This is a genomic window from Bradyrhizobium sp. 190 (genome assembly GCF_023073415.1).
Lineage (GTDB): Bacteria > Pseudomonadota > Alphaproteobacteria > Rhizobiales > Xanthobacteraceae > Bradyrhizobium.
Map to the genome: position 1 here is coordinate 1 of NZ_JADPJL010000065.1, position 224,541 is coordinate 224,541.

At 62.5% G+C, this 224,541-nt stretch carries 220 protein-coding genes, 3 tRNA genes and 4 pseudogenes (1 of these 227 only partly in view); 121 read left to right on the plus strand and 106 right to left on the minus strand.

Translation table 11 applies throughout. From position 1 onward, the window contains the following. Positions 1-108, minus strand: a pseudogene (locus IVB22_RS42130) (DUF4118 domain-containing protein); the annotation flags it as partial. A gap of 401 nt (positions 109-509) precedes the next feature. On the opposite strand from IVB22_RS42130, the gene IVB22_RS31855 reads away from it, so the two are divergent. From IVB22_RS31855 to IVB22_RS31865, 3 genes are all read left to right on the plus strand, one after another. After that, a complete protein-coding gene (locus tag IVB22_RS31855) occupies positions 510-920 on the plus strand; it encodes an NADH:ubiquinone oxidoreductase subunit NDUFA12 (protein ID WP_247521126.1) in 411 nt (136 codons plus the stop codon). Between the two features lie 72 nt (positions 921-992). Continuing rightward, a complete protein-coding gene (locus IVB22_RS31860; protein WP_247521127.1) occupies positions 993-1,433 on the plus strand; it encodes a MarR family winged helix-turn-helix transcriptional regulator in 441 nt (146 codons plus the stop codon). Positions 1,434-1,500: 67 nt separating this feature from the next. Next, the gene (locus tag IVB22_RS31865) at positions 1,501-2,196 is read left to right on the plus strand and encodes a hypothetical protein (protein WP_247521128.1); all 696 of its coding nucleotides are present in this window, start codon (positions 1,501-1,503) and stop codon (positions 2,194-2,196) included. A 465-nt stretch (positions 2,197-2,661) separates the two neighbouring features. Here the strand turns inward: IVB22_RS31865 and IVB22_RS31870 are convergent, their stop codons facing one another. Then, positions 2,662-3,366, minus strand: a complete 705-nt coding sequence (locus IVB22_RS31870) for a DJ-1/PfpI family protein (RefSeq protein WP_247521129.1) — start codon at positions 3,364-3,366, stop codon at positions 2,662-2,664. Positions 3,367-3,495: 129 nt separating this feature from the next. Between IVB22_RS31870 and IVB22_RS31875 the strand changes: the two genes are divergently transcribed. Beyond that, positions 3,496-4,434 carry a GlxA family transcriptional regulator gene (locus IVB22_RS31875; protein WP_247521130.1) on the plus strand — a complete coding sequence of 313 codons (939 nt, stop codon included), beginning with the start codon at positions 3,496-3,498 and terminating at the stop codon, positions 4,432-4,434. A gap of 16 nt (positions 4,435-4,450) precedes the next feature. Here the strand turns inward: IVB22_RS31875 and IVB22_RS31880 are convergent, their stop codons facing one another. The 8 genes and pseudogenes from IVB22_RS31880 to IVB22_RS31910 all read right to left on the minus strand — a co-directional run bounded on the left by IVB22_RS31880 (position 4,451) and on the right by IVB22_RS31910 (position 10,163). Further along, positions 4,451-4,963: a hypothetical protein gene (locus tag IVB22_RS31880; protein WP_247521131.1), complete on the minus strand. Its 513-nt coding sequence runs from the start codon at positions 4,961-4,963 to the stop codon at positions 4,451-4,453. A 172-nt stretch (positions 4,964-5,135) separates the two neighbouring features. Continuing rightward, positions 5,136-5,270 (minus strand): hypothetical protein, encoded by a 135-nt coding sequence (locus tag IVB22_RS41455; RefSeq protein WP_256467485.1) that lies wholly within the window; start codon positions 5,268-5,270, stop codon positions 5,136-5,138. 67 nt (positions 5,271-5,337) lie between these two features. After that, positions 5,338-6,261 carry a hypothetical protein gene (locus IVB22_RS31885; RefSeq protein ID WP_247521132.1) on the minus strand — a complete coding sequence of 308 codons (924 nt, stop codon included), beginning with the start codon at positions 6,259-6,261 and terminating at the stop codon, positions 5,338-5,340. Positions 6,262-6,398: 137 nt separating this feature from the next. Further along, positions 6,399-7,600: pseudogene (locus IVB22_RS31890) on the minus strand (citrate transporter). Between the two features lie 80 nt (positions 7,601-7,680). Further along, the gene (locus tag IVB22_RS31895) at positions 7,681-8,001 is read right to left on the minus strand and encodes a helix-turn-helix domain-containing protein (RefSeq protein WP_247521133.1); all 321 of its coding nucleotides are present in this window, start codon (positions 7,999-8,001) and stop codon (positions 7,681-7,683) included. Continuing rightward, the gene (locus IVB22_RS31900) at positions 8,001-8,228 is read right to left on the minus strand and encodes a type II toxin-antitoxin system RelE/ParE family toxin (RefSeq protein WP_247521134.1); all 228 of its coding nucleotides are present in this window, start codon (positions 8,226-8,228) and stop codon (positions 8,001-8,003) included. The genes IVB22_RS31895 and IVB22_RS31900 overlap by 1 nt, the downstream gene beginning before the upstream one ends. Before the next feature lie 176 nt (positions 8,229-8,404). Continuing rightward, entirely contained in the window at positions 8,405-9,352 is a 948-nt protein-coding gene (locus IVB22_RS31905; RefSeq protein WP_247521135.1) for an alpha/beta hydrolase, read from the minus strand. A gap of 31 nt (positions 9,353-9,383) precedes the next feature. Beyond that, on the minus strand, positions 9,384-10,163 hold the full coding sequence (locus tag IVB22_RS31910; RefSeq protein WP_247521136.1) for an SDR family NAD(P)-dependent oxidoreductase: 780 nt from the start codon (positions 10,161-10,163) through the stop codon (positions 9,384-9,386). Between the two features lie 366 nt (positions 10,164-10,529). Here IVB22_RS31910 and IVB22_RS31915 point away from each other — a divergent pair, with 366 nt between their 5' ends. Beyond that, a complete protein-coding gene (locus tag IVB22_RS31915) occupies positions 10,530-11,513 on the plus strand; it encodes a DUF2155 domain-containing protein (protein ID WP_247521137.1) in 984 nt (327 codons plus the stop codon). A 95-nt stretch (positions 11,514-11,608) separates the two neighbouring features. On the opposite strand, the gene aat is transcribed toward IVB22_RS31915, so the two are convergent. Then, a complete protein-coding gene (gene aat, locus IVB22_RS31920) occupies positions 11,609-12,283 on the minus strand; it encodes a leucyl/phenylalanyl-tRNA--protein transferase (RefSeq protein WP_247521138.1) in 675 nt (224 codons plus the stop codon). Between the two features lie 134 nt (positions 12,284-12,417). Here aat and IVB22_RS31925 point away from each other — a divergent pair, with 134 nt between their 5' ends. Next, positions 12,418-13,359 (plus strand): AEC family transporter, encoded by a 942-nt coding sequence (locus IVB22_RS31925; protein WP_247521139.1) that lies wholly within the window; start codon positions 12,418-12,420, stop codon positions 13,357-13,359. Positions 13,360-13,381: 22 nt separating this feature from the next. On the opposite strand, the gene IVB22_RS31930 is transcribed toward IVB22_RS31925, so the two are convergent. Genes IVB22_RS31930 through IVB22_RS31955 form a run of 6 tightly spaced genes read right to left on the minus strand, consistent with a single transcriptional unit; the run spans position 13,382 to position 18,020 of the window. Continuing rightward, a complete protein-coding gene (locus IVB22_RS31930) occupies positions 13,382-14,257 on the minus strand; it encodes an amidohydrolase (RefSeq protein ID WP_247521140.1) in 876 nt (291 codons plus the stop codon). 24 nt (positions 14,258-14,281) lie between these two features. Continuing rightward, complete coding sequence (locus IVB22_RS31935) at positions 14,282-14,665, minus strand: RidA family protein (RefSeq protein WP_247521141.1); 384 nt, start codon at positions 14,663-14,665, stop codon at positions 14,282-14,284. Positions 14,666-14,685: 20 nt separating this feature from the next. Beyond that, positions 14,686-15,489: a 2-oxo-hept-4-ene-1,7-dioate hydratase gene (gene hpaH, locus IVB22_RS31940; RefSeq protein ID WP_247521142.1), complete on the minus strand. Its 804-nt coding sequence runs from the start codon at positions 15,487-15,489 to the stop codon at positions 14,686-14,688. A 4-nt stretch (positions 15,490-15,493) separates the two neighbouring features. Then, on the minus strand, positions 15,494-16,354 hold the full coding sequence (locus IVB22_RS31945) for a fumarylacetoacetate hydrolase family protein (RefSeq protein WP_247521143.1): 861 nt from the start codon (positions 16,352-16,354) through the stop codon (positions 15,494-15,496). A gap of 59 nt (positions 16,355-16,413) precedes the next feature. Then, positions 16,414-17,031, minus strand: coding sequence for a flavin reductase family protein (locus IVB22_RS31950; protein WP_247521144.1), 618 nt, complete (start codon positions 17,029-17,031; stop codon positions 16,414-16,416). Between the two features lie 11 nt (positions 17,032-17,042). Continuing rightward, entirely contained in the window at positions 17,043-18,020 is a 978-nt protein-coding gene (locus IVB22_RS31955) for a tripartite tricarboxylate transporter substrate binding protein (RefSeq protein ID WP_247521145.1), read from the minus strand. Positions 18,021-18,189: 169 nt separating this feature from the next. On the opposite strand from IVB22_RS31955, the gene IVB22_RS31960 reads away from it, so the two are divergent. Next, positions 18,190-18,981 carry an IclR family transcriptional regulator gene (locus IVB22_RS31960; protein ID WP_247521146.1) on the plus strand — a complete coding sequence of 264 codons (792 nt, stop codon included), beginning with the start codon at positions 18,190-18,192 and terminating at the stop codon, positions 18,979-18,981. A 1-nt stretch (position 18,982) separates the two neighbouring features. Here IVB22_RS31960 and IVB22_RS31965 read toward each other — a convergent pair whose 3' ends face one another. The 8 genes from IVB22_RS31965 to IVB22_RS32000 all read right to left on the minus strand — a co-directional run bounded on the left by IVB22_RS31965 (position 18,983) and on the right by IVB22_RS32000 (position 26,797). After that, positions 18,983-20,074 (minus strand): sensor histidine kinase, encoded by a 1,092-nt coding sequence (locus IVB22_RS31965; RefSeq protein WP_247521147.1) that lies wholly within the window; start codon positions 20,072-20,074, stop codon positions 18,983-18,985. Next, a complete protein-coding gene (locus IVB22_RS31970; protein ID WP_247521148.1) occupies positions 20,071-20,511 on the minus strand; it encodes a response regulator in 441 nt (146 codons plus the stop codon). The genes IVB22_RS31965 and IVB22_RS31970 overlap by 4 nt, the downstream gene beginning before the upstream one ends. Further along, complete coding sequence (locus IVB22_RS31975) at positions 20,508-22,037, minus strand: CHASE3 domain-containing protein (protein WP_247521149.1); 1,530 nt, start codon at positions 22,035-22,037, stop codon at positions 20,508-20,510. Before IVB22_RS31975 ends, IVB22_RS31970 begins: the two co-directional genes overlap by 4 nt. 117 nt (positions 22,038-22,154) lie before the next feature. Further along, positions 22,155-23,513 carry an acetyl-CoA carboxylase biotin carboxylase subunit gene (accC, locus tag IVB22_RS31980; protein ID WP_247521150.1) on the minus strand — a complete coding sequence of 453 codons (1,359 nt, stop codon included), beginning with the start codon at positions 23,511-23,513 and terminating at the stop codon, positions 22,155-22,157. Positions 23,514-23,536: 23 nt separating this feature from the next. After that, positions 23,537-24,025 carry an acetyl-CoA carboxylase biotin carboxyl carrier protein gene (accB, locus tag IVB22_RS31985; RefSeq protein ID WP_247521151.1) on the minus strand — a complete coding sequence of 163 codons (489 nt, stop codon included), beginning with the start codon at positions 24,023-24,025 and terminating at the stop codon, positions 23,537-23,539. 74 nt (positions 24,026-24,099) lie between these two features. Next, entirely contained in the window at positions 24,100-24,567 is a 468-nt protein-coding gene (gene aroQ, locus IVB22_RS31990) for a type II 3-dehydroquinate dehydratase (RefSeq protein WP_247521152.1), read from the minus strand. Positions 24,568-24,869: 302 nt separating this feature from the next. After that, positions 24,870-25,463 (minus strand): hypothetical protein, encoded by a 594-nt coding sequence (locus IVB22_RS31995; RefSeq protein ID WP_374207760.1) that lies wholly within the window; start codon positions 25,461-25,463, stop codon positions 24,870-24,872. A gap of 47 nt (positions 25,464-25,510) precedes the next feature. Beyond that, positions 25,511-26,797 (minus strand): YadA-like family protein, encoded by a 1,287-nt coding sequence (locus IVB22_RS32000; protein WP_247521153.1) that lies wholly within the window; start codon positions 26,795-26,797, stop codon positions 25,511-25,513. Positions 26,798-27,175: 378 nt separating this feature from the next. Here IVB22_RS32000 and IVB22_RS32005 point away from each other — a divergent pair, with 378 nt between their 5' ends. Next, a complete protein-coding gene (locus tag IVB22_RS32005; RefSeq protein WP_247521154.1) occupies positions 27,176-28,183 on the plus strand; it encodes a helix-turn-helix transcriptional regulator in 1,008 nt (335 codons plus the stop codon). A gap of 93 nt (positions 28,184-28,276) precedes the next feature. On the opposite strand, the gene IVB22_RS32010 is transcribed toward IVB22_RS32005, so the two are convergent. The 3 genes from IVB22_RS32010 to IVB22_RS32020 all read right to left on the minus strand — a co-directional run bounded on the left by IVB22_RS32010 (position 28,277) and on the right by IVB22_RS32020 (position 31,530). After that, a complete protein-coding gene (locus IVB22_RS32010; RefSeq protein ID WP_247521155.1) occupies positions 28,277-29,044 on the minus strand; it encodes a DUF1236 domain-containing protein in 768 nt (255 codons plus the stop codon). A gap of 204 nt (positions 29,045-29,248) precedes the next feature. Continuing rightward, positions 29,249-30,016, minus strand: coding sequence for a DsbA family protein (locus tag IVB22_RS32015; protein ID WP_247521156.1), 768 nt, complete (start codon positions 30,014-30,016; stop codon positions 29,249-29,251). Positions 30,017-30,126: 110 nt separating this feature from the next. After that, positions 30,127-31,530, minus strand: coding sequence for a M48 family metalloprotease (locus IVB22_RS32020; RefSeq protein ID WP_247521157.1), 1,404 nt, complete (start codon positions 31,528-31,530; stop codon positions 30,127-30,129). 250 nt (positions 31,531-31,780) lie between these two features. On the opposite strand from IVB22_RS32020, the gene IVB22_RS32025 reads away from it, so the two are divergent. Then, the gene (locus IVB22_RS32025; RefSeq protein WP_247521158.1) at positions 31,781-32,968 is read left to right on the plus strand and encodes a pyridoxal phosphate-dependent aminotransferase; all 1,188 of its coding nucleotides are present in this window, start codon (positions 31,781-31,783) and stop codon (positions 32,966-32,968) included. Between the two features lie 101 nt (positions 32,969-33,069). On the opposite strand, the gene IVB22_RS32030 is transcribed toward IVB22_RS32025, so the two are convergent. Continuing rightward, the gene (locus tag IVB22_RS32030) at positions 33,070-33,963 is read right to left on the minus strand and encodes a ferritin-like domain-containing protein (protein ID WP_256467486.1); all 894 of its coding nucleotides are present in this window, start codon (positions 33,961-33,963) and stop codon (positions 33,070-33,072) included. Between the two features lie 794 nt (positions 33,964-34,757). Beyond that, a complete protein-coding gene (locus tag IVB22_RS32035) occupies positions 34,758-36,137 on the minus strand; it encodes a hypothetical protein (protein ID WP_247521160.1) in 1,380 nt (459 codons plus the stop codon). Positions 36,138-36,437: 300 nt separating this feature from the next. Here IVB22_RS32035 and IVB22_RS32040 point away from each other — a divergent pair, with 300 nt between their 5' ends. Continuing rightward, on the plus strand, positions 36,438-37,766 hold the full coding sequence (locus IVB22_RS32040) for a dicarboxylate/amino acid:cation symporter (protein ID WP_247521161.1): 1,329 nt from the start codon (positions 36,438-36,440) through the stop codon (positions 37,764-37,766). A gap of 69 nt (positions 37,767-37,835) precedes the next feature. Here the strand turns inward: IVB22_RS32040 and IVB22_RS32045 are convergent, their stop codons facing one another. Further along, the gene (locus tag IVB22_RS32045; RefSeq protein ID WP_247521162.1) at positions 37,836-41,033 is read right to left on the minus strand and encodes a ribonuclease E/G; all 3,198 of its coding nucleotides are present in this window, start codon (positions 41,031-41,033) and stop codon (positions 37,836-37,838) included. Positions 41,034-41,757: 724 nt separating this feature from the next. On the opposite strand from IVB22_RS32045, the gene IVB22_RS32050 reads away from it, so the two are divergent. The 10 genes and pseudogenes from IVB22_RS32050 to IVB22_RS32090 all read left to right on the plus strand — a co-directional run bounded on the left by IVB22_RS32050 (position 41,758) and on the right by IVB22_RS32090 (position 53,850). After that, entirely contained in the window at positions 41,758-43,119 is a 1,362-nt protein-coding gene (locus IVB22_RS32050) for an N-acetylmuramoyl-L-alanine amidase (RefSeq protein WP_247521163.1), read from the plus strand. Between the two features lie 237 nt (positions 43,120-43,356). Continuing rightward, entirely contained in the window at positions 43,357-45,882 is a 2,526-nt protein-coding gene (locus IVB22_RS32055; RefSeq protein WP_247521164.1) for a penicillin-binding protein 1A, read from the plus strand. 167 nt (positions 45,883-46,049) lie between these two features. Then, entirely contained in the window at positions 46,050-48,548 is a 2,499-nt protein-coding gene (locus IVB22_RS32060; protein ID WP_247521165.1) for a penicillin-binding protein 1A, read from the plus strand. 80 nt (positions 48,549-48,628) lie between these two features. After that, positions 48,629-49,760, plus strand: a protein-coding gene (gene prfB, locus IVB22_RS32065; protein ID WP_247521166.1) for a peptide chain release factor 2 whose coding sequence is annotated in 2 segments (ribosomal slippage) — positions 48,629-48,697 and positions 48,699-49,760 — 1,131 coding nt in all. Because the reading frame shifts where the segments join, the coding sequence is not laid out codon by codon here. Positions 49,761-49,763: 3 nt separating this feature from the next. Beyond that, complete coding sequence (locus IVB22_RS32070) at positions 49,764-50,636, plus strand: NAD(P)-dependent oxidoreductase (protein WP_247521167.1); 873 nt, start codon at positions 49,764-49,766, stop codon at positions 50,634-50,636. A 95-nt stretch (positions 50,637-50,731) separates the two neighbouring features. Further along, positions 50,732-51,445 carry a hypothetical protein gene (locus IVB22_RS32075; protein ID WP_247521168.1) on the plus strand — a complete coding sequence of 238 codons (714 nt, stop codon included), beginning with the start codon at positions 50,732-50,734 and terminating at the stop codon, positions 51,443-51,445. Positions 51,446-51,679: 234 nt separating this feature from the next. Further along, positions 51,680-52,588, plus strand: a complete 909-nt coding sequence (locus tag IVB22_RS32080) for a DMT family transporter (RefSeq protein WP_247521169.1) — start codon at positions 51,680-51,682, stop codon at positions 52,586-52,588. A gap of 84 nt (positions 52,589-52,672) precedes the next feature. Next, positions 52,673-52,900 (plus strand): annotated as a pseudogene (locus IVB22_RS42135) (helix-turn-helix domain-containing protein); the annotation flags it as partial. Further along, positions 52,901-53,356 (plus strand): cupin domain-containing protein, encoded by a 456-nt coding sequence (locus IVB22_RS32085; protein WP_247521170.1) that lies wholly within the window; start codon positions 52,901-52,903, stop codon positions 53,354-53,356. Continuing rightward, the gene (locus tag IVB22_RS32090) at positions 53,353-53,850 is read left to right on the plus strand and encodes a cupin domain-containing protein (protein WP_247521171.1); all 498 of its coding nucleotides are present in this window, start codon (positions 53,353-53,355) and stop codon (positions 53,848-53,850) included. The genes IVB22_RS32085 and IVB22_RS32090 overlap by 4 nt, the downstream gene beginning before the upstream one ends. Positions 53,851-53,885: 35 nt before the next feature. On the opposite strand, the gene IVB22_RS32095 is transcribed toward IVB22_RS32090, so the two are convergent. From IVB22_RS32095 to IVB22_RS32110, 4 genes are all read right to left on the minus strand, one after another. After that, entirely contained in the window at positions 53,886-56,054 is a 2,169-nt protein-coding gene (locus tag IVB22_RS32095; RefSeq protein ID WP_247521172.1) for a carbamoyltransferase C-terminal domain-containing protein, read from the minus strand. A 166-nt stretch (positions 56,055-56,220) separates the two neighbouring features. Next, entirely contained in the window at positions 56,221-56,670 is a 450-nt protein-coding gene (locus IVB22_RS32100) for an SRPBCC family protein (protein WP_247521173.1), read from the minus strand. A 213-nt stretch (positions 56,671-56,883) separates the two neighbouring features. Continuing rightward, positions 56,884-58,239 carry a M23 family metallopeptidase gene (locus IVB22_RS32105; RefSeq protein WP_247521174.1) on the minus strand — a complete coding sequence of 452 codons (1,356 nt, stop codon included), beginning with the start codon at positions 58,237-58,239 and terminating at the stop codon, positions 56,884-56,886. 111 nt (positions 58,240-58,350) lie between these two features. Next, on the minus strand, positions 58,351-59,112 hold the full coding sequence (locus IVB22_RS32110) for a peroxiredoxin (protein ID WP_247521175.1): 762 nt from the start codon (positions 59,110-59,112) through the stop codon (positions 58,351-58,353). A gap of 216 nt (positions 59,113-59,328) precedes the next feature. On the opposite strand from IVB22_RS32110, the gene IVB22_RS32115 reads away from it, so the two are divergent. Beyond that, a complete protein-coding gene (locus tag IVB22_RS32115) occupies positions 59,329-63,006 on the plus strand; it encodes a DUF3971 domain-containing protein (protein ID WP_247521176.1) in 3,678 nt (1,225 codons plus the stop codon). Here IVB22_RS32115 and IVB22_RS32120 read toward each other — a convergent pair. Next, positions 63,003-64,247 (minus strand): MFS transporter, encoded by a 1,245-nt coding sequence (locus tag IVB22_RS32120; RefSeq protein WP_247521177.1) that lies wholly within the window; start codon positions 64,245-64,247, stop codon positions 63,003-63,005. The two genes, IVB22_RS32115 and IVB22_RS32120, sit on opposite strands and share 4 nt — an antisense overlap. Before the next feature lie 69 nt (positions 64,248-64,316). After that, on the minus strand, positions 64,317-65,570 hold the full coding sequence (gene tyrS / locus IVB22_RS32125) for a tyrosine--tRNA ligase (protein ID WP_247521178.1): 1,254 nt from the start codon (positions 65,568-65,570) through the stop codon (positions 64,317-64,319). A 176-nt stretch (positions 65,571-65,746) separates the two neighbouring features. Between tyrS and IVB22_RS32130 the strand changes: the two genes are divergently transcribed. Next, the gene (locus tag IVB22_RS32130; RefSeq protein WP_247521179.1) at positions 65,747-66,847 is read left to right on the plus strand and encodes an anhydro-N-acetylmuramic acid kinase; all 1,101 of its coding nucleotides are present in this window, start codon (positions 65,747-65,749) and stop codon (positions 66,845-66,847) included. 156 nt (positions 66,848-67,003) lie between these two features. Further along, positions 67,004-67,681, plus strand: a complete 678-nt coding sequence (locus IVB22_RS32135) for a glutathione S-transferase family protein (RefSeq protein ID WP_247521180.1) — start codon at positions 67,004-67,006, stop codon at positions 67,679-67,681. Between the two features lie 124 nt (positions 67,682-67,805). Here the strand turns inward: IVB22_RS32135 and IVB22_RS32140 are convergent, their stop codons facing one another. Further along, positions 67,806-68,453: an alpha/beta hydrolase gene (locus IVB22_RS32140; protein WP_025589847.1), complete on the minus strand. Its 648-nt coding sequence runs from the start codon at positions 68,451-68,453 to the stop codon at positions 67,806-67,808. A gap of 291 nt (positions 68,454-68,744) precedes the next feature. On the opposite strand from IVB22_RS32140, the gene IVB22_RS32145 reads away from it, so the two are divergent. From IVB22_RS32145 to IVB22_RS32190, 10 genes are all read left to right on the plus strand, one after another. After that, positions 68,745-69,899 carry a cysteine desulfurase family protein gene (locus IVB22_RS32145; protein WP_247521181.1) on the plus strand — a complete coding sequence of 385 codons (1,155 nt, stop codon included), beginning with the start codon at positions 68,745-68,747 and terminating at the stop codon, positions 69,897-69,899. Positions 69,900-69,987: 88 nt separating this feature from the next. Next, positions 69,988-71,469, plus strand: coding sequence for a Fe-S cluster assembly protein SufB (sufB, locus tag IVB22_RS32150; RefSeq protein ID WP_247521182.1), 1,482 nt, complete (start codon positions 69,988-69,990; stop codon positions 71,467-71,469). Next, entirely contained in the window at positions 71,466-71,795 is a 330-nt protein-coding gene (locus tag IVB22_RS32155) for a hypothetical protein (RefSeq protein WP_247521183.1), read from the plus strand. The genes sufB and IVB22_RS32155 overlap by 4 nt, the downstream gene beginning before the upstream one ends. Positions 71,796-71,816: 21 nt before the next feature. After that, on the plus strand, positions 71,817-72,569 hold the full coding sequence (gene sufC / locus IVB22_RS32160; protein ID WP_247521184.1) for a Fe-S cluster assembly ATPase SufC: 753 nt from the start codon (positions 71,817-71,819) through the stop codon (positions 72,567-72,569). Positions 72,570-72,580: 11 nt separating this feature from the next. Next, positions 72,581-73,906, plus strand: coding sequence for a Fe-S cluster assembly protein SufD (gene sufD / locus IVB22_RS32165; RefSeq protein ID WP_247521185.1), 1,326 nt, complete (start codon positions 72,581-72,583; stop codon positions 73,904-73,906). Then, a complete protein-coding gene (locus tag IVB22_RS32170; RefSeq protein WP_247521186.1) occupies positions 73,903-75,150 on the plus strand; it encodes a cysteine desulfurase in 1,248 nt (415 codons plus the stop codon). The genes sufD and IVB22_RS32170 overlap by 4 nt, the downstream gene beginning before the upstream one ends. Further along, positions 75,147-75,518 (plus strand): SUF system Fe-S cluster assembly protein, encoded by a 372-nt coding sequence (locus tag IVB22_RS32175; protein WP_247521187.1) that lies wholly within the window; start codon positions 75,147-75,149, stop codon positions 75,516-75,518. Before IVB22_RS32170 ends, IVB22_RS32175 begins: the two co-directional genes overlap by 4 nt. Positions 75,519-75,527: 9 nt before the next feature. Continuing rightward, entirely contained in the window at positions 75,528-75,941 is a 414-nt protein-coding gene (locus IVB22_RS32180) for a VOC family protein (RefSeq protein ID WP_247521188.1), read from the plus strand. Positions 75,942-76,070: 129 nt separating this feature from the next. Then, the gene (locus tag IVB22_RS32185) at positions 76,071-76,460 is read left to right on the plus strand and encodes an iron-sulfur cluster assembly accessory protein (RefSeq protein WP_214491417.1); all 390 of its coding nucleotides are present in this window, start codon (positions 76,071-76,073) and stop codon (positions 76,458-76,460) included. Between the two features lie 26 nt (positions 76,461-76,486). After that, the gene (locus IVB22_RS32190; protein WP_247521189.1) at positions 76,487-76,897 is read left to right on the plus strand and encodes a TfoX/Sxy family protein; all 411 of its coding nucleotides are present in this window, start codon (positions 76,487-76,489) and stop codon (positions 76,895-76,897) included. Here the strand turns inward: IVB22_RS32190 and IVB22_RS32195 are convergent. Then, positions 76,894-77,961: a GGDEF domain-containing protein gene (locus IVB22_RS32195; protein WP_247521190.1), complete on the minus strand. Its 1,068-nt coding sequence runs from the start codon at positions 77,959-77,961 to the stop codon at positions 76,894-76,896. The genes IVB22_RS32190 and IVB22_RS32195 overlap by 4 nt on opposite strands. Before the next feature lie 130 nt (positions 77,962-78,091). Further along, a complete protein-coding gene (locus IVB22_RS32200) occupies positions 78,092-79,600 on the minus strand; it encodes a DEAD/DEAH box helicase (protein ID WP_247521191.1) in 1,509 nt (502 codons plus the stop codon). A 435-nt stretch (positions 79,601-80,035) separates the two neighbouring features. Here IVB22_RS32200 and IVB22_RS32205 point away from each other — a divergent pair, with 435 nt between their 5' ends. Then, a complete protein-coding gene (locus IVB22_RS32205) occupies positions 80,036-81,487 on the plus strand; it encodes a caspase family protein (protein WP_247521573.1) in 1,452 nt (483 codons plus the stop codon). Between the two features lie 784 nt (positions 81,488-82,271). Here IVB22_RS32205 and IVB22_RS32210 read toward each other — a convergent pair. Together IVB22_RS32210 and IVB22_RS32215 are read right to left on the minus strand one after the other, a co-directional pair. Beyond that, complete coding sequence (locus IVB22_RS32210; RefSeq protein ID WP_247521192.1) at positions 82,272-83,297, minus strand: ATP-grasp domain-containing protein; 1,026 nt, start codon at positions 83,295-83,297, stop codon at positions 82,272-82,274. Further along, a complete protein-coding gene (locus tag IVB22_RS32215) occupies positions 83,294-84,277 on the minus strand; it encodes a putative zinc-binding metallopeptidase (RefSeq protein WP_247521193.1) in 984 nt (327 codons plus the stop codon). The genes IVB22_RS32210 and IVB22_RS32215 overlap by 4 nt, the downstream gene beginning before the upstream one ends. A 284-nt stretch (positions 84,278-84,561) precedes the next feature. On the opposite strand from IVB22_RS32215, the gene IVB22_RS32220 reads away from it, so the two are divergent. Next, a complete protein-coding gene (locus IVB22_RS32220; protein ID WP_247521194.1) occupies positions 84,562-84,960 on the plus strand; it encodes a nuclear transport factor 2 family protein in 399 nt (132 codons plus the stop codon). 156 nt (positions 84,961-85,116) lie between these two features. Here the strand turns inward: IVB22_RS32220 and IVB22_RS32225 are convergent, their stop codons facing one another. After that, complete coding sequence (locus IVB22_RS32225; RefSeq protein WP_247521195.1) at positions 85,117-86,811, minus strand: sulfatase-like hydrolase/transferase; 1,695 nt, start codon at positions 86,809-86,811, stop codon at positions 85,117-85,119. A 142-nt stretch (positions 86,812-86,953) separates the two neighbouring features. On the opposite strand from IVB22_RS32225, the gene IVB22_RS32230 reads away from it, so the two are divergent. Both IVB22_RS32230 and IVB22_RS32235 read left to right on the plus strand, forming a co-directional pair. Then, positions 86,954-87,175, plus strand: coding sequence for a hypothetical protein (locus IVB22_RS32230; protein ID WP_247521196.1), 222 nt, complete (start codon positions 86,954-86,956; stop codon positions 87,173-87,175). Positions 87,176-87,223: 48 nt separating this feature from the next. Beyond that, the gene (locus IVB22_RS32235; protein WP_247521197.1) at positions 87,224-88,435 is read left to right on the plus strand and encodes an FAD-dependent oxidoreductase; all 1,212 of its coding nucleotides are present in this window, start codon (positions 87,224-87,226) and stop codon (positions 88,433-88,435) included. A gap of 95 nt (positions 88,436-88,530) precedes the next feature. On the opposite strand, the gene IVB22_RS32240 is transcribed toward IVB22_RS32235, so the two are convergent. The 5 genes from IVB22_RS32240 to parE all read right to left on the minus strand — a co-directional run bounded on the left by IVB22_RS32240 (position 88,531) and on the right by parE (position 93,979). Then, complete coding sequence (locus tag IVB22_RS32240; RefSeq protein WP_247521198.1) at positions 88,531-89,271, minus strand: outer membrane protein; 741 nt, start codon at positions 89,269-89,271, stop codon at positions 88,531-88,533. Between the two features lie 270 nt (positions 89,272-89,541). Further along, on the minus strand, positions 89,542-90,312 hold the full coding sequence (locus IVB22_RS32245) for an SDR family NAD(P)-dependent oxidoreductase (protein WP_247521199.1): 771 nt from the start codon (positions 90,310-90,312) through the stop codon (positions 89,542-89,544). A gap of 137 nt (positions 90,313-90,449) precedes the next feature. Further along, complete coding sequence (locus tag IVB22_RS32250) at positions 90,450-90,635, minus strand: hypothetical protein (RefSeq protein WP_247521200.1); 186 nt, start codon at positions 90,633-90,635, stop codon at positions 90,450-90,452. A gap of 253 nt (positions 90,636-90,888) precedes the next feature. Next, entirely contained in the window at positions 90,889-91,689 is an 801-nt protein-coding gene (locus tag IVB22_RS32255; protein ID WP_247521201.1) for an outer membrane protein, read from the minus strand. 235 nt (positions 91,690-91,924) lie between these two features. Further along, entirely contained in the window at positions 91,925-93,979 is a 2,055-nt protein-coding gene (gene parE, locus IVB22_RS32260; protein ID WP_247521202.1) for a DNA topoisomerase IV subunit B, read from the minus strand. 252 nt (positions 93,980-94,231) lie between these two features. Between parE and IVB22_RS32265 the strand changes: the two genes are divergently transcribed. The 7 genes from IVB22_RS32265 (at position 94,232) to IVB22_RS32295 (ending at position 101,177) form a co-directional block, all read left to right on the plus strand. Further along, positions 94,232-94,762: a DedA family protein gene (locus tag IVB22_RS32265; protein WP_247521203.1), complete on the plus strand. Its 531-nt coding sequence runs from the start codon at positions 94,232-94,234 to the stop codon at positions 94,760-94,762. Positions 94,763-94,939: 177 nt separating this feature from the next. After that, positions 94,940-95,929 carry an MBL fold metallo-hydrolase gene (locus IVB22_RS32270; protein ID WP_247521204.1) on the plus strand — a complete coding sequence of 330 codons (990 nt, stop codon included), beginning with the start codon at positions 94,940-94,942 and terminating at the stop codon, positions 95,927-95,929. A 240-nt stretch (positions 95,930-96,169) separates the two neighbouring features. Further along, on the plus strand, positions 96,170-96,856 hold the full coding sequence (locus IVB22_RS32275; protein WP_247521205.1) for an FMN-binding negative transcriptional regulator: 687 nt from the start codon (positions 96,170-96,172) through the stop codon (positions 96,854-96,856). Further along, positions 96,853-97,833: an N-acetyl-gamma-glutamyl-phosphate reductase gene (argC, locus tag IVB22_RS32280; RefSeq protein WP_247521206.1), complete on the plus strand. Its 981-nt coding sequence runs from the start codon at positions 96,853-96,855 to the stop codon at positions 97,831-97,833. Before IVB22_RS32275 ends, argC (IVB22_RS32280) begins: the two co-directional genes overlap by 4 nt. A gap of 98 nt (positions 97,834-97,931) precedes the next feature. Then, on the plus strand, positions 97,932-98,978 hold the full coding sequence (gene argC, locus IVB22_RS32285) for an N-acetyl-gamma-glutamyl-phosphate reductase (RefSeq protein WP_247521207.1): 1,047 nt from the start codon (positions 97,932-97,934) through the stop codon (positions 98,976-98,978). A 14-nt stretch (positions 98,979-98,992) separates the two neighbouring features. Then, a complete protein-coding gene (locus IVB22_RS32290) occupies positions 98,993-99,586 on the plus strand; it encodes a bifunctional 2-polyprenyl-6-hydroxyphenol methylase/3-demethylubiquinol 3-O-methyltransferase UbiG (RefSeq protein ID WP_247521208.1) in 594 nt (197 codons plus the stop codon). A gap of 217 nt (positions 99,587-99,803) precedes the next feature. Then, on the plus strand, positions 99,804-101,177 hold the full coding sequence (locus IVB22_RS32295; protein WP_247521209.1) for an outer membrane protein: 1,374 nt from the start codon (positions 99,804-99,806) through the stop codon (positions 101,175-101,177). An 82-nt stretch (positions 101,178-101,259) separates the two neighbouring features. On the opposite strand, the gene IVB22_RS32300 is transcribed toward IVB22_RS32295, so the two are convergent. Continuing rightward, complete coding sequence (locus IVB22_RS32300) at positions 101,260-101,658, minus strand: MAPEG family protein (RefSeq protein ID WP_247521210.1); 399 nt, start codon at positions 101,656-101,658, stop codon at positions 101,260-101,262. A gap of 70 nt (positions 101,659-101,728) precedes the next feature. After that, the gene (locus tag IVB22_RS32305; RefSeq protein WP_247521211.1) at positions 101,729-103,531 is read right to left on the minus strand and encodes an alpha/beta hydrolase; all 1,803 of its coding nucleotides are present in this window, start codon (positions 103,529-103,531) and stop codon (positions 101,729-101,731) included. 297 nt (positions 103,532-103,828) lie between these two features. Between IVB22_RS32305 and IVB22_RS32310 the strand changes: the two genes are divergently transcribed. The 5 genes from IVB22_RS32310 (at position 103,829) to IVB22_RS32330 (ending at position 108,892) form a co-directional block, all read left to right on the plus strand. After that, positions 103,829-104,122 carry a hypothetical protein gene (locus IVB22_RS32310; RefSeq protein ID WP_247521212.1) on the plus strand — a complete coding sequence of 98 codons (294 nt, stop codon included), beginning with the start codon at positions 103,829-103,831 and terminating at the stop codon, positions 104,120-104,122. 259 nt (positions 104,123-104,381) lie between these two features. Then, entirely contained in the window at positions 104,382-105,602 is a 1,221-nt protein-coding gene (locus tag IVB22_RS32315; RefSeq protein ID WP_247521213.1) for an LL-diaminopimelate aminotransferase, read from the plus strand. Positions 105,603-105,629: 27 nt separating this feature from the next. Next, positions 105,630-106,949 carry a homoserine dehydrogenase gene (locus IVB22_RS32320; RefSeq protein ID WP_247521214.1) on the plus strand — a complete coding sequence of 440 codons (1,320 nt, stop codon included), beginning with the start codon at positions 105,630-105,632 and terminating at the stop codon, positions 106,947-106,949. A gap of 81 nt (positions 106,950-107,030) precedes the next feature. Further along, the gene (gene glpX, locus IVB22_RS32325) at positions 107,031-108,029 is read left to right on the plus strand and encodes a class II fructose-bisphosphatase (RefSeq protein ID WP_247521215.1); all 999 of its coding nucleotides are present in this window, start codon (positions 107,031-107,033) and stop codon (positions 108,027-108,029) included. A 143-nt stretch (positions 108,030-108,172) separates the two neighbouring features. Next, complete coding sequence (locus IVB22_RS32330; RefSeq protein ID WP_247521216.1) at positions 108,173-108,892, plus strand: haloacid dehalogenase type II; 720 nt, start codon at positions 108,173-108,175, stop codon at positions 108,890-108,892. A 102-nt stretch (positions 108,893-108,994) separates the two neighbouring features. Here the strand turns inward: IVB22_RS32330 and IVB22_RS32335 are convergent, their stop codons facing one another. Next, positions 108,995-110,089 carry a methyl-accepting chemotaxis protein gene (locus tag IVB22_RS32335; RefSeq protein WP_247521217.1) on the minus strand — a complete coding sequence of 365 codons (1,095 nt, stop codon included), beginning with the start codon at positions 110,087-110,089 and terminating at the stop codon, positions 108,995-108,997. Between the two features lie 309 nt (positions 110,090-110,398). On the opposite strand from IVB22_RS32335, the gene recJ reads away from it, so the two are divergent. Together recJ and IVB22_RS32345 are read left to right on the plus strand one after the other, a co-directional pair. Beyond that, on the plus strand, positions 110,399-112,240 hold the full coding sequence (gene recJ, locus IVB22_RS32340; RefSeq protein ID WP_247521218.1) for a single-stranded-DNA-specific exonuclease RecJ: 1,842 nt from the start codon (positions 110,399-110,401) through the stop codon (positions 112,238-112,240). Between the two features lie 33 nt (positions 112,241-112,273). After that, positions 112,274-113,083 (plus strand): SDR family NAD(P)-dependent oxidoreductase, encoded by an 810-nt coding sequence (locus IVB22_RS32345; protein WP_247521219.1) that lies wholly within the window; start codon positions 112,274-112,276, stop codon positions 113,081-113,083. Positions 113,084-113,134: 51 nt separating this feature from the next. Here IVB22_RS32345 and IVB22_RS32350 read toward each other — a convergent pair whose 3' ends face one another. Next, on the minus strand, positions 113,135-114,058 hold the full coding sequence (locus IVB22_RS32350; RefSeq protein WP_247521220.1) for a LysR substrate-binding domain-containing protein: 924 nt from the start codon (positions 114,056-114,058) through the stop codon (positions 113,135-113,137). 74 nt (positions 114,059-114,132) lie between these two features. Between IVB22_RS32350 and IVB22_RS32355 the strand changes: the two genes are divergently transcribed. After that, the gene (locus IVB22_RS32355; RefSeq protein ID WP_247521221.1) at positions 114,133-114,813 is read left to right on the plus strand and encodes an FMN-dependent NADH-azoreductase; all 681 of its coding nucleotides are present in this window, start codon (positions 114,133-114,135) and stop codon (positions 114,811-114,813) included. 51 nt (positions 114,814-114,864) lie between these two features. Here IVB22_RS32355 and IVB22_RS32360 read toward each other — a convergent pair whose 3' ends face one another. Next, the gene (locus IVB22_RS32360) at positions 114,865-116,097 is read right to left on the minus strand and encodes a lytic murein transglycosylase (protein ID WP_247521222.1); all 1,233 of its coding nucleotides are present in this window, start codon (positions 116,095-116,097) and stop codon (positions 114,865-114,867) included. Between the two features lie 67 nt (positions 116,098-116,164). Then, positions 116,165-116,614 (minus strand): MarR family winged helix-turn-helix transcriptional regulator, encoded by a 450-nt coding sequence (locus IVB22_RS32365; RefSeq protein ID WP_374207765.1) that lies wholly within the window; start codon positions 116,612-116,614, stop codon positions 116,165-116,167. A 197-nt stretch (positions 116,615-116,811) separates the two neighbouring features. Here IVB22_RS32365 and IVB22_RS32370 point away from each other — a divergent pair, with 197 nt between their 5' ends. The 4 genes from IVB22_RS32370 to IVB22_RS32385 all read left to right on the plus strand — a co-directional run bounded on the left by IVB22_RS32370 (position 116,812) and on the right by IVB22_RS32385 (position 123,267). Next, entirely contained in the window at positions 116,812-117,291 is a 480-nt protein-coding gene (locus IVB22_RS32370) for a carboxymuconolactone decarboxylase family protein (RefSeq protein WP_247521224.1), read from the plus strand. 203 nt (positions 117,292-117,494) lie between these two features. Further along, positions 117,495-118,094 (plus strand): L,D-transpeptidase, encoded by a 600-nt coding sequence (locus IVB22_RS32375; RefSeq protein ID WP_249805537.1) that lies wholly within the window; start codon positions 117,495-117,497, stop codon positions 118,092-118,094. A 22-nt stretch (positions 118,095-118,116) separates the two neighbouring features. Further along, a complete protein-coding gene (locus IVB22_RS32380; protein ID WP_247521226.1) occupies positions 118,117-119,619 on the plus strand; it encodes a L,D-transpeptidase family protein in 1,503 nt (500 codons plus the stop codon). A gap of 288 nt (positions 119,620-119,907) precedes the next feature. After that, a complete protein-coding gene (locus IVB22_RS32385) occupies positions 119,908-123,267 on the plus strand; it encodes a peroxidase family protein (protein WP_276576929.1) in 3,360 nt (1,119 codons plus the stop codon). A 63-nt stretch (positions 123,268-123,330) separates the two neighbouring features. On the opposite strand, the gene IVB22_RS32395 is transcribed toward IVB22_RS32385, so the two are convergent. Both IVB22_RS32395 and efp read right to left on the minus strand, forming a co-directional pair. Next, positions 123,331-124,908, minus strand: a complete 1,578-nt coding sequence (locus tag IVB22_RS32395; protein WP_247521227.1) for a M23 family metallopeptidase — start codon at positions 124,906-124,908, stop codon at positions 123,331-123,333. A 53-nt stretch (positions 124,909-124,961) separates the two neighbouring features. Further along, positions 124,962-125,528: an elongation factor P gene (efp, locus tag IVB22_RS32400; protein ID WP_247521228.1), complete on the minus strand. Its 567-nt coding sequence runs from the start codon at positions 125,526-125,528 to the stop codon at positions 124,962-124,964. A 542-nt stretch (positions 125,529-126,070) separates the two neighbouring features. On the opposite strand from efp, the gene epmA reads away from it, so the two are divergent. Genes epmA through IVB22_RS32420 form a run of 4 tightly spaced genes read left to right on the plus strand, consistent with a single transcriptional unit; the run spans position 126,071 to position 128,711 of the window. Beyond that, on the plus strand, positions 126,071-127,123 hold the full coding sequence (gene epmA, locus IVB22_RS32405; protein ID WP_247521229.1) for an EF-P lysine aminoacylase EpmA: 1,053 nt from the start codon (positions 126,071-126,073) through the stop codon (positions 127,121-127,123). Further along, positions 127,120-128,211 (plus strand): lysine-2,3-aminomutase-like protein, encoded by a 1,092-nt coding sequence (locus IVB22_RS32410; RefSeq protein ID WP_247521230.1) that lies wholly within the window; start codon positions 127,120-127,122, stop codon positions 128,209-128,211. The genes epmA and IVB22_RS32410 overlap by 4 nt, the downstream gene beginning before the upstream one ends. 6 nt (positions 128,212-128,217) lie before the next feature. Further along, entirely contained in the window at positions 128,218-128,433 is a 216-nt protein-coding gene (locus tag IVB22_RS32415; protein WP_247521231.1) for a hypothetical protein, read from the plus strand. A 23-nt stretch (positions 128,434-128,456) separates the two neighbouring features. After that, positions 128,457-128,711, plus strand: a complete 255-nt coding sequence (locus IVB22_RS32420) for a hypothetical protein (protein ID WP_247521232.1) — start codon at positions 128,457-128,459, stop codon at positions 128,709-128,711. A gap of 265 nt (positions 128,712-128,976) precedes the next feature. Here the strand turns inward: IVB22_RS32420 and IVB22_RS32425 are convergent, their stop codons facing one another. The 5 genes from IVB22_RS32425 to IVB22_RS32445 form a co-directional block, all read right to left on the minus strand. Continuing rightward, positions 128,977-129,285 carry a hypothetical protein gene (locus IVB22_RS32425; protein ID WP_247521233.1) on the minus strand — a complete coding sequence of 103 codons (309 nt, stop codon included), beginning with the start codon at positions 129,283-129,285 and terminating at the stop codon, positions 128,977-128,979. Positions 129,286-129,582: 297 nt separating this feature from the next. Further along, the gene (locus tag IVB22_RS32430) at positions 129,583-130,668 is read right to left on the minus strand and encodes a 3-deoxy-7-phosphoheptulonate synthase (protein WP_308200484.1); all 1,086 of its coding nucleotides are present in this window, start codon (positions 130,666-130,668) and stop codon (positions 129,583-129,585) included. A 287-nt stretch (positions 130,669-130,955) separates the two neighbouring features. Then, positions 130,956-131,993, minus strand: coding sequence for a PrsW family glutamic-type intramembrane protease (locus IVB22_RS32435; RefSeq protein WP_247521234.1), 1,038 nt, complete (start codon positions 131,991-131,993; stop codon positions 130,956-130,958). A 215-nt stretch (positions 131,994-132,208) separates the two neighbouring features. Then, the gene (locus IVB22_RS32440; protein WP_247521235.1) at positions 132,209-132,997 is read right to left on the minus strand and encodes an IclR family transcriptional regulator C-terminal domain-containing protein; all 789 of its coding nucleotides are present in this window, start codon (positions 132,995-132,997) and stop codon (positions 132,209-132,211) included. After that, a complete protein-coding gene (locus tag IVB22_RS32445; RefSeq protein WP_247521236.1) occupies positions 132,994-133,833 on the minus strand; it encodes a shikimate dehydrogenase in 840 nt (279 codons plus the stop codon). Before IVB22_RS32445 ends, IVB22_RS32440 begins: the two co-directional genes overlap by 4 nt. A gap of 141 nt (positions 133,834-133,974) precedes the next feature. On the opposite strand from IVB22_RS32445, the gene IVB22_RS32450 reads away from it, so the two are divergent. Together IVB22_RS32450 and IVB22_RS32455 are read left to right on the plus strand one after the other, a co-directional pair. Next, entirely contained in the window at positions 133,975-135,621 is a 1,647-nt protein-coding gene (locus IVB22_RS32450) for an FAD-dependent oxidoreductase (protein WP_247521237.1), read from the plus strand. A gap of 3 nt (positions 135,622-135,624) precedes the next feature. Next, on the plus strand, positions 135,625-136,614 hold the full coding sequence (locus tag IVB22_RS32455) for a tripartite tricarboxylate transporter substrate binding protein (RefSeq protein WP_247521238.1): 990 nt from the start codon (positions 135,625-135,627) through the stop codon (positions 136,612-136,614). 126 nt (positions 136,615-136,740) lie between these two features. Here IVB22_RS32455 and IVB22_RS32460 read toward each other — a convergent pair whose 3' ends face one another. The 7 genes from IVB22_RS32460 to IVB22_RS32490 all read right to left on the minus strand — a co-directional run bounded on the left by IVB22_RS32460 (position 136,741) and on the right by IVB22_RS32490 (position 141,107). Continuing rightward, positions 136,741-137,961 carry an MFS transporter gene (locus tag IVB22_RS32460; protein ID WP_247521239.1) on the minus strand — a complete coding sequence of 407 codons (1,221 nt, stop codon included), beginning with the start codon at positions 137,959-137,961 and terminating at the stop codon, positions 136,741-136,743. A 17-nt stretch (positions 137,962-137,978) separates the two neighbouring features. After that, complete coding sequence (locus tag IVB22_RS32465) at positions 137,979-139,211, minus strand: Zn-dependent hydrolase (RefSeq protein WP_247521240.1); 1,233 nt, start codon at positions 139,209-139,211, stop codon at positions 137,979-137,981. A 115-nt stretch (positions 139,212-139,326) separates the two neighbouring features. Beyond that, complete coding sequence (locus IVB22_RS32470) at positions 139,327-139,566, minus strand: hypothetical protein (RefSeq protein ID WP_247521241.1); 240 nt, start codon at positions 139,564-139,566, stop codon at positions 139,327-139,329. A gap of 96 nt (positions 139,567-139,662) precedes the next feature. Further along, positions 139,663-139,848, minus strand: a complete 186-nt coding sequence (locus IVB22_RS32475; protein ID WP_247521242.1) for a hypothetical protein — start codon at positions 139,846-139,848, stop codon at positions 139,663-139,665. 368 nt (positions 139,849-140,216) lie between these two features. Next, the gene (locus tag IVB22_RS32480; RefSeq protein WP_247521243.1) at positions 140,217-140,621 is read right to left on the minus strand and encodes a hypothetical protein; all 405 of its coding nucleotides are present in this window, start codon (positions 140,619-140,621) and stop codon (positions 140,217-140,219) included. After that, positions 140,618-140,863: a hypothetical protein gene (locus IVB22_RS32485; RefSeq protein WP_247521244.1), complete on the minus strand. Its 246-nt coding sequence runs from the start codon at positions 140,861-140,863 to the stop codon at positions 140,618-140,620. Before IVB22_RS32485 ends, IVB22_RS32480 begins: the two co-directional genes overlap by 4 nt. A gap of 169 nt (positions 140,864-141,032) precedes the next feature. Then, positions 141,033-141,107 (minus strand) — tRNA-Glu (locus IVB22_RS32490). Positions 141,108-141,354: 247 nt separating this feature from the next. On the opposite strand from IVB22_RS32490, the gene IVB22_RS32495 reads away from it, so the two are divergent. Together IVB22_RS32495 and IVB22_RS32500 are read left to right on the plus strand one after the other, a co-directional pair. After that, positions 141,355-141,615: a PilZ domain-containing protein gene (locus IVB22_RS32495; RefSeq protein WP_374207767.1), complete on the plus strand. Its 261-nt coding sequence runs from the start codon at positions 141,355-141,357 to the stop codon at positions 141,613-141,615. Positions 141,616-141,651: 36 nt separating this feature from the next. Then, positions 141,652-141,903 carry a porin gene (locus IVB22_RS32500; protein WP_247521245.1) on the plus strand — a complete coding sequence of 84 codons (252 nt, stop codon included), beginning with the start codon at positions 141,652-141,654 and terminating at the stop codon, positions 141,901-141,903. 1 nt (position 141,904) lies between these two features. Here IVB22_RS32500 and IVB22_RS32505 read toward each other — a convergent pair whose 3' ends face one another. The 4 genes from IVB22_RS32505 to IVB22_RS32520 all read right to left on the minus strand — a co-directional run bounded on the left by IVB22_RS32505 (position 141,905) and on the right by IVB22_RS32520 (position 144,357). Next, on the minus strand, positions 141,905-142,552 hold the full coding sequence (locus IVB22_RS32505; protein WP_247521246.1) for a glutathione S-transferase family protein: 648 nt from the start codon (positions 142,550-142,552) through the stop codon (positions 141,905-141,907). A 341-nt stretch (positions 142,553-142,893) separates the two neighbouring features. Next, positions 142,894-143,067 (minus strand): hypothetical protein, encoded by a 174-nt coding sequence (locus IVB22_RS32510; RefSeq protein ID WP_247521247.1) that lies wholly within the window; start codon positions 143,065-143,067, stop codon positions 142,894-142,896. 45 nt (positions 143,068-143,112) lie between these two features. Beyond that, positions 143,113-143,565, minus strand: a complete 453-nt coding sequence (locus tag IVB22_RS32515) for a VOC family protein (RefSeq protein WP_247521248.1) — start codon at positions 143,563-143,565, stop codon at positions 143,113-143,115. 633 nt (positions 143,566-144,198) lie between these two features. Continuing rightward, positions 144,199-144,357 carry a Flp family type IVb pilin gene (locus IVB22_RS32520; protein ID WP_247521249.1) on the minus strand — a complete coding sequence of 53 codons (159 nt, stop codon included), beginning with the start codon at positions 144,355-144,357 and terminating at the stop codon, positions 144,199-144,201. Between the two features lie 252 nt (positions 144,358-144,609). Between IVB22_RS32520 and IVB22_RS32525 the strand changes: the two genes are divergently transcribed. The 3 genes from IVB22_RS32525 (at position 144,610) to IVB22_RS32530 (ending at position 145,343) form a co-directional block, all read left to right on the plus strand. Beyond that, positions 144,610-144,765 carry a hypothetical protein gene (locus IVB22_RS32525; RefSeq protein ID WP_247521250.1) on the plus strand — a complete coding sequence of 52 codons (156 nt, stop codon included), beginning with the start codon at positions 144,610-144,612 and terminating at the stop codon, positions 144,763-144,765. Between the two features lie 62 nt (positions 144,766-144,827). Further along, complete coding sequence (locus tag IVB22_RS42140; protein ID WP_374207768.1) at positions 144,828-145,019, plus strand: transposase; 192 nt, start codon at positions 144,828-144,830, stop codon at positions 145,017-145,019. A 138-nt stretch (positions 145,020-145,157) separates the two neighbouring features. Next, positions 145,158-145,343 (plus strand): hypothetical protein, encoded by a 186-nt coding sequence (locus IVB22_RS32530; protein WP_247521251.1) that lies wholly within the window; start codon positions 145,158-145,160, stop codon positions 145,341-145,343. Positions 145,344-145,399: 56 nt separating this feature from the next. Here IVB22_RS32530 and IVB22_RS32535 read toward each other — a convergent pair whose 3' ends face one another. Then, positions 145,400-145,594, minus strand: a complete 195-nt coding sequence (locus IVB22_RS32535) for a hypothetical protein (RefSeq protein ID WP_247521252.1) — start codon at positions 145,592-145,594, stop codon at positions 145,400-145,402. Positions 145,595-146,290: 696 nt separating this feature from the next. On the opposite strand from IVB22_RS32535, the gene IVB22_RS32540 reads away from it, so the two are divergent. After that, positions 146,291-146,476 (plus strand): hypothetical protein, encoded by a 186-nt coding sequence (locus IVB22_RS32540; RefSeq protein ID WP_247521253.1) that lies wholly within the window; start codon positions 146,291-146,293, stop codon positions 146,474-146,476. Positions 146,477-146,902: 426 nt separating this feature from the next. Here the strand turns inward: IVB22_RS32540 and IVB22_RS32545 are convergent, their stop codons facing one another. Beyond that, positions 146,903-147,070, minus strand: coding sequence for a hypothetical protein (locus IVB22_RS32545; protein WP_247521254.1), 168 nt, complete (start codon positions 147,068-147,070; stop codon positions 146,903-146,905). Positions 147,071-147,259: 189 nt separating this feature from the next. Between IVB22_RS32545 and IVB22_RS32550 the strand changes: the two genes are divergently transcribed. From IVB22_RS32550 to IVB22_RS32630, 17 genes are all read left to right on the plus strand, one after another. Next, entirely contained in the window at positions 147,260-147,499 is a 240-nt protein-coding gene (locus IVB22_RS32550) for a hypothetical protein (RefSeq protein WP_247521255.1), read from the plus strand. A gap of 119 nt (positions 147,500-147,618) precedes the next feature. Then, on the plus strand, positions 147,619-148,380 hold the full coding sequence (locus IVB22_RS32555) for a Sir2 family NAD-dependent protein deacetylase (protein WP_247521256.1): 762 nt from the start codon (positions 147,619-147,621) through the stop codon (positions 148,378-148,380). Between the two features lie 200 nt (positions 148,381-148,580). Further along, positions 148,581-149,246, plus strand: a complete 666-nt coding sequence (locus IVB22_RS32560) for a cold-shock protein (protein WP_247521257.1) — start codon at positions 148,581-148,583, stop codon at positions 149,244-149,246. A gap of 169 nt (positions 149,247-149,415) precedes the next feature. Then, positions 149,416-149,862: a DUF192 domain-containing protein gene (locus IVB22_RS32565; RefSeq protein WP_247521576.1), complete on the plus strand. Its 447-nt coding sequence runs from the start codon at positions 149,416-149,418 to the stop codon at positions 149,860-149,862. A gap of 63 nt (positions 149,863-149,925) precedes the next feature. Further along, a tRNA-Pro gene (locus IVB22_RS32570) sits at positions 149,926-150,002 on the plus strand. 252 nt (positions 150,003-150,254) lie between these two features. Further along, positions 150,255-150,470: an AlpA family transcriptional regulator gene (locus IVB22_RS32575; protein ID WP_247521258.1), complete on the plus strand. Its 216-nt coding sequence runs from the start codon at positions 150,255-150,257 to the stop codon at positions 150,468-150,470. A 300-nt stretch (positions 150,471-150,770) separates the two neighbouring features. Beyond that, positions 150,771-150,956 (plus strand): hypothetical protein, encoded by a 186-nt coding sequence (locus IVB22_RS32580; protein WP_247521259.1) that lies wholly within the window; start codon positions 150,771-150,773, stop codon positions 150,954-150,956. A 650-nt stretch (positions 150,957-151,606) separates the two neighbouring features. Continuing rightward, complete coding sequence (locus tag IVB22_RS32585; RefSeq protein WP_247521260.1) at positions 151,607-152,527, plus strand: hypothetical protein; 921 nt, start codon at positions 151,607-151,609, stop codon at positions 152,525-152,527. A gap of 265 nt (positions 152,528-152,792) precedes the next feature. Then, the gene (locus IVB22_RS32590) at positions 152,793-153,638 is read left to right on the plus strand and encodes a hypothetical protein (protein ID WP_247521261.1); all 846 of its coding nucleotides are present in this window, start codon (positions 152,793-152,795) and stop codon (positions 153,636-153,638) included. A 176-nt stretch (positions 153,639-153,814) separates the two neighbouring features. Further along, a complete protein-coding gene (locus tag IVB22_RS32595) occupies positions 153,815-154,348 on the plus strand; it encodes a hypothetical protein (protein WP_247521262.1) in 534 nt (177 codons plus the stop codon). Beyond that, positions 154,348-154,932, plus strand: coding sequence for a hypothetical protein (locus IVB22_RS32600; RefSeq protein WP_247521263.1), 585 nt, complete (start codon positions 154,348-154,350; stop codon positions 154,930-154,932). Before IVB22_RS32595 ends, IVB22_RS32600 begins: the two co-directional genes overlap by 1 nt. A 161-nt stretch (positions 154,933-155,093) precedes the next feature. Continuing rightward, complete coding sequence (locus IVB22_RS32605; RefSeq protein ID WP_247521264.1) at positions 155,094-155,651, plus strand: HK97 family phage prohead protease; 558 nt, start codon at positions 155,094-155,096, stop codon at positions 155,649-155,651. Positions 155,652-155,885: 234 nt separating this feature from the next. Then, the gene (locus IVB22_RS32610) at positions 155,886-156,113 is read left to right on the plus strand and encodes a hypothetical protein (RefSeq protein WP_247521265.1); all 228 of its coding nucleotides are present in this window, start codon (positions 155,886-155,888) and stop codon (positions 156,111-156,113) included. 75 nt (positions 156,114-156,188) lie between these two features. Then, entirely contained in the window at positions 156,189-156,479 is a 291-nt protein-coding gene (locus IVB22_RS32615) for a hypothetical protein (RefSeq protein ID WP_247521266.1), read from the plus strand. A 185-nt stretch (positions 156,480-156,664) separates the two neighbouring features. Beyond that, positions 156,665-156,844, plus strand: coding sequence for a hypothetical protein (locus IVB22_RS32620; protein WP_247521267.1), 180 nt, complete (start codon positions 156,665-156,667; stop codon positions 156,842-156,844). 984 nt (positions 156,845-157,828) lie between these two features. Continuing rightward, positions 157,829-157,990: a hypothetical protein gene (locus IVB22_RS32625; RefSeq protein WP_247521268.1), complete on the plus strand. Its 162-nt coding sequence runs from the start codon at positions 157,829-157,831 to the stop codon at positions 157,988-157,990. Between the two features lie 236 nt (positions 157,991-158,226). Continuing rightward, positions 158,227-158,427 (plus strand): cold-shock protein, encoded by a 201-nt coding sequence (locus IVB22_RS32630; RefSeq protein WP_247521269.1) that lies wholly within the window; start codon positions 158,227-158,229, stop codon positions 158,425-158,427. A 34-nt stretch (positions 158,428-158,461) separates the two neighbouring features. Here the strand turns inward: IVB22_RS32630 and IVB22_RS32635 are convergent, their stop codons facing one another. Next, positions 158,462-158,608, minus strand: coding sequence for a hypothetical protein (locus tag IVB22_RS32635; protein WP_247521270.1), 147 nt, complete (start codon positions 158,606-158,608; stop codon positions 158,462-158,464). After that, on the minus strand, positions 158,605-158,898 hold the full coding sequence (locus IVB22_RS32640; RefSeq protein WP_247521271.1) for a hypothetical protein: 294 nt from the start codon (positions 158,896-158,898) through the stop codon (positions 158,605-158,607). Before IVB22_RS32640 ends, IVB22_RS32635 begins: the two co-directional genes overlap by 4 nt. Before the next feature lie 927 nt (positions 158,899-159,825). Between IVB22_RS32640 and IVB22_RS32645 the strand changes: the two genes are divergently transcribed. The 5 genes from IVB22_RS32645 to IVB22_RS32665 all read left to right on the plus strand — a co-directional run bounded on the left by IVB22_RS32645 (position 159,826) and on the right by IVB22_RS32665 (position 163,214). Beyond that, positions 159,826-160,029, plus strand: a complete 204-nt coding sequence (locus tag IVB22_RS32645) for a hypothetical protein (protein ID WP_247521577.1) — start codon at positions 159,826-159,828, stop codon at positions 160,027-160,029. 226 nt (positions 160,030-160,255) lie between these two features. Next, the gene (locus IVB22_RS32650) at positions 160,256-161,089 is read left to right on the plus strand and encodes a TIGR04255 family protein (protein WP_247521272.1); all 834 of its coding nucleotides are present in this window, start codon (positions 160,256-160,258) and stop codon (positions 161,087-161,089) included. Next, the gene (locus IVB22_RS32655) at positions 161,089-162,069 is read left to right on the plus strand and encodes a hypothetical protein (protein WP_247521273.1); all 981 of its coding nucleotides are present in this window, start codon (positions 161,089-161,091) and stop codon (positions 162,067-162,069) included. Before IVB22_RS32650 ends, IVB22_RS32655 begins: the two co-directional genes overlap by 1 nt. Further along, positions 162,066-162,581: a hypothetical protein gene (locus IVB22_RS32660; protein WP_247521274.1), complete on the plus strand. Its 516-nt coding sequence runs from the start codon at positions 162,066-162,068 to the stop codon at positions 162,579-162,581. Before IVB22_RS32655 ends, IVB22_RS32660 begins: the two co-directional genes overlap by 4 nt. A gap of 408 nt (positions 162,582-162,989) precedes the next feature. Continuing rightward, positions 162,990-163,214 carry a hypothetical protein gene (locus IVB22_RS32665; RefSeq protein ID WP_247521275.1) on the plus strand — a complete coding sequence of 75 codons (225 nt, stop codon included), beginning with the start codon at positions 162,990-162,992 and terminating at the stop codon, positions 163,212-163,214. Between the two features lie 330 nt (positions 163,215-163,544). Here the strand turns inward: IVB22_RS32665 and IVB22_RS32670 are convergent, their stop codons facing one another. Together IVB22_RS32670 and IVB22_RS32675 are read right to left on the minus strand one after the other, a co-directional pair. Continuing rightward, positions 163,545-163,904, minus strand: coding sequence for a Rap1a/Tai family immunity protein (locus IVB22_RS32670; protein WP_247521276.1), 360 nt, complete (start codon positions 163,902-163,904; stop codon positions 163,545-163,547). Positions 163,905-164,238: 334 nt separating this feature from the next. Then, positions 164,239-164,502 (minus strand): hypothetical protein, encoded by a 264-nt coding sequence (locus IVB22_RS32675; protein ID WP_247521277.1) that lies wholly within the window; start codon positions 164,500-164,502, stop codon positions 164,239-164,241. Between IVB22_RS32675 and IVB22_RS32680 the strand changes: the two genes are divergently transcribed. Next, positions 164,495-164,770, plus strand: a complete 276-nt coding sequence (locus IVB22_RS32680) for a hypothetical protein (RefSeq protein WP_247521278.1) — start codon at positions 164,495-164,497, stop codon at positions 164,768-164,770. The two genes, IVB22_RS32675 and IVB22_RS32680, sit on opposite strands and share 8 nt — an antisense overlap. Before the next feature lie 559 nt (positions 164,771-165,329). Here the strand turns inward: IVB22_RS32680 and IVB22_RS32685 are convergent. Continuing rightward, positions 165,330-166,040, minus strand: coding sequence for a toll/interleukin-1 receptor domain-containing protein (locus IVB22_RS32685; RefSeq protein WP_247521279.1), 711 nt, complete (start codon positions 166,038-166,040; stop codon positions 165,330-165,332). 129 nt (positions 166,041-166,169) lie between these two features. Further along, positions 166,170-167,429 carry a site-specific integrase gene (locus IVB22_RS32690; RefSeq protein WP_247521280.1) on the minus strand — a complete coding sequence of 420 codons (1,260 nt, stop codon included), beginning with the start codon at positions 167,427-167,429 and terminating at the stop codon, positions 166,170-166,172. 224 nt (positions 167,430-167,653) lie between these two features. On the opposite strand from IVB22_RS32690, the gene IVB22_RS32695 reads away from it, so the two are divergent. Then, the gene (locus IVB22_RS32695; RefSeq protein WP_247521281.1) at positions 167,654-168,313 is read left to right on the plus strand and encodes a CAP domain-containing protein; all 660 of its coding nucleotides are present in this window, start codon (positions 167,654-167,656) and stop codon (positions 168,311-168,313) included. A 73-nt stretch (positions 168,314-168,386) separates the two neighbouring features. Further along, positions 168,387-168,611 carry a hypothetical protein gene (locus tag IVB22_RS32700; RefSeq protein WP_247521593.1) on the plus strand — a complete coding sequence of 75 codons (225 nt, stop codon included), beginning with the start codon at positions 168,387-168,389 and terminating at the stop codon, positions 168,609-168,611. A gap of 343 nt (positions 168,612-168,954) precedes the next feature. Here the strand turns inward: IVB22_RS32700 and IVB22_RS32705 are convergent, their stop codons facing one another. The 5 genes from IVB22_RS32705 to IVB22_RS32725 are packed head-to-tail and all read right to left on the minus strand — an operon-like array spanning position 168,955 to position 172,921. Continuing rightward, complete coding sequence (locus IVB22_RS32705; RefSeq protein ID WP_247521282.1) at positions 168,955-169,722, minus strand: ABC transporter permease; 768 nt, start codon at positions 169,720-169,722, stop codon at positions 168,955-168,957. Further along, positions 169,719-170,483 carry an ABC transporter permease gene (locus IVB22_RS32710; protein WP_247521283.1) on the minus strand — a complete coding sequence of 255 codons (765 nt, stop codon included), beginning with the start codon at positions 170,481-170,483 and terminating at the stop codon, positions 169,719-169,721. Before IVB22_RS32710 ends, IVB22_RS32705 begins: the two co-directional genes overlap by 4 nt. Next, on the minus strand, positions 170,480-171,283 hold the full coding sequence (locus tag IVB22_RS32715) for an ABC transporter ATP-binding protein (protein ID WP_247521284.1): 804 nt from the start codon (positions 171,281-171,283) through the stop codon (positions 170,480-170,482). The genes IVB22_RS32710 and IVB22_RS32715 overlap by 4 nt, the downstream gene beginning before the upstream one ends. 4 nt (positions 171,284-171,287) lie before the next feature. After that, positions 171,288-171,986, minus strand: coding sequence for a GntR family transcriptional regulator (locus IVB22_RS32720; RefSeq protein WP_247521285.1), 699 nt, complete (start codon positions 171,984-171,986; stop codon positions 171,288-171,290). Positions 171,987-171,997: 11 nt separating this feature from the next. Next, on the minus strand, positions 171,998-172,921 hold the full coding sequence (locus IVB22_RS32725) for an ABC transporter substrate-binding protein (protein WP_247521286.1): 924 nt from the start codon (positions 172,919-172,921) through the stop codon (positions 171,998-172,000). A gap of 87 nt (positions 172,922-173,008) precedes the next feature. Here IVB22_RS32725 and IVB22_RS32730 point away from each other — a divergent pair, with 87 nt between their 5' ends. From IVB22_RS32730 to IVB22_RS32745, 4 genes are all read left to right on the plus strand, one after another. After that, on the plus strand, positions 173,009-173,992 hold the full coding sequence (locus IVB22_RS32730) for a fumarylacetoacetate hydrolase family protein (protein WP_247521287.1): 984 nt from the start codon (positions 173,009-173,011) through the stop codon (positions 173,990-173,992). 48 nt (positions 173,993-174,040) lie between these two features. Further along, entirely contained in the window at positions 174,041-174,817 is a 777-nt protein-coding gene (locus IVB22_RS32735) for a cyclase family protein (RefSeq protein WP_247521288.1), read from the plus strand. Positions 174,818-174,857: 40 nt separating this feature from the next. After that, on the plus strand, positions 174,858-175,955 hold the full coding sequence (locus IVB22_RS32740) for an amidohydrolase family protein (protein WP_247521289.1): 1,098 nt from the start codon (positions 174,858-174,860) through the stop codon (positions 175,953-175,955). A gap of 766 nt (positions 175,956-176,721) precedes the next feature. Beyond that, the gene (locus IVB22_RS32745) at positions 176,722-178,530 is read left to right on the plus strand and encodes a carbamoyltransferase C-terminal domain-containing protein (protein WP_247521290.1); all 1,809 of its coding nucleotides are present in this window, start codon (positions 176,722-176,724) and stop codon (positions 178,528-178,530) included. A gap of 131 nt (positions 178,531-178,661) precedes the next feature. Here the strand turns inward: IVB22_RS32745 and IVB22_RS32750 are convergent, their stop codons facing one another. After that, positions 178,662-179,807: an OpgC domain-containing protein gene (locus tag IVB22_RS32750; protein ID WP_247521291.1), complete on the minus strand. Its 1,146-nt coding sequence runs from the start codon at positions 179,805-179,807 to the stop codon at positions 178,662-178,664. A 232-nt stretch (positions 179,808-180,039) separates the two neighbouring features. On the opposite strand from IVB22_RS32750, the gene IVB22_RS32755 reads away from it, so the two are divergent. Continuing rightward, the gene (locus tag IVB22_RS32755; protein ID WP_247521292.1) at positions 180,040-180,345 is read left to right on the plus strand and encodes an ETC complex I subunit; all 306 of its coding nucleotides are present in this window, start codon (positions 180,040-180,042) and stop codon (positions 180,343-180,345) included. A gap of 52 nt (positions 180,346-180,397) precedes the next feature. Here the strand turns inward: IVB22_RS32755 and IVB22_RS32760 are convergent, their stop codons facing one another. After that, positions 180,398-180,895 carry an Lrp/AsnC family transcriptional regulator gene (locus tag IVB22_RS32760; RefSeq protein ID WP_247521293.1) on the minus strand — a complete coding sequence of 166 codons (498 nt, stop codon included), beginning with the start codon at positions 180,893-180,895 and terminating at the stop codon, positions 180,398-180,400. Positions 180,896-180,914: 19 nt separating this feature from the next. Continuing rightward, positions 180,915-181,580, minus strand: a complete 666-nt coding sequence (locus IVB22_RS32765; RefSeq protein ID WP_247521294.1) for a TetR/AcrR family transcriptional regulator — start codon at positions 181,578-181,580, stop codon at positions 180,915-180,917. A 177-nt stretch (positions 181,581-181,757) separates the two neighbouring features. On the opposite strand from IVB22_RS32765, the gene IVB22_RS32770 reads away from it, so the two are divergent. From IVB22_RS32770 to IVB22_RS32785, 4 genes are all read left to right on the plus strand, one after another. Beyond that, positions 181,758-182,930, plus strand: a complete 1,173-nt coding sequence (locus IVB22_RS32770; RefSeq protein WP_214489492.1) for an isovaleryl-CoA dehydrogenase — start codon at positions 181,758-181,760, stop codon at positions 182,928-182,930. Between the two features lie 113 nt (positions 182,931-183,043). Then, entirely contained in the window at positions 183,044-184,648 is a 1,605-nt protein-coding gene (locus IVB22_RS32775) for a carboxyl transferase domain-containing protein (protein WP_247521296.1), read from the plus strand. Between the two features lie 2 nt (positions 184,649-184,650). Next, on the plus strand, positions 184,651-186,657 hold the full coding sequence (locus IVB22_RS32780; RefSeq protein ID WP_247521297.1) for an acetyl/propionyl/methylcrotonyl-CoA carboxylase subunit alpha: 2,007 nt from the start codon (positions 184,651-184,653) through the stop codon (positions 186,655-186,657). Further along, positions 186,654-187,562 carry a hydroxymethylglutaryl-CoA lyase gene (locus tag IVB22_RS32785; RefSeq protein WP_247521298.1) on the plus strand — a complete coding sequence of 303 codons (909 nt, stop codon included), beginning with the start codon at positions 186,654-186,656 and terminating at the stop codon, positions 187,560-187,562. The genes IVB22_RS32780 and IVB22_RS32785 overlap by 4 nt, the downstream gene beginning before the upstream one ends. A gap of 5 nt (positions 187,563-187,567) precedes the next feature. On the opposite strand, the gene IVB22_RS32790 is transcribed toward IVB22_RS32785, so the two are convergent. From IVB22_RS32790 to IVB22_RS32805, 4 genes and pseudogenes are all read right to left on the minus strand, one after another. Next, on the minus strand, positions 187,568-188,494 hold the full coding sequence (locus tag IVB22_RS32790) for a dihydrodipicolinate synthase family protein (protein WP_247521299.1): 927 nt from the start codon (positions 188,492-188,494) through the stop codon (positions 187,568-187,570). Positions 188,495-188,567: 73 nt separating this feature from the next. Beyond that, a pseudogene (locus tag IVB22_RS32795) lies at positions 188,568-189,551 on the minus strand (TRAP transporter substrate-binding protein). Between the two features lie 26 nt (positions 189,552-189,577). Then, on the minus strand, positions 189,578-190,843 hold the full coding sequence (locus tag IVB22_RS32800; protein ID WP_247521300.1) for a TRAP transporter large permease: 1,266 nt from the start codon (positions 190,841-190,843) through the stop codon (positions 189,578-189,580). Next, on the minus strand, positions 190,843-191,466 hold the full coding sequence (locus IVB22_RS32805; RefSeq protein WP_247521301.1) for a TRAP transporter small permease: 624 nt from the start codon (positions 191,464-191,466) through the stop codon (positions 190,843-190,845). The genes IVB22_RS32800 and IVB22_RS32805 overlap by 1 nt, the downstream gene beginning before the upstream one ends. A gap of 177 nt (positions 191,467-191,643) precedes the next feature. Between IVB22_RS32805 and IVB22_RS32810 the strand changes: the two genes are divergently transcribed. Both IVB22_RS32810 and IVB22_RS32815 read left to right on the plus strand, forming a co-directional pair. Beyond that, positions 191,644-192,330 carry a GntR family transcriptional regulator gene (locus IVB22_RS32810; protein ID WP_247521302.1) on the plus strand — a complete coding sequence of 229 codons (687 nt, stop codon included), beginning with the start codon at positions 191,644-191,646 and terminating at the stop codon, positions 192,328-192,330. 352 nt (positions 192,331-192,682) lie between these two features. Beyond that, on the plus strand, positions 192,683-192,922 hold the full coding sequence (locus tag IVB22_RS32815) for a pentapeptide MXKDX repeat protein (RefSeq protein WP_247521578.1): 240 nt from the start codon (positions 192,683-192,685) through the stop codon (positions 192,920-192,922). Between the two features lie 163 nt (positions 192,923-193,085). Here IVB22_RS32815 and IVB22_RS32820 read toward each other — a convergent pair whose 3' ends face one another. Then, positions 193,086-193,439, minus strand: a complete 354-nt coding sequence (locus tag IVB22_RS32820) for a DUF6481 family protein (protein ID WP_247521303.1) — start codon at positions 193,437-193,439, stop codon at positions 193,086-193,088. Positions 193,440-193,562: 123 nt separating this feature from the next. Here IVB22_RS32820 and IVB22_RS32825 point away from each other — a divergent pair, with 123 nt between their 5' ends. Then, a complete protein-coding gene (locus tag IVB22_RS32825) occupies positions 193,563-193,742 on the plus strand; it encodes a hypothetical protein (RefSeq protein ID WP_247521304.1) in 180 nt (59 codons plus the stop codon). A gap of 10 nt (positions 193,743-193,752) precedes the next feature. On the opposite strand, the gene IVB22_RS32830 is transcribed toward IVB22_RS32825, so the two are convergent. Next, positions 193,753-193,968 (minus strand): hypothetical protein, encoded by a 216-nt coding sequence (locus tag IVB22_RS32830; RefSeq protein ID WP_247521305.1) that lies wholly within the window; start codon positions 193,966-193,968, stop codon positions 193,753-193,755. Positions 193,969-194,164: 196 nt separating this feature from the next. On the opposite strand from IVB22_RS32830, the gene IVB22_RS32835 reads away from it, so the two are divergent. The 3 genes from IVB22_RS32835 (at position 194,165) to IVB22_RS32845 (ending at position 196,849) form a co-directional block, all read left to right on the plus strand. Next, on the plus strand, positions 194,165-194,404 hold the full coding sequence (locus IVB22_RS32835) for a hypothetical protein (RefSeq protein WP_247521306.1): 240 nt from the start codon (positions 194,165-194,167) through the stop codon (positions 194,402-194,404). A gap of 43 nt (positions 194,405-194,447) precedes the next feature. Continuing rightward, the gene (locus IVB22_RS32840; protein WP_247521307.1) at positions 194,448-194,750 is read left to right on the plus strand and encodes a hypothetical protein; all 303 of its coding nucleotides are present in this window, start codon (positions 194,448-194,450) and stop codon (positions 194,748-194,750) included. 1,775 nt (positions 194,751-196,525) lie between these two features. Next, entirely contained in the window at positions 196,526-196,849 is a 324-nt protein-coding gene (locus IVB22_RS32845; protein ID WP_247521308.1) for an H-NS family nucleoid-associated regulatory protein, read from the plus strand. A 199-nt stretch (positions 196,850-197,048) separates the two neighbouring features. On the opposite strand, the gene IVB22_RS32850 is transcribed toward IVB22_RS32845, so the two are convergent. The 4 genes from IVB22_RS32850 to IVB22_RS32870 all read right to left on the minus strand — a co-directional run bounded on the left by IVB22_RS32850 (position 197,049) and on the right by IVB22_RS32870 (position 199,039). Then, positions 197,049-197,351 (minus strand): hypothetical protein, encoded by a 303-nt coding sequence (locus IVB22_RS32850; RefSeq protein ID WP_247521309.1) that lies wholly within the window; start codon positions 197,349-197,351, stop codon positions 197,049-197,051. A 157-nt stretch (positions 197,352-197,508) separates the two neighbouring features. Beyond that, on the minus strand, positions 197,509-197,760 hold the full coding sequence (locus tag IVB22_RS32855) for a PilZ domain-containing protein (protein ID WP_247521310.1): 252 nt from the start codon (positions 197,758-197,760) through the stop codon (positions 197,509-197,511). Positions 197,761-198,358: 598 nt separating this feature from the next. Next, positions 198,359-198,643 (minus strand): DUF3551 domain-containing protein, encoded by a 285-nt coding sequence (locus IVB22_RS32865; RefSeq protein ID WP_247521312.1) that lies wholly within the window; start codon positions 198,641-198,643, stop codon positions 198,359-198,361. Between the two features lie 138 nt (positions 198,644-198,781). Continuing rightward, complete coding sequence (locus IVB22_RS32870) at positions 198,782-199,039, minus strand: hypothetical protein (RefSeq protein WP_214489513.1); 258 nt, start codon at positions 199,037-199,039, stop codon at positions 198,782-198,784. Between the two features lie 382 nt (positions 199,040-199,421). On the opposite strand from IVB22_RS32870, the gene IVB22_RS32875 reads away from it, so the two are divergent. Further along, the gene (locus IVB22_RS32875; RefSeq protein WP_247521313.1) at positions 199,422-199,787 is read left to right on the plus strand and encodes an H-NS family nucleoid-associated regulatory protein; all 366 of its coding nucleotides are present in this window, start codon (positions 199,422-199,424) and stop codon (positions 199,785-199,787) included. 512 nt (positions 199,788-200,299) lie between these two features. Here IVB22_RS32875 and IVB22_RS32880 read toward each other — a convergent pair. Beyond that, on the minus strand, positions 200,300-200,551 hold the full coding sequence (locus tag IVB22_RS32880; RefSeq protein ID WP_247521314.1) for a PepSY domain-containing protein: 252 nt from the start codon (positions 200,549-200,551) through the stop codon (positions 200,300-200,302). 201 nt (positions 200,552-200,752) lie between these two features. Further along, a tRNA-Arg gene (locus IVB22_RS32885) sits at positions 200,753-200,829 on the minus strand. 326 nt (positions 200,830-201,155) lie between these two features. Here IVB22_RS32885 and IVB22_RS32890 point away from each other — a divergent pair. From IVB22_RS32890 to IVB22_RS32915, 6 genes are all read left to right on the plus strand, one after another. Continuing rightward, complete coding sequence (locus IVB22_RS32890; protein WP_247521315.1) at positions 201,156-206,366, plus strand: alpha-2-macroglobulin; 5,211 nt, start codon at positions 201,156-201,158, stop codon at positions 206,364-206,366. Next, a complete protein-coding gene (gene pbpC / locus IVB22_RS32895) occupies positions 206,363-208,531 on the plus strand; it encodes a penicillin-binding protein 1C (RefSeq protein WP_247521316.1) in 2,169 nt (722 codons plus the stop codon). Before IVB22_RS32890 ends, pbpC begins: the two co-directional genes overlap by 4 nt. 78 nt (positions 208,532-208,609) lie before the next feature. Then, positions 208,610-210,352 (plus strand): glycosyltransferase family 39 protein, encoded by a 1,743-nt coding sequence (locus tag IVB22_RS32900; RefSeq protein WP_247521317.1) that lies wholly within the window; start codon positions 208,610-208,612, stop codon positions 210,350-210,352. Position 210,353: 1 nt separating this feature from the next. Next, positions 210,354-211,199 (plus strand): phosphatase PAP2 family protein, encoded by an 846-nt coding sequence (locus IVB22_RS32905; protein ID WP_247521318.1) that lies wholly within the window; start codon positions 210,354-210,356, stop codon positions 211,197-211,199. A gap of 71 nt (positions 211,200-211,270) precedes the next feature. Next, positions 211,271-212,014 carry a glycosyltransferase family 2 protein gene (locus IVB22_RS32910; RefSeq protein WP_247521319.1) on the plus strand — a complete coding sequence of 248 codons (744 nt, stop codon included), beginning with the start codon at positions 211,271-211,273 and terminating at the stop codon, positions 212,012-212,014. Continuing rightward, positions 212,014-212,352, plus strand: a complete 339-nt coding sequence (locus IVB22_RS32915) for a lipid-A-disaccharide synthase N-terminal domain-containing protein (protein ID WP_247521320.1) — start codon at positions 212,014-212,016, stop codon at positions 212,350-212,352. Before IVB22_RS32910 ends, IVB22_RS32915 begins: the two co-directional genes overlap by 1 nt. A 3-nt stretch (positions 212,353-212,355) precedes the next feature. Here IVB22_RS32915 and IVB22_RS32920 read toward each other — a convergent pair whose 3' ends face one another. After that, positions 212,356-214,041, minus strand: coding sequence for a Na/Pi cotransporter family protein (locus IVB22_RS32920; protein ID WP_247521321.1), 1,686 nt, complete (start codon positions 214,039-214,041; stop codon positions 212,356-212,358). Between the two features lie 273 nt (positions 214,042-214,314). Between IVB22_RS32920 and IVB22_RS41725 the strand changes: the two genes are divergently transcribed. After that, positions 214,315-214,560, plus strand: a complete 246-nt coding sequence (locus IVB22_RS41725; RefSeq protein WP_108519442.1) for a PilZ domain-containing protein — start codon at positions 214,315-214,317, stop codon at positions 214,558-214,560. Between the two features lie 167 nt (positions 214,561-214,727). After that, the gene (locus IVB22_RS32925; protein WP_247521322.1) at positions 214,728-215,555 is read left to right on the plus strand and encodes a tetratricopeptide repeat protein; all 828 of its coding nucleotides are present in this window, start codon (positions 214,728-214,730) and stop codon (positions 215,553-215,555) included. 38 nt (positions 215,556-215,593) lie between these two features. Here the strand turns inward: IVB22_RS32925 and IVB22_RS32930 are convergent, their stop codons facing one another. From IVB22_RS32930 to IVB22_RS32950, 5 genes are all read right to left on the minus strand, one after another. Further along, on the minus strand, positions 215,594-216,877 hold the full coding sequence (locus IVB22_RS32930; RefSeq protein WP_247521323.1) for an AAA family ATPase: 1,284 nt from the start codon (positions 216,875-216,877) through the stop codon (positions 215,594-215,596). Next, the gene (locus IVB22_RS32935) at positions 216,874-217,614 is read right to left on the minus strand and encodes a CpaD family pilus assembly protein (protein WP_247521324.1); all 741 of its coding nucleotides are present in this window, start codon (positions 217,612-217,614) and stop codon (positions 216,874-216,876) included. The genes IVB22_RS32930 and IVB22_RS32935 overlap by 4 nt, the downstream gene beginning before the upstream one ends. A gap of 40 nt (positions 217,615-217,654) precedes the next feature. Further along, positions 217,655-219,115, minus strand: coding sequence for a type II and III secretion system protein family protein (locus IVB22_RS32940; RefSeq protein WP_247521325.1), 1,461 nt, complete (start codon positions 219,113-219,115; stop codon positions 217,655-217,657). A gap of 17 nt (positions 219,116-219,132) precedes the next feature. Continuing rightward, positions 219,133-219,924: a Flp pilus assembly protein CpaB gene (gene cpaB, locus IVB22_RS32945; protein ID WP_247521326.1), complete on the minus strand. Its 792-nt coding sequence runs from the start codon at positions 219,922-219,924 to the stop codon at positions 219,133-219,135. A 276-nt stretch (positions 219,925-220,200) separates the two neighbouring features. Then, entirely contained in the window at positions 220,201-220,863 is a 663-nt protein-coding gene (locus tag IVB22_RS32950) for a GntR family transcriptional regulator (RefSeq protein ID WP_256467487.1), read from the minus strand. Between the two features lie 125 nt (positions 220,864-220,988). Between IVB22_RS32950 and IVB22_RS32955 the strand changes: the two genes are divergently transcribed. The 4 genes in view from IVB22_RS32955 to IVB22_RS32970 are tightly spaced (at most 51 nt apart) and all read left to right on the plus strand, a layout consistent with a single transcriptional unit that may run on beyond the window. Further along, complete coding sequence (locus IVB22_RS32955; protein WP_247521328.1) at positions 220,989-221,789, plus strand: enoyl-CoA hydratase/isomerase family protein; 801 nt, start codon at positions 220,989-220,991, stop codon at positions 221,787-221,789. Positions 221,790-221,802: 13 nt separating this feature from the next. Next, positions 221,803-223,056, plus strand: coding sequence for a CaiB/BaiF CoA-transferase family protein (locus IVB22_RS32960; RefSeq protein ID WP_247521329.1), 1,254 nt, complete (start codon positions 221,803-221,805; stop codon positions 223,054-223,056). 51 nt (positions 223,057-223,107) lie between these two features. Continuing rightward, entirely contained in the window at positions 223,108-224,100 is a 993-nt protein-coding gene (locus IVB22_RS32965) for a tripartite tricarboxylate transporter substrate binding protein (RefSeq protein WP_247521330.1), read from the plus strand. 10 nt (positions 224,101-224,110) lie between these two features. Further along, positions 224,111-224,541 carry the 5' portion of a tripartite tricarboxylate transporter TctB family protein gene (locus IVB22_RS32970; RefSeq protein ID WP_247521331.1) on the plus strand. 52 nt of this gene lie beyond the right edge of the window, so the window shows 431 of its 483 coding nt (coding positions 1-431); the start codon lies at positions 224,111-224,113; its stop codon lies off the right edge, out of view.

A 224,541-nucleotide genomic window follows, 5' to 3' on the forward strand; every position in this document is an offset into this window, starting at 1 on the left:
CAGGGTGTAGACCGGCGGCAGGAAGAAGAAGTTGTAGGCGAGCGAGGCCGCCACGACCGCCGCGAGCGAGGGGGCGAGGCCGAAGCGCGCCGCCACCGCCACCACCGCCGCCTCGGACACCGCCGCCACCGGCCGCCCCGCCGCCTCTATCCTGCGCCTGGACGGCGCTAATACCCGGCGCGACCATCGGCAACACAAGCGCGATCGCAGCCGCTGTGCTCAAAACTTTTAGATTGATCATTGTCGACTCCATTTACGGGATATAGGCCCTAACCCGTTCAGCGGGCGGACGTTCCCGGGCCCGCGTATTGATTGCGCGCAAACTCAGCCTGTCAGGTCGGAACTGTACGCGGAATGAACGGATTGCGCCGATTCCGCGACCATGCGCGGGCGCGATCGGGCCGTGCAAAGGACCGGTCCGGCAGGGCTGCGATATCAGCCTTTGTCTGGACAAGCCGGCGCTCCGGTGGCATCAGAACGACACGACATCTCGAACCGGCCGAGCCCTCATGAAGCTGTTTCTGCTGAAATTTTTCACCTGGTGGAGCGGTCAGACGTTCGGCACGCAATTGTGGACATGGCGATTCGGCGAACTGGTCGGCCAGGATGAGCAGGGCAACCGCTACTATCGCACGAAGGGCCGCAAGATCGATCCGACGCTCGGCTTCGAGCGGCGCTGGGTGATCTATAACGGCTATGCCGAGGCGAGCCGCGTGCCGCCATCATGGCATGGCTGGCTGCATCACACCGTCGACATCGCCCCGACCGAGGAGAGCTACACGCCGCGGGAATGGGAAAAGGCGCATGTTCCCAACATGACCGGCACGCCCGCGGCCTATCGTCCCTCCGGCTCGACGCTCGCCAGCGGCCGCCGCCCCAAGGCGACCGGCGACTACCAGGCCTGGACGCCGGGAAGCTGAACTCTCGATAAGTTTATCCCCTTTCGCTGCCGACATCTTGTCGGGTATTATAGGTGTATATACACTAATGACATGAAACAACCGTCCGATCACGATCCCGACTACATGGCCGCAGCCGGCTGTTTCTGCCTCGCGTCGCGGCAGGCCGCGCGGAAGATTACCCGGCTCTACGATTCCTATATGCAGGGTTCAGGCGTGCGCGCCACGCAGTTCACGATCCTGTCGCAACTGATGCTCCGCGGTGAAATGCCGATTGGCAAGCTGGCGAGCCTGCTTGGGATGGAGCGCACCACATTGAGCCGCAACCTGACGCTCTTGGAAGGCAAGGGCTGGATTTCGATCAACGCCGGTGAGGATCCGCGCGCGCGCATGATCGCGATCACCACACAGGGGCGCGGTCTCGTTCGCCGTGGATTTCCCTATTGGTCGAAGGCGCAGGCGCATATCGGCAAACTGCTCGGCGCTGACGGCCAGGCCGCGTTGAAGCTTTTGAGCTCCCGAAATTTGGGATGAGACGAGCCGGCGAGTGCCCGGCACTTCCTTTACTCCAATAAGTGTAACTACACATAAAGGAGACGTCGTGCTCGACTTCATTGGAATCATCGTTCTCGTTGCCGCGATCATCGTCAGCATAAATGCGCTCACCGGCGCGATGCCGATCAGCAGGTCACAACGCCTCGCCCTTTCGGTCGGTGCCGGCCTGTGGACCGGTCTTGCTGCGGCGCTCGCCGGCGCGAAGCTGTTCCTCGGAACGAACCCGGTGGGGCCGCCGATGATCGGTTCAATGATTGCGCTCCCGCTGGTCGCGACTGCCGTTGCGGCGTCGATCTCGCCGTCCGTGCGCGCTTCGCTGCTCGGGATGCCGATGCCCTTCCTGATCGGCCTGAACGTCTGGCGTGTGGCGGGAGGATTTTTCCTCCTGCTTGCGGCCGAAGGCCGGCTTGCCGGGCCATTTCCAACCTCGGCGGGCTGGGGCGATATCATAACCGGCGTGCTGGCTTTGCCCGTGGCGTGGCTCGCGCTGCGCGGGCAAGGCAGGGCGCTGGTCTGGACGTGGAATGCATTCGGTATGCTCGACCTTGTGGCCGCGCTTGCATTCGGAATTCTCTCCGCGAATGGTTCGCCGCTGCAGATCATTCACGCCGGGGAAGGCTCGGAAGCGGTGCAGCTACTGCCATGGTCGCTGATTCCGACCGTGCTGGTACCGATGTATCTGATTGTACACGGCATTATCTTTGCGAAGCTGGCGCAGACCAGCCAGCGCGCGCCGGGCTGAAGCCTGGTTGCGCTGCACATACGTTCCGGCTTTGCACGGGCTTCTCCTGTGGATAGCGGGATCAGCGGGTACAACCATCGCCGCCGCCTTGTGCTCTCCGCGAGGCTGCGGCTCAATAGGGACATCTTACGGAGATGGGAAACCATCGCGTCGGTGCCGGGCTCCAGTTCGCGACTGTCCCGGCGAGCAGCGGCCACCGAGTAGGACACCGGCCGGGAGATAGGCCCCCGGTGCAGACGTCCTGAAATCGCCCGCTAATGTGTGGCTGCCGTAGGAAAGGAAAGGCCGTCTGGGAAACCAGGCGGCCTTTTTCTGTGTGGCGACGCTCACGTGTCCCGGACGCGGTGCAGCGTGCAACGGTGCACCGCAGAGCCGGGACCTACGCGCATCCAAATGGGTCCCGGCTCTGCGTCGCGTCACTATCGTGCCGCGCCGCGTCCGGGACATGACGATTTCTGAACAGCGTCACCCCATCCGCGCGGCGGCGCGGTCGATCATTTCGCCGCGGCGGATTTGCGCCGGTGCAATCCTGTCTTTCATGGAGGCGAGCACTTCCGGCGGCGCGGTGTCCGGCGAGCCGGAATTGAACGGGGGTGCCGGGTTGTATTCGAGCCGGAGCTGAATGGCCTCCGCGGTCCTCTGGTCGTGCAGCAGCGAAACCAGCGTCAGCGCGAAATCGATGCCTGCGGTGACGCCGCCGCCGGTGACGCGGTTGCGGTCGACGCAGACGCGCGTCTTGGTCGGGATCGCACCAAAGGCTTTCAGGAAATCCATCGCCGTCCAATGCGTCGCCGCCCGGTACCCTTTGAGCAGGCCGGCCGCGCCGAGCACCAGCGAACCCGTGCAGACCGAGGTGATGTATTTGGCGCCCGGCGCCTGCTTGCGCAGGAAGGCCAGCATCTCCTCGTCGTTGATCATGTCGTCGGTGCCGAACCCGCCGGGCACGCAGATGACGTCGAGCTGCGGGCAGTCCGCAAAGGTCGTGGTCGGCGTCAGCACCAGTACGGAATCGCTCGTGACCGGTTCGATCCGCTTCCAGATCAAATGCACCTTCGCGCCGGGCAGGCTGGAGAACACCTGCAACGGACCGGTGAAATCAAGCTGGGTGACTTTTGGGAACAGCACGAGGCCGATCTGAAGCGGCGTGGAAGTTTGAGACGGCGCGGACATCGTGACCTCCGGAAAATTTGGCTTGACGGGAGGCATCCTGACATGGTCGCTTCGTGTCCGAAACGGCATATTTCCCTCATTTCAGGACATAGGCCAAATTAGGACATCAGCCAAAAAGCGAGCTGCATGATGATCGGCGTTCTCGTGTTTCCGGATTTCCAGTTACTTGATGCCGCCGGCCCGATTTCGGTGTTCGAGATCGGGGCGCGCTTCGCTGAAAATGCACCCTCAATCAGGGTTGTGGCGGTGACGCCGGGGCCGGCGCGCTCATCCTCGGGCGTCGAGATGCTTGCACACGGGCTAAAGTCCTCGGGCGCCATCACCACCCTGATCGTGGCGGGGGGCGAGGGCGTACGGCAGGCGGCGACCTGCGAGAAAACACTCGACTTCGTGCGCGCCATGGCGAGGCGTGGCGTCCGCATCGCCAGCGTCTGCTCCGGTGCCTACATCCTCGCGGAGGCCGGCCTGCTCGACGGCCGCCGCGCCACCACGCATTGGCAACGCACGCGGCATTTTCTCAAAGCCTATCCGCAGGTGAAGCTCGAGCCGGATCGCATCTTCGTGCGCGATGGCGACATCTGGACGTCCGCCGGCATATCGGCCGGCATCGATCTGTCGCTGGCGATGATCGCGGAGGATTACGGCGACGAGATCGCGCAGAAAACCGCCAAGCAATTGGTGCTCTATCACCGCCGCAGCGGCGGCCAGTCGCAGTTCTCTTCGTTGTTGGAATTGAAGGCACCGAACGGCCGCTTTGGACCACTGCTGGCCTGGGCGCGCGAGAATCTCGATGCGCCGCTCACGGTCGAGGATCTCGCCGAACAGGCCGGCATGAGTTCGCGGCATTTCACCCGCGCTTTCATGGCGGAGACCGGCACCACGCCGTCAAAGGCGGTAGAGCGGTTGCGCATCGAGGTGGCGCGGCAGCGCGTGCAGTCCTCGAGCGAGGCGATCGAGCGTGTCGCGCAAACCACGGGCTTCCGCGATCCGGAGCGGATGCGCCGCGCTTTCATCCGTGCCTTCGGCCAGCCGCCGCAATCGCTGCGCCGCGCGGCGCGGGCGGGGTAGCGGCATTGGAAATCCGCTATCTCCGGAAATCCACCCGGCCTTGCGTGAAGTAACCGTCTATTCTCTGATCGCTCCCCACCAGGCCAACCCAGGGGACTGTGATCTCCGGGTTGTTCAGGTTGATATACTTACCCACCAGCCGGCGCGGACCTTCGCGCCGTGCGTCGATGAGGCCCCTGCGCTTGCCGGAATCCCAATCGAATAACAAGTACACGCGGTCTCCGACGATTCTTGCTTCGCCCTGGCCCTGTTTCCATTTATCGGGAGTATCTCCCGGTATGGTGGGGTCCGCAGCGCCCTTCCAGCGGCTCGACCACTGACCTTCGATCGTGCCGTGTGGGTAGCTGGTATCTTGAGCGCTCCACGGCTTTGCATTCTCGTCGGTGGCAGATTCCTCCGGCGCCGTGTTGCGGGCGAACTGCGTCACGTCATCATCGTTTGGATGCGGAACGTCCATGACGCCGAACGGATTTCGGATTGCCGGATCGTTTTCGGATACGGCGGTTTGCTTTGCGCTTTCGGATTTCATTGGTGTCTCCAACTGCCACGGCCGTGCTTCACTCCGACAGCACAGCCTGCTTCGTGAACGTTGGGATCGCAGGATGGTGGCGCGGCGGCCACCCGATTTCCGGGGGAACCCCGAGCAGGGCGATTCCTCAGGAAGCGGCGCTGATTTCCCGATCGGCCACAACGCCGAATGATCACTGGCAGGACACGAGATCGGGCGCCAGCTGGCGCAGTTCCCGGTTGATCAAGCCGGTTCGCTTCGGATCGCCTTGCCGATTCCAGACGTTGAGCGTGACAACGCGTAGCCGCATCGCCGAACCCGGGTTCATCAATGAATCCGGACAACGTTCGCCAGGAGGGTTGGTTCAGCGCTTGCCCGTGGTCATCTGCGCTGGCTTACGCAACGTCGGCTTGTGCGCTCGGCGTCCCCTCTGCGAGCAAGGCATCGAGATCGACGAGCTGCGGATCGTCAGCCTCGGGTTCGCCGAGTCCTGCGCTGCCGTGAAGATGCATCAGGGTCTGCACACGGCGGGCATTGAGATGGTCCACATGCTGATGCTGCAGCGCTAGCGGCAGCAGCGCTTTGGGCAGCCCGACCAGGGTAAAGGCCGAAACCTTGCGCACCTCGCCGTCCTCGCGCCAAAGCAGGGGATGGAGGGTGTAAATCAACTGCCGTTCGATCTCCGGCGATACCAGCTGCTCCGACTCTGATAGCGTGAGGCTGGCGAGGTTGGCGTTGCCTGCACGTGTGCGAACGGCGGCGGATCGTAGCTCCCAGCATATCAAGTCGGCCGCGGAGAGAACCTCGCGACGGACGGCATCCACGTTGCTCGAAAACCTGGTTGCGTCCGATATCGACAGCGCAGCTTTGGTGACAGCCTCGACCAGCGCCGTGGCACTTGCGTCAAAACCCGGCGCCGCGCGCTCGATGGCCGTAGCCATCGCCTCGATCTGGTCTGCCGTCGTGTCGCGGTCGCGCTGTGCCTTGGCATCGGCCAGTGCGCGCTCGGCCGAAGCGACCTGCTCGTCGTGTTCCACCAATGCGGCGCGCCACGTCTTGGTGCGCTCTTCGACAGCACGCATGTCGGCCTCTGCCCGATCGAGCCGGGCAGCGGCAGCTCCTGCCACCGCCAGCCGTTCGGCCGCGGCGCGTTTCTCAGCAAGTTCCGTTTCGGCAACGCTCAAGCGGTCGGCCAGCTTCTGCCGGGCCGCCAATTTCTCCTTCAGCGCGTTCTCGAAGCGCTCGATCGGGTCGAGTTCCCGCTTAAAAAATTCGCGCTTAAAAAATGCCATGGCAATACCCCCGCGCGTCACGATCATCTGCCGAATCAGCAGGCAGATTCGTTATTTGCGAAGACTAGCCCGAAAATGGGAGAGATTGCGGCTTGATGACGCCGGTCAACAAGATGGTGGCCGGGAAGGGGCTGGCCATCACCTCCGGTGCGCATGGGCCAAAGCTAATGCGGCGTGTCTGGGTTCCAGCCGAGCAGGGCCAGCATCACGAAAAATCCGACGACGTACGCCAGAGCTATTGGCCAGCCCTGGCTGACCCAGCGGCCGACGGACTTGGCTTCCGGATACATGTTCGACAAAGCGACGCCCGCCGACGAGCCGAACCAGATCATCGAAGCCGACGGCATAGGCCAGATAGCCCCAGTCGTAGCCGCCTTGCTTCAGCGCGAGTGCGGTGAGGGGGATGTTGTCGAACACGGCGGAGACGAAGCCGAGGCCGAGCGTGGTCGGCCATGACGCGGCCGGCAGTTTCTCGACCGGCATCAGCGAGGCCGCGGTGACCAATGCCAGAAGAAAGATCGTGCCCTTGAAGGTTTCGGGCATCACCTTCCAATCGGGCGCGCGCAGTCCCGCCGTCAGCAGAATGACCACCCAGACGGCGATGCCGAGAACGGGAATTGTATCGAGCAGCGCCGGGAACTTGAGATTTGCGGTGATGTTGGCCGCCAGCGCGGCGATCAGAATGGCGGCGACGATGAAAACCCGCGTCGGGTCGATCTTCAGAACCTTTCGACGCATCCTTCTGGATCGGCGAGTAGCGATGTTGCTGAATGGAGGCGGGCACGGCGAAGATCAGCATGGCGACGATGGCCGCGATATAGGCCTCCACCACCGCGAGGGGACTGACGCCGGCGATCCACATCATGGTCGTCGTGGTGTCGCCGACGACGCTGCCCGATCCGCCGGCGTTCGAGGCCGCGACGATCGCGGCAAGATAGCCGATGTGAACCTTGCCGCGGAATACGTGGCGCGCAACGGTGCCGCCGATCAAGGCCGCCGCGATATTGTCGAGGAAGCTTGACAGCACGAACACCAGGACGAGCAGCACGACGCCACCCTTCCAGTCGTCCGGCAGCAGCGCCGGCATCTCATCCGGGATCCGGCTTTCCTCGAAATGCCGGGACAGCAGCGCAAACCCCATCAAGAGCAGGAACAGATTGCCGAGCGTGACCCACTCATGCGCCATGTGGTGGCCAAGGCCGGCGAGGCCCGCACCATGCTTGAAGCCGGTGAAGACCAGTTTGTAGACGATGATCGCAGCAAGGCCGGCCAGCGCGACCTGAAGCGTCTTGTGATGGAACAGCGCGACCCCGAGCAGCGTCAGCGCGAACAGGATGAAGTCGACGGGTATTCCGAACACCAACATATCTTTCGCGGCACTAGGCCGCTGCACCGGGGGCGGCCCGGCGCCCCAAAGCCACAGGCTCAGCGACTGCCTGCCGCGACCTAAACCAGTTCGAGCCGCAAGGACCGGTCCACCATCTTGGCCGCTCGCTGCAACGTCGACAGTGTCACATTTCCATCCTTCGGGTCGAGCAGGCGGCTGATCTGGCTGCGGCTGGTCTTCATCCGTTCGGCAAGGCCCTTCCGGGAGATGTTCTTTGCCTTCATCGCCTCAACGATCTGCCATGCCAGCACTTCCTTGATGGCCGTCGCCTCGAACTCCTCAAGCTTGCCTTGATCCTTGAGGAATCCGTCGAGCGTGCTGAAGCCGACCGTCGAACGGACAGCTTTTCTTTTCCGGACTTTTGTCGTGCGTTTTGCCATCAGTGTCCGAATTCCTTCATTCGTTTGCGAGCCAGTGCCAGCTCATCGTCGGGTGTCTTCTGTGTCTTCTTGATGAAGCCGTGCAGCACAATGATGCGTTCCGCCATGACGCAAAATAATACCCGTGCGATTCGATTGCTCGGAAGGCTCGTGCGGACCTCCCACAATCCTTCGCCCATCGGCCTGCAGAGCGGCATTCCCACCGGCCAGCGGAACTGGATACGCATCAGGTCGAGACCGATTGCATTCCGATCCCTTTCGTCGAGAGCACGAAGCCAATCCCGTACGATCTCCTTCCGCCGCGCGTTCGATAAAACACCACCGGTATCTTGCGCGGATCGCTACCGGCCATGGCGACCTATATACAGGGCATGTACCATATAATGTCCAGGTTGGCAGCTGTTTATTTCAGCGCCTTCAGCCATGCGGCGATTTCGCTGACTGCGACGTTGGCCTGCTGCAGCAGCTTGCCCATGGTGAAGAAGCCGTGGAACTGGCCCGGGAAGTGCCGATAGGTCATGGGCACGCCGGCGTCCTTGAGCCGCGCGGCATATTCGGCGCCCTCATCGCGCAGCGGGTCGGCGCCGGCGGTCAGCACATAGGCCGGCGGCAGGCCGGCGAGCGTTTTCGCGCGCGCGGGCGAGGCTTTCCAGTGATCGATGTCGGCCGTGCCGTTCAGATAGTGGTTGCAGAACCATTTGATCACGGAGTGCGTCAGCAGAATGCTGGTCTCGGGTTCGCTGTGTGAGGGATGACTCATCGCAAAATCGGTGGCGGGATAGATCAGCACCTGGCCCGCGAGTTTTGGACCGTCGCCGTCGCGCGCAGCCAGCGCCACGACGGCGGCGAGATTGCCGCCGGCGCTGTCGCCACCGACCAGCAAGTGCCCGGCGTCGATGCCGAGCTGGCCGGCGTTGGCGGCAACCCACTTGGTTGCGGTGACGGCGTCGTCGACAGCGGCAGGATATTTGTGCTCCGGCGCCAGGCGGTAGTCGACCGAGATGACGATCAACTCGCCCTCATGGGCAAGCTTCTGGCAGGCGACTTCATGGGTATCGAGATCGCCGATCACCCAGCCGCCGCCGTGAAAAAACACCAGGCACGGCGCAAGGCCATTGTTCTTGCGCAGCGTCTTCGGGGTGTAGATGCGCGCCGGGATCGCGCCGTGCGGCGCGGGGATCGACAGCGGCTTGTTCGATTCAAGCGCGGGCGGTTCGGGGTTACTGACGACGCGGGCGTTCCGGTAATACTCGCGCGCTTCCGGCGCGGTCAGCGTTTCATAGGCGGGACGGCCCGCTTCCTGGAAAGCCTTGTAGACGGCGGCGGCATCGGCATCGAGCGTGACGGGCATGGTGGCGAGGACCTCGTGCGTTGATTGGAGCTCAGGCGGCGGTGCGGCCGCCGTCGACCGTATAGGCGGAGCCGGAGACATAGCTCGCCTCGTCGGAGGCGAGGAACGCCACGATGGAAGCGACCTCGGACGCCTGCCCGAGCCGCCGCGCCGGAATCCGGTCGACGATCTTTTTGTTCGGCGGCGGCTCATTGCCGGGATTGCGGCCCTGCAAAATCGTGCTCAGCATCCGGCTGTCGATCAGGCCGGGGCAGACGCAATTGACCCGCACGCCGGTGCCGGTGCATTCCCAGGCGGCGCTCTTGGTGAGACCGATCACCGCGTGCTTGCTGGCGCTGTAGACGGCGATCATCGGCGATCCCATCAGGCCTGCGATGGAGGCGGTGTTGATGATGCTGCCCTTGTTCTGTTTCAACATCACCGGCAGCACATGCTTCATTCCGAGAAAGACGCCGACCACGTTGACATCGAGCACGCGCCGAAAACTCTCCAGCGAATATTCCGGGATCGGCTTGATGTCGCCCTCGATGCCGGCGTTGTTGTAGAAGGCGTCGATCGCACCGAACCTGTCGACGGTGGCGCGGACATAGTCCGCGACCTCGTCCTCCCGCGTGACATCAGCCGTCACCGCAAGCGCTTCGGCGGAGGCGGGAAGGTCCTTGATGGCGGCCGCGAGATCCTGCTCCCTGCGGTCGATGGCGACGATACGGGCGCCGCGTTCGGCCAGGAGGCGGATGGTCGCGGTTCCGATGACGCCGGCCGCGCCGGTCACGACGGCAACCCTGCCATCGAGGCGAATTCGATCGGGCATAGCTGGGGTTTCCTCTCGCTTGTCCGGTTATCCCGGATTTTGGTGGTTTTCGCGCCAGGAGTGGGCACCCTCGCGCGAACGGAAGCGACTATTTCATCTGAAGCGGGGCATGACTAGATCATGGAGCCATGATCGAGATCATGGCGCGACTACGAAAGCCGGTTTCGGCCTTCCGGGGCCATGATCGGAATTGTGGGCGCGACTATCGAAAGCCGCTTTCCGCCTTTCCGGGCCATGATCGAGTGCGGCGGGAAGGGGGCAGGCCGCCCTTTCCGCGCCGTATTCGCCGTGTTAACCGGATGGGACGCGAGCGGCGGATAAGTCTGTACTATGTCGCGAGCCCGATTCGCCTGTAAAAGCCGCGAGATGCTTCGAACCATTGCCCTGACCGGTCTTGCGGCGCTGATCGCCGCCACCACGACTTCGCTTGTGCCGCCAGCGCAGGCGCAGATCGGTAATATCTTTTCCGATCCGCCGCTGCGGCCGCCGGGCGCCATTCCCCGCGGCAATCAGCAGCAGCAACCATTCCCCGACGACGACGAGGAAGTGCCGGAATTGCCGCGCGGCCGCCTGTTGCCGACCCCGAACCGTCCGCCGCCGGGGCAGGGCGCTCCGCCGCCGGGAAGCTTCCAGTCGCAGCCGCTGGCGCCGCCGCCGGGAACGACCGTCGCTCCGCAAGGCACGCAGCCGGGTGTTGCGGTTCAGCCGCCGCAGCCGGGCCAGCCGGGTGTCGCCAACGCGCCGCCGGGCCAGCGCCAGCCGCCAGCCAAGGGCGTGCCGAGCTCGCCGGCGACCCTGCAGCCGGGCGACGAGGTCGTGTCCGAGCCGCCGGCAACCAAGATCACCAACAAGAAGGCTGCCTTCTCGGGCCTCGACAAGATCACCGGCCGCATCATCAATTTCGAGGAAGATATCGGCGAGACCGTGCAGTTCGGCGCGCTGCGCGTGAAGACCAGCGCCTGCTACACGCGGCCATCGACGGAAGCTGCCAACACCGACGCCTTTGTCGAGGTCGACGAGATCACGCTGCAGGGCGAGGTGAAGCGGATCTTCTCGGGCTGGATGTACGCTGCAAGCCCTGGCCTGCATGGCGTCGAGCACCCCGTCTACGACATCTGGCTGACCGACTGCAAAGGCCCCGACCAGACCATCGTCAGCGCACAGCCCGAAGCGCCGAAGGCGCCGCCGCCGGCCGCAAAGCGTCCGCCGCAGCCGAAGCAGGCAGCGCCGCGCCCGCCGGGACCGCCGCCGCAACCGCAATTCCAGCCGCAGCCGCAACAGGCTCCACCGCCGCCGCCTCCGCCGCAGCAGCGGCCGGGTGGATTGTTTGGCGGATTGTTCGGGAATTAGCCGCAAAGAACGTAGCCCGGATGGAGCGAAGCGAAATCCGGGGCCGCTCTCTCAGTGGAGGCACCGATCCCGGATTGCGCTTCGCTCCATCCGGGCTACGGGCTCCGTGCAATAATCGCGAGCGCTTCCTCGCCGCTGATGCTGGCTTGTAACCGCATAAAATCCGCAGGCTCGCCTGCGATCGCCTTGTCGAGCAAGGCGCGATAGCGTCGCCTCGAAATCTCGACCGCGCCGAAGCTGCGCAGGTGTTCGGTGACATACTGGGTGTCGAGCAACTCGAACCCGCCCGCGATCAGCCGCGCCACCAGATGCACCAGCGCCACTTTCGACGCGTCGCGGGTACGGTGAAACATGCTTTCGCCGAAGAAGGCTCGCCCGAGGCTGACGCCGTAGAGGCCGCCAACGAGGTCGCCGTCCTGCCAGACCTCGACGCTGTGGCAGTGCCCGAGTTCGTGGAGCCCGACATAGAGGTCGCGGATGCGCTTGTTGATCCAGGTGTCGTCGCGCCCCGGCTGCGGCGCAGCGCAGCCCGCGATGACCGCCTTAAAGGCGGTATCGACGGTAACACTGAAGGCATCCGAGCGCACGGTGCGGGCCAGCCGCGAGGCGATGCGGAATCCTTGAAGCGGAATCACGCCGCGCATTTCCGGCTCGACCCAGAACAGCGTCGGGTCACCGGCGCTCTCGGCCATCGGGAAGATGCCGCAGGCATAGGCCCGCAGCAGCACTTCGGGCGTGATTTCGGAAACGGCTGACTCGCGCGAGGTCATGGGCTGATGATAGCAGGACGGAGGGGGCCTATGCTACGTTCCGCAAACAATCAGTGCGCAGCCGTAGCCGCACGATGCGAGACGGATGATGGTAAGGCAATCCGCCCGACCGACTTCCCGCAAATGAGTGCAGCATGAGCGCAGTGTTGATCGTCGTTCCGGTGTTCGCCTTGATTGCGGCCGGCTATGCGGCAGTTGCGCTACGCTTCATTTCCCCGACGGCGCACAAGGGTATTTCCGAGTTCGCCTTCAGCATCGCCATTCCAGCGCTCCTGTTCCGGATCGTGGTCGTCGCGGAATTTCCCGCCGTCAACGCCTTCGCGGTGTGGGGCGCCTATTACGGGGCAACGGCGGCGACATGGATCGTCGCGCTTCTGGCGTCATCCGTTCTTCGGCAATCCCGGCCTGACGGCGTGGTCCTCGCGATCGGCTCGATCTACGGCAACATCGTGATGCTCGGCCTTCCCCTGACGTTGTCGGCTCTGGGCAGTCAGGCGGCCGGCTCGATGGCATTGATCCTGTCGGTCAACACGCCGCTGCTTTGGCTTTGCGGCACGCTGCAGATGGCATGGGCCGAGCGGAAGCCTTCCGAGTCAGCACCGCTACTGGTCCTGCGGGCGGTACGGGAGATTGCGCGAAATCCGATCATGCTTGCGCTCGGCTTCGGCTTCCTCTGGCGCTTGACCGGATTGGGGCTGCATCCCGTTGCGGATAAGACGCTGGAACTGCTAGCGCAGGCGGGGTCGCCCACGGCGCTGATCGCGCTCGGCATCAATCTCTTCGGATTCAAGATCAAGGGCCAGGCAGTCGCGATGGCCGTCATGTGCGCGCTCAAGCTGCTGGCGATGCCAGCCATTGCCGCGATCCTTGCGTTCTACGTCCTGGCGCTGCCGCCCATTTCCGCGGCGGTGGTTGTCCTCTTTGCCGCGATGCCAACCGGCGCCAATGCCTACATCTTCTCGGCCCAGTACGGACGGCTCACCGAAGCCGTCTCGGGCGCAGTGGCTCTCGGCACGGTTTTGGCCGCAGTGACGTTGCCCGTCATCGTAGCATTCGTAACGGTCACGCTGCGCTAGGCGTGCGACAACCGTCGTAATTCTAGTCCGCGTACCCGAACAGCTTGGCGGGATTGGCCACCAGGATCTTCCGCAGCTCGGCCTCATCGGGCGCGTAGCGATAGAGGAGCTCGAGCAGGTCGGCGTCGTTGGGCGGCTGCACCACCGAAACCGGGTGCGGCCAGTCACTGGCCCATACGCAGCGGTCGGGGGCGGCTTCGATATAGGCGCGCGCGATCGGCATGACGTCGTCCCAGGGCGGGCCATTTTTCGAGGTCTTTTCGCCGAGCGACAGCATCACCCAGAAATTGCCCTTCGACAGAAGCTCCAGCATCTTTTGCAAATTCGGATCTTCCTTGCCACGCGTCGGGTCAGGACGGGCCATGTGATCAATCAGCACAGGCACGTCGAGGTTTTCGTATTTGGCGACGCTGGAGACGATGCCGTCCTTCTCCGGCTGGATTTTTGCGTACCAGCCGAGTTCGCGAATGCGCGCGATCGCGCGGGCAAAATCCTTGTCCGAGAGCACCGCGCCCAGTTCCTGCCGGAAACTGAAGCGGGCTCCGCGCACGCCGGCGTCGTGAAGTTTGGCGAGATAGGCATCATCGGCTTCGGCAAACACCAGCGCGTTGGCGCAACCGCGATAGTTCGGTCCCATCGCGGCGAGGCCGTCGAGCACTACGGAATGATCGGCGCCGTAGGTCGTGGTCTGCACGATGATGCCGCGATCGATGCCGAGCGCCTTGTGGACGCGCAATGCAGCCTCCCAGGTCGCGGTCGGCATCTGGTAGGCGGCGCCCGGCCGCACCGGATATTTGTCCAGCGGACCCAGCACATGAAACTGGCTATCGATGCTCTTCGGCGGCGGCAGTTTTGAGGGACGGCGCGGGTTCGGGTCGAATGGGAGATAGGTCGGCATGTCAGGTTCCTTGACTGGTCGCGGTCAGCCGATCACGGCGGTGAAATCGCATTGCACGAGCGCGCCGTTTTCCATGTCCATCTGCAGCGCGTGGCGGGCGGGACGCGAATGCCCGTCGGGAAACATCTTCAGCCATTCGGTGTTGACAGGCGCGCGCTGCGTGCGATCCTGCAGCCACACCGTCATCTTGATGATGTCGTCGGTGGTCCCGCCGCCAGCCTCCACGATTGCCTTCATGTGGCCGAACATGTTGGCGCACTGGTCCTCGATCTTTTCCGGCATCTTGCCGGTCGCTGGGTCGCGGCCGAGGATGACGCCGGACATCAGGAGATTGCCGATGCGGCAGGCGTTCGGAATGGGATTGGCGTGCTTGAACTCGCCGATATGAATGCTCTTGCGCCGTGTCATCACTGCTCTCCGTTTCTTGTTCAGACGAACTGGCAGGACACCGATCCGAACTGGCCGTAGTCGGCATGAAACGTGTCGCCCCTGGTGATGTCGACCGGGCGCGTAAACGATCCGGCCAGCACCACCTCTCCGGCTTCGAGATACTCGCCCTGGGCGGCCAGGCGATCGGCGAGCCAGGCCACGCCGTTGGCGGGATGGTTGAGGACACCGGCGGCAATCCCGGTCTCCTCGATCTGGCCATTGCGAAACAACAGCGCGCCAATCCAGCGCAGGTCGAAATCGAGGGGACGGATAGGCCGCCCGCCGACGACCAGCGCCGCATTCGCGGCATTGTCGGAAATCGTGTCCATCACCTTGCGCGGCGCCTTGGTCTCGGGGTCGACGCGATGCATCCGGGTCTCCAGGATTTCAAGCGCCGGCGTGACGTAGTCGGTGGCATTGAGAACGTCGAACAGCGTGCAATCCGGGCCCTTCAGTGGCGTCTTCAGCACGAATGCCAGTTCAACCTCGATGCGAGGCGCGTGGAAGCGGTCGAACGGGATCGGCGATGCATCCGGGTAGAACATGTCGGCGAACAATACGCCGTAATCCGGCTCGGAAATCCCGACGGCATTCTGCATCGCTTTCGATGTCAGGCCGATCTTGTGCCCCCTGACGACGCGTCCGCGGGAGAGCTGCAGCTTGGTCCAGGCGCGCTGGATGGCGTAGGCGTCCTCGATCGTGAGATCCGGGTATTCGCGCGTGAACGCTGGAATCAGCGACTTGCTGCGCTCGGCGTCATCCAGGCGCTGCGCCAGCCGTTCGACGGTCTGTTGATCGAGCATCGGCTTATTGCTCCTCCGTCACGGTGTTGCGAAGGGTGCCGATGCCTTTGGATTCGACCTCGACGACGTCGCCGACCTTGAGCCAGCGCGGCGGCGTGAACCGGGCGCCGGCCCCGGTCGGGGTGCCGGTCGCGATCATGTCGCCGGGTTTCAGGGTGGCAAACGTGGAGAGGTAGGCGACCAGGAAATCGAACGGGAACATCAGCCGCTCGGTGGAATCGTTCTGGCGGACCTCGCCATTGACGCGGGTGACGATGTCGAGCGGCCCGCGCGGATCGCATTCGTCCGACGTGACGATCCACGGCCCGATGCTGCCCGAGCGGTCGAAATTCTTGCCTTGCGTGACGTTGAATTTGCCGTGGTGCAGCCAGTCGCGAACGCTGCCCTCGTTGCACAGCGTCATGCCGAAGATGTGCTCAAAGGCGCGCTCGCGGGGAATGTGTCGTCCTTCCTTGCCGATCACGATCACAAGCTCGCCCTCATAGTCGAGCTGTTCGGAGATCTTCGGCTTTTCGATCGGCTGACCGGAGCCGACGACGGAGGAGGGGTTGCGGACGAACAGGCTCGGATATTTCGGCAGGTCCGAATTGTCTTTGTACTCGGCGTTGCGGTCTTTGTAGTTGACGCCGATGCACCAGAGTTTTTCCGGGTTGGGGATCGGCGGCAGCAAGACAATATCGTCGAGTGCATGGTTCGGCTTGAGGCCGGCGACCATTTGGCGCGCAACCTCCAGGCCGTCCTTGGCGATCAGGGTCCGAAGGTCAGGACATTTCGGTCCGAGCCGTTGGGTGAGGTCGACCACGCCGCCGGCAACGGCCGCGCCGAAGCGCGGCTCACCGTCTGCGAGAAAGCTTAAGAGATGCATGCCGTGGATCTCCGGATCAGCGCCGCGTTCACGCGGGCAGCAGCGCGCCTTGCGACGCTTCAGGATTCAGTTTTCGAAGTCTGGAATACGGGTTTCAGGGTGACGATCTCGCCGAGCGTGGCATAACGCGGACCGGCGATGCGGGCGATCGGATCGAGCGCCTTGGTTTCGATCTTGCCGTTGTTCAGCAGTCCATCCCTGATATGGAAGACCAGCACTTCGCCGACGATGAGCCGGCTGCGGGTCTCGCCAAATTCGAGGCACTGCCGGAAGCGGCATTCCATCGCGACCGGCGCGGCGGCGAGACGGGGCACCTTGATGCGTTCTCCCGGCAGCGTCGCAAGTCCCAATTCGTCGACCTCGCTGACATCGGGCGGATGCTCGGTGGAGCTCTCGTGCACCGCCGTCATCAGGCTCGAATCCGCGATGTGAACGACATACTCCTCGTTGTTGAGGATGTTCTGCGCGGTATCCTTGTAGATTCCACCCTTGCGGCCGACGCTGATGGCTAGCATCGGCGGCTTCGGCGAAACGAAGGTAAAGGCAGAGAACGGGGCGAGGTTGAGCACCCCGCTGCCCGACAGGCTGGTCACCCAGGCGATCGGACGAGGCACCACGACGCCGGTGATCAGCCGGTAGGCCGTTTCAGCGTCGAGATATGCAGGATCGATCCGCATCGGGATGCGCCTTAGTCAGCCTTGATGTTCGCCTTGCGAACCACGGGAATCCACTTGGCGTCCTCTCGTTCGAGGTAGCTCGTGAACTCCGCCGGCGTCATCGACACCGCCTCGGCACCGAGCGCATTGAACTTCTCGACGATGGCGGGATCTTTTAGAATCGCCGCCAGCGTTTCGTGCAGCTTGGTCACGATCTCGGCCGGCGTGCCTGATGGCGCGAACAGGCCGGTGAAGGTCTGGCCGTCAAACTCCTTGTGGCCGAGTTCGGTGAAGGTCGGGACATCAGGAAGCCAGGAGGCGCGGTGGCTGCCGGTGACGGCGAGCGCGCGCAACATGCCGCTCTTGATGGAAGGCAGTCCGACCGAGATCTGGTCCAGCGCGAATTGAACCTGTCCGCCGATCAGGTCGTTGAGGGCAGGCGCGTTGCCGCGGTAATGCACCGTCAGCCATTGCACGCCGAGCGTGGACTGCATCAGCTCGCTAAGCAGATGGTTGGTGGTGCCTTGGCCGGGCGAGGCCATCGTCAGCTTGCCGGGATCGCGGCGGGCAAGTTCGATGAATTCCTTCAGATCCTTGGCCGGAACCGAGGGATGCACTTCGAGTACCAGCGGCGTCATCGTGATCGAGGTGATGGGGACGAAATCCCGCTTCCAGTTATAGGCGTCGCGCTTGGCGATCTCAGGCGCGAACAGCACCGGGCCGTTGGCGCCGACGAACAAGGCGTAGCCGTCGGGCGGCATTTTCGCGAACGCCTCGCCGGCAATCAGGCCGCCGGCACCGGCCTTGTTTTCGACGATGAAGGGCTGGCCCAGTTTGGCCTGGAGCCTGTCGGCGATGACGCGTGCGGCGCTGTCGACATTGCCGCCCGCCGGATAAGGGACGATCAGGCGTACCTGCCGCGCCGGCCATTGTTGGGCGTCGGCCGGCGTGCTCAACGAAGCCGCAAATAGTGCTGATACAGCGACGCCTGCGATCGCGAAAAATTTCATCGCTTTCTCCCGAAAAGCGGCATATCCGCCGCTATATTCTTGTTTTGCGCGAGCCCCGTCCCAGCGGCATGCGCATCTATTGTTCCGCGCCGCGATGTTGCGCGCGGCCCTTCCGCTGTCGACCAAATTGTGGTGTTTTTGTCTACATTGTGGACAACGGACGACGTGTATGACGAACGGTCGGTTAAAGGCGCTCAGGCGAGGGCCGCAGCAGGGCGGGCAGGCGATCCGCCGCGCGTTGGCCGTGCTGCGGACGCTCGCGGTTGGCGGGGAAAGAGGCGTATCTCTGGCGGAAGTCGTGCAAGCAACCTCGCTCGCTCGTCCTACGGTACATCGCATCGTGCATGTGCTGATCGAGGAGGGGATTGTCGAGCGCAGCGAGCGGACGGGAAATTATGTCGTCGGCCGTCAGGTTCCCGAACTGGCGCTGGCGCGTCCATCGCGTTCACCCCTGATGGTTGCAGCCGAGCCGCATCTCGCGGAGGCATCGGCGCAACTCGGCGATACACTGTTCCTGACGGTGCGCACCGGGCTCGATACGCTGTGCGTGGCCCGCCGCATCGGCGGCTATCCGATCCAGGTGTTGTCGATCGAGGTCGGTGTACGGCGTCCGCTGGGCGTCAGCAGCGCCGGGGTCGCAATCCTGGCCGCCATGCCTGCTCCGGAGGCGCGCAAGATCGTGCTCGCCAACGAAACGCGATTTGGCGCCTACCGGACCGATACGGCGACGGTGATCGGCCAGATCCAGCTTGCGCGCCGACGGGGCTACAATCTGCGTGACGTCGGGCTCGTGCAGGGGACGAAGTCGCTTTCGGCCTGGATACGAACGCCGGACGGCCAGCCCGCCGCCGCGATTACGCTCTCCGCCATACGAAACAGGTTGAGCCCGCGCCGCGCGATCGAGGTGGCGGATGTTCTTGTTGCGGCTGCACGTGCGATAGAAGCGGCGACGCCAGCCTAATTCAGCTCGCCGCCGCGTTGGTCGCCTTTGCCGCCACTGCCGGGGCGCGGCGGAAGCGCAGCACGATCCTGGTGCCGTGATGGTCCGGATCGCGCTCGGCGCTGGCGTCCAGCTTGGCGGCCATTGCGCTTACGATGCGTTGTCCCATGCCGGTGGAGCGTGGGTCGGCCTTGGCGTTGAGACCGACGCCGTCGTCCGCAATCGCGACCACGAGGTCTTCGCCCTCGGGCTTGAGTTCGACGTGAATCGGACCGGCGCCGTCGGGATAGGCGTATTTGACGGCGTTCATCACCAGCTCATTGACGATGATGCCGATCGCCACCGCGCGGTCCGGGTCGATTTCGATCGGTTCGGCCTTTAGCGTCAGCCGCGACATCTTGTTGCCTTCGGCCGAACGCCGGAGGTCTTCCAGCAGGGCTTCGAGATACTGGTTCAGCAACACGCTCTTGAGATCGTGCGAGGTGTAGAGGCGGCGATGCACCTGGGCGACCGCGGCGACGCGGCCCATCGCATTGGTCAGCGCCGCCTTGACATCGTCCTGGGTCGCCGAATTGGCCTGCAAGTGCAGCAGCGAGGCGATGATCTGCAAGGAGTTGCCGACGCGGTGGTTGACTTCGCGCAGCAGCACTTCGCGTTCGGCGGCGAGCGCCGCATAGCGGTCGCGCGAGGCGTGAACCTCGGCTTCCGCCTCGTCGCGGGCGCGCTGAAGCTCGGCCTGGCGCAGCGCACCGTCGATTGCGACCTGCAGCAGCGGGATGAAATCGCCCCTGATATCCTTGACCAGATAGTCGGCGGCGCCGGCCTTCAGCGCCGTGACGGCAATCGCCGAATCCTGGGCGGCTGTGACGAACACCACGGGCGGGGCGTTCGCTATCGCCATGATCTGTTCCAGTGTTTCGAGGCCGTCGAGACCCGGCATGTACTGGTCAAGCGCAACCACATCGATGCCGCCTTGCGCCAGCCGCGCCAGCCCTTGCTCGCCGCTCGCCGCGTGGACGACCTTGAAGCCTGCCCGCGTCAGGCCGCGGTCGACCAGCCGGGCAAGGCCAGCGTCGTCGTCGATATACAGGAGTGTCGGCGCAGCTTTGTTCATGTGGCGGCCGGGGGGACCTGAATGACAGAGAAGAACAGACCGAGCTGGCGAATGGCGTTGGCAAAGCTTTCGTAGTTCACGGGCTTGGTAATGTAGACGTTGCAACCGAGTTCGTAGCAGCGCTTGATCTCGTGCGAATCGTCGGTCGTGGTCAGCACCACCACCGGCGTGGTCTTGAGATATTTATTTTCCTTGACCCGCTTCAGAATGTCGATGCCGGTCGTGTCGGGCAAATTGAGATCGAGCAGGATCAGGAGCGCGCTGCCCTTGTGGTCGAGGCCCGTCCCGTCCTTGCCAAACAGGTAGTTCAGGGCGGCTGTACCGCTGGTGAACGGCTTTATCTCATTGTTGACACCGGATCGGCGTATATTCCGCTCGATCAGGCGGGCATGACCCTCATCGTCCTCGATCATGATGATGGTGACTGGATTATTCATGGCCGTGTGTTCCGGTTGGCAGACCAATTAATGGGCAACGTAATCGTGAACGTGCTGCCCTGGTGAAGTTCCGACGCGACCGACATGGTGCCTCCCAGACGACGCACCAAGGCGCGGACGTGGGCAAGGCCGATACCTTGCCCCGGCTTATCCTGGGTTCCGGCGCGGCGGAACAGCTCGAAAATGCGCTGATGGTCCTTGGGATCGATACCACGCCCATTGTCCGATAACTCGAAAATCGCAAAGCCGAGCTTGGTGCGGCCGCGCACCGTGATTTCGCCGGGGACCCCCGTCTTGAGGTATTTGAGCGCATTGTCGATCAGATTGGAGAAGATCTGCTCGAGCGCAAGGCGATCGCTGACGATATTCGGCAGCGCGTCGATCCGGATCTCGGCCTGGGCTTCCGCGGCCTGATGCGCCACGGTCTCCACGATGCCCTCGATCAGTTCCCTGGTATCGATCCAGACCGGCTCGAACTCGCGTCGTCCCTCGCGGGTGAGGTTGAGGATCGCCGATATCAGCCGGTCCATCTTGCCGATCGACGACTTGATGAAGCTGAGCGCCTCGGAGAAGTCCTCCGAGATCTGCTTGTCGGAGCCTTCGAGTACGGGCTCGGCGGTATCGGTGGCATTTTCAGGGGCTGATGGTGCGGCGGACTGCTCGCGGGAAAGCGCTGCGATCCGCTTGAAGATGTCGCCGCGCAATTCCTCCAGCTCGCTGGTGAAGCCCATGATGTTCACCAGCGGCGAGCGCAGATCGTGGCTGACGATGTAGGCGAAGCGCTGGATCTCGTCATTGGCTTCGCGCAAGTCCGCGGTGCGCTCGTCGATCGTTGCCTCCAGGTTGACATGACTATCGCGCAGCCTGGCGTCGGCCTGGTCGCGGGCGTGCGACGAACGCCGGACCAGGAAGATCGCGATGCCGGCCAGCACGACCACGAGACCCGAGCCGATGCCGGTGATCGAGGCCGCCAGCGTCTGGCTGCGATCGGCATTGGTCGTGCGCTCGACAAACAGACGGTCTTCCTCGGTCCGCATCCGCACCGCGAGATCGTCGATATGTTTCATGGTGTCGCGTCCGATGCCTTCGCGAACAATCTTGGCGGCATCGTTCATGCGCTGGGACCGGGCCAGTTCGATGGTGGTGCGGAATTCCTCGATGCGCTGGTCGTAGAGCGGCATCATCTCGTTGATGAGCCGCCTTTGAACCGGATTGTCGCTGACGAGCTGGCTCAACCGCGTCAGCGCCGGCGTCAGTTCGGAGATAGCTTGCGTAAAATCGGCCTGAAAATCCGGCCGCAACGTCGCGAGGTAGCCGCGCTGCGCGCTTTCGGCGCGCCGCAACTGCAGTTGGACGAGCGATATCTGGCTTTCAACCTCAACAGTGTGCAGAACAGCGCGCGCGTCCTCGCGCGCCTTGTTCACCAGATGGACCGAAGCGGCGCTGATGGCGGTCAATACCAAGAGCCCCGCCACAAGCAGCAGGATGTGGCCCATGGCGCGCTTGCGCTGGGCATCAACGGTCACGGTGATCTCGTGTCATGGACAAACGGAACAAGCGCCCCTGGCAACCCCTTTTGCATCCCAACGTGCGATGGAACCCATCGGTTCCATGCGCCGTCGAATATTTCAGGAGGTTTTCACTCAGGTCTTGCCGTCCACCGGCTGGCCGGCGAGGTACTGCTCGAGCCAGTGGATGTGGTAGTCGCCGTTGATGATGTCGGCCTCGCGGACCAGCGCCCGGAACAGCGGAAGGGTGGTTTCGATTCCGTCGACCACCATCTCGTCGAGCGCCCGGCGCAGCCGCATCAGGCATTCGGCGCGAGTCTTGCCGTGCACGATCAGCTTGCCGACCAGCGAGTCATAGTAAGGCGGAATGACGTAGCCCTGATAGACGGCGGAATCGATCCGCACGCCGAGCCCGCCGGGCGGGTGGAATTGCGTGATCCTGCCGGGCGACGGGCGGAAGGTCTGCGGGTTTTCCGCATTGACGCGGCATTCGATGGCATGCCCGATGATGGTGATCTCTTCCTGCTTCGCGGGCAGGTCGCCGCCAGCGGCGATGCGGATCTGCTCCAGCACGAGGTCGATGTCGGTGATGCTCTCGGTGACGGGATGCTCGACCTGGATGCGAGTGTTCATCTCGATGAAGTAGAACTCGCCATCCTCGTAGAGAAATTCGATGGTGCCGACGCCGAGATATTTCATGTCCCGCATCGCCTTGGCACAGGTCTCGCCGATCCTGGCGCGGGCGGCGGCGGCGAGAACCGGCGAGGGGCCTTCTTCCCAGACCTTCTGGTGGCGGCGCTGCAGCGAGCAGTCGCGCTCACCGAGATGGATCGCGCCGCCGCGGCCGTCGCCGAGAATCTGGATCTCGATGTGGCGCGGCTTCTGCAGGTATTTTTCGAGATAGACCGAAGCGTCGCCAAACGCCGACTTGGCCTCGTTGGACGCGGTCGACAGCGCCATCATCAGGTCGTCGGCGGAGCGTGCTACCTTCATGCCGCGTCCGCCGCCGCCGGCGGCCGCCTTCACCAGCACGGGGAAGCCGATCGCCTTGCCGATCGCCAGGGCGTCGTCGTCGGGCGAGACCGCGCCGTCGGAGCCCGGAACGACCGGGATTCCGAGCCGCTTGGCGGTCTTCTTGGCCTCGATCTTGTCGCCCATCAGGCGGATATGCTCGGCCTTCGGGCCGATGAAATGCAGGTTATGTTCGGCGAGGATTTCGGCGAAGCGGGCGTTCTCCGACAGGAAGCCGTAGCCGGGATGCACGGCATCGGCGCCGGTGATTTCGCAGGCTGCGAGCAGTGCGGGGACGTTGAGATAGGAGTCCTTCGACGGCGGCGGTCCGATGCAGACGCTCTCGTCGGCGAGCCGCACATGCATGGCGTCGGCGTCCGCAGTGGAATGCACGGCGACGGTGGAAATGCCGAGTTCCTTGCACGCGCGCAGCACGCGGAGCGCGATCTCGCCGCGATTGGCTATCAGAATCTTATCGAACATCGCTGCGCCTGACGTTGACGAACTTATTCAATGATCACGAGCGGCTCGCCGAATTCGACCGGCTGGCCGTCCTCGACGAGAATTTGCGTCACCGTGCCCGCGCGCGGCGACGGGATCTGGTTCATCGTCTTCATCGCTTCGATGATCAGCAGAGTTTGCCCGGCCGATACCTTGCTGCCGACGTCGATGAACGGCTTGGCGCCGGGCTCAGGCGCCCAATAGGCGGTACCGACCATCGGCGAGGGGACCACACCCGGATGCTTGGCCAGGTCGGCACCCGCCGCGGGGACTGCCGCCGCGGCAACCGGCGCCGGCTGGAATCCCGCCGGCATCGCCGCCGATACGGTGATGTTACGCGCGACCCGCACCCTCAGGCCGGCGCGCTCGATTTCGATCTCGGTCAGGCTGGTCTCATCCAGCAACAGCGCGAGTTCGCGAATGAGCGCGCTGTCGTCGCTCTTCAGATTTGCGGCTGATTTGTCCGCTGACTTGTTGTCGGGCTGGCGGGCCATGCTCTTGATCCGGAATTCTCGATGTGGGTGACGGAAGCGTCAGGCTTGATGTCGTTCGACGTCAGGTTTTGAAGTCAGGTTTTGGACTTGGCGCCGAGTTTGGCGGCAAGGCCTGATATTGCGAGCCGGTAGCCGTCGATGCCGAAGCCGCAGAGCGATGCAAAGGCGGCCATGGCCGTATAGGAGTGATGACGGAAGCTTTCGCGGGCGTGGATGTTGCTGATATGCACTTCCACCGTCGGGATTTTCACGGCGACCAGCGCATCGTGCAACGCGATCGAGGTGTGCGAATAGCCGCCGGCGTTGATGATGATGCCGACCACCTTCTTGGCATGCGCCTCGTGGATGAAGTCGATCAACTCGCCTTCGCGGTTGGACTGGCGGCAATCGGCCTTCAGGCCGAATTGCGCTGCGGTTTCCACGCAAAGCTTTTCGACATCGGCGAGCGACGCATGGCCATACTTTTCCGGTTCCCGCACCCCCAGCATGTTGAGGTTCGGGCCATTGAGCACATAGATCGTCGCGGCAGAGGCTTGGGCCATCCGAATTCCAGTAAAGGGGGGCGGGCAGGTCGCGGGGTTATAGGTAACAACGGGCCGAAGGGGAAGCCTTCTGGGGGTTCTGAACAGGCCCCAAATGCCTCATCCGGTTCGTAAAAAGCCCCGCGGAACCTACGGAAATCGCTCATTAACCAATGTTAAAGGGCGAGCCGTCGAGGAAACCGGCAGGGCGTTGTCCCTCTTACCAGTGGCCCGGACGCCGCCGGCTTTCGGCGAGCTCGCCGTGGAAACTGTGCTGCCCGAGGTGGAACAGCTTGCATTGCAGGTCGAACCGCGCGCCCGGTCTACTTAGGTTGCTGGTTGGCGGTTGGCTTGTTCTCCGGCGCCGTGGGCTTGATTCCGGGCGCGGGCTTTGCTGATGCAGCCTGCTTGGCGTGGTTCGGAGGAGGGGGTCTCTGCGCAATCGGCGGCGAGGGCGGCTCAGGCGCGGCGGGTGCGGACGATCCGACGCCGACAGAGATGCCGAACAGCCGCCACTGCCCGTTCACCGGCGCGAAAGACAGATCGAAATTGACCTGGGTCGGCACCGAGGGGAAGAAACCCGCCATACGCATCAGGCCGTTGGCCTCGATCTGCGGCAGCAGATTGAGCTGCGGATCGATCACGGCGACGCCGGAGAGATCGAGATTGTCGTTGCGCAGCTTGGCGAAGATTTCGCCTAGCCGTGCCGCCGAGTTGCTCTGAAAGCCGGGTGCGCCGATGTCGCGCAGCACGGTGTAGTTACCGGTTTTGTTGGCCTGATCGAGCGCGAGTAACGACGACCTGATCAGGATCAGCACGCCGTTGCGATCGATCTGCGCGGGTTTCGGCGCCGACGCGGGCGAGGGCGCCTGCGCGTGGCTAGCAGAAGCCGTTGCAGCCATGACAGCCACAAACATGAGAACTCGCCAGCCACGTCGCTTGCCCGTTACCAACCACCCTTTCGTCACCATGCGACGGTCATGCCGGCCCGCCCGCCGACGCCGCCTTGCGCGAAGCCGGCGGCGACGCCGCCATTGAGCACCACATATTGGTTCAAGCGCATCTGCGCTCCAAGGCTCATGGCATTCTGCCCACGGAAGGTGCCCCAGTTCGTCGAGATCGCGAACTTCTTGTCCGACGGCAGGACGGAGCCGCCCATGGCGATGGCAATCGCCGTTCCCTCGAAGGCCTGGCGCATCTGCGTCTGCAGCGTGGCCACGTTTGATTGCAGCAGGGAGATATCCTGGCCGCTGAAACCTGCTGCCGCGAGATTGCCGGCCGCGTCGGTGGTCACCAGCGATGTCGGGCCAGATTGCGCAGCGAGGCTCGCCGCCGAGGTGATGCCGGACATCCGGTAGGTGTTCGACGCCGTGCCGATCGAGACCTGATTGGCGGCGGTCGTCGTGGCGCCGTTGCCGATGGCGGTCGAATTGGCGAACGCCGCGGTGGCGCCGGCACCAAGCGAGGTCGCGCCGGTGGCTGTGGCTTGGCTCGCCTGGCCGATCGCGGTGGTGGCGTCGCCGGTGGCGTTGCTACCGTGGCCGTACGCGCTCGCGGTGGCGCCAAGTGCTACGCTTTGAGCACCGGTCGCGGTCGCATTGACGCCGATCGCGGCGCTGGTTTGGCCGGTCGCGGTCGCGAAGCTGCCGTTCGCAGTGCTGGCTACGCCAGTAGCGGTCGCGGCCACCCCGTTCGCGATGCTAATTGTGCCTGTCGCTGTAGCGTTGGAGCCGTTGGCGAAGCTGCTCGCGCCGGTTGCGGTCGCGGCGTCGCCGGTCGCGTTGGCGTTCTGGCCCGTTGCAGTTGCGGCGACGCCGTCCGCGTTGGCGGTTTGGCCCGTTGCAGTTGCATTGGCGCCGATCGCGCGGCTGTTGTTGCCCGTTGCGGTCGCGCTGTCGCCGGTCGCGTCGGCGTTCTGGCCCGTTGCAGTCGCTCCGAAGCCCGCCGCATCGCTGCCATGGCCGGTCGCGGTTGCCGCGTCGCCGGTCGCGTTGGCGTTGTCGCCGTATGCGGTGGCGAAGTCACCCGCTGCAACCGCGTTCTGTCCGACCGCAGTGGCGTTGAAACCGGACGCCGTCGTGGCCGCGCAAGTCCCGGTAAAGCCGACGTTAGTGGACAAACATGCCGCCCAGGCCGGCGCGCCGCCGAAGGTGGTCACGATCCCGGCCGCAGCGGCCAGGCTTCGCAACGTCCCGCCAGAGAGCAGGCTGCTGGCGAGCAACCACGCTCGGAAGTCGCGTGCAGAAAACATCCAAAAAGCCCCCACGGCAGACGGCTCGATTCTGTCGTTAGGTCTGCCCTGATGTGATCTTGCCCCTAGCCATGCAGCGGCCGCATCTGACGTTCGTCAGATGCATCGAGCGAAGGGAGAGCATTCTGAGCTGAATGTCGCGAAGTGAGGCTTCGCGGCAACATCGTGCTTGATGCCCATAATCGAGCCTTGCGGCCAGGACGACACCTGGGCCAGAGTTCGTGCCAGGGCTTGGGGTAGAGCGAAATGTCTGGCGGTGGACTATCCGGCGAGGACAAGGTGCTGGACCTTGTCGGATCCATTTACGATGCCGCGCTCGACGCGCAGCTCTGGCCCGGCGTCCTCAACAGAATTGGCGATGCCGTTGGCGGGCCGCAGGTGGTGTTCGGGTTCTACGACCCGGCGAACGGTATCGTGAGCATGCATGCGCCGCGCACCGATCCGGACATCTTGCGCAGCTTTGACGACTGGGCGCCGAATATTCCGGCCTTGCCGTGTACTGGAAACTATCGGCCCGGCGAGGTCTTTACCGGTGCGGATGTCATTTCGAGGGACGAGTTTACCAGTACCGACTTTTATAATGAATTGTGGCGGCCGGGTGGTTTCAGCGCCGATCCCCTGGTCACAAACCTGTTTGCCGATGGTGCGGCCTCGGGGCACATTGCGAGCCACGGACTGCTGAACCAATCGCCCTTTCACAGCAGCCAGCAACGTTTGTTCGCGGCGCTGGCGCAGCATCTCGTTCGCGCGGTCGCGCTGCAGCGCCGTGTGTATCATCTGACGATCGCAAACGAGCGCACGCTAACCGGCCTCGACGGATTGCAACAGGGTTTTGTGCTTGTCGACGCAAAGGCGCGGCCGCTGTTCGTCAATCGCGCGGCCCGTGCGCTGCTCGATGCTCGCGATGGCCTGCGGCTCGAAGCCGGCGCTGTGTCCGCATCCGATGCTGACGCCGCACGCGCGTTGCACGGGCTGATCAAGTCATGCGCTGGCGATGCCGGTGCCGTAACCGGTTCTGGCGGCGAACTCGCGCTGCCCCGTGAAGCGGGTCGGTTGCCGCTTGATGTTGTCGTGACGCCGGTAAAGCAGGAAACGGCAACGGCCATCATGCCCTGGACTTGTTCGGAACATGCGATCGCGATCGTGCTTGTCTCCGATCCCGAAAGGGAGGTCCAGGCACGCGTTGAAGAATTATGTCGACGGTTCGGTTTCACGCCGGCAGAGGCAGCGTTCGCGCTTGAGATAGTCAAGGGCGATGGCCGCCAGGCCGCCGCTGACAGACGCGGCATCACCGTCGGGACGGCGCGCAGCCATCTGTCCAGGATCTTTGACAAGACAGGATCACGTCGCCAGGCCGAACTCGTGCGGCTGCTTCTGCAGAAGTGAAGCGAAGCCGGGTATCTTGTTGAGTGGAGCCTGGCCGACCAAAAAAGGGCGGGCATTTCTGCCCGCCCTGATGTCTTGCGGAAAGCCGCGCTGTTAGGATTCCAGAACCGCTACGATCTCGTAGGTGTCCGGATCCACGATCACGATCTGCTCCTTGACGAGGATGTACTTGTAACTGCGCCATTCCGGATAGATCGTTACGACTCGCGGCGGCAACGCATGGAAGCTCACGTCGCGAGGTACGCGGGTGCCGACCGAAACCGAGAAGTTCACGTTCGTCACCGGCTGAACGCGGGTCTCCTTGATCACGCTGGTGATCTGGGTGCGCTGCTCAGTCGAGAGCTTCCCGCCCGCGCCGGCCTGGCCCGTCGTGGTTTGGCCCGCGGCTCCGCCCTGAGTCTGCGTGCGGTCCTGCTGACCCTGAGCCTTCTGGTCGCGGCTCGGCTGATCGCGACCCTGGGTGGTGGTCTGGTCACGGTCACGCTGGGTCTGGTCACGCTGCGTCGTGCTTTGATCGCGTTGCATCGTGCCCTGGCCGGTTGTCTGGCCCTTTTCGGACTTCATGCCGCCGCGGTCCTCTTTGCCCTCGGCCTTCATGTCCTTGCCGCCCTTCTTCTGGTCTTCGACGCGCTGGTTCTTTTCACCGCCCATCGACTTCTGCTCGGACTGCGTGGACTTCATGTCGGACTTGCCGCCGCTATCGCGCTGCATTGTGCCCGACGACGCGCCGCCGCGGTCAGAAGGCGCGCTCTGCTGCTGCGCCCCGGAACCGGCCGACCCGGCGTCGCCGCGTCCCATGCCGGTGCCTTGCGCATTCGCAAAGCCGGTTCCGGCGATCAGGGCCGCTGCCGCGACCGTCATTAAGAAACGATTAGTCATCGAAGTCTCCTCACGTATCTGCATTGCCCACGCTATCAACGAAAGGAATTACCTGATGTTCCTGATAGTTGTCGGTTCCGTCGAGTTTGTTTTGTGAACGCGAGATGAACCGCGGCGCCGCAGAATGCCGCAAAGAAAAAGGCCGGCTTTGAGCCGGCCTTTTCATCGCAATGTGTAAAGCTCGCCTCAGCACGTCGCCTTGCCGCAGCGGGCGTTGTTGATCTTTTCGCGCAGGTTCTCGACGCCGACCGCGCCGATCACGACCTGCTTGCCGATCACGTAGCTCGGCGTGCCGTTCATGCCCATCGCTTCAGCGAGCTTGAAATTTTCCTCGAGCGTGTTGCGCACTTCGGCGCTCGCCAGATCCTTCTCCAGCTTCGTCATGTCGAGGCCGACTTCCTTGGCAACGGCCATCGCTCGCGCCTTGTCGGCGGCGCCGCGGCCGGTGAGCAGCTTCTGGTGGAAGTCGAGATATTTCTTGCCGGTCGGATCCTGCATGCGTACCGCAACGCCGACCTGGGCGGCTTCGACCGAGCCCGCGCTCAGCACCGGAAATTCCTTGAGCACGACCTTCAGCTTCGGGTCGCCCTTCATCAGCTCCATCATGTCCAGCATCGCGCGCTTGCAGTAGCCGCAATTGTAATCGAAGAATTCGACGAAGGTGACGTCGCCGTCCTTGTTGCCGACCGTGACGTTGCGCGGCGAGTTGAAGATCGTGTCCGCATGCTTGGCGACGCCGGCTTCATGCTTGGCGGTTTCCGCCGCGGCCTGACGCTTGCTGAGTTCGGTCATCGCCTCTTCGAGCACTTCGGGATGTGCAATCAGGTAATTCCGGATGATGGTCTCGATGTCGCCGCGCTGGGTGTCGGTGAAGCTCTGCGCGGAAGCGGGCATCGGCGCGCCGCAGAGCGCCAAAGCGAGCAATGCGGGAATGAGAAGACGGAACGAGGGCATCGGTAAATCCTTGTGCGGCGGGTTCCCGGGCAATTCTGCTGAAGGCCGGCTCCTGGAGATATATTGGTCCGTGGTGGTCAGGTCCGATTATAGCGGAACCCGGTATATTTCTAGTTGCTCTTCTGGCCCGGCATCGGCTTGGCGCTCACAATGTCGTCAGCCTTGACCCATCCCGGCGTCCCGATTGCAAAGCGCGTTTTCGCGCGCGATGCAAGATCGCGCGCAGTCTTGCTGTCGCCGCGGAGGTAGGCGGCCTGGGCCGACGCCAGATCGGCCTGCGCGTAGTCGCCTTTTCGGCCATAGGCCATTGCGAGCTGGATGTAGCCGATCGGCGCTTCGGTCTCGCGCGCAACCGCCGCGCGCAGGATGGCGATCGCCTCGTCGGTATAGGCGTTGTTGCCGGTTGCCACGAGGGCCTGCCCAAGCAGCATCTCGATGAGCGGGGAGTTGTTGGAGAGCGCTACCGCTTTGCGCAGCGGCGCAATCGCCTCCTGCGGCTTGCCGCCCTCCAGCAATGCCTGGCCACGCACTTCGTGGAAATAGGGATTGTTGGGCTGCTGCTGGATCAGGGCATCAATCTGGGTGAGCGCGCTGCGCAGGTCGCCGTGCAGATAGGTCGAGATCGCGTGGGCATAGCGCGCCGGCAGGCTGTTGTTGGACAGCGGATAGCGCCGATACACGGTCTCCTGCCGCTCCATGAAGGCCGAGATCTTGGCGCGCACCATGTCGTGGCGCAGCTGCAGGGCAGGGTCGTCCTTCTTGTCCCAATAAGGACTCGACCTTGCAAGTTCTTCCAGCGCGGCGACGCGCTGAGCCGGCATCGGGTGCGACTGAACGTAAGGGTCCGAGCCGCGCGCGGCGAACAGGCTCTCGTCGGTGAAGCGCTTGAAAGTTTCGTACATGCCCTTGGCGGACTGGCCGGTGGTGTTCAGAAACTTCACGCCGGCCTTGTCGGCGTTTTCCTCCTGCTGTCGCACGTAAGAGAGCAGGTTGCGGCGGATGATTTCTCCGGGAGCCGAGAACATTGCGGCGCCGGCGTTCGCCAGGCCGCTGTTGCCGCCGCCGCCTTGCGCGCCCGCCACCATCGCGCCAGCGCCAAGCAGCATGGCAATGATCATCTGCGTCTGGGCCTGCGCCATCTGCTCGCGCATCTTGGCGAGATGACCGCCGGCAAGATGGCCGGTTTCATGCGCCATCACGCCGATGATCTGGTTCGGCGTCTCCGACTGCATGATTGCGCCGTAGTTCACGAAGATGCGGCGGCCGTCGGCAACGAAGGCGTTGAAGACGCCCTGGTTGATGATCACCATCTGGATGTTATGTTTTTCCATACCGGCGGCGCGCAGGATCGGCCGCGTATATTCGCGCAGCAATTGCTCCGTCTCGGTATCGCGGAGCACCGGCGGACCCTTGTTTTGCTGCGCCACAGCCGCCATCGGCGCAACGGCAAGCGCGACGGCTGTCATCAGCGCGGTCAGTTTCAGTGGTTTCTTGCGTAAGGCGATGCGGAGCATGAGCAGTCTTTGGCGATTGGTGATGCGTCTGGATTTGCCCGGACGGCGGTTCGGTTTCCGATTAGATCAGAAACGGTTCCCAGTTTGTTGTTTCAACGCGTTTCTTCAGCCGAGCCGGGGTATCACTGCGTGAACCCGGTACCACGTCGCCTGAAAACGCTATAACAAGCCACCGAATACGGCCAGTCTGGGGCGGTAACCGGTTCGGGAACCTGAATTCGGCGCGCGCCCATGGAAATAGCAGATATCGATGCTGGAATCGACACTTAGAGATCGCGCGACGGCGCTGCTGACGCCCTCGGCACGGAGCGACGTTCCGCCCTTCATGGTGATGGACGTGATGGCGGCCGCGGCCCGCATCGAGGCGGCCGGCGGCCATGTCATTCATATGGAAGTGGGGCAGCCGGCGGCGTCGGCGCCGAAGGTCGCGATCGCGGCCGCGCATGCCGCGCTCGATGCGGCGCGGATCGATTACACCTCTGCGCTCGGCATCCCCACGCTGCGGACGCGGATCGCAAAACACTACCGCGATACTTACGGCTGTGCCGTCGATCCCGAACGCATCGTGATCACGACCGGCTCGTCTGGCGGTTTTATTCTGGCGTTTCTGTCGATGTTCGAGCCGGGCGACCGGGTGGCGGTTACGGTGCCGGGTTATCCGCCGTACCGGCATATCCTGACAGCGCTCGGTTGCGAGCCGGTGCTGATCGAGACATCGAGCGCGACGCGTCATGCGTTGACGGGCGAGGCCTTGTTGGCCGCGCATCGCAAGACGCCGCTGAAGGGCGTGCTGGTCGGCAGCCCCGCCAATCCGACGGGAACGATGATGTCCCGCGAGGCGCTCACCGGCCTGATCAATGCGGCGGAAGGCGCGGGCATCCGCTTCATTTCCGACGAGATCTATCACGGCCTCGACTATGCGTTTCCGGCGGTGACGGCGGCAGAGCTTTCGCCGCATGCGCTCGTGATCAATTCGTTCTCGAAATATTTCTGCATGACCGGCTGGCGGGTCGGCTGGATGGTGGTGCCGGAGCCTCTGGTGCGGCCGATCGAACGGCTGCAGCAGAACCTGTCGATCTCGGTGCCGACGCTGTCGCAGATCGCGGCCGAAGCGGCATTCGAAGGCCGCGAGGAGATGGAGGCGATCAAGCGCGGCTATCAGGAGAACCGCCGCATCCTGATCGAGGGGCTGCCGAAGGCCGGTCTCACCAAGTTCCTGCCCGCGGATGGCGCCTTCTACCTCTACGCCGATGTTTCCGATTTTACTTCCGACAGTTTCGAGTTTGCCGGCCGCATGCTGGAGAAGGCGCACGTGGCGGTGACGCCGGGCGTCGATTTCGATCCGATCCACGGCCGCAGTTTCATTCGTTTCTCCTACGCGCGCTCGGCTGACGAGATGCGAGAAGCGGTGACGCGCATCGCACGTTGGCTTCGCTAGGGCTCGGGTTTGAACCTGGTCAATTTCGGATTATGTCGGCGAATCGCGACGAGATCGGCCGCCTTGCGGCGGCCGATCCGCGCACGCGCAAACGGGGAGTATCAGGTGCTCTTGAGCTGTCCGTTCATTCCGTTCGGGTAAAAGCCGCCCTTGCTGACGCCGGCCTTTTCCGTCAGGTAGACGATATGCAGAACCTCTTGTGGCGTACGGGTGAAGGCAATCGCATCGGGGTTTGAAGGCACGAAGTTGGCTTTGCCGTCGACCCTGATTCCCTGGTCTTCTTTTTCAGGGGTCCCGTCAATTTTGTCCCGCGCATCCGAAATTGCGTTGGCGGCTTCCCATGCCTTCTCGCCCATCATGTAGAGCTGGGAGCGGGCCATTCCCATGTGGTAGGCCTCAACGGCAAGGATCCCGGCTGCCGCCTGCACGAATTCCTTTTTCTTGAGCAGCGGTGCCGCGCCGGCATATGCGGTCACGCCGACGTCCTCGAACAGCATGCCGCCGAGCAGGACCGACATGTCATCGGCAAAGGGGTCGAAATCGGCGGGCAGTCCGGCAGCCTGGGCGGCAGCCTTGAAGCCTGCGTCGAAATCGATCGCCGGCCGCGAAATGGCGTTTCTGCCGAGCGTCTTGCGATAGAAGCGAACGTGAGCCAGTTCGTTTTCTGCCGTCTCCTCGATGAACTCGCGGATCGCCTTCTCCTTGAATTGGGCCTCGTGGCCACCCACCACCCGACCACCGTCCATCCCGGCATCGGCGTCGCTGATACCCTTGCCGGTCGTAGCGCGCAGATAGAACTCGGCTTCCATGTATTCGAGATTCAGAGCGAAGGTGAAGATGTCCTCGTCGTCGATCGCGGCCCCCTTCGGGCCGATTCCAACGCCGGTCGTCTCTCGCTTCTGCTGGGCATAGGCCTGCGGAATGAGTAAGCCTGCGAGGCCAGCGACTGATAGGCCGGCGATTGATTGCCGGCGCGAAATACGCAACGACTCCATGGCGTAACCTCCTCTGTTCTGATTGAGGGGCCGCGCCTCTTCACCGCTATAAGGACGCTATGGGGCGCGACCTCGGCACCGGTGCGATGCTTGACGCGCACAACGTGAGGCCGCATGGCACGTTCCAAGCAGACTTCAAATCCAAGCAGCACGATTTCGTGACGCTTCGTTGCAGTCGTGATTTGGCCGTTTGGCTTACGTCATGACCGCGAGGATGCGTGCCTCTCACAGCGGGCCGCACGTCGACGTGAACATAGCCGAGAGCGTGGCAGGCGCCGCGCTAGATCACGGCTGCGATCCACCAAGGGCCGAACAGATCCATGGGGTCCGACAAGCGCCGCGGATGCAAAGCAGCGAAGCGCTGCCGACCAAGGAAAGACTGCATCGTCATGAAACAGAACCAACCATGGCCGGAAGGCCTACGCCGATCTCGGCGAGGAACATCACGGCTTTTCGAATTACCGCCAGTGAAGCATCGGCCAGCTCATTAAGAGTGCGAGAGCCGACGCATCACCCTATCCGCCCCACGAACTGCGGTTATTCGCCGATTTTTTCTTTGCCTTCTGTTTCTGTGCCGAAAATTCGCTGATAGCGCTCTTTCCGCTCAGGTCCGAGCTTGCGACCTGTGATCCGTTCTGCTTCGCAACCGACCTCTCGATAGCGACTGCGGGCGCCGCAAGGCCGACACAGCCGGCAGCAGCAAGTATCAATGTTAGCTTTCTCATCTGCTCCTCCATTTGCAGTGATACTCACCCCAAAAGCGAACGCGCGATTGCTGCCCGCGTTCCTGCGGGTCAACGTGAATACGCGGGACCGAGATGGCATGTGGAGCACCGCGTCAATCGCGATTGAGTGGCCCGCGAATGCGAAGCAATTGCACATTGTGGCGGCTTGCCAAATACGGAGCGCGAGAACGAATGGCCCGGAAGCCACGCGCGATAGTCGAGCACCGCGAAGAGGCGTTTTCCCTCGTCACCTCGTAATGAAGTCACCATGAACGCGGTGGGTCGCCCGGAGAGAGCGTACCAGGCCCAGGCGACGCGCGGACTTGCGAGTGGACACACCAGAATTCGAGCCGTTCCATAGGGCGACAAGGCGGTCGTGCCGTTGATTGTCGCTGCGCACTCGCAGGGAGCGCGGGCCGCCCAACCGGGACGGATGGTGCCGGGCAAGACTGGCCTGCAGACCAGAGGCCGGTCACGATAATGCGTGACCGTGTAGCCGTGCGGGTCCAGAAGCAGTGAGTCCTGAACCGTGATGTCGGCTTCCGGTCCGCCGAACGTGCGGGTGCGTTGGGCCGGCACGGTCCAGTCATACAGCACTTCGGCCGGGTACGGATTTTCGTCCGAATCGAAAGGGGTCATCACGCCTGTGATCGCGAGCCTCTCGGGCCACTCGGCAAAAGGGACCGCAGGACAATCTGCCTGGAGTTCGGGCATCACCCGGTTGATCTCGGTCTGCGCAAGTTGGCGCGCTTGCGATATTTTATCGATCAGGGTATTCAGCGCGCGCACCGGATTTCCGGTCATTGTCGGTTTGGCCTGTCTGCAGGCGGCATCGATCTCGGCAAGACCTGTTTCGTCCAATGTGTCGAATCGAACCTGATAGCTGAGCGCATATCCGCTGAATGGTGGAAGCTGATCGCTTGCAAACGGGAAGACGAGACGAAACGGCGTTTGATCCGATGTCTTGAACCACAGCCAATAGCTTGCAGGCTCTGGAGCGATCGGAGTTTTCCACCATTCAACCAGTGTCTCGCCGATCGGCGCTGAGCCCGTGCATTGCGATTGCGGCGCAAGCCAGTCTCTCGCAAGCGGCCGCCAGCCGGTATCGCCTAAAGCGCGGCACTCCTTGATTGTGGAGCCTTCCGACTTGAGGACATACGTCCGGTTGCCGGCAACGAACAAGTCCAGCGACCCGCGCCTGACACCATGAAGTCTTACTCGCATCGCGGAGAGCGCGGCGTCGGCGACGATTTCGGCAAGCACGAGCTGCGCTTTAGTGAACGGCGCCATCAGATAAGTACCCCGCCATTTCTCAGGCAGGCGCGGATGGGATGTTGAGCCGCAAGGGGCGAGCTGCGGCAGGTCGAATAGCGCGCGCGGTTCTTGCGCCGCCGCAGGGGAGAGCAGGAGGACGGCGATCGTTATCGTCACCAACACGCGCGGCAGCATGGCGACCTCGCGGTAACCGGCTCAGCAGCTAACGTATGCCGAGATGTTTTGCTCCAAACCGGAGCGAACACAGCCGCCTAACCGCACATTCGCCGCGTGTCTGGATTAGCGCGCAGCCACCCGCGTTTTCGTTCCACCGCGCCGCGCCGACGGGAAAAATATTCTCCTTTGGACGGAGGTGATCTGACTGTTCGCCGTCCCCGCAACACCATTGACTCCGCTGTCACAAAGGACTTTGGCTAGGTGCGGCGAATTGGCGCAGGCGCGATTGATCTGCGACCTTTGACGGGAGTAAACGTCATGGCGGCAACGATTGCGATTGAAGCGCCCACGAGTGTGGCAAAGCCCTGGTACCGGGTCCTGTATGTTCAGGTCTTGATTGCCATTGTACTCGGCGCGTTGTTCGGCTGGCTGTGGCCTGCGCTTGCAACCAACGACTGGATCAAGGCGCTCGGCGACGGCTTTATCAAGCTGATCAAGATGGTGATCGCGCCGATCATCTTCTGCACCGTGGTATCCGGAATTGCCCATATACAAGATGCCAAGAAGGTTGGCCGGATCGGCGTCAAGGCGCTGGTTTATTTCGAGGTCGTCTCCAGCTTTGCGCTGGTGATCGGTCTGCTCGTCGGCAATCTGGTCAAGCCCGGTCACGGTTTCGGCGGCGGCATGGCGAATGCACAAGCCGTCGCCGGCTACGCCAGGCAGGCCGAGGCGCAGAAGAGCGTCGATTTCTTCCTGCATGTCATTCCCGATACGGTGGTTGGCGCCTTCGCGCAGGGCGAAATCCTGCAGGTCTTGCTGTTCTCGATCCTGTTCGGCTTTGCGCTGATGGGCCTCGGCGAGCGCGGCCATACGATCCGCGAATTCATCGACGATGCGGCGCATGCCGTGTTTGGCGTCATCGCCATCGTGATGAAGGCTGCGCCAATCGGCGCGTTCGGCGCGATGGCGTTCACGATCGGAAAATTCGGGACCGGCGCAATCCTGAACCTGGTCGGGCTGATTGCGACCTTCTACGTCACCGCGGCGCTATTCGTGTTCGGGGTGCTCGGCGTGATCGCGCGCATGGTTGGTTTCTCGATCTTCAAGTTCCTCGCCTACATCAAGGACGAGCTTTTGATCGTGCTCGGCACGTCGTCCTCAGAAAGCGCGCTGCCGTCCCTGATGGAAAAGCTCGAGCGGCTCGGCTGCTCCAAGTCGGTGGTGGGCCTCGTGGTGCCGACCGGCTATTCGTTCAACCTCGACGGCACCAATATCTACATGACGCTGGCGACCCTGTTCATCGCGCAGGCGCTCGGCTTCGATCTCTCCTTCAGCCAGCAACTCACCATCCTGCTGGTCGCGATGCTGACCTCGAAGGGGGCGTCCGGCGTTACCGGGGCCGGCTTCATCACGCTGGCTGCGACGCTCGCCGTGGTCGATCCGCGGCTGGTGCCGGGCATGGCCATCGTTCTCGGCATCGACAAGTTCATGAGCGAGTGCCGCGCGCTGACCAATCTGTGCGGCAACGGCGTTGCCTGCGTGGTGGTGTCCTGGTGGGAAGGCGAACTCGACAAGGACAAGCTGCACGCCAATCTAAACAAGCAGATTGATCCGTCCGACGTGGAGACCGCGATCACGGCTGGATAGCACCCAGCGCGATGCAAATAAAAAACCGCCCGGTTTTGGCCGGGCGGTTTTTCTTTTTTGGTTTGAGCGTTACTCGCCGCTGCCGAAGCGCCGCGACCACCAGCCCGCCTTGCGTGGCGCGGATTCGTCCGATGCGGCGGGCGCCGGCTCGGTCGGAGCAGGCGCGGGAGACTCGACCGGCTCCGGCGCGCTGTGGCTGACGGCGGGCGCCGGTTCGGCCGGCGCGCTGGTCATGAAGCTGACTTTCTCGCGCACGGTCGAACGCCGCCGCGCCGCGGCCCGCTCGGCCTCTTGCCTGGTTTCTTCAGCTGATGGCGCGGGCGCACTCTCGACCGGCTCCGGCTGGGCATAGGCCGCAGGCTGCATCTCCGCCGGCTGCGAGACAGGTTCGGGCGGAATGTCGGCCTGCACCAGCGACGGCGCGGGCTCGGATGCGCCGCCGTCGAAATCGGCCACTGCGTTAGTCACCTCGGGAGCCGGCGTCGGCCCGAGTTCGTCCGCGATCGATCCGGCAAGGCCGTCTTCCAGCTCGGCGCCACGCCGGCGGCGTCCGCCGCGACGGCCGCGACGGCGCGGGCGCCGCTCGCCACCGGCAGGCTGATCGCCGCGGGCCATGCCGGGCTGTTCGTCGCCTTCGTCCTCGTCGGCTTCGCCGTCCTCGGCGGTCGCGCCTTCGACGGCCTCGCCCGCGACGCGCATCGCGTCACCGTCCTCGCGCGGGGCGGCGCCGTCACGCGGCTCGCCACGGCCGCGCCGGCGTCGGCGCCGCTTGCGGCGGTGGCCGTCTCCTTCGCCTTCTCCTTCGCCCACTGCGGCTTCGGCGGCATCGTCGGCCAGCCCGTCGGTTTCCTCGGTTTCGACCTCGGATTCGGTTTCGATGTCGAACGCCTCGTCGTCGTCATAGGCTTCCTCGACCTGCGGCGGGAAGGAGGCAGCCTGCGCCGCCAGCAACGCCTTGGCGGCTTCCAGCGTGTGCACCTGCTCGCCGCGGTCGATGATGAACGACTGCTGGCCGGCGACGGTTGGATCGGCGCTCACGGCGAGCGACACCTTGAAGGCGTTTTCGAGATCGCGCAGATGGCCGCGCTTGTGGTTGAGCACATAGAGCGCGACGTCGGTGCGGGTGCGCACCACCAGATTGTGGGTCGCGCCCTTCATCAGGATTTCCTCGATGCCGCGCAGCAATTGCAGCGCGACCGACGAGACCGAGCGCACATGACCGCTGCCGCCGCATACCGCGCAGGGCTCGGTCGAACTCTCCAGCACGCTGGCGCGGATGCGCTGGCGCGACATTTCCAGAAGGCCGAAATGCGAGATGCGTCCGACCTGGATGCGCGCGCGATCCTGTCGCAGGCAGTCGGAGAGCTTACGCTCGACCGCGCGGTTATTGCGCTTTTCGTCCATGTCGATGAAGTCGATGACGATGAGCCCTGCAAGATCGCGCAGGCGCAATTGCCGGGCGACTTCCTCCGCCGCCTCCAGATTGGTCTTGAGCGCGGTGTCCTCGATGTGATGTTCGCGGGTCGAGCGGCCGGAGTTGACGTCGATCGAGACCAGCGCTTCGGTCTGGTTGATGACGATGTAGCCGCCGGAACGGAGCTGCACGGTTGGCGAGAACATCGCATCCAACTGACTCTCGACGCCCATTCGCGAGAACAGCGGCTGGCCGTCGCGATATTGCCTGACCGCCCGCACGTTCGAGGGCATCAGCATCTTCATGAAGTCGCGCGCTTCCTGGTAACCGGCTTCGCCGGCGACCTGAATTTCGTCGATTTCCTTATTGTAGAGATCGCGCAGCGAGCGCTTGATCAGCGAGCCTTCCTCGTAGACGAGGGTGGGGGCCTGCGACTTCAGCGTCATGTCGCGCACGGTTTCCCACATCCGGATCAGATATTCGAAGTCGCGCTTGATCTCGGGCTTGGTCCGCGAGGCGCCGGCGGTCCGCAGGATGATCCCCATGCCTTCCGGCACGTCGAGGTCCTGCACCACTTCCTTCAGCCGCGAACGGTCCTGGGCCGAGGTGATCTTGCGGCTGATGCCGCCGCCGCGGGCGGTATTGGGCATCAGGACCGCATAACGTCCGGCCAGCGACAGATAGGTCGTGAGCGCCGCGCCCTTGTTGCCGCGCTCTTCCTTGACGACCTGAACCAGCATCACCTGGCGGCGCTTGATGACTTCCTGAATCTTGTACTGACGGCGCGGGCGGAACGGGCGCTCCGGAACTTCCTCGAGCACGTCGTCGCCCCCGACGGATTCGACGACTTCCTCTTCTTCGGCATCCTCGCCGTCGTCCTCATCATCATCGTGGCTGTCGTCGCGGTCGGAAGTCGGGGCGACTTCATCGGAAGAAGCAACGGCGTACCCTTCACCGGCGTGCTCGATATGCGGCGCGTCGTCGGCATGGGCCGCGTTTTCGCGCGCCTGTTCCTCGTCATGCTGCTCATCATGAGCGTGTTCAGTATGAGCGTGTTCAGCCGGCGCCTCGGGGGCGGCCGCCTCGACCGGCGCCACAGGGGGCGTGCCGGATTCCAATTCCGCGACTGGTGCTGCGCCCGCGGCACCTGCCGGTTCGTCAGGACCTTGCGCATCGTGATCGGGATGACGATCGTGATCGTGGGGACGATCGTTGTCGTGGTGAGGATCGCGATCCTGGTGATCGTGCGAATGGTCGTGATCCTGACCATGCGCCTCATGATCATGCGCATCATGGTCGTGATGAGCGGTATCCTCATGATGCCTAGCATCATTCTCATGATGCTCAGCGTCGTGCGGGTGCACTTCGCCGGCATACGCGCCTTCGTGCGGATGCGCCTCGCCTTCATAGGGCTGGGCCGCCTGTGAGGGATCCTGGCCGGCGTTCTCTACGACGCCGCTCTGGACACGGTCGCCATGGCCGCGCCGGCGCGCATTGCGGTGGCGCGAGCGGCCACGGTGGCGGTTGGAGGAGCGGTTCTCGCTCTCTTCCTCGGCCTCGCGATGGGCGCGCTCGTCGGCCTCGATCAGCGCCTGACGGTCGGCGACCGGAATCTGATAGTAGTCCGGGTGGATTTCGCTGAACGCCAGGAAGCCGTGGCGGTTGCCGCCATATTCGATAAAGGCCGCCTGCAGTGACGGCTCTACGCGCGTGACCTTGGCGAGGTAGATATTGCCGCGGAGCTGCTTGCGCTGGGCGGTCTCGAAATCAAATTCTTCGACGCGGTTGCCGCGGACCACAACGACCCGGGTCTCTTCCGGGTGGGTGGCGTCGATCAACATCTTGTTGGGCATTTTGGAACTCTTGACGGCGGCGGGCGCGGTGCATGGCGCGCGCAAATTGCGCGGCCCGGTGACGCGACGGTCCACCTGATTCGGGGGTGAGGGGAAGGCCAAAACGCACTTCTTGGCGCCGCGCCGAACGGGGAGCCACCTGATCGAGGCGACGTGCGAAGCTTTCGCCTCGCGTCGGCGCGGTCGGTCCGTGGATCCTGGTCGGCAACACAGTCTGGCGCATCAAGCGTCGGCCCGTCTAAACATGTTGGCGGAAAAGGATACCGCCGTATCTATCGCTGAAGGCCCGGTTCGGCGCCTAAACGCCCGCCGGCCATCGCATATCGGACCGTTTTGGGTCCGGATAATCAGTTTTGCCGTGTCTCAAACCGTCCCTGGAAAAGGTACCTGGGACCGGACGCCGCTCGGGCTCGAAACCGCCACTCCGTGTCAGCCGCGCGCAGCGCTGGCTGTGGAGGGATCGGGAAAGACGCAGGTTCCTCCGACTTCGAAGGTTCCGGCGCTGCACCGGGAGGCTGAACGCGACACAACCGGGAGTATTCGCCGTCAGCACCTCGTACATACGTGGATTGGGGGCTGCGTGCAAGGGAAGCGCAAGGGAACCCGCGGCCGAGCGTCGCAGCGCGGCAACACTCGCTCCTTTTCACAGATTCGACCTTAAGGTCCGATTAACCCTGCGGTTCTAATGCGGTAAGGGAAAGGCTCCTCCGGAGGCACCGAATCGTTGGCGAGCCGCGCAAACCACCTTGTTTTGCTGGGATGTGGCCTATTGTGCGCCGCAACATCGTTGTGCGCCCAGATGATCGACCCGAGCGCGGCCCAAGCGCAGGTTTATCAAGCACCACCCGCCTATCAAACACCGCTTTATCAAGGACCGGCCGCCATTCCGAGCCCGGCAGCGGCATCGAATTTCCCGATCGCGTCTGACGCTCGCCTGGCCGGCGATGCCAAACAGACCCGTTTCATCCTCGATCTCGACAAGGCGATCCAGTTTCGGGCCTTTTCCTTGGCGGACCCCTATCGCGTAATCGTCGATCTTCCCCAGGTCAGTTTCCAGCTCCCGGCCGGAGTCGGTGTCACGGGGCGGGGATTGGTCAAGGCGTTTCGCTACGGTCTCGTCATGCCGGGCGGATCGCGGATCGTGTTCGACCTGACCGGGCCGGCCAAGATCGCCAAATCCTATGTGCTGGAGGCGGCCAACGGCCAGCCGCCGCGGCTGGTGCTCGAATTCGAAGAGGTGGACCGCACCGCCTTTGTCCAGTCGCTGGCCCCCGAAAACCGTCCCGAACTGCGGCCTGCGATCGCCGAGGCCAACGCCGCCGTTGCCCAGCCAGATGCGCCAGCCGCGCCGAAGCCTGCACCCGGGCCGCCGGACAAGAGGCCGGTCGTCGTGATCGATCCCGGCCATGGCGGCGTCGACAACGGCACCCAGGCCGGCGGCGGCGACATCATGGAAAAGAATCTGGTGCTGGGTTTTGGCCTGGCGCTGCGCGATCGGATCGAGAAGTCGGGCAAGTATCGCGTCGTCATGACCCGGACGGACGACACCTTCGTTCCGCTCGGCGACCGCGTGAAGATCGCGCGCAGCGAGTCGGCGGCGTTGTTCGTCTCGATCCATGCCGACGCCTTGCGGCGTGGCGAGGGCGACGCCCAGGGCGCCACCATCTATACGCTGTCGGATAAGGCCTCCGACTCCGAGGCCGAACGGCTGGCGGACACTGAAAACAAGTCGGACGCGATCGGCGGGGTCAGTCTCGCCGACGAGCCGACCGAAGTCGCCGACATCCTGATCGATCTGGTGCAGCGGGAGACCAAAACCTTCTCGAACCGGTTCGCGCGGGTCCTGATGGGCGAAATGAAGACCACGGTGCGGATGCACAAGCATCCGTTGAAATCGGCAGGTTTCCGCGTCCTGAAAGCCCCCGATGTGCCCTCGGTCCTGGTCGAGCTCGGCTATGTCTCGAACAAGGGCGACCTCGAGCACCTGGTGTCGGAAAACTGGCGGAACCGGACGGTCGGGGCGATGGCGCAGGCAATCGATGCGTTTTTAGCCAAACGGCTGGCAACTGCCGGACCGGGCAAGTGAAAAGTCCGGTGCGCATGGCGTAAGGGCAGGCTGAAAAGCGTGCCGTCCGTTGGCCCAAGCCCTAGTTTGGCCACAGCGGCAACGGTATAGAAAATTGGCTGCTGGTCTTCGGAATCGGTATTGTCCGCCGGACCTTTTATTGTTCGACCGCGTAGCGGCAACTCGTTCGGCGGGATGGCCGTGGTAGGATAGACGCCGCAGATACCGGCGCACAGGGTTGGAACGGAAACTTCGACAATGCGCTTGCTGGTCCGGTTTTTGGGTTTCCTGTTCGCTGCCGGGACCGTCGTCTTCCTGGTCGGCGTGGCCGGCGTCGCGGGCGCGATCTGGCATTTCTCCAAGGACTTGCCCGACTACTCGCAGCTTCAGGATTACGAACCGCCGGTGATGACGCGCGTGCATGCGTCCGACGGTGCGCTGCTCGGCGAATACTCCAAGGAGCGCCGCCTCTATCTGCCGATCCAGGCGGTGCCAAAGCTCGTCATCAACGCGTTCCTCGCGGCCGAAGACAAGAACTTCTACGAGCACGGCGGCATCGACTTCACCGGCATGGCGCGCGCGGCGGTGTTGTATGCGCAGAACTTTGGCTCTAACCGCCGGCCGCAGGGTGCCTCCACGATCACCCAGCAGGTTGCGAAGAACTTCCTTTTGACCAACGAGGTCTCCTTCACCCGCAAGATCAAGGAAGCCTTGCTGGCGATGCGCATCGAGCGTGCATATTCCAAGGACCGCATCCTCGAGCTCTATCTCAACGAAATCTATCTCGGTCTTGGCGCCTACGGCATCGCGGCCGCATCGCTGGTCTATTTCGACAAATCGGTAAACGAACTCACGATCGCGGAAGCCTCCTATCTGGCGGCGCTGCCCAAGGCGCCCGCGGCGCTGCACCCGGTTCGTAACCGCGATCGCGCGGTCGAGCGGCGCAATTACGTGGTCGATCGCATGGTGGAAAACGGCTGGATCAAGCAGGCCGATGCCGACAAGGCCCGCAAGGAACAGCTTAACGTTACCACCACCCGCGGTAACGCCGCGCATACGTTTGCCGGCGAATATTTCGCCGAGGAAGTCCGGCGCGACATTTTCGAGCGCTACGGCGAAAAGAAACTGTACGAAGGCGGATTGTCCGTCCGTGCCACGCTCGACCCGAAGATGCAGGTGATGGCGCGCAAGGCCATGGTCGCCGGTCTGGTCAAATATGACGAGGCGAGCGGCTGGCGCGGCGCACCGTCGAAGCTCGACATTTCCGGCGACTGGGGCGTCAAGCTCGCCGACGTCAAATCGCTCAGCGACATCTCGCCGTGGCGGATGGCGGTGGTACTTGAGACCAGCGACCAGTCGGCGCGGATCGGCTTCCAGCCCGGCCGCGAACTCGGTGGAGCCGTCAGCAAGGTCAGGCAGACCGGCATCATTACGCTCGACGGCGTGCGGTGGGCGAAGGCCGCGTCGGGATCCGCAAAGGGCAGGACACCGACCTCGGTGGCGCAAGTTCTGTCGGCCGGCGACGTGATCTATGCCGACCCGCTGTTCGACAAGGAGGGCAAGCAGGTCGAAGGCCAGTATCGGTTGCGTCAGTTGCCGGAAGTTTCGGGCGCGATGGTCGCGATGGATCCGTGGACCGGCCGCGTGCTGGCGATGGTCGGCGGCTTCTCGTTCGATCAGAGCCAGTTCAACCGCGCGACCCAAGCCTATCGGCAGCCGGGCTCGTCCTTCAAGCCGCTGGTGTATTCGGCGGCGATGGACAACGGCTACACCCCGTCGACGGTCGTCGTCGACGCGCCCATCGAAATCGATCAGGGACAGGGCGTCGGTGTCTGGCGCCCGGAAAACTATTCGTCAGGAAAGTACCAGGGACCGGTCACGCTGCGCAACGCGCTGCGGAATTCGCTGAATACGGTGACGGTGCGGCTGGCCCAGGACATCGGCATGCCCTTGATCGGCGAGTATTCCAAGCGTTTCGGCGTTTACGACGAGCTGCCGAACTATCTGTCCTATGCACTCGGCGCCGGCGAAACCACTGTTATGCGGATGGTGACGGCCTATTCGATGTTCGCCAATGGCGGCCGCCGCGTGAAGCCGACGCTGATCGATCGTATTCAGGACCGCTACGGCCGCACCATCTTCAAGCATGACGCGCGCGAGTGCCGCGGCTGCGACGCGCCCGGCGGCTGGAAGAGTCAGCCCGAGCCGCAGCTCGTGGACCGTCGCGAGCAGGTGCTCGATCCGATGACGGCCTACCAGATCACGTCGATGATGGAGTATGTGGTGCAGGCCGGCACCGCCACCGTCGTCAAGGAGGTCGGCAAGCCGATCGCCGGTAAGACCGGCACCACCAACGATGAAAAGGACGCCTGGTTCATCGGCTTCTCGCCGGACCTCGTGGTCGGCATCTATGTCGGTTTCGACAAGCCGCGCAATCTCGGCCGCGGCATGACCGGTGGCCACCTGGCCGCGCCGATCGCCAAGGACTTCCTGAAACTCGCGCTCGCCGACAAGCCCGCGATTCCCTTCAAGGTGCCCGCCGGCATCAAGCTCGTTCGCGTCGAGCCCAAGAGCGGCATGCGCGCCGGTCCGGGCAGTGGCGGGCTTCTGGAAGCCTTCAAGCCGGGCACCGCGCCGCCGGACAACTACTCGGTCATCGGCGTGGCCGATGCGGACGGCCGGATGCCGCAGGGATACCAACAGGGATACCAGCAAGGATACCCGCAAGGGTATCAGCCTGACGCCGGCAATATCATGCGTCCCGGAACCGGCGGGCTTTACTGATCCGCACGGAGTGTTCACAACCTCAAGACGTATCTTCGGACAATACGGTATAAAAATTTAGGACCCGGCGGATCTGAGCGATCCGTGTCGCGGGAAAGGAAATGTCCGATGGACACGAGGATAAGCACCGATGGTTACGGTGCAGGGGTTGGAATGGAACTTCGGTAATGCGCTTTTTGGTCCGGTTTTTGGGTTTCCTGTTTACCGCCGGCACGGTGGTGTTCCTGGTGGGTGTGGCCGGCGTCGCGGGCGCGATCTGGCATTTCTCCAGGGACTTGCCCGACTATTCGCAGCTTCAGGATTACGAGCCGCCGGTGATGACGCGCGTCCATGCGTCCGACGGTGCGCTGCTCGGCGAGTATTCCAAGGAGCGGCGCCTGTATCTGCCGATCCAGGCGATGCCAAAACTCGTCACCAACGCCTTCCTCGCGGCCGAGGACAAGAACTTCTACGAGCACGGCGGCATCGACTTCACCGGCTTGGCGCGCGCGGCCGTGGCGTATGCGCAGAACTTTGGCTCCAACAAGCGTCCGCAGGGCGCCTCGACGATTACCCAGCAGGTCGCGAAGAACTTCCTTCTCACCAACGAAGTGTCGTTCACCCGCAAGATCAAGGAAGCGCTGCTGGCGATGCGCATCGAGCGCGCCTATTCCAAGGACCGCATCCTCGAGCTCTATCTCAATGAAATCTATCTCGGTCTTGGCGCCTACGGCATCGCGGCCGCATCGCTGGTCTATTTCGACAAGTCGGTGAATGAACTCACGATCGCGGAAGCCGCGTATCTGGCAGCGCTGCCGAAAGCGCCGGGAACGTTGCACCCGGTGCGCAACCGCGAGCGGTCGACCGAGCGGCGCAACTACGTGATCGACCGCCTGGTGGAAAACGGCTGGATCAAGCAGGCCGATGCCGACAAGGCCCGCAAGGAACCGCTGGCCGTGACCAGCCGGTCCAACGCCGCGCATACTTTTGCCGGCGAGTATTTTGCCGAGGAAGTCCGGCGCGACATTTTCGAGCGTTACGGCGAAAAGAAGCTCTATGAGGGCGGCCTGTCGGTCCGCACCACGCTCGATCCGAAGCTGCAGGTGATGGCGCGCAAGGCCGTGGCGGCCGGCCTCGTGAATTTTGACGAGGCGCAAGGCTGGCGCGGCGCCATGAGCAAGCTGGACATTTCCGGCGACTGGGGTGTCAAGCTCGCCGAGATCAAATCGCTGAGCGACATCTCGCCCTGGCGGATGGCCGTGGTGCTGGAGACATCCGACCAGTCGGCCCGCATCGGTTTTCAGCCCGGCCGCGAACTGGGCGGCGCCATCTCTAAGGAGCGGCAGACCGGTCTCATCACGCTGGATGGTGTCCGATGGGCGAAGCCGGTCGCCGCCGCGGCGCGCGGCAAACCGGCGACGGCTTCGGTCTCGCAGATTCTGTCGCCGGGTGACGTGATCTACGCCGATCCGCTGTTCGACAAGGAAGGCAAGATGGTCGAGGGCCAGTACCGCCTGCGGCAATTGCCCGAAGTGTCCGGCGCGATGGTCGCGATGGACCCGTGGACCGGCCGCGTGGTCGCGATGGTCGGCGGCTTCTCGTTCGACCAGAGCCAGTTCAATCGCGCGACACAGGCCTATCGGCAGCCGGGATCGACGTTCAAGCCGCTGGTCTATTCGGCGGCGATTGACAATGGCTACACGCCGGCGACGATCATGATCGACGGCCCCATCGAGATCGATCAGGGGCAGGGCAACGGCGTCTGGCGGCCGGACAATTTTTCGGTGGGCAGCTATAAGGGTCCCATCACGCTGCGCGACGCCCTGAAGCAGTCGCTCAACACCGTCACGGTGCGGTTGGCGCAGGATGTCGGCATGCCCCTGATCGGCGAATATGCCAAACGCTTCGGCGTCTACGAGGAGTTGCCGAACTATCTTTCCTATTCGCTCGGCGCCGGCGAGACCACGGTCATGCGGATGGTGACGGCTTATTCGATGTTCGCCAATGGCGGCCGGCGGGTGAAGCCGACACTGATCGACCGCATCCAGGACCGCTACGGACGCACGATCTTCAAGCATGACCAGCGCGAGTGCCGCGGTTGCGACGCGCCGGGCGGCTGGAAAAACCAGCCCGAACCGCAGCTCGTCGACCGCCGGGAGCAGGTGCTCGATTCGTTGACCGCCTACCAGATCACGTCGATGCTCGAAGGTGTGGTGCAGGGTGGTACGGCGACGATCCTGCGCGAGGTCGGCAAGCCGATCGCCGGCAAGACCGGCACCACCAGCGACGCAAAAGACGTCTGGTTCGTCGGTTTTTCGCCGGATCTCGTCGTTGGTCTCTATCTCGGCTACGACAAGCCGCGCACGCTGGGCAGGGCCGCGCAGGGCGGCCGCATCGCCGCGCCGATAGCCAAGGATTTCATGAAGCTAGCGCTCGCCAACAAGCCGGCAACCCCGTTCAAGATTCCCGCCGGCATCAGGCTGGTTCGCATCGATGCCAAGAGCGGCACGCGCCCCAGTCCCGGCGGCGAGGGCGGCCGCACGATCCTGGAAGCGTTCAAGCCGGGCACCGTGCCGCCGGATAATTACTCAGTCGTTGGCGTCACCGAAGGGGACGGACGAGTGCCGCAGGAAATCCCGCCCGACGCCGGCAATATCATGCGTCCCGGAACCGGCCGGCTTTATTAGCCGATTGCGCTTTGCGGCGTCCGCCGCTACATCCGTCGGACATAATCCAGTAGCGGTTCCGACCGCAGACAGAAGAGACCATGCGCGCCGAAGTCGAACGCCTCGTAGAAGAGATCAAGCAGTCAGTCGGGCTGCTGAGGAGGCATCTTTGACGTCGAGACATCCACGGCTCGCCTCGCCGAGCTGAACAAACTCGCCGAAGATCCCAATCTCTGGAACGATCCCCAGAAGGCCCAGAAGCTGATGCAGGAGCGCACCTCGCTGGTGGATGCGCTCGAGGGCATCGGCAAGGTCGAGCGTGAGCTCGACGACAATGTCGAAATGATCGCGCTCGGCGAGGCCGAGAACGACGAAGGCGTGGTGGTCGAGGCGGAGAACGCGCTGAAAGCCCTGAAGAAGGAAGTCGCCCGCCGCGAGCTGGAAGCGCTGTTGTCAGGCGAGGCCGACAAGTTCGATTCCTATCTCGAAGTGCATGCCGGCGCCGGCGGCACGGAAAGCCAGGACTGGGCCGCGATGCTCTTGCGCATGTACACGCGCTGGGCCGAGGAGCACGGCTTCAAGATCGAGTATCTCGAAGAGACTCCCGGCGAAGAAGCCGGCATCAAATCCGCGACCATCCAGATCAGCGGACATAATGCCTATGGCTGGCTGAAGACGGAAGCGGGCGTGCACCGGCTGGTGCGGATATCGCCGTTCGATTCCAACGCGCGGCGGCACACGTCGTTTTCATCGGTGGCGATTTTTCCGGTGGTCGATAACAGCATCAAGATCGACATCGCCGAGTCCGACGTGCGCACCGACACCATGCGCTCGGGCGGCGCCGGCGGGCAGCACGTCAACAAGACCGAATCCGCGGTGCGCCTGACCCATATTCCGACCGGTGTCGCGGTGGTCTGTCAGGCCGGCCGCTCGCAGCACAAGAACCGCGCCCAGGCCTGGGACATGCTGCGCGCGCGGCTCTATGAGATCGAACTGAAGCGGCGCGAGGAGCAGGCCGCCGCCGATCAGGCCGCCAAGACCGACATCGGCTGGGGCCACCAGATCCGCTCGTACGTGCTGCAGCCCTACCAGATGGTGAAGGACCTGCGCACCGGCGTGCAGACCTCGGATACGTCGGGTGTGCTCGACGGCGACCTCGACGAGTTCATGGCGGCAACCCTGGCGCAGCGCGCGTTCGGCACCACGCCCGGCGCAGTCGAGGATGTGGATTAATCCATGACCAAAGTGGCCTTCATCGGGCTCGGGCGCATGGGCCACGGCATGGCCGGCCGCTATCTCGATGCAGGTTTTTCTGTCGCGGTGTGGAATCGCAGCAAGGCCAAGGCGGAAGACTTGATCGCGCGCGGCGCGAACTGGGCCTCGTCACCGGCGGAAGCCGCTGACGGCGCGGATGCCGTCGTGACCATGGTCGCCGACGACGGGGCGTCGCGTGCTGTCTGGCTCGGCGAGAATGGCGCGGCTGCAACGATGAAGGCAGGCAGCCTCGCGATCGAATGCTCGACCGTCTCGCACCAGCACGCGCTCGACATGGCGCGCGAACTGCGCGGCCGAGGGCTTACCTATATCGACTGCCCCGTCACCGGCCTGCCGCAAGCGGCGGCTTCCGGAAAGCTGACTTTGCTGGTCGGTGCTGACGCAGCCGATCTCGATCGGGCAAGACCCTATCTGGCGCCGATCGGCGATGTGGTTAGGCACTTCGGCGCGGTCGGCACCGGCACCGTCTTCAAGCTGATCAACAACCTGATGGGCGCGGTGCAGATCGCGAGCCTCGCCGAAGGCGTCGCCATGGCCGAGCAGGCAGGGCTGGATATGAACCTGGTGGCGGATGCGCTGGCGACCGGCGCGGTGGCGAGTCCGCAGGTGATCCGTCATTCAAAGCGCATGGTGGCGCGCGATTTCTCCGGCGCGTCGTTCACGGCGGCGCTTCGCCACAAGGATGCAGCCTATGCCGTGGCGCTGGCCGAGAGCCTGTTGGCAGGACCGCCGCTACTCGGGCGTGCCGCGGTCGAGGCCTACGCTAGAGCGAAGACCGAGATGCCCGATGATGATGAAGGCAGGATGATCGAGATCGTCTCGCGGCGGAAGTAGGTAGTCGCGACTCACGGGAATCGGATGGAATGGTCACTGGATGAGGGTCGTCTACGTGATCGCATTTCTTGCGCGGTTCGCATTGCAACCAGTGGATGATTGATCGTATCGTCGAATCTCGATGCTCGGAGCGCTACGGGGTTCGCAGAATGAAGTGGCTTGGAATTGCGTTCGCGGCCGTCGTTGCGGGCTTCGCATTATACAAGATCAGCTATCCGACCCACACCTATCGCTATCGCATGACCGTCAATGTTGAAGTCGACGGTCAGATGCGCTCGGGGTCGAGCGTAATCGAGGCACATGTCAGCAAGCAGCCGGTGTTTCTGCCGGGTGTAAATCCCCTCGGGTATTCAGAACGCGGTGAAGCTGTGTTCGTCGATCTCGGAGGGCAACGCAACATAGTGGCCCTTTTGGCGTCTGGGCCTTACGCCGAAGGTGCCGCCTACCCATCCTTCGTAGTGCTCCAGCACTTTAGATTGAATCTGTTCGATGATCGCCAACTGGCGTCATTATCGCAGTTGCGTGGGCGTTGGGATCTCCCGAGTAAAGATTTGCCGACTCTGGCTACCTTTTCGAACCCAGGCGATCCCACGACGGCGAAAACACTTCAGGCCGACCAACTGGAGCAGTTCTTTGGCCCAGATGTGCGTTGGCGCGGCATCGTTATTGAGATGACGACTGACGCAGTTACGCACGTTATCGAATCAAAGCTTCCGTGGGTCACTAAACTGACCGCCGGCCTAGCCGGATCAAACGTTTTCGTTTCGCCAGGCAAATTTACCCTCAACGGACCGTACTTTAAAAGGTAAGTCTGCCGCAGCCGTCCGACGACCTTTTGGCGATCTTGGCGATGGACGCGTACAATCGAGGAAATAGGCGCGGACGTTGGGGATTCCGATGTCGAACGCGATACTCGATGGCACAAGCTCACCTAGCGAATGCGGCTGTATGCGGTTGAATAGTGTTGGGGTGGCTATTCGGAAATCGGGTGGCAAAATCCGGTGCGGCTGAATAGAGCGGTCTATCCTCCGATTTGAGCCGCCATGACCGCCAACGACACCTCGATCAACGCCCGCGACTGGTCGCTGCTCGGCCTGCTCTCGGTGCTATGGGGCGGATCGTTCTTCTTCAATGGCGTGGTGCTACGCGAGCTGCCGCCGTTCACGCTCGTGCTGTTGCGCGTGCTGCTGGCCGCCATGATCCTGCTGCCGGTGCTTTACGCGCAGCGACTGCCGTTTCCCAAGGGGTGGATGGGCTGGAGGCCGTTCTTCCTCATCGCCTTGTTCAACAATGTGCTGCCGTTCTCGCTGATCGTCACCGGACAGATGTACATCCCGAGCGGGTTGGCTTCGATCCTCAACGCCACCACGCCGCTGTTCACGGTGGCGGTGATGGCGGCGGTGGGCGAGGAGAAGCTCATCATCAGGCGTGTGGCCGGTGTGATCGTTGGCCTTGTCGGCGTCGTGATCCTTCGCGGCAGCGGGCTCGACTTTGCCAGCGGGCAGGGGCTCGGCGTCCTGCTGTGTCTCGCGGCGGCGCTGAGCTACGGCATGTCAGCGCTGATAGCCCGGCGCGCGCTATCGGATTCGCCGCCGCTTGCCACCGCCACGTTCCAATTAATGGCATCGAGCCTGATGATGGCTGTCGTCGCCGGCATTTTCGAGCGGCCGTGGCAATTGCCGATGCCTGATACGGTGACATGGTTCGCGGTGCTCGGCCTCGCCGCGTTGTCGACGGCGCTGGCCTATTTCGTTTTCTTCCAGGTGCTGCGGCGCTCCGGCGCTACCAACGTCATGCTGGTGACGCTGCTTGTGCCTGTTACTGCCATCCTGCTCGGCTCGCTCGTGCTCGGCGAGCAGATTTCGCCGCGTGAAATCGGGGGCGCACTGGTGATCGGCAGCGCGCTGCTGTTGATCGATGGTCGCGTGCTGAAGTTTCTCGAGCGTCGTTAGTTCGCTCGCTCAGGCGACGCGAGCCAGCTTGACATTTGCCTATATAGCAATACGATTTGCCTTATAAGCAAAAGGGAGAGCAGCGTGGTTTCGGCAGAAGCTGGCCGGCGCGCCCGCGAGGCGGCCCGCCTTGCCGCAATTGGTGCCGTCATTCGCAAGGCCCGCGCGGCGCGCGGTTTGACACTCGATGAACTCGCCGGAATGGTCGGGCTATCTCTGACATTTCTCTCGCGGATCGAACGCGGCCTAATCGCGTGTTCGATCGGAAATCTCCTGGAAATTGCCGGTGTCCTTCAACTGCCGCCGGCCGAATTGTTCGCCGACGTCGAAGGAGAGGACCGGACGCGCGCCTATCGCGTGGTGCGGTCAATCGATGCCGTTCCATCGAATGGCGCTGACGCGAATTATGCCTGGCGCAAGCTCGCTTCGGGCATCGGCGAGCAGCGGCTGGAAACTTTCCTGCTCGAATTGTCGGCAAAACCGCGCAAACCGACGTTGGTCGCGCATCCCGGCGAAGAAATGTGCTTTGTCCTCGAAGGCAGCGTCGAATTTCAGGTAGGCGAGGAAACCATCGCGCTGGAGCACGGTGATTCGATTCATTTGCGCTCAGACGTACCGCATATGGCATGGGCGCGCGGGTCCGGCAGTGCGCGCCTGCTCATGGTGACATCAATCGAAAATCAGTCGGCCATTGCGGTTGAGTGGTGGAGCAATATTGCGGGCAGGAAAAGCGAACGAGAGAGCACGGCAAAAGGGAGAGCAAAATGAGTGCTGTCAGCAGCAAGGAGATTCCCGATACGGCGGCCGCAAACGCGGAATTGACGACCGCGCGCGAAGCGTCGCGAAAGGACCACAAGCCTTACGAGGCGCGCCATTTCGAGGAAGTCGAGTGGGAGACAATCCGGTGGCCCGGCGAGACCGGCAAAATGCTTTTTCATCCGCGACCGGAACGTCCGACCGAACCGAACGCGGGAATTCTGCGGCTGGAGCCCGGCGCCTATCACCCCGAGCACTATCACGGCTTCGCGCAGGTCTGGCATATCCTGAAAGGCGAGTTTTCAATCGACGGAACGCTGCATGGTCCGGGAACGGTGCTGTTCCATCCCGACCCGCACTTTGAGGGCGAATTCCGCACCGAAACGGGCGGGGAGATATTCATCGTCCAGTATCCTGGTCCGACGACCGGTGAGCGCCCGATCTATGGCGGCCGGTTCAACATGGCGGAACGCAAGGCGGTTGCGAGCGAACGCGTCGATCTCTGAACCGGTGGATCATCCGATCTCAGGGAAGAAGCGAATTATCGCGTGCGCTGGCTGGAAGCCGATGCCTTCTTCCAGTCGGCGAGCCAATTTCTGAACCTTCCGCTGTCGCGCTCTCCGCCATGCCAGGCCGCGTGCACGGTGCCGTCGTCGGCGACCATGATGACGGCATCGAGCCCCTTTGAGCGCCGCAGCGTATCGATCGCCTGTTGCGGCGTCTGGGCGATAGGTCCTGCGACATTGAAGGAGGTGTTGACGGACAGCTCGACGCCGATGTGGCGGCCGAGCGCCTTCAGATAAGCATAGGTGAGGGGATCGTCTTCCGCGCGCACGATCTGGATGCGGCCGGTGCCATCGGCGTGAATGACGGCTGGAATTTTTTCGCGCGCGTTCGGCTTCGAATGCGCTGTCAGCACCATGTAATTGTAGGCGTTGTAATCGGCGTCGGACGCGCCCGGCAGCAATTCGAAATATTCCTTTGCGGCTTCCAGCGTCGCCATCGGCGCCAGTGGGCGAATGGCCTCGCGGTATTTGACGCGCTCGTTCAGCCGTTCGCGCGCCGCGGGGTCGCAGGGGTTGGCGAGGATCGAGCGATGGCCAAGCGCGCGGGGGCCGGTTTCGGCCGCGCCTTGATAAAGCGCGATCACGCCGCTTTGCGCGACCATGAAAGCCATTAGATCGGCGATGGCGTCGCGGCCTTCAGCGGTCGAGATGTCGCCGATGCGTTGCGAGGCGACGTCATCGGCCTCGAGCGCGCCAGCAATGTCTTGCTGCGAGGGCGGCGTGCCGCAATAGAAGGCATGCGTCATCGGCGCGCCGCGCGGGGCGCCGGCGAGATGCGCGAACAGCCAGGCGGCGCCGATGGTGACGCCGGGATCGCCGGGAACCGGTGGCACCCACAGATGCAGGCGCGCGTTGCGCTGTTGCGCTTTGGCGAACCAGGCCTCGTCGAAATGCTCGAGCAATCGCATATTGCCGACCGCATTCAGCGCGATGCCGCCGGTTAGCACCAGCCGGTTGGCGCCCGTGGTGCGCAGCAGGTGATCGACGACATGGACCATGGCGTCCTCGAACACCAGTTGGGTCGCGGCGGCCTTGTCGAGGCGATCCCTGGTGTCGGGACGGTGATGGATGTCCTCGACACGCAGCACCGCATCCGGATTCCAGAGCTGGTCCGGCTTGAGCGGCTCGCCGAGTATCTCGGTGAGCGGCTCCTTGTAGGGGCGATCGAAGGGATCGCAATACCAGTTGGCCATCGCGCGGTCTAGCCGGACTTCGCCATTGCTGCCGAAATGCAGAACGTCTCGCAACCGCGCATAATAGGGATTGCTGGCGCGGTCCATGTCGCCCCACGCGGCGGCGCCCATGTAGCGGCCCTCGCTGGACAGCCAGGTCCAGCCGCCCTGTGTCGAGGAGATCACGCTGTAGAACGCGCCGAGTGAATCGAACATGCTGTCGTTGCAGTAGAGCCGGCGCATCCCGCCATGCTCGACAACGTAAAGCGAGATCGAGCCCTGATCGCCGGTGCCGTCGAGCACCGCAATCGCCGTCGGCTCGCCGTCGTCGGCAAACGGCGAGGCGGCGTAGGAAAACCAGGCATGGTTGTCGTGATGCGGCAGGCAGATCAGCCGCACGCGGTCGGCAAGCCCGAGCTGGCGGGCGAGGATCTTTGGCGTCCGCGTCATCTGGTCGAGGCGTCGGCCGTCGAAGCCGGCGGCCTCCGTGGTGCGCACGAGCTTAAAGCTCTGCGGCATTTCCTCGATCACCGAGCGCGCCAGCGTGCCGGCGAGCGTCGGATAGTCCCAGCTCGTGAGCCAGGCATCGATATCGCTGATATCGCGGCCCATCTCCCGCAGCGTTGCCACAGCAGCGTCGACCGACAGTTTTGGATACTCGGTCGTGTGCTTGTTGCCCGAAAAACGCTCTTCCTCGTTGTTGACGATCAGCCGCGGCCCATCCGCCTGCGTCACCTCGACCAGTGCCAGACCTGAATTATGCGTACCGGGTGCGCCGAGGCCCGCGAGATAAACCGTATCGCCGCGCGCGAGCTTTTCGCGGACGAGTGCGATCCGCGCCTCGGCAAATTCGGAACCCAGTTGATGAAAGCCGGCGGCGCCCATGGTCTTCGCTGCCAGCCAGCGCGCGAAGCGGAATCCACCCGCCGCGAGTTTTGGATGTCGCGGTCTAATTCGTGTGTTCAGTTTCAACCCTATCCAACCTCCGGGCCTTGCAATCACGCCAAGGTGCATCAACCACAATTGGCGTTCGGCAACAACGGCGATGCGGAGGAGGTGTTCGGCGACATCATCAGCGGCGAGGTCGGGCACGAGAGGATAAGGCACCACAGCGTGGTGCCCTTATCCTCGACCCTCACTATCCTGGAATATCCGGCTCCACGAGCAACGCGAGCTGGGCGAGCGACTGTTGCCAGCCGAGATAGCAGGCTTCGACCGGAATCACCGTCGGCAAGTTCGTCTGTTCGATGTTGATCTCGGTTCCAACTGAAACCGCCTTCAGGCTCACAGTGACCTCAATGACGCCGGGCAAATTGGGATCGTCGAAACGATCGGTGTAGCGGATACGCTCGTTCGGAACGATTTCCAGATATTCTCCGCCGAACGAATGGCCTGAATTCGTGGTGAAATTCGTGAAGGACATCCTGAATGTGCCGCCAACCTTCGCCTCGAAATGGTGAACCTTGCAGGTGAATCCGTAGGGCGGCAGCCACTTGGCCATGGCTTCCGCATCAAGGAAGGCGCGAAAAACCTTCTCCGGCTTGGTGGCGAGGACACGGTGCAAACGAACGGTATTGCCTTGGGACATGACGTTATTTTCTCCATTACTGAGCGGAGTATATCGCAGGATTTGCTTGGGTTAGCTCAGTCTCTGCCACAAGGACGCCTGGCCTCCCTGCGAGCCGACATGGGGCCAAAAAAATTTCCGACGCGGGCGCGCGCCGGTTCCGCTTTGGGTGACCTGTGGAACGGCGAGGGTAGAATAGGGGAAGTATTCCGCGCGCGATCGACAAGCGCGATGCTAGCCCGAGCTGAGCCTGACGCCCGCGCGCAAAAACTTCTGCGGGTCGACGGCATCGCCGTCGATCCGTGTTTCGTAGTGCAGGTGCGGACCGGTGGAGCGGCCGGTGGAGCCAACGGCGCCGATCACCTGTCCGATCCTGACGACATCGCCGACCCTGACGTGAATTTCTGAGAGATGGCCGTAGCGGGTCGACAACCCGTTGCCGTGGTCGATCTCCACCATGCGGCCATAACCGCCCATCCATCCCGACGATACGACTTTGCCGTTCGCGGTGACGCGGACGGGATCGCCGGTGGCGGCGCGGAAATCGAGGCCGGTATGCATGGCAGGGCGGCCGAGGAAGGGATCGCTACGGACGCCGAAGCCCGAGGTGAATTCGACCTCGCCGACGACTGGCTTGCGGTAAGGCACCAGTGCCAACGTCGCGTTCAGACGCTGCATCTGGGCGCGGGTGATGTTGATCCGGTAGAGCTGGCGCTCGAACGCGCCGGCATCGGCCGAAAGCTTCACCGGCACGAACGGGCCGCCGATGGCCGAGCGCGGCGTCGCCGCTTCGAGCTGCGCCATATCGAGGCCGAGATCGGTGATCACACCGCGCATCCGGCGGAGGCGCGATTCCATGCCGTCCTCGACCGAGCTCAAAGCCGCCATCTGCCGCCGCTCGACGGAATCGAGCGAGGTCTGCAGGCGGACCAGAACGTTGTCGACGCCCTGAACCTTGGCGAACTGATTTGGCTGCGGCTTGACGACGATGGGCGCACGCGATTCCAGCCGCGCTTCGCGATCCGGCGGCGCCACGAAGATCACGGTGTCGCTGATTGGGGAGGGTTTGAGGGTGCCGGAAGCCGGCGTCTCCACGGCTGCGCCGCGGGCCGGAGCCCGAATCGAACCGGTGGCTGATGCATCCGGGATCGCGCCAAGCGCAGTCGCACGTGATTCGAGCGCGGTCTGGCGGCGCATGATCTGGTCGAGCTTCTGGTCGAACTGCTCCTGATCGAGCAACTGGCGGCTGGTCGTGCGATCGACTTTGGAGCGCAGCTCCGCAATGCGGTCTTCATAGGCGTATTGCATTTCGGCCTGACGGGCGATCAGCCGTGTCAGGACGTCGTCGCGAAACGCGAAATAGGTAGCCGTCGCCGCCGACCACATGCCGAGCAACACGATCGTGCCGACAACGATCCAGAACACGACAGGGCCGAGCCGGACCTGCTTGCCGGCATGCACGATGGTGTAGCCGTCGCCGTCTATCGCAGCGGCCTTTGCCGCATGGGAGGCGGGACGGCGGGGCGGCGTCCGGCCATGATCGTGGGGATGGTGGTGGTCTGAATAATGATGACCGGAACGGTACGACATCGGCACTCCCGCGCCGGTCGGAGAGGAGTTCCGTACGGCTCAATTTGCGTGCCGATTTGACCCTTTCATGGTTAATTTTTGGAAAATGGAACCTCCAAATCGCCTGCCAGGTCATATGGCGCGGGCCGCGGCCAGCACCTCGTCGGCATGGCCGTCGACCCGCACGTTGCGCCAGATTTTGGCGATCCGCCCATCGGCGCCGATAAGAACCGTCGTTCGAATGATTCCCATGAAGTTCCTGCCGTACATCGATTTTTCGCCCCAGGCGCCATAGGCCTCCAGCATCTCATGTTGCTCATCCGAGATCAGAGGAACCGAAAGCTGATGCTTGCTGCGGAAGGATTCCTGGGCCTTTACGGTGTCGGCCGAGATGCCGAGCACCGCGGCTTCCTCATCGGCAAACGCATCGTTGAGTCGCGTGAAGTCGATCGCTTCCCGGGTGCAGCCAGGGGTATCGGCCCTCGGATAGAAAAACAGCACCAGTTTCTTGCCCGCATAGTCGGCCAGCGAGACGCTGCCGCCGCCATCGCGCGGCAGGCTAAAGGGCGGAGCCATCGCGCCCTCGACCAGTGCGGTTCCGGCCGCCGCTTGGGGCGGTGCCGATAGATTGGATTTTATTAACTGTTTCGATGTCGGCTTATGCGACGCTTTGGCTGACGGGCCGTTGGCCGTCTTGGCGGCGGGTTTGGCTGCCTTGCTGGCTGCCTTACTGGCTACCTTGGCGGCAGGCTTTTTGGCCGGTGTGATCGCACCGCGGCTGGCGGTCTTACTGGTGGTCTTGCTGGCAGTCTTGGCCGCGGATGGTTTTCGGGCGGACGTCTTGGGGCTTTTGGGGGATGGCTTGGAGGATTTCTTGCGCGTTTTCTTGGACATACGCCTTCCTTTCGTCGCTTTCCGCAGTTCAACCATTAGGGTATTGCGGGTCTCGCCTTTGACCGTCGGATTCGCTCCGGCTGATGGGCAAGTTTGATGACCCCGGAGTATGGTTACAAGGAATTCGACGCTACACCCGTCCGCTCGTCGATGGGTCCGCCCAATGAACCCTTGGGTCCGACCACGAGTAACAGTATTAATCGAGGATTGGCAGCGATGCCGGCACAGGAGCGCTCGATAACGATCGAAGAGCGCGCCCTTGGCGGCGATCAACCTCAGCGCCGACACCGAGAGGCAATGGCTAGGAATACTTCGCCCAAGGGGTCGAATCCGCGTGCGGAGGCCCACACCTCTCAGTGGGATGATGCGGGCGGCTGGGATCAGGAGCCCGACGAGGCGACGCGCCGTCGAGCAAAGCGGCTGCTCTCCCGCTCCAATTCCAGATTTCACCGTCTGGGCGACAAGTTTGCAGCGCTGCAGCTATGGATGACCGGCGAACGCTGGGTCAAGCGCGTGGCGATTGTGATCGGCGTGCTGGCGGTGATTTTCACCGGCTGCTTCGGCGGGCTGTGGTGGCGGCTCGGCGCCGGGCCCATCAATCTCGACATGGCGACGCCTTGGCTCGCAGCCGCCATCGAGGAAAATATCGGTCACGGCAATACGGTTGCGGTCGGCGGCACGCAGATCGAGCGGGCCGGGCGAATTCGAATCGCGGTGCGCATCCGCGATATCGTGGTGCGCGACCGGGACCAGGTCATCGTCGCCACTGCGCCGAAGGCCGAGGTGAAACTATCCGGCACGGCGCTTCTGATGGGACGGCTGCGCGCTGAAAGCCTGAATCTCGTCGACGCCGAACTCGCGGTGCGAATCACGCCGGACGGCCAGGTGACGGTGTCCGCCGGCGACACCGCAAAGCCGCTGGCGACGGGCGTCGCCTCCAAGCGCGATGCCGGCATGGCGCCGACATTTCCTCGCCCGGCGCCTGCACCCGCGCAAGGCGCTGTTGCGACGGCTCCCGACACCACGCAGAACGGATTGCTGGCCAGCTTGGACTGGCTCGACAGCCTCAGCCTCAGCGGCCTCGACGGTCAGAATCTGAACGAGATCGGCCTCAAGAACGGCAATCTCGTCGTCGACGACCAGCAGCGCGGCAACAAATGGACGTTCGACAATATCAGCCTCAGCATGCGCCGGCCGAGCGGCGGCGGAGTCGCGGTGAGCCTTGGCGAGGAGGGCGCCCGCCCATGGTCGCTCAAGGTCGTGGTCGGGCCGCAGCAGAACGGCGTGCGGTCGGTTGATCTTCGCGCCGACAAGGTGCCGGCCGCCAACATCCTGCTGGCGATGCGGGTCAAGGACCTGACCTACAGCGCGGAATTGCCGCTCTCCGGTGAGCTGAAGGGTGAACTGGGGCGCGATGGCGTGCCGACCTATTTGCGTGGCAAGGTCATCGCCGGGGCCGGGAACCTCATCGACAGCGATACGCCCGATTATCCGATGCCGATCGATTCGGCGGAGATGAGCGTCGAATGGGATTCCGGACGGCGCGTGCTGGTCGCGCCCTTCAAGGTCGTTTCCGGCGCGAACCGGATTACGTTGCTGGGCCATCTCGAACCGCCGAACGGCGCCACCACCGAATGGCAGGCGGGCCTTAGCGGCGGCACGATCCTGCTGGCCGGCACCGACAATGAACCGCCGCTGATCTTCAACCGCATCGCGATCGGGATGAAGTTCGACACCGACCGGAAGCGCGTGCTGCTCACGCAGGCCGATATCAGCAATGGCGAGATCGGTATCGCCGGCACCGGCAGCATCGACTATGCGAACGAGGCGCGTCTGCAGCTTGGTTTCGCGGGCACGCCGATGTCGGCATCCGCGCTGAAGCGGATGTGGCCGATCCTGATCGTGCCCGAAGTGCGCGAATGGGTGATCGAGCGGATCGAAAAGGGTACGCTTCAGCGCATCGAAGTGGGCGTCAATTCGCCGGTGCGTAATTTGTCGCGCAAGGGGCCGCCGATTCCGGAAGATGGTCTCGCCGTCAACATCGTTGCTTCGGGAGTCATGGTGCGTCCGGTCGACGAAATGCCTTCGGTTCGCGATGCGGATCTGAAAGCGCGGGTTACCGGGCGAACCGCGACAGTGACCATCGGGCAGGGCATTGCCGATACGCCGGCCGGTCGCAAGATCAACATTTCCGATTTCATCTTCGAGGTGCCGGACATGGCGCCGAAGCCGTCGCCCTCGCGGGTGAAGTTCAGGGTCGATGCTCCGGTGCCGGCCGCTGCGGAGATTCTCGCTTCCGACCGCATCAGCGATCTCTCCGGCACCCTGATCGATCCGAACGCCAGCAAGGGGACGGTCGCCGCCATCATCACGCTCGGCATGCCGGTCAAGGGCTCGCTGACCAAGGCCGACACCACCTACAGCGTCACGGCTGATCTGGCCGGGTTTGCTGCCGACAAGCTCGTGATGAACCAGAAACTGGAATCCAATACGCTGAAGCTGGTCGCCAACAACGCCGGCTACCAGGTCAAGGGCGACGTCAAGATCAACGGTCAGCCGGCCTCGCTGGATTATCGCAAGGCGAACGAAGGCGACGCTGACATCAGGCTGCAGGCAACGCTCGATGACGCCAGCCGTCAACGCCTCGGGATCGATCTCGGACCCGCCGTCAGCGGCTCCATTCCGATCAAGGTGATCGGCAAGATCGGCGAGAACGACAGCCGCGTCGGTATCGAAGCCGATCTGACCTCGCTGCGGCTCGACAACATCCTGCCGGGCTGGGTCAAGGTGCCCGGCAAGTCGGGCAAGGCGACGTTCAATGTGGTGAAGAAGGAACAATCGACGCTGTTCCAGGACATCGTGGTCGAAGGCGGCGGCGTCTCGATCAAGGGAGCGCTGGAAGTCGACCAGAACGGCGATCTGTTGAATGCGAACTTCCCGAACTACGCGCCGTCGGACGGCGACAAGACCTCGCTGAAAGCCGAACGCGGCGCCGATGGCGTCGTGAAGGTCATGATGCGCGGCGACGTGTTCGACGGTCGTGGCTTCCTCAAGTCGGCGATAACAGGCAAGGAGGCCGATCCCAAGAACAAGTCCCGGAATATCGACCTCGACATCGACCTCAAGCTCGGCGCGGTGGCGGGATTCAACGGCGAGGCGTTGCGCAGCGTCGATAGCAAGTTCTCCCGTCGGAACGGTGTCGTGAAAAGCTTCACGCTCTCCGGCAAGGTAGGACGCGACACGCCCGTGACGGCCGATCTGCGCGGCCGCGCTCAGGGACAAGGCCGGGACATCATCATCCTGCAGACCAACGATGCGGGGGCCTTCTTCCGCTTCACCGACATGTACTCCAAGATCATTGGCGGCCAACTTTCTCTTGCGCTGGAGCCACCGACGGTCGAACCCAGCGCCAAGGAAGGCCTGATCAACGTCCGCGATTTCTCCATCAAGGGCGAGGCTTCGCTCGACCGTGTGGCTGCTGGCGGCTCAACCGGCACTCAGAACGGCGTATCCTTTTCGGCATTGCGGGCCGAGTTCACGCGGCAGAATGGACAGCTCGCGATCCGCGATGGTGTCGTGAAAGGACCGATGGTCGGGGCGACCATCGAAGGCAGCATCGATACCGTCGCCAATCAGGTCCGGATGAGCGGCACCTTCGTTCCGATGTACGGTCTGAACAACATGTTCGGCCAGATTCCGGTGCTCGGCCTGTTCCTCGGCAACGGCAACAATGAAGGCCTGATCGGCGTGACTTATGAGGTCGTGGGTACGCCGGGCCAGCCCGTGCTGCGCGTCAATCCGATTTCGGCGATCTTTCCCGGCGTGACGCGAAAGATCATGGAGTTCAACACCGGCAAGCAGAACAACCCGATCGAATTGCCGCCGAATAACTAGCGTCGCAGCGCCGGCACGACCAGGAACGGAATCATCCCAAGCACCACTGCCACCAGCGCGAACGCGATCACGGGATCGTAGCTGTGGGTCCAGTCATGGATCAGGCCGCCGGCCCATGCGCCGAGCCCGGAGCCAAGACCGCTGCCGATCGAAATCGTGCCGAAGATCGTGCCGACCCGTTCGCCGCGAAAGATCTTCATCGCGGTCGCCGTCAATAGCGGCCCGCGTGAACCGATCATGCTGCCGAAGGTGACGACGAAAGCCGCGAGCAGCCAGAAGTTCGGATACCATTGCAGCAGCCACAGCAGGATGATGCCGATGATCGAGATGGCATAGCTGAACAGCACCGATGGCCGGCGTCCGATGATGCTGTCGAGCTGGGTCACCCCTAGCATGCCAAACAGCAACGCGACGCCGGAAAAGCCCCAGGCGGTCGCCGCCTGCAGAGGCGGGAAGCCGGCGTCGATCAGATAGGCGACGATCTGTGCGGCAAGCGCATACATCCCCACCGCCGTGAAGAAGAAGGTGGCAAACAGCGCCCAGAATGCGTGGTGGCGCATGGCGCTTGCCAGCGTCCAGCCCGCGTCGACGAAACCGGGATCGGATTTTCTGGCGATGTGTGGCGAGCCCGTGGAGAACAGCCGCCACGGCAGCAGCAGCAACGGCGCCAACAGGCACAGCGCTGTGATGCCGAAAGTCTGGTAGGCGCCGCGCCAGCCCACATGATCGATCAGAACCTGCGACGCCGGCAGCAGGACCAATACGCCCGCGCCGGCCGCGGAATAGACCACTGCCATCGCCGTCGGCAGGCGTGGGCCGAACCAGCGGCCGAGCAGGATCGAATTCGGCACGTTGCCGATGAAGGCGATGCCGATCCCGACGGCGAGCCCGACGCTCAGCTGGAATTGCCACAGCGCCTGCGCCTGCGACGCCACCAGGAACGCGCCGCCGAGCAGCAGCAGTCCCAGCGAATAGACGGTGCGGGGGCCGTAGCGGTCGAACAGCCGGCCAACCACGGGTGCCGTCAGCCCGCCCGCCAGCCAGGTCAGCGAATAGACCGAGACCACCGCCGCGCGGTCCCAGCCGAAATTCTCAGCGATCGGCTTGAGGAAGACCGTAAAGCTTTCGCCGAGGCCGCGGCCGATAAGCGCCAGCGTAAAGCAGAGCGCCAGCACGTTAAGCGCAACCCGCTCCGGCTTGAGCGGCTTGGCTAACGCATCTCTCTCTGGCGTCTTGTCCATCGGACGCAGGGAGCGCGTTTCCGCAGCTCCCCGCAAGCATCAAAAGCGAATGCGCCTATGCAGACCCGATCAGGCGGGTTTCAGCAGGACGTGCTTTTTCTTCCCCATGGAAAGCTTGATGACGCCTTCCGGCGTGAGGTTGGACGGTGTCAGCACCATCTTCTCGTCGGTCACGGCGGCATCGTTGACGCGCAAGCCGCCGCCCTTGATCTGGCGCCGCGCCTCGCCGTTCGAGGCCACGAGGCCCGCCTTCACAAACAGTCCCAGCACGCCGGCGCCGGCTTCGAGCTCGCCCCGCGAAACTTCCACGGTGGGCAGGCTCTCCGCGATCGCGCCCTGCTCGAAAGTCTGCCGGGCGGTTTCGGCGGCGGTGTTGGCGGCCTCGCGGCCGTGCAACAGCGCGGTCGCCTCCGTCGCCAGCACCTTCTTGGCTTCGTTGATCTCGCCGCCCTGCAACGCCGCGAGCTTTTCGATTTCGCCCATCGGCAGGATCGTGAACAGCTTTAGAAACTTGACGACGTCGGCGTCTTCGACGTTGCGCCAGTATTGCCAGAAGTCGTAAGGCGAGAACTGGTCGGCGTTGAGCCACACCGCGCCCTGCGCGGTCTTGCCCATCTTGGCGCCTGATGCGGTCGTCAAGAGCGGCGTCGTCAGCGCGAACAATTGCGGCGTGCCCATACGGCGGCCGAGATCGACGCCGTTGACGATATTGCCCCATTGATCGGAGCCGCCCATCTGCAACCGGCATCCGGTGCGCCGCGCCAGTTCGACGAAGTCGTAGGCCTGGCAGACCATGTAGTTGAACTCGATGAAGCTCATCTCCTGCTCGCGCTCGAGACGGAGCCGCACCGAGTCCATCGTCAGCATGCGGTTGACGGAGAAATGCCGGCCGATGTCGCGCAGCATCTCGATCCAGTTCAGTTTCGTCAGCCACTCGGCGTTGTCGAGCATGATGGCATCGCTCGGGCCGGAACCGTAGCGCAGTACCTTCGCGAACACGCCACGGATCGAAGCCTTGTTGGCCTCGATTTCCTCGATTGAGCGGATGGCGCGCGATTCATCCTTGCCGGAGGGGTCGCCGACCATGGTGGTGCCGCCGCCCATCAGGGTGATCGGCTTGTTGCCGCTCTGCTGCAGCCAGTGCAGCATCATCATGGTGAGATAGTTGCCGATATGCAGCGATGGCGCCGTGCAGTCGTAACCGACATAGGCGGTTGCCTGGCCCTTGGCGGCAAGTGCGTCGAGGCCCTCGAAATCGGAGCATTGGTGGATGAAGCCGCGCTCCTGTAAAATGTTCAGGAAATCTGATTTAAATGCGGTCATGGCGGGCTGCTTTGATCATTCTATTTTCACTGTAATTGTAGCGAGTTGCGGAACCATGGCGGAACGGGCTGCCGCAAACCCAGGCGCTGTGGCATTATAAGATGTCTGTGTTTGGCACAAGCTGATCGTCGTCGGCGGGACGGATCGAGCAGGGCGTTGCAAAGGCACGATTTAACATGATGTTGACGGCACTTGGTCTGATGAGCGGCACCTCGCTCGACGGGGTCGATGTCGCTTTGATCGAGACCGACGGCCGCCGGGTGAATGCCCTCGGACCGTCCGGATACCGGCCCTATACTGATACGGAGCGCGGCCTGCTGCGTCAGGCGCTGTACGAGGCCGCTGACCTGCCGGATCGCGCGGCGCGGCCCGGCTGCCTGCGCGAGGCCGAGCGGGTCGTGACTGCAGCGCATGCGGAGGCGGTTTCCGCCTTTACTGCGCAACACCGGATGCGCTTCGACGACATCGACATTGTCGGCTTTCACGGTCAGACCGTGCTGCACCGGCCAGAGAAAAAGTTGACGGTCCAGATCGGTGACGCGCCGGCGCTAGCCAAGCTGATCCACGTTCCGGTCATGTTCGATTTCCGCGCTGCCGACGTCGAAGCCGGCGGGCAGGGCGCGCCCTTTGTACCGGTCTATCACCGCGCGCTTGCCCAATCGCTGGACTGGGAGGGGCCGACCGTCGTGGTCAATATCGGCGGCGTTGCCAACATCACCTATATCGACGGCGACACGCTGATCGCCTGCGACACCGGCCCGGGCAACGCATTGCTCGACGACTACATGTTCCGCTGGCTGAACCAGCGCTTCGATAACGAGGGGCGCACCGCCGCGCTGGGCAAGGTTGATGCGGCCTGGATCACCCGCGCGCTGCAGATGCCGTTCTTTTCGCTGCCTCCGCCGAAATCGCTCGATCGCAACGATTTTGAGAGGTTGAAGCTCGGCGATATACCGCCCGAGGATGGCGTGGCGACGCTGACCGCCTTTACCGCAGCCGCGATCGCCCGCGTGGTGCCGCTGCTGCCGAAGGAGCCCAAGAACTGGATCGTGGCCGGCGGCGGCGCGCGCAACCTGACCATGCTGCGGATGCTGCGAGAGTGTCTGGCGCCAGCGACCGTCCGGGCAGCGGACACGCTGGGCTGGGCGTCCGACGCCATCGAGGCGCAGGCCTTCGGATTCCTGGCCGCGCGCGGCCTGAAAGGCCTGCCACTGAGCTACCCCGCCACCACGGGGGTGCCATTCCCGATGACCGGGGGCATCATCGCGCGACCGTGACGCTCAAGCGTCTCCTCAACGTCCTCACAGAATTGGAGCCGATCAAAGCGCACCAAACGTGCACACGCTTTGTTGTTCGGCCAGCGCCGGCGGTCGATTGACAAGTTAATGCACGTGCATCTAGATGGATGCACGTGCATTAATCAGAGGATTGCCATGGCCGCTGCCCTGAAACTGATCAGCCACAAGCTTTGCCCCTATGTGCAGCGCGCGGTGATCGCGCTCGCCGAAAAGGGCGTTCCGTTCGAGCGGATCGATATCGATCTCGCCAACAAGCCGGACTGGTTTCTGAAGATTTCGCCGCTCGGCAAGGTGCCGGTGCTGCTGGTCGAGACCGGAGACGGCGAAGTGGCGCTGTTCGAGAGCAACGTCATCTGCGAGTACATCGAGGAGACGCAAGGAGGCGCGAAACTGCATCCGCAGGATCCGCTTGAGCGTGCGCGCCATCGCGCCTGGATGGAGTTCGGCTCCACCATTCTGAGCGAGCTCTGGGGCCTGGAGACGACGGGTGATCCCGCGGTCTTTGAAATCAAGCGGAAGGCAGTAGCCGCGAAGTTTGCGCAGGTCGAGAAAACGCTCGGCGCGGGACCGTTCTTTGCCGGCAAGGATTTCAGCCTGGTGGACGCGGTGTTCGCGCCGATCTTCCGCTATTTTGATGTGTTCGATCAGTTGACCGATCTTTCGGTCTTTGCCGATACGCCGAAGGTCCGCGCGTGGCGGAAGGAACTTGCGCAGCGGCCGAGCGTGCGCAGGGCGGTCGGACCTGACTACCCGCAACTGCTGCACGCGTTCCTGATGCGTCACGACGCGCATATGTTGAAACTGGCGGCTTAGGTAGCGCCGTGTTGCTGTAGCCCGGATGGAGCGCAGCGCAATCCGGGAGTCGTCACCACTGGCAGCGGCCCCGGATTTCGCTGCGCTCCATCCGGGCTACGCGTCTACGCGTCTCAAATTGACGTCAGCGGACGTTGGCGAGCCGCATGTCGAGATAGCCGGTCACTGTCTCCATCAGCGGCTCCAGCTTGCCGTCGAAAAAGTGGTTGGCGCCCGGGATGATCTGCTGGTCGATCACGATGCCCTTTTGGGTCTTCAGTTTCTCGACCAGCGTGTTGACGTCCTTCGGCGGTACCACCGCATCCTTCTCGCCGTGTACAATCAGGCCCGAGGACGGGCAGGGTGCGAGGAAGGAGAAGTCATAGAGATTGGCCGGCGGCGCGATCGAGATGAAGCCTTCGACCTCGGGCCGGCGCATCAAAAGCTGCATGCCGATCCAGGCGCCGAACGAGAAGCCGGCGACCCAGCAGGCGCGCGCTTCGGGGTTGATGGTCTGCGCCCAGTCCAGCGCGGAGGCCGCATCCGACAATTCGCCGGTGCCGTGATCGAACGAACCCTGGCTGCGGCCGACGCCGCGAAAATTGAATCGCAACACCGAGAAGCCGCGATGCGCAAACGCGTAGTAGCACTGGTAGACGATCTGGTGATTCATCGTGCCGTGAAACTGCGGATGTGGATGCAGGATCATCGCGATCGGCGCGTTCTTCTGCTTGGCCGGATGGTAACGGCCTTCGAGGCGGCCCGCGGGACCGGTGAAAATAACTTCAGGCATTCATGATCCTTGGAAGTGGTCCTTGGCAACGGCCGTGATCCATTGGAGAAGAAATGCGATCAGGCGTCGTTGGGTGGTGCGCAAACGGCGCTCCCGTGAAACTGGTGGCGGCGTTCTAGCATGAGGCGAGGGGCAAAAAGCAAGCATCTTGAACATCTCGAAGGCAGTTCAAGGCGTTAGACTGCGATTGTAAGAGACGGCGCGATCCCCAGTTGCCATAAGGCAACTTGCACAGCCGCGAGGCCGAGCCTTGCGGAAGCCGCTTGCCATTATAGGTAATATCGTACGGACATGCCTGACCGGGTCTATCTCGACTGGAATGCTACGACGCCGCTTCGCCCAGAGGCCAGGCAGGCGATGACGGTCGCCTGGGACATGGCCGGCAATCCGTCCTCGGTTCATGCCGAAGGCCGGCAGGCGCGTCGGCTGGTCGAGGATGCACGCGCTGCCATCGCCGCGGCTGTCGGCGCCCGGTCGCAGGATGTGGTGTTTACGTCCGGCGGCACGGAGGCGAATGCGCTGGCGCTAACGCCGGGACTGCGCCGGGGCGCGGGCGAGCCGGTTCGTCGGCTATTGGTCTCGGCCATCGAACATACGTCGGTGCTGTCCGGGGGGCGTTTCCCGCCGGAGGCGATCGGGACCATCCAGGTCACCGGATCCGGCCTGATCGACATCGACCATCTGCGGAGGCTTCTTGCCGATGGGCAGCCGGCGCTTGTCTCGGTCATGCTGGCCAATAACGAGACCGGAGCGCTTCAACCGGTCGGCGAAGTCGCTGACATCGTGCGTGAAGCAGGCGGGCTGCTGCATGTCGATGCGATCCAGGCGCTGGGAAAAATACCATTTGATATCAAATCGATGAGGACCGATCTGGTCACGCTTTCTGCGCACAAGATCGGCGGCCCCAAGGGCGTCGGCGCGCTTGTTCTGGCCGAGGACGTGCAAGGCCTCGAACCGTTGCTGCGGGGCGGCGGGCAGGAGCTGGCCCGTCGGGCGGGCACCGAGAATGTCGCAGGCATTGCAGCGTTCGGCGCGGCGACTACCTCCGCCATGGCTGCGTTGGCGGGGGACGCTGCGCGGTTGCGAGTTTTGCGGGAGCAGCTTGAGAAGGGGTTGATGCAAACCCCTGGTATGATTGTATTTTCGGTCGATGCCCCGCGGTTACCAAATACCACCCTGTTCACCGTTCCCGGCCTCAAGGCCGAAACCGCCGTGATTGGCTTCGATCTCGGCGGTATTGCGGTATCTTCGGGGTCCGCCTGCTCGTCCGGCAAGGTCCAGCCGTCTCACGTCTTGGCCGCCATGGGGGTTGGTGGGGAACTGGCGCAGGGAGCGGTGCGGCTCAGTCTGGGCTGGTCTACCTCGGAGACAGACATTGATTTGGCCCTGGAGGCTTGGCGAAAGCTTGCTGATGCCTTACTTAGAGGGCGACGAAACACAGCTTGAAACGTTCTAAGTGAGTTTCGCCGGAACGCTTCGTCACTGATTTGGAATTGTTCCACCGCGGTCCTTGAAACCGCGAGCGGAGGATGGAATGCCAGCCTTACAAGAGACGGTCGAGCGCGTCAGGCGTATCGACGTCGACCAGTATCGATATGGATTTGAGACGCTGATCGAGTCCGACAAGGCCCCCAAGGGTCTCTCGGAAGACACCGTCCGCTTCATCTCAGCGAAAAAGAACGAGCCGGCCTGGATGCTGGAATGGCGTCTGGAGGCCTATCGGCGCTGGCTGACCATGACCGAGCCGACCTGGGCCCGCGTCAACTATCCCAGGATCGACTACCAGGATCTCTATTACTACTCGGCGCCGAAGCCGAAGAAGCAGATCGGCTCGCTCGACGAGATCGATCCGGAAATCCTCAAGACCTATGAGAAGCTCGGCATTCCCTTGCGCGAGGTCGAGGTGCTCGAAGGCGTCGTCAAGCCGGAAGGCGAGCGCAGGATCGCGGTCGACGCCGTGTTCGACTCGGTTTCCGTCGCCACCACCTTCCAGAAGGAATTGAAGGCGGCCGGCGTAATCTTCATGCCGATCTCGGAGGCGATCCGCGAACATCCCGAGCTTGTGAAGAAGTATCTCGGTTCGGTCGTGCCGACCTCGGACAATTACTTCGCGACGCTGAACTCGGCGGTATTCTCCGACGGCTCGTTCGTCTACGTGCCGCCGGGCGTGCGCTGCCCGATGGAGCTGTCGACCTATTTCCGCATCAACGAGCGCAACACCGGCCAGTTCGAGCGCACGCTGATCATCGCCGACAAGGGGTCTTACGTCAGCTACCTCGAAGGCTGTACCGCACCGCAGCGCGACGAGAATCAGTTGCATGCCGCAGTCGTCGAACTCGTCACGCTCGACGATGCCGAGATCAAATACTCGACGGTGCAGAACTGGTACCCCGGCAATTCCGAAGGAAAAGGCGGCATCTACAATTTTGTCACCAAGCGTGGCGACTGCCGCGGCAACAATTCGAAGATCTCCTGGACCCAGGTGGAAACCGGTTCGGCGATCACCTGGAAATATCCGAGCTGCATCCTGCGTGGCGACAATTCTCGCGGCGAGTTCTACTCGATCGCGATCTCGAACGGTCACCAGCAGGTCGACTCTGGCACCAAGATGATCCATCTCGGCAAGAACACGACGAGCCGGATCATCTCCAAGGGTATCGCTGCGGGCGTCTCGCAGAACACCTATCGCGGTCTCGTCACCGCGCATCGGAAAGCCACCGGCGCGCGTAACTTTACCGCCTGCGACTCGCTCCTGATCGGCGACAAATGCGGCGCGCACACGGTGCCCTACATCGAGGCGAAGAATTCTTCCGCCCTGTTCGAACACGAAGCGACCACGTCGAAGATTTCCGAGGACGTGCTGTTCTATTGTGTGCAGCGCGGGCTGTCGCAGGAAGAGGCCGTCGGCCTCGTCGTTAATGGTTTCGTGAAGGACGTGCTGCAGCAACTGCCGATGGAATTCGCGGTTGAGGCGCAGAAGCTGATCTCGATCTCGCTGGAAGGCAGCGTGGGATGATCACCGGGGATGTCCGCGAGACGCGCGCTCTGCTGCCGGTCTTGAACGAGATCGATGAAAGCAGTCTGTCGCAGCTCGACAGTTCGGAGTGGTTCCGGCCAAGCGCCGCGCAAGCGCGCCGCCTTGAGGCCACCGCCGACAGGCTGGGCGTTTACTTGATGGCCTATCGAGCGAACTGCCACGCGGCTGCCGGCAAGGGACTTTGCAATTTGATCGCCGCCGCGGAGCTCGATGCGGCCAAGATTGACGAGATCGCAAGTCTGGAAATCGCGTATCCGGGCGTCACGATCGTTGCGTATGAGCGCCCGATCCGGAAGCGCCACTAACGAATTCGACAAGGGAAAGCTATGCCATTACTCGAAGTCAAAGATCTGAAGGTCCGCGTCGAGGAGCGTGAGATTCTCCACGGGCTTTCGCTCACCGTGAACAAAGGCGAGGTGCACGCGATCATGGGGCCGAACGGCTCCGGCAAATCGACGCTGAGCCATGTCATCGCCGGCAAGCCGGGCTATGAAGTCACTGGCGGCGAAATCCTGTTCAGGGGTGAAGACGTGCTGGAGATGTCGCCGGACGAACGCGCCGCCAAAGGTGTGTTCCTGGCGTTCCAGTATCCGGTCGAAATCCCCGGCGTCGCCACCATGAATTTCCTGCATGTAGCGCTGAATGCGCAGCGCAAGGCGCGCGGAGAGAGCCAGCTCACGACGCCGGAGTTTCTGAAAAAGGCCTATGCAGCCGCGGCCAGTCTGAATATTCCGCGCGACATGCTCAAGCGCGGCGTCAATGTCGGCTTTTCCGGCGGCGAGAAGAAGCGCAACGAGATCTTGCAGATGGCGCTGTTCGAGCCTGCCGTCTGCATCCTCGACGAAATGGATTCCGGCCTCGATATCGACGCGCTCCGTGTCGCGGCCGACGGCGTCAATGCGTTGCGTTCGCCTGACCGTGCGATGGTCGTGATCACGCACTATCAGCGGCTCCTCAACTACATCGTGCCTGACTTCGTGCATGTGATGTCGAAGGGCCGGGTCGTGAAAAGCGGCGGCAAGGATCTGGCGCTGGAGCTCGAGGCTTCCGGCTACGCGCAGTTCGAAGACGCAGCCTGACAGGTATCGTGATGAATTTAGCTTTGGCAAAGAACGAGACGGGACGCGCGCTGAGCGACAGCTTCGCCATCGCGCGCGACCGGCTGCCGGGCACAGGCAGGGTCGCCGAGGCGCGAAGCGCCGCTTTCGAGGCCTATGACCGTGCGGGCCTGCCGCACCGGCGGATCGAGGACTGGAAATACACCGATCTGCGCGCGCTGATGCGCGAAGTGCTGCCGCTGGCGCCCACACCGGACGCCGCTGCGCTGAAGCGGGCTGCAACGGCCGTGAAGCTGCAGGCGATCAAGGGCGTGCGCCGGCTGGTGCTGGTGGACGGCGTGTTCGCGCCAAAACTTTCCGAACTGGACGGGCTGGAGAAGGGCGTTGCCGTCGGTACCCTGCGCGGCGTTCTGGAATCCGGCGAAGCCGCCCTGCAGGCCCAATTGTTTTCGCTCGACAGCGCCAATCCGATGGTCGCGCTCAACAGTGCGATGATGACCGACGGCGTGGTGATCCAGATCGCCAATGGCATCGTGCTGACGCAGCCGTTGCAAATCATTCATGTCGCGACGGGTACCACTCCCACGGCGATGTTCACCCGCTCGCTGCTGCGGCTCGGCAAGGATGCCGGCGTGACGCTGGTCGAAAGCTACATCGCAGCCGATGGCGCGAAGACCTATCAAGCCCACGACTCGCTGGTCGTAGCGATCGGCGACAACTCGCGGCTCGACCATGTCCGGCTGGTCGAGGACGGCCGTGAGGCCTTCAACATCTCCTCCGCCGTCATCACGTTGGGCGCGCATGCGCATTTCAACACCTTTGGCATGACCTCGGGCGCGGCCGTCAGCCGCTATCAGGCCACCATTGCCTTCGCCGGCGAGGGCTCCCGGGTCGAGACCAACGGCGTCAATCTGCTCAATGGCCGCCAGCACGCCGACACGACGCTGTTCATGGACCACGCGGTGCCGCATTGCGCCAGCCGCGAGGTGTTCCGCGCCGTCGCCGACGACCGCGCCCATTCGGTGTTCCAGGGCCGCATCATCGTGCGCCCCCAAGCGCAGAAGACCGACGCCAAGATGATGACGCGGGCGCTGTTGCTGTCCGACGAGGCCGAGGCCGACAACAAGCCGGAACTCGAAATCTTTGCCGACGACGTTACCTGCGGCCATGGCGCCACCACGGGCGCGCTCGATGAGAGCCTGCTGTTCTATCTGCGCGCCCGCGGCCTTTCCGAAAAGGAAGCCCAGGCGCTGCTGATCCAGGCCTTCGTGGGCGAGGCCATTGAATCGATCGTCAACGATGATCTGCGCGAACTCGCGATTGCAGCCGCGCAACGTTGGCTGGAGGCAAGGGGATGACAATGCATCCGGCGGTTTCCAACGGTGCATATGACGTCGCCCGCGTGCGGGAAGATTTCCCCGCGCTGGCGATGAAGGTTTATGGCAAACCGCTGGTCTATCTCGACAACGCCGCCTCGGCGCAAAAGCCGAATGCGGTGCTCGACCGCATGACGGAAGCCTACAAGAGCGAATACGCCAACGTGCATCGTGGCCTGCATTACCTCGCCAATGCCGCGACCGAGGCCTACGAGGGCGCCCGCGCCAAGGTGGCGAAATTTATCAATGCGGCGCGCAGTGAAGAAATCATCTTCACCCGCAATGTCACCGAGGCCATCAACCTCGTGGCATCGTCCTGGGGCGAGCCCAACATCAAACCGGGCGACGAGATCGTGCTCTCGATCATGGAGCACCACTCCAATATCGTGCCCTGGCATTTCCTGCGCGAGCGCCATGGCGCGGTGATCAAATGGGCGCCGGTCGACGACGACGGCAATTTCCTGATCGAGGAATTTGAGAAGCTGCTGACGTCGCGCACCAAGCTCGTCGCCGTCACCCAGATGTCGAACGCGCTCGGCACCTTCGTCCCGGTCAAGGAAGTCGTGAAGCTCGCCCATGACCGCGGCATTCCGGTGCTGGTCGATGGCGCGCAAGGCGCGGTGCATCTGCCGATCGACGTACAGGACCTCGATTGCGATTTCTATGCCTTCACCGGCCACAAGATCTATGGTCCGACCGGCATTGGCGCGCTCTATGCCAAGCATGAGCACCTGGTGGCGATGCGGCCCTATAACGGCGGCGGCGAGATGATCCGCGAGGTGGCAAAGGATTGGGTCACCTATGGCGACCCGCCGCACAAGTTCGAGGCCGGCACGCCGCCGATCGTCGAGGCGATCGGGCTGGGCGCTGCGATTGATTACGTCAATTCGATCGGCAAGGATCGCATTGCCGCCCACGAGCACGATCTTTTGAATTACGCCCAGGAGCGGATGCGCGAAATCAACTCGCTCCGCCTGATCGGCACCGCGCGCGGCAAGGGACCGGTAATTTCCTTCGAGATGAAGGGCGCTCATGCCCATGACGTCGCGACCGTGATCGACCGCCAGGGGATTGCGGTGCGCGCCGGCACCCATTGCGTGATGCCGCTTTTAGAGCGGTTCAACGTCACAGCCACCTGCCGCGCGTCGTTTGGAATGTATAATACCCGGGAAGAAGTCGACCATCTGGCACAGGCGCTGATCAAGGCGCGGGAATTGTTCTCATGAGTGACACAGCCGAAGTCAAATCAGCCAATATGGAAACCATCTCGGCGCTGCCGCCCGAGGAGACCGAGCGGCTGGGGACCGAAATCGTCGCCGCGCTGAAGACGGTCTTCGATCCCGAAATTCCGGCCGACATCTACGAACTCGGCCTGATCTACAAGGTTGACCTCAAGGACGACCGTGGCGTCGACGTTATGATGACGCTGACCACGCCGAACTGTCCGGCGGCCGGCGAACTGCCGACCATGGTGGAGAACGCGATCGCCAGCGTTCCCGGTGTCGGCGTCGTCAATGTGAATCTGGTGTGGGATCCGGCCTGGACGCCGGATCGTATGTCCGACGAGGCGCGTCTCGTCCTCAATATGTGGTGAAGGTATCCGTTGCCTAAATTATCCGGTGTCATCGAGACCGCGCTTTACGTTGATGACCTCGACCGCGCCCGCGCATTTTACGAGAAGGTGCTCGGGCTTGTGCCGCTGACGGCCGACTCGCGATTTCTTGCCTATGATGTCGGCGGCCGCAGCGTGTTGCTGCTCTTTGTCCGCGGTTCGACACCCGAGCCGCTCCAACTACCCGGCGGGACCATTCCGCCGCATGACGGCAGTGGTCCTATTCACATGGCCTTTGCCATTGCGGCGGCCGAACTGCCGGCCTGGGAAAAGTCGCTTGGTGAGTACGATATCGCGATCGAAGGCAGGACGGACTGGCCGCGCGGCGGAAAAAGCATCTACTTCCGCGATCCGGACAATCACCTGCTGGAGCTGGCGACACCGGGAATTTGGGCGATTTACTAGGATGCTTGCGGTTCGTTTCGACGGGTTCTGATCGAGTTCATGACGAGAGACCTTCACAGCGGGAATTTCGTTGTTATTTTAATGGCAAGATAGTTCGTCGCCATGATGCGACGCGGGAGATCGACTGCAATGGATACCACCGTCCAGTCTTCCAAGCCGAAGCCGCGGCCGCGCCCGCAGGTCATGAAACTGACTGAAGCGGCGGCGCAGCGGATTACGGAGCTGACCAAGCGCGCCGATTCCGAGATCGTCGGGCTTCGCGTCGGGATCAAGAACGGCGGCTGCGCCGGCCAGTCCTACACGGTGGAATATGCCCATGAGATCCGCCCGACCGACGAAGTGGTCGAGGACCGCGGCGTGAAGATCCTGGTCGATCCCAAGGCGGTCCTGTTCCTGCTCGGCACCGAGATGGATTACAAGGCCGACAAGATGCAGGCCCAGTTCATCTTCAACAATCCGAACCAGGTCTCCGCCTGCGGCTGCGGCGAGTCGGTGCAACTGACGCCGGCGAAGGTCTAACGACCGCATCGCCGGGGCGGTGAGCGATGGACCGTGATTTCCTGATCGACCTGTTTGCCGATTTTGGCCCGGTCACCATCCGCAAGATGTTCTCCGGATTCGGCATCTCGGCCGACGGCATCAATTTCGCGCTCGCGCTACGCGCCGGGCTTTACTTCCGCGCCGATGAACAAACGATCCCGCAATTTGAAGCCGAGGGATCGACACCATTCCAGTACCAGACGCGGACCAAGACGGTCACGGTGAATTCGTACTGGCAATTGCCGGCGCGGCTATTCGATGACTCGGAAGAGCTGCCCGATTGGGCGAGGGCGGCGCTGGCCGCGGCGCAGCGCGCGGCGTTGCGCAAGCGGCCGAAGGTGCGCAAATCGGCCAAGGCGGTGGCGAAGCGGCCAGCACCGAAGCGGAAGCCGGCGAAGCGTAAGGCCAAAGCCTAGGCGACCTGGCTGCGGGTCTCGTCGGCGTATTCGGGATCGACTTCGCAGATCACGCGGTTGCGGCCGTTGCGCTTGGCGGCGTAGAGGCAGGCGTCGGCGCGCTCGATCAATGACTCCGTATCGTCGTCCGGTTTCAGGATGGAGACGCCGACCGAGATGGTGACGCGGCCGAGGATTTCGCCGGTGGACTTCTTCTTCAATTCCTTCGCCATGACGGCGCGGCGAATATGATCGGCGACCGTCAGGGCCTGGCGCAGGCCGGTGTTGGGCAGCACCACCGCAAATTCCTCGCCGCCATAGCGGGCGGTGATGTCCTGGCCCTTGATGGTCTGCTTCAGCGACATCGCAACCAGCCGCAGCACCTGATCGCCGGTGAGGTGGCCGTAGGAATCGTTGAACGATTTGAAATGGTCGATGTCGAACATCAGAAGCGACAACGGCTCGCTGCTCGCCAGCGCCGCCCGAACCGCCAAGTCGATCGAGCGGTCGAAATATTTGCGGTTGCCCAATCCGGTCAGCGGATCGGTCAGGCTCTCGGCGCGGATCGCCTCGAGGCTGTGCTGGAGATTGCTGATCTCGGTCTTTGACAGCGACAGCCGGTTCTCCAGCGCCTTGTTGGTCTCCTGCATCTCGCGGGTGGACTTCATCAGCCCATCGACGACCGCCTTGATCTGATCGCGGTTCTTGGCATTCCGGAGTTTCTCGCTGGCGCCGCTCAGCCTGGCGTCATAGCTCTGCGACATGTCGAGCGCGTCCGTGATCAGGTTCATCACGTCGTCGATTTCGCCGATCACGCGCGCGCCGACCTTGTCGATGCGGTCGGAAGTCTTGATGTGCGAGAGATAGGTTTCGTAGATCTGTTCGAGATCGGACTCGCTCAGTCTGCCGTTACGCGCCAGCGTCTCGTTGATGATCTTGTTGAGGGGGGCATTGTATCCGGTCGCGTAGACATACCAGATTTCGTAATTGCGCGGGACGGCGGTCTGCCGGAGGGATTTGATCTGGCCCAACGCGACTTCGGCAAACGCCAAAGTGCGTTCGTGTTCGTCCAGCAGCTTGACCACTGATCCGTCCCCAATATCGAGCAGCGCCGCTCGTTGCCCTGCCGCAATGATTCAATTATCTGCGGCAGGTTAATGGAGGAGAATGAACGGCCGGTAAATGGTTCCGGCCGTTGGGTCATGCCGAATTCGTTCAGACGCGGGCGCGAACTGGCCGCAACAGGAACGCCGGAAGATGCGAGTGATCGGCGGGCTCCGATTCAGCGTCACGCGCGGCGCGCCGCGGTTCGGGACGACCGATCGAGGGCACGCGCGAGGGCTGTGCAGGGGCGGGCGGCACGAAGGCTGCAGCCGCTGCCTGCGGCTGCGGGCCGGCACTGCGGCTGGCGCCCTTGGCATGCCGCGGTTCGCGTTCGCTCTTATCGCTGCGCTTATCAGTCTTGTCAGCACCCTTGGCGGCTCGCGGCTCGCGCTCACGCCGCGGCTTGCGGCCCCCGCGCGAACCTTCCCGGGAACCATCGCGTGAGCGATGTTCGCGTGGCTGATCGGTTTCGTCGGAGGAAACCGACTGCACGGCATAATCGCCTTCGGCGGCAGGAATGGTCTGGCCGATCAGCCGTTCGATCGCAGCAATCGATTTGCTGTCGAGCGGGCTGACGATCGAGATCGCGGTGCCCGCGCGTCCTGCACGTCCGGTACGGCCGATGCGATGCACGTAGTCGTCGGCATGGTGCGGCACGTCGAAATTGAAGACGTGGCTGACGGCTGGAATGTCGAGCCCGCGGGCCGCGACATCGGAGGCCACCAGCAACGGGATATCGCCCTTGCGGAATTGATCCAGCGCCGCGGTGCGGGCCGACTGATCCATGTCGCCATGCAGCGCGCCGACGCTGAAGCCGTGCTTCTGCAGCGATTTGTAAACGACGGCGACTTCGCGCTTGCGGTTGCAGAAGATGATCGCGTTCTGAAGATCCTTGGCGTCGCGCAGCAGGCGGCGCAGGATCTCGCGCTTCTCGTGTACCTCGCGACCGCCACGGACCTGGAACTGCGACACGCCTGTCGCGGTTGTGGCGGGTTTCGAGACTTCGATGCGCTCGGGATTGTGCAGGAAGTCTTGGCTGATGCGGCTGATTTCCGGCGGCATCGTTGCGGTGAAGAACAGGGTTTGCCGCGTGAACGGCACCAGCTTGCAGACGCGTTCGATATCGGGGATGAAGCCCATGTCCAGCATGCGGTCGGCTTCGTCGATGACGAGCAGTTCGACGCCGGTGAGCAGGAGGCCGCCGCGTTCGGTGTGGTCGAGCAGGCGGCCGGGGGTCGCGATCAGCACATCGACGCCGCGGGTCAGTTTTGAGTCCTGGTCGCCGAACGAGACGCCGCCGATCAGGAGCGCGACGTTGAGTTTCTGGCCGATGCCGTATTTGTCGAAATTCTCTTTCACCTGTGCCGCGAGTTCGCGGGTCGGTTCGAGGATCAGGGTGCGGGGCATTCGTGCCCGGGCGCGGCCCTTTTCCAGCATGGTGAGCATGGGCAGGACGAAAGCGGCGGTCTTGCCTGTGCCGGTCTGGGCGATGCCGAGGACGTCGCGGCGGGCCAGAACGTGGGGAATCGCCTGTTCCTGGATGGGGGTAGGGGTGGTGTAACCGGTGGCCGCAACCGCGGCGAGGACCTTATCGGAAAGGCCGAGATGGGAAAAAGACATTGAGCCTCTAGTCGACACCGCCGTTCGGAATCGAGGGTAAAAAGGCTGTCGCGTTTTGCCCCGAAACGGCGCGCTTTGAAAAGCTGGGGGCTCTGACTTACGCAGACGAGCGGCTAACCTAGGGAATCGCGTTTCGATCCAAGGCCGCGTTGATCGCGAACATAGGGTCGAAATGGCCAAAGTCAATCTGGGAACGAGCCATATTGCTAAAAAGCTTAATGTTTTCGCACAAATAACGGCGAAAACCGTCATTTGGCCGTCAAATCGAGCCGCTGTATTCTTATCAACCGGCGCCGTTGAACCGTGGGCATTGGGTTGTCGACTATGGCATGAAGCGGCTTTGCACGGCCCAAACCAGGACCATTCGTGCGCTGGGGGATTTCGATGAAGGGTTGGCTTTCCAGATTGCTCGCGGTGACGAGCGTTGCGGCTTGCATGGTGGCCTTCGCCGTCCCCGCTTATGCCGAAAAGCGCGTCGCGCTCGTGGTCGGCAACAACGATTACAGGAACGTGCCCAAGCTGCAGAAGGCGGTCAACGACGCCCGCACCATGGGCGATACGCTTAAGCAGCTCGGCTTCACGGTGATGGTGGCGGAAAACCAGAACCGGCAGGCGTTCAGCCAGACGCTGCTGGCGTTCGACAAGGCGGTCGATGCCGGCGACACCGCGTTCTTCTTTTTTGCCGGCCATGGCTTCGAAATCGCCGGCCAGAATTTCCTGCTGCCGACCGACGTGCCGGCGGCGACCGAAGGCCAGGAAGAGCTGGTGCGCGACGCCTCGGTCCTCGCCGACCGCATCATCGAGCGGCTGCAGAACCGCAAGGTGCGCACCGCCATCCTGGTGTTCGATGCCTGCCGCAACAATCCGTTCGAGCGCGCCGGCACGCGTGCGGTTGCCGGCCGCGGCGGCCTTGCGCCGATGACGCAATTGCCGGAAGGCGTGTTCTCGATCTTCTCGGCCGGGCCGCGGCAGACCGCGCTCGACCGGCTTTCCAATGACGACGCCAATCCCAATTCGGTGTTCACGCGCACCTTCGCCAAGGAGCTGACGCAGCCCGGCGCGAACCTCGTCCAGGTCGCGCAGCGGACGCGGCGGGCGGTCAGCGAACTGGCTGAGACTGTCCGTCACAAGCAGATCCCGGTCTATTTCGACCAGATGGTCGACGACGTGTTCCTAAACGGTCTGGCGAGCAAGGCGCAGCCGGAAGCGGCGGCGAAGCCCGCCGAGTCGTTGCAACAGCTCGCGGCATTGCCGCCGGTGCAGCAACTCAAGCCGCAGAACGATTCCGTCAACGCGCCGATCGCGATGTTCTCGCGTCACAATGGCGGCTGGACCGTGGTGTTCTCGATCGCCGACCCGACGCTCGGCATATCCTGGCGGCTGGGGGACAGCGGCAATTTCCGCGAGACCGGCTTCATGGATACGCTCGATCCGCGGACCCGCAAGCGGATGCCCAACCCGTCGGTCGAGCTTCCGGCCGATGCGCCGGCCGCGATGATCCAGGTGCGCTATGTCGACACCAATGGCGAGTTGCAGGGGCCGTTCCCGATCCGCTTCGACCCCGAGGCCGCCCTGATCCGCGACCAGCGCAAGATCCTCGACATGACCGCGACGAGTTGGCTGTCGTTCCGCGAATTCAACGGCCTGCTGGTCTACTACACGCACCTGATGTCGTATCGCTGCGCGATCCGCGAAGTGCGCGTCGGCATCGACTCTACGGTGCCCGACAAGGTTCTGAAAATGCCGCCATGCGATCCCCGGGATCCCAGCGTCATTCCGCACGAAGCGACGCCGTATTTGAAGCTCGCGCCGCAGACCAAATCGGTTTCGGTGGAGCTGACTTACCGCGACGGCAGCGTTTCGGAGATCAAGAGTTTCAGGCGGTAGTGCAGGGCTTCGAACGGCGATGGCCACGGACCTCTCATCCGTCGTCCCTGCGAACGCAGGGACCCATAGCCACCGTCGCCAGTTGCTGAAAGAAGCCGTCACCCATCCTACCAAGACAACATCCGCCGCGGTGTATGGGTCCCTGCGTTCGCAGGGACGACGGGATGGATGTAGGCACAACACAAAAAAATATGACTCCGCGATCTCGCGGCGGGGAGTGCCGGAAGACCAAGGCATGCGGCCAGGTAGTACCTGGTCAAGCAAGGTGTATGTATGTGCGTATTTCAGATGATCTTTCAAAAGCCGGGCCGATCACTCCGGGGCCGTGTCCGCCGGAATCGCTGCAGTTTTTCTTCGCAAATTTTGATCGAGTCGTAGGCGTGCGATGTCAGAGCTGACCGCTCCCGTCGTACGGCCGGAAATTCATGAACTCATCGGCTCGTGGCCGCAATCCCGGTCTGGCTTCTGTGTACGTATCAAAGCTGCTGGCCGTTCCGCTTCTGCTTTATCACTACGAACGCTCCCAGCGCGGGCATTGGGTGTTGTTCGCGTTCCTGGCTTCCTGTGTCCTGCTCATGGGATTGTCATGAGTGACATATTTCGCTGACTGGAAAGCCTCCTCGCCGGGTGCGATGGCTGGTGTCCCCGTCAGAAACTACATCGATCAAAGCCACGAATTCGCATTATGCCTGTTTGTCATGGCGCCGCTCCGAGTCTTCGAGCAGACCAAAACAGTCGGACATAGATGAATCGGGCATGGGAATCTCTCTTCCGCATACCCGTCTCAGCCTACGGATGCGCCGGCGTTTGCCCGGCTTATTCCGAGCGCCAGAATGCGATGCAAGAGGCCCGGGTAATCAAGTCCGTCATGCCGGGCCGCTGTAGCGAACTCTTGGCTCTTCGCGATTTCGGGATTGGGGTTCGCTTCAATGAAATACAGGGTGCCGTCGGCAGAGAGGCGAAAATCGATGCGCGCGTATCCATCGAGCCCCAGTGTTCGGTAGATGCGTTTCGCTGTTCGCTGAATGCGGGCGCGTACCTCCGGCGCAAGGTTCTTGGCCGGCCCATCTACAATTCCCACGCGCTCCTGATAACCGGGATCGTGTTTGACCTTCTCGGTGGCTATGGCCTGGCCGCCCATGGTGCCGAATTTCAATTCCCAAACCGGCAACACTCGCAACCGATTGTTGCCGAGCACGCCGACGTAAAGCTCACGTCCCTCGATATATTGTTCGGCGATCGCGGCGGTTCCGATCCGCTCGTGGACGAAGGCGACGCGCTCTGCGAGCTTCTCGTCGGTATCGACGACAGATGCCTGCGAGATACCCCGGGATCCATCTTCGTTCAGGCTCTTGACGATCAGCGGCAGCGCAAGACGCGCTGGCCGTTTGATCTTGCGGCGCATCGGAAACACGGCGAAGGTAGGTACCGCGATCCGGCGATGGTGCACCAACGTCTTGGACAGATCCTTGCCGCGCGCCAAGATCAGGCCACGCGGGTTGCACCCGGTATACGGGATCTGCATCAGTTCGAGATAGCTTGCGATGTGTTGGTCATACAGGGGCTCATTGTGGAACTCCTCCAGCAACGTGAATACCACGTGCGGCTTGAAACTTTCGATCTCCTCGCGCACCGGCTTGATTTCCTCCTGCGCACCGAGCGGGCGAACATCATGACCGGCCGCACGCAAGGTGCTCACGACGTCGTATTCTGTTTTCCATTCGTTGATTTGCCGCGCGGTGTATCCGTCGGTAGAGTCCGGGGGCACGAAGTCCGGATGCATGAGCACCAGAACGCGCAGGCGTCTCATAGCGCGATCCATTTTCGCCGCGAAGGACCAAACAGCGCATGCATGGTCTTGGCGGTCAACAGGACGGTGAAGTCAGCCACAAGCTTCCGATCGGAGCCGACAGCGCGCAGATTGAGCTCTCGGCAGCGGGAGATCATGTCGTCAAGTACAGCATCAAGCGTAAGTTGGTTCTCGCCCGTCCACCGCGCAACCAGCTGCCTGATGGGGGCGCGGTGCCGCCTGATGAATGCAGAAGCCGGCTGCCCCCGGCGATGCCGCGGATCGGCGGAAAAGAGCCGGGAGAGGTCGCGGTCGTAAGTCTTCGGTGGCCTGAAGGCGTAGAACGCCTGCTTCTTTTTATAGTGGTCGTCGAGTGTCTGGCTGAGTTCATGCAGCGGATCGACACGCTCCCGCGTCGTGACTAGGGGCCGCTTCCCGGCGATTTCCTCCATCAGTTCGTCGACATATTCGAGCTTCTTCAGCGCTGGCCAGCCGGCATAGCGCGTCCGCCAGTTCGAACGCGGCCGCAGCCACACCGCGAAGGTTTCGGCGAAATCCTCGTCTGGATGGCTCTGCGCGTACCAGAGCCGAAGATGCTGGACATATTGCCGGCTGGCCGGATTGGGCCGGTAGTAGCGCGGGTAGTGTTTTGAGGACCGGCCGAACAGCTGCTGCCAACGCCGGCGGCGCTGCAGCTGATAGCCGTGCTGGATGGCGTGGCCTGCCTCATGGCGGAGGATGGCCATGCATTCGGACCAGGTGCCGCCCTCGACGTCGAGCATCATTTTCTTCTCGAGCTTCATCAGGCGGGGATGGGTGAGATAGAATGGGATGGCAATGCCGGGCACATCTGCCGGACTGAACCATTCGCTCGATATCCATGTATGTGGCCGCAGCCGGATACCCCGCTCTTCGAGCTCCTCATAAAGAGTTCTGATACAATCCTCGAGCCAAGTGCCTTCGACCGCAACCCTCAGAGTACTGAGGCGTTGCTGGAGCAACTGCTCATCCGATAGCTTTTCCCAAGCATATTTCCGGCGGGGCATAGGCATCTAGAAGTCATAACAACTGGGTACTCAGATGGTGTCATAGGATGCTGCTGACAACAACTGCCCAGCCAGCTCCTGCGCCTGCATTCTGCCGACCTCGACGGAAGCCACGCGGATTCCTGCAAGTCGGAATCCCAGCAAATGCCAACCCAAATGCGCCGTCCGCGCATTGACAGGTTCACATATCAGTTATGAAATGACCGCGTTTTCACCCCAAATGCGTTAGGAGGGTGCAGATGAGTGAACATGAGAACCGACAGCTTGTCGAGCAGGCTTATGCCACTTTCAAGGCCGGTGACATCCCGACGCTGTTGCAATCCATGTCAGAGGACGTCACGTGGCAGTTGCCAGAGATTGAGAACGTGCCCTTTTCCGGCAAGCGACAGGGGCGCGGCACTGTCGGCGAGTTCTTTTCGACCCTCGCAAGCCTACAGGATGCGCGTTCATTCGAGGAGCGTGAATTCATTGCACAAGGCGACAAGGTCGTCGTGCTCGGTCATTACGTCTGGCAGGTCAAAGCCAACGGGCGCACCATCGAGGGCGACTTCGCGCACGTCTTCACCGTCCGCGGCGGTCAGATCGCGGCCTTCCACGAGTACATGGACTCAGCCGCGGTCGCCAAAGCCTATCGTTAGGGTTGAGCACCAAGTAGGAGCCTGGAGCGCGCCGGAGCTGACGTGGACTTGATGTCGCACGTGAGCTCCTCCGTTGAGCGGAGGTAACCTCACGGGAGCGCGCGATAGCGGCTCTTGATGACTTCGGCCTGACGGAACGATGGAAACTCCATTCGATCACTTCGTCGGCGTGGGTGAGTAGCGGCCGTTTGGAACGCTCGGCCCCGTGTCTATCATGCCCAGATCCACAAGCGTGCGATGGAATCGGCGCTTCTGTTCGGAAGGCGACGCAAAGTAAGTTTCCCGGCAATGGTCAAGCAAGCTGGCGCGGGTGGCAAATATCGGATCAAGCGGCAGACCTGCTTGCTGCAGGGCGACGGTCCCAAGAAAAGCAATATCCAGATCCGCGCCCGGTCCGGAAGCAAGGCAATCGGGTACGATGTTTAGCACCTCCATTGCATAAAATGTGCGGAACGCGCGCCGCGCATCGTTGGGGAGTTTGAGTTGCCGATCGATCCGCTTCGCCACTACGGGCTGATGATCCCCGTAGTGCACGATGAGAACAGGACGTTTGGGAAAATTCGTTGTCAGCTCAAACTTGAGCCTTTTCCAGGTTGAGGCTGTCTCCGCAAGCCTTGCGTAGTATTCGGCATATTGAGCATCGGGAAGGCTTGATGCGGCAAACGCACGTTCTCTCTCAAACTGTCCGGGCGCCGCCAGCCTTCGGTTGTGGGGGCCGTGATTGAAGTTAGTCAGTGCATATAGAAAGCGGGGTGCTGGGTCGTCAGCAATACCCTTCGTATGGGCCGCGAACGCCGCTTCCAGAAAAATTGCATCGGAATTTGTCGTCTCGAACCGGCGGATGTCGAACGGTGGAGGAAAATCGTCCGCAAAGAAGCGTTCGCTAAAGCCAATCGAACGGTAAAATTCATCGTAGTTGAGAAAATTGCGACGACAGCTCGACGCGAGCATGGTCCTGTACCCAAGCGCAGCCAATGCATGGGGAAGACTGTTGTGAAATCGGCCCGCGCCCTGCTTGAAAAGGTAATAGGCATTTGAACCGAAGCTTGCACTTGAAAGACCGGTCAACAAACTAAATTCGGATTGCCACGAACCCCCGCCGAAAATGTCGACGTTAAGGATTCCATGGAGGCCATTCTTTGGGGACAGAAACGCTTCGACAGTCGGCTCAATCGGAAGTCCAAAAATTCGGGGATCGAAAATCGATTCATGCTGGATGACGATAATGTCGGCATATTCGACGGTGCGCGCTGGTACGGCCGCCATTAGCGGCAACGGGTCATTTGCAATATCGCTCAGAGCCAATCCGCCGACTTGCCGCCAGGAATGTGGATCGATCAGCGAAGCCATGAAGGTCGAGTAAAAGCACCGCCGCTGGGCCATGATCCGCTGGAAGGAAATGCCGCCGCCGCTTATCCTGAAGGCCGTTACAACGCAAATAAGCGTAACGCCGAATAAAGAAACTCTGACATCCAGGGGAATTGATGGCCCGGTTCCGTGGATCAGAGTAGCTGATGCAGCCAGGAAGAGTGCGGCAGTTCCAGTCAGGACGGCTAATACGGCGCGCGGGTACTGCGATACAAAAAAGGGAGCTGTGCCTGCAAACATCAGTGGCAAGTCGGTTACGACAAGCTTAAGCGCGCTGTAATTATGTTTGATAGTCGATGCGGCGGTGATTGCTGCGGCCAGCACACCAGCCAGCAGGATCGCTCTGTCGAAATCGCCAACGATGAATGAGATTGCGGCCGCGCTAAGGAAGAGCATCGAGATCGCGAATGGCAGGTGCTCGGCGCTGCGTTCTGCCAGCACAATGACACCGATAGCTGCCAGCAATATCAGGGTCAGGATCATGTGAGTAAGGTAGCTGGAGGTGAGCGGAATTCAACAATTGCCGCGTCGTTGAGGCAAATAAAGATAACGTTCGTGTTAGGAGGCACGAGTCCTGCGTGAACCGCTGGGATGCCCGCTCTGGCGCTACCAGCGAGCGGTCGCCATGGCCTGGGTGTTTGCCTCGCTCTCGCCGGCGATCTCCTTTGCGCTGATCGGCGTCATCGTCGGCGAATTCATCGGCGCGGAGCGCGGTATCGGCCGCCTGATCATCGAGTCCGAGGCGCGGGCTGAAGCCACGGGGATGCCGGTGGGGGCGCTTTCGGCCATGATCTGGCGGCTGCAGGCTCATCTATTACGCTGGCAGCAGCACAATATGGTTGAGTAGGCTTGATGGTGTAATAGGCTTGGCTCTATCGATGCGAGGGAGCGAGCGATGAAAACACGTTGCTGCATCGTCGGCGGCGGGCCGGCCGGCATGATGCTCGGTTACCTGCTCGGACGCGCCGGCATCGATGTCGTGGTGCTGGAGAAGCACGCCGACTTCTTTCGCGATTTTCGTGGCGATACCGTGCATCCCTCGACGTTGCAGGTGATGGATGAACTTGGGCTGATCGACGGCTTCCTGAAACTGCCGCATCAGCGCCTGCAGAAGATGGAGGGAATGTTCGGCGGCGAGACGGTACGGATCGCCGATCTCGGCCGACTCAACGTCAAATATCCTTTCATTGCCTTCATGCCGCAGTGGGACTTTCTCAATTTCCTGCGCGAGAGCGGCAAGCGGTTTGCTTCGCTCAAGGTGATGATGTCGACGGAAGCCGTCGATCTGTTGCGTGACGGCGAGCGCATCAGGGGCGTGAAGGCGAAGACGCCGGATGGCGTGATCGATATCGAGGCGGACCTGACGGTGGCCTGCGACGGCCGCCATTCGCTGGTGCGCGAACGCGCCGGGCTCGAAGTCGAGGAAATCGGCGCGCCGATGGATGTGCTGTGGTTTCGCGCCGGCAAGGGGGAGGGTGAAAACGAAAACCTGTTTGCGCGGGTCGATCCCGGCAAGATGATGGTGACCTTCGACCGCGGCGACTACTGGCAATGCGCGTTCGTCATTCCCAAGGGGCAGTATGAGGCCGTGAAGGCGAGGGGACTGCCGGCGCTGCTCGACGATATCGCGCGGATGGCGCCGATCCTGAAATCGGGGCTATCAGAGGTGAAGAGCTGGGACGACTTGAAGCTGTTGACGGTTGCGATCAACCGGCTGAAGCGCTGGACCCGGCCGGGGCTCCTGTGCATCGGCGACGCCGCGCATGCGATGTCGCCGATCGGCGGCGTCGGCGTCAATCTGGCGGTGCAGGACGCGGTCGCCGCCGCCAACCTGCTGGCGGCGAAGCTGGCGGGCGGCTGTCCGTCGGAGGACGAACTCGACGCCGTCCGCCGCCGCCGGGAGTTTCCGGTCAGGATGACACAGCGGATGCAGGTGATGGCGCAAAACAACATCGTCAGCGCCGCGCTCAAGCCGGGCAATCAGCCGCTGAAGGTCCCGCTCGTGATGCGGCTGGTCACCGCCGTACCCTGGCTACAGGGCATCACGGCGCGGTTTATCGGCCTCGGGGTGCGGCCCGAACATGTGCAGTCGCCGGTCCGAGCCTAAAGACGATGCGGATGCAGAAAGCATCCCAGTGAGCAGAACGCAACAAAAAGCCCCGGACGATGCCGGGGCTTTGAGCTGTCGAAGGTTAGCGAAGATCAGTACTTCGCGACGACCGGGGCGCCGAACTTGTAGGCGATACCCACGCGAACGTCGTTGATGGTCACTCGGTTTCCGACTTCGGCACTGTTCGTGAGGAGGGAAACAAAGCTGGCACGACCGAGGTCGGTGTAACGATACTCGACACGGCCCAGCCAGTTGTCGGCGAAGGCGTATTCGATACCAGCACCGGCCGTCCAGCCGTCACTCGAATTGACATCCATCGTTACAAAGGGAGCGCCGGCGCCGGCAAACCCATACGAGGTATCCCAGCTTCCCCACGCCCAACCGGCGGTGCCGAACACCATCCAGCGATCGAAGGCCAAGCCGACCCGTCCTCTGACCGAGCCATAATCCTTGACGCTGGTCCGAATGTTATAAAGCGCCCCAGCGCTATTCGGGAAAATGCCAGAAGCGTTCAAATCGGCTGCCTGCCAGTCTGCCTCAACGCCGAGCACGACATTGCTGACCTGCCAGTTATAGCCCGCAAACCCGCCACCGATAACGCCGCTCGGGTCGACGCTGTAGGGGGTCGGAAAAAATCCAAATGCATTGGTCGCGATGCCGGTCGAGCGGCCCCAGCCATAACCGACGTCGGCGCCGATGTAGAATCCGGTCCAATTGTAGACGGAGGCAACGGCGACCGGAGCCTTCGTGTACGGCCGAGCGGCCAGATCCGCGGCCGAGGCGCTGACAGTGCCGGCGACCAAGGCAGCAGCAGCGATAGCGAACTTTTTCATTATTTCCTCCAATTCATGCAAGTAACGCGAGTAATGCATGCTGTCGTACATATCTCAGGAACCGCGGCAAAGCTGTCACCTGCACGCCACAGTCGTGGAACTTCCAACACCGTTACACCAATAGATTGCCGAAGGACGGCCGCGATTCGGCTCCGAAGGTGAAAAAACGGGGAGATTTGAGCGATTGGGCTGCTCGGTCGGCGCCGGGAAACCACCTTCCCGACGAATCGCTTTCCCTCAGCGTTAAGGGCAGCCTAACAAACAGCCCGCCTATCCCATAACAGAGTACCCGCCATCGACAGGAATCGCCGTACCGGTGACGAAATCGGAGGCGGGCGAGGCCAGGAACACCGCGATCCCGGCAAAATCATCGATGGCGCCCCAGCGCGCCGCAGGCGTCCGCGCCAGCACCCGGTCGTGCAGGCCGTCGATCTCCTTGCGGGCGCGCTTGGTCAAATCCGTGTCGATCCAACCCGGCAGCACGGCGTTGGCTTGGATGTTGTCGGCCGCCCAGGCGCAGGCGCAGGAGCGGGTGAACTGGACGATGCCGCCCTTGCTGGCGGCATAGGCCGGCGTGAAGCTGGCGCCGAAGATCGACATCATCGAGCCGATATTGATGATCTTGCCGCCGCCAGCCGCCTTCATGGCGGGATAGACTGCCTGCGAGCACAGGAAGGCGCTGGTGAGGTTGGTCTGGATCACGCTGTTCCATTCGGCGATATCGAGCGCGTGCGGCGGCTTACGAATATTGATGCCGGCGTTGTTGATGAGGATGTCGATCCGGCCGAACTCGCCGGCGACGCGGCTGACCATGGCGGCGACCGCGGCCTTGTCGGTGACGTCGGCCGCGACCGCGATCGCCTTCGCGCCGCCTTGCGCAAGCTCGGCGACCGCAGCCGCCGACTTGGCCTCGTTGCGGCCCACCACCGCGATCGCCGCGCCGGCTTCTGCCAATCCCCTGGCCATGCCGAGCCCGATGCCGCCATTGCCGCCGGTGACGATGGCTACCTTGCCGGTGAGATCGAAGGGTCCTGTCTTCATGGTTGTTGTCCGTTTGTTTTTAGGTTGCGTAGTTGTGTAGGGTGGGCAAAGCGAAGCGTGCCCACCATCCGCCGTTCCTGAAGATGGTGGGCACGGCGCGATAGACGCGCCTTTGCCCACCCTACAAATCTACGAATCTAGCGATTGCCTTGCCAGATCAGGATCAGGCCGACGGCGCCGAGCAGCGCGCCATATCCGGCCCATTGCAGTTGATTGATCATGAAGCTCGATGGCGGCCAAGGAATCGCCCCCGTGCCTTGCCCGATCCACAGCAAGCCGATGGCAAGCGCCAGAAAGCCGATGATCGAAAGCGATCTGGCCATGGATTGCCTCCGTTTGCGCGCGTCTGTTCTCGGGGACGCCGCTGGACATGTATCCGTCAATCTCTGGCAAAGCGCCGCCGTTGGTCGCTCGGAATATTAGCGCCACATGGAGCCGAACCGCCAGCCGCAGAAGAAGATCTGCTGGTCAATGGAGCGCGGGTCGCGTTGGAAACCAATGCCGCGTGCCCCGTATGCGGACAACAAAAAAGCCCCGGACGATGCCGGGGCTTTTGAGCTTCAGATTTAGAAGAGATCAGTACCTGGCGGCAACCGGAGCGCCACCCCAGTTGAAGCGGTAGACCAGCGAGGTGCTGATGGTCTGCGTCCAGGGCTTGAAGGTAACTGCAGTGCCGGTCGGACCACCGCCGAGGGCAGGCGTGACCGTCCCGGGCAAGCTGATGCGGTCATAGAAAGCAGAGCGATACTCTGTCTTCATGAACCAGCCGGGAGCCGAGATGCCGAACAGGTCCAGGTTGTTCTCGACGCCGCCGCCAATGAACCATCCATTACGATCAAAGGAAGGCGTGGTGTAAATTGCGCCGACACCACCGGCGAAAAGGTCAGATTGAGTCGTGCCCGACCACTCTGAACCAGTGTAGCCAGCATTAACGTAAGACAACACGTTGGGAGCAACCAGATAGCCCAGTCGCACACCCGCGGCATAGCTCGTCTCAAGCTTCATACGGCCTTCGGTCTGGAAGAAAGGATCGGAGAGGGAGCCGCGGATATCTCCGAACTGCGCGTCACCGAAAATACCGGCCACCCATCGGCCGGCGAACTGCATATCATAGCCGGCGCCGACCGTTCCGAACCAGCCGCTGCCGCCATTCCGCTGGTCGCGGGTGATGGCAATAGCGCCGGGGAAAGTCTGGACGTTGCTATCGGCGTTCCAGAGCCCACCGCCGCCACCACCGAAGATGTAGAAGCCGGTCCAGTTGTATACGGCGGCCACGGGGGCCGGAGCTTTGGCGTAAGGGCGAGCTCCGAGATCAGCCGCAACAGCCGATCCCGAGAATGCCGCTACCGCGGTCAGAGCGATCACTAACTTCTTCATGTCCCAATTCCCTTAGTTCAAAGCGTCGAAGCCGACCGCTCCAACAAGTGCGCGAGCACCCGATTCCCAAAACCCAGTACGGTGACTATACGCAGTTCCGCCCAAAAAGCTGTTGCGGGGGAAACACAGCCACCGGAAAACGAAAGACCGGGAAATGCCCGAAAAACAGGCAAATTCGGGCGTTAACCAGTCCAAAATGCCGGAAACCGCCCGAAAGCTGCCTCTAATGGTGAAATCAGACGTCCAGCAGGTCGTCGCTGGCGAATTCCGCCTTGTCGGAGATGAAGGCGAACCGCGCCTCGGCCTTGGTTCCCATCAGCCGCTCGACAGAATCGGCGGTGCCTTCGCGGTCGTCGGCCAGGAGCACCACGCGGAGCAGGGTACGTCTGGCCGGATCCATGGTGGTTTCCTTGAGCTGCGCCGGCATCATCTCGCCCAAGCCTTTGAAGCGGCCGACATCGACCTTGGCGTTGGCGTTGAATTCGTTCTTCAGCAGCGTGTCCTTGTGGGCGTCGTTGCGGGCGTAAACCGTCTTGGCGCCATGGGTGAGGCGATAGAGCGGCGGCACCGCCAGATAGAGATGCCCCTCGTCGATCAGTCGGGGCGTCTGGCGATAGAAGAACGTGATCAGGAGCGAAGCGATATGCGCGCCGTCGACGTCGGCGTCGGTCATGATGATGATGCGGGAATAGCGCAGATCTTCTTCGCGATAATGCGCGAGCGTCCCGCAGCCGATCGCCTGCATCAGATCGGCGAGCTGCGCGTTGGCGGTGAGCTTGTCCTTGCCGGCGGAGGCGACGTTGAGAATCTTTCCGCGCAAGGGAAGCACGGCCTGGGTCTTGCGGTCGCGCGCCTGTTTCGCACTGCCGCCGGCCGAGTCGCCCTCGACGATGAACAGTTCGGAGCCTTCGGTGGCGGTGTTGGTGCAATCGGCAAGCTTGCCGGGGAGGCGGAGTTTCTTCACGGCGGTCTTGCGTGAAGTCTCCTTCTCCGCGCGGCGGCGCAGCCGCTCGTCGGCGCGCTCGACGACGAAATCCAGCAGCTTGTTGGCCTGCAGCGGATTGCCCGACAGCCAGTGATCGAACGGATCCTTGATGGCCTGTTCGACGATCTTCTGCGCTTCCGCCGTAGCGAGCCGGTCCTTGGTCTGGCCCTGGAATTCCGGCTCGCGAACGAACACCGAGAGCATCACGGCAGCTCCCACCATGACGTCTTCCGACGTGACGGGCGCGGCGCGCTTGCCCTGGCCGATACGCTCGGCGTGGTCTTTCAGGCCGCGCAGCATCGCGCTGCGCATGCCGGACTCGTGCGTACCGCCATCCGGCGTCGGCACCGTGTTGCAATAGGAGGAGAGGAAGCCGTCGGCGTCCGCCGTCCAGGCCACCGCCCATTCGCAAGCGCCATGGGCGCCGTTGCGTCCCGATTTGCCGGAGAAGATATCCGGATGCACCAGCGTGTCGGCGTGGATCGCCGCACCGAGATAATCCTTCAGCCCGCCCGGGAAGTGGAAACTGTCCTCGGCCGGCACATCCTCGATGCCCTTCAGCAGCACGGGATCGCAGCGCCAGCGGATCTCGACGCCGCCGAACAGATAGGCTTTCGAGCGCGTCATCTTGAACAGGCGCTGCGGCTTGAAGGCCGCCTTGGCGCCGAAGATGTCGGTGTCCGGCTTGAAGCGGATGCGGGTGCCGCGGCGGTTGTTGATCTTGCCGAGGTCTTCTAGCTTGCCCTTGGGATGGCCGCGCTCAAAACTCATCCGATAGAGTTTCTGGCTGCGCGCGACTTCCACCTCGAGACGCGAGGAGAGGGCGTTGACCACGGAGACGCCGACGCCGTGCAGGCCGCCTGAGGTCTCATAGACCTTGGAGTCGAACTTGCCGCCCGAATGCAGCGTGCACATGATGACTTCGAGCGCGGATTTCTTCGGAAATTTCGGATGCGGATCGACGGGAATGCCGCGGCCGTTATCGGTGACGGTCAGAAAACCGTCGGCGGTCAGTTCGACCTCGATGAATGACGCGTGTCCCGCCAGCGCCTCGTCCATGGCGTTGTCGATGACTTCGGCGAACAGATGATGCAGCGCCTTTTCGTCGGTGCCGCCGATATACATGCCGGGGCGGCGGCGCACCGGCTCCAATCCTTCCAGCACCTCGATGTCGGCCGCCGTGTAGCCGGCCTCGGCGCTGGTCGCCCGTGACGCGGCCTTGGGCGCGGCGCGGCCCTTCGGTTCCGCCCCGAAAAGGTCGTTGGCAGATTTAGGTTTTGTAGCTGATTTCAATGACTTGGACATGGCTCTTTAGGTGTTGCGCGCAGCGCGCGGCAGCGAATCGGTTGCTGTGACTATGCCACGGATGGGCTCAAAAAGTGACGCCCCGGCGCGATGGCGGGCGGCAGTAACCCTCTTGGCGGTGGGAATCAACGAAGATCACGTCCAGTGTCCGGCTTTGTGACTTGAAGTCACGCAATCTGCTGGCGTACCTCTTCGCGGGGCTCGGAACCTCCAAGGTTCGCCGGCGGAGAAGGGGCGGAGGCGTTTCAGGACATGGAAGAATTTGCGCGTGCCCTGGTTGATTTCGTGCGCGACAATCAGGCCTGGGCCGCTCCGATCGTTCTCGTGCTGGCGTTTGGCGAATCTCTCGCCTTCATCTCGCTGCTCGTGCCGGCCTGGGGGGCGCTGGTTGCAATCGGCGCGCTGATCGGCGTCAGCGGCATCAATTTCTGGCCGGTCTGGCTGGCCGGCGGCATAGGCGCGGCGCTGGGCGATTGGGTTTCGTACTGGATCGGCTTCAAATACAAGGAACACGTCGCAGAGATGTGGCCGCTGTCGCGCTATCCGGGAATCCTGCTGCGCGGCGAGGACTTCGTTAAGAAATGGGGCGTGCCCTCGATCTTCATCGGCCGCTTCTTCGGGCCGCTGCGGGCCTCTGTGCCGCTCGCTGCCGGCATTTTCGAGATGTCCTACTGGCCGTTCCAGATCGCCAATTTCGTCTCTGCGCTGGTCTGGTCCGCTGTCTTGCTGCTGGTCGGCGATGTGATGGGGAAGCTCGCCGAATGGCTGTGGCGGGTGGCGTAGGGGCAGACTGGAATAAGCTGATGACGAGGGTGTTAGCCCCAAAGATACTCGAGCCATCTTTGCGTTACCGTCGCGAAGCCGTCGTCGCGCTATCGCAGAAGCGCTGGTAGATTCGGCAGCAACCGAACCAAGGCACGCATCAAACCGCATCCATCGTCTCACTGGGAGGACATCACCATGGAATTGACACGACGTTACGCACTCGCCGGCGCCGCAGCGCTCGCCGCCACGCCGCTCTTGCCGCAAGCGCCCGCCAGGGCGGCCGCGCCGGTGGCGGACAAGCAGGCGCCGAGCTTCTATCGCTACAAAGTTGGCGACGCTCAGGTGACGGCCATCTCCGACGGCGTCAACAATTTCGCGCTGCCGGACACGTTCGTGCTCAACGTCAAGAAGGACGAAGTCAACGCGGCGCTCGAAAAGAACTTCATGCCGAAGGACAAGATGTCGATCCAGTTCGCGCCGCTCGTCATCAATACCGGCGGCAAGCTGGTGGTGGTCGACACCGGCAACGGCGCGGCCGCCTTTGCGTCGAGCAAGGGCAATGTCGGACAGTTCGGCGCCAACATGGTGGCCGCCGGATTCGATCCCAAGGCGGTCGACATAGTGGTGATCTCGCACTTCCACGGTGACCACATCAACGGTCTCCTGACCGCCGAGAACACGCTCGCATTCCCCAATGCCGAGGTGCTGGTGCCGGCGGCAGAGTGGAAGTACTTCATGGATGACGGTGAGATGAGCCGTGCGCCGGAAGGGCGGATGCAGACGGTGTTCAAGAATGCCCGTCGCGTCTTCGAGGCGGGACTGAAGAAGAAGGCGACGCCCTATGAGTGGGGCAAGGAAGTCGCACCGGGACTGACAGCGGTGGAAACCATCGGCCACACGCCGGGCCACACCTCCTATGTGCTCTCCTCGGGCTCCGACAAGGTGTTCATCCAGTCCGACGTCACCAACCTGCCGGCGCTGTTCGTCACCAATCCGGGTTGGCACCTGATGTTCGACCAGGATCCGGCGCTGGCGGAAAAGACCCGCCGCCGGGTTTACGACATGCTGGTCGCCGACAAGATGCGGGTCCAGGGCTTCCACTATCCGTTCCCGGCCAATGGCTTCGTCGAGAAGGACGGCAACGGTTACCGCCTGATCCCGGCGCCGTGGAATCCGGTGATCTGACGCCAGACCCTGCCGGAATAGCAGTCACAACTTGACGTCAGGCGGGCGCGGCTTTATAGCCGCGCCCATGATTATCGCCGCGACCATGACCATCGCTCGCCGCCGCCGCATTATCGCGGTATGGGCGGACGTCTGCGTTTAAGATCGTCGCCCCTGCCGCCGGATCGGGTCCCGCGGCTTCTTCCTTTTCCAGAAAACGCGGTCTGAACTGGCGGCTCCTACGTCAAGCAGGAGTTTGAGATGTATACGCCTCCACCGTTCAAGTCCGACCGCGCCGCGAGCCTCGCGTTCGCGGAAGCGCGCGGCTTTGCGCTGGCCTGCGCGTGGGATGGCAACAAGCCGGTCGCCTCGTCGCTGCCGTTTTATCTCACCTCGGCCAATGACGGCACGCCGCGCGCGCTGTTTCACGTCGCGCGTCACAATCCGCTGGTAAAGCTGGCGGACGGGACGACGTCATGGCTGCTGGCCGTCAACGGCGCGGATGCCTATGTGTCGCCGGACTGGTACGTCTCGCCGGACCAGGTGCCAACCTGGCTCTATCAGGCAGTGCATCTGACCGGCCCGGTGCGGACGATGTCCGACAGCGAACTCGCCGAGCAGATCGAGGCGCTCAGCGCCAAGTTCGAGGAGAGGCTGCTGCCGAAGAAGCCCTGGCTGTCGTCGAAGATGACGGCCGGGCGGCTGGAAGCGATGAAGAAGGCGATCGTGGGCCTTGAGATGACGGTTGAAGAGGTCGAGGGCAGCTTCAAGCTTAACCAGCACAAATCCGAAACCGACTATGCGGCGGTTGCGGGGTCGCTTGCCACGCAGGCCGACGCCGGCGCACAGCAGATCGCGCATTTGATGAAACAGGCGCGGCCCAACGCGTTTGCAAACGAACTGGCCTTTGCCGACGAAACGAACCAGCTCGAAAGGAGCGCGCCATGACACTCACCGACAGCCACCAGCCCAAAACCGCCGGCGCCGCGACCAGGCCCGCCGTGTTCGTTGACGGCGCCTCCGGAACGACGGGCCTCGGCATTCAGGAGCGCCTTCGGCTGCAGAACGACGTCGTGGTGAAAAGCATCGCCGAGGATAAGCGCAAGGATGCCGGCGCCAAGCGGGCGCTGATGGAGGAGGTCGACCTCGTCATCCTCTGCCTGCCTGACGATGCCGCGAAGGAAACCGTGGCCCTGATCGACGGCATGGGTGCTTCGGCGCCCAAGGTGCTCGACGCCTCGACGGCTTTTCGAGTGGCCAGCGACTGGACGTACGGCTTTCCGGAACTCACGCCTGACCAGGCCGACAAGATCCGGACCGCGCGCAAGGTTTCGAATCCCGGCTGCTATCCGACCGGCGGCATCGCGCTGCTGCGGCCGTTGGTCGATGCCGGCCTGTTGCCTGCGGACTATCCGGTCACCATCAACGCCGTCAGCGGCTATTCGGGCGGCGGCAAGTCGATGATCACGAGTTTTGAGGATGGCAGCGCGCCGTCCTTCGAGCTCTATGGCCTCGGCTTCGAGCACAAGCATCTGCCGGAGACGCAGCTTTACTCAAAACTGACGCGGCGGCCGATCTTCGTGCCGTCGGTCGGCAATTATCGGCAGGGCATGCTGGTCTCGGTGCCGCTGCATCTCGACACGCTGACGGGCAAGCCTGGTGGCGCTGACCTGCACGCGGCGCTGGCGAAACGCTACGCCGGGAGCAAATACGTCTCGGTCATGCCGCTTGAGAACGCGGCGACCAAGGGCGGGCGGATCGAGCCCGAGGCGCTCAACGAGACCAACAAGCTCGAACTCTACATCTTTGCCAGCGACAAACATCGTCAGGCGGTGCTGGTCGCGCGGCTCGACAATCTGGGCAAGGGTGCCTCGGGCGCCGCCGTGCAGAACATGCGGCTGATGCTCGGCCTTGCCGACAAGTAACTGATCCGGCGTTGCTGCGAGGCAAGCCCGGTGGGACGAAACGACGTTGCAATTCTACCGCGGCAAGATAATCAAATGACGCCTGAAGGGAACGCGTGATGAGCTCGAAGAAGGTCGGCATTCTCGGCGCCTCCGGTTACACCGGGGCCGACGCGGTGCGCCTGTTGGCGCGGCACCCGAATGCCGAGATCACGGCTCTGACCGCCAATACCCACGCCGGCAAGTCGATGGGCGAGGTGTTTCCGCATTTCTTCATGCTTGACCTGCCGAAACTGGTTGAATGGGAGAAGGTCGACTGGACCAGCCTCGATGCGGTGTTCTGCGGGCTGCCGCACGGCACCACGCAGGAGATCATCGCCGCCGTCCTCAAGGCCAACCCGAAGATCAAGGTTCTCGACATGTCGGCCGACTTCCGGCTGCGCAACAAGGACACCTATGCGCAATGGTACGGCCACGAGCACCGGGCGCTCGAACTGCAGGGCGAAGCCGTGTACGGCCTCACCGAGTTTTACCGGGAGAAGATCACGTCTGCGCGGCTGGTCGCCTGTCCCGGCTGCTATCCGACCGCGGCGCTGCTCGCGCTGGTGCCGCTTGCGAAAGCCAAATTGATCGACGTCGACGACATCGTCATCGATGCAAAATCGGGTGTCACCGGCGCCGGGCGCGGACTGAAGCAGAACACGCTGTTCAGCGAGGCGGGCGAGGGGCTGTCGCCCTATTCGGTCGGCACCCATCGGCACGCGCCTGAGATCGAGCAGGAGATCGGTGTCGCCGCAGGCTCGGCGGTGACGGTGAATTTCACACCGCACCTCATTCCGATGGCGCGGGGCGAACTCTGCACGTCCTATGTGAAACTCAATGGCGCAACGCCGGACGATTTGCGCGCCGCGCTTGAGAAAGCCTACGCCAACGAACCCTTCGTGCATGTTGCGAAGAAGGGCGTGCTGCCGCAGACCCAGAACGTGCGCGGCTCCAACTATGTACAGATCGGCGTCGTCGCCGATCGTATCAAGAACCGGGCGATCGTGATTTCCACGCTCGACAATCTGGTGAAGGGCTCGGCGGGGCAGGCCATCCAGAACATGAACCTGATGTTCGGGCTGCCTGAAACGGCCGGACTGGAGCAGATCGCGCTGTTCCCGTGACGTGAGGTGCCGCGGTGGACGAGGAAACGCTGCAATTCTACCGCGGCAACGCCGAGGCCTATGCCGGGCGCGAGATCACCTCGCGTCAGGCGCGGCTGACGGCGTTTCTGGCGCTGCTTCCGCCGGGCGCGGCCATTCTCGAACTCGGATGCGGCGCTGGCGGCGACACGGCGGAAATGCTGGCCCACGGGTTCGATGTTCGCGCAACCGACGGGTCGCCGGAAATGGCTGCCGTTGCGTCGAAGCGTCTCGGCCGCGTCGTCGCGACGCTCCTGTTTCATGACCTCGATGAGGTCGAGGCGTACGACGCCGTCTGGGCCAACGCCTGCCTGCTTCATGTGCCAAGGCCTGAGCTTGCGAATGTTCTCGCGCGGATTTGGCGCGCGCTGAAGCCTGCGGGCTATTTCTTCGCAAGCTACAAGGAAGGCGATGGCGACGGCCGCGACACGCTCAATCGCTACTACAATTATCCGTCACCGGACTGGCTGCGTGCGACCTATGCCGATGCGGGCAAATGGAACTCGCTGTCGATCGAGCGCGGTGAAGTCAAAGGCTTCGACGACAAGATGGCGTCGATGCTGTTTGTCGTTGCCAAAAAAGGCGGCTGAAGAACGGCTTCCAAGCCCGTGATATTGCCCGGATATTGCCGCAGTTCGTAGCGTGAGAGAGATCGCCGGAGGATGTGGCTGGCAGGCTACAGCTTTAAGATACGAATCCGTTAAGGACATTCCGAGTGCCAACAGCGCGTGTGTTGGAAAGTTGGGAATGCCGGACTGGGAATGCCGTAAATGAAATTGAAGACGTACTTGCTGGCCACCGCTCTCATTGGGATCCGCCCCCTCGATCGCCGCAGACCTCGCCGCCCGTCCCTACACCAAAGCTCCAGCACTGGCCGCCGTCTACGATTGGACCGGCTTTTACATCGGCGTCAACGCAGGCGTCGGGCTTGGCCGTGATCGCCTTCAGCACGATTGGATTGGCGCAGGCACGCCTTATTCGTTCTACACGTCGCCGCAGGGCGGCTTCGGTGGTGGCCAGTTCGGCTACAACTGGCAGACGGGTTCGGTGCTTGGCCCGATCGTTTTCGGTGTCGAGGCAGATTTCCAGGGCGCTGGCCTGAGCGATGATCGCACCAATTTTTCGATTATCGCTGTCAACACGGCCTACAGCCAGAAACTCGACTGGTTCGGCACTGCACGAGGGCGCATCGGTATCGCCAATGGTCCGGTGCTGAGCTATGTGACCGCAGGCTACGCATTCGGGAACGTCAAGACCAATGCGACCCAATCGGCACTCGGCGTCACCTCGACGTTCTCGACGGACCGCACGCAGAGTGGATGGGTCGTCGGCAGCGGCGTCGAAGCGGCGCTGGGCGGGAACTGGACCGGAAAGATCGAGTACCTCTACCTCAATCTCGGCAACAAGACCGATGCTTCGACGCTCTTTGCTCCGACCACGATCAACACCGAGATTCGTGAAAACATCTTTCGCGTCGGCCTGAACTATCGGATCGGTGGCAAGGCTTATGCGCCGGTCGCTGCCGCCAACTGGGCTGGTTTCTATCTCGGCGGCAATTTCGGTTCCGGCACCGGCCGGGATCGTAGCTCCATGAGCATACCGGCGGCGGGGATCGTTGAGACCTTCAACCTCGCGCCCGACGGGATCAATGGCGGCGTCCAGGCGGGTTACAACTGGCAGGCAGCCAACTGGGTGTTCGGTCTGGAGGCCGATATTCAGGGCAGCACGCAGAAAGACAACAAGACTTGCGTGACCTTCTGTACCCCGGGTCTGGTTCTCGCGGCCTATGACGCCACGCTGCCGTGGTTCGGCACGGTGCGCGGGCGGCTGGGTTATTCGGTGGGATCAACCCTGTTCTATGCCACCGGCGGTCTCGCTTACGGCAGCATCAAGACCAAGATCGCCACGAACTCGTTCGTCGGCCCGGTGACGCAATCCTTCTCGCACACCAATACCGGCTGGACCGCGGGTGCGGGCATCGAAATGCCCTTTACGCTGCTGGGATTGCTGGGCCCGAACTGGACCACCAAGACCGAATACCTCTACGTCGACCTCGGTTCGACGTCGGACAGCTTCATCTTCGGTGCTACCCCGGCGACGACGACCCGATCCGTGACCGAGCACGTCTTCCGCACGGGCATCAACTACCACTTCAATTCGCCGGTCGTCGCGAAGTACTGAGCGTCATTTCAGGACGCATCAACGAAAAACCCCGGGCCGAGGCCCGGGGTTTTGCTTTGGCTTACGTATCGTGAAACGAACCTCAAACCACCTTGAAGATTGCCAGCGCCAGCACGGCTTGCGCCAGGAAGCCGACGGTGAAGGCCAGTGTGCGGAACACCGGCAAGCCCAGCGTGTAGACGATCAGATGGGCGACACGGGCCCAGAAATACACGGCGCAGGCCATCACGGTCCATCTGTCCGAATAGTCGATGGCGTTGAGGATCAGGACCAGCGGTGCAAAGATGATCAGGTTCTCGATCGCGTTGTCGTGCGCGAACATCAGCCGGTTGGCCCAGTCCGCATGCGGCTTGTCGTTGCGCGAGGGGTTGGCCATGGCGCCGGAGAGGCCGCGCACCTGACAGCGGTTGATGATGTAGGGAACCCACAACAGCCCGGTCAAAATCACGGTGAGAGTCAGCCAGAACAATTCGCGGGTCATTGTTTCCCCCTCAACTGATTTCAAATCCCGGCGCGGGATGGCCGATTATACCGGACAACGCGAGTCGGCGCTATGCGCGGACCTTGACGTAGCTGCCGGGCGCGTCCTCGATCGGCGGCATCTCCTCGGAGCCGACGGGGCGCGCGGGCACCTGCTCGGCGTCCAGGCTCTCCAGCCATTGCCGCCAGTCGGGCCACCACGAGCCCTTGTGCTCGGTGGCATTCCTTAGCCAGTCGGCGAGCGTGACGTCCTTGATCTTGTCGTTGGTCCAGTACTGGTACTTGCCGCCGGCCGGCGGGTTGACCACGCCGGCGATGTGGCCGGAGCCGGACAGCACATACTTCACCGGGCCGCCGAAGAACTGCGAGCCGTAGAGCACTGAATCCGCCGGCGCGATGTGATCCTCTTTGGTCGCCAGATTGTAGACGGGCACCTTGACCTTCGACAGGTCGAGCAGCGTGTTGTCGAGCACCATGCTGCCGGTGGAGAGCCGGTTCTCCAGATAGCAGTTGCGCAGATAATACGAATGGTTGGCCGCCGGCATCCGCGTGGCGTCGGAGTTCCAGTGCAACAGGTCGAAGGCGGAGGGCGGGTTTCCCTTCAGATAATTGCTGACGACGTAGGACCAGATCAGGTCGTTGGAGCGCAGCATGTTGAAGGCCATCGCCATCCTGCTGCCTTCGAGCACGCCGGCGGCGTGCATGTCGCGCTCAAGCGCCGAGATCTGGTCTTCATCGACGAACACCAGCAGATCGCCCGCATGGGTGAAGTCGACCTGCGCCGCAAAGAACGTCGCAGAGGTGACGCGCTGGCGCCGCTTCTCCGCGAGCCATGCCAGCGTGGAGGCGAGCAGGGTGCCGCCGACGCAGTAACCGGCGGTATGGACCTTCATCTCGCCCGTCACCTTTTCGATGACGTCCATCGCGGTAAGCGGGCCTTCCTTCATGTAGTCGTCGAAGGTTTTCTTGCCGAGTTCCTTGTCGGGATTGACCCAGGAGATCACGAACACGGTGATGCCCTGGTCGACGCACCATTTGATGTAGGATTTTTCCGGCTTGAGATCGAGAATGTAGAACTTGTTGATCCAGGGCGGCACGATCAGAAGCGGCGTGCGCAGCACGGTCTCCGTGGTCGGCGTGTACTGGATCAGCTGCATCAGCTCGTTCTGGAAGATCACCTTGCCCGGCGTCGTCGCCATGTTGACGCCGACGACGAGGTTCGTCGGGTCGGACTGGCGGATGCGCAGGGAGCCGCGGCCGGCTTCGATGTCTTCGGTGAGCATCTTCATGCCGCGGACGAGGTTGTCGCCGTTCGAGGCCAGCGTCTCGCGCAGCACTTCCGGATTGGTGAGGATGAAATTCGACGGCGCGATTGCGTTGGTGATCTGCTGAACGTAGAACTCGGCCTTCTTGCGCGTGTGCGGATCGACGTCGGCGTTCTTCACCAGTTCCTGCGCCCATTGTGCGGTGAGCAGATAGAGCTGCAGCACGAAATCGAAGAACTGGTTCGATTTCCACTCCGGATCCTTGAAGCGCTTGTCGCGCGGCGACGGCTCGATCGCAGGCTTGGCCTGTTCGCCGGCCATGCGGCGCGCCGCCTGGCCCCAGAGATCGAGATAGGCCTTGCCCATCCTGGTCTGCAGGTCTTCGGCGCGTTCCCTGTCCGTCATCCAGTATTCGGCCACCTTGGTGAACGTCTTGATGACTTCACCGATTTCACTGGGCGGCTTGTCCTTCGGTTCTCCGCCCTCGCGCGGCTTGAGATAGGCCGCGAGTGCTTGGCCGCTCGTCTCCATCGCCTTGGCGATGTTCATGGCGAAGGCTTCGGCGTTGAAGGAGTTCGCAGACTGCGTTTCGGTGTTGACGTCGCTCATATCAAGGACACTATAGCTTCGTTTCGCGTTCGTCACCGCGTGGATTGATGGCAAGAGGGTTGGCGTTAACCCTGTTGCACTGCGATAAAGTTTGCGTGTTCACACAAGTTGCACACATTGCGGCCGCACCGATCACATTTGCTCTTTGGGCTTTAATCGTTTCGGGCGACAATGGTTTGAACGGTTCTAGCGAAATCAACGCCGCGGGACGGCTTGGCGTTGCAAAGCTCGTACCACCGCATAGATGCGATCGTGTTGCGCGCGTGGTGCTCAGGTAGTTGGGGATTTTCTGAACGGATGCCGGTCACTCGGACGATAAGGCTGTGGTCGATTGCCGCGCTGTTCGCGTCGGCATTTGCGCTTGGCGGCTGCTCGACCCAGATCGCGGATATGCCGGGCCTTGGCGTGCCGGCTGGCGCGCCCGAGCGTCCAAAGGAAGCCGGTGGCTATCTACCGGTGCATGACCTACCGCCGGACCGCAACGAGGAGGCGATGAAGCCGGCTGAACTGGCTAAAATTCAGTCAGAATTGACGGCCGCCCGCGACCGTCAGGCGACGGCCGCTACCCCGGCCAAACCCGCTAAGAAGTAAGGAAGCTGCCGTTTCGGCGCGCTGTCCCGGCGCGAACCGGCCGACCCCGGATCGGGTCCATAAAAACTGGCGCTGCCGGGCTCCCGTGGTAAAAGAACCTAATTCAACCGCATTGCGGGTCCAGAGCGTTAGGGATCTCGCGCCTGAATTCGCTCTAAATCCTTGATTGAGCGCGACTTCTGACCGAAACCCAATCCGGTTTCGATAGCCGCGAAGGTTCCCCCGATTCTGTCCCGCCGGTTGTCGGAGCAAGGGTCCCATGGAAGATTTTTATCGCATCCGCCGTCTGCCGCCTTACGTGTTCGAGAAGGTCAATCAGGCCAAGGCGGCCGCGCGCAATGCTGGGGCCGACATCATCGACATGGGCATGGGCAATCCGGACCTGCCGACACCGCCCCATGTGATCGAGAAGCTGAAGGAGACGCTGGGCAAACCGCGGACCGACCGCTACTCGGCCTCACGCGGCATCAACGGGCTGCGCAAGGCGCAAGCCGCCTACTACGCGCGGCGGTTCGGCGTGAAGCTCAATCCGGACACCCAGGTCGTGGCAACCCTCGGCTCGAAGGAAGGGTTTGCCAATGTGGCGCAGGCGATCACCGCGCCAGGCGACGTCGTGCTGTGCCCCAATCCGAGCTATCCAATTCACGCCTTCGGCTTTCTGATGGCGGGCGGCGTGATCCGCTCGGTGCCCTCGGAACCGACGCCGCAGTTTTTCGAGGCGGTGGAACGCGCGATCATCCATTCGATCCCGAAGCCGATCGCGCTGATCGTCTGCTACCCCTCCAATCCGACCGCCTATGTCGCCGACCTCGATTTCTACAGGGATCTGGTGGCTTTCGCGAAGAAGCACGAGATCTTCATCCTGTCGGACCTGGCCTATGCCGAGGTCTATTTCGACGAAAATAACCCGCCGCCCTCGGTGCTGCAGGTTCCCGGCGCGATCGACGTCACCGTCGAGTTCACCTCGATGTCGAAGACGTTTTCAATGGCGGGCTGGCGCATGGGTTTTGCCGTCGGCAACGAGCGGATCATCGCCGCCCTGGCGCGAGTGAAATCCTACCTCGACTACGGCGCGTTCACGCCGGTTCAAGTCGCCGCCACCGCCGCGCTGAACGGGCCGGACGATTGCATCAAGGAAATGCGCGACACCTACCGCAAGCGCCGCGACGCGCTGGTCGAATCGTTTGGCCGGGCGGGCTGGGAGATTCCGCCACCACAGGCCTCGATGTTTGCCTGGGCGCCGCTGCCCAAGACCTTCGAGGCCGTCGGCAGCATGCAGTTCGCGACCCTGATGGTGGAGAAGTCAGGCGTGGTGGTTTCGCCCGGCGTCGCCTTCGGCGAGCATGGCGAGGGCTATGTCCGCATCGCCATGGTGGAAAACGAGCAACGTATCCGCCAGGCCGCCCGCGGGGTGCGCCGCTTCCTTGAAAGCGGCATTGAAACGTTGCACAACGTGGTTCCTCTCGCCAATCGGCGCTAATTCCTTCTATTGCAGGTTATCTCATTCATGGTCGCACCCCTGAGAGTGGGTATCGCGGGGCTCGGCACCGTTGGCGCCGAAGTAGTCCGCCTCATCGAAGCGCAGTCGCGGACGCTGTCCGAGCGCAGCGGGCGGGGCGTGCGCGTCGTTGCCGTCACCGCGCGCTCGAAAGCGAAAAAGCGCTCGCTGGACCTGCGCGGCATCGACTGGGCCAAAAGCCCGCTGGCGCTGGCCTCTGACCCCAACGTCGATTGCTTCGTCGAACTGATGGGCGGCTCCGGTGAGCCGGCTCTGTCGGCGACCGAGGCCGCGCTGAAGTCCGGCAAGTCGGTGGTAACCGCCAACAAGGCGCTGATCGCCAAGCATGGCGTGCGGCTGGCGAAGGCGGCCGAAAAGCATGGCGGCGCGTTGAATTACGAGGCGGCGGTAGGGGCTGCCATTCCGGTCATCAAGACCCTTCGTGAAGGGCTTGCCGGCACCGGCGTCAACCGCGTCTACGGCATCCTCAACGGCACCTGCAATTACATCCTGACCCGGATGGAGCAGGAGGGCCTGTCGTTTGCCGAATGCCTGAAGGATGCGCAGCGGCTCGGCTATGCCGAAGCCAATCCGTCCTTCGACGTCGATGGCCACGACACCGCGCAGAAGCTTGCGATCCTTGCCAGCCTCGCCTTCGGCACCAAGGTGGCACAGAGCGCGGTCTATGTCGAAGGCATCTCCTCGATCGCGCCGGAAGATCTGCGCGCGGCCGAAGAACTCGGCTACCGCGTAAAACTGCTCGGGGTTGCGGTGCGGACCGCCAAAGGCATCGAGCAGCGCGTGCATCCGACCATGGTGCCGAAATCATCCTCGATCGCGCAGGTGATGGGCGTCACCAACGCCGTCACCATCGATGGCGAAGGCATTCCCCCGATCACGCTGGTGGGACCCGGCGCCGGCGGTGCCGCGACGGCGTCCGCGGTCGTTGCCGATATCGCCGACGTGGCGCGCGGCATTCGCGCAAAACCGTTCGGACGCCCGGTGGAGCGGCTGCGCGAAACCAGCAAGGCTCCGATGGAGCGCCACGAGGGCGGCTACTACATCCGCCTGATGGCGCGTGACCTCGCCGGCACCGCCGCCACCATCGCCACGCGCCTGGCCGAACAGAAGATTTCACTGGAATCGATCGTGCAGCGGCATCCCGAAGGCGTCGATGCGAACGGTTCTGCGAAGAAGGCGTCACCGGTTCCGGTAATCCTGATTACCTACGCTACGTCAGAGGATGCGGTGTATCGTGCGCTCGAAGCCGTTCAGCGCGACAAGGTGATCAGCGGCCGGCCGCAGGTGATACGGATCGAGAAGAACTGACGCAGGATCCGAACGGATCGCGCGCCAAAAGGTTTGATTTGCGGACCGTGAGGCCCGTGCAGGTTTTAAAGGAGTGAGCCGATGTCGACCCATATTTCCGTTCCGCCGCAATTGTTGCTCGAGCGCATCCTGACGCTCGAAATCGTGCGGGTGACGGAACGTGCTGCGGTTTCGGCCGCGCGGCTGCGCGGCCACGGTCAGGAGAAGGCGGCCGACCAGGCCGCGGTCGATGCGATGCGCCGCGAACTCAACAAGCTGCCGATCGAAGGCACCGTCGTGATCGGCGAGGGCGAGCGCGACGAGGCGCCGATGCTGTTCATCGGCGAGAAGGTCGGGCTGAACGCAGGTCCCCAGGTCGATATCGCCGTCGACCCGCTCGAAGGCACCACGCTCTGCGCCAAGAACATGCCGGGCGCGATTGCTACCATGGCGATGGCCGATGGCGGCACGCTGTTGCACGCGCCCGACGTGTACATGGAGAAGCTCGCGGTCGGCCCGGGCTACGCCAAGGGCGTGGTCGAGCTCGACGCCTCGCCTGCCGACAATGTTCGCCGGCTCGCGAAAGCCAAGGGCGTCGAGCCTGGCGCAATCACCGTGCTGGTGCTCGATCGCCCGCGCCACGCCGATATCATCGCAGGCATCCGCTCGACCGGCGCCGCGGTGCGGCTGATCACCGACGGCGACGTGGCCGGCGTGATCCACTGCGCCGACCCTGACAACACCGGCGTCGATATGTATATCGGCACCGGCGGCGCGCCCGAAGGCGTGCTGGCCGCGGCGGCGCTGCGCTGCATCGGCGGCCAGATGCAGTGTCGGCTGATCCTCGACAGCGACGAGAAGCGGGAGCGCGCGCACAAGATGGGCGTGACCGATCCGAAGATGATCTACGGCATCGAGGACATGGTGCGGGGCGACTGCCTGTTCGCGGCCACTGGCGTCACCACGGGCTCGCTGCTGTCAGGCGTCAAGTTCCGCAAGGACGTGATCGAGACCGAAACGGTGGTGATGCGCTCGGTCACCGGCACGGTGCGCTACATCAAGGCGGAGCACCGGCAGTTGGATAAGTTTCATCTGGATTGAGGACGGCGACGACGTCGTTCCGGGGCGATGCGAAGCATCGAACTATGGTGCGCAATTGCGCACCTGAGAACCTCGAGATTCCGGGTCTGGTGCTAGCGCACCATCCCGGAATGACGACAAGAAAAACAAGGGGAGGGGCTCGCATGTCCGACGTGTCCGCGGTGAAGGCGCTGGTGTTCGACGTTTTCGGCACGGTTGTCGACTGGCGCACCAGCCTCATCAATGATTTTACCAAATGGTCGGAGACCTCGGGCATCCAGGCCGACTGGACCGCTCTGGTCGATGGCTGGCGCGGCGTCTACATGGCCTCAATGGACGAGGTCCGAAAGCATCCCGAACGTGGCTATCAGATCCTGGATACGCTGCACCGGCGGTCGCTGGAAAAACTGGTCGCCGAGATGTCCATCAAGGGACTTGGTGACGCCGACCTGCACTACCTGACGATGGGCTGGCACCGCCTGCATCCCTGGCCGGACAGCGTGCCCGGACTGACGCGGCTGAAGAAGAACTACATCATCTCGCCGCTCTCCAACGGCAACGTCGCGCTGCTGACCAACATGGCAAAGTTCGCCGGTCTGCCGTGGGACCTCGTCATGTCGGCGGAATTGTTCGAGCACTACAAGCCCGATCCCGAAACCTATCTCGGCGCCGCCAAACTGCTGTGTCTGCCGCCGGAACAGGTGATGATGGTTGCCGCCCACAACAGCGATCTGAAAGCGGCGCAGCAGAACGGGCTGAAGACCGCCTTCGTCGCGCGTCCGACCGAATACGGCCCGCACCAGAAATATGATTTCGAGGCCAAGGGCGACTGGGACATCGTCGCCAAGGATTTTGGCGGGATTGCTGACCGGCTGGGGTGCTAGTTCTCGCGCTGCATGGGTTGAGCCCTTCGCGAAACCCATCACATTCACTCCCCGCCGCTGATGGATATCGCTTCGCTCCACCCATCCTACGGGTCCGTGGGCCTATCCCGCGCCGCCCTGGATCACGCCGAACCAGCCGAGGCCCCTATACGTTTCGTAGCCGGGCGTGGCGTGGAACGCGACCAGTGCGCCGGAGCGGTCCTGGTGGAAGCCGGAGCGCCGTCCCTCCAGTGGAAGCGAGACGCGCTCGGTGAGCAGGCCCTGGCCGTCGGACGCCGCGATCACGCGGAAATTCGAATCGACCAGCAGCACGCGCGCCTTGTCGGCCGCGCCGACGCGCACGCCCTGGACGATGGCGCGGGCTTGCGGCTCCCAGTCGAAATGGACCGCCAGCACGCCGGTGGGTTTGCCATTGGCCTTGCCGCCGGCGCGAACGCTGGCGCAATAGGTGACGACCTGGGCGTTGCCGAGCAAAGGCTGGCATTCGACGTCGCCGACGGCGTATTCGTCGCCGGAGCGCAGGTCCCGTGCCGCGCGAAACCACTTGGTGTGCGCCACGTTCTGGCCCACGACGCCAAAGCGATCGGCGCGGCCGTTGGCGCGCACATTGCCGTCGAGATCGCAGAGCCAGAGATCGAGATAGACGGTGTAGGCGCCGAGGATCACGGCCATCCGTTCGGACGCATGGGCTACGGCGGCAGCCTCCGGCGCCGCCGCGCAATCGACGACGGCGGAGTCGGTCGCCCACCAGCGCACGTCGCAGGTGCGCTCATAGAGATTGCGATCGATCAGCTCGATGGCGTTCAGCGACAGATCGACCATGCGCTCGCCACGCGAGCGGTCGGCCATCTGTGCGATCGAGTTCATCAGATTGCCGGTCCGGTTGGTGAGCTGGCTCTCGAGCTCGCGGGCGATGGTTTCGACCTGCTGGCCGACATTGCGGACTTCCTGCGCCACCACGGCAAAGCCCGCGCCTTGGGCGCCGGCGCGCGAGCTCTCGATCAGCGCGTTCAGCGCCAGCATCTTCATCTGGTTGGTGATCTTCTGGATTGACTTGGTCTTCTCGCAGGCGACCTGGTTGACCTCGGCGGTCAATCTGGCGATCAGCGCGGAAACGTCGGCTTCATCCTCGGCGCCTGCTGAACCAGCAGGCTGCTTTGCGAAGGTTGCGGTTTGGGAGCGAAGCGCGACGGACATTGGCGGGAATTCCTCAGTCTTTGTGCGGAGGTCGATCTTCTGCGGATCGGCGGGACTCAACGAGGGCGTGTTGGGTCATTTGTCGGGGAACATGGCTAACGATTGGTTTAAATTCGGCTGTCCCGCGGGTAGTTTGGCGGAACGCGCTGCATCTTCTTTGTGCAAGTTGCTTTTATCGGCAGCAGCCTACAGCAGGTGTCGTTGACGTGGTGCGAGATCTGCCGCCCGCGATTCGCCGGGGAGGGAGCGCGCTATCGCCTCGTTTGCGTTTGCCGCAGGGCCGCTTTGCCCCTATTTCTCGAAGGCATCATGACGCCTCCCGCATCCGCACTTCCCGTTGAACTACCGCCGGCGTTTCTCGGCGTGGCGCGTTCGGCGACGGGCAAATTGTGGCGCGACCGGCTCGATGCGCGAGGGGCGGCGCGAGCGCTGGCGATCACGCAGCGCTACCAGTTGCCGGAGATGCTGGCGCGCGTGCTGGCGGGCCGCGATGTCGGGATCGACGAGGTCGACGATTTCCTCGATCCGACCATCCGCAAACTGATGCCCGATCCCCATACCGTGACGCAGATGGAGACGGCGGCGAGGCGCATTGCCGACGCGGCTGTGCGCGCCGAGAAGGTCGCGATCTTCGGCGATTACGATGTGGATGGTGCGACCTCGGCGGCGCTGCTGGCCTGGCATCTTCGCCATTGCGGGCTCGATCCCTTGATCCACATCCCCGACCGCATCTTCGAGGGCTATGGGCCCAACGTCGAGGCGGTGCGTGGTCTCGCGGCCAAGGGCGCGACGCTGCTCGTCACGGTCGATTGCGGCACCACCAGCATCGAGCCGCTGGCGGAAGCACGGAAGCTCGAAATGTCCGTGGTCGTCATCGATCACCACCAGACCGGCGACGAATTGCCGGAGGTGGACGCGCTGGTGAACCCGAACCGGCCCGACGATCTCTCCGGCCTCGGTCATCTCGCAGCCGTCGGCCTCGTGCTGATCACACTGGTGGCGGTGAACCGTGAATTGCGCGGCCGCGGCTTCTGGAATGCCGAACGGCCCGAGCCGGATCTGCTCGGCATGCTGCACCATGTGGCGCTCGGCACCGTGGCCGACGTCGCGCCGCTGACCGGACTCAATCGCGCCTTCGTCGCCAAGGGCCTGATCGCGATGCGCCGCCGCGACCATGTCGGCCATACCGCGCTGATGGATGTGGCGCGGCTGAACGGCCCGCCCGAAGCCTGGCATCTCGGCTTCATGCTGGGGCCGCGCATCAATGCTGGCGGTCGGATCGGGCGTGCCGATTTAGGCGTGCGGCTGCTGCTGGAGGGCGATGTCTCGGAGGCCGCGCGGATCGCCGCCGAGCTCGACCGGCTCAACAGCGAGCGCCGCATCATCGAGCAGGCGGCCGAAGCGCAAGCCGAGGCCGAAGCGCTGGCTTCGCTCGGGCTTGAAGACAAGGGTGCGGTGATCGTGACCGCCGCCGAGGGTTGGCACCCCGGCATCGTTGGTCTCGTTGCCTCGCGGCTGAAGGAGAAGTTTGCGCGGCCGGCCTTTGCCATTGCGCTGGAGCCGGGGGGCATCGGCACCGGCTCGGGCCGCTCGATCTCGGGCGTCGATCTCGGAAAAGCCGTGCGGCAGGCGGTGAAAGAAAAACTGCTGATGAAGGGCGGCGGCCACGCCATGGCCGCGGGCGTGACGCTGCGCAAGGAGAGGCTCGCCGAGTTTCGCGCCTTCATGGAAAGCGCGCTGGCCGAGGACGTCGCCAATTCCCGTCACGAAAATGAGCTGTTCATCGATGGCGCCGTCAGCGCGCGCAGCGTGACGGTGGAATTCGCGACGATGCTGAACCGCGCCGGGCCGTTCGGGGCCGCCAATCCGGAGCCCGTGATCGCGCTGCCAGCGCATCAACTGGTCTATGCCGACGAAGTCGGCCAGGCGCATCTGCGCGTCCGCTTCAAGTCGGGTGACGGCGCGATCGTCAACGGCATCGCATTCCGGTCGATCGGCCAGAAGCTCGGCCACGCGCTGACGCAAAACCGCGGCCAGCCGTTGCATGTCGCGGGTTCACTGGCGGTCGATCGTTTTCAAGGGTCGGAACGCGTGCAATTGCGCGTGACCGACGTCGCGGTGCCGGATCCGGGACCGGCCTTGATCAGGTAGTTCAACAACCAAGAACAACAAACGGGAGAAGACATGACAGGGCAGGTTCAGGGCAAGGTCGCGCTGGTGACGGGCGGCGCATCCGGCATTGGCGAAGCGGTTTCCGAATTGCTGGCGCGCGAGGGAGCCTCGGTCGCGGTGACCGATGTCGACGATTTGAAAGGCCCCGAGGTCGTGGCGCGAATCAAGAAGGCCGGTGGGGAGGCGAGCTTTTGGCACCACGACGTCACCAGTGAGGAACGCTGGATCGAGGTCGTTACCGATGTCATGAAGCGCTACGGCCGGCTCGACGTGCTGGTCTCGAACGCCGGCATCGGCATTTCGGTGCCGTCGATCACCGAGATGTCGCTTTCGGACTGGCGGCGGCAGACCGCGATCAACCTCGACGGCGTGTTTCTCTCGGTGAAGCATTGCCTGCCCGCGATGCGCAAGACCGGCGGCGGCTCCGTCATCATGATGTCGTCGCTGGCCGGCCTGCGCGGCGCGGCCGGTCTTTCCGGCTATTGCGCAACCAAGGGCGGGGTGAGGCTGTTCGCCAAGGCCATTGCGATGGAATGCGCAACCTTCGGCGACGGCATCCGCGTCAACTCGGTGCATCCCGGAATCATCGACACGCCGATCTGGGGCAAGATTCCGACGGAGGCGGCGGGGCAGGGGCAGAACGCGCCGATCGATCCGGAGGAGCGGGCGAAGATGGTGACACCGCTCGGCCGCGCTGGCGAGGCTATGGAAATTGCGCAGGGCGTTTTGTATCTGGCGTCCGATGCCTCGCGCTACGTGACGGGGACCGAGCTCATTATTGACGGCGGCATGAACGCGGGCGGCGTGGCGCGGAGGGCGTGAGGCGTAAACCGTGGCGAAATTTGATTCTTCGCTGTGACGGGCGTCAGAGCTCTATTGGGGCGCTGCGGTGAATTGCGCCCGCAACCAAGCCTGCACGGCCTCGATCGGCTCGCCCAGCGGCCTGTCGCCGCTGCGCACCAGGTGCAGGGAGAAGCCTTCAAGCTCCGGTCCGAACGGGACCTCCAACGTGCCCTGCGCCAGCTCGTCGGAGACCAGCAGCAGGCTATGCAGCGCGATCCCGGCGCCAGCGACCGTCGCCTGGATTGCATGGGTCTCATCGCTGAAGCGCAGGCCCGCCCGCGCATCGATGCCGTCAATGCCGGCAATTTTCATCCAGCGACGCCAAGTCGGATTGCGGGGATCGCGACGATACCAATCGAAATGTAGCAAGGTTGCTGACTGCAGGTCGCTCGTCTTCTTGATACCGAGACGCGGACTTACCACCGGCGCAAAGCGATCGACGGTCAGGGTCTCGGCGACCAGATCGGGATAGGGTCCGGGGCCATAGCGTAGGGCGAGATCAGCGCCCCCCGAACCGAGGTCGACGGCTTCCAGGGTCGCGAGCAACGTGAGATCGATGTCTGGTCGTGCCTTGCGAAATGCCGCGATGCGCGGCACCAGCCACTTGGCCGCGAAAGCAGGTGTCGCGGAGAGCGTCACCACGGTGCGCCGCGGCATGCGGCTCAAGCCATCGATAACGCGCGCAAAGGAATCGAAGCCGTCGCGCAGGACGGGCAGCAATACTTGTCCTTCCGCTGTCAGCAAGACCTGGCGCGTCCGCCGCTCGAACAGCCGCACGCCAATCGCCACCTCCAATTGCCGAATCTGATGGCTGATGGCGGTCGGCGTCACATGCAGTTCTTGAGCTGCACGCTTGAAGCTGAGATGCCGCGCGGCGGCCTCAAACGCACGCAGCCCGGCAAGCGGTGGGAGACGTCTCATTGGCAGGCTTACAGATGAATGCTGCTCATCCATAAGGTGAGCAATTCGTGTTTGTCAATGCGTTAGCGACGCGCCATTTCACCAGCATGGATGAACGGAGATACGCCATGAACCTGCTAAGGATTGATGCCAGCGCGCGCGCCGACCGGTTCCCTCGGGGGTCGCACACACGCCGTCTTACCGAACGCTTCGTGCGGCGCTGGCTGCACCATCGCCCGAATGATTTGGTGATCGATCGGGATGTCGGCCAATCACCACCACGTCCGGTCACCGAAAAGTGGATCGGTGCGGCCTTCACCAAACCTGAGTTGCGCGAGCTGTGGATGAACGATGCGTTGGCGGAAAGTGATGCGCTGGTCGATGAACTGATCGCCGCCGATATGATCGTCGCTGGCGTGCCGATGTACAATTTCGGGATGCCGGCGCAGTTCAAGGCGTATATCGACAACGTTGTGCGGGTCGGCCGCACTTTCGGCTTTGACCGCGCACGGCCGGACAATCCTTATTCACAGCTGCTGGCCGGCATGGGCAAGCGTCTCGTCATCCTCGGTTCGCGGGGCGACTACGGCTACGATCCGGGCGGCCGCCTCGCGCACATCAACCATGTGGAAGGGGCGGTGCGCGATGTATTTGGCTTCCTCGGCGTTACGGATTTCCACAGCATCGCCATCGAGTATGACGAGTTCGGCGATGAACGCTTGAAGGCATCGATTGCGGCGGCCGAATGCGCGGTTGATGACCTTGCAGATCGACTGGCAAGGGAAGCGGAGCCGTTGGAGGCAGCTTGATCGGAGGCTCCATGGACGAGACGCCGGATCCGTGAGGTTGAGGCTGCGCGGCTATCCACCCTGCCTCAACCGCGCCAGCACCTTCAGCCCGCCATAGCCGTCGGCAGGCAGCAGCCCCATCTTGGTCTGATAGTCCTTCACCGCCTTCATGGTGTCATTGCCGACGCGGCCATCGGTGCCGCCGGTATCGAAGCCGGCTTTTGTCAATCGCGTCTGCAGTTCCTGCACTTCGGGAAGCGTCAGCGCGCGCTCGGAGCCGGGGAAGGGCTGGATGAAGGGCGGCGCGCCCAAAATGCGGTCGCCGAGATGGCAGATCGCCAGCGCGTAGTTCATTGACGGGTTGTAGCTTTTCACCGAATAGAAATTCGGACCCAGCAGGAATGACGGACCGCCGGCGACCGGCACCCACATCTGCGCCGATGCATTCGGCTGCGGGAACGGCTTGCCGTCGGCGCGGGTCACGCCGGCGCTGGCCCATGCCGCGTAGGTCCGGCTGCCGCTCGAAGCCCCGCCGGAGCTGCGGACCTCATAGCCCCAATGCTCGCCGCGGTGATACTTGCCGCGGTTGAGCAGATAGCGCGCGCTGGAGCCGAGTGCATCGTCCGGCCTGCCGAACGGCGAGACGCGGCCGTCCTTGTCATAGTCCATGCCGACATTGAGCCAGACTTCCGGCATCCATTGCGTATGGCCCATCGCGCCGGCCCAAGAGCCGCGCATTTCCTCCGGCGTGCCCCAGCCGCGGTCGACGATTTTCAGGGCGTTGATCAGTTCGGTTTCCCAATAGGCGCGGCGGCGGGGCTCGTTCCAGGCAAGCGCAGCGAGCGCCGGAAAGATCGGCCGCATATGGTTCTGCTGCACCAGCGGATCGCCATAGGCTGATTCAACGCCCCACAGCGCCAGCAAGGTGCCGCGCTCGACGCCGAAATCCTGCTCGATGCGCGCGAACAGCGCCTCGTGCTTCTTCAGGGCTTCACGGCCGTTGATGATGCGCCAGTCCGATGCACGGCGATTGATGTACTGCCAGATCTGCTCGTGGAATTCCGGCTGCTTCTGCATCTGCCGGAACACGCTCATGTCGGGCTCGATGCGGCCCATCACCCGCGTCCAGGTCGCGTCCGAGATGCCCTTGGCGCGGGCACGCGCATGAAAATTGTCGCGCCACGCGTCGAAGCCGGGCGGCGCGGCAAGCGCGGAAAATCCCGTGGCGAGCAGGGCGCCGGCGCCGAGGCCGCCTTGCAGCAGGGCGCGGCGGGTCGGGGTCGTTGAGGAATCAGGCTGTTTCATGCCGGCAGTCTAGCGGCGTGGCGGGCCTGCTTCAAAAGCCATGACGCCGCGGGAACCGGCGATTCCCTCACAAATCGGCGGCGATTTTGGCCAACCAGCGGCGGATCACAGTCTGGGCGTTGGCAGAGAGCCCGGCCGTCAGCCGCCGCTCGATCGCTTGCGCGTGCCGCCGGCATTTGTCGAGCAGTGCTGCGCCGCGCCGCGTCACGGTCCACTGCAGCACCCGGCCATGGATCGGGTGCGGGGTCTTTTTGATGGCGCCATCGCGCTCGAGGTTGCGGATGATGACGCCGACCGTCTGCGGCGTCAGCATCGCCACCCGCGCGAGGTCGGCGCCGGACAGTCCTGGATAGGCCTTCAACATCGTCAGCACCACGAATTGCGGCGGGGTCGCGCCGAGGTCGGCCAGCGCCCGCTCCATCGCCAGCCGCGTCGCGGCCTGGGCTTGGCGCAGCAGGTAGGCGAGGTAGCCATGCTCGCCGCGCTTGCCCTCGCCGGGCGGCGGCGGGCGCAGCACGCGTGCGGGATTTTCGGCGGATGTTTGCCGCGGCCGTCGGCCCGCGCTTCCGGCCGACGGTTTTCGCGATCCTTGTTTTTCTCGCGATTTTTTCGCCGGTGCATTTCGCGACCGTGCCGTCGTGTTCCGTAGTGCCTTGCGCGGCATATCAGTGCTCTTATAATAAATCAGAGCATTGATAACATGAGGCACAAGAGATGTCACACGCCCGCAAAGAGTACAAAGACTTCATGTCGCTGACGCCAGACGCTTACGAGGCCGTGCTGGCACTCAGTCAGGTTGCGGGCAAGGCGGGCATGGACAAGCAACTGCTCGAACTGATCAAGCTGCGTGCCTCGCAGATCAATGGCTGCGCCTTCTGCGTGCAGTATCACATCCTGGAGAGCGAGAAGCTCGGCGTGCCCACCGACAAGCTCAACCTCGTGGTGGTCTGGCGCGAGGCGCCGCAGTTTTCGCAGCGCGAGCGCGCGGCGCTGGCATGGACGGAGGCGCTGACCTTGCTCAGCGAGGGTGTTAGCGACGAGGTCTATGCAGAGGCGAGTAGCGAATTCTCCGAAAAGGAGCTTGCCTATCTCACCTCCGCGGTCGCCTCGATCAATGTCTGGAACAGGTTCGGCGCCGCGTTTCGCTGGACTCCGCCGGCGCGGAAGACAGCGGTCGGCGCGGCGGCTTCGTAGAAATCAAGGCGTGGGCTCATTGGCACCGAACCAAATACTGATCGGTGTTGTGCGTTGATGAAGTCCAGGCAGTTGGCTGCCAGCTTATCGTATGCGTTTTTCCAACGTTGCCTTGATTTCTGCACTATTTGAGCAGCAAATGGCGCCTAATGTGACGCTTTGGAGGACTGGCGGTGCCGAAGTCCGGGGTGGCGTTGTTGCTTATGGGGTTGCTTGGGTTTGGGCTCGGCGGTTGCATGCAATCGACGCTCGCGCCGACGTCGAATGCCAGTTTGAGCCCAAGGGACCGGCAGTTGCTGGCCCGTCCGCCTTATGCGCGGGCGGACATTCCCGAGACCTATCGCCGGCATATTGTCGACTACATGCGCAAAGAGCAGCCAGGCACGATCCTGGTCGATACCAATGCACGCTATCTGTATTACGTCCTGCCGGGCGGCAAGGCGGTCCGCTACGGCGTGACGGTGGGAGAGGAAGCGTTGGCCTGGTCCGGCGTCGCGACGGTTGGCCGTATGGCTGAATGGCCCGACTGGATTCCGACGGCGGAGATCCAGGCTCGGCTCGGCCCTTACCCAAAGCGCATCGCCGGAGGTCCCGAAAATCCGCTCGGCGCGCGGGCGATCTACCTTTACCAGGGCAACAAGGACACCCTGTACCGTATCCACGGCACCAACCAGCCGGAATATATCGGCCAGGCCATTTCGTCCGGCTGCATCCGCATGACCAACGAGGACGTCATCGATCTCGTGAATCGGGTGAAGCCAGGTGCGATCGTCGTCGTCCTCCCGCCAGGTCGGAGCGCGTAGATGGGGCTTATCGCAGGTTCCCGTGGCTGATCAGGGCTCGCCGCAGGTCACTCGCGGCCTGTTGCGCTGGCGCCTTTATCTTGCCGTTGCCAGTCTGGCCGTATTGGTCGCGGCGGGAGGCGATGCGGGCGCCAGAAGCGGCGCACGCTCGATCGAGTCCATCGAGACGCGCAGCGCCGGCGAGCCGCTCATGGCCATCGTTTCGCTCCGCAACCAGCGGATCACCGTCTACGACGCCAAGGGGTGGATTCTGCGGGCGCCCATATCGAGCGGCACGAAGGGACGCGAAACGCCCGCAGGCATCTTCAGCGTCATCCAGAAAGTCGAGGAGCATTACTCGAACCTGTATGACGACGCCTTCATGCCGCACATGCAGCGCATCACGTGGTCAGGCATCGCACTCCATGGCGGCGTCCTGCCGGGGCGGCCGGCATCCCATGGCTGTATCCGGCTGCCCTTCGACTTCGCCGAACGCCTGTTCGACGCGACCGAGATGGGCATGCGGGTGATCGTGGCGCCATCAGATGTGGCGCCCGTTGAGTTTGCCCATCCGGTTCCGTTCCAAGCCAAGCCGGGAGCCGGCGCCATGGCCGCTGCGCGCACGGCAGAGGCGCAAGAGGCTGCGAGGAAAGCGGCCGAGGCGCGACTCGCCGCCGGGACCGCCTTGCGAGAGGCCACGCAGGCCAGGGCGCCGGTTCGCGCGGCGGAAAACCTGAAGCGCAGGGCCGAGGCGCAATTGGCGGCCGCCGAGACCAAACTTGGCTCTGACATCTCGGCGGAGGCAAAGGAGCAGGCTGAGGACGCCAAGGCGCAGGCCATCGCCAAAATAGCGGAACTGCAGCTGCAGTGGGACGTCGCCAACGTGGTCCTGCAACTGAGGCTCGATGCCGTCACGTCTGCGCGCGAAGCCGCCGACGCGGCCGAGGTTGCGCGCGCCGCGGCAGCCGAGGCGGTCCGCGAGATCGCACGCGAACTCCAGCCGGTATCGGTGTTGATCAGCCGCAAGAACCAGCGGCTTTATGTCCGTCAAGCATTCAAGCCCATCCTTGAAAGTCCGGTCACGATCGCAGATCCCGACCGTCCAATCGGTACGCATGTCTTCACCGCCATCGAGCGCACGGCCGACGATGCCAAGGTGCGGTGGAGCGTCGTTTCACTGGAGGGCGGGCGCTCGTCCAATGCCTCGGTTGAGCCCCGCGACCGCGCGCGCGGGAGCAGTGGTCGCGACGTTGAGCCGGTGCCGACGGACCCGGACGGCGTAAAGGCCGCGCTCGGCCGCGTCGCCATTCCGCAGGACGTATTGGATCGCATCGGCAACATCACACCGCGATCTTCCCTGATCGTCACGGACGAGGCGTTGAGTTCGGAGACCGGCAAGGGGACGGAATTCGTGGTGGTGTTGAGCGGCGAACCGCAAGGCGGCATCAAGAGGCGGCGACGCAGTCCGGGGGCTGACTTCCGCTACTCGCGCCCACGCAGCCAGCCTTTCTGGCACTCGCCTTTCGGGAGCCCCTTCACCTGGTGAGCCCATTCGTCGAGTGCAGCTGTCGCTGGGCGCATCCCAGCGTTCGCAAGGCACCTTAATACTCAGATAGCAACGACGAGTGCGGCTATGACGCCGCGACTTCTGTGAAATGTTGCGGATCGCATCGGCGTCGGTTGCCGTCAAATATGTGGCTGCCCGCGCGCGATAAAGCTTTCATCCTTTCGTATTCTCATCTCCAAAGCGCCACAGAGTGGGCTCCCGATCCCAGCCTGCATGGCTTCGCAGAGACGTCCGGAATTCCACAGCTCGGAAATCAGGGAGACGGACATGCAACTCATTCGAGCAGACCTCGATTTCATTCTCGCGCAAATTCGATCCGCTGAAACCGACGCACCTTTGGAGGACCCTTCTCGTCCGTTTGGGCTGCGGACGGTTGACGGCACGAACAACAGCGTGGTGCCAGGCCAGTCGGACTTCGGCGCCGCGGATCGGGTGTTCCCTCGGATGACCGATCCTGTGTTCCGCGAAGCGGACCTCGGGACGTCCTATTCCCAGACCAAAGATACAGTGATCGACGCCCAACCGCGGATCATCAGCAATCTGATTGCCGACCAGAACGCGAACAGCAACCCGGCGGCCGCCGCAGTCGACAGCGATGGCGACGGGGTTGTTCCGAACGTAAATTCCGATGGCGCGGCGCCGTTCAATCAGTGGTTCACGTTCTTCGGCCAGTTCTTCGACCATGGCCTGGATCTAGTGAACAAGGGCGAGAGCGGGAACGTGTTTATCCCACTGCAGCCGGACGACCCTCTCTACGTTGAAGGCAGCCCGACCAATTTCATGGTGTTGACGCGTGCGACCAACCTGGCCGGGGCAGACGGGAAGGTAGGGACTTCGGACGATATCCACGAGCACACGAACCAGACGACGCCGTTCATCGATCAGAACCAGACGTACACGTCGCATCCGTCACACCAGGTTTTTTTGCGCGAGTACGCGCTTGACGCCAACGGCAATCCGGTGGCAACCGGACGTCTGCTCGAAGGCGCCGATGGCGGCCTGGCAACATGGGCTGACGTCAAGGCGCAAGCGCGGGAGCTGCTCGGCATCGATCTGACCGATGCCGATGCGACCAACATTCCCTTGCTGGCAACCGACCCTTATGGGCGCTTCCTGGCCGGAGCTCATGGATACGCCCAACTCGTGATGCCCGGCGCTGACGGCATTGCGGGCACGCCCGACGACATCCTGACTGAAGGCAACCCCGCCAGTCCCATCAGCACCACCGGAGCGATCCGCACCGGACACGCCTTTCTGAACGACATTGCCCATGATGCCGTTCCGACCGACAAGGTCGCGGACGGCGACACGGAGGTCAGCCTCTCGAACCTTGACGGGTCGGATACGAGCGGCAATTACGACAATGAGCTGCTCGATGCCCACTACATCACCGGCGACGGACGCGGGAATGAGAATATTGGCTTGACCGCCGTTCATCACGTTTTCCACGCGGAACACAACCGGTTGATCGGGCACCTGAAGGAGGTGATCCTGGCCGAAGTGGACAACGATCCAGCTTTCGTGAGCCAGTGGCTGAAGCCGGGAGCGGATATGTCCGACGGCATCCAGGAGAGTGACTGGAATGGCGAGTACCTGTTCCAAGCCAGCAGATTTGCGACCGAGATGCAATACCAGCATCTCGTCTTCGAGGACTTTGCACGCAGCATCCAGCCGAACATCGATGAATTCGAGGCGCACGACGTCACCATCGATCCCGCGATCGTGGCCGAGTTCGCGCACACGGTCTATCGGTTCGGGCACTCGCTGCTGCGCGAGACTGTTGACCGTCTGGATGCCGACGGCAACGTGGTCGACGCCAAAGCCGAGGTGGCGGGCGATCAGCAGCTCAGCCTGATTGACGCCTTCCTCAACCCGCTCGCCTATGCGGAGCGTGGCGCCGACGGCGATGCTGCAGCGGAGATCGTGCGCGGAGCAACGGGCGAGGTCGCCAACAGCGTCGACGAATTCGTTACCGATGCGCTGCGCAACAATCTTCTCGGTTTGCCTCTTGACCTTGCGACAATCAACCTCGCGCGCGGCCGTGACACCGGCGTGGCACCGCTCAACAGTGTCCGCGAGCAGTTCTACGCAAAAACCGGCGATCCCGATCTCAAGCCATATGCGAGCTGGGCGGAATTCGGCAGCGGCATCAAGCACCCGGAGTCTCTCGTCAACTTCATTGCAGCGTACGGCGTTCATCCGTTGCTCGCTGCTGCCGCCACGGTAGCGGAGAAACGTGCCGCTGCCGTCACGCTCGTCTATGGGACGGCGGATGACCCGACCACGGAGGCAGACGAGAGCGTTGGGCCGGACACTGATTTTCTTAACGGCACTGGAGCCTTCGCCGGTGTCGAGACTGGTCTCAATGACGTTGATCTGTGGATCGGGGGTCTGGCGGAGAAGCCGCTGGCGTCGGGCGGACTGCTGGGCTCGACCTTCAACTTCGTGTTCGAGACTCAGATGGAAAATTTGCAGAATGGTGACCGCTTTTACTACCTGTCGCGGTTGGAAGGTACGAATTTCCTGAATCAGCTCGAGGGCACCTCATTCTCCGAGTTGGTGATGCGCAACACTGGTACCATTCACCTTCCCTTCGACGTCTTCGCGGTGCCCACCTACACGATCGAAGCCGGCGATCCGTCAACCTATCCGGTCGACGCTGCGGGAAATCCATTGGTGATGACCAACCATGGAGGCGAGCTAGGTTTTCTTGGCGACGATCACGTCGTGATCGGCGGCACCGGCCGGACGGACAGGATTCAGTCCGGCGCCGGGGACGATACGCTCTGGGGCGACGGTGGCAACGATGTCCTCGACGGCGCCCTCGGCAACGATGCCGTGATCGGTGGCGATGGCAACGACCGCCTGACGGGCGGCGACGATGACGACTTTGTCAACGGCGCCGCCGGAAACGACAAGGTCTGGGGCGGCGCAGGCTCCGATCTACTCGTCGGCCTGGAGGGTCGCGACCGTATCGAGGCCGGCGATGGCGACGACGAGGTCTTCGGGGGCCTCGGCAATGACCAGATCTTCGGAGGCGCCGGCAACGACGAGCTGCTGGGGAACGAGGGCGATGACTGGATGAAGGGGGGACAGGGCGACGACCACCTAATCGGTGATAACGGCAATCCGTTCGGCGAGCCGCTCCCGGACACGGACACGGCCCTGTTCTCGGGTAAGGCAAAGAACTACACGATCAATCACAACGCCGATGGGTCAATCACGGTCACCGACAAAGTCGGTGCCGAGGGCACGGACACGCTGCAGAATATCGAACGCCTGCAATTTGCGGATCGGATGATTTTGGCAGACGGGACGACCACGCCGAAGGGTGGCCATGGCTCTGGTGACCACGGCTTTGGATGGTGGGGCCAGCTTCGCGACTCGGTCACCAGCGGTCAGACGCCTGCGACCGGCACGAGCGCAGGGGGGCCCGCAGGTCAGGGTTCTGCTACGGCGCATGCGAACGGCTCGACCGCATCGTCCCTGGCAAGCCAGAGCTTTGCGCTGCTGAACCAGTATATGGCCGGCAGCTCCGGCCGGGTCGATCCCGGTCAGATCGCGGCGCCCGTGTCGAATGGCGCCATCCGGGGTCAGGATTCCTTCCTGACCAGACCGCAGCATTGATCCGCTTCCGCACCCGGGCGCCTGGGTGCGGGCAAGAATCCGATACGCAGTACCGCAACGACCCTAATTCTCCCCGCCTTCCGCCGCGCTACGACGCAGGACACTCTGCGGCAAGGCGTGCATCACGGCGGCGACAGCCGGAGGATCGGTGCCGATCTCGCGGCCGCGGCCGCGGATCAGCCGTTCATAGGACGCGATCAGGGTGGTGTAGGGGTTGACCCAGATCCAGCCGTCGCGCGTGAACACCTGTATGTCGAAGTGCAGGTGATAGGACGTGCCGTTTGGGAAATCGAGATAGTTGGAGACCACGCCGATCTTTTCGCCCTCGGCAACCCGGCGCCCGTTGAGAATGCCGTCCGCATCCATGGCTGACGGGTTCATGTGCATGTAGCGAAAGCGGATGTGCTCGTTGCGGGTGTTGATCTGCAGCGTCGCCGCCTGCTGCTTCAGTGAGCGGATCAGGATGCCGTCGCGGACGGCCACGACCGCCTGCTTCCTCGGATGACAACTGCTTTCGCTGTTGCTGTTCGGCGGACAAGGCGCGGGGCGGACGTCCTGGCCCTGATGCCCGAATCCGGCGGCGCATTGCCCAACCTGGAAGCTGCGGGCTTCGCAAAAATTGTCCCGCCACGGATAGACGCCGCGGCCTTCCCCGGACTTTTTCCTGCCGAAGGATTGCGAGCGGATGGCGGCCGGGGCTTTCTCAAGCGGAAAACGGATTTGCGAATAGGCGGCGAAATCGGCGCGTCCGCCGCGCCGGCGCACGCTGCTGCGGGCGATGATGTCGCCGCCTGCGTAATAGGTGAAGTCGGGCGAAACCGCCGTCGGGCGTTCAGCGATCTCGGACGCAATGTCGTGGCGCGGATGCGCCGGCTGTCCGCCCGCGATGCGCAAGGCCTTCAGGAAACGTTCGGCGATGGGATAGGCTTCGCGGCAGGCCAGCCGCCGCGCCCGTGGCGCCGAGTCGAGACACTGGATCGACACCACATAGGGCACGCCGAAGCGCGTGAAGGCGTAGCGCACATAGCCCTCACGGATGAAGCGGCGCATGTCGGGGAACTGCGCCGCCAGCGCCTTGACCGGCTCGCCCTGGCCGCCAAGCGGATCGGCGAGGTCGTAGACGAGGATCGAGCCCGTGATCTGCACTTCGACCGGCCTGGCGAAGGTCCGCGATGGCAGACCTGCGCCTGAGCCTGATAGCAGCGAAAACACCGCGTCGTAGCCGGCTGGCCCGGCGTGAAACAGGTCGGCCGGACGGAAGTCGGCCTGGTAGCGCGACAGCGGAAGCTGTGTGCCGTCGGCCTCGCCTTCGAGGTAACCTGCGGTATCGAACGGCAGCAGCACCGGCACCGGGCTGCGTCCGATCCCGGCGAACATGCTCGCGTTGATGGCGTTCAGTTGCACCAGCGCAGGCGTCGAGCGCGGATCCCATGCCGGTACCCGCCGCTGGCCGGCGAACGTAAATCGGGAAGCGATCGCAGGCCGAGTGCCAATCTCGGTGCGGAGCTGATCGACAACCGCCCGCCATTCGACGCGAATGGCCGTGATCGATGGTGTCCGGAACTCGGCTGCTGCTGCGGTAAGCCCGGCCGGGAGCAAACATAGGGCTGCCAGCCAACGCCTGAACAAGCGGACAGCCATCGTATTCAATGCATCGCCCCCCGGCGCGTGCCCCGTAGTTCTAATGCGCGGTCTTAATCCTTCGCGCGTTCGACGTAAGAGCCGTCCTCGGTCATGACCACGATACGCGTTCCCGTTCCGACGTGCGGCGGCACTGCGGTGCGAACGCCGTTGGAGAGGATAGCAGGTTTGTAGGAGGAAGACGCGGTCTGACCCTTGGTCACCGGCTCGGTTTCCACGACTTCCAACGTCGCGCGTTGCGGGAGCTGGATCGCGACCGGATTCATGTCGTGAAGCGACAGCTTCACGGTCATGTTCTCCTGCAGATAGGGCGCGGACGAACCGACGATTTCCTTGGAGACCTGGACCTGGTCGTAAGTCTCGGCATTCATGAAATGGAAGCCGTCGGCATCTTCATACAGATAATTGAAATTGTGATCCTCGACGGTCGCCTTCTCGACCTGGTCGGTGGTCTTGTAGCGTTCCGAAATCTTCACGCCATCGCCGATCCGGCGCATTTCGATCTGGCTGACCGGAGTTCCCTTGCCGGGATGGATGTTTTCGGCGGTGAGGACGACGTAAAGCCGGCCGTCCTGCTCGATGATGTTGCCCTTGCGAATAGAACTGGCGATGACTTTCAAAGCTGTTTTCCTGAATTTCTGGCCCTCTGCCAATCCGGACATGGGCGTCCGTGGGGCCGATCGGGCGGTTTCGGGCTGCAACATACTGATTTTGCCCGTCGATGCCAGCCGTTTTACTACCGTTCCGGTGCCCGCCAGAGGCCGTAAACGGCCCTGTTTCGGCGGGTGAAACTCCGGTCCGTCAGGTGCTTGAACTCCCGCCCGGGACCGTCAGCGCTGGCCCGGCGCTATCGTGACCAGGCTCATTAACAAGAGGATTGCAGTTCTTCCCAACCAGCCGCCAGACATGCCCGTACCCTGTTGCAAATTCTGGTGGACTTGGAAATGGGCTGCAAGGTTCAGCGTTCGGGCTTCGATCGCCCCAGCGGAATGGACAAGGTGAGCGGGTTTCGCCATGACAAGATGGATTAAGCGCGGGACTTTAATGCCTGTCGGCGGCATCACAGAGAAAGTCGAACGATTTCAATGGCATTTTCCGATTCCATGAATGTCCATTCGGGCTCTGCGGAGTGCGCTCCGCGGCCGCGCAAGGACCGTTGCTGATGGTTGGGACCGACCAGCCGTCGCCATGGTGGTCGCCCGCGCGGCATGCCGACCGAAAGCCGTTCCTGATGGCGCGAGGCGCGATCACGAGGGCGGTGCGGGCCTGGTTCGACGAGCAGGGTTTTACCGAAGTTGAGACCGCCATCCTCCAGATATCGCCGGGCAACGAGACGCATCTGCATGCCCCCCGCACCGAGCTGACAAGCGGCGACGGCACGCGCGCGATGCGCTATTTGCGGACGTCGCCGGAGTTTGCAGCGAAGAAACTGCTCGCGGCCGGTGAAGCCAAACTATTCGAGTTCGCGCGCGTGTTCCGCGATCGCGAGCGTGGCGATTTGCATCTGCCCGAATTCACGATGCTGGAATGGTACCGCGCCGACGCAAGCTACGACGCTGTGATGGCCGACACCATCGTCGTGATCGCGCATGCCGCGCAGGCGACCGGCATCGGCAGGTTCTCGTTCCGCGGCAAAGCCACCGATCCCTTTGCCGAGCCGGAACTGTTGACGGTGGCGGCGGCATTCGAGCGCTTTGCCGGGATCGATCTGTTGGCCACGATCTCGAATGGCGAGGGCGATCGCGCCGCGCTTGCGGTGGCTGCGAGCACGCGGGTGCGGATCACGGACGACGACACCTGGTCGGACATTTTCAGCAAGGTGCTGGTCGAGCATGTCGAACCGAACCTGGGGCAGGGGCGTTTGACGGTCTTGTTCGAATATCCGGCGCCGGAGGCAGCCCTTGCGCGGACGAAGGCGGCCGATCCGCGGGTCGCCGAACGGTTTGAGGTCTATGCCTGCGGCGTCGAGCTCGCCAATGGATTTGGCGAGCTGACCGACGCGGCCGAGCAGCGCCGTCGTTTCGCCGCTGATATGGACGAGAAGGAGCGGCGCTATGGCGAGCGCTACCCGCTCGACGAGGATTTTCTCGCAGCGGTTGCCAAGATGCCGCCATCGAGCGGCGTCGCGCTCGGCTTCGATCGGCTGGTGATGCTGGCCAGCGGCGCGCTGCGGGTCGATCAGGTGGTATGGACGCCACCGGCAGGAGAGACATGAACAGGATAGATCCCAAACTGGCGGCAACGCTGCGGCAGCCCGCCGAACTGGTCGAGCGCGGGTTGGCGAAGCCGACCGATCTCGCCGACCTCGAACAGGTCGCCGCGCGCTATGCCATTGCCGTGACGCCTGACATCGCCGGCCTGATCGACACGGAAAACCCCGACGATCCGATCGCGCGGCAATTCATTCCAAGCGCGCTCGAACTGGCAAGCGCGCCAGGCGAAAATGCCGATCCGATCGGCGACGACGCCCATTCGCCGGTCCCGGGCATCGTCCATCGCTATCCTGATCGCGTGCTGTTCAAGCTGGTGCATGTCTGCGCGGTGTATTGCCGGTTCTGCTTTCGCCGCGAGATGGTCGGACCGGGCAAGGCAACGGCGCTGTCGGAGGCGGCCTATCGCGAGGCGCTGGACTATATCCGCGGCCGTAAGGAAATCTGGGAAGTCATCCTGACCGGCGGCGATCCGCTGATGTTGTCGCCACGGCGGCTGGCGGAGATCATGACGGATCTCGCAGTCATCGATCACGTCAAGATTGTCCGCATCCACACCCGCGTTCCCGTGGCGGCACCAGCGCGCATCGATGGGGACATGGCCAAAGCGTTGCGAGTGGACGGCGCGACGACCTGGATCGCTGTTCATGCCAATCATCCGCGCGAATTGTCGCACGAGGCGCGCACGGCCTGCGCGCGGCTGGCCGACGCCGGCATTCCCCTGGTGAGCCAGACGGTGCTGCTCCGCGGTGTCAACGACGATGCGGCGACGCTGGAATCGCTGATGCGGGCCTTCGTCGAAAACCGAATCAAGCCGTATTACCTGCATCATGGCGATCTTGCGCCGGGAACCGCGCATCTGCGCACCACGATCGCAGAGGGCCAGGAACTGATGCGCCGTTTGCGGGGCCGCGTTTCCGGCCTCTGCCAGCCCGAATATGTGCTTGATATTCCCGGCGGCCACGGAAAGGCGCCGATTGGACCGAATTATTTGTCGCATCCAAGTTCCGGGGAATCCGAACTATCTTTGGAGACGCAGTATCGTATCGTCGACTATTGCGGCGACGTTCACCTCTATCCGCCAAAGCCGTGATCGGCGATGGCGGAGGACGCCGAGGGGAAACGGGAGCCGCCGGAAGATGAGGGCAATCGCGGAATCGAAAACGCCGTGATGCTCGGATTCTTCCTGGTGCTGGTGGCAGCCGGAATCTGGTTGCTTGGCACCATGGCCGATGTACGAAAGGCGCAGGACTGCGCCGCCCAGGGACGTCGCAACTGCACAACGATCGACGTGCCGGAACGGACGCATAAATGAAACTAAAAGGCAGGAGAATCAGGATGCAAAAAACAGTCTTGTCAGTCGCGCTGATGGTCCTGCTCGGCATGCCGGCTGCGTTCGCGCAGAGCGGGACGTCGACAATGCCGAAGAGTAGTCCGAGTGCCGGAGGGATTCCGGAGGCGCCGATCGGACACCGTCAACCCCGCCGCAGCGACGTTCCCAGCGAGAAGATCCAAAGCGACCCGAACGATCCGCTCAGCAAGGAAAACGCAGCCCTCGACCGCAAGATCAAGAGCATCTGCCGCGGCTGCTAGACGAGTGAGCGGCTACACCGCCCACGCAGCAGTTCCAGGACCGCGTCGCTGTTCCAAAGGATTGAGGATCGGAGGCACCGCTGTCGTCCATGCGAAAGCAGGGACGACGATCTTACCGCGCGCCGAAAATCGCCGACCCCACGCGCACATGGGTGGCGCCGAGCTGGATCGCGACACGAGGTAGTGCTCGCGCCGGGTATCGAGCCCGGAGACGCCGCCGGGTTGCTTCGGCGGCGTCAGACGTAATCCGCGAAATCAGTGGAGCCTAGCGACCACCGCCACCGCCACCGCCACCGCCGCCACCACCACCGCCCGCATCCTGCATGGACTGGTTGAAGCGAGGATCGGTGTTCTTCATGTAATCCGGTGACGTGTCGCCGCGGTGCGTGCGAAAAGTTTGCTTCGTGCGATGGGTCTCCGGATAGTAGGTGGCGTCTCCACAACCCCAATTCGGTGCCGACCGAACGCAAGGCGGATCGAACAGTGTAAACGCGTTGGCGTTGGTGGTTGCCATGGCGCTCATTGCGACGAGAGTGACTGAAGCGACCGCAGCTAATCTTGATTTCATCGACATCTGAATCCTCCATTCTTCGGTTCTGCGAAACCGAAATGGTTCGCACAGGAGTTCGACGATGCCAGATGGAAACAGGTTCGGAGCCTTTGGGAACAAACTCGGACCGGTTAACCACACATCGCCGTGATCAGGCCCTGCCGCCGAGCTCCAGTTCGACCAGCGGATTTGCAATTTGGCGGCTTGTGGCCTCGGCAGACATGCCCACCGTCCCCCAAGGATGTCTGCAAGCAGCCATGAAAGTCAGGAGCAGGGCGCGCAGACCGCGTGCCCCGCTTCACGATTGCTCGGTCCGAGCGGTTAGGCCGAACGCTCACGGAATTCGCCGCTTCGCGCTTCCCGTCTGGTCTTGACCGCGTCCGCCAACAGGTTCAGCGCCGACACCGTCGTATCCCAGTCGATACAGCCGTCGGTGATGCTCTGCCCGTAGGCGAGCTGCTTGCCCGGCACCACGTCCTGGCGGCCGGCGACCAGATTGCTCTCGATCATCACGCCGGTGATACGCTGCTCGCCGTTTGAGATCTGCTGCGCGATGTCGGCCACGACCAGCGGCTGGTTCTCCGGCTTCTTGTTGCTGTTGGCGTGGCTGGTGTCGATCATGATCCGCGGCGCCACGCCGGCGCGGGCAAGTTCGACGCACGCGGCATCGACGCTTTCCCGGTCGTAGTTCGGCGTGTGGCCACCGCGCAGGATGATGTGACAGTCCTCGTTGCCGGTGGTTGCCGCAATCGCCGGGCGTCCGCCCTTGGTCACCGCCATGAAATGGTGCGGATGCGAGGCCGACTTCACCGCGTCCGCTGCGATGCGGACATTGCCGTCGGTGCCGTTCTTGAAGCCGACCGGGCACGACAGCCCGGAAGCCAGCTCGCGATGGATCTGGCTCTCGGTCGTTCGCGCACCGATCGCCGCCCATCCCATCAGATCGGCAATGTATTGCGGCGTCGTCATGTCGAGGAATTCCGTTCCCGCCGGCAGGCCGAGATTGTTCACCGCGGAAAGCACGTTGCGGGCAAGCCGCAGCCCCTTGTTGATGTCGAAACTGCCATCGAGGGCAGGATCGTTGATCAGCCCCTTCCATCCGACCGTGGTGCGCGGCTTCTCGAAATAGACGCGCATCACGATCTCAAGGCGGTCGGCGAGCTTTTCGCGCAAGGCGGCGAGGCGCTCGGCGTACTCCACAGCGGCAACGGGATCGTGGACCGAGCAGGGGCCGACGACGACCAGCAGGCGGTCATCGGTCCCGTTCAGGATGGCGTGGATGGCGTTGCGCGCCGCCATCACCACCCGCGTCGCCGTCAAGGTGCGCGGGATCTCACGCATCACTTCCTGCGGCGTACTCAGCTCTTTCAGTTCGCTAATTCGAAGATCGTCGGTGGTGCTCAACACGGCTGTGGCTCCTGTTCGTTGGGAACCTGCCGGCCAATAAAAAAGCCGCCAGGTTTGGCGGCTGTTCGGACTTGTTGGCTTCAATTCGTCAGATTGAGCGCGATCCTCCCACCGCCAGCGAGCTGTCGTAGCTAAAATACCAAAAGCTGTTGGCGGCGATCATGATCATGGCGGGCTCTATAGCGCACCCGGCAGGCCTTGTCATCCCATAATCGGCGGCGTCAGGAGTTGCGCGCGGCGAACCCGACAGCCCGGCGACGATGATGAACGCGACGGAGGGATGACGTTTAGCCCGGCTCGGGCGCGGACGAAAATCCCTCCGAGGATCTCCTGATGCGGTTGCGGCCGAACACGTAAACCGCAGATGTCGCCAGCAACAACGCCAAGCCTATCAAAATGGAGGTCAGGCCGAGCGGAATCAGAAGCAGTGACGCGTTGCGATCGGTATTGATGAACCAGTGATGGAGCGAGGTCAGCACGAAAGCCGCGCCGGCGAAGCCCGCACCGCTGCCCATGAGCAGCAGGGCCCACATCCGCCGCAACTGGCTCAGCCGCTCACGCCCGATCTCGGTGCGCGGCGCATGATGGCGGCCGACGCGCCGCACCAGCCGAATGGCAAATCCGATCGAACTGAATCCGATCACCAGACTGGCCGTCGCGAGCAGCATTCGCGTGGTGGGGCCGAGATCGGGATGTTTCTGCAATGTCAGCAGCGGAAAATCGAATGCGGCATGCAGCGCGACAGGAGCGAACAGCGCCAGACACCAGCTCGAGATACGGGCCCAGTCGCGATGATGGCGGTGCGCGCCCAGCGCCGTTCCGGCGCGCGCGATCGCGATATAGGCGCCGGCAATAATGCCGAGCGCGCCATGGAACGGCACCGTCAACACGCTGCGCAAGGCCGCCAGCGAACGCCACATGTCGGAGTGCTGCACGAGATAAGCGAGGTTTTCGTAAGCCGCGAAGCCGAGGCCGGCGGCCGCGCCGTAGACCACGGTGTCCATCGGGTCCGCAAAGGTGCGGCGACGGATCGAGACGAGGACGATGACCAGAACCTTGACGATCTCTTCGGGCGCGGCGACGCCGAAGATCGAACGCAGGCCCTGCGTCATCCAGGGGTTTCCCGGCACCGCGAGGATCGCGGCGAACGGGGCGCGCGCAATTCCCAACAGCGAGATGCTGGCGGCCCCGAGTATGAAAGCGAGCCACACCCGCCCGGGCGGGCCGGGGCGCTCGTCGGCGGCAATGACGAGCCAGAGCACCAGCAACGCCGGCGCAATGGCGGCAACGCCGATCGATGTGGGGAGGGCCTGGAGCAGCAGCATGGGGTGAAACTACCTCGTCAGCCGCTCAAATGGCCGCAAATTCAGTTGTTTGCAAGAAAAGCCGAACGCGACTCGTTGTCGCCAAGCCGGCACATCCCGCCGCCAGCCAATGCCGGCGCCGGTCAACGCCGCGGCGGACGTATCAGAGGACGCTTGCTCGTCCAAGAAACCGGCACGGGGAAAGCGAGGCCGCTGGAGAGTACCCGGACACCAGGTCATGGCAGCATCGACGTCAGCTGCCCGGCCGTGGTCTTCAGTCTCGGCAGGATCTCACTGTGCACCCGCGCTTCGTCGGCACGCGCTGCGCTCGTGCTGGCATTGAGGGCTGCTACCATGAGGCCGGCGCGATTGAACACCGGGACCGCGATGCCGATCAGGTCATCCTCGGTCTCTTCGTAGTTGAGGGCGTGGCCGTCGCGGCGGGCGGCTGCGATGGCCTTGATGATTTCGGCCTGGTTGACGGTGGTCCGGCGTGTCAGCCGGACGATGCGGGTACGGGCCAGAAGCTTCTTCACGTCGGCGATTGGGCGATGCGCCAGCAGCATGCGGCCGGACGCGGAGCTGAAAGCCGGCAGCCGCATGCCGGTGGTGACAACATAGGCCAGCCGGCGGCCCGGGATATCGGATCGCGCGACGAACACGACTTCGGCTTCGTCGAGAACCGAGAGCGAAACAGTTTCCCTGACGTCGCGCGCGAGATCGTCAAGAAACGGCTGCAGCGATGCGCCGAGACCGGCCGAGGAGAGAAACGAATAGGCGAGCCGCAGCACGTGTGTCGTCAATTCGAAGCGGCGTTCATGAACGTGGACGAAGCCGAGATGGACCAGCGTCAGCAACAGCCGGCGAGCAACGGCGCGATCGACGCCGGTTCGTTCGGCCACTTCCGCCACCGTCATAGAGCGGTTGTCGGGCCCAAAACTTTCGATCACTTTGAGACCGCGCGCAAAGCTCGAAACAAAGGCGCGGCTGTCAGGGGCCATGGCGGTATGTTTGCTTGCCGTCATGCAGGTTCGCCTGCCGGTTTGTCCAGCCCGAAAAACGTCAGCTGAATGTCGCGCTGCGCCTCCGCCATCGCGCGGCCGGTCTGCACGGTCAGGCCGCAGGCGCGGGCTGCCGCCAGCAGCGGCGAGATTTCCGGCTCGGTTACGACGTCGGCGACATGCACGCCGGAGGCCAGGCGATCCGGCGCAAACGGCAAGGGGTCGTCGGGCCGCATCCCGAGCGGACTTGCGTTCACGGCGATATCAGCCTCCGGATAGGTGCTGATCGCATCCAGCGTGACGCGATCGGCGAAGCCAGCGCTGTCGGCCAGACGTTGTAGTGCAGCGCGCCGGTCGCCATCCGGCTCGTGAAAGGCGACCCGCGATGCGCCGGCTTCGCAGCACGCCAGCAGTATGGCGCGTCCGACCGCACCGCCGCCGAACACGGCGACCGACTTGCCCCGCGCCGAGACGCCTTGCTGGGCGGCGGCCGTGAGAAAGCCAAGGCCGTCGCTCATGTCGCCCTCGAGCCGGCCGCCGGGAAGGCGCCGCACCATGTTGACCGCTCCCAGCCGCCGCGCGCGATCCGACAGCGCGTCGACATATCCCGCCGACGCGATCTTGTGCGGGATTGTCACGATCGCGCCGGGTGTATTCTCGAAAGCGCGCAGCACCGTGAAGAAGGCGCCAAGCGCGCCGGCTTCAATATCGATGGGGACGAGAACGGCGTCGATGCCGCGATGCGCCAGCTCGGTGTTGACGGCGATGGGCGAGCGCACCTGCTTGATCGGATGCCCGATGATCGACAGCACGCGGGTACGGCCGGTCGGCAGAAATGACGGCGTCGGCGCCTGATTCACACTGCGATCCTCTCTGACATTGTGCGCATAGCGCACAAATTGGCATTATTTCGCACAGTTCGAACTAGCACGGCACAGGCGGCGGAACTACCGTCTTTCGCAGGGAAGGCAAGCGCAGCCGGTGACGACGAGAGGTGAGGTGTGACGAGACGCGGGAAGGCCGATGTGCTGATCGTCGGCGGCGGCCTCGGCGGCGTTTCCGCCGCGCTGACGGCGGCGCGGCTTGGCGCGCGCGTCGTGCTGGTGGAGGAACTGGACTGGCTGGGCGGGCAACTCACTGCCCAAGGCGTGCCGCTCGACGAACATCCCTGGATCGAACTCGGCGTCGGATCGAAGAGCTATCTCGCGTTGCGCGACGCCATTCGTGAGCATTATTTCCGTTTCTATCCGGTCACGCCGGCAGCGCGGGCAGAACATCCATTTAATCCCGGCATGGGCAATGTCGGCACACTGTGCTGTGAGCCGAAGGTGGCGTTGCGCGTCATCGAGGCGTTGCTTGGGCCTTACGAAAGCCGCGGTCTGTTGACGGTTATGCGCGGATGGCGTGCGTTGGCGACCGATGTCGTCGGCGACAGGATCACAAGCGTCGCATTCGCCGAGATCGCCAGCGGTCATCGCCAGACGATCGAGGCGCGCATCGTGGTGGACGCCACCGAGACCGGCGATCTGCTCGAATTGGCCGGCGTCGAACATGTTCTCGGCGGCGAGGCGCGCACCGATACCGGCGAGCCGAACGCGCTCGATGTCGCCGATCCCTTCGACCAGCAATCGGCCACCTGGTGCATGGCGCTCGACTATCTGCCCGACGAGGACCACACGGTCGGGAAGCCGGCGCGCTATGCGGAATTTCGCGAATTGAAGCTCGATTGCTGGCCGAACCGGCAATTTCACTGGACCGTCAGCGATCACGTCACCCACAAGCCGCTGGAGCGGCGTCTGTTCGCGGGCGATGCCGACGAGCCCTATCTCTTCGATCTCTGGCATGCACGGCGCATTGCGTGGCGGCGGAATTTTGCGCCGGGAAGTTACGCCAGCGATATCTCGATCGCGAACTGGCCGCAGATGGATTACTGGCTGCGTCCGCTCGTCGGCGTCAGCGCCGAGGCGCAGGCCGAAGCGCTGCAGGAGTGCCGCCAGTTCAGCCTTGCCTTCCTGTACTGGATGCAAACCGAGGCGCCGCGGCTCGACGGCGGCCAGGGCTATCGGGGCTTGCGTCCGCGTGGCGATGTGCTCGGCACGGCCGACGGCCTCGCCAAGCAGGTCTATTTCCGGGAAGGGCGGCGCATCGTGGCCGAGTTCACGGTGCTGGAGCAGCATGTCGGCGTGTCAGCGCGTCCCGGCGCGGACGCCGCAGAGCGTTTTCACGACAGCGTCGGGATCGGCGCCTACCGGATCGACCTGCATCCGCCGACATCGCGGGCGCGCGACACCGTGGACATCGACAGCTTCCCGTTCGAAATTCCGCTGGGTGCGCTGATCCCGGTACGAACAGACAATTTGATCCCTGCCTGCAAGAATATCGGCACCACACGGATTACCAGCGGCGCCTATCGCGTTCATCCCGTCGAATGGAGCATCGGCGAGGCTGCGGGCGCGCTGGCGGCAACCTGCAGCCGGCTCAATTTGCCGCCACGGGCGATCCGCGCGGATGCGCGTCGCCTCGAAGATTTCCAGCAGCTCATGATGGATCTGGGCGCACCGATCAGGTGGCCGGTTTTTGGCGCCCTGACGCCTTCGACCCGGCGCGGGTATCGCCCGCCCATCACCGACCATGCAACAGCGGGATAGCTCATGTTGAAGCCAATACATTTGTCGCGGCGGACTTTCCTGGCGGGCAGTGCGGCAGCCTTGCTGCTGGCCTCAGCCGCGCGCGGGCAAGGACCGTCACTGCCGAAGACCATCACCATCCACGTCGGCTTCCCGGCCGGCGGGCCGGCCGACACCACCGCGCGGCTGATCGCCGAGAAATTGCGGGAAATTACCGGATCGTCAGTGGTGGTACTCAACCGGCCCGGCGCCGGCGGCACTTTGGCGGCAGGTGCGGTGGCGCAGATGGAACCCGATGGCGCGAACCTGCTGCTGGTTTCGAGCGGGCATGCCGGTGCGCCCGCGCTCTATCCGAACCTGAAGTTCGACAGCCAGCGCGACTTCACGCCTATCGTGGCGCTGGCGCAGTCACCAGTTATTATTCTCGTCCGCAAGGATTCGCTCTACCGCAGCATCGAAGATCTGATGGCGGACATGCGCGCGAAGCCGGCCGTGCTGAAATTCGCGACCGGCGGCGGCGGCGCGACGTTGACCTCGTTGGGGGCGCTGCTGCTGCGTGCCCAGCTTGGCTATGATGCGCTCGCGGTGGCCTATCGCGGCTCGGGTCCCGCCAACATCGACCTGATGGGCGGCATCATCGACTTCAGCTTCGACACCGTTTCCGGCGCGATCGGTCTGTTGCAGTCGGGTGATGTCCGTGGGCTTGCAGTTACCAGCAAAACACGCGCTGCGGCCATTCCAAATGTCCCGACGATCGCGGAAACGGTCAAGCCGGATTTCGACGTTACCGGCTGGTTCGGACTTCTCGGCCCGGCGCGGATGCCGGCTGCTGTTGTCACGCGGCTGAACGAGGACTTGAACCGCGTCGTGCTGGCGCCGGAGTTTCGCGCCCGGCTGGTGACGCTCGGCATCGATGTGATGGGCGGCACGCCAGAGGCTTTTGGCGCCTTGATTGCGTCAGAGACGGCCCGCTGGGGGAAGTTGATCAGGGATCTCGGTCTGCAGCCGCAGTGAAAGGCCGCGCGGACGCCAGCGCGACGGACTGGCCGTTGAGGTCGCATTCCGGCATCCGAGCGCGGCTGTTCTCCCCGGGGACGCTCCAATGCAAATACCCGCCACAATAGTGGGCTGACGCTGTCTCTATTCGCGTGCGGCGGCCTTGCCGCCGATCTTGCCCCGCGCCATCAGCAACCCCGCCAGCGCGACCAGCGCGAAACCGGCGCCGGCGAGGAACGTCCCCTGTGGCCCTGTGATGTCCCAGAGCGCGCCCGCGATGATGCTGGCTGCGAGCATCGCCAGGCCGCCAAGCAGGTTGAAGAATCCGTAGGCGGTGCCGCGCAACTCGGCCGGCGCAGTATCCGCAACGAGTGCGGCCAGTAACCCTTGCGTCAGTCCCATGTGCAGGCCCCAGAGAACGACGCCGAGCGCAACGCCGGCGACCGACGGCAGCAAGGCCAACGCGATGTCAGCGGCAACCAGCAACAGAATGCCGCACGCCAGCACGGCCGTGCGGTTGATGCGATCCGAGATCACGCCGGCGGGATAGGCCGCGACAGCATAGACGACATTCATCAGCACCAGCACGGCAGGCACCAGCATGATCGGCAGCCCGACATTCTGGGCGCGCAGAACCAGGAATGCCTCGCTGAAGCGCGCCAGCGTGAATACGCTCGCCACGGCTACCACCCACCAATAGGCCGCTCCGAGGTTCTTGATCTCGGTCAGGCTGATCGGATTGCGCACGGCGCGCAGCTCTTTCGGCCGGTCCGGCTCGCGCACGGCGAAGACGATCAGCGCCAGCGCCAGGAAGGCAGGAATCACGGCAAACCAGAACACCGCCTTGAAGTTGTCTGCCGTCCACCACATCAGGGCGATGGCGAGCAGGGGGCCTGTGAAGGCACCGATGGTGTCGAGCGATTGGCGCAGCCCAAAGCCCGCGCCGCGCAGATGAGCTGGCGTGAAGTCTGCCACCAGCGCATCGCGGGGGGCGCCGCGAATGCCCTTGCCGATCCGATCGACGAAACGCGCAGCGACCAGCCACGCGATGGTTGGCGCGAGCGGAAACACCGGCCTGGTGAGGGCCGCGAGGCCATAGCCGATGGCTGCGAGCCATTTGCGCTTGCCGAGCCAGTCCGAGAGCGCGCCGGAGAAGATTTTAACGATAGAGGCGGTCGCCTCGGCAATGCCTTCGATCACGCCGACCGTCACCATCGATGCGCCAAGCACCGTGACCAGGTAGATCGGCAGCAAGGCGTGGATCATCTCCGACGAGATGTCCATCAGCATCGAGACAAATCCCAGGGCCCATACGCCCGCCGGAATATCCCTGATCGAATAGGCCGGCTTGGTATCAGCAGCCATGTCGCTCTCGCGCCGTCTCATCGCGCCAACAGCCGCCGGCACGCTTCGACAAAGACCTCGGCCCCCGCGACGATGTCGGCGTCTGCGGTGTTCTCGGTCCAGTGGTGCGAGATGCCGCCGATCGAGGGCACGAACATCATGCCCGCCGGCATGACGGTTGCGAGAATCTGGGCGTCGTGACCGGCGCCGCTCGGCATGCGCAGCGACCTGCCGCCGGCGAAGGCTGTGCCGGCTTGTTCGATGGCCTGCTGGAAGGAGACATCCATCAGCGCGGGCGCCCCGGTACGAATGCGCTCCACGGCGACGCTGCAGCGGCCCTGTTTGTCGACTTCTGCGGCCATGCCGCGGAGGAGATCCTCCATCCGCGCAATCACAGCCGGATCGTCGTCGCGAATCTGGAACAGCATTTCCGCCGCGCCGGGGATGATGCTGGGCGCGCCGGGATCGAGGGTGATGCGGCCGGTTGTCCACACCGTGCGTGGGCCGCAGGCGGCGGGAAAGCGCTCGTCGATATCGACGCAAAATCTGGCGAGCGCGAGGCCCGCATCCCTGCGGATGGCCATCCGCGTGGTGCCGGCGTGGTTTTGTTCGCCCGCGAAGGTGATGCGGTATTGCCAGATCCCGACGATGGACGTGACTACTCCGATTCCGAGGCCGCTGCTTTCGAGCGTCTCGCCCTGTTCGATATGGGCTTCGAGATATCCGATATGCCGCCCGCGTTCGCACCGCGCGCGGGCGCGGCCGGCGAGGCCGGCGTCGCGCAACGTGTCACGCATGCTCTTGCCGCTGTTGCGGTCGTGCGCCGCGTCGATATCGGATTCGGTGACGCCGCCGACATAGGACCGGCTGCCGAGGAAGTGTCCGAAATGCCCTTCCTCGTCGCACCAGGACGCAACTTCGACCGCGCCGTTTGTATTCGGATCGCGATTGATGACGCGGGCGGCTTCGAGCGCATAAACCACGCCGAGCGGTCCATCGAGCCAGCCCGCGTGGTTCTGGCTTTCCAGATGCGACCCCGCCAATAATTTCGGCCCGGGCTTCGTGCTGGTGCCGAGGACGTTGCCGATGCCGTCGATCTCGCCCGCGAGGCCGGCCTCGGGAAGACGCTGCACCAGCCATTGCAGGGAACGCAGATGCGGTTCCGAAAACGTCGGCTTATGGACACCGGTCTTGTACGTGCCGATTGCGCGCAGCGCGTGCAGATCGGCGAGAACACGCGCGCCATCGGCGCGCAAGAGATTGTCATTCATGGATTCACGTGCCTGCGCGTCCGTTGTTCTTCCGTAGTTCTCCGGAGGAGAACAAAGTTCCTGATGCCTTTGGAGGAGTAGAACAAAGTTCCGTGAACGTCGCCAGCCGTGTTGATTAGCCCGCCGACAGCAGCGCCAATGCGACGATTGCAAGCCATGCCACGATGACGAGCGCCGCTACCGCGCCAGCGGTTATCTTCGCCTTCTCCTTTAGAGTGTAGTCGTGCATTTTTCCCGCAAACGTGTGAGAGGCGTTCAGGCCTTTGCGGGAGCATATTCGATGACTCGCATCAAAGAAATAGTTCGCGTTGTGCGAGCGGAAAGGGCGTACGAGCAGGAAGGCCCGCAACGCCATGTGGCGCCACGGCCACCGTTTCGCCGGTCGTCGAACGGGCTGCGAGCGAGCCGAAAGGCCTTGCTTCCGGCGAGATGGAAGTCGCGTCCGGCGGCGCTAGGGGAGCTCGCGCCGCCGCATGCCGACTATGGCGCGATCTTCGGTCAGGCGGTTCTTCATTGCGGCGACGACCGCATTGGCGAACGCAAATTGAGGATCGGTCGACGCCACACAATAAACCTGAGATGCCTTGGACTGGTCGTTCAGACTAGCCAGTTCTTTCGCGCGGGTATCTCGATTCATACGATGCTCCGGTTGCGGCTTCCTGGATTTCCGCCGGCGTGATCACGCCGCCGGCAACAGCGGAAATGTCAGGATATTCCTGCCTCGTTGAGAGCCTGTTTTTCAGAAAGCCGTTGGTGGACCAACGAGCACGAGGTCCTGACAACATTTATTCCCCGCACGTAATAATTCCTGCGCCTCGTGGCGGGCGATCAGGTATCCGGCGGAAAGTAAACCCGTAACGTCAGGCGGAGTGCGAGGTAGAGTGCAACGCAGCTTGTGAGTGCAATAACGGCCGTATCCATTTTCCTGTCCCTCCTTCTGACGCACTGATGTCCCGTTTGCCGGACTTTGCAGCGGATGGAGCTTGGGCCGCGAAAGTGGTTCCCTTAAGCCTTGAAAATGGTCGCCTTGGGCTTTGAAAGTGTCTGCAACGTGATGGCGCTCCTGGGCGGAGGGAATGCGTCGCGCCGCATGATCGCCGCCGAGATGGCTGCGACAACAGCAACCAACAGGGCGATGGCTGCGATGAAGGACCATGAACCGTCCGGGGGCATCCATGTCGACAACCTCGCCGGCGCAGAGTCTTTCCAGTACGCCAGCAAGATCCCATATCCGAACATGAGCACGAAAGACTTGATGAATTCCGCGCCCAGCGTGTCGGGTTCAAGCCGGATGCTAATTTTCTGAAGCACCCACTCGATGAACTCGCCGTCAGTGAAGAACAGAATTGTGCCGAGGAAAATCGGAAAGCGCGTCTGCAACAGGAGCCCGATGAGGCCGAAAACGATCATGTGATCGATGAAGTCATGAATTCTGCGCCGCCTTTTCGCGATGGTCCTGGCGCGTCCGGCGCGACGGCGGGCTGGCGTTCCCAGATGAATTTGCGCCGAGCAACGTGTTCCAAGATCGTGCGACGTCGTTCTGGCGCGCGCCGCGTCGTGTGACGCAGCCAGATCGGCAGCGCTGCCGCGTTTGAGGCGACGCCGGCTTGGCCTTCCGGGACCGATTTGCGTTGCTCCATGTCCTCCTCCAAGACGTCTTCCTCCGGGCATCGACATCCCATGTCCGCTTTCGCGGTCGAAAGCAGTCATTGGTCGAGGGGGAGGGCTGGGGAGGTTCATTGCCCGGGGACGGATTCCATCAGATCCCGGTTTGGCCAAATCGCGCAAAAGCGAATCAAACCAAAAATGTCCTGGAAACGATGGCGCTCCCTAGCGGAATCGAACCGCTCTCTCCACCGTGAAAGGGTGGCGTCCTAACCGATAGACGAAGGGAGCAAAAACAACCGGAAAATCAATGCGTTATGCGCTTGATAGGCCGTGTTGGCCGCCTGCCGTCCATGTTCCATGGAGGCGGCGACGGGCGAACGTATAGTGGCGTTTGGCCGGGTGGGCAAGCCGCTCGGAAAACCGTTTTTTCGGTTCGTTTGCGCCTCGATCGATCCCCTGGCGGAGGCACGTCACCCGCCGTGCAACGGATTTTAAAGCTGCATGCCGTAAAGCTTTCGTCGGGGGAACTTCCGACATGGCTTTGCTATCGAGCAAAAAGCGCGAGACGCGCAAATCGTTGAGCCAGCCCGGGTGGATCACGCTCGAGGGTGGCTTTGCCGCGCGCCAATGCGTGGTGCGGGATCTGTCCACGACGGGGGCGAAGGTCACGATCGACGATCCCAACACGCTGCCGACGAATTTGCGGCTGGCGTTTTCGCGCGACGCCAGGACCGGACGCCGCTGCGAGGTGGTCTGGCGCCGCGGCAAATCGGTCGGCGTCAAGTTCGTCCGCTAGTCTGGCACTGACCGGCTAGCGGCGATAAAAGGTGGGATGCCAAAATCCCTCCTCGTCATGATGGCTGTGATGTTGCCTTCGGTTGCCGAAGCTGCCGAGCAGCCCCGTCTTCAGAAGTCCGACAAGGCCGCGGCATCCGGTAAGCTGCTTCCGCTGAAGCGCTCAAATTCAGCCAACGCATGCGCCGAGTACGGCGCGGGCTTCGTCAAGATCGAGGGCACCAATACCTGCATGAAGATCGGCGGCGCGGTGAGCATCGGCGCCGGTGTGTCCGGCGGCTCGCGCTAGCTTACGTCATCGGCGGCGCGATGAACTGCGTGAAGCCGGAGCGGGCCGAAAATTGCGCAAACCAGCGTTCGAGGTTCGGCAGTTTTGGCTTGGTGACGCCTTCGACTCCCAGCCAGCGCCGCGCATAGGCGCCGAGCGCGATGTCGGCGATCGTGAACTGGTCGCCTTCGATGAAGCGCCGGCTCGCCAGTTGCGCCTCGACGATCCGCCACACCACGGCCTCGGCGTCGACATCCTTCTGGATCGCGACCATGTCGCGCTTTTCGACCGGCGTCCGCACCAGCGCCCAGAACACCGGCCGGTCGACCGGCTGCAGCGTCGACAGCGTCCAGTCGAGCCAGCGGTCGACGCTTGCGCGCGCTTGCGGCTGCGAGGGGTAGATCGGCGAATTCTCGCCATAGGCCATGCAGAGATAGCGCATCACGGAATTGGATTCCCACAGCACGTAGGCGCCGTCCACCAGCGTCGGCACGCGGCCGTTCGGATTCATCGCCAGATAGGGCGCCTCGTTGTTCTTGCCGAATTGCATGCCGGCGTCGATGCGCTCGTAGGCGAGGTCGAGTTCGGCGAGGCACCACAGCACTTTTTGAACATTGACCGAATTGGCCCGGCCCCAGATGGTGAGTCGTTGTTTCTTGTTGTCGGCCACGCGTTGTCGCTCCCGTTGATCTCGTTGATGCGTTCATAGCCGAGGATCGACGAAAAAGCGCGCGGTTTGCGGCAGGACACGGTTGCAAAATCAGGCTTACAAAAAATCAGGCTCCGCCGCAGTGCGACAGAGCCCCGATTCCCGTGCAACGCGTGAGCTGGCGTCAGCCGGTCAGCCGCCGAAGAACAGCCACAGCAGAATGATCACCGGAATAGGTACGCCAACCAACCAAAGCAGAAGTCCTCGTCCCATCATTTCCTCCTCAAAATGTAGTTGAAGAGAAAACGCGCGACGGCGTGGCCGGTTCCTGCGCGGAAAAGAACCTGGGGCGAAGGAACGTTTTATGATTTCGGAATTTCGGCGAGCGACAATCCGATCCGAAACAGCAAGTCACCGTCGCGGTCGACCGCCTCGCGCACCTCGACGTTGACATCATCGTCAGCATGGCGGCTGCGCGTCAGCCGCCATTCGCTTTCACTCGTGCCGTCAGGAAACGGCGCGTCCGCGCTGGTCACGAGCCGATAGCTCGGATGGCGGACGTGCACGAAGAAGTCGAAGGCCTACCAGTGGCCGGTGTTCGGCATCGAGGACCACGGCTCCGCCGGCGGCTTCGGTTCGCCCTTCTGCAACAGCTCGATCGAATGCAGGTCCGGCGAGCGCACGAAGGCCATGTTGCCGTCGCGCGGCGGCCGGTTGATGGTGATGCCGGCCTTCATCAGGCGGTCGCAGGTGGCGTAGATGTCGTCGACCTCATAGGCGAGGTGGCCGAAATGGCGGTCCTCGCCGTATTTCTCCTCGTCCCAATTGTAGGTGAGCTCGACCAGCGGTGCGCCGCGGTTCTGCGGCGCGGCCTTGAACAGGCCTTCGTCCTCGGGCGCGCACAGGAACACCAGCGTGAACCGGCCCTTGTCGTTGTCGACCCGGCGTACTTCCTTCAGCCCCAGCGCGTCCTGGTAAAACTTCATCGCCGTATCGAGATTACGAACGCGCAGCATGGTGTGGAGATAGCGCATGTTTGTTGTCCTCCTGAGAACGTTTGGAGATTTCGTTATGGTTTGGGCGGGCGGGTGATAAATAGCAGCAAAATGCGCCAAGGGGCAGGGTGTTGCGGGACGATGGCGTTGCTTTAACCGCGTAACTAGCCTCCCGATACCATGCGCCAACGGGCAAACTCCGGGTTCAACTGGCCGTCGTTCCTTGTGGGTAAACCAAGCGAAGCTCAATGATTGATTCGTAGATTTGCCTTAGGCTCGGATTCGGGGACGACACCCGGCGTCAGCAGGGTGTTCATTGATGGAGGTTAGGATGCCCAGACAATTCGGCTTGAAGGCAACATCGGCAGCCGCACGGTCGGCGGCAATGGCATCATCAACCGCTACGCCGGACCTGAGGGCATCGGTGCCTGCATCGAAGAGTCATTCTCCGGTCAGTTCTCCGGCGTTAAAGCCCTCTTCCCAATGCGCGGAGCTGCCGTTCTCGCCTGCGAGCTGGCGGGGCTGCCATGGCCGGCGATCAATCTCTCAAAACTGAAGCTACAAGCCACCGGCAAGGGCAACGCCAAGAAGCCAGAGACGCAGGCTGCCGCGAAGGCGAGGTGGGGGTATCGTGCCTCGCAATCCTCATCCTTGCAGGACTTTAATCGTCACCTATAGCGTCAACGCGTCAATAAGACTCTCGAACAGTGTGATGAGCCTTTGGCCGGTCAATCCGACGGCGGCGATGATGGCCAAGGCGATGAACCCAGCGATGAGGCTGTATTCGATTGCGGTGGCGCCGGACTCGTCGTGCAGAAACTTCCCAAGCATTCATTCTCTCTCGGGTTTTGACGGAAATGTTGTGGCACGTCCAAGTTGCTGTCAAGGTAATCAAAAGCGTAAAATTGCAGTAATTTTCGAAGCTGCAGCCCCCGGGCGGACGGCGTGATCCATTCGCGTTTGGTGGCGGCCTTGTTTTCCGACCGATGTCTTTTGGCGAGCCCGAGCGCCGCACCGGCGTGATCCCTCACACATACGCGCTTGGCTCCTCCGTCCATCGTGGTGACAACGGAGGGATCAACGATGTACCTGATTTACGGCGTGCTTATTCTCGCGATGATTTTCTTTTTCGTACTCCCGATTACCGACGCCAGGACGGCTCGGATGAAATTGTCCGTGGTGAGCAGCCTCGGCGTGCTGTTGGCGGTATGCGCTGTGGTGCCGCGCCTGGTACACTGACGGTCTAGGGTCTGTTGAGATTCAGGATTCCACCTGAGGCTTGGTTGTGATTCAAGCTTTAGATGGAGCGATTCATACTGACAGATGCCCAATGGGCGAAGATGGAGCCGCATTGTCTGGGGAAGCCGACGGACCCCGGACGCAGCGGAAGCGACAATCGCCGCTTCGTTGAAGCGGTACTTTGGATTGTTCGGCCAGATGCGCCGTTAGCCCGGCAATGCCGATCCCGATGCCGACCAGTACGGCTTGAATGATTCAGATCACGATGTCCCGAAGCGCCATCATGCCTCGACGATAGCGCCAGTGCAGGCCGGACGGATGTGACCGGACGCACAGTGTCGTTCCGACGGCACGCTAGCTTTCGCGGATCCGCTTCGCTTCGGGAGGTTGAAATGCTGGCGTGGGTTTTATTGGTCGCGAATATGCCGACGATCGTGTGTACGATTTGCTCCGCCTTCCTGGCTTACAAGGAAAGGCCGCAATGGGTCTGGTTCGCAGGCTTGGCGGTGCTCGCCGGCATAGGCGGCCTGCTGACGCTCGGCGTCGTGCACGCGCAACAGCTTGCATGGCGCGCGTGAAGAGAAGGGCCGGATACCGTCTGGCCCTCCGCGCTAGATTGGTATTCCCCGTCAGGTCAGACCTTGACGTCCAGCAGCGACGGTTCGTCGGGCGGCACATCCGCAAGTGCCGCTTCTATGGCGGCGGCCTTGGCGTGATAGACGGCCTGAAGATCCTGATTGATCGTATTCGGCGGCGCCTTGGCGCTCTGATCGACGACGAGTTGTATTCTGGCCTGCGTCACTTCAACCGGTATTGGATAAATGACCATGGGATTGACCCTCCTGGGCCAAACCTGTCAGGCGCCTATTTACGCTTTGTAAAGAGGTTGGGTTAACGGCGCAGCATTTCAGGGAGGCTCGGTAATGGAGGCTTAGGTTTCCATGACCGGCGTCAGAAAAATTTATAGCGCTTTCGAGCGAAAGCCTGCGCCGGACTTGATACGGGTGGACGCCATGCGGGGCGGACGCCGGTTCGCGTCCTAATGCATCTGCTCCAGCCGCTCGGCATAGAGGCGGAATTCCTCGGCCATCTCGATCAGCTTCTTCGAGGCTTCCGGATCCTTTGACGGCTTCGGCGAGCTGCCGGGCTCTGTTGGACTGGTCTCGATAGTGTTCGGCTTGGGTCATCGCAGCACCTTTTTAGATAAGTAGGGGCTGCGCCAAAAAGGTTCGACGTCCGGCACGCGAGGGCATGGCGGGACGAAGGACAGCAAATCTGCGCGGGATCGATCGGTAACGGTATCTTAACAAGGCGACGGTGCCGGAAAATGCGCCCCCTGTTCGTTCTGCGAGAACAAAAGGAGTCTTGCTCTCAACCATGCTCAATCTCGCGTACTCAATCCCGCGATCGACGCCGGATCGGTTTCGCGCGGAAACGCAGATAACCCTACTCAGTTAGGTTAAAACCCAAATCGCATTGTGCGTATTTGAAGTTGCGATAGGGATGGCTTTCAGGAAAACAGGCCATGGTCCCTTCGTTTCACAACGCGGACAAACCGACCCACCGGCGCATCATGGTGGTCGGCCTGCTGTTCTGCCTTGCCTTCGTCGTCATCAGCTTTTCTTTGCGGCCGCAGGCCGAAAGCGGTCACGCGCTGGTCAAGGCCGACAGGCTCGTCCGCACTGCCGGCCAACCGCACAAGGCAAACTGACGCCCGACGCTTCGGCGCTCAACGATCTGGCAATTTGTTGCTTGGCGATCGGTGATAGGTCGCGATGGCGATGAAGCCTGCATAACCGATCACATTGATCAGAATTTCCAACCACACGGGCATGACGCACCTTTCCCCACGAATAAACTCCGCAAGGGCTGTGTTAGTTCCTGCGTAATCCGATGGTCAGACCCGCCCGATCGCATGGCTCCGGGTCGGGAAGCTGTCCGCGCAAACGAAAACCCCGCCTACATTCGAAGATGCAGACGGGGTCTCTCGTGCTTTCACCTCTCGCAAGGTTGCTGCACTTGAAAAGAAAACGTCGAGGCATCGGCTTCGTTCCGGTCATTGCCGGAATTCTCTTGAGGTTCCACTCGACGTTCTTCGTTGGCGATAACGGCGAACTAAGCTTCTGCCGGTTTCGCCTCAACGCCAGAATGAGGGCCGGCTGGATCCGTTCAGCGCATTGGCCAGGGTCGTCTCGTAATACTCTTCGCGCTCGCGTTCGAACTTCTGCTGGGTTTCCCTGAAGCTCGCGACGCGCGCTGCGATTTCGGCGCGGTCGCGCGCGAGTCTTTCTTCCTTCTCCGTCATCGCCCATCCGTGTTTTGTTTGATTCGCGCCCCGCCATCATTGGCGCGCGCGAATGGGGCGTGAATGCGGAAGCGGACCTGCAGCATTGTGATCGCGGGCCGCCTTCGAAGCGAAGGCGGTGGATAAGATGTGGCGCATTCTTGTCGCTCACGCGGGTTCCCGTTAGCGAAAGACAAACGGGAGGTTCCAATGGCAAAGATTGATCTGGATTCACTTGGTATCGAAGAACTCGCTGGTCTGCGCGAAAACGCGACCGACAAGCTGTTCGAGAAAGTCGCTGCGCGTCGCGCCGAGCTCGAAGCGGAGCTGGAAAAGCTGACCCAGTACGGCAAGGCACCAGTGAAGAAAGCGGAAAGTGCACCTGCGCCGAAGGCGAAGAAGACTGAAGAAGCCAAAGAGCCGAAGGAACAGGTTGCCAAGGCAGCGTGATGCGCTCGCGCGATAAGGCGGTTTAATAGCGCGCGCGGCCCCGGGCAGGGCACATCGATCTGGCAATCCGAAGGGCCGTGCTATAGTTCGCGCGGCCCAACCATTCGGAAATATCAACTGTGATCGCCAAGGATTTGCGCAGCGGCGTCGAGCAGCTCGGCAACATGATTGCTGAAGCTTCGTGTATCGTTCCCTTTACCGGAGCCGGCATTTCCACCGAATGCGGCATTCCGGATTTCCGCTCGCCCGGCGGCCTGTGGACCCGTAATCGCCCGATCGCGTTCGACGAATTCGTTTCGAGCGCCGATGCGCGGGCCGAGGCCTGGCGGCGGCGCTTTGCGATGGAGGAGACCTTTGCGGCGGCCAAGCCCGGCCGCGGGCATCGCGCGCTGGCCTCGCTCTACAAGGCCGGCAAGACCCCGGCGATCATCACCCAGAACATCGACAATCTGCATCAGGCGTCAGGCTTCAAGGCCGACGACGTCGTCGAACTGCATGGCAACACCACCTATGCCCGCTGCATCGGCTGTGGTCATGCCTATGATCTTCCTTGGGTAAAAGCGCGTTTCGAAGAAACCGGCAGCGCCCCCGACTGCACCATCTGCGATGAGCCGGTGAAGACCGCGACGATCTCGTTCGGACAGGCGATGCCGGAAGGTGAGATGCGCCGCGCCACCGAACTGGCCCAGCATTGCGACCTGTTTCTGGCGATCGGATCGTCGCTAGTGGTTTGGCCTGCCGCAGGTTTTCCGCTGATGGCCAAGAACTGCGGCGCGAAGCTCGTCATCATCAACAACGAGCCGACCGAACAGGACGATGTCGCCGATCTGGTGATCCGTTTCGACATCGGGGAAACGCTCGGACCGTTCGTAGGCAATTGATCGCCAACTGATTCGCGGCTGTGCAAGCCTGTTCATAGCCTCCGCAATTTTGTTTTTTTTAGCTATGCGCAGCAGTCGAGAGTGTTATCTTTTGATTCGAGAGATTCGCGCTGCGTTACCATGATGGTCATGGTAGGGCGCGTGTTCCGGTCCACGATGGCGATAGTGGACCGCTTTTTTAATGTGTGGGGTCCGGGGTCATGGGGTCGGACGAATTTGGGTCCAAGAAGCTCGGGGGGCCGCCGTCAGGCGGGACAGAGCAAAACAGACTTGGACCGAGTGAATACGCAGCCGGCGCGCAACGCGATCCGGCGGTGGATGCGTTTTCGGGGCTCGGCGATGCCGCAGCCAACCTTGTCGAAATATCCGGCGTCATCAAATGGTTCGACGCCTCGAAGGGGTACGGTTTCATCATTCCCGACAATGGCTGGCCCGACGTGCTGCTGCACGTCACCGTGCTCAGGCGCGACGGCTACCAGACCGCCTATGAAGGCGCGCGGCTGGTGGTCGAGTGCGTGCAGCGCGCCAAGGGCTATCAGGCGTTCCGGATCGTCTCGATGGACGAGTCCACCGCGATCCATCCGGCGCAAATGCTTCCGCCACGGACCCATGTCAGCGTCACGCCGACCAGCGGTCTGGAGCGGGCCCAGGTCAAATGGTTCAACCGGCTGCGCGGTTTCGGCTTCCTGACCTGCGGCGAGGGCACGCCCGACATTTTCGTCCACATGGAAACGCTGCGCCGCTTCGGCATGACCGAGCTGCGTCCGGGCCAGTATGTGCTGGTGCGCTTCGGGCCCGGGTCCAAGGGCATGATGGCGGCCGAGATCCATCCCGAGACCGGCCCGTCGGCACTGTCCTCGCATTGATCGCACTGACGGAAAATTGAGCCGGACGCCGCGCACGCGCGCGGCGGCCTCTGGCATTTGCCGCAATCATCGGGTTAGGGTTCCCGGCAATTCCCAGATATCCGGCGTGAGTGCATTGATGAATTTCGCTTTGACGGTTGCGCGGCTTTGCATTGGCGGCCGCTTGTTGATGTCGCTGGCCGCGGCATCCGCCGTGCTCGTTACCCTCTGCGCCAATCCGCCCGCGAGGGCCGCGAGCGTTCAGCCGCTAGAGATCGTCACCAAATCAGGCGTGCAGGTGTTCTCGGTCGAGATGGCGACGACGGAGGAGGAGAAGACCCAGGGGCTGATGTACCGGAAGGAGTTACCGGACGGTAAGGGCATGCTGTTCGACTTCTCGCCGGAGCAGCAGATCTCGATGTGGATGAAGAACACCTACATCTCGCTCGACATGATCTTCATCCGCGCCGACGGTCGCATCCTGCGAATCGCCGAAAATACCGAGCCGCTCTCCACCAAGATCATCTCCTCGGGGGGATTAGCCAAGGGTGTGCTCGAAGTGATCGCGGGCACGGCGCAAAAGTATGGAATTCAACCCGGCGACCGGGTGGCGCACCCGCTCTTCAACAAGCGCTGAACCTTCCAGATCGCCTTGATGGCCGGGGTTTAAGCGTGTATCGACGCATTCCCAGCATCGGATCGGGGTATAGCGCAGCCTGGTAGCGCGGCAGTTTTGGGTACTGCAGGTCGTTGGTTCGAATCCAGCTGCCCCGACCAATAAAATCAATGACTTAGAATAGATCCCAAGAACTGATTTTCTTACAAATCGCCACCGGGTAGCCACCAGCCGGTAGGTGCCGAGCGGAAACGATCGGCCGCGAAAAATATTTTTCGGAACGCCCCGCTTTTTGCGCGGGAAATCGGTATTTTACTTTTGTACTCGGTGCTATGGGCGCCGGTTGCCGCTGACGGACACTGCACGGCGCGAGCCGGTCCGGGCGTTGCCTTCCTCCCACATCGGGAGACTCCATGAATTTCCTATCAATCGACGATGTTGCGGCGCTGACCGGCCTGTCACCCTCGACGCTGGCCAAGAAGCGTATGGCCGGGGCAGGTCCGGCCTTCTTCAAGCTCGGTCGGACCATCAAGTATGCCGCCGCCGATGTCGACGCGTGGATAATGACCCGGCGCCGAACCACAACTTGGGCCGACAACACCCAGCAGAGCGGCGCCCAAGCCGCCTAAAGCACGATCGGCCCCTCTGCCGAGAGCTCTGTTCCGCCCGGAAGACAACATTCGATTTTCGGAGTGGCTTGCTAATGCCAACTTGTCATTTGAAGTAAACCCGCACGATCAATCCGCCGCCATGTGGGCCGCCGCCAGCCCAGATCAATTCGCTCAGGCGCGTGAAGCCGGTAACGCCCGAACCGTGCGGCGCCACTGTCTTCCGATGCGGCTGGCCATATTTATTTGTACTGCGCTTTTAGTGAGTGGGCCACCAAACTCGTACTAGTCGATAGCAAACCAAATGGAGGAGAGGACTTTATGGGTAACAAAGCAAGACGTCGCGCCTGGGTGCATCGTGTGATGCAAGATCCACGGATGACGGATCTCCACCGGCAACTCGCGCTAACGATGGTCGAGATGGACCGCCGCGGATTCGTTTTGTGCGAGCTGGACGGTGAATTATTTTTCGAGCCAAAACCGCAATACGCGGCCAGCCTCAAATAACCCAGACCCCGGGACACCGGCTAACATTGTAGGAACTACATTTTTGAAAATCACTGAATTCAGACCCTCCCGCAGTAGCGGGAAACAACTTGGCACGTTTGACGCCGAGGTAGCGTCCGGTGTGCGGGTTCTTGATCTTACCCTGATCCGCAAGCCTGACGGTAGCTATCGGGTATTCGGCACGAATGTCAGGTTTGATATCGGCGTTGCGAACGATCTCGCCAGAGCAGCGGTAGCGATGGGGGGCAGTAGCCGTGGCGGACAGTAAAATCCAGAAGACGGGCGGATTGCTGGATCAATGGATGCTCCTTAGTGAGATCATAGCCGACAAGCGCACCCGCAAGACTCACATTCAAGTCGCCCAGATTGTTATTGACCGCCAAAAGCACGAGCACGGTAACGGCCGAGCCAGTGTGCGCTATATTGAGCGTGCCACCGGCCTCTCGAAATGGCGGATCGGAAAGTCCACGGCAGAACTAGCCGAGTGGGGCTACTTCACAAGACGTCCAGGCATTGGGACGCGCCCATCGGAGTTCACCCCGGTCTCATGGCCTAGTGTCCGAGTCCAGAGGGACACTAGCGAGTTGGTGCTAGTGTCCGAGTCTGGAGGGACAGGGTGTCCGAGTCCAGAGGGACACTACGAGCCGCTAGTGTCCGAGTCTGGAGGGACGAATCCTGCTTACGTAGACGGCTTACAAGCCGGCCTACGTGAAGCAGAATCATCTGTCGGCGCGGCTACGCCGCCCCACGCTGCTGGCCTGTCGGCCGCGTCGGGGGAAACGCCGCCAGGTAGGGAGAGCGCGCCCAATTCCCCTGCCGATAGTTTCACCGAGCTATGGAATGCCTTCAATCTGAAGCTGACGAATACCAAGCCGAAGGCCAAGGCGGCATATGAGAAGCTGTCGCCGGATGCTGGCCTGCACGCCGCCATGGTTGAGGCAGCGGCGCGGCTGCATGCTCATTATGAGGAGCACGCCACCGAGCGGCGGTATCGCATCCAGTGTCACAACTGGATTAATGCGCGCGGTTGGGAAGATGATTTGCCGATTGTCTACGCCGACGCCAAGGGCGCAGCTATCAGCAAGACGCGCGGTAGCGCCAAGCCAACCCCCGGCAAGCCTGCAACCGGCAAGGCCGCGAAACCCGGCTGTGCGTTCCCGGCCGGGGAGACATGCATCACCATCACCGAGTCCATACTGTCGGAAACCCATACGAGCGGCATGCTGATAATCACTGGCAATGATGAGGCCGGCGAGGAATACATCCATACGGTTCCAGTTAAGCACCATAAGGAGGAGGTGCAGAATGCCGGGCAGAAGGAGAAGGATAGTATCGTCACCGCTGCGGGGTTCTTCTTTCAGATTGATGACCCGGCAAATCTCATCGGCAGGCGAATTGTCGCGCTTGTGGATGGTGGCGAGCTAACGTGGCACGAGCCGAGCGGTGGCCAGCCCGAGCCCGAGCCCGAGCTGGTGGAGCCGCCGCCACCAAAGCGCCGCATGACTATCGAGGAGCAACAGGCCGAGTACGACGCTTGGTTTGAGGCCCAACTTGAGGACAAGGCAGCATGAGCACCGGGGAGGGCGGCCCGACTCTCCGCGAATTTTGCCAGCCGACACCGGCCGCCCCCAAGCACGCGTTATCCCGCAAGTTTTGAAAATGTGTGCAGCCGGAAACCGGCCACACCAAGACCCCGACAAGGGGCAAGATACAGCAGGTCACGAGAGATAACCCATGAAACGCACCCCACTCGAATCTCGCCTTGCCCGCGCAGGCCGTCGCTCAGACCTGCGCGCTCTGCAGGACTACGCCGCGCCACCGACAACGTCGGCCTGGATGCCGGCGAATGATAACGAGGTCGGCAACACCCAGATTGATCGGATCGTGGAGATCCGGCCATCACCCGACGAAATGGTTCGGCTCGCCGCGAAGGACGCCATTCGCGCCCACGACGGCTATGGGCCGATCGCGCCGCAGGAGCTTAATGCGCCGATGCGGGCGCGCCTGCGCCTCGATGCTCGCGGCCAGATCACACAATGGCTGGGCGGCGACAACAGATGGCATGAAACCGCGGAGCTGTTTAGGCAACCGAAAGGTAAGCGTCGCAAGACCGACGAGGAGCGGCAGGCGGACAACGAACGGCACCTTGCCATTCGCGGGAGCGGTGGGTTTCCGGCGGCGTCGACGTATCGCGAGCGCGGCGGCGAGGGTCAAGACTATCGGCGCAATCGCGCGGCTCGCTGGGCGCAGACACTATCCGCATGCAACGATAACAGGCGCCGGGAGATTGACCGCCTTGGCGTCGGCGGCGGGCACGCGTTCGGGGAGGCCTGGGCCAATGCGGGTTTGCCGCCGGCCTGTCGTATTCCAAGGTACGTGACGGCCATCGCGCCGGGCGCAGAATTTCTTGGATATCGGCAGCACCGCAATGTCACTGCGACACCCGGCAGCTTTGTCGGCCCCGCGAGCGGTCCCGAGGACACCATTATTGCGACAATGGACGCGCCGCAAGCCGCTGCCGCGCTGGCTGCCCATGCGGTGGTGTTGGAGGCTAGCCTGGATGGCCTCACGGCCCGCGAGATCGCCGCAGCTAATGGGTGGGGCAATGCGAAGGCCGGCGAGCGGAAGGCCGTGGCGGCGCAGGACAGGGCGCTGGAGGCGCTGGCTAATTTGGCTGCGTAGTCCCTACCTGCAAGTGGGGCCGTATTCAATTGTAGGGATGCTGATCCCGACGTGACGTGCACCTCTAACGCCGGTTTCGGCCGGCGTCCTTTTTCCGATGACCGCGGAAGTACCGGCGTTGGTTTTTATTTAGCCCATCAATCGCAACTTTTAATCATGAAAGGAGAGCGGCCCCAATGGCCACGCTCAACAATACGCTCGACGCAATCGAGCGTCACGTCGGGATACAGCGCTCGCGGAGCACCGGCATTGCGCGACGACTGCAGGAAGCTGAACTTTTGCCCTCCGGCAGTCCCGGCGTCCCTCCCCATTTGGATCAGGCAGACGTGTGCCTGCTGCTGGCGGTCCTCATGAGCGCACCGAAACTGCACGAAGCAGTTGATCATGCGCGCGCGTATGCGGGGATGACACCTGGTGGCGCGGTGTTGTCAGCCGCCACACCGGATAGCATTCCGCGTTCGGCGCTCGAATTTCTGGAGTTGAAATCCGAGATCGCTCTCGGTGGGTCACCCGACGCCGTCGATGACGTTCGTGGCCACCGCTTCGAATTCGTGCACGGTTGGCGTGAGCTCTCCGCGCACACTCCAGAAGGAACGGTGACCCGCTTCGTTTTGCCGGGCGCGCTCGCAACGCATCAGCAGGCGCCGCATCGCATCGCTGGTCTGGTGAAGGGCGATGCATTTGTAAATCTCATGAAGGAAATTTTTTGATGGCTATTTTGAAGAAAACCGCGGCCACCGAGCCGTATCGCATCCCGTCATTGGCAGATGCCAGCCCTGAACACGCTGCGCTGCTGGCTAAACAGGAAGATTTGAGCGATCGATACCGCAAATTGAACGCTGAGCGCACAAAACTTCGCGGCGAAATCGCAGCCGAGAAAGAAGCCGGGGGTCAACGTCTCTCGCCTGACGTGGCTGCGTTGCTCGGCGACGCTCCGGACAGCCTGACAATGCTGATGCAGCGGCAGCGTGAAGTTGCTGGCGAGATGGCCACGATCGAGGCCGGACAAGAGGTGATTATTCGGCGCCTTAATGAGTCCAGAAACGTCGCGAGCAAAGTCGTTTGCGACACTGTGCGTCAGGAATACCAACGGCGCCTCGGAGCGGTGTGTGACGCTGCCAAGGCTCTGGAGGCTGCACGCGAACATCATGACGCGCTGTTGGACGATATCGAGCGCGAGGACGTGCGGCTCGACTATTTGAGGCCGGTTCGAGCGTTCTTCTTGGGCGATCGACGCGACGGCAAGGTTAGCTATTTCTTGAAGGAAGTGAAGGAGGCCGGTCACAATGTTTGAACGTGCAGATAGGCGCGAGGCGAGGCCAAGTCGCAAAATCCTCTATCGAGGCAAGCCGCTTAGCGTGACCGATCCCGATCCTCTCGCCATCGCTCGCGTACTTCGAAAGAACTCCAAACAGAAAAAGCGAATTGCGCGGCTTGAGGCGGCGGAGGCGAAAGTTGCCCGGGGCTAACTTTGAAACGAGGAACACGGACGCTCCCGATACGACCAATGGTCTAATTCGAGGCTATGCCGCTGTTTTTCAGTCGCCCGAAATCATCGCCGGCCAATTTATTGAGCAGATTGCACCTGGAGCATTTTCGGAAACGCTGAAGCAAGGCGATGTACTCGCCTTGCTAGCCCATGATTGGTCCAGAGTTCTCGGGCGCCAATCGGCGGGCTCGTTGCGATTGAAGGAGGACGGAGTCGGACTTGCCTTTGAGCTTGATGCCGACTTAACCACGCCGTCTGGTCAGGAAGTATTCGGAACGGTCAAGCGTCGCGACGTCCATGGTTGCAGTTTTGGTTTCATAGTGCGTGAGGAGTCGTGGACCGACGATGGCGATCTGCCGATGCGAACGCTCATTCGAATTGATCTCAGGGAGGTTTCCATTTTAGCCAACCCTGCCTATACAAAAACCGTAGCGTGGGTATCGCAACGCGCCTCCAACAACGCGGCCGCCCAGCGGCGGATAGCGGCCAGGCGCGCGGCGATGCGCGTCAGGGGCATGCTGTAGGGGTGGGGGTGTTCGCGGGTCTGGGAACTTTTCGCCTTAGCTACCGGATGCCCCCAGTTTTACACGCATCTGCAATTCAGACCCCCAGGGCAAATTTTGGCACGACCACGAAAACCTACCGCGAAAGCGCGCGTTGAAGGGCGACACCTTATCAATGCTGGCCGCTACAAACGCAACGAGCCGACTGCCGACGCCATCGGTGACCCGCCGAAGTGGCTGACGGAGCCGCAAGCCGTGGCCTGGCGCGAATTCGCTGGCGAGCTGCCTTGGCTCAACACCTCCCACCGCTGCATCGTGGGAATCGCATCAGTGCTTAGGGCGCGACTTGCCTCAGGCCATGAGGTTGGCACCAAGGCGCTTTCGCTATTGCGGCTGTGCCTGTCCAGCATGGGCGCGACGCCTGCGGACGCCAGCAAGGTGTCGTGGGCACCGGAAGAAGAGCCCGACGACTTGCTCGATTGACGCGCACGCAGGGGCGCGGATCAGGGTGGGCCGGCTTAGGGCGGTCTGATTTTATAATCCACACAGGAGTTTTACATGATCCTCACGATCGAGGAAGCCGGCGCCCAGGCCGGAATGCAGGCCGCGGAATTGTACAAAGCCGGCGCGCGGGATGGCGTGCATGAAGCCGTCCGGCGCATTCTTCCGGATGCAGTTAAGGCCGCCGAAGCCGAGGCGGAGAATTTTCGGGACAGCGATTCAGAGGATGAAAACCCTACGGTCAGGACCCGTAAGCAAGAGGTTGTGTCATGCAGCGTCGCCGATCCGCCCCCCACACCTTTGAAGACAACATTGCAGCCGAGAAAGCCAAGCTGGAGGCCCAACTAGCGGGGCTCAAACCTGGACTCCAGATGGACGCGCTCCGCAAGAAGATCAGGCAACTTGATACCGCGTCCCATATGGCCGAGTGGCTTTCGTCGCCGGGACTTCAGCCGCCAAAGGCTTTTTGAAACCTTGACGCCCGCTTGTTCCTAGGTCCAAAATTAGGGAACCCAAAAAGCGGGACATCGGCGATGAAGGACTATTTGGCGCGAGTCGAAAAGCTCCGGACAGACGCCGCCGAATGCGCTCTGATCCGCGACCTCGCAACGGACCAAGCCAAGCGCGACCTGTTTGACCGCCTCCACAGTCATCTCACGGTCCTCGCGGACCAAGTTGAACTGGAGATGATGCACCGAAACACGGGGACCTAAGGCCGCCAATAGGCGGCCTCTTTCACGGTTGGGCTTGCAGGCATCTGAATGAGAAACGACCCCGGCACCTTGGAAGGAGTCGCGCCGGGGCCGTCATTCCAATGCGCCATGCTGGAAAGCTTCTGGCGCCAGAATCAACACTCCTAGCGACCTCCCGTTCCCATGCGCGCTGGAGGGGGGCCGGTTCGTTTTTTGGCGGCGAATACTTCAAGTCGCCATCTTTGGGCTGTTCATTTTTTCAGTCGTCTCGGCGTCTATGTTGATACTGAACGCTGGCAGCTAGCGCCAACACAGTGCCTGATCGGCCAGCACCATCTTTTCGGAATCGCGGCTGGATCACCGGGTTTATTCGTGGGGTAAACATGGAGAGGGATGTTCCATGTGGACGCTGTTGATGCCGGTCGCAGCCGCATTGATAACAACGATTGTCGTCCTCGGCCTCTTTAAAGCCGCGGGATTGAAGCGCGTGGAGGATCTTATACCCCCTCCGCAGGAGGACGAATGGGACCGTCTCCGAAACTACAAACGCCAAGATTGAGTCTGGAGAGTTTAGCCAGTCGGTACTGTCCGTTTGACCCTTGGTGTTCTACGTAGAATTACGGAGTGCCGTAATTTCGATTTTTGTTCCATCCGGAACTGCAAATCAGATAAGCAAATCAGGAACGTTTGTTCACTTCGTAACTTAAACTCGCTCAGTGGAGTGAGACCATGAACTATTTCAGCAGCACTCAATTTACAGGTCCCATCCCCCAACATCCAGTTATCCCTTGCAAATGCGGGCTCAGCCCAGACTCGTCGGGAAGATGTTGGATACCCGGCACGGTAGGACCGTCCGTATGTTCGAATGCGAGTGCGGCGCGCGAAGTTGGACCGAGCATAAAGAGTAAGGCCGCCTCAGTTGGAGGCCTCTTTATTAGTGCTGGCCGGTTTCGATCCCTATTGGCCTAGTTTGATTTTGGGAGCGGCCTGATTTACTTTTGTCCGATGGACGACAACCTGGAACTTCTGACCAAAATTCAAGAACGGATCATCGAATGCCGTCGCGCGGCATCCGAAGCGCAGGATTCCAAGGTGGCTCTATTTCTCTACCGCTTGGCCGATGAGGTTGAGGCAGAGGCGCGCGAAGCTGACTTGATCGGGAAGTAAGGGCCGCCACCGGCTTCTGAATGAGGAACGGCCCCAGCACTTGTGGAGGTAGCCGGGGCCGTCATTCCAATGCGCCGAGTCAAGGGGGCGACCCGGTGCCAGTATCAACGCGCCAAGTCTGCTTCCGTTCCTAAACGCGCTGGAAGGGCCCGCCGGGTTACGCTGGCGGATTTTGCCTTGCCGGGAATTGCATAAACGCCGTAGGCTGCGGCCCTTACTTTCACAGGAGAGCGGACGTGGCGACAGGTACTGTGAAGTGGTTTAATTCGACCAAGGGCTATGGCTTTATTCAACCGGACGGCGGCGGCAAGGACGTGTTTGTCCATATCTCCGCGGTCGAGAAGGCTGGATTTAGCTCACTCGCTGAAGGCGCTAAGGTCAGCTACGAGATCGTCTCCGATCGGGGCAAAGAGTCCGCTGGGAATTTGAGGCTTTAGACACTACTCGTCCCGCTTCAGCTGGCGCCTCTTTTCATTCAAGGACCTGGTACTCACAGGCCACGCCTTCGGGATCGTTTTCCTCGAACCATTTTTCCGCGGCGTCCGTGGTGGCGAACACCTTGACGTGCTCGGGGTCGCCAACCTGCTTGCTGATGTTGATGTAGACAAGGACGGTCATTTCGACTCCTCGCCGAAAACGCTCGGCCTATCGTTCGCCGGTTCCTCGAGCTCGCGCTCTCTTTCAGCCCACCGAGCCCTTCGCTTCTCCTTCGCAGCGCGCTCGTAAACCTCTGCCGGGGTTAGGTCGGGCTCCGGCTCAGATGGCTCTTGATCGTTCGTCATGTCGCTGGGGTCGCCTTCGACGCTTCGTGGACGCAATGCGAGTCCGACGAGGCCCAGCATCAATAGTACGGCGCCGGCGATTATCAGCCAGTGGGGGTATTCCATCGATGAGAGGGCGTCTGTCATATCCCGTCGCGACAGCTGGCAGATTCACTTCCGGTGCCGGCACAGTTCCAACTTGCCTAGCATCCACCGGTTCCTCGTTGAGCCAATCCTTGCCACCGCTTCGGTTTCTAGAGAGGTATTTCAATGCTCCTCACTGATCTCTCTTGATCTTCCGTTTCCCCCAATGTGTCTCTTTGCGGGCGGGAGTGAACACCCGCTCGACATGAGGGTTCAGCGCCTTCATGACCCCGATCCGCGCCATCATCGTGGGGCCGTTTTGCTTGACCACCAACGACAGTGCCTCGATAGCGGTCTGCCATTCGTCGAGCTGCTGGTCGGCCTTCGAAAGTTGGGTGATGTAGGCCCCCGCGTCTTCGAGGGTGAGAAGCTGCCGACCATTAGGGAGGGGTATTGGATCGTCAAATGATCGTTTCCAGCCCCTTTGCAGTCATCAGGCGAACCTACCTACCTAAGCAGCACAAAGTGAAACGCCGCCTTCGCTGTTGACTTAAATCAATGGTCTCTTTTGGCCTCCAATTGACCATTGCACTATGAAGCCTCACGAACCTTGCCCGGGCAATAATGATCCTGCGCCGAAGCCTACACGGTTAGAGGAGGCGCGTCGGATCGTTGAAGAGTATGCAGCCGACCTGCGCGAAATTATCAAGAAGCTTCGCAGGACGCTCAATTGATAAGGCCGCCGCAGGTGACGCTTCTTCCCGAGCGCGCTCAGGGCATTCAGGCAATGATCTTGGGTGTTCCGCGCCAGCACAGCCTATTCCTAGCGGCTTGCCAACTCGTTCACGTTTTGTACTATTATCCGCAACATGAAAAGCAATCGTGAAATCGAGATTCTGTTCAGGCGGCTCCGGCTTTACGACCAGCTTGGCCGCCGTGCCGAGGGGCTCGTTCGAACGATCCAGAGGGCAATGAGGGAGCGCTATGGCAATGCGCGAACAATTGAAATGGTACGACGACAAAGCGAACAACTCGCCATGGATCAACGCGCTTGCCGAACTTCGGCAGCGGGCAACGCGTGAAGGCCACTGCTATCAGCACGTCCAGGCGATCACAGTCGCGATTGATCAGTACGCAGAGAAAGCGCTGGGCAACCGCGATTACTTTCTCAACAAGCCTTATGGCGTGGGGTAGCGCGTCGCGGCCGGCCGGAAAGGGCAACGTGGTGCCGCTAAAGGCCCAATCGACGTCGCTGGAAGAATGTTGTTAACTATCAGAGGCTTACATTTGGCCGCCATAGAGTCGCGGATTATTGCGGTTGGATGGTGGGGTCCTTAGCTCATGTTCAGGGGCGCCTGTCGCATGGACCCTTGGCCAAGATGCGTGTTAGGGCAGACTGGCAGTAGCTGAGAGCAGGGTAATGTCATTTCGTCCGATAAACGACGATCACGCTGTCCAAAGCGCAACCTTTGCGATAGCGCTCAATCGACCCCTAGCGTGGTCGTCCATTGAGGCATTGATTAAAAGTTCCCTGGATTGGCGCAAGGAACTTCCGGCAATTGACCTTCCCCAGACGATGGAAGTTCAGATCAATCCGCAGACTGGTACGCCAGTTAATCGGATAACAAGGGGCGTTGAGTTTTCCCATAAGCGGCCGGATGGAAGCGCCAGCTGGCAGCTTGACGTCTTAGGATCTGAAATTCGCGTCACAACCACGCTCTATACCCGTTGGGCTCCGACGTGTGCAAAAGCCGGCGATATTTTACTCGGCGTCGCCGGTCAGCTTGCAATGCTTGAGAGCGCAAGAGGTTTAGGAGTATTGGCAATTTCGCTTCATGTAGCAGACGTTTTTGCTACTACAGACGAAAAGCCCGACTATTCGGAATTGTTTGCACGAAATGACCGAATCCCCTTAGCTTTATTCAGTTTTGGCAGATTATGGCACACGCACAGTGGCTGGTTCATGCCTCGTCCGGCTGGTTTCGGTAGTGTCCTGAACCAGTTAAATATCGACGCTAGAACAGGAACAGACGATACTAGCTTGACCGCGATTCCCGATACGCAGATCAGGATAATCATTCAACATAATCAAATTTATAGACCGACTGAACCAATCAACTTTGGTTCGTCAGGGGAGAATGCCTTGGTTGATGCAGTTCTCAGGGAAATGCCGCAGATGCATCAGAACAATAAAGCGGTTTTGCGAGATCTTCTGACGCCGTCGATGCAACAGCGAATCAAGGTCAACGTTTGATGCTGAATACTGCAACCAAAGCGCGATCGATAACGGCAATCAAATATCGCCCTCCTGTGCCCGCCATGGCGCGGTATGGAGTGTTCGACGATCTCCAGGGGGCCTCCACTGAGTGGCCTCACGAAGACGAAGGTGAGACAGATTACTCGCTCGGGTCGATATCTGCCGCCGGCGTGGCAGCATCTGGCAACCTCGATGTGGACATCAACTTTGACATTTGGCCAACTGATCCTCTCGCACCGCCTGGTGATACGATCGAATCCATTCCTGGATTCGAACCCACTTCAGCGCAATCGGTCTATGGGAGCTTTGCTAACGCGATTTCATCACGTGCATGCCGCGATGATCCAGTTTTGTTGGTCTCGTCGGTAGTTCACGAACAAGAGCCGCTTGCCTTGCATAACCTCGCGCGCATCTACTTGCCCGAACCGCAAATTACTACCTTCTCCGGTTTCATCCGATTGTCAGGCGATCCTCTTCAGTCGGTATGGCCGGCAGCGCTGAAGATTCCGATTCATTTGCCAGTTAATACGGATGACCTGTACTCAAGAGCGCTGGGCTCAACGCATAGGCTGAATTCAAGAGAATGGCCCCGCGACAGCGTTGGAGCGCCCGATCTAACGACGCGCGTAGCCTATCGGTTGGCTGAAATTCCGGAAATGGCCCGTGCTGCTGATTCGATTTTGCCCGGCGTCGACGTGCTAGCCGCAGCTCAGCAGATCGTCGGATATTTGCCGGCCCTAACCGTTCTTCCGGAGATCGAAATCGACGATTCGACTGGCGCAATATCACTGGTGTGGCGTGACCAAGAAAATGCGTTCGCCCTAGAGATTCCGAATTCCCGAATTGTCATCGGCGTGGGGTTTGGAAAGGAATTTTCGACGTTCAAGCCGTGGCGCCATGCAGTTTCGGACGAGCGAAAAATTATGTCCGAGATAGAGACATACAAGCCGATCCAGAAATTGTTGAGCGGTTCATGAACTGCCTCGCTGCGGAAAGCTCGCGCCCCTGCGCGCGGGAAAAAGCGCACGTTGATCCGGTTTCTCCAGGAAAGATTGATGATCAAGAGACTTTGTGTCGTGCGGGCTACACAATGCACGACCGGAACGGCAATCCACGGATCAGTCTTATACGGTCGAATGAACTCGCTAGCGGCGAATTGTCCGTTTGGAGATTGAAGCCACCCAGGACTGAACTTGTTGAGATTCTTGAAGTGCTGGATGCGCGCAAGCCTAATCAACAAGAGCTTCTTTGGATTTTCGGTGTGAAAGCCAAAGAGGTTCGAGGAATGCTTGCCGCTAGCCCGCTTTGCGCAATCGATAACACGGACTGCGGACCCGAGTTAGATAGGCATCCGGCTCATGCCGTCTTAGCTGGTTGCGAGAAACTCGGATTTGATGCGTTACTAAAGCCGGATGAAGATCCGACGTTCATGGCGGTGAGACGAGGGCTGCTCGAGTTATTTAATCGCCACCGCATTTGGCAGGCTTAACACCAGCCAATGAGATCTGCGCTAGTGGTATTCGGCTAAAGCTGCTTTCGAATCGCTGACCAAGTGAATCGCGGGGGCCATCAATCATCCGCAACCGGAAGGCGAGAGCAAGGGGACCTGCCACGACAATGAGCGGGGATTGTCCGTTCTCAACTATTGATGTGCCGCAACTCAGGTTCTGCATCTGCCCGCGCCTAAACTCACCGCAGCCGTTAAAATCAGTGCCAATTCGCGCTGGATGACGATGGATATAATGTGAGGACGGTCCGGATTGGTGGACGTTTTATGGATCACCGCGTTGTTGCGGCGGTAGCGCTGGAAACAAACCTAAAGAATTGGCAACGGGCGGCGATCGATCCAAGCAAAACAGTGTTGAAGGAAAGCAACTAGCCCCCATGGAGCGCAGTGATGGCGAATGAGCGGGACAATTACCCGGGACAGATCGCGCGGATCGAAATCGACGAGTCGGCGGCAATCGCCATCGAGCAAATCGAGGACGAAATCACTATCGTAATTGCGAGCGTTGTTGGCGTTCATTTTCAGGTGACGGCAGATCAGGCGCTTGCACTTTCTCGGGCATTAGCTGTCGCTGCTGCCAATGCTACGAAGTCCAGCGCATCAACTGGGACGTAGTGGCGGAGGCCCAAGCCGTAACTCGGCGGCCGGCAGGCTAAGATCAAAGCGAGTAGGTAGTAATCACTGGAAGCTTGCCCGGTTGAGCCTGCCGCTTCGCGTTCTCCAGCGCTTTCAGCCGCTCGGTGGGCGACCGCTCCTCGAGCCATCTGGAAGTGATGACGGTCCCAGAGACCACATAATCCCCGCACGTAGCGCAGTGGAAACCATCGCCGTCATGAGTTTTCGGCAGCGGCTCAGCAGGTTTCCCGCAGACTGCACAATGCATCGCTTTCACTCCTATTTTCAGGTTGGCGAGGGCCAGACCGGCGCGATGACCTACCTAGGTGACTATCTCACGACTTTGCATGGCCAGGCTTTGCTCAAGGCTGTCATCGCGAGTATTCGAAAGTCTTCATGCAGATCCTCAGGGTTGGACTGCATATAACTGACAATGACCCTTGCCGCTTGCTCCTTGGTAGATCCTTTGGGGCGGCAGATCTTAAAACCTTCAGGTAACGCGTTTCCGAGAAACAGCAGTGTGCCTATGGTCCCGCCGCACTCGCCGACCCAGACATCAAAGCGATCGTTCGCGATGTAATGCTGGCAATGCTGGAGCATGTAGTTGCCGCTACCGACATCGGGCGCTGCCTCGCTTGGACCGGAAAGCGTGAGCATACTGGTCAGTGCGGCCAAGGTGGCTGGTTTCATTTGCACTTCGCCTTTAGGCCCCCAACTCCGGCAACGAGGGGCAACTATCTTTGCACGGCGGCACTAAATCGCTAGCCGAACTTGGTGACAATCAATCTGGATAATTCGAGGATAGCATTAGATCCTCGGTGAAATGTACTGCCGACACAATACATGGTGGTTCCATCGCGCACGGTCGCTCGCCGAACAATCTTAAATCCCAAGACGGATGCAAGATTAATGATCGTTTCCTCAATCTTCTGCCGCGCGGGGAGGTCGCGATTTCTTAACGTCGAAGAAATGTAGCCGGAATCTAACGGACTGGAATCCACGATCTTGGTTAGTGGGCGGCTGCTCATTTCTTTCCCTTCAGTGCCATCTCCACCAACCGGCGAATTGCCTCGGGACGGCCGGGCAGATCGTCTTGCTTGCGGCGCCAGTCGTCTAAGGCCTTGGCCATATCGGGCTGGATGCGGACCATCACAGGCTCCCCGGTAACCGTGGTCCGCTTCTGTGGGTTCGCTCGATCGATGGTTGCTTTGTTCATGGAATCATGATACCACGAAATCAGGTCTGTAAATAGTCGCATGACCGGGGCAGGAGCATCATCAATGAACAATCCCACCACCAACGCCAACGTCTCTATCGACCAATCCACGCCTTTTTGCGCCCACACCTACTACGCGTGCATCCAGGCCAAAGGATGCGATCCCATTATCCGCAACGGCGGGCTATATATTGACCTATGTTCGGCGAGTATTGGGGACGTCGGCCGGTGGGCCGCGCTCCACGATCCTGATGGGTCGCTGCGGCTAGACCACGCACGTTCTGCGTGGGAGAAGCGGGCCTCGGATGATGAGATCATCATGCTAGGTGTGCGCCAGTAGCAAGCCTCTACTGCAGACGAGGCCCCGCTCCTGAAAGGGGGCGGGCTTTTCTGTCTAAAGTGGGGGGAGATGCTGGCACAAGCACCCGTGTTTGCACGGTCTTGCTGCTTATCTCGATCTGCTGTCTCACCATTGTGCTTTTTTCTTAGATGGGAAACTGAAACGAAGAAAATCCTACTGCTTACCTTACTGCTGCCGCTGGCCGGTTGCCAAACGGCGGCCGAGCGGCAGGCTTCACAATTGGCATCAGCGCAGCAGCAGTGCACCACCTTTGGCTTCCGGAAGGGTACTCCGGAGTACGCCAACTGCAGTCAGAGCATGTTTGTGGCTAACCGCCAACAGGAGGCGGCAGACAACGAGCGGCGAGCTGAGGCGCTGTCGGCCGCCGGAAGAAGCTTGCAGGCGGCCAGTGCGCCGCCCGTTACGGTGGCGCCGACAACAACGAACTGCCAGAATCTGGCGGGCATGGTTCAGTGTAGAACGTTCTGACTGGTGGAAACACCGCCGAGGCCCGCTCCAACCGCAAAGCTGGGGCGGGCTGCCATACCCCGCAATAGAGCTAGAGGGTGGTGACTAGCTCGGCGAGCTTGGCCGCGACGTCGGCCATCGGCATTTCTGCAGTCTCCAAGCCGTTTCGCGACGCGAGCATGGGGCTGACTTCGCGGAGAGCTTCGTACGTTGTGTTATGCACGATAGGAACGAGTTGGTCTCGCGCTAGGAGGACCGAAAGCTCCTTGTCTGCGACGCCCGCTGCTGGGAGGCGCTTCAGCAGCGCAGGGGTCACGAGCACGATCCCGATCCGCGACTTCGCCAAGCCCTTGTCGATAGCTCGGAGAAACGGCTCGCCAAGGCCAATATCATTTTCGCTGAACCAGACCGAGACATTGCGTGCCACGAGCAGATCGCACAGCTCCTTGGCGACCCCCTGCCGGTCGTCCCACGCGTGGCACAGAAAGATGTGCCGTAGGTCGGGCAGGGACGCTCGTTTCTCGACGGTGTCCCGTATTGGGGTGAGCGCCCGTACTTCCTCGGGCGTGTAAAACTGAGACGAACCGGCTCCCGACCAGCGTGGTTTTGTGCTGCGGCTGGACCGGCCACCGCTGCTTCGGCCGCCCCCGCTGCTACCCGACGAGGAGTAGGACGGGGGCGAGTACGATGGGGGCGAATACGCCCGGTAGCCGCCGTAACCGCCACGGCCGCCACATGCGGGGCATTCCGCTCTAGCGCTCGCAGTGCGATGGCCTCGTGCCGGTGCTGTGCATCTAGCCATGGGGCAGATTTCCTTGAGGATCTAGGCTCGCGAATCAGCAAGCAGGTTGCATTGAGGTATACCTTGCAACTGGTCGGTTCCGTAGCGGTGGCGGTGCGTTATCCTCCCTTTCCACCCGCCGGGCTGTTTCTATTTTCCATTCATCGCGTCGGCAATCTTCCCGGCGATAATATCCGCCGCCCGCTTTGCCGGATCGACAGCCACGTGGGCATACCTCTGCGTCGTGCTTGGCTGTGAATGTCCGAGCAGGTTTCCGATGATTGGCAGCCCAAGACCGGAACCTGCTCCGACGCTGGCGAACGAGTGCCGCAGGTCATGGATTCGGACATCTTGAATGCCGGCTCGCTTGCGTACGGCCCGCCACGGGCGGTTCAGATCGGCGCGCGGCTTTTCATCCTTCGTGCCCGCTGTCTCACTGGCGACCACGTGGGTGCCAACACGGGGTAGGGCGTCGAGTATCGCAATAGCCGGCGCAGAGAGCACGACTGTTTTCTGGCCGGTCTTCGAATCAGGCAGGAAGAGCAGGCCGCGCCCAGCGTCGTACTCAGACCATCGAAGGTCTAAGATTTCTCGCAATCGACAGCCGGTAAACAAAAGCAAGCGCAACGCTGCGGCGGCGTGCTGATCGATCTTGGTCAGGCGGTTCTCGGGCTTGGGGGCGTGCTTAGTTTTCTTCGACGGATCAGGCTCCCACGGAATGCCGACCGTTTCAGCCTCTCGAATTGCATCACCAAGCCGATGGAGTTCCTCGCCGGTCAGGTATCGCTGGCGCAACTTCTCGTCGAAATGCTCAATACCAACTGCCGGGTTCTCTGCGCCCTTCGGAAGCGACTTGGTCTTAAGCCCAAACCCATAGATGGTGCCGATCAGCGCAACCACGCGGTTGGCCGTCACCGAGTGCGTTTCACCTATTTTCCGGTGCAAGCGGTCGACGTCGGAATGCGTAACAGCGTTCGCTTTCTTTTTGCCGAGCGCCGGCCTGATGTGATTCTTGATGTACCCTCTGTTCAGGCGAATGGTACCGGCCTTCCGTTTCGGCGCGAGGTGCTTAGCAACAAAGCTGTCAAGCAGGTCGTCGACGGTCTCGGCCTTCCTGGCAGCACCGCGCTCTGCCGCAGGGTCCTCGCCAAGTTTCACTTTGGCAAGTAGTGTTTCAGCGGCTTCCCGGGCCTTCTCAGGCGAGAGCGTGGCCGGGGTACCAATCACCATGCGACGCTTGCTTACGCCCCTGCCGCCTTCTCCCGGGCGGTATTCGACTATCCATGATAGAGCACCCGAAGGCATCGCTTTGACGCCAAAGCCGGTCAGGTCGGAGTCGTAAAATATCGTCGGCTTTGTTACAGCGGGCAGGCCGGTAACGGCACGACGGCCGAGTTTCAGGATTGGCATCGCTTTCTCCGAATAGCCACCGAGTAGCCACCGGATCATGTATTGAGCGAAAACGACAGGAAAGCAACGGAATTGGGATGTTCGAAATATGACAATTTTCGCAATCAGTTAGCTGGCAAACGGCAATGGACGGCACCCAAAGGAATCGGCCGGAAAATAACCTGTTAAGTTTTGGGTACTGCAGGTCGTTGGTTCGAATCCAGCTGCCCCGACCAATAAAATCAATGACTTGCCGCGTCTTTTTCGGATTGAATCTTCCCAGCGATCCCAATTCGGGAAGGGGCAGGGGAAAACTTGTGAGTGGTACGAAGATAGTCATTTTGGCGCGGCACGCTCTGCTGCTGGGGCTGGCGTTTTGTTTCGCCACCACGGTCCTGAGCCAGACGGCCGCGGCCAATCCCGCGCAGATGATCTCTGACTTTCGGCTGAAGCACGGGGAGAAGCGCGTCACGCTGGATGCAACTCTGACGCGGATTGCCCACGATCAAGCCCAGGCGATGGCCGCAAAGGACCAACTGGATCACGATGTCCTCGGCCGCTTCAATTCGCGTGTCAGCCCGGCAGGCGCCGGCCGAGCCGCAGAGAACATTGCGTACGGCTATGACGGTTTTCCCAAGACCCTCGACCAGTGGATCAATTCGTCAGGGCACCGAAAAAACCTCCTGCTGCCCGGTGCCACACGCGTGGGTGTTGCCAGCGTGAAAAGCGCAAAGACCGGTCGTATGTATTGGGCCATGGTGATCGCAGGCGACTATGAGGGTCCCAAGAAGCCGAAGAGCTCGCCAAAGATTTCGCCGAAGGAATCAAAGCAGGCAAACGCTGCTAAGCCCAAACCGCGCGCGGCTGAGGCCTGCCGAGTGAAGATTCTCAGCATCTGCTTCTAGAAAGGTTGCAACTTTAGCGCTTGCAATATCGTTCTCGTTATGTTCTTTTTGGTCATTCCCTCGGAGGTGACCAATGGATGTCGAGAAGCAACAAGAAATAATCCGGCTCTGGAATCGCATGCGCCGGGTCGAAGGTCCGGTCGCGGAGGAAATCCGGATCCAGATTCTTGAATGCTTTGCACAGCGCGAGCCATCGAGTGCGCGGATGAGCGATCGTCGGGAGGTGTTGAGCCGCGTGCGAGTTCCGACCGGTCAGGTGCATCGCATCGGCGAGCGCGGCAACAACGCAACGCTTTGACGGCTTAGCACGTCGGCGACGTTGATTCGGTGGCCGTCAAGATTGACGGAATCGACGCGGGGTGCATGCTGCACGCATGTTGTCGCGTGTGCGCAATCATTTTCAAGGTGCGAAGTTCGCCCGCATGAGCAGCGGGACGTATTGCATCATCCGCGATCTCGGGCTGGTCAAGGGCGGCAAGGGGATGCGGCATCATGAGGTGCTCGTCACCTTCAGTCCCAGGGCGTTCTTGCGGTGGATCGGGAAGGCCGGCAGAGACGCTTTCGGAACGAAGAGGCGCTCCCAGTGGATTCAACGCCTTCCGGAACCCGTCTCGGAGAATGCGTCGCAAGCCGTAGCCATTTCACTGCTGCGCCGCCTGCCACGCCAATAGCCTGTGCTCGGCTAACGACATCGCCACCGACGTCACATAGCCGGTGACGCCAAGTAGGATGACACCAGCGAACAGGTCGGCCGAGCGGAACGAGCGCGCCGACAGCAGCACCCAGTGGCCGAGCCCGTCGAGGCCGGCCAGGATCTCGCAGACCACCGACAGGATCAGCGCCACCGTCAGGCTGAGGCGCATGCCGGCGAGAATGTCGGGGCTGGCGGAGGGCAGCGCGATTTTGAAAATCACCGCGAGCCGCGACATCTGCAGCGACCGCGCCACCTCGTAGAGCCGGGGCTCGACCGCCGCAAAACCATGGATGGTCGCCAGCATGATCGGCCAGATCGCGCCAAAGGCGATCACGAACAGCGCCATCGCCTGCGTCAATCCGAGCATGGCGATCGCAACCGGAATGATCGCCGAGACCGGCAGCGGCCGCAAAAACTCCAGCGAGGGCGCGACATAGGTCCGCATCGTGCGCGACGACCCGATGATCGCGCCGATCGCGATACCGGCAATGGAGGCGGCGAGCCAGCCATAGGCCATGTGTTCGAGCGTGCCCGCGAGCTTGCTCCAGAGATCGCCGGAGGAAAATCCGCGCACCAGCGCCGCCCAGGCCCTATCAGGTCCCGGCAGGAACACCGGCGAGACCAGTTTCAAATTGGCGATCAATTGCCAGAGCGCGATGAAGCCGGCGGCAACCGCGAAGCTCGCCAAACGCCAGACAAGGGCCGTGCGATTCATGGGCTGTCTCCGCTCAACGCGGCACGGCCGAACAGGCGCCGTTGGGCCACGGTCAGAAGGATGTTCAGCGCGTAGCCGATGATGCCGATCCAGACCAGATACGCCAGCATCAGATCGGGACGCAGCGCCTGCTGCGCCAGCATGATGCCCGCGCCGAGGCCGAGCGGATTAATCGCGATTTCGACTGTCACGGCCACGATCAGCGCGATGCCGGCGGACAGGCGAAAGGCGACGAAGATCCGCGGCAGCGCCGCCGGGATGATGATCTTCCAGACCCGTTGCGCCGGCGGCAGCCGCAGCGCCCGCGCCACTTCCATCAGCCGCGGTTCGATGCTGCGCACGGCGGCACGGGAGAGGATCAGAACCGGCCAGACGCAGGCAAACGCCACGATCACGATTTCCATGCGATAGCCGAAGCCGAGTGCGATCAGTGCGATCGGCAACAGCGCGATCGAGGGGATCGGCCTGATGGCCTCGACGGTCACTTCCATCAGGCGGTTGAAAGTATCGAAAATTCCAAAGGCGATGCCGAACGCCAGGCCAATGATGGTGCCGATGGCGAGGCCTGTGAAGGCCGAGAACAGCGTGTCGCGGGTCGCCGCGAGGATCGAGAGATCAGCGAAGGCGCCAAAGAGCGCCATGACGATCTCGCTCGGCGGCGCCAGGCTGTCGCTTTGCAGATGGGTCGCGCGCGCCCACACTTCGAGCGCCACCAGCACGCCGAGCGGCAGCACCAGCGCCTTGGCGGAATTCCCGGTCAATGCTCGCTCGCTTTGATGAAATCGAACAATTGCCGCCGCAGCCGCAGGAATTCGGGATGCTCGCGGGTCGACAACTGATCGCGCGGCCGAGGCAGGTTGACCGAAAGTTCAATGCCGATCCGGCCCGGATGCGGCAACAGGCCGATGACACGGTCGCCGAGATAGATGGCTTCATCAAGGTCGTGGGTTACGAAGATCACGGTGGCGCCGCTGGCGGCCACCAGCGACAGGACCTCGTCCTGCAGTCCCTGCCGCGTCATCGCGTCCAGCGCGCCGAACGGTTCGTCCATCAGAAGCGTCTTCGGCTCCTGCGCCAGGCAGCGGGCGATCTGCAGGCGCTGCTGCATGCCGCCGGACATCTCGGACGGATATTTGCCGGCGTGCCCGGGCAGGCCGACGGTGCGCAGCAATTCCTCGATGCGGGCAGGGCGCTCGGCCGACGGCATGCCGCCCGCTTCCAGCGCCAGCGAGACGTTGCCGGCCGCGGTGCGCCAGGGCAGCAGCGCCTTGCCGTAGTCCTGGAACACGATCGCGATCTCGCGGCGCGGCTCGCGCATCGGCTGGCCGTCGAAATTCACCTTGCCGCTGGTCGGCTGGTAGAGCCCTGCCGCCAGACGCAGCGCCGTAGTCTTGCCGCAACCGGAGGCGCCGACGATGCAGAGGAATTCGCCGGGCTGCACACCCAGGCTGAGGTCTTCGATGATGGTCTTGCCGCCGAGCTGCAGCGTGACTGCGTCAAAGCGGATTTGCGGCGCGGGCATGCCGGATATGGCTTCGAGGCGTTTTGCGGCGCTTGCCATGATGTCAGCTTTCGTTGCCTCGGGGATAGACGAAATCCATGGTCGAGCGCAGATGCGCCGCCAGCATCGCTTGCGAGCCCTGAATGTCGCGCGCGATCACGCGGTCGGCGAGCAGCTGGTGGGCGCGGACGAATTTCTTGCCGCTGTCGAAGGAGCGCATCATTAAGCGGCGGTAGCGGTAGGCCTGGTCGTAGAGATCGGAATGGGCCGATAGCATGCGTTTCGAGCCGCAGGCGGCCAACAAGGCGGTATGAAAGCCCTTGTGCAGCCGGTCGAAATCCTCCGCACCTTCGCGGAATTCATCGCCGGTGCGCTCGATATGGCGGCGCATCTGGTGCAACGCGCTGACGATGCCGGCCTCCCAGGCATCATCGCCGTGGGTGATCGCCAGCCTGACGGCCTCGATCTCGATCGCGGTGCGCATGGTGGTGATGTCGAGCAGATCCTCGCGGCTGATGTCGGCGACGCGAAAGCCGCGCTGCCCGGTGCCCACGATCAGCCCCCGCGACATCAGCCGCGACAGGCCCTCACGCAGCGGCGTGGCGCCGATCTCATAGCGCTGCACCAGGTCGACGATGCCGAGTCGCGATCCCGGCGCCAGATGACCGGCCAGGATGTCCTGCTCGACCAGCAGGGCCGCGCGCTCGCTCAGCGTGGCGGCCTCTGCCGACGGTCGGCTCGGTTGGCGCTCGGACGCCGGCATCGCGAAATCCTCTACTTCAGGACCAGCTTCGACGTGTCGAGCCTGGATTGCAGCATCTTTTGCGTCGACATCACCTCGATCCACCAGGCGAGTTGCTCGGGCTTCAGCGCCGGTTCGGAGCGGTTCGGCGGCGTCGCCTTGACCAGCTCGATCGGCTGCTTGGTGAATTTCGAAATCGAGGTCGACGCCTTTTCGCGGTCGTTGTTGACGATGGCGGCGGATTCGGCGAGCGCATCGCGGAATTTCTTGATCGCCGCGGCGTTCTTTTCCGCCCATTCGCGCGACGCCGCATAGAAGATGATGGGATCGGTGCGTGCCAGTTCGACGGCATAGCGCGCGCCGACCGAGCCCAGTCCGGCATTGGTCATGCGAGTCACGAACGGCTCGGCGGTCAGCACGGCATCGACGCCGCCCGACTTGATGATGTCGGACATGGTCGGGAAGGTGACCTCGACGAAATTGACGCCCTTGGGGTCGACGCCCTTCTCCACCAGCCATTTCACGAACAGCACGTGCAGGAAGGCGTTCAGCCCGGGCGCGCCGACTTTCTTGCCGACAAAGTCCTTCGGCTCCTTGATGGTGATGCCGTTGCGGACAAAGGCGGTGATGTTGCCATTTGTCACCGGGCTCATGACGGTTGCGCCGGCAATCGCGACGAGATCGAGGCCGCCGTCGGCCGCCTGCAGGAACACGGTTGATGTCGGACCGCCGATCTGGATCGAGTTCGACAGGATCGCGGCCGGGATATTCGAATTGATGCCGATCGGCGTCATCTCGACCTCGAGCCCGTGCTTTTTGAAAATGCCTTCGTCGATGGCCACCATCGCTGAGGCGCAGTCCGAGGTCGCCGTGCAGCCAACCTGGATCTTGGCTTGCGCAAAGGCGGTGCCGGTCAGCGCCACGCTGACCGCAAGGGCGGCAAGGACCTCTTTCACGACGATCTCCCCATGACACATTTTTCTGTCTTGTTTATCGATATTTTTTTTGATCATATATTTCATCGGAAAACAAGAGGGCATCCAGTGAAACTCGCGACATTCAAATCCGGCGGACAGGAAAAGATCGGAATCGTGCATACCGGCGATACGCTTATGTTCGATCTCGCAGCGGCCGCTAGCCGGAGCGGAAGCGCCAATCCGGCCTTCGCATCGATGCTGGCATTGATTGATGCCGAAGGCGGCGCGCTCGAACAGGCAGCGAAGGTGTTCGACAAGCACGGCAAGGACGAGAGCTTGTCGGTACCGGTGCAGACAGCCGAGATTCTCGCGCCGGTCCCGGAGCCGCGGCAGATGCGGGACGGCATGTCGTTCCCGCTGCACATCCTGCAAGCCCCGCGCGGACAGCTCAAGCTCGCCGCGCGCGCCAAGGGCGACATGGCGGAGCTGGCGCGGATCGAGGCCGAACCGCTCGGCGAATTGCCGGAGGTCTATCGCAAGCAGCCGATCTACTACATCACCAACCGTTTCAGCGTGCGCGGCACCAACACCACGGTGAAATGGCCGCGTTACAGCCAGGTGATGGACTACGAACTCGAATTCGGCATCATCACCAAAGGCAAGGGTGCCAACATCTCCGCCGCCAAGGCCGCGGATCACATCTTCGGCTACACGATCTTCAACGACTTTTCCGCGCGCGATGCCCAGCGCATTGAAATGGAAGGGCGGCTCGGGCCGGCGAAAGGTAAGAGTTTTGACGGCGGCAACGTGATGGGGCCGTGGATCGTCACGCCGGACGAGATCGGCGATCCCTACAAGTTGAAGATGGAAGCGCGCGTCAACGGAGAGAGGCGCTCGCACGGGGTAAGCGAGGGCATGCTATTCTCGTTCGAGGAGATCATCGCCCATGTCAGTCAGGACGAGACCCTGATGCCCGGCGAATTCATCGGATCCGGCACCGTCGGCAATGGCTGCGGCCTCGAACTCGGCTGGTATCTCGAGCACGGCGATACCATCGAACTCGAAGTCGAAAAGATCGGCACGTTGAAGAACCGGGTCGAGCGGCAATAGTCTGCTTCCAGCGACGATACCAATAAGAACATCCAGCGAGGAAACGCCATGGCGCGCAAACTGATCGATATCTCCGTTCCCCTGCAAAACGACGTGCCGGCGGATCCGCCCGGCAATCACCCGACCATCCAGTACATCGATCATCAGCAGGGTCTGCCGCGGATGCTGCAGTTCTTCGACGGGCTGAAGGCGGAAGATTTGCCGGACGGGCAGGGCTGGGCGGTCGAGCAGGTATCGCTCTCCACCCACAACGGCACGCATCTGGACGCGCCCTGGCACTTCCATCCCACCATGAATCGCGGCGAGCGTGCATGGACCATCGACGAGGTACCGCTGGAATGGTGTTTTCAGCCGGGCGTGAAACTCGACTTCCGGCATCTTCCGGACGGCTATGTCGCCACCGCCAAGGATGTCGAAGCTGAACTGGAGCGCATCGGGCATACGTTGTCGCCACTGGAGATCGTCGTCGTCAACACCAGCGCCGGCGTCAAATATGGAAGGCAGGATTACGTCACCTCCGGCTGCGGCATGGGCTATGAGGCGACGATGTATTTGCTGGAGCGCGGTGTGCGGCTGACCGGGATCGACGGCTGGAGCTGGGATGCGCCGTTCGTCTACACCGCGAAGAAATACGCCGAGACCAGGGACGCCAGCCTGATCTGGGAGGGTCACAAGGCCGGCCGCCACATCGGCTATTGCCACATCGAGAAGCTGCACAATCTCGAACAGCTGCCGTCGACCGGCTTCATGGTGTCGTGCTTCCCGGTGAAGATCGAGCGCGCATCCGCAGGCTGGACCCGGGCGGTCGCCATCCTCGACGGCTGAAGGTGGCAGGCGACAACAAGCAAAAGCAGGGAGAGAACGGATGACGGATTTGCGCGCGCCGCGCTTGCGGGGATGCTTCTGCTGTGGCCCATCAAGTCCGTCACTCTCCAACCCAAGCCGGCGCGGCTTCATGTTCGGCGCCGGCGCGCTGGCGCTGACAACGGCGACAGGTAGCAGCCGGGCAACGGCACAAATCGCCGACACAAAACCGTTCCGGATTGACGTTCATCATCATCTGTCGCCGCCGACCTACGTGACCGCGTCGAACGACAGCGCCTTCGGCGATCCCTTGATGAAGAGTTGGACCATCGAGAAATCGCTGGCCGATATGGACAAGGCCGGCATCGCGGCCGCGATGCTTTCCGTCACCACGCCCGCCGTCAATTTCACCAAGGGCGATGCCGCGCGAAAACTCTGTCGGGAGTCGAACGAGTATGCCGCAAAGCTGGTCGCAGATTATCCTGGTCGGTTCGGCAATTTCGCGATGCTGCCGCTCACCGACGCCGAAGGCAGCTTGCGCGAACTGACGCATGCGCTCGACACGCTCAAGGCCGATGGCATCGCCTTGATGACGAGCTATGGCGACAAGTGGCTTGGCGACCCGCTGTTCCTGCCGGTCATGGAAGAACTCAATCGGCGCAAGACGCTGGTCTACACCCATCCGACGGCGGCCAATTGCTGCGTGAACCTCGCGCCGACGCAGCCGCCGGTCATGATCGAGTTCGGCACCGACACGACGCGCACCATTGCCGACATCGTCTTCTCCGGCAATGCGCGGCGGTTTCCCGACATCCGCTGGATATTCTCCCATGCAGGCGGGACCATGCCGTTCCTGATCGAGCGCTTCGTCCGCCATCCGCTGCTGGTGCCGAAGGCCAAGGAAACGGTGCCTGATGGTACGCTTACCGAGTTGAAACGGTTCTTCTATGACACTGCGCAGACCTCGAACCGCGGCTCGATGTCGGCACTGGCGGCGATCATTCCGCCGTCGCAGATCGTGTTCGGAACGGATTTCCCGTACCGGACCGGCATTGATCATGTGAAAGGGCTGCACGAAGCGGGTGTGTTCACAGACGATCAGATCGCGGCGATCGCGCGGGGGAATGCGCTCAAGCTGTTACCGCGACTCGCAAGCTAGTTTGGAAGTAAACCTGACGTCTCGTCACGCCGCGAAGCGATCCATCAAAAAGAAAAGGCGCGCCGGATTGTCCGACACGCCTTTGATCTTGTCTCCGATCCCCGCCTTAGGCGACGGCGATCGGGGCTATATCATCACCTGCAGACGCGGACGCCATAGGCGTTCCACCAGCAGCGCGGACCAGGGCGTACATAAACCGGCCCGCCATAGAAGCCTCGGCCTCGACCACCATAGAAGCCACGGCCACCTCCACGATAGTAGCCACGGCCGCCGCCGCGAAAACCTCCTCTGCCTCTGCCTCTGCCGCCGCGTGCCTCCGCCGACGTGGTCGTCCCGCCCACCAAAATGGCGGAGGTGCTGGCCACGTAGACGAACAACAAAGCCAGCGCTGCGAGGCAGCGGGTCAGGATACTGTAGCGTTTAGCCATTCGAGAATCTCCGGGTCACTTCCAAGCATCTGGACTTCGGCGCTATCTCACTTAGACGCGTGAGAAAGCTTTCGGTTCAGATGCGCTAAGATAATATTTTTACTAAGGTTCTTTCGGGCTTTCGGGACTTTATTAAGAAGGGTAGGTAAGGTCAAGTTGCAGCCGGTTTGCCGAGGATTTTTGCGTTGCGCCGTTCATCTTCCTGAATGCTTCATGAACGTCGATGATTGTGCGTCGCAGGATTCCAAGAGAAGCTACGGCATGGCCACACCAGCATCTTGATGTCGACACGATCTCCATTTTTCAGCGCACGACGACCCCCGCCTTAACGAGTACCCATGTCCAAAAAACACACTTATGTCCTTGGCTTGAACACCTATGACCATGATGTGAGCGCCTGCCTGTTGCGCGACGGCGCCATCGCCTTTGCGATCGCCAAGGAGCGGATCACGCGGGCCAAGCATGCATCGGGCTTCTACAAGGAAGTGATCGATTATTGCCTCGAGGCCGAGGGCATTACGCTCGACGACGTCGATCTGGTCGTGCGCAATTGCTACATCCTGCCGGTCCAGGAAATGGAGGAGCGGCTGGTCTATTTCGACGCGCCGGGCTTTCTTCCGGAGTTCGAGCGAGGCGACGCGGCCAAGCACCCGCTGTATCTGTCTCGTCAGGACAAGGTGGTCACGATCTCCCATCACCTCGCGCACGCCTACAGCGCGTTCGCGGTGTCGCCGTTCGAGGATGGCGTCGTGATGATCGTCGATGGCGTCGGCAGCTACCGCTCCGACGTCATGGAAGCCTTTCCCGCCAGCGACACGGCAACGCCGCTGGCCCGCGAGTCCGAGAGCTACTACAAATTCAGCGGCACGAACCTCGAATGCCTGAAGAAGGTCTGGATGGAGCCGGACCGCGGCTTCCTCAGCGACGAATTCTACAACATGCCCGGCCTCGGCGCGCTCTACAGCCGCGCCTCCACCTACATTTTCGGCGACTGGAATAAGTGCGGCGAGCTGATGGGATTGGCGCCGTACGGCCGCCGCGACCAGGTCAAGCATCTGCTCGAACTGAACGACGGCAAGCTGCAGGTGCCGCACTGGACCGCCGACTTCAAGCAGCCATTTGTGTTCGATGGCAGCAATTGGGAAAAGAGCCCCTCGATGCGGCACTGGGAAGATCTGGCCTGGCGGACGCAGGACGACACCGAAAACGTGCTGCTCGCGCGCGCCCGCTGGTTGCGCGAAACCACTGGTGCGAAGAACCTCTGCATGGCCGGCGGCGTTGCTCTGAACTGCGTGGCGAACGGGCGGGTCGCCCGCGAAGCGGGTTTTGAGAATATCTGGATCCAGCCCGCGGCGGGCGATGACGGCATCGCGATTGGCTGCGCCTATTATGGCTGGCTCGAGATCCTGAAGCAGCGCCGCGACTTCGTGATGGATCATTCCTATGTCGGCCGGCGCTACAGCGATCAGGACGCCGCCAAGGAATTGCAGAAATTCCTGGTGCGTATCCAGGTCGATGCCATCAAGAGCGAGAATGTCTGCCGCGATACCGCAAAGCTGCTCGCCGACCAGAAGGTGATCGGCTGGTTTCAGGACCGGTCGGAATTCGGACCGCGCGCGCTCGGCAACCGCAGTCTGATCGCGGATCCGCGCAAGCCCGAGATGAAGGACATCCTCAACAGCCGCGTCAAGCACCGGCAGGCGTTCCGTCCGTTTGCGCCGATCGTGCTGGCCGAGCGCATGAAGGAGGTCTTCGAAGGCGAGGAGGACTCGCCCTTCATGCTGATCGCCAAGCCGGTGCGCCCGGAATGGCGGGACAGGATTCCGGCGATCGTGCATGTCGATGGCACCGCGCGGGTGCAGACCGTGCGCGAAGAAACCAATCCGATGCTTTACCGCCTGCTGAAGGAATTCGAAGCGCTAACCGGTGTTCCCGTGCTGATCAACACCTCATTCAATATCAAGGGCGAGCCGATCGTGGAAACGCCGCAGGATGCCGTGAACTGCTTTCTGACCACGGGCGTCGATCATCTGGTCATCCACGATACGATCGTCTCGAAGGCCACCATGCACAAGGTGGTCGCGCCGCTGGTCAATATCTACACCGACGTGCGGATGCTGGTGGCATCGACCGCGCAGCCGGCCTGAACCCGCTAGAGATTCGGTTCTGATTTAATCAGAACCGAATCTCTAGATTTTTGTTTTGACGCGTTTTCTTGATGCGAGCCGGTGTCCACTTCGCTTGAAAACGCTATAGCGACAGCCCAGCCGGGAGCCGCTCAGGCGGCTTTCGGCGCCGGCGGCTTGAGCGGCTTGTCCTGCCGCTTCGACCAGGAAATGTAGTAGGCGACGATGGTCATGATCGCGATGCCGGTCACGCTGACGAAGATCTGCGCCAACAGCGAGCCCGAGCTCATCGACAGCTGGAAATGCCCGACGAACGACAGGAACACGCCGACGCAGAACACGGCCAACGATTGCTGACCGCAGACGATGAGGGGATCGAAGATCTTCCACTCCAGGCCCGGCCACTCCTTCGGCACGAAACGGATGACCAGGATCACGATCACCACGAAGTGCAGGAAGCGATAGGGCGCAAGGTTGGTCTTGTCGTTCGGGTTGAACGTCGAATACAGCCACTGCGGGAACATGTCGCCGAACGTCGGAAACCTGCCGGCCATGGTCATGACAAGCGCCAGGATCATGTAGGCGATGCAGAAATACAGCGTGATCGGCGAGTTGATGATGCGGAGATTTTTGCGGGCGCCACCGAGCGCGCACCATGCGCCGAACACGAACAATACCTGCCAGGCGAACGGATTGAAGTACCAGGTGCCGATCGGATAGGCCGGCAGGTTCCAGCCGGTTTGCCGAGACACCAGCCACAGCACGATTGCAGCCAGCATGGTCAAGTTGGGCTGGCGCAGCATGAACCACAGCACCGGCGGGAACAGACCCATCAGCACGATGTAGAGCGGAAGCACGTCCAGATTGACCGGCTTGAATTTCAGGAACAGTCCCTGCCGCAGCGTTTCGGTCGCGTTATCAATCAGGCCGACGACGTTGAAGTCGTTGACCAGTTGGGAATCGCCAAAACGCAATGCCAGATAGCTGATCGAGGCGATATAGATCACGAACAGGATGATATGGGCGACATAGAGCTGCCAGACGCGCTTGGTCAGCCGCGTGGCGCCGACAATGAAGCCGCGTTCCAGCATCATCCGGGCATAGACGAAAGAGGCGGTGTAGCCGGAAATGAAGACGAAGAGGTCGGCGGCGTCGCTAAACCCGTAATTGCGGGTGGTGATCCAGTTCACGACGTTGTCTGGAATGTGGTCCAGGTAGATCGCCCAGTTTGCGACCCCGCGAAACAGGTCGAGCCGGAGGTCGCGTCCTTTGTCGGGCAGGGTTGCGTTGATTTTCATGGCTGCCGTTTCGCACTGATGCTTTCGGAGGATGGCGCCGCAGAATCGGGTCCCGGGCGCCGGATGGCCCTAGATTGTCACAGTACGGCATAATGACTATACCGGTACGGAAATGGTACATCCGGGGTTTACGGAATCACCGATCAAATTTCCTGAAAGGTGTCTCTATACTATCCCGGCCGTTTCCACCAATCGCTACCATGTCGCATATCGCTTGAGGATCCGACCATCCATGACCGCACGCATTTTTAAGCCCGCCAAAAACGCGATGCAATCGGGCAGGGCCAAGACCCAGGAATGGCAGCTTGATTATGAGCCTGAGCAGCCCCGGGCGGTCGAGCCGCTGATGGGCTGGACCTCGTCGGGCGACATGAAACAGCAGCTCACCTTGCACTTCGACACCAAGGAAGACGCGATCGCCTATTGCGAGCGCAAGGGCATTGCCTACCAGGTGATCGAGCCCAAGGATTCGGTGCGGCGGCCGGCCGCCTACGCCGACAATTTCGCCTTCAGGCGCGTCGAGCCTTGGACGCACTGAGAGCCTGACCGGTGCTTTCCGGTCGCTCGACGCGGGGCGTTGCGGGCAAGGGTTACTGGGTCGGGTCGGATGCTGCCGGAGTGTTGGGGATCGGCAGCGGCGCGTCCTTTGCGACGCCAAGCACCGGGAAGGTTCTGATGTTGCGCACTTCAGGCATCGCGGAAAACTGCAGAAGCTGCTGGTGCATGCCCTCGACGTTTCGCGCCACGCATTTGAGCAGATAGTCGGCGTCGCCCGAAATCCGCCAGCTCTGCAGTACCAGCGGCACCGCCGCGATCGATTTTTCGAACGCCTGCAGCGGAGCCTGGGCCTGGCTCTGCAACTGGATCAGGACAAAGGAAATGACTTCGTAGCCAAGGAGCGTTTCGTCGAGCGTGGCTCTGACAGCGCTGACATAGCCGCGCTCGCGCAGCGCGCGAACCCGCCGCCGACACGGAGGCTCCGAGAGGCCGACCCGCTCAGCCAGTTCGTTGTTGCGGATACGTCCATCCCTCTGCAGCTCGGACAGTATCTTCAGGTCGATGTCGTCGAGGGGCTGGCGTTCCGTCATGGACTCCTCTTGGGCATCATCAGCGCTCCGGGCTGCCGGGCGCGGTGACATCAGGGGAGGGCGCGCGTTTGGTTCGGAACGGGTCAGGTGTCGCGCCGGGGGCGACGCTCGATAGCACCAGTTTTTCGTGGGCGGCGACGATGGCCTCCCTGGTGAGCCGCCCGCCGGGCCGGTACCAGGTGGTGAGGCCGGTCAACAAGGCCAGGATCGCAAAGGTCGCCACCTGGATGTCCACGACTTCGAATTCGCCTTCGGCAACGCCTTGGCTGAGGATTTCGGCTAGCCGCCGCTCATAGGCGCCGCGCAACGCCACGATCTCTTCGTAATTCTTCGTCTCCAGGCTCCGCAATTCGGAATTGGCGATGAAGACCTCGCGCTTCCTGGTCATGTGATAGGTAACGTGGAAGGCCGTGAAGGCGCGGAGCTTGTCGACCGGCCGCTGTTTGCCCTGCAGGGCGCGATCAAGCTGGCGAAGCAATTCGTTGATGTGGTCCCGTATCAGCTCGAACAGCAATTCCTGCTTGGTGCTGATATGATTGTAGAGCGATCCTGATTGTATCCCGACCTCGGCCGCAAGCTGCCGCAGGCTCATCGCTGCGTAGCCGTGCTCGAAGATGAGACGGAGCCCCGCCTTGCGGATCGCCTCCATCGTCTTCGGGCCGTGTGAACCGATCGTCCGCGCCATTGGACCCTCTAGGCATTCGCCGCCGTGGAAACGAGCGGTCGATCGTATAATTCTTGCACGAAATGATAGTGATTTCAATCGTATGTGGTCTTCATTTGAGCCGGTAAGGTTCCGCTTGCAGGTAGGTTAAAAAAACGTATGATCGTTTAATTCCAAGGAATACATCCGGGGGAAATGATGGCCTCAAACAGGGCGCTGCTTCTCAACTTCGATCTCGGCGAGACCGCGGATGCGATCCGCGAGACGGTGCATGCGTTTTCGCAGAACGAAATCGCGCCGCGCGCCGCCGAGATCGACCGCAGCAATCAGTTTCCGCGCGACCTCTGGCCCAAAATCGGCGCGCTCGGCCTGCACGGCATCACCGTCGAGGAGGAGTATGGCGGAACGGGCCTGGGCTATCTCGAGCACTGCATCGCGGTGGAAGAGATGTCGCGGGCATCGGCCGCGGTCGGCCTCTCCTATGGCGCGCATTCCAACCTCTGCGTCAACCAGATCCGCCGCAACGGCAATGAAACACAGAAGCGGAAATATTTGCCGAAACTGATTTCGGGCGAACATGTCGGTTCGCTCGCGATGTCGGAGCCCGGTGCCGGTTCCGACGTGGTCTCGATGAAGACCCGCGCCGACAAGAAGGGCGACCGCTTTGTGCTGAACGGCAACAAGATGTGGATCACCAACGGGCCGGTGGCGGATACGCTGGTGGTCTACGCCAAGACCGATCTCAACGCCGGCCCGCGCGGCATGACCGCCTTCATCATCGAAAAGGGCATGAAGGGATTTTCCACCGCGCAGAAACTGGACAAGCTCGGCATGCGCGGCTCCGACACCTGCGAACTGGTGTTCGAAGACTGCGAAGTGCCGGAGGAGAACGTGCTGAGCGAGGTCGGCCGCGGCGTCAACGTGTTGATGTCGGGCCTCGATTACGAGCGCGCGGTGCTGGCGGCGGGGCCGATCGGCATCATGCAGGCCTGCATGGATGTGGTGCTGCCTTATGTCCACGAGCGCAAGCAGTTCGGCGAGCCGATCGGCACCTTCCAGTTGGTGCAGGGCAAGATCGCCGACATGTACACCACGATGAACGCCTCGCGCGCCTATGTGTATGCGGTGGCCAAGGCCTGCGACCGCGGCGAGACCACGCGCGAGGATGCGGCCGGCGCGATTCTTTATGCGGCCGAGAAGGCGACCCAATGCGCGCTCGATGCCATCCAGCTCCTCGGTGGCAACGGTTACATCAACGACTACCCGACCGGCCGGCTGTTGCGCGACGCAAAACTCTACGAGATCGGCGCCGGCACCAGCGAAATCCGCCGCATGCTGATCGGCCGGGAACTGTTTGAAAAGACCGCTTGAGCTTCACATTGAGCCGAAGATGATACAGGCTGCCGCATTCTCTTCGAATGGGCTGTCCCGACCGTCCTGAAGCCATTCCAACGGCCCTCCAGCATCCAAAGAAAACGCCGACCATGCCGCTTCATTCCACCATCGATCCCACATCTTCCGAGTTTGCCCGCAACGCCGACGTGATGCGCGGCCTGGTGGCGGAGCTTCGCGAGAAGCTTAAAGTGGTTTCCGGCGGGGGCGGTGAGACGGCGCGCAAGCGGCATACCTCGCGCGGCAAGATGCTGGCGCGCGAACGCGTCGACCTGCTGGTCGATCCCGGCACCGCCTTTCTCGAATTGTCGCCACTCGCGGCCAACGGCCTTTATGGCGGCGATGTCCATTCCGCCAGCGTCATCACCGGGGTGGGGCGCATTTCGGGCCGTGAATGCGTCATCGTCGCCAACGATGCCACCATCAAGGGCGGCACCTATTATCCGATGACCGTGAAGAAGCATCTGCGTGCGCAGGACATTGCGCGGCAGAACAATCTGCCTTGCGTCTACATGGTCGATTCCGGCGGCGCCTTCCTGCCGCTGCAGGACGAGATCTTTCCCGACGAGCGGCATTTCGGTCGCATCTTCTACAACCAGGCGCAGATGTCCTCGCAGGGCATTCCGCAGATCGCCATCGTGATGGGGTCCTGCACCGCCGGGGGCGCCTATGTGCCGGCCATGTCGGACGAGAGTATCATCGTGCGCAATCAAGGCACGATCTTCCTCGGCGGGCCGCCGCTGGTGAAGGCCGCAACCGGCGAGGTGGTGAGCGCCGAAGAGCTCGGGGGCGCGGACGTGCATTCGCGGCAATCCGGCGTCACCGATCATTACGCGCAGAACGACGCGCACGCGATCGGGATCGCCCGGCGCATCGTCGCCACGCTGAAGCCGCCGACGCGGGCGGCGCTGAACATGCGCGAGCCGCGGGAGCCGCTGTTTCCGGCCGAAGAGATTTACGGCGTGGTCTCCGCCGACGGCAGGAAACCGTTCGACGTCCATGACATCATCGCCCGGATCGTCGACGGCTCGGAATTTGACGAATTCAAAAAACTCTACGGCACGACGCTGATCTGCGGGTTCGCCCATATCTGGGGCTATCCGGTCGGCATCATCGCCAACAACGGCATCCTGTTCAGCGAGAGTTCGCTGAAGGGTGCGCACTTCATCGAATTGTGCTGCCAGCGCAACATCCCGCTGGTGTTCCTGCAGAACATCACCGGCTTCATGGTCGGCAAGAAATACGAGGCCGGCGGCATCGCGCGCGACGGCGCCAAGCTGGTAACGGCGGTGGCGACCGCCGGTGTGCCGAAATTCACCGTCGTGATCGGCGGCTCCTACGGCGCCGGCAATTACGGCATGTGCGGGCGGTCCTACAGCCCGCGCTTTCTCTGGCTTTGGCCGAATGCTCGTATCTCCGTGATGGGCGGTGAGCAGGCTTCGATGGTGCTCGGTCAAGTCCGTCGCGACAATATTGAGGCCAAGGGCGAGACCTGGTCGGCGGAAGAGGAAGAAAAATTCCGCGCACCCATCCGCGCGCAATACGAACACCAGGGCAATCCCTATTACGCCACCGCACGGGTGTGGGACGACGGGGTGATCGATCCCGCCGACACGCGGCTGGCGCTGGGCCTTGGGCTATCAGCCGCGGTCAATGCGCCGATCGAATCGACGAAATTTGGCCTGTTCAGGATGTGATGATGGACCGCTCGAAACTCTACCGGCGTTTTCGTACCCTCCTGATCGCCAACCGGGGCGAGATCGCCTGCCGCGTCATCCGCTCCGCCCGCGCCATGGGCCTGCGCACCGTCGCCGTCTATTCCGAGGCCGACCGCGACGCCATGCATGTTGCCATGGCCGATGAGGCCGTGTTGCTGGGACCCGCGCGGGCACGCGACAGCTATCTCAATATCGAACGCGTAATCGAAGCCGCACGCCAGACCGGCGCCGAGGCCATCCATCCCGGCTACGGCTTCCTGTCGGAGAATGCCGAATTCGCACAGGCGTGTCTGAACGCCGGGCTGGTGTTCATTGGCCCGACGGCTGCGATGATGACCGCGATGGGCTCGAAGTCGGGCTCGAAAGCGCTGATGGAAAAGGCCGGCGTGCCGCTGGTGCCGGGCTATCACGGCGAGGCGCAGGACGAGGCGACGCTCGCAAAATCCGCCGACAAGATCGGATTCCCGGTGCTGGTGAAGGCATCCGCCGGCGGCGGCGGGCGGGGCATGCGCGTGGTCAATTCGGCCGGAGAACTTGCGGCCGCGATCGTCAGCGCCAAGCGCGAGGCCAAGGCGGCGTTTGGCGACGACCGCATGCTGATCGAAAAATTCGTGCAGAACCCCCGGCATATCGAGGTGCAGATCATCGGCGACAGCCATGGCAATCTGCTCTCGCTCAGGGAGCGCGAATGCACACTGCAGCGGCGGCACCAGAAGGTGATCGAGGAGGCGCCGTCGCCGACGCTTGATGCCACGCAGCGCGAGACCGTCTGCGCCGCCGCGCGCAAGGCGGCTGCCGCCGTGAACTATGTCGGCGCCGGCACCATCGAGTTCGTCTCCGACGGCAAGGAAGTGTTCTTCATCGAGATGAATACCCGCCTGCAGGTCGAGCATCCCGTGACCGAGCTGATTACCGGCGTGGATCTGGTGGAGTGGCAATTGCGGGTGGCGTTCGGTGAAAAACTGCCGCTGGCGCAGGACGAGATCAGGCTGAACGGCCACGCCATCGAGGCGCGGGTCTATGCCGAAAATCCGCAGAAGAATTTCATGCCTTCAGTGGGCCGGATCAAGACCTGGCGCACGCCTGACGCCGTCGATGGCTTGCGGATCGACGCCGGCTATCGCGATGGCGATGCGGTGTCGCCGTATTACGACGCCATGCTGGCAAAAGTAATAGCCTGGGCGCCGACGCGCCAGGCCGCCATCGAGCGGCTCAACCGCGGCCTGGAAGAGACGGACGTCAGGGGCATCGTCACCAACATTCCGTTCCTGTCCGCGCTCATCACGCACCCGAATGTGCGCGCCAACACCATCGACACCGGCTTCATCGAGCGCGAACTGAAGAAGCTGACGGAAGCTTCAAGCACGCTCGGCGATCTCGAGCTTTGCGCCGCAGTCGCGGCCATCGTCGTTGAGGAGCAGAGGACCGCTCGCAGGGAAGCGCATTCGCCGTGGCAAACCTTCGGCTGGATGCCAGTCGGGCAGCGGCAACGGGTATTTTCGTTCCGGCAGGGGCAGGGCGCCGAACAGAAGGTGACGCTGCGATATGGCAACGGCCCATCGACGATATCGATCGGCAAGCACCTGTTCGTGTTCGCAACCTCGCCTGCGGAGGGTGGTGGTTTCGACCTGACGATCGAGGGAATGAAGTCGCGCGTGGTAGCCGTGATCGAGGGCCATGAGCTTTACCTGCGCACCCGCAACGGTCGCTTCGACCTGCACTGGGTCGATCCGTTCGGCGGCGAGACCGAGGAGCAGGTCGGCGAGGACAAGATCGTGGCGCCGCTGCCGGGCACGGTCGTCGCGCTGTTGGCCGAGGAAGGCGCGACGCTGGAAAAGGGCGCCGCGATCCTCACCCTCGAAGTCATGAAGATGGAACAGACCCTGCGCGCGCCCTTTGCAGGCGTATTGAAGAAGATCAAATGCAAGGTCGGCGATATCGTCGGCGAAGGCGTCGAACTCGCCGAAGTCGAACCGGCGGCGTCATGAGCGATCGCGTCCATATCGTCGAAGTCGGCCCGCGCGATGGGCTGCAGAACGAGAAGACGCCGATCAGCGTCGCCGACCGGATCGCTTTCGTCGAGGCGCTGATTGGCGCCGGGCTCACGGCCGTGGAAGTCGGAGCGTTCGTCTCGCCCAAGGCGATCCCGCAAATGGTCGGATCGGCCGAGGTGCTGCGCGGCGTCAGCCGCCACGTGAATTGTGAACTGCCGGTGCTGGTGCCGAACGAGAAGGGCTACGAGGCTTCACAGGCCGCCGGCGCCAAACTGATCGCGGTGTTCGCCGCGGCGTCGGAAAGTTTTTCACGCGCCAACATAAATTGCACGATTGCGGAATCGATCGACCGGTTCAGGCCGGTGCTGGCCCGCGCCAAGGCCGACGGGGTCAGGGTGCGCGGCTACATCTCCACCGTACTCGGCTGTCCCTATGAGGGCGAGATCAAGCCGCAGTCGGTGGTCGACGTCGCAAAAGTGCTGTGGGATCTCGGCTGTTACGAAATCTCGCTCGGCGACACGATCGGCGTCGGCACACCCCTGAAGGCGCGGCAACTGCTGCGCGCCGTGGCGGGCCACGTGCCAATGGCCAATCTGGCGATGCACTTCCACGACACGTATGGGCAGGCCCTCGCCAATCTCTATGCAGGGATGGAGGAGGGCTGTCGCGTGATCGACTCCGCCGCCGGCGGCCTCGGTGGCTGCCCCTACGCCCCCGGCGCGACCGGGAACGTCGCAACCGAGGACGTGGTCTACATGCTCGAGGGCATGGGCATTGCGACCGGCGTCGATATGTCAAAGCTGGTGGCGGCGACCAATGTCGTGAGCGGGCTGATCGGCCGTCCGCCGGTCAGCCGCGTCGCGGCAGCGTTGAACGCGAAGGCGCGGGCCGCGAAGTAGGCCGCTTACGCGGCCTTCAGTCCGACATTCGGCAGCATCGGCCGGTTCTTCAGCGCTTTCGCCATCATGGCCTCGACCTCCGCTTTCTCGTGCGGCAGCAGCGCAAGGCGCGGCGGGCGGGTCAGGGCGGTGCCGCGGCCCATGATGTGCTCGCAAAGCTTGATGCACTGGACGAGGTCCGGACGGGCGTCGAGGTGCAACAGCGGCATGAACCATTCGTAGAGCGGCATGGCCTCGGCATAGCGTCCCGCCTTGGCGAGGCGGAACAGGGTCTCACCCTCGCGCGGGAAGGCGTTCGACATGCCGGAGACCCAGCCGACGGCGCCCATCGCGACGCTCTCGACGATGACGTCGTCGAGGTTGGCGAACAGCACGAAGCGATCGCCGACCATGTTGCGGGTGTCGATGAAGCGCCGTGTGTCGCCGGAGGAGTCCTTGAAGCAGACGACGGTTTCGACGTCGGCGAGGGTGACGAGAATATCCGGCGTGACGTCGTTTTTGTAGATCGGCGGGTTGTTGTAGAGCATCACCGGCAGATCGGTCGCCGTGGCGACCGAGCGGAAGTGCGCGGCGGTCTCGTGCGGCTTGGACGAATAGACCAGCGCGGGCATCACCATCACGCCGTCGATGCCAACGCGCGCCGCTTCCTTGGCAGTCTCGACGGCAAAGGCGGTCGTGAACTCGGCGATGCCGCAAAGAACGGGCACACGGCCAGCCACGACCGACTTGGCTGTCTCCATGATGGCGATCTTCTCCTTGCGCTCCAGCGAGGTGTTCTCGCCGACGGACCCGCAGACGATCAATCCGGAAACGCCGTCGCGGATCAGGCCGTCCATGACCTTGGCGGTTGCATCGATATTGAGCGACAGATCGTCATTGAATTGCGTGGTAACGGCCGGGAAGACGCCTTCCCAGGAAATGCGTGGGCTCATTGTTTGGCTCCGATTGGAATTTTCCGGCGGACTGTCACATCCGCCGGGCTTGGCTTGGAAACGATGGGTGGGATCAGAGCGTCGCGCCGACCTTGCGCAGTTCGGCGAGAACGGGCGCCTTGGGCAGCCAGATCTTGTCGAACTCGGCGATGACGGCCTCGGTATCCTTGGCGTCAACCTGGCGGATCGGGATCGGCGCGTTCTTGAAGTTCTCGACCAGCTTGGGCTCATTGCCGGCCAATTCATCGATCTGTGCATCGAGCGTCGATTTGACGGTCTTGGCGATCAGCTCGCGGTCGGCCGCCGGCAACGACTGCCAGACGCGTCCGGAAACGATGGCTGCCATCGGCATGAAGACGGCGTTCATCTGCAGGATGACCTTTGACACTTTGTCGAAGCGCTGGTTCCAGGAGAACTCAAGATCCGCCTCGAGGCCGTCGACCTAGCCGTTCGCCATGGCGTCGAACACCTGAGGCGTCGGGATCGGCGTCGGCGCCGCGCCGAGCGACGAATAGAAATCGCGATAGACCGGGGTCGGGTTGATGCGCAGCTTCATGCCCTTGATGTCGGCGAGGCTCGTCAGGTCTTTCGACGAGAAGACGGCGCGCATGCCGGTGATGCCCCAGCCGAGGCCGATGGTTCCGGTTTCCTGCGGCAGGACGTCGAACAGCTTGATCGCCGCGGGATGACGGACGAATTTCGCGACCGACGGCGTCGAACGCACGATGTAGGGGGCGTTGATCGCGGCGATATGCGGCACGCGCGAACCGAACTCGGCGGCCTGGATGAAGCCCATGTCGAGCGCGCCGGACTGCAATTGCTGCATCATGGCCGGCTCATTGCCGAGCTGGCCGGAGTGAAACACCGTCATGGTCAGGCGGCCGTTGGTGGCCGCCTTGAGATCGTCGCCGAGCTTCAGCGCCGCCTTGTTCCAGGAATGGCCGTTGGGCGTGATCAGGCCGAGGCGAAACTCCTTGGCTTGGGCAAGCGCGAGCGACGGCGCAAACAGCGGCATGGCTGCGCTGGCGGCAAGGAAGCGGCGACGTGAAAGAGACATTGGCAAGGCTCCTTGAGGGTTTGGACCTACTTGATGAGGACGAGGGAGAGGGACGGATAGAGCGAGAGCAGCACCAGCAGGACGCAGCTGATGACAAAGAACGGCAGCGTCACCATGAACATCTTTCCGGGCTTGGCCCCGGTGACGGCCGCGGCGACGAAGAAGCAAAGACCAACCGGGGGTGACAGCAATCCGAGCACCAGATTGATCACCACGACCACGCCGAAGTGACGCGGATCGATGTGATAGATGTCGGTCGCGACCGGAAGCAGGATCGGCACCGTCATGATCAGGCCGGGAATGCCGTCGATGACAGTGCCGATCACCAGCAGGATCACATTGCAGAGCAGCATGAAGCTGACCGGATCCTTGGCGACCGACTGAATCCAACGGGCGGTTTCCTGCGGCACCTTGCCGAAGATCAGCACCCAGGAGAACACGGCTGCGGCGGCAACCAGGAACAGCACGATGGCCGAGTAGATTCCTGCGCGCAGCATCATCTGCGGCAACTGCGAGAACTCGAACTCCCTGGTCCAGTATTTTCCGATGAGCGCCGCCGCCACCGCGCCGACGGCCGCGGACTCCGTCGCATTGGCGAGCCCTCCGAGGATGCTGCCGACGATCACGATGGGGATCAGCAACGTCGGCGACGTCCGCAGGATTGTCGCCACCCGCTGTCGCGGGGTCTGATAGTCGGCCTTGGGATAATTGTAGATGTATCCCATCAGCGCGATGACGACGCAGAACATCGCGGTGAGGATCACGCCCGGCACGATGCCGGCAATCAGCATGTCGCTGACCGATACCTGCGCCAGCACGCTGTAGACGACGAACATCACCGATGGCGGAATGATCGGCCCGAGCATGCCGCCATAGGCGGTTAGCCCGGCCGCAAACGTCTTGTCGTAGCCTTTCTTCTCCATCTCCGGCACCATGATCTGCGCCATGATCGCGACCTGCGCGGTCGCCGAGCCGAGGATGGAGGAGATGAACATGTTGGCGAGGATGTTGACGTAGGCGAGGCCGCCTTTGAGCGAGCCGACAAAGGCCATCGCCATGTCGACGATGCGCCGCGTAATGCCGCCGCCATTCATGATCTCGCCGATCAGGATGAAGAGCGGGATCGCGATCAGGCCATAGCTGTCGACCCCGCCGAAGAGCTGCAGCGGGTAGGACTGAAACAGCACCGGATTTCCCGATGCGATGATGTAGACGAAGCCGGCAAGGCAAAGACACAATCCGATCGGCACCCCGACCAGCATGATCGCGATGAACGCGGCCGTGGTAATCATCAGTTGACCCCGTCGAGTTCGGAGAGCTGAAAGCCCTTCGGCGGGGTCCGCGGGACCAGTTCGAGATCCTCCAGCAGGTTTGCGAGGCCATGGACGGTCATCGACACCGCAAAGATCGGCAGCGTCAGGTAGACGACCCAGGTCGGCCAGTTCAGCGTCTGCGTGCGCTCGGTGTAGAGAAAGTTGAAGGTCTCGGCGGCGAGCTTGCGCGCGTCGAAGCCGGCGCGGGCAAGCCCGATCGGATCCATCCAGAGGAAGCAGGTGGCGATCAGGGCCACGCCGAACACGACGACCATGCCTGTTGCGATGATTTTCGCGACCTTCTGATTCCGCGCCGAGAGCCGCACGGTCATCATGGTGACGGCGAAATCGAGCCGCAGCCGCGTCATCGCGGAGGCGCCGATGAAGGTCAGCCAGACCACGCAATAGACGGCAGACTCATCGATCCAATAGATAGGGAAGTGCGAATAGCGGGTGACGACGTTCACCAGAATCAGCGCCGTCAGCAGATACATCAAGCCCATCAAGGCGATGCGCTCGAAAGCGAGCAGGAGGCTGGAAGCCCTGACAACGATCCGCCGGGCGCTGGACGCCGGCGCATCCGCAATCGTCTGCTCGACCATGAAGAGCCCCGCTACCCCATTGAAATTTATCGTGCACTTCAAAAATGTATAATTTATACAATCTTGTCAAATGGAGATTATAGGGCTCCGACAGCTTTTGCTGGGTCGGGACCACCTCAACATGCGAAATTGGTGCCGCCTCGACTGGAAAGGCCTGACATGACGACGGAAGATCAAATGAAGGGCCCTTTGAAGCACCGGACGCTGTCGGCTGCGATCGTCGACCAGCTCAGGCAGGCGATTCTCGACGGGACCTATCCGGCCGGCTCGCAGCTTCGGCAGGACGCGCTGGGCGAGGCCTACGGCGTGAGCCGCATTCCCGTGCGCGAAGCGTTGTTTCAGCTCGAGGCGGAGGGGCTGGTGCGGATCGTTCCGCAGAAAGGCGCGATCGTCTCGGAGCTGTCGCTGGACGAAATCAACGACGTGTTCGATCTCCGGCGGATCATGGAGCCGCGGCTGCTGGCGCAGTCGGCGCCGCACTTTGTGGAAGCAGATTTTGCCGGGCTGGATGACATCCAGAAGCGCTTCGAGAAGGCGATCAAGGCAGGCAATGTCAGCGAGTGGGGCCAGCTCAATGCCGACTTCCATATGGCGCTGTACATTCACGCGCGGCGGCCGCGTACCAAGGCGATCGTCATCGCGTTACTGCAGACCAGTGACCGCTACACGCGCCTGCAGCTCTCCAACACCAAGGCGATGGGGAAAGCCGAAAAAGAACACGCCCACCTGATCGCGCTATGCCGGGCGCAGCAGATCGACGAGGCCTGCCGGTTTCTGGAGCAGCATATCGAGGCGGTGCGAACGGACCTGCTGCAGGTCGTGGGCGGCGGCTCGATCGCGGCGCGTGCCAGAAGCGACGCGTGAAATGTAGGGTGGGCAAAGGCGCACTTGCGCCGTGCCCACCATCAAGCACCGTGCTCGCGATGGTGGGCACGCTTCGCTTTGCCCACCCTACTATGGAAACACCGTCCGCCGTCACACATGCCGCGATCAGCGCGATGGCGGCGAAGACCACGATGACGTTATTGCCCAGCGCCAGCCGAGCGCCATCCATCCCGCGGCACTCGCGGAGCGTTGGCCTCCGCTTCAACTATCCGTGACAACGCAAGAACTTTGCGATGTGGCCGGTAACAAACCCGGCTGCGGCATCGTCGTCTGGGGAAGCGGCAGACGTCGCTTTCGAGAAACCAACTTGAACCCAAAGGACGACCATCCCATGACCACCACGACCCGTATCGGCCTCGGCCTGTCTGCTGCGCTCGTTTCGCTCGGCCTTGCGTTCGCGCCGGCCGTCCTCGCTCAGGACAAGATGGGCAAGGACGACGGCATGAAGAAGGAATCGATGTCCAAGGACGCGATGAAGAAAGACGATGGCATGATGAAGAAGGACGGCATGAAGCACGATGGCATGATGAAAGACGGCATGAAAAAAGACGACGGCATGAAAAAGAACTGAGTCGCGCCGTCATTCCCTACGACAAACGCAAGCCATTGCGCATCCCCGATGCGCAATGGCGCATCTTGGGGTCTGGCGCTCACGCCCCGGCCCGGAATGACGGGAGGGCTGAATCGGTCACCGGCAAGAGGCGGCGGTGCACGTTTTGCCCGCTTCCTCTTGCCTACTTCTTCTTGCCCTTGCCTTTGCGCGCGGCGTAACGGGCGTCGCGCTTGGCCTTCTGCTCGGCCTCCAGCGCTGCCAGCCTGGCGGCCTCTTCTTCCTTTTCGCGCGCGATCCTGGCGGCTTCCACCGCGGCGGCCTCGGCCTCGCGACGTTTCTGCTCGGCCTTTTCGGCTTCCTTGGCCTCTCGTGTCTTGGCGCGCGCGGCCGCCTGGGCTTCGCGCTCGGCCTGGCGGCGCTTCACCTCGGGATCATCGGGCCCCGGCTGGGCGCGAAACTTGTTCAGGATGTTCTGCCGCGCCTGCATCGCGGCCTTCTGGCGGTCCGCGAAGTTCGGTTCCTTGAATCCACTCATAAAAGAGGCCTTGTCGCTTTCACTCTCGGGGTTGGACGCGCCAAACGCGCGGAATGGGGCCTAGGTAAGTGAACCCGGGGCAAAATGCCAGCGTCGAAATGGGGCCGGTAGAGCAGGGGAGACTTGCGTGAACAGCAAATGGCCCGAACTGATGCCGATGAGCGGGAATACGTCAGCCTGGCTGCTCAACGAGAGGGCAACGGCGACCCGAACCGGGCGCTGGCGATCCTGCAATATGGGCTTCTCGCCTGCGCGCTGATTGGCCTGGTCGGCTCGCTGGTGATGCTCGCTTCAGAAAAGTGACCGCACTATCCTAGGCGTTATCGCGACGCCCACCGGGGCCGAGAACGCGTGCGACCGTCATCGCCGTCATCGCAACCCGGTCCGCGATCCGCTGCGCCTCCAGCCTGTCGCGGGCGTTTTCCCTGATCATGATCTCGATCAGCTCGAGCCGTTTGGTCTCGTCGTCCGCTTCCGCCAGCAATTGCTTATACCTGATGTAGTCGTAGCCCGTTTCCTGCTTGTCCATCGCACGCCCCGCACACGCGCTCACCCCGAACGCGCAGTCTCGATCAAGGGTTGTGAATACGCAACGGATTTACGGGAATTATACCCATTTCCTCATCCATCGGGCTCGCGCACAAACCCGTGTAGTGTGAACCTGTTCACAGGGGCCGTGGCGGGTCGAACCTATTTTCTGGGCTTCTGAAACAGGAGCGACCGCCATGCCGCATAACTGGTGGACCCGCAAATACCTCGTTCTCGTCGCCGCCGCCGTCGCGCTGGCCTTCTTCGTCGTGATCGGCGTGTCCTATCCCGAGCCGGCTGCCAGCGCCGCTCTCGGTCCTGACTGGCAGTGCAGCCGGCTGGCCTTCGTCTTCACGACCTGCAGCCGCGTCAAGCACAGCCAGTCCATGGCCGTCCGCGTCGCCAAAATCCCGGTGTGCGGACGGCTGCGGACGTAATAGGATTCGGTTGGAACGGAGTTGACCTGAACCGGAGCCTCCCATGCAAAAACTGCCTCGCCTTGTGGTGGCCGCGTCGGCGGCGGCTCTCGTAGTCCTGCCGGCCGGCCTTGCGCGGGCGCAGGGCACGCCGAGCGGCGGGACGGCGCCTGCGGCAACGTCCACTGCCGCGCCGGAAACCACAGCTCCTGAAAAGGAGAAGGCGGCGCCGAAGAAAAAGAAACCGGCCAAGATGACCCGGCAGCAGGAGATCGACCGTTCAGTCGACCGTGGCACGGTGCCCGCGCGTTACCGGAACTCGGTGCCGAAAGAGTATCATCAGTATATTCCGTTCGATAAGCGGTAGAACGCGGCGATTTGGATTTGCCTCGCTCGCTCGCAATGATGGCTGGGCGGATTTTTACGGTCTCGCGCGCGGATGCACGCAGAACTCGTAACGCCCACCGGGGCTACGAACTCGCAGCAATGACGGCCGGGCAGAGTGTTGCGGTCTGGCGTGCGGGACACACGCAAGGAATATGCACAGGATATCGCACCGTACTCATACGGATTGGCCGCGCACGTAACGACGATTTATAACGCCGTCGCTTGCAGCGGCGGGGGGCAGGGCGTTCGTTCATCACGACGCACGCGACCACTGGAGGCCACGAGGCCCGGACTCCTAGGCACTCCGGGCCTCGTCTACTCCTCATCGCAACGGCCGAGCCGCTTCCGGCGTTCGATCCGCTTCATCGGCACAACCACATCGGAAAAGCGCGACGCGGTCCGCGGTCATTGGGCTGCGTGCCGACGATCAAAGCGATCCGAGAAATTGCCAGATGATCAACAGCACCACGATCACGAGCATGACCTAGATGACCTTTGGGACGGTCCCGCGCCGCCGATCGGCCCGCCGATCAGGCTGGGCCGCGCCACCGCGGATCCGGGGTTCCAAATTCACCTTAAGTTCGCCTTTTGCTCCAACGGGATTTCGGTGTGCTAAGAGGTAGCTCCATGTGGAACGGTTGGAAAAAAGCGGCAATCGGATTGAGCGCGCTGCTCGCCTTCGTCCTCTTGGAGTTGATGGCGGTCATCGGCGGCGTTGCCGTATTCCTGGGCCTTGTCATGGACGTGGATTTGCCGTTCATCGCGGTCTCCGAGCAATAGCTGTCCCCGCGGCCACCTGACCCAGCAGCCATGAAATAGGGAAGACGTGTCGAGGGCGCTCTGTTCCCTAACTGGGGGATTTCGGCCCGTTTTGCCGCTTTTTCGGTTCCCTGAAGCCAGGATGCCCAGCGTCAGCAATCGGACGTGGCTAAAAAATCGTTATAATTCAACGGCTTTTTAAATTCTCATTAAGTTAGAAATGAGTTCCTTATCAAGCCGCACCGCCGCGCGGCCCGAATAGCCGGGCGCCGCCCCTACACCTACCCCGGGGGGAGACGAGCGCTCGGCTATTGTGGGCACCTCGCTAGCCTTTGGCGACAAAGCCGACGTTCTCGTTCGCGGCACCCCCTGGATGGCGGCAGGTAAGCGCGCCTTACGCTTGCTACTTAGCCGGCGCGACGCACGGGGGTGAGCGCCAACGCAAGCGCCGCGAACCGCAGCCTGGAAGCGCCGCGACCATTGCGGTGGCGATACCCTGCCATGACGACAACATTCTGTTGCGGACAGGCTCTCGCCTGCCGGAGGTTCCGGCCGCAAAGTTCCGTTTCGACTTTGGCGTGGCGCGGGTAGGGCGGCATTGCGCCGAAGGGGCGGATTGCGCCGAATTGGGTAACCCAGATGATTATCCCACGGCGAGAATAACGGAATAATATGTGCTTTGCCGCTGCCGTACGCCGTGCAGCGAGGTCGCATACTCGAACCAGCGGATCGAAATGCTGTTGCACGATTAGGGAACCGTCAACGATAGGCTCTTAGGTTTGAATCTTCGCAGGCTCAGCGCCTTCGCCAGTCAATCTACCACCAGTTGAAAACGGAAATTGAGTGCATCAAGAAAATTCGTTATGGTTGTGTTGTGAGACGAAGCCAACTGGCTGGAACTTTTTGGCCCGAAAGAGGTTCTGAATCGGCCTTATTCTGCTCATGTTTTCTGCCAACGATGACAACTACATCATCGAATCATGATTGGGGACGGTCGTGAACCGAAATGACTTCAAATCGATGTCCACGGATGAGTTGTGGGCACTGCACGAGGAAATCGCATCCAGGCTTGCAGCCTCGCTGCTCGCGGAGAAGCGCGTACTCGAAAATCGCCTGAAACAACTCAAGGGTGGCGTCGAAGCCGAGCGCGAGAGTTCGCCGACAGGGCGGCGCCCATATCCCACTGTCGTTCCGAAGTTTCGGAATCCGGATCGGCCGTCCGAGACTTGGGCGGGACGGGGGAAGACGCCGCGTTGGCTTGCTGCAAAACTGAAATCCGGCAAGCGGATCGACGACTTCCGTATCAGGCAGGTAGCGTAAGAAGATTTGCAGCCGGTCGGTTGCGGTGCGCTTGCACTTGGCCAGTCCGCGAATTGGCCACGTGAAGCCTGCGGATGCCGTGCCGATCTGCTGCTATCGCTAATGCGCGCGAACGCTTGAATGCGCGTGAGTTCCTGGCTGCCTGGCTCGGAAAGCCTTCAGGCGTTTCGGCAATGTCGCTGGCGATGTCGATCTGGATTCAGATGCTGGCGTCGCGGTCGCACTTCAGATTATCTTGGCCTGGACTTGGACCTTGGCGCTCGGGATTGAGTGTCTTTACGACATAGGCTTCCAGGGCTCTGACAATTCCCATGCGCGCAAACAGCATGGGTCCGCGATCTTCGGCGGCATCGATGAGCATCTGGACGGCAAGCCGCCATTCCTGACAATCACGTTCTGGCTGAGGAAGCTTCCTGACGTAGTCGGCGGCGTCTCGCAGGGTTTGCGCTGGCGGTCCCTCCGGCAGAGGGACAGGCTGAGCGAACGGACGATCCCAGGACATACTGAACTCCAGTCATAGACCCCCGACCGGTCAACCCCGCATGGGTCGTGTTCGGGAAGAACCGGAAGCACGGGATTCGACGCGGAGTCTCGATGTTAGTTCCATTGCCCCAAGGCTGTTTGTTCACCGTGGGGCCAGCTCCCCGGGTTCCCCGCGATCAATTCTGAAACGCAACGCCGACGAAATCGCCTTGCCGCCAGATCACGCGGCACTCGCGAACGGTGTGAAAATTGTCGAAGCTCAATTCGAAATTCAGCGGCAGCAAATTGAGGGTGTGCAGCTCGATTCCGGCCCCGGAATTCGTGACGTCCTGAACGCGGCAGGTGAGGACACCGCGCTGTTTGTCAAAGAACAGAAGCGCGTCTTTCGAGATCGTCGTCCTCGTCACAGATCGGCGTTCGAATTCCATTCGGAGCTACCAACAGTTCACGCCAGGCCCCAACAAGCAAAGACTAGCGAATTGCGCGCAGGCGGCAATCAGGTTCGGTCTTCTTCGTAAACAATCAATTTTAATCATCGCGGAAAGTCGCGTTCCACGAGCGAAAGCAGCCGTCGTCAGGACGGTGCAGTTGCGGCTTAAGCACAGCTCTGTGTGTTCCGCGTGTGGAACTCACAATCAGGCTTGCCGCGCCGGTGAAACCCAGCCTCTCTTAAATGCGCAGAGGGGAATCATATGCACTTACGTTGGATGTGCGTGCTGGCGCTGTGTCTGGGAACATCAAGCGCCGGCTTGGCGGGTGAACAGTCTGGTGTTTTGCGTCGAATTTCGTGTCCTGTCGTTCGCTATTATGTGGCGCAATACAGTGCGCCCGCCGCCGAGCAGTGGGCCCGCAGCAAAGGCGCGAGTGATGCCGAGATCGAAGCCGCGCGGCGGTGCCTGAGGCCCGACACGACGCGAACGGCCAAAGCCCCACCGAGGCCGCTCGCGCTCGGCACTTACGGCTGGTGAATGGCGGGGCGATCGGGCGGGTGGGCGCGGCCGCTCATCCGGGCCTTGCTTACAGGCTTCAATACTGCTGAGACCGCTGGCGCTTGCTGCGCCCGCCCTTCGGCCCACCGTAATATGGATTGACCACGCATTGGGCGGAGCGGCCCGAAGCCGACGCCTGACACTGCCCCATCGTTCGATAGTGGCACTCGAAATAGAAGTCCGCGATGCCGCCTTGGTAGACTTGCAGGCAAACGGGATAGCTCGGATCGTAGGTCTGGGCGCGAGCGGGGGCGGGCAGGGCGATCGCGGCGGCCGAAATTGTCAGAGATAGTGCTGTGACAAATGCGTGTGGCAGCTTCATCCTGATGTCCTCCCAACTTCAGCACTTCTATCAAGTCGCCCGCATGAGCGCTGCGACATGCGGGACACAGCATAAGGAATCCCGGATATCGCTCCGCTCGTCCGGCTACGTTTGCTACGCTCACCATGAGCCCGCTCTTCAGACTTCCCGATCCTCAAATCCATACTCTCGATAGACGGCGGCGCGATCGGCGTGGGGGTTTAGCCGGCACTTTGCCTGGGCGAGGTGCAGGTTGAGGGTCCCGGGCTGACAATTGGCTGCCAGCAGTTTCCGGATGTCGTCCATCTGCTGGCGCGATTGCTGGGTCGGCTCAAGCTGCTCAAGCGCGACCAATGCCGTCGCCAGCGCTTCCGTGACCACCCATTCGTCGTGGCCGGTGATTCCCTTTTTTGGCATTACGATCCGCATCCTTTGTCTGGGCAACGGAGCAATTTCCGGCCGGCATTATAAGGCCAAACCGCAAATCGTCACGCGTGCCGCTGCAGTTTTCGTGGGCCTTCAATGCACAAATAGTCCCCTTGAGCGGAGCGATGCGCGGCGAAGTCCGCACTACCGGTTCCTCCTCGGCGGCCGGACGAGGCACTCAATCTCGGGTTGTGCTTTCGGAACTCGGCAAATTTTTTCGGTCAAGCTTGCGTTGCACAACGCTTATTTCTTCCGTGGAACCGCGACTCCATCTAACCTGATACAGCAGGAGCGTTTTGAATCGGCCTTGTTACGTTCAGATTATCGGCCGGCGATGAGGGCTCAAAACTTCGCATCATGATTGGGGACCGTCATGAACCGGAATGACTTCAAGTCGATGTCGACCGACGAATTGTGGGCGCTCCACGAGGAAATTGCCACCAGACTTGCTGCGGCACTGACTGCGGAAAAGAGCGTGCTTGAAAATCGCCTCAGGCGGCTGCAGCGCGGAATTGAAACTCAGCATGCAACTGGTGATGCCAAGTCGCCGGGTGCCAAGTCGTCGGATGCCAAGTCGGCGACGGAGCGCCGCCCCTATCCCGCGGTCGTTCCGAAATATCGGAATCCGGAGCGTCCGTCGGAGACCTGGGCGGGACGCGGCAAGACGCCCCGCTGGCTGGCCGCACAACTAAAATCCGGCAGGCGGATCGACGATTTTCGGATCAGGCACGCAGCATAGGCGATCAGTAACGTCGACCAGCTTCGGCTTTCTGAACCAGCTTGCGCAGTGCCTGCACCTCGGCCAGCCGTCTGGCGAGCTTTGCGGCCCCTCCACGGATTGGCCTCCTTGAGGCTGACGGATGTGAGGCTGACGGATGTCGTTCGGTTCTGCTGTGCGCTGCTCTTGCCGCCATCGTGATTGCCCCTTCCTGAAGTCTCCCCCACATTCAAGGTGCGCTCTTGTTGGGTCGTCGGCTAGTGCCCGCGCGACACAGCGCGCGCGAAGATCGGTCGTGGTTCCACTTTTGGGACATGCAGTGCTATCCGCGCAACATGATGCTTTATCGTCTTCGAATTGTTACATTAATCGGATCGTGCATCCGGAACGATTGCGCCAAGACTGCAAACGCCAAGACTGCAAACATTGAGCGGAGTGAGATGCGGGGAGCCCCGGATGTCCGTGTCGCTCATCCGGGCTGCGCTTGCTCGAACAGCGGCCGGATATCGGCGCCCCAGCGGCCGTATGACTTCTCAGTCCAGATTTTTGCGCTTCAACCGCATTTGCATATCAAACTTGAGGTCATATTTCTTTCCATCCGCACATGCGGCATCGTCAACCTCGAACTGCTGATCGTCTTCGTCCATCTCGAACTTGCCGCCAGAGCACCCCTCAGCCTGAACCGCCGAGGTGAGTTTCGCGCGTTCGTCCTCCGTAACCTGGCGATCGGCGAGCGCAGGCAAGGCCGACACGGCGAGTATGGCTAACGATGTGATCAATCGCATGAGCAAGTTCCTCTTGTGGGCACGTGCAGCGAGCGCTTCGCGCTGCGTCAGGGCATTGCGGGACCAGCACCTACAACTCGAATGCCGGCGACCCGGCAAACGTTCCGCAAGTCCCGGCAACTTGCTGCGCCTGCAGTCCGGAATCGGCTGTTGGAGCGAAGCCGAAACTGCAAGAAACCCTTATTTCATCGGCATAGGGAGTGGCGATCCCAGCAGGATTCGAACCTGCAACCCACGGAGTAGAAATCCGTTACTCTATCCAGTTGAGCTATGGGACCGTCCGGGCGGTACCCGCCCTGGGTATCCGCCTTATAGGCTTTCCTTATCTAGCATTGCCAATATGAAAAATCCGCTTTCCCGCCAAGACGGTCGAACCGATTTCCTCAAGTTCGCGACTAAGGCAGACGGTGGGTCATAGCCTGTGATCCGCCCCTGACACAAAGCCAGCCGCCGGAACCCCGCCGGGCGGTGCGGCCGTGACCTTTTGGACTGCCAACGCCATGCATGCGACCTTTTCGCAAGCCGTTTCCACCGTCATCAGTCCGTCACCTTTCCGACCATTTTTCGACGTTACGCGGCTGATGTCCGCGGCAAGGAGCCCATCATGATCGGTTTGGTTCGCGCCACGGTGATTTGCGCCACGCTGGCGCTTGGCCTGACGGCGGCGGGCGCCGCGGACAAGGCGTTCAAGCGCGACGAACTGGCCGATTCGGCCGTCAAGCTGGAGGCCCAGATCAAGAGCGAGGCCGGGCCGGTCGCCAAATCCTCCGCGACACTGCGCAACGACGCCGATGCCGCCTTCAAGCGTTCCGACTTCCGCGTCGGCCTGCAGATCCTCGGCCAGATCGCCGCCACCACGCCCGAAGACAGCGCCAATTGGCTGAAACTCGCCAAAACCATCTTCCAGATCCGCGCCGCCAGTTCCAGCGAGCAGACCTTCCTGTACGAGCGCGCCTCGACCGCGGCCTACATTGCCTATCAGCGCGCCGGCAACCAGGCCGAGGAGGCCGATGCGCTGGCCGTGCTGGGCCGGGCGATGTCCGAGCGCAAGCTGTGGCGTCCGGCGCTGGATGCGTTGCGGCTGTCGCTCGACATGCGCGAGGTCGCCGAGGTCCGCGGCCAGTACGAGAAGATGCGCGACCAGCACGGTTTCCGGCTCTTGGACTACACCGTCGATTCCGACGGGGCCTCGCCGCGGGCCTGCTTCCAGTTCTCCGAAGACCTCGCCAAGCGGGTGGATTTCGCGCCCTTCGTGGCGTTGGCCGGCACCGACAAGCCGGCGCTGACGAGCGAGGGCAAGCAGCTCTGCGTCGACGGGCTGAAGCATGGCGAGCGCTACAACGTCAACCTGCGGGCCGGCCTGCCGTCCACGGTTAAGGAATCCTTACCGAAGTCGGCCGAGTTCAACATATATGTCCGCGACCGCAAGCCGTTCGTGCGCTTTACGGGCCGCGCCTATGTGCTGCCGCGCACCGGCCAGCGCGGCATCCCGCTGGTCAGCGTCAACACGCCGTCGGTGAACGTCAACGTGTTCCGGATCGGCGACCGTAACCTGATCAACACGGTGGTGGACAGCGATTTCCAGAAAACGCTCTCCAGCTACCAGCTCTCGGATTTGGGCAACGAGCGCGGCGTCAAGGTCTGGTCCGGCGAACTTGCGACCGCCAGCACGCTGAACCATGACGTGGTGACCGCGTTCCCGGTCGACCAAGTGCTCGGTGACCTGCAACCGGGTGTCTATGTCATGACGGCCGCGGCCAAGGGTCCCGGCAGTGGCGACGATGACGGTACGCTCGCGACGCAATGGTTCATCGTCTCCGACATGGGCCTGACGGCGTTTTCCGGCAATGACGGCATCCATGTGTTCGTCAATTCGCTGGCTTCGACTGAGGCCGTCGCCAAGGCCGAGGTGCGGCTGGTCGCGCGCAACAACGAGATACTCGCCACCCGCAAGACCGACGATGCCGGGCATGTGCTGTTCGAGGCGGGGCTGGCGCGCGGCGAGGGCGGGCTGTCGCCGGCCTTGCTGACGGTCATGAGCGACAAGGCGGACTATGCCTTCCTCAGCCTGAAGACCAATGCCTTCGACCTCACCGACCGCGGCGTGTCGGGCCGGGTGGTGCCGGCCGGCGCCGACGCCTTCGTCTATGCCGAGCGCGGGGTCTACCGGTCGAACGAAACCGTCTACCTGACCGCGCTGCTGCGCGATGGGCAGGGCAACGCGATGGCGGGCGGGCCGCTGACGCTCGTGATCGAACGGCCGGATGGCGTCGAATTCCGCCGCGCTGTGCTGCCGGATCAGGGCGCGGGCGGGCGATCCATGGCCGTGTCGCTCAATTCGGCGGTCCCAACCGGGACCTGGCGGGCGCGCGCCTTTACCGATCCCAAGGGCTCGTCCATTGGCGAAACCACCTTCATGGTCGAGGACTACATCCCCGAACGGATCGAATTAGACGTCTCGGCCAAGGAGAAGATGATCAAGGCTGAGACGCCGGTTGAACTGAAGGTCGCGGGCAAGTTCCTCTACGGCGCCCCGGCCTCGGGCCTGCAGCTCGAAGGCGACATGCTGGTAGCCCCAGCAGCCTCGGGGCGGCCGGGCTATCCCGGCTACCAGTTCGGCGTGGGGGACGACGAGACTGCCAGCAACGAGCGTACCCCGATCGAGAACCTGCCGGAGGCCGACGCCAATGGCGTGGCGACCTTCCCGGTGTCGCTGGCTAAGGCGCCGACGTCCACCCGGCCCCAAGAGGCGCAGATCTTCATCCGCATGGTGGAGACCGGCGGCAGGGCGGTCGAGCGCAAGCTGGTGCTGCCCGTGGCGCCGCAGGCGGCGCTGATCGGCATCAAGCCGCTATTCGGCGACAAGAGTGTTGCCGAGGGCGACAAGGCTGAGTTCGACGTCGTATTCGTCGGTCCCGACGGCAAGCAACTTTCGCGGGATGGTCTGCGTTACGAATTGCTGAAGATGGAATCCCGGTATCAGTGGTATCGGCAGAATTCGTCCTGGGAATATGAGCCGGTCAAGTCGACCAAGCGCGTCGCCGATGGCGACCTGACGCTGACGTCGGACAAGGCGGCGCGGGTGTCGCTCGCGCCGCAGGCTGGCCGCTATCGCCTTGACGTGAAATCGACCGAGGCGGATGGCCCGGTCACGTCGGTGCAGTTCGACGTCGGCTGGTACTCCGACGGCAGCGCCGATACGCCGGACCTGCTGGAAACCTCGGTCGACAAGCCGGAATACGCGTCCGGCGACACCATGGTGGTGTCAGTCAATGCCCGCACCGCTGGCAAGCTCACCATTAACGTGCTCGGCGACCGCCTGCTGACGACGCAAACCGTCGACGTCAAGGAAGGCACCCAGCAGGTTAGGCTTACCGTCGGCAAGGACTGGGGCACGGGCGCCTATGTGCTGGCGACGCTGCGCCGTCCACTCGATGCGGCGGCGTTGCGGATGCCGGGGCGGGCGATCGGCTTGAAGTGGTTCGGCATCGACAAGAAGACGCGCACGCTGCAGGTCGCGCTGTCGCCGCCACCCCTGGTGCGGCCCGGCACAAACTTAAAGATTCCCGTCAAGCTCGGCGGGCTCAATCCCGGCGAGGACGCCAAGATTGTCGTCGCCGCGGTCGATGTCGGCATTCTCAATTTGACCAACTACAAGCCGCCGGCGCCGGATGATTATTATCTCGGCCAGCGCCGCCTGACGTCCGAAATCCGCGACCTCTATGGGCAATTGATCGACGGCATGCAGGGCACGCGCGGTCAGATCCGGACCGGCGGCGATGGCGCCGGCGCCGAGCTGCAGGGTTCGCCGCCCACGCAGAAGCCCTTGGCGCTCTATTCGGGGATCGTCACGGTCGGCGCCGATGGCACTGCCGAAATCAGTTTCGACATTCCGGAATTCGCCGGCACCGCGCGGGTGATGGCGGTGGCGTGGAATTCGACCAAACTCGGCCGCGCCACCATCGACGTCACGGTGCGCGATCCCGTGGTGCTGACGGCGACGCTGCCGCGCTTCCTGCTCAATGGCGACAAGGGCACCATGAGTTTCGACCTCGACAATGTCGAGGGCGCGCCGGGCGATTACAGCATCAGCGTCAAAACGTCGGGCCCGGTGAAGGTGACGGGCAATCCGACCGCCACCGTGAAGCTCGCGGCCAAGCAGCGGACCTCTATGGCGCTGGCGCTCGATGCCGCCGGCGCCGGCACTGCCAGTCTCGACGTCGACATCAAGGGCCCGAACGGGCTGACGCTGGCGCGGCACTATGCGCTCGACGTCAAGGCGGCGACGCAGGTGCTGGCGCGGCGTTCGATCCGGACATTGGCCAAAGGCGAGAGCCTGACGCTGACGCCGGACATGTTCTCCGACCTGGTATCGGGCACCGGCAGCGTGTCGCTGTCGGTGGGCCTCTCCACTGCGCTCGATGCGGCGACCATTCTGAAGGCGCTGGATCGCTATCCGCACGGCTGTTCCGAGCAGATCACCAGCCGCGCGATGCCGCTGCTCTATGTCAACGACTTGGCAGCGGGTGCGCATCTGGCGATGGATACCGCGGTCGACCAGCGCATCAAGGACGCCATCGAACGGCTGTTGGCGCGGCAGGGCTCGAACGGCTCGTTCGGCCTGTGGTCGGCCGGCGGCGACGATTCCTGGCTCGATGCCTACGTGACCGACTTCCTGACCCGCGCCCGCGAAAAGGGATTTGCGGTGCCGGATGTGCTGTTCAAGAACGCGCTCGACCGCATCCGTAACTCGGTGGTCAACGCCAACGAGCCGGAAAAGGACGGCGGCCGCGACCTGGCCTACGGCCTCTACGTGCTGGCCCGCAATGGCGCGGCGCCGATCGGCGATCTTCGCTACCTCGCCGACACCAAGCTCTCCAATCTCGCCACGCCAATCGCGAAATCGCAGCTCGCGGCAGCGCTCGCCTTGGTCGGCGACAAGACGCGGGCGGAGCGGGTCTATGGCGCGGCGCTGGATGCGTTGGCGCCGAAGCCTGTGCTCGAGTTCGGCCGGGTCGATTACGGCTCGGCGCTGCGCGATGCGGCGGCGCTGGTCTCGCTCGCCAGCGAAGGCAATGCGCCGCGGGCGACGCTGACGCAGGCTGTGCAGCGGGTCGAAGTGGCGCGGGGCCTTTCGCCCTACACCTCCACGCAGGAGAATGCCTGGCTGGTGCTGGCCGCGCGTGCGCTGTCGAAGGAGACGCTGGCGCTCGACATCGACGGATCGCCGGTGAAAGCCGCCGTCTATCGCAGCTACAAGGCCGAGACGGTGACCGGCAAGCCAGTCAAGATCACCAACACCGGCGATGCGCCGGTGCAGGCGGTGGTCTCGGTCTCGGGTTCGCCGGTTACCCCGGAGCCGGCGGCGTCCAACGGATTCAAGATCGAGCGCAATTACTTCACGCTCGACGGCAAGCCGGCCGATGTTACCAAGGCCAAGCAGAACGATCGTTTCGCTGTGGTGTTGAAGATCACCGAGGCCAAGCCGGAATACGGGCACATCATGGTGGCCGATTATCTGCCGGCCGGTCTCGAGATCGACAACCCGCGGCTGGTGTCGTCGGGTGACTCGGGCACGCTGGACTGGATCGAGGACGGCGAGGAGCCGGAGCATACCGAGTTCCGCGACGACCGCTTCACGGCGGCCATCGACCGCGCTAGCGACGACAAGTCGGTATTCACGGTTGCCTACATCGTGCGCGCGGTATCGCCCGGCAAATACGTGCTGCCGCAGGCCTATGTCGAGGATATGTACAACCCCTCGCGCTACGGCCGCTCCGGCACGGGTACGGTTGAGGTGCGTCCAGCGAAATGAGCGATCAACTGAACCAGCAGGCTGGCGAGAAAGACGTGGATGGCCGGGACAAGCCCGGCCATGACGGCGATGGCAGCGGGCGCCGCCGCTTTTTCCGGATCGCAGTGGTTCTGGCCTTTGTGCTTATAGTAACCACCACCGCCTTCTCAGCCTGGGTCGTATCGCTCGGGCCGCTACCGCTGGAGCAGGCGCGCAAGGTTTCCACCACGATTGTCGACCGCAATGGCAAGCTGCTCCGCGCCTACGCGATGGCTGATGGGCGCTGGCGGCTGCCGGTCGACGCGAAGACCGCGGTCGATCCTACCTATCTCAAGCTGCTGCTGGCGTATGAAGACCGCCGGTTCTGGTCGCATGGCGGCGTCGATCCGCTGGCGCTCGGGCGCGCCGCGCTTCAATTCGGCAGCAGCGGCCACATCGTTTCCGGCGGCTCGACCATCACGATGCAATTGGCGCGGCTGATGGAGCCGCGGCGCGAGCGCTCGGTGTATGCAAAGCTGCGGCAGATGGTGCGCGCAGTCCAGCTCGAACGGCAATTGAGCAAGGACGAGATCCTCGATCTGTATCTCGCGCTGGCGCCGTTCGGCGGCAACCTCGAAGGCATCCGCGCCGCCTCCATCGGCTATTTCGGCAAGGAGCCGAAACGGCTTTCGCTCGCGGAAGCAGCATTGTTGGTCGCGCTGCCGCAATCGCCGGAACGCCGCCGGCTCGATCGTTATCCGGAAGCCGCCCACGCCGCGCGCGACCGCGTGCTGGCCCGGATGGTCGAGGATGGCGTGGTGTCGAAAGAGGACGCGGCGCAGGCGAGGGCAGTCGCGGTACCGCGGCTGCGCAAGCCGATGCCGATCCTCGCGCCGCATTCCTCCGATGCCGCGATGTTGACGGCGAAAGATGCGCCGCTGATCAAGCTGACGCTGGATTCGGGCCTCCAGAAAACGCTGGAGACGCTGGCGCGCGACCGCGCCGCGGCCCAGGGACCAAACATCTCGGTCGCGATCATCGCGGTCGACAATGAGAGCGGCGACGTGCTGGCCCGCGTCGGCTCACCCGATTATTTCGATGAGCGCCGCGCCGGGCAGGTCGACATGACGCGCGCGGTGCGCTCGCCGGGCTCGACACTGAAACCGTTCATCTATGGGCTCGCCTTCGAGGACGGCTTTGTGCATCCGGAGAGCCTGATCGACGACCGTCCCATTCGGTTCGGCTCCTATGCGCCGGAAAATTTCGACATGACATTTCAGGGCACGGTGCCGGTGCGCAAGGCGCTGCAGCTCTCCCTGAATGTGCCGGCGATTGCGCTGCTCGACCGGGTCGGATCGAGCCGGCTGTCGTCGCGGCTGAAGCAGGCCGGCGGCAATCTGGTGCTGCCGAAGGACGAAGCGCCGGGCCTTGCGATGGGCCTTGGCGGTGTCGGCGTCACCTTGCAGGATCTGGCGCAGCTCTACACAGGGCTGGCGCGGCTCGGCGCGGCGCGACCGCTGCGCGAGATCGTGCTGGCCCAAGAAAAAGATAAGGACGACCGCGAGCCTATGCGGCTGATGGACCAGGCTGCGGCCTGGCAGGTCGGCAACGTGCTGCTCGGAACACCGCCGCCGGAAAACGGCGTCCACAACAGGATCGCGTTCAAGACCGGCACCAGCTACGGCTATCGCGACGCGTGGTCGGTGGGTTTCGATGGCCGCATCACGATCGGCGTGTGGGTCGGGCGTCCCGACGGCGCGCCGGTGCCGGGCCTGGTCGGCCGCATCGCGGCAGCCCCGATCCTGTTCGACGCGTTTGCGCGCACCGGAAAGATCCCGGCAGCGCTGCCGAAGCCGCCGAAGGGCGCGCTGATTTCCAGCAATGCCAAGCTGCCGTTGCCGCTACGGCGCTTCCGCCCCGTCGGCGAACTGATCCGCACCGGAAACGATCAGATGCCGCGCATCCAGTTTCCCCTGAACGGCTCGCGGATCGACGTCGACCGTTCAGGCGGCGGGCAGGCCGCGCCGATGCCGGTCAAGGTTGCCGGGGGCGTGCTGCCACTGACCATCATGCTGAACGGCACCTCGGTGGGCGAGATCGACAGCCGGCGCCAGCGGCTGGTTGATCCGCCCGGGCCCGGTTTTGCGCGCCTGACGGTGATCGATGCGACGGGGGCGGCCGATACCGTCGTGATCCGGATACAGTGACGAAAAAGCGCCCAGTGACCACAGGTTAGGGGAATCTGTGGTGTTGTTTGCAGTGCGGTTTCATCGTATGCGAACAACATGGTGGAAACCTTCCAGCCCCCTCGCTTTGGAGCAGGCCAACAGCCTGTAAAACCTGCGCATTCCGGCCGCAGGCTGGCCGCGGCGTTCGATTACGCGACCGCGAGCCATTTTCGCGCCATCGTGTTCCTGGTGCTCTGCGGTATCGTGCTTTTCCTGCCCGGCTTCTTCAATATTCCGGCGATCGACCGCGACGAGGCGCGGTTCGCGCAGGCGACCAAGCAGATGGTCGAAAGCGGCGATTTCGTCGACATCCGCTTTCAGGACGACGTCCGCTACAAGAAGCCGGTCGGCATCTATTGGCTACAGGCCGCCGTGGTGGAAACCGCCTCGTCGCTCGGCCTGCCGCGGGCGCAGTTGCGCATCTGGCTCTATCGGATTCCCTCCCTGATCGGCGCCATCGGCGCGGTTCTGTTGACCTACTGGGCGGCGCTCGCCTTCGTCACGCGGCGCGGGGCCGCGTTGGCGGCGCTGATGATGTGCAGTTCCGTCCTGCTCGGCGCCGAAGCCCGGCTCGCCAAAACGGACGCGATGCTGCTGTTGACCGTTGTCGCAGCGATGGGGGCGATGGCGCGGGTCTATCTGTCCTGGCAACGCGGCGAGGACCCGGTGCGTCCGCCCTGGGCCGCGCCCGCGATCTTCTGGACCGCGCTCGCCGGCGGCATCCTGCTCAAGGGGCCGTTGATCCTGATGTTCGTTGGCCTCACCATCCTGGCGCTCGCGATCCTCGACCGCTCGGCGGCATGGCTGTGGCGGCTGCGCCCGGTCTGGGGGCTGATGTGGACGCTGGTGCTGGTACTGCCATGGTTCGTCGCGATCTTCTGGCGCGCGGGCGAGGCCTTCTTCTCCAATTCGCTCGGCGGCGACATGCTGAGCAAGCTCGGCGCGCAGGAATCCCACGGCGCGCCGCCCGGCCTCTATCTGCTGCTGTTCTGGGTCACGTTCTGGCCGGGCGCGGCGCTGGCCGGGATGGCGGCACCGGCGGTATGGCGCGCGCGGCGGGAGCCCGGTGCGCAATATCTGCTGGCGTGGCTGGTGCCGTCCTGGATCGTGTTCGAACTGGTACTGACCAAGCTGCCGCATTACGTGCTGCCGCTCTATCCGGCGATTGCGATCCTCACCGCCGGCGCGCTGGAGCGCCGCGTGCTGTCACGGTCATGGCTAAGGCGCGGTGCGGCCTGGTGGTTTGTCGTTCCGGCGGGGGCATCCGTGATCGCCGTCATCGGCGCCATCAAGCTGACGCATTACCCCGCATTTCCGGCCTGGCCTTTCCTGGCAGTGGCGATGATCTTCGGCCTGATCGCGTGGTGGATGTTCGAGGACAGCCGTGCCGAGCGCTCGTTGTTGCATGCCGTAATCGCGGCGATGTTTCTGGCGATCGGAATCTACGGCATCGTCGTGCCGTCGCTGACGACGTTGTTTCCGAGCGCCGAGGTCGCGCGTGCGCTTCGCAACGTGGTCTGCGTCGGGCCGAAGGCCGCAGCAGCCGGCTTCCACGAGCCGAGCCTGGTCTTCATGACCGGCACCGGCACGCTGCTCACCGACGGATCGAGCGCCGCCGATTTCCTCGGGCAGGGCAGTTGCCGTTTTGCGCTGGTGGAATCGCGCACCGAACGCGCCTTCGTTCAGCGCGCCGAAGCCATCGGACTGCGCTACAACGTGGCGAAGCGGATCGAGGGCTATAATATCTCGCAGGGAAAGGCGATCTCGATCGCCATCTTCCGCTCGGAAGGCACGGAGTAGGATGTCCGCAAACTCCGTGGTCGCCGAATCCCAGAATTATGCTTCGCGCTTCGTGAAGCTGGCGTGGCTGTCGCTGGCGCAGCTCGTGCGCTCGCCGTCACATTCGCGGCGCGCCGAGGCTGCACGGCGGGCGGCGCGACACGTGTTGTGGCTGTCGGCGGGTCTTGGCGCTGCAATCATCGTGCTGATGTACGCGATCGACGCGTGGGAAATCGCCCAGATGCCGAAACGCGGCACGCCATCGCTGTGGTGGGTCCGCATTCTCACCGATTTCGGCAAGGACGAATATGTGCTGGCGGTGCTGGCCGTATTGCTGGTCGCGATTGCGATCGTCTCGCCGGCCTTGCGCGGCATCCAGCGCTCGCTGTTGCTTGGTCTCGGAACGCGGCTGCAGTTCATTTTCTGCGCGGTCGCCGTGTCCAATCTGGTCACCGAAGTGCTGAAATATTGCATCGGCCGCGGCCGGCCGTTTGTCGGCGGCGAGGCCAATGCCTTTCACTTCTCGCACTTCGCGGGCAACCCGGCCTATTACAGCTTTCCGTCCGGCCACGCCACGACCGCCTTTGCGCTGGCTTTCGCCGTGTCGGTCGTTTGGCCCCAGGCGCGCCATGCGATGGCCGCCTACGCCCTGATCATTGCGGCGACCCGTCTGGTGCTGCTGGCCCACCATCCGAGCGACGTGGTCGCCGGCGCGTTGGTCGGGACCATCGGCGCGATGTTCGTGCGTTACTGGTTTGCGGCCCGGCGGCTCGGATTTGCGATCCAGCGCGACGGTAGCATTGTGTCCCTCGTTGGGCCCTCATACGGACGCCTCAAAAGGGTTGCCCGGGGCGCTTCCGCCCCATAAAAGCGGACGCCGCCTGACGGCCCGATACGCCCGGTTCCGGGGTCTCCCAAACCAACCAGACGAGTGCCGATTTGACACCTTCCGACACAGATGCGGTCGCCGTTTCCATCGTTGTGCCGGTGCGCAACGAAGCGGAGAACGTCGCGCCGCTGGTTGCGGAAATCGTCAGCACGCTCGACGGCCGATGGGTCTACGAAATCATCTATGTCAATGACGGCTCGACGGATGCGACCGCCGGTCGGCTGGCTGATCTGATGAAGCAGCACACTCAGCTTCGGCAACTGAAGCATGCCAACTCTTCCGGGCAATCGGCGGCAGTGCGCAGCGGGGTGCGGGCCGCGCGCGGCGCCATCGTGGCCACGCTCGACGGCGACGGGCAAAACAACCCGGCGTTCCTGCCGGACCTGATTTCGGCGGTCGAAAGCGGCGGCGGCCGCGTGGGTCTTGCGGCGGGCCAGCGGGTCGGGCGCAAGGACACCGGTTTCAAGAAGCTGCAGTCGAAAATCGCCAACCGCGTGCGCAAGGCAATTCTGAGCGACGGCACCCGCGACACCGGCTGCGGGTTGAAGGCGTTTCCGCGCGAGGTGTTCCTCTCGATGCCTTACTTCGACGGACTGCATCGCTTCCTGCCGGCGCTGGTGCGCCGCGAAGGCCTCGACATTGCCTATGTCGACGTGATCGACCGCCCGCGCCGTTCCGGCGTGTCCAATTACGGCTTCTTTGATCGGCTATGGATCGGGATCATGGATCTTGCCGGCGTGTGGTGGCTGATCCGCCGCAAGAAATCGACACCCGCCGCGACCGAGGTTCTCTGATGCTGATTCAATACGGCCAGGCGCTGGGCGACTATCTCTACGACGTCTTCGTTGCCAAATTCGACTTCTGGCTGGCTTTCGGACTGGTCGCGCAATTGCTGTTCACCGCGCGCTTCCTGGTGCAGTGGATCTCGAGCGAGCGCGCCGGACGAAGCGTGATACCGATCGCGTTCTGGTTCTTCTCGATGGGAGGCGGGCTGATGACGCTGATCTACGGCATCGCCAAACGTGAGCCTGTCATCATCGTCGGCCAGTCGATGGCCACGATCATCTACATCAGAAATATCATGCTGATCGTCAGGCATCGCGGCAAGGCGTCCAAGACGCTGGATCGTTGATCGTCAGCGGCCCGGCACCGGCGCGGGTAGCGTGGCCAACTCAGTCTCAGCACTGCGATAGGCGGCGAGTTCGCCAGCCGCATCGAGCACGGGGTAGGCGACCGAACAGATGTGCGAGTGAATGCGCCTGAGATCGCGCAGCACGTCGAGATGCAGCGACGTGGTCTCGATGGTTTCGGGCCGGCCTTCGCGCAAGCGGTCGAGATGCCGTTCGGTAGCGGCCAGTTCGGCATTGCGCAGGGCGGCCTTCTCGGCCAGGAGTTTGCGTGCCTCGTTGACGTCGCCGGACATGAAGACGCCGAACGCGATCCTAAGCGAGTCCGTCGTGCGCTTGTGGAAGGCCGAAAGCTCCTCGGCGCCCTCGGTCGAGAACTGGAACCGGCGCTTGATCTTCTTGGTCGCGAGTTCGCTCAGATTCTTGTCGATGATGTCACCGATATGCTCGAGGTTGATGGCGAAAGAGACGATCTCCATCGCCCGCTGTCCCTCGCGCTCGTCGAGACTGCCGCGGGTGAGCTTTGTGACGTAGAGCTTGATCGCCTCGTCGAGGCTGTCGACGCTGTTGTCCATTTGCGAGACCTGGTCGACCAGCGCCCGGTCGTTGGTCATCATCGCCGCCATCACCTTGCGCAGCATGATCTCAACATGATCGCCCATATGCAGGGTCTCGCGGGCGGCATCGGCCAGAGCGAGCGAGGGCGTCTCCAGCGCGCTCTCGTCGAGATAGCGCGGCCCTGACGCGTCGGCCTCCTTGACGCGCTCGGGCAGCAACGTCTTCAGCAGCCGTGCCATGCCGTCGAGCAGGCCGATGAAGAGAGCTGCGGTCGCGACGTTGAAGGCGATGTGGAACAGGGCGGTCGCCTTGGCGAGATCCGGCTGCCACGAGATCAGAAGGTCCGCGATCGGTTGCAGGAACGGCGCTACCAGCAGAATGCCGGCAAGTCGGTTGACGAGGTTGCCCAGCGGCAGGCGGTAGCTCGCGGGATTGTCGCGGCGCGCGCCCTCGACGATCGGATTGATGGCGCTGCCGAGATTGGCGCCGAGCACGAGCGCCAGCGCCGCATAGGGCGTGATGAAATGCGCATAGGCCAGCGACATCACCAGCAGCACGCTGGCGACGCTGGAATGCACGAGCCATGTCACGATCGCAGCGAACAGGATGCAGAGCACGGGATCGCCGGTGATGGCGTTCATGAACACGCGCACGCCCGGTGCGTTCTCTGCCGGCGCCAGCGTATTGAGCAGGATGTGCAGCGCCAGCAGCATCAGGCCGAGCCCGATGAAGACGCGGCCGATGTCCTTGACGCGCGAGCGCGGCCCGCTGCGGAAGGCGACCAGGCCGATGATGAACAGCACGGGCGCGACGGCCGAGATGTTGAACGACAGGATCTGCACGATCAGCGTGGTGCCGACATTGGCGCCGAGCATGATGGCGAGCGCGGGGACCAGGCTGACGAGCCCTTCCGAGGTAAACGAACTCGTGATCAGCGCCGTCGCGGTGCTGCTCTGGAGCAGGGCGGTGAGACCGAGGCCGGCGCCAAAGGCCGTGAAGCGGTTGCTCAGGGCCTTCGCCAGCAACAGGCGCAGATCGGGTCCGAACGCGCGCAGGATCCCGCTGTGGACCATATGCAGGCCCCACAGCAGCAGCGCGACGCCGCCCATCAGGTCGAGAAGAACCAGACTTCCCATGCGCTTTTCATTTCCGCCAAATCGAGTCGAGGGGTCAGGCTATCGCCTCATGAGGGGGGATCAACCCTTTAATTTGCCGAAAATTGCGCCGCGCTGGCGCCGCCGCGGGCGCGTTCGCGGAGTTCGGCATTCAGCCGGAGGGGCAGGTTCGGTAAACGGAGTTCGAACGTATCAGTTACATTGCGAGCCGTTGCGATAGTCCAATTCCAACAATTCTTCGGTAAAGGTGGTGCACCATCGGGTGAATCACATCGAGCAGGGTCAGGGATCGACATGTATGCGAATCGTCGCAGCAGCGAACGTCGGGCGTGCAGAAGCTTTGCAAAAATACAGTTCGCGACCGGGGGGCTGCCGCGCGATTGCATGATTTCCGACGTGTCGGATGGCGGTGTGAAGATCATCGCCGAGTATCCCGAAATTCCTTCCGAATTTACGGTGATTTTCTCGGAGGGCAGGCCGCGTCAGTGCCGGCTGGCCTGGCGGATCGGCTGCGAACTCGGCGCGCAATTCGTCGACTAGGCCGCTCGGCAGCACTGGCACGGACGGCGCGGGACTGAACGCGCACGTACGGCGGGCGCGAGCGCCCGGCGGAGGTCGCCAATTACCGCAAAAGTGGGGCGGCTTAACCTGAACTTAGGGTTAAGCTGTGAACACTTCTGGACAGTTCCCGCCATGAGTCGAGCTACATGTCCCAGAAGTCGCACCATCCGTCCCGCGCCGCGCGGCTTCTTGCGTGCACATCCACCCTGATCCTGGCGTTGGGGCTTGGTGGCTGCCAGACCTCAGGACTATCCGACATTACCGGTTCGATCGACGAGAAGGCCGACACCGGCCGCACCAGCGATCCGCGCCGCGACGTCGAGCTCTACCAGGAACGCTATCGCGCCAATCCGAAGGATGCCGACGCGGCGCTGAAATACGGCAAGGCGCTGCGCGCGACGGGACAGCGGTCGCAGGCGGTTGCGGTGCTCGAACAGGCCACCATCGCCCATTCCGGCAACAAGCTGCTGCTCGCCGCCTACGGCCGCGCGCTGGCGGATAACGGCAATTTTCAACAGGCCTTCGACGTGCTCGGCCGCGCCCACAGCCCCGCCGATCCCGATTGGCGGCTGCTCTCGGCGCAGGGAGCGACACTGGATCAACTCGGTCGATACGAGGAGGCGCGGCAATATTATGGAAGCGCGCTGAAGATCGCGCCCGACCAGCCGTTGGTGCTGTCCAACCTCGGACTGTCCTATGTACTTTCGAAGGACCTACCGAAAGCGGAGGAGACGCTGCGCCGCGCCCACGGCCTGGCGGCGACCGATCCGCGGGTGCGCGCCAATCTGGCGCTGGCGATTGGCCTGCAAGGCCGTGTCGCCGATGCCGAAAAGATCGTGAAGGCCGACCTGCCGCCCGCCGAGGCTGCAGCCAACGTCGCGCTGTTGAGGCAGGTGCTGTCGCGGAAGGACAAGGAGAACGCGCGCGCCGAGGCCGGGAAGATGCCGATCGCCGCCGCCGGACGCGCCGACTAGGCGTCAGCGCTCACGGCGCTGCTGCCGTTGTTGTTTGCTCAGGCCCTGCGGGCCGTCGCGCCTTGCAGTTTCTTGATGATCGGCGCCAGGAACGAAGTCCGGGACCGCTTGGTCACGGCATGGCCGGTCAGGCGCTGCGCCATCTGCAGGAACATCTGAGTGGTGCGATGCTTGGCTGATATCTGCGCAATCATCTGGCCGTTATTGGCGGCGGTGCCGAACATCTTTGAATCGAATGGAATGGCCGCGATCGGCTGGCTCTCGATGGCCTTGGCGAATTCGCGCGTGGAGATTTCCGGACGCTTGTGCATGCCTACCTGGTTGAGGCAATAGAGCGGCGGGCGATCGTTGGGTCGCGCCGCCTTCAGTACGTTCAGCATGTTCTTGGCGTTGCGCATGTTGGCGAGATCGGGCTCGGCGACGATCAGGATGTCGTCCGCCCCGACCAGCGTTCGCTTGGTCCACGCCGACCATTGATGGGGAACGTCGAGCACGATGCAGGGGGTGGTCATGCGCATCGTATCGAAGATCGCATCGAACGCATCGGCGCCGAAATCATAGACCTGGTCCAATGTTGCGGGCGCCGCCAGCAGGTCGAGGCGGTCGGTGCATTTCGACAGCAGGCGCTCCATGAAGGCGGAGTCCGGCCGTTCCGGCTGGAAGACCGCATTGGCGATGCCTTGAACCGGATCCTGGTTGTAATCGAGGCTGGCGGTGCCGAAGGCAAGGTCGAGATCGATCACGACGGAATCGAGCGCGAGATCGCGCGCGATCGCCCAGGCAACGTTGTGCGAGACGGTGGAGGCACCGACGCCGCCCTTGGCGCCGACCACCGCGATGATGCGGCCGACGGCCACGGCTTCGGAGGCCGCGTAGAGACCGCATATTGCGCGCACGACGTCGATCGGTTCGATCGGTCCGGTCACGTAGTCGCTGATGCCGCGCCGCACCAGTTCACGATAGGGCGTGACGTCGTTGGCGTTGCCGATCACGACGACGCGGGTACCGGCGTCGCAGACGGTCGCGAGTTCATCGAGGGCTTCGAGAATGTCGGAGCCAGGTTCGGTCTCCAGCAAAATGACGTTCGGCGTCGGCGCCTTGTGGTAGGTCTCGATGGCAGCGGCAATGCCGCCCATGTGAACCGTAAGGTGGGCCTTGCCGAGACGGCGGTCTTCGCTCGCCGCGCGCACCGCGGTGGCGACCGCGACGCTGGTGCAAAAGGCCTGTACCGATACGCGTGGCGCGGGCGAGATGTATTCCTCGGGCTGCGCCGGCGTGTCGTCCAGTTGATCGTCTGAGTTTTGAAAGACGCGGCTGATCATTTGCCTGTATCGCTGAGTTTAGCCTTGTCGGCTTCGGGATAGATGGTCGTTGTCGAAATGCCCTTGCGGTATTTTTCAAAGGCGATATTGCGCCGCGGTGTATAGGCCGGGCTCTCGGGACGCGGCTGTTCGAGGTCGGCCGGATTGTCGATCATCGCGGCAAGGTTGCGTTGCGTGGCGCAGCCGAAATTGTGATAGGAGCGATTTTCGTTGTAGGCGACATTGTCGATATTCGGTCCGAGGTCTTGCGGCCACAGGCCGCAAGGTCCTGCCACGGCCGTAATCTTCGGATAGCTGAGCCGGATCGTCGGCAGCGTACGGGGATCGTCGGGCCGGTAGTGACGCAGTGTGATGGCGCGCGAGGGCACGCCGCTCGCCATCAGCACCGACTGGATTTCCCGGAACGATGCCGCGGCCGCCCGCGCGTTCGGCGTGTCGATCGGGACATCGGCGATAACGGCGCCGGTGCCTTCACGCACCCAGGTCTGCGCCAGACCCATGACGTCGGTGCGTTGCGACCCGGAGAGGCCGCCGCGGGCATGACCGACGAACACCACGATCGAGCGGTTGGCTTCGGTCACCGCGATCGGATGACGGTGGCGGTAATCATCGGACACGCTGGCAGTCACGATCTCCGTGGTCTGCGGCGTGCAGGCGCCGAGCGCCGCCGAAAGGCCGAGGAGGGCGCCAAGCATGTGCAAGGCCTTGCCGCGATGGAGCGGAATTCTCGTTGTCATCGTTCTGTCCTCGTCCCCACTCGGTGAACAGCTCTGCATCTCAATCAATGATGAAGCCGAAATTGCCCTGGATGCCGCCGACAGGATCGACGCGGGCGGCGAGCCCGTAGATCCGGTTGATGCGCCCGAGCAGTGTGGACTGGGAATCGGATGCCGGTGCGAAGCCGTCATCGGGCCGCGACAGTTCTTTCTGCGCAACCGCGCGGACGACGTAGGGCGTCACGAGAACCATCAGTTCGGTCTGGTTGTTGACGAAGTCCTGGCTGCGGAACAGCGCGCCCAGAACCGGCAGTTGATCGAGCCCCGGCAAGCCGTTGATGGCCTGCTTGGTCTGCTCCTGGATCAGGCCGGCCATCGCCATCGAGCCGCCGGAGGGTATTTCCAGCGTCGTCTCGGCGCGGCGGGTCTTGATCGACGGAACGGTCAGCGAATTGCCGGCCTGATTCAGCGTGATCGCATTGTCGTTGGAAAGTTCGGAAACTTCGGTCATCACCCGCAGGCTGATGCGGCCTTCGGTGAGAACCACCGGCGTGAAGTTGAGCGAGATGCCGAATTTCTTGTACGAGATCGAGGTCGTACAGACATGCGTGACGGGATCGCAGGAATAGCCGGCGGGGACGGGAAATTCGCCGCCGGCGATGAAGGTCGCGGACTCGCCGGAGATAGCCGTCAGGTTCGGCTCGGCCAGCGTCTTCACCACGCCGGCGCTCTCCATCGCCCGCATCGTCGCGGTGACGGTGGGCAGGCCCTTGAGGACGCTCGAGGCGCTCAAACCGTTGTCGGACACCAGCGGGCGGCCGAAGGCGGTGAACGGGTTGCTGTTGTTGAAGTTCACGACCGCCGTGCCGTAATTCATGCTGGCTGAGAGATCGACGCCCATCTGCTTGACGATGTCGCGTCGTACCTCCGAGACATTGACCTTCAGCATCACCTGGTCGCGGCCGCGAACCACGATCGAATTGACGACCTTCTCGGGCCCGCCGACCAGCCGCGCGGCGATCTCGCCGGCCTGCTGGGCTTCGACCGGGCTCGATACCGAGCCGGTCAGCATCACGCTGTCGCCGACGCCATCGATCTGGATTCCCGGCATCGACTGCCGCAGCGCGGTGCGCACGCCGTTGAGGTCACGTTTGACCGCGATGTCGTAGGAAGCGACCTGCTGGCCGTCGGCGTCAAAAAACACCACGTTGGTCTGACCGACCGCGCCGCCGATGATGTAGGCGCGTTGCGAGGAACGAACGACGGCGTTGGCGATCTTCGGGTCGGCGACCAGAACGTCCTTTACGTCGCGTGGCAGGTCTACGACCACGGACTTGCCGATACCGAGCGACAGGAAGCGCATCTTGACCGGGCCGATGGCGGAGGTCGTCACGGGATCCTTGTCGGACTCGGCTGCGACGACCGGCAGCAGCGGAGCGAGCGTCAGCGCAGCGACGCCCGACAACAACAGGGTGCGCGCCGCTACAGTTCGAATCGCTGACTGATTTTCCCCAAACTTCATCTCAGCCGTCCTTTCGGTCACTTCTGTGCCGTCGTTTGATTGGCGACACCGTAGCGAACCACGTTGACGCTCTCGCTTCGTTTTTGAGCCTGATCCCGGCCTTCGGCCGTCGCATTGACATCGGTGATGCTGCGCAGCGCGAGCGACAGCGTGCCGCTCTGGCGCGCGCGCGCCAGCGTCTCGGCCTGCTCGGGCTTCAGTTCGAGCGTGACGGTGCGGCCGACGAGGGTGTTGACGCCCTCTTTTTCTTTCGGCGCCTGATCGATTGCCAGCACTCGGATATTGGAGAGAATGATTTCGGACTGGACGACGTCGGCTCCTTTGGCTTCCGGATTCTTCTCGCGCTTGGAGAGGATGACGTCGACGCGGTCATTGGGCAGGATGAAGCCGCCGGCGCCGGTTTCCGGCGAGATCTCGGTCGAGATCGCCCGCATGCCGGTCGGCAGGATGGCTGCCATGAAGCCGGAGCCGTTGGCCTTGACCAGCTTCTGCTCACGGATCGGCTCACCCGCGATGAAGGGCGCGCGTGCAATCGAACCGGCAATTTCCTTGATGGCCTCGGCCCTGCTGGCGCGGTTGACCAGATTGTTGCCGGCGGAAGCCGGCCAGGTCTGCCATTGCAGGTCTTCGGGCTTGACCGGCTGGCCGAGCCCGATGTCGGACTTCGCGACCAGAATTTCCACCGTCGGCAACTGCGCTACCGGCTCGGCTGCGGGTTGCGATTTTTCTTCCGTACCACGGGCGAGATAGGCGGCGACACCGCCGGCACTCAAGGCGATGATCAGAACGACGACACGTGCGATATTCATACGCTTTTACTACTCTTACGCAGGGACGTCCCAACCTCACGATGACAGCCATCCCCGCAGGTATGACTAGGCATCAAAGGTATAAGGGAACTTGAGGCGTGGAATTTTTGGTCGATTGGACCGCGGGATTCGCCGTCATGGTGAACGGGTGGTTATCGTTTGGAGAAAACCACTCCGCAAAAGCCCGGAGCCGTCGATGCCCGGCGCATCAGCAGTCGAATTCGCTAATCATATAGACCTGCGATTCGGATGCCGACCGGCATCAAGCTGACGCTGCTATGACGCGCGGGCCTGATCTTGAGGCTCGATCTCCGCGAAGCCTGCCTGCAAAACCTCGTCGCGCTTGTGGCGCAGATGCGCGCGCAGGATATGCGACAACCCCACGCCATCGCGGCGTTGCAGCGCATTGAGGATCGCTTCGTGCTCCTGCATCGCCAGCGCCCAGCGCCGCGGCGTCATTGGCGTGACGTAGCGCGCACGGCGAATGCGGGCCGTGACGGAGTCATAGAGACCAGACAGCACCGGGTTGCCGGCCGCGGCGATGATCGCCTCGTGGATATAGCGGTTGCAGCGATAGTACTGCAGAAGGTCGCGATCTTCGTAGTGCCGGGCCATCGCGGCGTGGGCGGCGGCGACGTCGGCAATCTCGGCATCGGTGATGCGCTCGCAGGCGAGTTCGCCGGCCAGCGCTTCAAGTCCTTGGCACACCTCGAACAGGTCGCGCATGTCCTTGTCGGTCAGCCTGGCCGCGCGCGAGCCGCGGTTCGGCAGCAATTGGACCAGGCCCTCGGCGGCGAGCACCTTGAGGGCTTCGCGCAGCGGCGTGCGCGAGATCTGCAGCTTTTCACAAAGGTCGCGTTCGGGAATCCGCGCGCCCGGCGGAATCTCGCCGTCGAGCAGCATGGCGCGGACGCGGCCTACGACTTCCTCATGGAGCATCGCGGTTAAAAGCCAAATTTGAATGCAAAAAAGGCTATACCACTGAATTTTGGTAAGCTCTAGCTTGATAAATCGTGTTTTTGCATTCATAATTGGTTAACAACAATTAAGAAGGGCCCGGCGACATGGACCAGGACGCAACGGTACGGGAGGACGACCTTCTGTTTGGCGTCGATGACGGCATCGGCCGGGTAACCTTCAACCGGCCGCAGGCGCGCAACGCCTTCACCTTCGAGATGTACGAGCGGCTGGCCGAGATCTGCGAACGCGCCAACCGCGACCAAGCGATCAAGGTGCTGCTGCTGCGGGGCGCCGGTGACAAGGCGTTTGCCGCGGGCACCGACATCAACCAGTTCCGTGCCTTCAAGACGTCGCAGGATGCGCTCGACTATGAGAACCGCATCGACCGCGTGCTCGGCATTCTCGAAACGTGCCGGGTGCCGACCATTGCGGCGATCAACGGCGCCTGCACTGGCGGCGGCGCGGGCATCGCGGCTTGCTGCGATCTGCGCATCGGCACCAGGAGTGCGCGGATGGGGTTTCCGATCGCGCGCACGCTCGGCAATTGCCTGTCGATGTCGAATGTCAGCCGCATTACCGCATTGATCGGTCCGGCGCGCGTCAAGGATCTGATCTTTACTGCACGTCTTGTCGAAGCCGGGGAGGCGGCCGCCGTGGGCCTGCTTAACGAGGTCGTCGATGATCTGGCCGCGCTCGACAAGCGCGCCGACGAGATCGCAAGGCTCGTTGCCGGCAACGCGCCGCTGACGCTGAGCGCGACCAAGCAGGCAGTCGCCCGGTTGCAGAAACGACTGACGCACGGGGAAGGCGAGGATCTCATCCTGATGTGCTACAACAGCCGGGATTTCCGTGAAGGGCTCGACGCGTTTCTCACCAAGCGCGCACCGCAATGGCGCGGCCAATAGGAGCCCTTTATTAATGTCCGTTCAAAACGACAAGACGCCGCGCTTGGGACCGCTCGCCGGCCTCAAGGTCATCGATCTCACCCACGTGATGGCGGGGCCGACCTGCACCCTGATGCTCGCCGACATGGGCGCTGACGTCATCAAGATCGAGAAATGGCCGAATGGTGACGACACGCGGCATTCGGTGCCGCCGAAGATCGGCGACGAGGCGGCCTCCTTCCTGATGATGAACCGCAACAAGCGCGGCATCGTGCTGGACCTGAAGACCGCAGGCGGCAAGGAAGTGCTGCGGCGGCTGATCGCCGACGCCGACGTTCTGGTCGAGAATTTTGCGCCGGGCGCGATGGAGCGGCTCGGCTTCGGCTATGAGGATTTGCACAGCGATTTTCCGGCGCTGATCTATTGTTCGCTGTCCGGGTTCGGCCGCACCGGCCCTTACAAGCATCGCCGTGGCTTCGATCTGGTCGCCCAGGCGATGAGCGGCATCATGAGTTTCACAGGCGAGCGGCCGGACGGTCCGCCGGTGAAGTGCGGTCCGCCGCTGTCCGATATCACGGCCGGACTCCTGGCCAGCATGGGCATCCTTGCCGCCTATTCGCACCGGCTCAAGACCGGCGAAGGGCAATGGGTGGAGACATCGCTCTACGAGGCGGCGCTGGTTCAGACCTATTGGCAGTCGACGATTGCGCTCGCCAGCAATGTGGCGCCGCGCGCCATGGGCTCGGCGCATCCGCTCAACGCGCCGTATCAGGCGTTCGAGGCATCCGACGGCTGGCTCGTGGTAGGCGGCGCCAACAAGAAGCATTGGCTGTTGATGCTGGAAGCGCTTGGCGCACTGGAACTGGCCTCCGACCCACGCTTCGTCAACGGCTCCGACCGCATGGCGCATTTGGAGGAACTCGAAGCCGAACTGAGCGTCCGTTTCCGCAAACAAACGCGGGCGCATTGGCTCGCGGCACTTGACGAGAAGGGCGTGCCCTGTGGCCCCGTGCACGACATGCTGGAAGCGCTGAGCGATCCGCAGACGCTCGCGCGCGACATGGTGGTCGAGGTCGAGCATTCGACGCTCGGACCGGTGAAGACGATCGGACTGCCCGTCAAATTCTCGGCGACGCCCGGCAAGGTGCGTTCGGGCGCGCCAGTCTATGGCGAGCATACGCGCGAGGTCCTGCGCGAGCATGGTTTTGACCAGGCGCAGATCGACACGTTCGAGCGGGAGGGCGCGATCGTTGCCGCCTCGGCCGGCCGCAAGGAGCAGGTCGCCTGACGAGAAGACGAAATACCAACGACAATAAAAAATGCCTACCCGGAGGAAACCATGAACGTCACATCAAAGCTTCTGCTGTCCACGACAGCGCTCCTGCTCGCGGGCGCGATTCCGGCCGCCGCGGCCTGGCAGCCGCAGAAGCCGATCGAATTCGTCGCAACCGCGGGGCCGGGCGGCGGCACTGACAATCTGGCGCGCGCCGTCCAGAACATCATCACCAAATACAAATTGACCGATCAGCCGGTCGTGGTCGTCAACAAGGGCGGCGGCAGCGGAGCGGAAGGCTATGTCTACGCCAAGGCATCCGCCGGCGATCCCTACAAGGTGATTTTCGGCACCTCGAACGCGTGGCAGCAACCGCTCGTCTCCAAGGTTGCCTTCAACTATACCGATCTCACCCCGATCGCCGCGATGGCGCAGGACGAGTTCCTGCTGTGGGTGAAACAGGACGCGCCCTACAAGACGGCGGGCGACTTCCTCAAGGCGGCGGCCGCGACCGAGTTCAAGGTGGGCGGCGCGCAGTCCAAGGACACCGACGAGGTCTTGACGCGGATGATCGAGAAGGCGGCGCGCGTCAAATTTACCTACATCCCCTTCAAGAGCGGCGCCGAGGTCGCCGTGCAACTGGCCGGCGGCCATATCGATGCGCACGTCAACAATCCCTCCGAGAGCCTTGGGCAGTGGCGCGGCAGCACTCAGCGCCCGCTCTGTGCGTTCAGCCCGAAGCGATTGCCGCAGGGGCCGAAGGTCACCGCAACCGAAGGCTGGAGCGACGTGCCGACTTGCGTCGAGCAGGGGCTAGCGATTTCGCAATATGAGCAACCGCGGACGGTGTGGCTGCCGGGCAAGGTCAGCCCGGAGCAGGCGGCGTTCTACGTCGATCTCATGAAGAAGGTGCAGGCGACGCCCGAATGGAAGGACTACATCGAGAAGACCTCGCAGGTTAACACTTTCCTGACCGGCGCTGCGCTCGACGATTTCATCAAGCAGGACCTCGAACACGTGAAGCAGGTTGCGGGCGAACAGGGCTGGCTGGTGAAGTAGGACTGGTGCGATGATATCGCGACGTGCGCTTGAGATAGCCGCGGCGGCGCTGACCGGAATCTTCGGCGTCGTGGTCATCGTATCCAGCATCGACAACGGCATCGGCTGGTCGAGCGCCGGCGTCGATGCCGGCACGTTTCCTTTCCTGACCGGAATCATCATTGTGCTCGGCAGCCTTTACAACATGGGGCAGGGCGCGCTTGGACGCGGCAGCCTTGCCATTGTCAGGGTGGCCGTCACGGCGTCCGAGTTGCACCGCCTTGCGGGGTTGTTCGTTCCTGCCGCGATCTTCGTTGCCGTCATTCCCATCGTTGGAATGTATCTCGCTTCGGCAGGCTATGTTTTCGCGGTGCTGGCGTTGCCGAAACGGCAATCGGTTGTTCGCGCGCTTGTCATCGCCGTGGTTACGCCGCTTGTGCTCTACGTCGTGTTCGAGCGCAT

What these genes read in the sequence shown, in the direction of transcription:
- sufD (WP_247521185.1), top strand. Translation starts at nt 72,581, where the DNA reads ATGAATTTAGCTTTGGCAAAGAACGAGACGGGACGCGCGCTGAGCGAC.
- IVB22_RS32410 (WP_247521230.1), top strand. Translation starts at nt 127,120, where the DNA reads ATGAACAGGATAGATCCCAAACTGGCGGCAACGCTGCGGCAGCCCGCC.
- IVB22_RS32765 (WP_247521294.1), bottom strand. Translation starts at nt 181,580, where the DNA reads ATGGCGCGGACGATCGGTTCACACGGCCCGAAGACGATGGAGGCGATC.
- IVB22_RS31855 (WP_247521126.1), top strand. Translation starts at nt 510, where the DNA reads ATGAAGCTGTTTCTGCTGAAATTTTTCACCTGGTGGAGCGGTCAGACG.
- sufC (WP_247521184.1), top strand. Translation starts at nt 71,817, where the DNA reads ATGCCATTACTCGAAGTCAAAGATCTGAAGGTCCGCGTCGAGGAGCGT.
- IVB22_RS32055 (WP_247521164.1), top strand. Translation starts at nt 43,357, where the DNA reads ATGCGCTTGCTGGTCCGGTTTTTGGGTTTCCTGTTCGCTGCCGGGACC.
- IVB22_RS32415 (WP_247521231.1), top strand. Translation starts at nt 128,218, where the DNA reads ATGGCGGAGGACGCCGAGGGGAAACGGGAGCCGCCGGAAGATGAGGGC.
- IVB22_RS32300 (WP_247521210.1), bottom strand. Translation starts at nt 101,658, where the DNA reads ATGACCCGCGAATTGTTCTGGCTGACTCTCACCGTGATTTTGACCGGG.
- IVB22_RS32020 (WP_247521157.1), bottom strand. Translation starts at nt 31,530, where the DNA reads ATGCTCCGCATCGCCTTACGCAAGAAACCACTGAAACTGACCGCGCTG.
- IVB22_RS32120 (WP_247521177.1), bottom strand. Translation starts at nt 64,247, where the DNA reads ATGGACAAGACGCCAGAGAGAGATGCGTTAGCCAAGCCGCTCAAGCCG.
- IVB22_RS32495 (WP_374207767.1), top strand. Translation starts at nt 141,355, where the DNA reads ATGGCTTTGCTATCGAGCAAAAAGCGCGAGACGCGCAAATCGTTGAGC.
- IVB22_RS32145 (WP_247521181.1), top strand. Translation starts at nt 68,745, where the DNA reads ATGCCTGACCGGGTCTATCTCGACTGGAATGCTACGACGCCGCTTCGC.
- IVB22_RS32205 (WP_247521573.1), top strand. Translation starts at nt 80,036, where the DNA reads ATGGTGGCCTTCGCCGTCCCCGCTTATGCCGAAAAGCGCGTCGCGCTC.
- IVB22_RS32025 (WP_247521158.1), top strand. Translation starts at nt 31,781, where the DNA reads ATGCTGGAATCGACACTTAGAGATCGCGCGACGGCGCTGCTGACGCCC.
- IVB22_RS32755 (WP_247521292.1), top strand. Translation starts at nt 180,040, where the DNA reads ATGACCGCACGCATTTTTAAGCCCGCCAAAAACGCGATGCAATCGGGC.
- IVB22_RS31955 (WP_247521145.1), bottom strand. Translation starts at nt 18,020, where the DNA reads ATGAAATTTTTCGCGATCGCAGGCGTCGCTGTATCAGCACTATTTGCG.
- IVB22_RS32700 (WP_247521593.1), top strand. Translation starts at nt 168,387, where the DNA reads ATGGATGTCGAGAAGCAACAAGAAATAATCCGGCTCTGGAATCGCATG.
- IVB22_RS32640 (WP_247521271.1), bottom strand. Translation starts at nt 158,898, where the DNA reads ATGACAGACGCCCTCTCATCGATGGAATACCCCCACTGGCTGATAATC.
- IVB22_RS32545 (WP_247521254.1), bottom strand. Translation starts at nt 147,070, where the DNA reads ATGACGGAGAAGGAAGAAAGACTCGCGCGCGACCGCGCCGAAATCGCA.
- IVB22_RS32770 (WP_214489492.1), top strand. Translation starts at nt 181,758, where the DNA reads ATGGCCTCAAACAGGGCGCTGCTTCTCAACTTCGATCTCGGCGAGACC.
- IVB22_RS32440 (WP_247521235.1), bottom strand. Translation starts at nt 132,997, where the DNA reads ATGACGGCAAGCAAACATACCGCCATGGCCCCTGACAGCCGCGCCTTT.
- IVB22_RS32780 (WP_247521297.1), top strand. Translation starts at nt 184,651, where the DNA reads ATGGACCGCTCGAAACTCTACCGGCGTTTTCGTACCCTCCTGATCGCC.
- IVB22_RS32940 (WP_247521325.1), bottom strand. Translation starts at nt 219,115, where the DNA reads ATGAAGTTTGGGGAAAATCAGTCAGCGATTCGAACTGTAGCGGCGCGC.
- IVB22_RS32210 (WP_247521192.1), bottom strand. Translation starts at nt 83,297, where the DNA reads ATGAGACGCCTGCGCGTTCTGGTGCTCATGCATCCGGACTTCGTGCCC.
- IVB22_RS32915 (WP_247521320.1), top strand. Translation starts at nt 212,014, where the DNA reads ATGCTGATTCAATACGGCCAGGCGCTGGGCGACTATCTCTACGACGTC.
- IVB22_RS31965 (WP_247521147.1), bottom strand. Translation starts at nt 20,074, where the DNA reads ATGAACAAAGCTGCGCCGACACTCCTGTATATCGACGACGACGCTGGC.
- IVB22_RS32385 (WP_276576929.1), top strand. Translation starts at nt 119,908, where the DNA reads ATGCAACTCATTCGAGCAGACCTCGATTTCATTCTCGCGCAAATTCGA.
- IVB22_RS31995 (WP_374207760.1), bottom strand. Translation starts at nt 25,463, where the DNA reads ATGTTTGTGGCTGTCATGGCTGCAACGGCTTCTGCTAGCCACGCGCAG.
- tyrS (WP_247521178.1), bottom strand. Translation starts at nt 65,570, where the DNA reads ATGACCGCATTTAAATCAGATTTCCTGAACATTTTACAGGAGCGCGGC.
- IVB22_RS32040 (WP_247521161.1), top strand. Translation starts at nt 36,438, where the DNA reads ATGGCGGCAACGATTGCGATTGAAGCGCCCACGAGTGTGGCAAAGCCC.
- IVB22_RS32760 (WP_247521293.1), bottom strand. Translation starts at nt 180,895, where the DNA reads ATGACGGAACGCCAGCCCCTCGACGACATCGACCTGAAGATACTGTCC.
- IVB22_RS32620 (WP_247521267.1), top strand. Translation starts at nt 156,665, where the DNA reads ATGAAGGACTATTTGGCGCGAGTCGAAAAGCTCCGGACAGACGCCGCC.
- IVB22_RS31870 (WP_247521129.1), bottom strand. Translation starts at nt 3,366, where the DNA reads ATGTCCGCGCCGTCTCAAACTTCCACGCCGCTTCAGATCGGCCTCGTG.
- IVB22_RS32655 (WP_247521273.1), top strand. Translation starts at nt 161,089, where the DNA reads ATGCTGAATACTGCAACCAAAGCGCGATCGATAACGGCAATCAAATAT.
- IVB22_RS31915 (WP_247521137.1), top strand. Translation starts at nt 10,530, where the DNA reads ATGCTTCGAACCATTGCCCTGACCGGTCTTGCGGCGCTGATCGCCGCC.
- IVB22_RS32550 (WP_247521255.1), top strand. Translation starts at nt 147,260, where the DNA reads ATGGCAAAGATTGATCTGGATTCACTTGGTATCGAAGAACTCGCTGGT.
- IVB22_RS32920 (WP_247521321.1), bottom strand. Translation starts at nt 214,041, where the DNA reads ATGGGAAGTCTGGTTCTTCTCGACCTGATGGGCGGCGTCGCGCTGCTG.
- IVB22_RS31880 (WP_247521131.1), bottom strand. Translation starts at nt 4,963, where the DNA reads ATGAAATCCGAAAGCGCAAAGCAAACCGCCGTATCCGAAAACGATCCG.
- IVB22_RS32350 (WP_247521220.1), bottom strand. Translation starts at nt 114,058, where the DNA reads ATGGATGAGCAGCATTCATCTGTAAGCCTGCCAATGAGACGTCTCCCA.
- IVB22_RS32625 (WP_247521268.1), top strand. Translation starts at nt 157,829, where the DNA reads ATGGACGACAACCTGGAACTTCTGACCAAAATTCAAGAACGGATCATC.
- IVB22_RS32480 (WP_247521243.1), bottom strand. Translation starts at nt 140,621, where the DNA reads ATGATCGTTTTCGGCCTCATCGGGCTCCTGTTGCAGACGCGCTTTCCG.
- IVB22_RS41725 (WP_108519442.1), top strand. Translation starts at nt 214,315, where the DNA reads ATGTATGCGAATCGTCGCAGCAGCGAACGTCGGGCGTGCAGAAGCTTT.
- IVB22_RS32690 (WP_247521280.1), bottom strand. Translation starts at nt 167,429, where the DNA reads ATGCCAATCCTGAAACTCGGCCGTCGTGCCGTTACCGGCCTGCCCGCT.
- IVB22_RS32220 (WP_247521194.1), top strand. Translation starts at nt 84,562, where the DNA reads ATGAGTGAACATGAGAACCGACAGCTTGTCGAGCAGGCTTATGCCACT.
- IVB22_RS32805 (WP_247521301.1), bottom strand. Translation starts at nt 191,466, where the DNA reads ATGGTCGAGCAGACGATTGCGGATGCGCCGGCGTCCAGCGCCCGGCGG.
- IVB22_RS32660 (WP_247521274.1), top strand. Translation starts at nt 162,066, where the DNA reads ATGAACTGCCTCGCTGCGGAAAGCTCGCGCCCCTGCGCGCGGGAAAAA.
- IVB22_RS32305 (WP_247521211.1), bottom strand. Translation starts at nt 103,531, where the DNA reads ATGAGCGACGTCAACACCGAAACGCAGTCTGCGAACTCCTTCAACGCC.
- IVB22_RS32785 (WP_247521298.1), top strand. Translation starts at nt 186,654, where the DNA reads ATGAGCGATCGCGTCCATATCGTCGAAGTCGGCCCGCGCGATGGGCTG.
- IVB22_RS32580 (WP_247521259.1), top strand. Translation starts at nt 150,771, where the DNA reads ATGGGTAACAAAGCAAGACGTCGCGCCTGGGTGCATCGTGTGATGCAA.
- IVB22_RS32235 (WP_247521197.1), top strand. Translation starts at nt 87,224, where the DNA reads ATGAAAACACGTTGCTGCATCGTCGGCGGCGGGCCGGCCGGCATGATG.
- IVB22_RS32200 (WP_247521191.1), bottom strand. Translation starts at nt 79,600, where the DNA reads ATGTCTTTTTCCCATCTCGGCCTTTCCGATAAGGTCCTCGCCGCGGTT.
- IVB22_RS31970 (WP_247521148.1), bottom strand. Translation starts at nt 20,511, where the DNA reads ATGAATAATCCAGTCACCATCATCATGATCGAGGACGATGAGGGTCAT.
- IVB22_RS32320 (WP_247521214.1), top strand. Translation starts at nt 105,630, where the DNA reads ATGGTCGCACCCCTGAGAGTGGGTATCGCGGGGCTCGGCACCGTTGGC.
- IVB22_RS32600 (WP_247521263.1), top strand. Translation starts at nt 154,348, where the DNA reads ATGGCTATTTTGAAGAAAACCGCGGCCACCGAGCCGTATCGCATCCCG.
- aat (WP_247521138.1), bottom strand. Translation starts at nt 12,283, where the DNA reads ATGACCTCGCGCGAGTCAGCCGTTTCCGAAATCACGCCCGAAGTGCTG.
- IVB22_RS32315 (WP_247521213.1), top strand. Translation starts at nt 104,382, where the DNA reads ATGGAAGATTTTTATCGCATCCGCCGTCTGCCGCCTTACGTGTTCGAG.
- IVB22_RS32470 (WP_247521241.1), bottom strand. Translation starts at nt 139,566, where the DNA reads ATGGCGTTGCGGGCCTTCCTGCTCGTACGCCCTTTCCGCTCGCACAAC.
- cpaB (WP_247521326.1), bottom strand. Translation starts at nt 219,924, where the DNA reads ATGAATATCGCACGTGTCGTCGTTCTGATCATCGCCTTGAGTGCCGGC.
- IVB22_RS32595 (WP_247521262.1), top strand. Translation starts at nt 153,815, where the DNA reads ATGGCCACGCTCAACAATACGCTCGACGCAATCGAGCGTCACGTCGGG.
- IVB22_RS32750 (WP_247521291.1), bottom strand. Translation starts at nt 179,807, where the DNA reads ATGAAAATCAACGCAACCCTGCCCGACAAAGGACGCGACCTCCGGCTC.
- IVB22_RS32535 (WP_247521252.1), bottom strand. Translation starts at nt 145,594, where the DNA reads ATGGTCATTTATCCAATACCGGTTGAAGTGACGCAGGCCAGAATACAA.
- IVB22_RS32740 (WP_247521289.1), top strand. Translation starts at nt 174,858, where the DNA reads ATGACGGATTTGCGCGCGCCGCGCTTGCGGGGATGCTTCTGCTGTGGC.
- recJ (WP_247521218.1), top strand. Translation starts at nt 110,399, where the DNA reads ATGACGCCTCCCGCATCCGCACTTCCCGTTGAACTACCGCCGGCGTTT.
- IVB22_RS31895 (WP_247521133.1), bottom strand. Translation starts at nt 8,001, where the DNA reads ATGGCAAAACGCACGACAAAAGTCCGGAAAAGAAAAGCTGTCCGTTCG.
- IVB22_RS32515 (WP_247521248.1), bottom strand. Translation starts at nt 143,565, where the DNA reads ATGCGCTATCTCCACACCATGCTGCGCGTTCGTAATCTCGATACGGCG.
- IVB22_RS31885 (WP_247521132.1), bottom strand. Translation starts at nt 6,261, where the DNA reads ATGATCGTGACGCGCGGGGGTATTGCCATGGCATTTTTTAAGCGCGAA.
- IVB22_RS32715 (WP_247521284.1), bottom strand. Translation starts at nt 171,283, where the DNA reads ATGGCAAGCGCCGCAAAACGCCTCGAAGCCATATCCGGCATGCCCGCG.
- IVB22_RS32275 (WP_247521205.1), top strand. Translation starts at nt 96,170, where the DNA reads ATGTATACGCCTCCACCGTTCAAGTCCGACCGCGCCGCGAGCCTCGCG.
- IVB22_RS32420 (WP_247521232.1), top strand. Translation starts at nt 128,457, where the DNA reads ATGCAAAAAACAGTCTTGTCAGTCGCGCTGATGGTCCTGCTCGGCATG.
- IVB22_RS32130 (WP_247521179.1), top strand. Translation starts at nt 65,747, where the DNA reads ATGATGTTGACGGCACTTGGTCTGATGAGCGGCACCTCGCTCGACGGG.
- IVB22_RS32225 (WP_247521195.1), bottom strand. Translation starts at nt 86,811, where the DNA reads ATGATCCTGACCCTGATATTGCTGGCAGCTATCGGTGTCATTGTGCTG.
- IVB22_RS32575 (WP_247521258.1), top strand. Translation starts at nt 150,255, where the DNA reads ATGAATTTCCTATCAATCGACGATGTTGCGGCGCTGACCGGCCTGTCA.
- IVB22_RS32310 (WP_247521212.1), top strand. Translation starts at nt 103,829, where the DNA reads ATGCCGGTCACTCGGACGATAAGGCTGTGGTCGATTGCCGCGCTGTTC.
- IVB22_RS32670 (WP_247521276.1), bottom strand. Translation starts at nt 163,904, where the DNA reads ATGAAACCAGCCACCTTGGCCGCACTGACCAGTATGCTCACGCTTTCC.
- argC (WP_247521206.1), top strand. Translation starts at nt 96,853, where the DNA reads ATGACACTCACCGACAGCCACCAGCCCAAAACCGCCGGCGCCGCGACC.
- IVB22_RS32090 (WP_247521171.1), top strand. Translation starts at nt 53,353, where the DNA reads ATGAGTGCTGTCAGCAGCAAGGAGATTCCCGATACGGCGGCCGCAAAC.
- IVB22_RS32965 (WP_247521330.1), top strand. Translation starts at nt 223,108, where the DNA reads ATGAACGTCACATCAAAGCTTCTGCTGTCCACGACAGCGCTCCTGCTC.
- IVB22_RS31930 (WP_247521140.1), bottom strand. Translation starts at nt 14,257, where the DNA reads ATGCCGACCTATCTCCCATTCGACCCGAACCCGCGCCGTCCCTCAAAA.
- IVB22_RS32370 (WP_247521224.1), top strand. Translation starts at nt 116,812, where the DNA reads ATGTCACACGCCCGCAAAGAGTACAAAGACTTCATGTCGCTGACGCCA.
- IVB22_RS32950 (WP_256467487.1), bottom strand. Translation starts at nt 220,863, where the DNA reads ATGCTCCATGAGGAAGTCGTAGGCCGCGTCCGCGCCATGCTGCTCGAC.
- IVB22_RS32935 (WP_247521324.1), bottom strand. Translation starts at nt 217,614, where the DNA reads ATGACAACGAGAATTCCGCTCCATCGCGGCAAGGCCTTGCACATGCTT.
- IVB22_RS32115 (WP_247521176.1), top strand. Translation starts at nt 59,329, where the DNA reads ATGCCGGCACAGGAGCGCTCGATAACGATCGAAGAGCGCGCCCTTGGC.
- IVB22_RS32435 (WP_247521234.1), bottom strand. Translation starts at nt 131,993, where the DNA reads ATGCTGCTGCTCCAGGCCCTCCCCACATCGATCGGCGTTGCCGCCATT.
- IVB22_RS32685 (WP_247521279.1), bottom strand. Translation starts at nt 166,040, where the DNA reads ATGGCTAGATGCACAGCACCGGCACGAGGCCATCGCACTGCGAGCGCT.
- IVB22_RS32840 (WP_247521307.1), top strand. Translation starts at nt 194,448, where the DNA reads ATGCAAAAACTGCCTCGCCTTGTGGTGGCCGCGTCGGCGGCGGCTCTC.
- IVB22_RS32105 (WP_247521174.1), bottom strand. Translation starts at nt 58,239, where the DNA reads ATGTCGTACCGTTCCGGTCATCATTATTCAGACCACCACCATCCCCAC.
- IVB22_RS31945 (WP_247521143.1), bottom strand. Translation starts at nt 16,354, where the DNA reads ATGCATCTCTTAAGCTTTCTCGCAGACGGTGAGCCGCGCTTCGGCGCG.
- IVB22_RS32635 (WP_247521270.1), bottom strand. Translation starts at nt 158,608, where the DNA reads ATGACCGTCCTTGTCTACATCAACATCAGCAAGCAGGTTGGCGACCCC.
- parE (WP_247521202.1), bottom strand. Translation starts at nt 93,979, where the DNA reads ATGTCCAAGTCATTGAAATCAGCTACAAAACCTAAATCTGCCAACGAC.
- IVB22_RS32530 (WP_247521251.1), top strand. Translation starts at nt 145,158, where the DNA reads ATGCTGGCGTGGGTTTTATTGGTCGCGAATATGCCGACGATCGTGTGT.
- IVB22_RS32030 (WP_256467486.1), bottom strand. Translation starts at nt 33,963, where the DNA reads ATGGAGTCGTTGCGTATTTCGCGCCGGCAATCAATCGCCGGCCTATCA.
- IVB22_RS31925 (WP_247521139.1), top strand. Translation starts at nt 12,418, where the DNA reads ATGAGCGCAGTGTTGATCGTCGTTCCGGTGTTCGCCTTGATTGCGGCC.
- IVB22_RS32565 (WP_247521576.1), top strand. Translation starts at nt 149,416, where the DNA reads ATGTCGCTGGCCGCGGCATCCGCCGTGCTCGTTACCCTCTGCGCCAAT.
- IVB22_RS32330 (WP_247521216.1), top strand. Translation starts at nt 108,173, where the DNA reads ATGTCCGACGTGTCCGCGGTGAAGGCGCTGGTGTTCGACGTTTTCGGC.
- IVB22_RS32745 (WP_247521290.1), top strand. Translation starts at nt 176,722, where the DNA reads ATGTCCAAAAAACACACTTATGTCCTTGGCTTGAACACCTATGACCAT.
- IVB22_RS31905 (WP_247521135.1), bottom strand. Translation starts at nt 9,352, where the DNA reads ATGCCCGTCACGCTCGATGCCGATGCCGCCGCCGTCTACAAGGCTTTC.
- IVB22_RS32175 (WP_247521187.1), top strand. Translation starts at nt 75,147, where the DNA reads ATGAGTGACACAGCCGAAGTCAAATCAGCCAATATGGAAACCATCTCG.
- IVB22_RS32650 (WP_247521272.1), top strand. Translation starts at nt 160,256, where the DNA reads ATGTCATTTCGTCCGATAAACGACGATCACGCTGTCCAAAGCGCAACC.
- IVB22_RS32500 (WP_247521245.1), top strand. Translation starts at nt 141,652, where the DNA reads ATGCCAAAATCCCTCCTCGTCATGATGGCTGTGATGTTGCCTTCGGTT.
- IVB22_RS32850 (WP_247521309.1), bottom strand. Translation starts at nt 197,351, where the DNA reads ATGTCCTGGGATCGTCCGTTCGCTCAGCCTGTCCCTCTGCCGGAGGGA.
- argC (WP_247521207.1), top strand. Translation starts at nt 97,932, where the DNA reads ATGAGCTCGAAGAAGGTCGGCATTCTCGGCGCCTCCGGTTACACCGGG.
- IVB22_RS32890 (WP_247521315.1), top strand. Translation starts at nt 201,156, where the DNA reads ATGATCGGTTTGGTTCGCGCCACGGTGATTTGCGCCACGCTGGCGCTT.
- IVB22_RS32270 (WP_247521204.1), top strand. Translation starts at nt 94,940, where the DNA reads ATGGAATTGACACGACGTTACGCACTCGCCGGCGCCGCAGCGCTCGCC.
- IVB22_RS31900 (WP_247521134.1), bottom strand. Translation starts at nt 8,228, where the DNA reads ATGCGTATCCAGTTCCGCTGGCCGGTGGGAATGCCGCTCTGCAGGCCG.
- IVB22_RS32155 (WP_247521183.1), top strand. Translation starts at nt 71,466, where the DNA reads ATGATCACCGGGGATGTCCGCGAGACGCGCGCTCTGCTGCCGGTCTTG.
- IVB22_RS32070 (WP_247521167.1), top strand. Translation starts at nt 49,764, where the DNA reads ATGACCAAAGTGGCCTTCATCGGGCTCGGGCGCATGGGCCACGGCATG.
- IVB22_RS32835 (WP_247521306.1), top strand. Translation starts at nt 194,165, where the DNA reads ATGCCGCATAACTGGTGGACCCGCAAATACCTCGTTCTCGTCGCCGCC.
- IVB22_RS32665 (WP_247521275.1), top strand. Translation starts at nt 162,990, where the DNA reads ATGGCGAATGAGCGGGACAATTACCCGGGACAGATCGCGCGGATCGAA.
- IVB22_RS31910 (WP_247521136.1), bottom strand. Translation starts at nt 10,163, where the DNA reads ATGCCCGATCGAATTCGCCTCGATGGCAGGGTTGCCGTCGTGACCGGC.
- IVB22_RS32250 (WP_247521200.1), bottom strand. Translation starts at nt 90,635, where the DNA reads ATGGCCAGATCGCTTTCGATCATCGGCTTTCTGGCGCTTGCCATCGGC.
- IVB22_RS32425 (WP_247521233.1), bottom strand. Translation starts at nt 129,285, where the DNA reads ATGTCGATGAAATCAAGATTAGCTGCGGTCGCTTCAGTCACTCTCGTC.
- IVB22_RS32170 (WP_247521186.1), top strand. Translation starts at nt 73,903, where the DNA reads ATGACAATGCATCCGGCGGTTTCCAACGGTGCATATGACGTCGCCCGC.
- IVB22_RS31860 (WP_247521127.1), top strand. Translation starts at nt 993, where the DNA reads ATGAAACAACCGTCCGATCACGATCCCGACTACATGGCCGCAGCCGGC.
- accC (WP_247521150.1), bottom strand. Translation starts at nt 23,513, where the DNA reads ATGTTCGATAAGATTCTGATAGCCAATCGCGGCGAGATCGCGCTCCGC.
- IVB22_RS32680 (WP_247521278.1), top strand. Translation starts at nt 164,495, where the DNA reads ATGAACAATCCCACCACCAACGCCAACGTCTCTATCGACCAATCCACG.
- IVB22_RS31875 (WP_247521130.1), top strand. Translation starts at nt 3,496, where the DNA reads ATGATCGGCGTTCTCGTGTTTCCGGATTTCCAGTTACTTGATGCCGCC.
- IVB22_RS32345 (WP_247521219.1), top strand. Translation starts at nt 112,274, where the DNA reads ATGACAGGGCAGGTTCAGGGCAAGGTCGCGCTGGTGACGGGCGGCGCA.
- IVB22_RS32245 (WP_247521199.1), bottom strand. Translation starts at nt 90,312, where the DNA reads ATGAAGACAGGACCCTTCGATCTCACCGGCAAGGTAGCCATCGTCACC.
- IVB22_RS32335 (WP_247521217.1), bottom strand. Translation starts at nt 110,089, where the DNA reads ATGTCCGTCGCGCTTCGCTCCCAAACCGCAACCTTCGCAAAGCAGCCT.
- IVB22_RS32395 (WP_247521227.1), bottom strand. Translation starts at nt 124,908, where the DNA reads ATGGCTGTCCGCTTGTTCAGGCGTTGGCTGGCAGCCCTATGTTTGCTC.
- hpaH (WP_247521142.1), bottom strand. Translation starts at nt 15,489, where the DNA reads ATGCTCGATCAACAGACCGTCGAACGGCTGGCGCAGCGCCTGGATGAC.
- IVB22_RS42140 (WP_374207768.1), top strand. Translation starts at nt 144,828, where the DNA reads ATGGAGCGATTCATACTGACAGATGCCCAATGGGCGAAGATGGAGCCG.
- IVB22_RS32960 (WP_247521329.1), top strand. Translation starts at nt 221,803, where the DNA reads ATGTCCGTTCAAAACGACAAGACGCCGCGCTTGGGACCGCTCGCCGGC.
- sufB (WP_247521182.1), top strand. Translation starts at nt 69,988, where the DNA reads ATGCCAGCCTTACAAGAGACGGTCGAGCGCGTCAGGCGTATCGACGTC.
- IVB22_RS32855 (WP_247521310.1), bottom strand. Translation starts at nt 197,760, where the DNA reads ATGGAATTCGAACGCCGATCTGTGACGAGGACGACGATCTCGAAAGAC.
- IVB22_RS32905 (WP_247521318.1), top strand. Translation starts at nt 210,354, where the DNA reads ATGTCCGCAAACTCCGTGGTCGCCGAATCCCAGAATTATGCTTCGCGC.
- IVB22_RS32230 (WP_247521196.1), top strand. Translation starts at nt 86,954, where the DNA reads ATGGCCTGGGTGTTTGCCTCGCTCTCGCCGGCGATCTCCTTTGCGCTG.
- IVB22_RS32695 (WP_247521281.1), top strand. Translation starts at nt 167,654, where the DNA reads ATGACTTGCCGCGTCTTTTTCGGATTGAATCTTCCCAGCGATCCCAAT.
- IVB22_RS32075 (WP_247521168.1), top strand. Translation starts at nt 50,732, where the DNA reads ATGATTGATCGTATCGTCGAATCTCGATGCTCGGAGCGCTACGGGGTT.
- IVB22_RS32135 (WP_247521180.1), top strand. Translation starts at nt 67,004, where the DNA reads ATGGCCGCTGCCCTGAAACTGATCAGCCACAAGCTTTGCCCCTATGTG.
- IVB22_RS32465 (WP_247521240.1), bottom strand. Translation starts at nt 139,211, where the DNA reads ATGAATGACAATCTCTTGCGCGCCGATGGCGCGCGTGTTCTCGCCGAT.
- IVB22_RS41455 (WP_256467485.1), bottom strand. Translation starts at nt 5,270, where the DNA reads ATGAACCCGGGTTCGGCGATGCGGCTACGCGTTGTCACGCTCAACGTC.
- IVB22_RS32010 (WP_247521155.1), bottom strand. Translation starts at nt 29,044, where the DNA reads ATGACGGTCGCGGCAGCGGCCCTGATCGCCGGAACCGGCTTTGCGAAT.
- IVB22_RS32720 (WP_247521285.1), bottom strand. Translation starts at nt 171,986, where the DNA reads ATGCCGGCGTCCGAGCGCCAACCGAGCCGACCGTCGGCAGAGGCCGCC.
- IVB22_RS32375 (WP_249805537.1), top strand. Translation starts at nt 117,495, where the DNA reads ATGGGGTTGCTTGGGTTTGGGCTCGGCGGTTGCATGCAATCGACGCTC.
- IVB22_RS32540 (WP_247521253.1), top strand. Translation starts at nt 146,291, where the DNA reads ATGGTCCCTTCGTTTCACAACGCGGACAAACCGACCCACCGGCGCATC.
- IVB22_RS32045 (WP_247521162.1), bottom strand. Translation starts at nt 41,033, where the DNA reads ATGCCCAACAAGATGTTGATCGACGCCACCCACCCGGAAGAGACCCGG.
- IVB22_RS32590 (WP_247521261.1), top strand. Translation starts at nt 152,793, where the DNA reads ATGCCGGCGAATGATAACGAGGTCGGCAACACCCAGATTGATCGGATC.
- IVB22_RS32820 (WP_247521303.1), bottom strand. Translation starts at nt 193,439, where the DNA reads ATGAGTGGATTCAAGGAACCGAACTTCGCGGACCGCCAGAAGGCCGCG.
- IVB22_RS32830 (WP_247521305.1), bottom strand. Translation starts at nt 193,968, where the DNA reads ATGGACAAGCAGGAAACGGGCTACGACTACATCAGGTATAAGCAATTG.
- IVB22_RS32240 (WP_247521198.1), bottom strand. Translation starts at nt 89,271, where the DNA reads ATGAAAAAGTTCGCTATCGCTGCTGCTGCCTTGGTCGCCGGCACTGTC.
- IVB22_RS32000 (WP_247521153.1), bottom strand. Translation starts at nt 26,797, where the DNA reads ATGTTTTCTGCACGCGACTTCCGAGCGTGGTTGCTCGCCAGCAGCCTG.
- accB (WP_247521151.1), bottom strand. Translation starts at nt 24,025, where the DNA reads ATGGCCCGCCAGCCCGACAACAAGTCAGCGGACAAATCAGCCGCAAAT.
- aroQ (WP_247521152.1), bottom strand. Translation starts at nt 24,567, where the DNA reads ATGGCCCAAGCCTCTGCCGCGACGATCTATGTGCTCAATGGCCCGAAC.
- IVB22_RS32190 (WP_247521189.1), top strand. Translation starts at nt 76,487, where the DNA reads ATGGACCGTGATTTCCTGATCGACCTGTTTGCCGATTTTGGCCCGGTC.
- IVB22_RS32140 (WP_025589847.1), bottom strand. Translation starts at nt 68,453, where the DNA reads ATGCCTGAAGTTATTTTCACCGGTCCCGCGGGCCGCCTCGAAGGCCGT.
- IVB22_RS31960 (WP_247521146.1), top strand. Translation starts at nt 18,190, where the DNA reads ATGACGAACGGTCGGTTAAAGGCGCTCAGGCGAGGGCCGCAGCAGGGC.
- IVB22_RS32060 (WP_247521165.1), top strand. Translation starts at nt 46,050, where the DNA reads ATGCGCTTTTTGGTCCGGTTTTTGGGTTTCCTGTTTACCGCCGGCACG.
- IVB22_RS32705 (WP_247521282.1), bottom strand. Translation starts at nt 169,722, where the DNA reads ATGAATCGCACGGCCCTTGTCTGGCGTTTGGCGAGCTTCGCGGTTGCC.
- IVB22_RS32475 (WP_247521242.1), bottom strand. Translation starts at nt 139,848, where the DNA reads ATGAATCGAGATACCCGCGCGAAAGAACTGGCTAGTCTGAACGACCAG.
- IVB22_RS32880 (WP_247521314.1), bottom strand. Translation starts at nt 200,551, where the DNA reads ATGCGATTGATCACATCGTTAGCCATACTCGCCGTGTCGGCCTTGCCT.
- IVB22_RS32265 (WP_247521203.1), top strand. Translation starts at nt 94,232, where the DNA reads ATGGAAGAATTTGCGCGTGCCCTGGTTGATTTCGTGCGCGACAATCAG.
- IVB22_RS32520 (WP_247521249.1), bottom strand. Translation starts at nt 144,357, where the DNA reads ATGCTTGGGAAGTTTCTGCACGACGAGTCCGGCGCCACCGCAATCGAA.
- IVB22_RS31935 (WP_247521141.1), bottom strand. Translation starts at nt 14,665, where the DNA reads ATGACACGGCGCAAGAGCATTCATATCGGCGAGTTCAAGCACGCCAAT.
- IVB22_RS32360 (WP_247521222.1), bottom strand. Translation starts at nt 116,097, where the DNA reads ATGAAACAGCCTGATTCCTCAACGACCCCGACCCGCCGCGCCCTGCTG.
- IVB22_RS32525 (WP_247521250.1), top strand. Translation starts at nt 144,610, where the DNA reads ATGTACCTGATTTACGGCGTGCTTATTCTCGCGATGATTTTCTTTTTC.
- IVB22_RS31950 (WP_247521144.1), bottom strand. Translation starts at nt 17,031, where the DNA reads ATGCGGATCGATCCTGCATATCTCGACGCTGAAACGGCCTACCGGCTG.
- IVB22_RS32865 (WP_247521312.1), bottom strand. Translation starts at nt 198,643, where the DNA reads ATGAAGCTGCCACACGCATTTGTCACAGCACTATCTCTGACAATTTCG.
- IVB22_RS32455 (WP_247521238.1), top strand. Translation starts at nt 135,625, where the DNA reads ATGTTGAAGCCAATACATTTGTCGCGGCGGACTTTCCTGGCGGGCAGT.
- IVB22_RS32810 (WP_247521302.1), top strand. Translation starts at nt 191,644, where the DNA reads ATGAAGGGCCCTTTGAAGCACCGGACGCTGTCGGCTGCGATCGTCGAC.
- IVB22_RS32460 (WP_247521239.1), bottom strand. Translation starts at nt 137,961, where the DNA reads ATGGCTGCTGATACCAAGCCGGCCTATTCGATCAGGGATATTCCGGCG.
- IVB22_RS32035 (WP_247521160.1), bottom strand. Translation starts at nt 36,137, where the DNA reads ATGCTGCCGCGCGTGTTGGTGACGATAACGATCGCCGTCCTCCTGCTC.
- IVB22_RS32560 (WP_247521257.1), top strand. Translation starts at nt 148,581, where the DNA reads ATGGGGTCGGACGAATTTGGGTCCAAGAAGCTCGGGGGGCCGCCGTCA.
- IVB22_RS32930 (WP_247521323.1), bottom strand. Translation starts at nt 216,877, where the DNA reads ATGATCAGCCGCGTCTTTCAAAACTCAGACGATCAACTGGACGACACG.
- IVB22_RS32080 (WP_247521169.1), top strand. Translation starts at nt 51,680, where the DNA reads ATGACCGCCAACGACACCTCGATCAACGCCCGCGACTGGTCGCTGCTC.
- IVB22_RS32955 (WP_247521328.1), top strand. Translation starts at nt 220,989, where the DNA reads ATGGACCAGGACGCAACGGTACGGGAGGACGACCTTCTGTTTGGCGTC.
- IVB22_RS32355 (WP_247521221.1), top strand. Translation starts at nt 114,133, where the DNA reads ATGAACCTGCTAAGGATTGATGCCAGCGCGCGCGCCGACCGGTTCCCT.
- IVB22_RS32875 (WP_247521313.1), top strand. Translation starts at nt 199,422, where the DNA reads ATGAACCGGAATGACTTCAAGTCGATGTCGACCGACGAATTGTGGGCG.
- IVB22_RS32870 (WP_214489513.1), bottom strand. Translation starts at nt 199,039, where the DNA reads ATGCCAAAAAAGGGAATCACCGGCCACGACGAATGGGTGGTCACGGAA.
- IVB22_RS32775 (WP_247521296.1), top strand. Translation starts at nt 183,044, where the DNA reads ATGCCGCTTCATTCCACCATCGATCCCACATCTTCCGAGTTTGCCCGC.
- epmA (WP_247521229.1), top strand. Translation starts at nt 126,071, where the DNA reads ATGGTTGGGACCGACCAGCCGTCGCCATGGTGGTCGCCCGCGCGGCAT.
- IVB22_RS32255 (WP_247521201.1), bottom strand. Translation starts at nt 91,689, where the DNA reads ATGAAGAAGTTAGTGATCGCTCTGACCGCGGTAGCGGCATTCTCGGGA.
- IVB22_RS32645 (WP_247521577.1), top strand. Translation starts at nt 159,826, where the DNA reads ATGCGCGAACAATTGAAATGGTACGACGACAAAGCGAACAACTCGCCA.
- IVB22_RS32615 (WP_247521266.1), top strand. Translation starts at nt 156,189, where the DNA reads ATGATCCTCACGATCGAGGAAGCCGGCGCCCAGGCCGGAATGCAGGCC.
- IVB22_RS32790 (WP_247521299.1), bottom strand. Translation starts at nt 188,494, where the DNA reads ATGAGCCCACGCATTTCCTGGGAAGGCGTCTTCCCGGCCGTTACCACG.
- IVB22_RS32800 (WP_247521300.1), bottom strand. Translation starts at nt 190,843, where the DNA reads ATGATTACCACGGCCGCGTTCATCGCGATCATGCTGGTCGGGGTGCCG.
- pbpC (WP_247521316.1), top strand. Translation starts at nt 206,363, where the DNA reads ATGAGCGATCAACTGAACCAGCAGGCTGGCGAGAAAGACGTGGATGGC.
- IVB22_RS32815 (WP_247521578.1), top strand. Translation starts at nt 192,683, where the DNA reads ATGACCACCACGACCCGTATCGGCCTCGGCCTGTCTGCTGCGCTCGTT.
- IVB22_RS32925 (WP_247521322.1), top strand. Translation starts at nt 214,728, where the DNA reads ATGTCCCAGAAGTCGCACCATCCGTCCCGCGCCGCGCGGCTTCTTGCG.
- IVB22_RS32735 (WP_247521288.1), top strand. Translation starts at nt 174,041, where the DNA reads ATGGCGCGCAAACTGATCGATATCTCCGTTCCCCTGCAAAACGACGTG.
- glpX (WP_247521215.1), top strand. Translation starts at nt 107,031, where the DNA reads ATGTCGACCCATATTTCCGTTCCGCCGCAATTGTTGCTCGAGCGCATC.
- IVB22_RS32900 (WP_247521317.1), top strand. Translation starts at nt 208,610, where the DNA reads ATGGTGGAAACCTTCCAGCCCCCTCGCTTTGGAGCAGGCCAACAGCCT.
- IVB22_RS32110 (WP_247521175.1), bottom strand. Translation starts at nt 59,112, where the DNA reads ATGTCCAAGAAAACGCGCAAGAAATCCTCCAAGCCATCCCCCAAAAGC.
- IVB22_RS32015 (WP_247521156.1), bottom strand. Translation starts at nt 30,016, where the DNA reads ATGCCCTCGTTCCGTCTTCTCATTCCCGCATTGCTCGCTTTGGCGCTC.
- IVB22_RS32185 (WP_214491417.1), top strand. Translation starts at nt 76,071, where the DNA reads ATGGATACCACCGTCCAGTCTTCCAAGCCGAAGCCGCGGCCGCGCCCG.
- IVB22_RS32100 (WP_247521173.1), bottom strand. Translation starts at nt 56,670, where the DNA reads ATGTCCCAAGGCAATACCGTTCGTTTGCACCGTGTCCTCGCCACCAAG.